Raw genomic sequence first — 230686 nt, 5'->3', positions numbered from 1 at the left:
AAGAACGCCGTGGGCGATACCTCCACCGGTCTGGCGCTGTCCGCACAGTCCAAGGAGAACGGCACCTACGACCTCGGCGTGGACTTCCTCAAATATTTCTATTCCGTGGAAGGCTCCAACGTCGTTGAGCAGTCCGGCACCATCTCCGCCAATATCAAGGATTCTGACAAGGTGACGCGCAACGAATCCATCCCCGGTTCGGAGGATTACTTCAATCTGTTGAAGAACCCGAAGCTGAAGTGGATTTCGAACGAGTCTCCTACTGAGGGCACCTTCTCATCCTTCAACTCCTTCTTCCGTCAGGCTCGCGTGGCCTATCAGGACAACCAGAAGGATCTTGACACCACCATCGCCGAGCTGAAAGCCGAGTTCGCGAAGGACGTTCCCGCACAGAACTGAATGGTTCTGACGCAATCGATTAGCTGATACTCGCCGCTGGAGAGGTTCGCAGCCTCCTGCTTAGGCCCCTCCGGCGGCGAATGTCACGCATAAGGAGAAATACAACAGTGGCTACCGTACGTCGTGGCACATCAGGTGCCTCACATAATGCGATTCATGCCCAGGCTCGTCGCAACAAACTGATGATGTTCCTGTTCACGCTGCCGATGCTGGTGCTGTTTCTGTGGATCGTGATTTTCCCGTCCCTGCAGTCCATTCAGCTCAGCTTCACCAATTACGACGGCATCTCCGCCAAATACGACTACGTCGGGTTGCGTAATTATCAGGAAATCATCGGCTCCGGCCGATTCTGGAACTCCACCAAAAACACCCTGATCCTCGGCATCGGCTCGGCGTTCATCATCAACGTCATCTCTCTGGCGGTAGCCCTGCTGCTCGACCATATCAAGCATTTCGCGGGCTTCTTCCGCACTATCGTGTATCTGCCGTCGCTGGTCAGCGCGTTCATTGTCTCCACGATCTGGAAGTACATGCTTAACTCCAACTTCGGCGCAGTTAACGAGATCTTGACCAAAATGGGGCTCGACAGCCTCGCTCATGACTGGCTTGGCGATTCAAAGCACATCATCTGGGTGCTGTTGTTCCTCATCTGCTTCACGTTGGGTGGCAACACCACGCTGATCTACCTGTCGAATCTGCAGTCGGTACCGCAGGAGCTCGTTGAAGCCGCCGAAGTGGATGGCGCCAATGGCCTGCAGGTGTTCCGCCATGTGACCTGGCCGATGCTTGCCGGATCAGTCACTGTGAACTTCACGCTGGCGTTGATCGGCGGCTGGGTGATTTTCGATCAGGTGATGGTGCTCACCGGTGGTGGCCCAGGCTTTGTGTCCGAGACTATGGCCTTCTTCATCTACCGACTCGGCTTCGGTGAATACCGTGCTGGCTTCGGTTCGGCCGCCGCCGTGATCCTGTTCATCGTGGTGATGATCACGACATTGATTACCAACAAGTACATGCGTAGCAGGGAGATTCAGCAATGAGTGCCACAACTGTTTCGTCGAAGGCCATTCGCGCCTCGAAAAAGAAGGACAAGAAAGTCAAGGAGAAATTCACTCTTGGCGAGGGCGTATGCATGCTGGTCACTGCAGTGCTGTTCTGTATCGTCGCCTTCCCGGTGTTTTACGCGTTCCTGCAATCCTTCCGCACCTACGCCGAAATCACCATAGACCCGATGGGCATGCCCACCGTATGGCATTGGGAGAACTATGTGCGCCTGTTCCAGGACACCGACTTCCTCGGGGCTACGTTCAACACCTTGTTCATCACTGTGATCTCCCTCGCCATCCTGATCATCATCCTGCCGATGGCCGCCTATGGCGTCGAACGCATCGGTGGCAAGGCCTCTGGATTCCTCTACCTGCTGTTCCTGTCGGGGCTGATGATTCCGTTCCAAGTGCGTATGATCCCGCTGGTGCGTATGTTCAACGCCATCGGAATCTACGGCGACCTGTGGGCCGTGATCCTGGTTCACTTGGGTGGTGCCGCTGGCTTCGGCATTCTGCTGTATTGCTCGTTCCTCAAAGGCGTGCCGGTGTCGCTCGAAGAGGCCGCATCCTTGGACGGTGCTGGACGTCTGCGCATCTTCTGGCAGATTGTGTTCCCGATGCTGATGCCGGTGACCTCGGCCTTCGTGATCACCAACGCGCTGAGCTTCTGGAACGACTTCTTCATCCCGCTGGTGATGCTGGACGCGTCGTCCGCTGGCACAATCAACGTGGCAATCAACCGCATGGTCGGCCTGCTCACTTCACAATGGGAGCTGATCTATGCGGGTGCCATCATCTCGCTGATTCCGTCTCTGATCATCTTCGCCGCCTTCCAACGCTACTTCATCAAGGGTATGGCAGTCGGAGCGGTCAAGGGCTGAATTGGCCATGTAGTAATCAACGTAAGCGCCGGCAGCCCCCCGCGAGGATGACGGCGCTTGTTGTATAGAAAGGATGGGCGCATGATGGTCGCGATGAACAAGCAATCCGGGAGCAATGGCGTTTTCGCCAAAACCGGTGGCAAATTACTGGGTGTGCTTTCCTATGATTCCGCAGTATCGCAGACGCTGCTGAACGTATGGGCGGTGTTCGTCATCGCTGTACTGGGGTGGCTGTTCCTGCTGCCGCAGGTGGCCTTCATCCTACTGGTGGGATGGCAGCCCACGCATGTGGCCGTCTGGTTGGGCGTGCTGTCCTTAATCCCAATCGGACCAGGCCTGACGGCCATATTCGCTGCCAGTCGTGCCGTACTGGCAGAGCGCGGATACCCCGGGCATCTGACGCGCACGTTCTTCGCATCGATTCGGCAGGCTTCGCGCGGACAGATATTGGTTTGGGCTATCGCGTCTGTGGCGGAACTATTCGTGGCTTATGACATTGCGTTGTTTGGCACCGCTCCTTCTGTGTTTGTGCCGGCTGTGGCCCTTGCCATGCTGATGGCGGTACTGCTGATGGCGTCGGCCGCAACCGAACCCACAACACCTCACGGCACTGTACTTTCGCTGCGGGAATATATGGCTGCCATGCTGGTCGTCGTGGCCCGCAAGGTGTATGTACCGCTGACTTGGCTGTTTCTGTTGATTGTTGTGGCGATGCTCTCAAGAATTCCTCTTGTCGGCAGCATGCTGTTGCTGTTTGCGCCCGGCCTATGGGGACTGCTCGCAGCGCTGGTGACGACCATGTTCCGATTCGGCGCAACCGCCGTAGGGGAGCGTTGACCCGCAATTTTCACAATCGGCGCATTGAATGATTGCGCTGGTATAGCGAAGCGTGTGAGACATTCCTTCGTTGCGTCAGTGATGGTAACCAGTTACTATTGCTTGGGGCGGCCGATGGCATAACGCATCGCACGCAATAACAATCATGGAGATGATAATGTCCCAGAATTCTCAGGCAGCAAGCTGTGCAACGATTCGCACTTATCCAGCGCCTCGTCTGGCGGTGCTGCAGAACGACTATACGGTGCGTGTGCGTCCGGTAGGGGCCGGCGATGACGCGTGGCAGAGCGTGCCGACGTATCGCGTGCGTGTCAACATGCATGACGTGACCGAAGCGTCGATGGCCTTCTTCGACTTCGCCGATGGGCCTGTCGAGGTTGAGGTCGCCAAAGTTGGCTGGTACTACACGTATGGTGCCGAAATTCGCCCGCTGAGCCTGGGATTGGTGCCCAATGTCGAGCAACGTAGGCTGACGTTCACACTCGACCGGCCGGTGAACTGCTCAGTGGAACTCAATGGAGACCGGCGGCACAATTTGCATCTGTTCGCAGGGGATTTGACCGAGGTGCGCGCATGGGATGCCATCGACGCCGACGTGGTTGTGGAAGGCAACCTTAACGGTGCTTCCATGTTCCGCCGTCAGGTGCTGCGCGATATCGAGGCGGCTCGCGCCAACAAGCCGGCTGGTGCGATGGTTACAGTGCGCGTCAAGCCCGGCTATCACTACATTGAGGACTGTGTGATGGATCTGCCCAGCCACACCACGCTCATCTTCGACGGCGGCGCGGTGATGGAAGGCGCATTTCGCGTCAATCATGCCCAGGACGTGCATCTGTTGGGACGCGGCATCACTAATCTGGCCTCATTCAACCGATTCTCCGGCGTATGCGGCCTGACCATCGGATTTTCCAAGCATGTCACGCTCGACGGCATGATGTTCATCAACCCGCCGCACTACACCGTGATGTTCGGCTCATCCCAAGACGTGACCGTGCGCAACGTCAAGTCCTTCAGCTGTGAGGGCTGGAGCGACGGCCTTGACATGATGGCCTGCAGCAATGTGCATATTTCCGGCTGCTTCCTGCGCACCTCCGACGATTGCGTCGCCATCTATTGCTCGCGTTGGGAATATCGTGGCAGCGTCGCCAACGTTGAGGTGCACGACTGCACGCTGTGGCCTGATGTTGCGCACCCCACGGTGATCGGCACGCACGGCGACCACGAGCATGGCGGCGGTGACACCATAGATCACATTTTGTTCGAGAACATTGACGTATTGGAACATGATGAGCATCAGCCGAACTACATGGGCGTGATGGCCATCAATCCAGGCGACGGCAATGCGGTAAGCGATGTGACCTATCGCAATATCCGCATCGAACGGTTCCGGCGCGGCCGCGTGATCGATTTCCGCGTGTGCTTCAATAAAGATTACAATCCCATTCCCGGCGACTCAATCCGCCATGTGCGAGTGGAAAACGTGAGCGTGAACGGTGCTGAGAATGAACTGCCTTCGCAGATCGTCGGATACTCGCCGGAGCATACAGTTGAGGATGTGACAATCAGCGGTTTTGTACGCAATGGCGAGGTGTGCCGAACAATGGATGAGGCCGGCATCGCTGTAGGCGATTACACCCGATCGGTCAGCATATGCGGAAAGGAAGCATCAGAGCAACGCTGAACTGTCAGCAATTCATGCGAAGATAACCGCACGACAAGCAAAGGTGTGCAATGACTGAAAACAAAGGACGTTCCGGACCAGCAAAAACCGGAGTGGTGGGCATTCGCGATGTCGCCCAAGCGGCCGGAGTCTCCGTGGCGACAGTATCACGCGTGGTCAATGGCGGTTATCCGGTAGGGGACAGCACCCGCAAAAAAGTCAACGCGGCAATCAGTCGTTTGGGGTATGTGCCCAATCGTGCCGCGGCAACGATTACCAGCCAACCTCAAACGGCGATTCTCGTGCAGCGTTGCGTGTCTGGCGGCACGTATGCGGATATGGCCGCAGGTGTAGAATCCGAGGCGCGCAGGCAACAGTTGCAATTCCATATCCTTACCACAGGAGGCGATTGGACCGATCCCGAAAAAACGATTTCGGAAATCCTCTCATACAGGCCGCGCTTGGTGGTAATGACGCCGGATTCCGGCATCACACCAACGGTGATTGATTCGTTCAACGATAACTTCCAGAAGTTCAAAACAGTGGGAGCCTCACTGGTCATGTTGGCATGGCCAAGGTTGAATTTCTCGCAGGATATCGATGTCGTTGATTATGAGAACGAGCAGGGAGCCTACGAGCTGACGAAATACATGATTTCGTTGGGGCATCGCCATTTCGCATTCATGGGATTGAATACCGGTGGTGCCCGCTGGCAGCGATACCAGGGTTTCCTTCGTGCGCTGTCGGACAATGGCATTGATTTCGACGAGACGATGGCCATCCAAGATGTGGGCGAACGGTTGTCGGATATGACCAACACGATGACTGTATTGCGCAGTCATCCCGAAATCACTGCGATTGTGGGATCCACGGACGAATTGGCCCTGCATGCCATGGCGGGAGTGCGCAAAATGGGGCTCAACATTCCCCAAGACATCTCCGTCGGCGGGTTCGATGATCTTGATTACGCGGATGATTTCATCGTGCCGCTGACCACGGTGCATGCCTCGTATTTCGAAATGGGCGAAATCGCGGTGAAGCTTGGCTTGGACGACACTCGCCATGATGTGACAGTGCCGACCCGGCTGGTGATTCGCGCATCGGTAATGCCTCCTACGCAACAATGAGTCACACAAGAATTCGGCCATAATGGGTGCCGGCATACCTGAGCAACGCCGGCTGGGATGGCATGACGTTCACAGCCGGGGGAGGAATATGCGTTTCCCATGTGGGTATGTTCGCAATCGGGCGAGCCGATCGACTGTGGTCTTGGTTTGAAGGCTGAGGATTTCACCGTACGCATGCATATGCGGCATGGTGGTGGCGTGCCCGCGGTAAGCGTGCATCTGGGCCCGCGCGACCAGCCTCATGTCACCCTGAGCAGCCTCAACAGTGTGCGCTTGACCTGAGTGCTTGCCAAGGTGTTGTCCAAGCGGAGCCATGGAGCTTCTCCATCATCACCATCAAGGACTGATTGCAAGGAAAATTCGCGTCATACCAGTTGCGCCCGTCATATCATTCGATGTGACGGGCGCAACTGTTTGTACATTTGTCGCTATTCGCGCGATGTTGTCTGCTCCGGCAGAGTCACCACGCACAGGCTCCAGGCAGGCACCTCAAATAGGCCATCGGAAAGGTCTAACGCATGGGTGCTCGGCATGGTGGGGGAGTTTTCGAACATTGCTCCGGCATACGGATCGTCACCGGCCAGCACGTCAATGGCTGCGTTCCGGGCGCTCTGCCCATCGATATGCAGTGCACCCAGCACATCGGAGACATCGATATCAAGCGGGGCGGACGAGCCGTTGATCACGCGCACATAGGTGTTCCGCGCAGCCGAGTCGCGTGCCACGGTGATAATGCGCCGTGGCTCGTCCGGATTCTCTTGGCCGCTTGCCAGCAGTTGCCCGTTGACGAATAGAGACAGGGAACGCCCGCGATCGGCGACACGAACTTCGATGTCCCATTCATTCCCATCATCCAATTGGGCGGTGACTGGGCCTTGATATTCACCCAGCGAGTATCCGCTGCCGTCACGAATCACGCGCAAGCGGGAGCCTCCGCGACCGAAGTTAATCTCGTTGGAGTCCTTGAAATCTCCAAAATCACCAAATTGCAGAGAGAAACCCCAAGCGACGTGTTTCCAAGACGCATGCATGCGCAGTGTGTAGCGTTCCGCTACAGTATCCAATGCTGTCGCCACATCGCTGCCGCGCAGATGCACATCGCATAGGGGAATGGTGTCGCCTGTCTCATCATTGCAGAATGTGATGTCGGTGATGTCGACGTCGGCCCTGTTGGTGCGGAAATTTAGTCGGATCCGATCGCTCAGATCTCGCCGCACGGTGGTATTTCCGGCGACATTCACCGGATATGCTTCATCGCAGGTTGTGGTCGAGAACATGTGTTGCACCCAGTAGCTGTAGGGCAGACGCACGGTTTTGTTGTCAAAATAGATAAGATCCGGCTTCCATTGGGCATGATTGATGTTGCAGAACAGAGGCGCATAGGACGACATGGCTACGGCGTCGCCGTTGCGTTCCATATTCGCCATGAACGCGGCCTCGCCCAGTGCGCCGACCAGCGGGTGCGCGTTCCAGACGTTGGCTGAATACTCGCCGAAATACACCTTCGGCCCCTTGCGATCGACATGGTCATAATGGTCGAGGTTCTGGAACCACCAGCTCGGTGACTGATAGGCGTGCTCGTCCACGATCGGCACATGAAGTTCGCGCATGAACCGCCATCCCTCATCAAAATCATGTCCTGACGGAGCCGGCCCGACGGTGCCCACGATGGTGATCTCCGGGTGGGCTGCTGTCACCGCCTGATACAGCTGGCGGAACCTACGTTCAAAGACGTCGTTAATGGCATCCTCGTTGCCCAGACCCAGCATTGTCAATCCGAAAGGTTCGGGATGACCCATCTCAGCGCGAATTCTGCCCCAATGGGAATCTGTCGGACCATTGGCGAATTCGATCAAGTCCAGCACTTCGTCGATGTAGTCCTGCATTTCGCTTTGAGGAACAGGGACAGGGCCTTGATCGCTGAATTGGCAGCTAACCGCGGCGGCAACAATGGGCAGTGGTTTCGCTCCGATGGTCTCACATAGACGGAAATACTCGTAATAGCCCAGGCGGAAGCTCTGATGGTAGCCCCAGCTGTTGAATTGGTGGGGTCTGTGCTCCACCGGGCCCACTGTGCGATTCCAGTGGTACATGTTCTCATAGCCTTTGCCATGCACGATGCAACCGCCGGGGAATCGCACGAATGCCGGTTTGAGATCGGCCAGTGCTTTGACAAGATCAGGGCGGAAATGCTGCAGTCCGCGGAACGTTTCAGTCGGTTCAAGTGACACGAAGTCGATGTGGGCGGTGCCTTCGCCTGCGAAGACAAGACGTAGCCGGCCCTGCGAGGCATCGGCGCCGGCCGTGAGCGTTGCATGCAGTTGCGTCCATTGGCGGTTCGCGATGGATAGTGAGGTAGCGGCGATGACAATGCCGCCGTCGCCGAGCAATTCAACGTTTAGCGACATTGGCATGGCACCAGGGGAAGCATTGCGCGTCCAGATCGAGAAGGCGTAGTCCTTGCCGCGGCGGAATGCCATACCGTCGAAGCCGAGATTGGTCAGTGATGCCGAGCCATGTTCGACCTCAATGACGGCGTAGTGTGGGTTCTCTTGGGCAAGCGGATCCGTGGTGGATAGGCTGAATGCTGCAACCGATCCGTCGGGAATGGACTTGTTCCAGCTGGTGTAGCTGCGCCAATTAATCGAATCCTCGCGGCGGTACTCGAATGCCCCGTTTTGCACGAGTTCGCTCATGATGCCGCCGTCGGCGGCGTAGTTGATGTCCTCGAAGAAGATTCCCCACAAATCGGTGCTGATGTTGCGTCTGTCAGCAGGATTGAGCGTGACTGATAAGGGGATTGCGGATGCTGGGACTTCATTGGTCATGGTGATCCTTTGCTTGTGAGGGTATAGCAATAAGAAAGGTAACTGTTTACTGTTGTTATAAGCCCAATAATATCAGCATTATTGTGATATTACATGTTGTGTTTTGATATATTGTAGAAATCGGTTACTGTTGGGGCAGCGGGATGCGAGGCGATGACACATCCGTGAGGATGCGCCCTCTTTTAGCATTGGTTGAAAACCGTTGCAATCATTGACGTTCTCAATGATACTTGCAGATTTTGGTAATCCGTACTTGCGGATTATGGTAATTTCTACTTATTGAGGATTTGCTTGTTTCGCCTCATCTGAGCATGGTATTCGAGAATCTGATCGTCGCCGAAACTATGAAACGACATTTCAATGAAGGGCATGATCCCCGACTCATGTTCTACCGTGATGACAGCAAGATCGAGGTGGATCTTTTTGACTACACGGATATGCATCATCCGCAGATAATTGAAATTAAATCCGGTCAGACCTATCATGACCGTTTCGCGAAGAGCCTTGGCACGGTGGGTGAACAGCTCAGTGTGCCGGCAAACGAACGGTACGTCGTGGCGCGGGTGGCCGATAGTTTTCAATCGAATGGTATCCGGGTAGTGAGCGCAGCTGATTGGTTGAAACGATAGCTGACTGCACCGTCAGAACGTGTTGCATTGATACTAATTATTGTTTTCGCCATGCTTTGACTGTTGCCGAAATTGCATAGGAGTGATGCCCGTGCTGCGTTTGAACGCGGCACACAATGCGCTTGGTGCGGAGAATCCGCAATCGGCACAGATACGTTGCAGTGATGCATCGGAATTGGCGAGCATGTATTTCGCAGCGTTGACGCGCGCATCCATGATGTAGGCGTGCGGCGTGTACCCGACGTTCTTCTTGAATGCCCGGATGAAATGATATTCACTCATGAACGCCTGAGCGGCAAGTTCCTGAACTGGCAACGGTTCGGACAGATGCGCTGTGATATAGGCAAGAACGTCTTCGAATACCGCGGATTGCGGAGCGTCATCGCGGTCGTCTGATGATGCGGTGCTTGCAGCGATTGCGCAGGCCGTAAGCACGTCGGTAATGAGTTTGGCCAACGTGGGCTCCGTAATGGGCTGAGATTGCTCGAATATGCGATACAGGCGATTCAACCGTGTAGCGGCATATGTTGCGTCGCGCAGTGTGATGACGGGAGAGTGTTGCGTGATGAGATCGAAATATCCGCGCGCGTTGACGCCATCGAAATGCAGCCACAGCACCTCGCTATCCGTAGGGAATGAATAAGCGTGCGGCGCATAGCAATCGATTAATACGAATTGACCGGATCGTGCGGTGAATGTTCCAGAACTGACGGTAATGGTGGCCGTGCCGCGAATGATGGTCATCACGAGAAAACTGTCAAATGAACGACGTGACTGACGATAGCCGGCCTGGTAATGGAAATGCCCTACGCGCAGCGGGTAGAGCAACGCGTGCCTCGCCATCATGCTGGGAGTATAGATAAAGAAGTCAGAATCCTCATCGATGATATTGCGTTCCGCAGGTTTCATGCCGCTTGCTCCTTGAATGTGACAAAGAATAGGCTGAATAGCAATTTTTATTAATGATAGCGCAAAGATACAAGGTATTGCAATGATATACGCATATAAGCTGGTGAAGGAAATCAACATAGAAGTTGTGTTGGCAAGGCAAGCAAGGAGTGCATATGCGTCAGTCGGATGTAAGTGTCAGCGACACCGTCATCACCATTCCCACCTATGAGATCGGGGCGCCGGATAAGAACCCTCAGTTCATTGAGAAGCGTGTCTACCAAGGCTCGACGGGCAAGGTGTATCCGTATCCGGTGATCGAGTCCATCAAAGACGAGAAAACCGACAAGCAATACAAGGCGGTCATTATCGAGAACGAGTATCTTGAGGTGACGGTGCTGCCCGAACTGGGCGGTCGCATCCAGTATGCGAGGGACAAGACCAACGGCTACGACTTCGTGTACCGCAATGATGTGATCAAGCCGGCGCTGGTCGGCCTGACCGGCCCGTGGATCTCCGGTGGCATCGAGTTCAACTGGCCACAGCACCACCGTCCGACCACGTACATGCCGGTGGACTACCAATTGGTTGATTTGCCTGATGGCGGCAGGGGCGTGCAGTGCCATGACGTCGACCAGATCCACGGCACCGAGGTCGTCACCACCATCGCGCTGCATCCGGGCAAGGCATACATTGAGATCACCGGCGATCTGTACAACGGCACCAGTTTCCCGCAGACCTTCCTGTGGTGGGCCAACCCGGCCGTGCCGGTCAACGAGCACACGCGCACCGTCATGCCGCCGGACGTGACCGCCGTGATGGATCACGGCAAGCGCGACGTCTCCCGTTATCCGATCGCCACGGGCACGTATTACAAGCACGACTATTCCGAGGGTGTGGATATCGGGCGCTACAAGAATGTGCCGGTGCCGACCTCCTACATGGCGGCCGGTAGCGAGTACGATTTCGTGGGCGGCTATGATTTCGGCGTGGGCGCGGGCATCCTGCATTACGCCGACCATCACATCAGCCCGGGCAAGAAGCAGTGGGTGTGGGGCTGCGGTGATTTCGGCCAGGCATGGGACAGGAACCTCACGGACGAGAATGGCCCGTATGCGGAGCTTATGACCGGCGTGTACACCGATAACCAGCCCGATTTCACCTGGCTCAAGCCGTTCGAGTCGAAGAAGTTCACGCAGTACTTCATGCCGTACAAGGGCGTGGGATTGGTCAAGAATGCCACGCTTGATGCCGCGGTGAATCTCGAGTTCGGTCCGGTGGATCCGGCGAAGGCCGCGGGGGAGCGCGAGGGCGTCGACGGCGAGGGACTAACCGCCGGACAGGGACGCGTCACCGTATACGCCACGCAGCTGTTTGAGCATGCTCGTATCACAGTGAGTGCTTCCGATAAGAACGGTGCCGGTGCGCCGGGAGTGAGTGAGACATCTGAACGCGTGCTGTTCGAAAAAAACGTACTCCTCTCACCGGTCGATGTCCAGCGCTTCGAATTCGACACAGACGGCATCGAAGCGACTCTGATCACTGTCAGCGTTCGTGACCTTGAAACCGGGCGCACGTTGGTGCACTACACACCGCAACCAGAGAAGATCGACAAACTACCCGAGCCCGCGCAGGCCGCCGCCGCACCCGCAGACATCGCCACCAACGAGGAACTGTTCCTCACCGCGCAGCATCTGGAACAGTACCGTCACGCGACGTATCTGCCCGACCCCTACTATCTGGAAGGCCTCAAACGCGATCCCGGCGACGCACGCATCAACAACGCCTATGGTCTGCTGCTTATGCGCCGCGGCGTATTCGACACAGCCAAGGAGCATTTCGAGCGGGCGATCGAACGGCTGACCTGGCGCAACCCCAACCCCTACGATTCCGCAGCATACTGCAACCTCGGTTTGGCCGAACGCTTCCTCGGCAATGACAATGAAGCATTCGATGCGTTCTACAAAGCCATATGGGACGGCGCTCAGCAGGAGACGGCCTACTATCATATGGCCGCGCTCGCCGCCAAACGTGGCGCATGGACTGAGGCGCTCGACTATGTGGAGCGTGGTTTGGTGAGGAACGCCAAGAATATGCGCGCCCGTGGTCTCAAAGCCTACCTGTTGCGCATGCTGGGGCGTTCTCAAGAGGCCGGTGCCCAGCTTGCTGAGAATCTTGCCGCTGATGTGTTCGATTTCGTCTCTGGCTACGAGCAGTTCCTGACGAACGGGGACGAGCGAGTGTTCGCGTTGATGCGTGGTTTCGCGCAGAATTACCTCAAAACAGCCCGCGAATACGCGTCGTTCGGTGCATGGGACGAGGCGCTGGGCGTGCTGTCACATGCTGATCAGCATGATCCCATGGTGAACTATTATCAGGCGTACTATCACGACATCCTGGGGCACGACGATCAGGCGCAACGATATGCGGCATTGGCCGAACAAGCCGACAGCTACTGCTGCTTCCCGAACAAACTTGAGGACATCGCCGTGCTGCGCCGAGCCATGGAACTCGGTGCTGAGGCCAAGGCTCCGTATTATCTCGGTTGTCTGTATTATGACCGTCTGCAGTTCGACGCCGCCATCGCATTGTGGGAGCGCAGCAAGGCTGCGGACCCGGCCTTCCCGACTGTGCACCGCAACCTGTCGCTGGCTTACTACAACAAGCGGCATGATGCGGGCAAGGCGCTCGCCGAAATGAAGGAGGCGTTCCTTTTGGACGAGTCCGATCCACGTGTGTTCCTCGAACTCGACCAGCTGCACCGCACTTTGGGATGGAGCTACGAGCGCAGACTGGAGGAATTCGAACAGCACCTTGACGTGGTCAAGGGCCGTGACGATCTGACCATCGAGTATCTGACCGTGCTCAACCTCACCGGCAACCACGCCAAGGCCTACGAGCTCATGGGCAAGCGCCGGTTCCACCCATGGGAGGGCGGTGAAGGCAAGATCACCGCGCAGTATCGCATCGCGCTCACCCTGCTGGCCAAGGATGCCATGGCCGCCAAGGATTGGGTGCGGGCCAAGGAGTTGCTGGTTGAGGCGCAGACGTATCCGCATAACTTGGGCGAAGGCAAGCTCGAAGGGCAGAAGGACAACGACCTGCACTACTATCTGGGCGTGGTCGAACGCCAGTTGGGTGACGAACAGGCCGCGACGGCTGAGTTCCGTCGGGCGACCATCGGCCCCGACGAGGTGAAGGGCGCGATGTACTACAACGACCAGCCCGCCGAAATGATCCTCTTCCAGGGGCTGGCGCACCGGGCACTCGGCGAGACCGGCCCGGCCAACGCGCGCTTCTACCGTCTGCTCGACTTCGGTGAACAGCACTTGGGCGATAAGGTCGGCATCGAATACTTCGCCGTGTCTCTGCCTGACTTCCTCATCTACGACAAGGACTACACCAGAATGAACCACACGCACTGCGAGTACGTGATGGCCCTCGCCAACATCGGCCTGGGCAACACAGGCAAGGCGTGCGAACTGCTGTCCGAAGCCCTCGTTGAGGATCCGAGCCATATCCAAGCCAATCTATTCCTCGACGAACTCGAACACCGCCACACGCTGCGATAGTTCTAAGAGCGTGGTTCCCGATTCGAGTAATGCATGATGCGGGCGGTGAATCATCCTTTCGGATGTTTCCACCGCCCACATTGTTATCTGGGATCGTTGTTCAGGATCGGCTACGACTGGAATGTATAGCGAATCGTCATGCGATAGTGCTCACCAGCCTTGAGCAACGGTGACGGCGTCGTGCCGCCATGGGTGTTATTAATGGCATTGGGCACAAAGCCGGGCTCCAACGCGATGCCAGCACCCGGGCCGTAGACTTGCTGGTCACGTCCGACAATATGGTCGAACCAGCCAGCGGAATACACCACCAGCGCAGGTGCATCGCAACTCAACGTCATCGTGATGCCGCTACGTTCGCCGGTCAGCGTCGCCATTGGTGCAAGGGGAAGGTCGCTGTCGTGGGTGTTGTCATGGGCATCGTTGTAGGTGTTGGCGAAATCGAAAGCGTGATTATATCCCCGACCAATAGCTATCTGACGGTTATGCGGCGATGCGTCGATTGCGTCACGAAGCCTGCGGCCTTGCCGAAAATCAAAAGGCGTACTGTCAACCGGAGCGGCATCATAGGGAAGGAATGCCTCATCGGTGGGGAAGTAACGGTCTGCGGCAATGTGCAGCATATGGTTCATCGCATCGACTGGCTGATTGGTGATGTCGGCGATTGAGGATTGTCGCGTAGCTCCGTTGAGATTCCAATACGTGTGCGAGGTGAGATTACAGAGAGTATCTTGATCGCTGATTGCGTCGAATCTGATCTCCAACGCGTCGTCAGTCAGCGTGTAGGTTACGCGGGTGTTGAGCGTGCCCGGGAATCCCTGACTCATGTCGGGGCTGATGAACCGCAGGGTGACACTGCTGCCGTCGAATGAACCGTCATCGATCGTCCACAGGGTGCGTTCGAAACCGTGTGGCCCGCTGTGCGCGTTATTGCCGTTGTCATTGTCTGCCAACTGGTATTCGCGGCCGTCGATTGCGCATCGCGCGCCACTGATGCGGCTGGTGTTGCGCCCCATCACAGCACCCATGCACACATCATCGGCAAGATACGCATCCAACGATGGCAGTCCTAACACCACGTTGGTCGGTTGTCCATCAGCATTAGGAACGGTAAGCGAGGTCAGTCGCGCTCCGTATTCGATAATGGTTGCCGACAGCGAGCCGCTTTGCAACGTCACGCCGCGTATTGCGCGGCCGTCTGGCGACGATCCGGCGACGGCGATACCAGAATGAGGTGGTGCTGCTAGGACGTTAAGAGTATTGGTGACAGAATGGCTGGTGGTTTGCTCAGCCGTTATTGATGAATCGTTCATTGGTCGTACATCCATGTATTAGCGCCGGTTTGGTTAATCACTATATTCGTTCATCATTGTAGAGATGCTGGTGATTGCTGGTAGAAGGATTCTGCTCATTCATGTCGTGTAATTGTGCGTTTGTAATCAGCAAGTCTCACATAGGGGTGAAGTGGCCTGCGTAGCTGTAGGTTGGATTGTGTTGGCACGGCTTAGGCGATACGACAGACGAATAGGGAGAACGGCAATGAGTAATCGGCAAGCAAGGCATTCGTTGTTTCCTGCTGCCGTGCTGTGGGATATGGATGGCACGCTTATCGACTCAGACGGGCTATGGCTGGCAGCGGAACGGGCTGTGTATCGCGAATCAATAGCTGAACGTAGCGGGGCAGCGGTTCCTGAACTGTCTGCTGTAGCCGAGCGTGCACTCGAAGGAGCGAGTTTGCCGGAATGTGCCCGTGTGCTGAAAGCCGAAGGAGTCACCCTGCCACAAGAAGCGATTATCGAACGTTTGGTATCAACCGTTGAGCATGAGCTTGTTGCCGGCGGCGGCATTCCGTGGGCGGCTGGTGCGGTGGCGTTGCTGATGTCATTGGTTGAGGTTGGCATTCCGTCCGTACTGGTCACCGGCACTCCAATGCGTGTGGCCAGGCATGTGCTTGAGGCGGTGCCGCCGGGTTCTTTTGCCGGGGCGATTACCGGAGACAGTTCGTTGCCTGCAAAACCGGCGCCGGATCGGTACCGTGCTGCCGCGGATATGGCAGACGCGAATATTAAGGATTGTCTTGTGTTTGAGGATTCCGGGACCGGCATTCGCGCGGGTCTTGCCGCAGGGGCGACGGTTGTGGCGGTAACCGATCTCGCACGCATTCCCGCGCCTGAAGATTCGCGATATCGCCGTATCGCAAATTTCCTTGGACTTGACGCCGCCAAGCTCGCGCAACTGCGCAAGTGCTGGTAATCTAGGTAAGGTAAGAAACCGTTTTCATAACTAATGTGATTAAGGAGGATCCATTATGGTCACTCGATTCGGCGCGTTTTTGGCGCATGACACCGACGGCAACGTCGCCCAGCTGCATAGCCTTGGCGTGCAGCGGTTCGGCGACCGTTGGTATGCCTATGGCGAGAACAAAGTCAAGGGAAACCGCTTCCAAGGTGTGATGTGCTACAGCACCACCGACTTCGATACTTGGCAGTCGCACGGCATCGTGCTGGACGTACAACCGGACGGTGCCCTGTCTGCTGACATGATCGGCGAACGTCCGAAGGTACTGCACTGCCCGAGCACCGGCAAATACGTGATGATTATCCACGCGGAATCACCGGATTACCAGTATGCGCATCTGGGGTTCGCCATCGGCGACAGCCCTGTCGGTCCCTTTGAATTCCGCTACACCCTGCAGTGGAAGGGCTACATCAGCCGTGACATCGGCGTATTCCAAGACAAGGACGGATCTGGCTATGTGATGAGCGAGGATCGTGCCCACGGCTGCCATATCTACAAGCTTGCCGACGATTATCTGTCCATCGTGGAGGATGTGGCGTGCGAGCGTGCCACCGACTACCGGTTCGGTGTGGAAGCGCCGACCATCGTGCGTAAGGGCGACACCTACTACTGGTTCGGCTCCCTGCTGACCGGATGGTTCACCAACGACAACGTCTACGCCACGGCAAGCGACCTGCACGGCCCGTGGAGCGAATGGAAACTGTTCGCGCCCAAGGGCTCGCACACCTGGGACTCCCAGACCGATATCGTGATCCCGCTGGACGAAGACGAATACAACTCCGAGCACTTCCTGTTCATCGGCGACCGCTGGAACAAGGACGATCTGGGCAACTCCTATATGGTGCAGTTGCCGATTGAAATCGCAAACGGCGAGGCGAAGCTGGAGTGGAAGCCCGAATATGAGGGCGAGACGCATCGCTCCGATTTCGGCGGTGACGCCAGCGAAGAGCCTGATCCCGGTCAGTACCTGTGATCAGTACCTGCGATTGACGCATAATAACGAAGCGGGGCACATCCCAAATTGGTGGGTGCGCCCCGCTTCGCTATGTTGTGTTGTGCGTATGCCCTCCTTGATCAGCCGTGCAATGCGAAACGCAGCACCGTGACGGAGGCTGGGGAGAGCGTGACTGTACCGTCCTGCTGCAGTGTGCCATTCGTGGTGGTCGGCTCGATTGCATTCGGATGATCGAAATCATTGCGATCCGCAAGATCGCCGGTTAGCGTGCGAGCAGTGTAATCACCGAGCTCAAGCCCAAGCGCTTCGATGGCGACGGATTGCTCGTTGGCAGCATCATTGTTCACAATGTTCACGGTCAACGTGCGGCTGTTATCGTCCAGCGTCGCGGATGCGTCGATAAGCGGAATATCCGGATAATACCAGCCCTTGCGTCGCGTTGACTTGGTCCAGGTATCTACCGCTGTGGCATCTCGGTTCGGCAGGAACATTTCGGGAATAAACGAAATCGGCTGACGATAGTAGCGGTCGGTTCCCGGCTCCACCACCAGCGCCGGCAGCGTATTAACCAGCTGGGCCATATTGCACAGCGTTGCCACATCGGCGTTACGCAGGAAGATATTGAAATACTGGCCCACCAGCAGTGCGTCCGAAAGATTGTATGGACTGAAGGTGACGTTGTCCTCCTGATACCACGGGTTGTATTCGTCGAGCGCGATGCCGATCGGCTTGAGATTGCTGTGCTTGTGCTGCACAAGCTTAATATCCTGGCGCACAATCTGATAGGCGTCCTCCAGGAAACCCATGCCCTCGGCGAGGTAATAGTGGATTTCTTCTTGCGTCATATCGGCAAGCTTGTCACGGATGCGATCCTTGTAGTCGTTGCCGATATAGTCATGCATGGAGATGTAATCGATGTAGCCGAACATTTCGTCGAGCACGGTGCGATTCCAGTTGTCGGCTGGTTCGGGGTAGCGGCCGCCAGGTGCGGAATAGTAGCCGTCGATGATGGGGAAGTGCGCGCCGTTGGCCACGAGAATGATGTTCGGGTCGGCGGCTTTCATCGCCATGGCGAATTCACGGGCCTTCTTGACGTAATCGTGGCCGTTGTCGCAGTATCCCAGCTCCCATTTGCCTTCGATCTCGTTGCCGAGCGACCAGTATTTGACGTTGAAGGGTTCAGGGTGGCCGTTGGCGGCACGCTTGTCAGCCCACTGGCTGCCGACGGGCGCGTTGCAATACTCCACCCAGTTGCGGGCCTCCTCCACGGTGCCGGTTCCCATATTGACGCAAATGTAGGGTTCCGCGCCGATTTCCCGGCACCATTCGACGAACTCGTCGGTGCCGAAATCGTTCTGTGGTTCGCCGTAATAGCTGCGCCACAGGGTTTTCGGGCGGTTCTCCTTGGGGCCGATGCCATCGTAGAAATGATAGTAGGGTGCCCAACAACCGCCGGGGAAGCGCACGTTGGTGACGCCCATGGTTTTCGCGCCTTCCATAACATCCTTGCGGAACCCGCGCTCATCCGCAACGGGGGAATCGGGGTCGTAGACGCCGCCATAGATGCAGCGATGCAGATTTTCGAGGAACGAGCCGAACACGTTGGGATCCACGGTGCCGATGGTTCGGGCCGGGTTGATTACGATGCGATTCTCGCTGTTCTGCGTTGCTGCAGATGCCGTCGATATCGTCATTGATGCCACCTTCATAGTATCTGATAGAAAACGGTTACTATTTTATGGTAACGCAACGAATCAATGGTGGCAACCATATTGCAGCACTATTGCAAATTGCTGCGGAAATATAAGGATTCTGCTGTTGTGTGATGGTGTGTCGCACAATAGAAACCGTTATCATTCATGTGGAGTCGCGAGATAATGATGACAACGACGTCGCGGCACGGACGAAAGGACAACGCGGCATGACACTCGACAAACTAACAGCGCATAGAGGATCGACGGTGCGCAGCATCAATCCCGGAATGTGGGGCATCTTCTTCGAAGACATCAACTACGGTGCCGATGGAGGGCTCAACGCCGATCTTGTGCAGAACGGTGCTTTTGAATACAACTATGCCGACCATACGCAGTGGACCAACTATTCATTTTGGAACAAAGAGTATGCTCCGGGCACCTATGCTGCGTTTTCCATTAGCACGGATGATCCGGTTGCTGAAGAGAATCCTCATCATCCGGTGGTCGAAGTGGAAGGCGGACCAGCATGGCTGACCAACGATGGTTTCGACGGGATGACCTTCACGGCAGGGGAGCAGTATACCTTCTCAATGTGGGCCAAGGTAGAGGGCGCTCATGATCTGCCAGTGAATGTGCAGCTGCTGAATCAGCGCAGCGAGATTATCGGTTCGGCGCAAGTGATCGCAACGACAGGTCGATGGAACAAGGTTACGGCGACGCTGGAAGCCTGTGCGGACGAGACCTTGGGCGCATTGCGAATCGAATTCCCGCAATCCGGCATCTACGCCGTGGATTTCATCAGCCTAGAACCCACTCGGCTGTACAAGGGCTTGGAGCATTTTCGCTCTGATCTCGTGCAGGTGCTGGACGAACTGCGTCCGAGCTTCATGCGCTTCCCCGGCGGCTGCATTGTGCACGGCAACGGCATCGACAACGTCTACCATTGGAAGAACAGCGTCGGTGCGGTGGAGCATCGCAAACATAATTTCAATATCTGGGGCTACCACCAGAGCTTCCGCATCGGCTTCTATGAATATTTCCGCCTGTGCGAGACCATCGGTGCGGACCCCTTGCCGGTATTGCCCGCCGGCGTAACATGCCAAGGTACGCAAAAGGGGCCCGTTGCCTTTCCGCAAAGCGAGATGGGGCGGTACGTTCAGGATGTGCTCGACCTCATCGAATTCGCCAACGGCGACATCTCCACGCCGTGGGGCAAGGTGCGCGCCGATATGGGGCATCCAGCACCATTTGGCATGACTATGCTGGGCATCGGCAACGAGGATCAGATCGATGAGGCATTCAAGCGTCGGTTTGAACAGATTTATCATGCAGTCACCGAGGCGCACCCAGAAATCACCGTTGTCGGCACCTCCGGTGGATGGGAATATATGGATGGTCGCGCCTACGGCAACGCATTGGGCGTACCGATTCTCGACGAACATCCCTATCGTTCGCCGGCATGGTGGTTCCGGCACACGGATTTCTACGGCGAGACCAACGTGCCGCGCGGCGGCTCGACCATCTATGTGGGCGAATACGGATCCAACGAGAATTTCGCCCTGAACGGTCTTGCCGAAGCCTGCGCCATGCAATACATGGAATACAACGGCGACGCGGTATCCATGGCCTCCTACGCGCCGTTGTTCGCACGCAACGGTCACCACAAGTGGGTGCCCGATCTGATCTTCTTCGACGGCCAGCGTGCGTACCACACCTATAGCTATTGGGTGCAGCGCATGTTCATGCATACGCCAGCCGATAGTGTGCGTGAGGTGCTGCTGGACGGCCCTCAGCATATCGAACGTTACGTTGACGATACGATTAACTTCGCCATCGATTCACCTGCGGACACAGTGAACGACTGCACCGGCATCACGGTTACGTTGCCAGATGGACAGGTGGTTAATGTGCCAGATATGTACGTCGATGGTGCCGGATATTTCGACGCGGGACTCGATCTGCATGGTGATGCCTACACCCTCGATATGCATGTGAACCATGTGCTTGGCCGCCGGCCGGTGGCGCTGCGCTTGGGTGCAGGCAAAGGCCATAACCATTATTGGATTCATATGGATCGTTGGTGGCGTGTGATGTCTTGGGATGCTGCCAGCGGCGAATATGAAACCGCCCGCATCCCGTTCGACAACCATCGCGGCCCCTACCGCCCCGGCGACGAATATGACCTGCGTGTTGAAGTGAAGGATCGCGGTCGTCATATTCGGGTGTTCGTCAACGGCGAGCTCACGCTCGATGGCAAGGACTACGGGCTCAATGGCGTCGGTAACCCTGTCGAAAACCGTCGTTTCGTCACGATGGCCTGCAATACGAAACGTGGGGAAACCTATATTCGTGTGGTGAACGCGACGGCGGATGCGATGCAGGTCGACCTGCGCGACGTGTTGTCGGAATTCGATGGTTTGGATGCTGTTCATGTTGTGACATTGGCCGCCTCGGATCCGCGTGACGGCGGATTTGACGTCGAGGCACCCACATCACCGCAAACCACAACGGTTGATCTGAGTGCAGGAAGCTACGTCGCCGACCCGTGGAGTTTCTCCATACTCACTGTCCAGTGATGCTGCGATTTGCGATGCGTTGGGTGCTGGGCGTTCAGCGTGGCACCCAACGCATCGCGGCGCTTGGCTTATGCGCAAGCTATGGGCTTATAGGCTGAACGTGCTGCCCATGGCTGCCAATCGCGCACGCAGCGCGTCGAGGAAGACGGCGGCGGGGCGCGAGAAGGTACGCGAATTCTTCCAGATCAGTGCATGTCGCACGTTTAGACGTGGTTCGAGCGGGCGGAAGCACAGATTGCTTTCTTCGGAAGTGTTCGCAATCTGGTCGAAGCACAGGGCATAACCGACGCCCTCGCTGACCATCATCGCCGCGTTATACAGCAGGTTGTAGGTGCCGATGACGTTCAATCGCTCGGTGTTGGTGCCTTGCCATCCAGAGAGTTCGTTGGTCACCTTAGGCTGCGAGGAGACGAATACCGGCAGCCCATCAAGATCGGCCGGCATAATGGACTTCTGCTCGGCCAGCGGGCTGTCTTTGCGCATCAGCAGCCCCCATGTGTCGGTGGCTGGCAGTTCGATGTAATCATATTTCGCAGTGTCTGCGGGCATGGAAACCAGCGCAAAATCCAACAAGCCATTATCGAGCTGATCGGATACGGCCACGGCGTTGCCGCTGAACAGGTTGCAGCGGATGCGCGGATGCTGCTCCCTAAGGTCATGGGTGACCTGCCCCAACAGGCGCATGGCGTGGGATTCGCCGGCGCCGATATAGACGTCTCCGGCAATCTCGTCGGACATGGTGGATATTTCGGTGCTGGTGCGGTCGGTGAGTTCGATGATCTCCTGCGCGCGATCGCGCAAGAGTTCGCCTTCCGGTGTGAGAGTGATGGTGCGGCTGCCTCGGATGAACAGCTGCTTGCCGAGTTCCTCCTCCAACTCCCGAAGCTGACGTGAAAGCGTGGGCTGGGAAATCATTAGGATATCGGAGGCACCGGTGATGCTTTCCTCTTCGACGACGGCAAGAAAATACCGCAGGACTCTAAGATTCATCGATACCTCCAAGGACCAGAATGACGAAGGGTGTCTGGTGATTCATGCTCGTCGAGTATGGGTCGTTATCAAGTATAGACATTTGCTATGAATTTGACTCGCGTTTAGCCTGTGAACCAATCGAGTATCCATTGGCCCAGAGAGGAACGCGCATGACATCGCCGTTCAGATCACTCACACGTCTTGTTATTGCAGGCGCAACCGTTGCGGCGTTGCTCGCGACAACCGGCTGCGCGGCTCCCGCCAATGGCGAGCAAAGTGGTGCGTTATCGGATTCCGTGACGGTGACCGGCGGCTCTCATAGCGAAGCTGCAACACAGGTAACACTTGGTGACACGGTAACGAGCTTGGAAGAGGGACTGGATGCGACACGGTTCTCCGGCGACGACGGATTCTCCCAATTCCTCGATAAGGGCGGTGCATCCTCCGATGCGCAAGTGGTGCAATATCTAGGGCAACACATGCTCGCCGGCGAAGCCATCGGTGCCCTGATCGGCAACCTGTTCGGATGCAGCACCATCGCCGTGCGCAATACCAGCGACGGCTGGCTGTTCGGACGCAACTTCGACTGGGAAAACGTACAGGCAATGATTGTCGAATCCCATCCCGATGATGCCTACGCTTCCATTACTACGGTGAACATGGATTTTCTTGACCAAGGCTCCGATGGCATGCTGTCCAAACTCTCCGACCATGCACGCACCATCGCCGCATTATATGCGCCGCTTGATGGCATGAATGAGCGGGGCCTTGCCGTTTCGGTGAACATGATTCAGGATTCCGCAACTATCGATCAGAACACTGACAAACCCGATCTGACCACTACCACGGCGATTCGCCTGTTGCTCAACCAAGCCGCCAATGTTGACGAGGCATTGACGCTGCTGCGCGCGTATGACATGCACTCGTCCATGGGCATGATGATCCATTTAGCCATCGCCGACGCCGAAGGCAACAGTGTTGCCGTCGAGTACGTGAACAACGACATGGTAGTAATTGATACTTCCGTGCTCACCAACTTCTATCTTGCCGATGGCGACAAACACGGCATCGGCACTGAGGAATCGCACCAACGATACGATCAGCTGACCGATACGCTGCAACGCAAGCCACGCATGAGCATCGCCGAGGTGCGTGACGCACTTGACAGTGTCAGTAAGGACGACTTTGGTGGCTTCGCCTCCACCGAATGGAGCGTCATCTACGATCTGACCGAACACACCGCACGCTACTACCACCGTGAGGATTACACACACAGCTTCACCGTCGCGCTGTGACTGATTGTTTTCAGAAAGGATTTACCATTATGCCCAGTCTCGCTCTAGCCGGCAGATTCATTGCCGCCCACGCCCGCACTCGGTATTCACGCCAGCACATGAGTCGCTTACAAGATCGTATGCTGCGGCGCTTGCTCAACCATGCGTGGGATCATTCGCCGTATTACCGCGAGCGTTTCGCCGCCGCCGGCATCAGTCGCGCCGATCTTGCCACCATTGAACTGCACCGTTTGCCCACCATCGACAAGCAGGAACTGATGCAGCATTTCGACACGTTGGTCACCGATCCCGCATTGAAATTGGATGATCTACGTGCCTTTGATGCCGATGAATCCGATCCCGCATCCACCTACCTGGGGCGCTATCATGTGGTGCATTCTTCAGGCAGCACCGGCAAACCTGGATACTTCGTATATGACGATTGTGCATGGAATCGTATGCTTGCCGCCATCACCCGCGGCGCTTTATGGAACAGAAGTTTGCCATGGGTGGTGCGTTTCCTATTCAGGCGTCCACGCGTCGCCTTTATTGCCGCCACCGATGGCCGCTACGGCGGAGTGATGGCCGTAGGCGATGGCGTCAGCGACCTAGGACTGGAACAGATATCGCTTGATATCAATATGCCGTTGGAACAGTGGATTGTGCATATCAATGTGTTCAAGCCCACGGTGATTATCGGCTATCCGTCGGCAATCAAAATACTGATGAGAATGGTTGATGAAGGCCACATCCACATCAGCCCTGAGCGGATCATCTCTTGTGGCGAACCGATGGATCCTGGCCTGCGCGCCCAGATTACCAATACATTTGGCTGTGCAGTAATTAATTTCTACGGTGCCAGCGAATCCCTGGCGCTCGGCGTGGAAAGCGACCCGACGGATGGCATGGTGTTGTTTGACGATATGAACCTCATCGAAGTGGACGATGGGCAGATGTATCTCACATCGCTCACCAATTACACCCAACCGTTAATTCGCTATCGTATTTCCGATCGTCTCCAACTGATCGATAGCGAACGTGCCGCGGCACGATTCGATGGTGTTTCCTTGGCGGATCCCAGCCTAACGAATCGACAATATCCCTTTACTCGGTCTCATGTGTTGCTCAGTCGCAACGAAGATATGTTGTGGTTCGATGACGGGCGCGGCGGTCGAGAATTCCTGCATCCACTGGCTATCGAAGGCTTCTGCGTGGAAGGACTGCTGGACTATCAGTTCGCCAAAACCGGTGACAAGGCTTTCACGATGGTCGCCGAGCGTCGCGCACAAGCCGATGAGAACAATATCCGCACTCAAGTGGACGAGCAGATGCGGCAGATTTTGCACAGCAAACGTCTCGACCACATCGCCTTCGACATCATTTTTGTGGATCACATCATGCCCGATCCACGTACCGGCAAGAAACGATTGGTCGTCACCTGCCATTGTGACGCATCGACCATGGGAAAAGCCGTCTGACCAGAGGAAACACGTACTATGAACGAATCAGCCGTCAACAACCTTGTGACGCATCAACAGCCGGCCAACGAACCAACCCAGCACACAGACAACGTAGTGCTGCAGGGGCGTGCGCTTAACAAGCAATACCGGCAAAGCACAGAACAGACCGGCATCGTGCTTCATGACATTGATATCGACGTTCATGCCGGCGATTTCACCGTCATCATGGGTGCTTCAGGCGCAGGCAAATCCACGCTGCTGTATGTGCTCAGCGGTATGGATCAGCCCACAAGCGGTGAAGTGTATTACCAAGGTGCGCGCATCGATACGTTGGGGGAGCGGCGGATGGCGCAACTGCGCGCCAAGGAATTCGGATTCGTGTTCCAACAGCCGAATCTCATCGGCAACCTCACCCTGTTGGAGAACGTATGCCTCGCCGGTTATGTCGCGGCAGACCGCGATGGCGGCGAAGTGCGCACCGAGGCTGAACGTCTGCTGGAACGCATGCATGTTGCTCACGCCGCCCATCGTCTGCCGTCTGAGGTTTCCGGCGGCGAGGCACAACGCGCCGCCATCGCCCGTGCCGTCATCAACCATCCCGGCATGCTATTCGCGGACGAGCCGACCGGCGCGCTCAACCGACGCAACAGTGACGACGTACTTGATCTGCTGAGCGAACTGAATCGCAACGGGCAAAGCATCCTTATGGTTACCCATGATGTGCGTGCGGCCATCCGCTCCAACCGCGTGCTGTATGTGCGTGATGGCGAACTGCTCGGAGAGTTCCCGCTGGGCGTATACCGGCCGGACGACGCCAAAGCGCGTGAAATCTCGCTCACCGCCTGGCTGTCGGACATGGGATGGTGAGGCAAATATGGCATCGTTTTCACCACGTGCGCTGATTGTCGCGCTGCAATCCGCACTTCGTCGACACAAAGGCTCGCTGGCAGGCTTATTGACGTTGATGATTGTCGCCTCGGCTGCGCTCGCCACCATCCTGTCATTGCAGGCCAATGCCAACGCTTACGAACGGCATGAACTGCAGCGATTGGGATACGGCGACATCACCGTATGGGCATCGAATCTGCCTAGCGGCGACCCCACGCCGGTGACTGACGCATTGGAAGCGCTGAACGAGATCGAACGGGTCGGTGTGCAGACTTTGGTGTACTCCGATTATGAGGTCAACGGCGAACACTCCGACAGCGAAGGGCAGTTGATCGTCTACGATCCCGATCATTACGATTACCGACTGCTCAACGACGCTGTCAACGGCTACGAGAGCGGGCCTCGGAACCTCAAGACTGGTCAGGTGCTGGTCTCGCCTGCCATGCGTTCGATGTTCGATGTGCGCATCGGTGACACCATCGCTTTCCAGATTGTGCGCGGCGGGGCGGCGGAGGAATTCACCGTGGCCGGATACATTGAGGATCCGTTCATGGGTTCGTCGATGATCGGTATGAAAGGATTTCTTATTTCCGCCAGCGACATGCAACGGATTTCTGAACGCATTGAGCATGCCGGCATCGACGCACTTGGCCGCACCGGCGCGATGCTGCACATCAGCGCGAACCCCGCCGCGGGTCTAGACGCCTCGGCGTTGAATACACGCATCAACGAGGTGGACGGTTTGCGGCAGGTTGTTCAATCCGTGCATACCGTGGATGCGATCGCCGGATTCACCCTCACCGCACTTAACGCCTATGTCGGCATGCTGCTCGCCTTCGTGGTGGTGTTGATCGCGGTTGCCGGAGTGGTGCTTGGTGCCTCCATCAACGCTGACATCGAGCAGGACGCGCATGTGCTCGGCATATACAAGGCATTGGGTTGCACCACCGGCATGCTGCGCATCCTGCTGATTATCCAGCACATGCTCGGTATTGTGCTTGGTGTAATCGTCGGTGCAATGGTCTCATTGTGGACTGTACGACTTGCGACGCGTACAACGGTAGACTCTACAGGATTGCTGGTGCCGTCTACCTTCCCGATTGGACGATACCTAGCGTGCGCGGGCGTCATCATCGTGACGTTCGCAGCATTCATCCTTGTTAAGACGAGACGTTTGGCGTGCATCACACCCTTGCATGCCATTCAGGGGTCGATGATGTCGGATGCGTTTGCTGGTCCGGCCTCATCCCAATCCCAATCCAAGCGACTCGGCAGTACTTCCCGGCGTCCGTCATTGCGGGCGCATGCGCTCGGTTGGTCCATGGCCGTTCGCCAACTGCACGACGGTCGCCGTTGGTATGCGGGCGCATGCATGGTGGTGGCGCTGATCGTACTGCTGTCGTCGATGGTGGTGCGTGTGGACGCCTGGCTGGGCTCCGATGGACGTGGCCTGATGGACGCGTTCAATCCGGCGGACATGGATATCGGCGTGCAATGCATCGGCGACTGCACCGTGGATCAAGCGCGGGCAATCATCGAATCGCACACGGGTGTGAGCGACGAATACGAGCTCGCGATGCCGGGCGTGGCACTGAACGGCACCGATATGACCGCCAACGTGATCACTGAGCCGGAACGTTTCCACATACTTGAAGGCACGACCAGTCAGGCTGCCGATCAGGCGGTGATCACCGAATTCGTCAGCCGTGATCTCGGCGTAGGGCTTGGTGACACCGTGACATTGAGCTCCGATCAAGGCAGTGCGCAGTATACGGTCGTCGGCATCTATCAGTGCGCCAACGACATGGGACTGAACGTGGGACTGAGTGCCGAAGGCTATGCGCGCATCGGCCGGGACAACCCGCAGATGTGGTGCCACCACTTCTTCCTCACGGATGAAGGCACCAAACAGGAGGTGTTGCGCTCGTTGCAGGACACGTTCGGAGGCAACGCTTACGTGCATGAGAACGCATGGCCTGGCCTGTATGGCATCGTCGCCGCGATGCGCATGCTGGTCGTGGCAATGATCGCGGTTGTGACGCTGGTTATGTTCGTTGCCGTGGCGCTGTCCGGCTCGAAGATCCTGATACGTGAACGCCACGATCTTGTCGTCTGCCGCCTGATCGGCTTGTCCGCACGACGGTTGCGTGCCTCCTTCTCCATCCGTTTCGCCTTGGTAGCGGCTCTCGGCGCGGCTATTGGCACAGTCGTAGCGGTTTTTGCCACCGATCCACTGACCGGCTCACTGCTGCGATTGTACGGCGTCAGCGATTTCGCCTCCCATCCCGCATGGTGGCGTGTGCCGTTGCCGGGATTGCTTGCCGTCGCCTTGGCAGCTGTGTTTGCCTATCTGGTCTCCGGATCGATTCGACGTGTTGGTTTGCCGCGGGAGTTAGCCGGAGATGAGTGAGTTTTGCACCATGGCATTGTGCGGTCTGACCATCGGCCTCCTGTTCGGAGTGCCAGTCGGCTCAGTGGGCGCACTCGTGCTGCAACGCACATTAAGCCACGGCTTCCTCACTGGTCTACTGACCGGCGTCGGCTCGTCCGTGGCGGACTGCGCGTATGCCGCCGTCGGCGCATTCGGGCTGACGTTTATCTCCGAACCGTTGCTGCATTGGCGGACGCCCATCAGCGTGGTCGGTGGCCTGCTGATGATTGCGATGGGTATCGCATCATTACGCAAACAGCATGACGACGCCGCTGTGGCACCCCATGTTACGGCATCTCACGTTGCCACACCCTATGCGAACAATCTGGGCGTATTTCTTTCGGCTCTGGCCGTCGGCATCACGAATCCCGCAGCCATACTCGGATTCCTGTTCGCCTTCTCCCTGTTCGGCATCGCCGGGCCTCTTGGGCCGTTGCGAGGCGTCGCCTTAGTGGCGGGCATCCTGGCCGGCACGATGTGCTGGTGGCTGGCGCTGGCCGGCTCTGTTGCCAAACTACGTGGGCGATGCGCGCCAGGCACAGTAAGACGGCTGGAACGCTGTTTCGCTGTTCTGGTGGCGGCAATTGGTATCGGCGTATTTATCGTCGCGGCAATCGGACTGTTCACCCATTAGACACGTCGATCTGAACCAAATACACAATCGTTTTCATCCAATATCAAATCATTTCCATTCAATATCAAAGGAGCATCATCATGAATAACACTCTGCGGATGACCATCGCTGCTGGCTGCGCACTTGCCCTGTCCCTGACACTGGCGGGCTGTGCCGGCGGCGGTTCCTCGTCGTCGAACAATACCGCTGCTGCGAGCGGTTCATCATCGTCTAGTGCGGATTCGTCTCGCTCGTCGTCTTCCGGTGAAATTCCCTCTGTGCTTGAAGTTCGTTTCGGCGACGACGGGGCTCCCTTCGCGCTGAATCTGGAATCCAACGCCACGGCCTCCGCCATTGCGGGGTATGTGGCCGAATCCGACTGGCGTCTGCCGATCTACCATTACGACGATTTCGAAGACTCCGACGTGATGCAGTACTACGATATCCCCAGCCGCTACGAGATTCCCTCCAATCCTGGGGCCGTGACCGAGGAACATGCCGGAGAGCTCTACTATTCCCATCCGAACCGCATCATTCTGTTCTATCGTGATGCGCAGGTCAGCGGCGAATACACGAAAGTCGGCGAATTCGACCCGACCGACGACTTCGTCAACGCCGTCATCAACAATCCCGTCCTCGAAGGCTGGGGCAACAAAATCGTCCAAATCGGCGTGGAATAAGCTATGCCGGAATAGGAATGAGGATATTGAGGGAGAAGACCTGGTCGGCGGTATCGATATTGAGCTGGCCTTGGTACTTCGCCACCTGCCGGGCGATGGAACGCATTCCGAAACCATGGAAGCGCCGATCCGCCTTCGAAGTCTGCGGCAGGCCGTTCTCCATGCGCGGCGCATCGCCCGCATAATAGTTCTCCTCGCTCACACGCAGCATGCGTCCGTTGGCGCGTATGTCGAAAGTAATCTGACGGTCTGCCGCGTTCGGCAATAATGCCACCGCCTCGATCGCATTATCGAGGATGTTGCCGAACAGCGCGTAGACGTCGGAGCGATCCATAAACCCGAGCTGTTCGCCATCGGCCATGGCGGTCAGCGTGATGTCATGCTGCGTGCAATACAAGCTTTTCTCCGTCAACAGCGTATCCAACGCGTCGTTGCCGGTGCGGAAAATCGAATCGTACACGCGAATCGAACGTTCCATCTCTTCCAACGCATCGGTGGGAATATCAGCGGCGGGGGAGTCGCCTGGCATGGCAGCCTGCGCCCGTTGCAATTCCTGCGCAGTTTTGCGCAGCGATGCAAGGTTCTTACGTACATCATGGAACTTCGTATTCAATAATTCGATGTTCTCGCGGCTCATCTCATACTGCTGCTCCTTGAGCCGGTTGATCTGCTGAATCACCGCCAAATCATTGGCCAGCCTGTCGTTGTTCGATACCGCGATCAACAGAGCGAAAGCCAGTATGCTGCACACTAGGTCATACAGGTAGCAGATGACTTGGCCGCCGAATTCCAACCAGCCGCCGTCGACCAGCTCTTCCACCACCAGATTGAACACGATCACCAGCGCCAGTACGCCAAGACTCATCAGCACACGAGCTTTCGCATCGCGAATCTTCTCCCCATCCACAGTGAAATCGTGAGCAACCAGCAGCCAGATCAGCCAGTAGATGACGGCGAACACCACCACGTGCAGCGGAACCAACCGCATATCGTAGATATACAACCGTAATCCCGCAACGGAACGCAACGCCGAAACGCAGGCGAAAGCAATATGCTGTGCGCAGTAGCCCACGGCGACGATGACCAGCGACTCCATCCACGACACGGAACAAATCCAGTGCAGCAACACTGCGAGCAGTGCCGCATAACAGGCGAACAGCAAGGTGCTCGCCAGAAGACGCAGCACAGACGTGGCCTGCCCACCGGTTGACGGCATCGTCCACAGAAAAGGACATGCCATACGAACAGCACCCGTCGCCACACCGACGGCCAGTGTGACAAGGGCGCCAATCGCGACATGCTCGGTGCGATGCCAGTCGAGCCGTCGAGTAAATAACAGTACACCGGCGACAAACTCCAGCAGGAAAGGTAGAAAATACGTTAGTTGCAGCATGATGTCCGCCTATGCGCGGCTGTAATAAGCGTTCAACGCCTGCATCAACGGCTTTTTGCGTGAGCGAGACACAGCAAGGCGCTCGCCGTCCACAATCACCGTATCCGCTTCGAAAGCGTCCACCCATGCGAGATTGACCAAACAATACCGGCTCGACGCCACGAAATCGTGCCCGCCCAATTGCTCGGCCGTCGCCTTAAGTGACCCCCAATCCCTCCATACGCCTTTATCGGTGTGGTAAAGCACGTTGTGCCCCGTCACCTCCACGTAGCGGATCTCATGCGAGTCGAGGAAATGCATGTGATCATCGGATTTGATGGCGATGGTGGTGCCTGTACGTGTGGCGATAATGTTCAACGCCTTGCGCATTTTCAGAGCGAATCCCGGATATTCCAGAGGTTTGACGAGATAGCCGACAGCATCCACATCGTAACCGATGGTAGCGTACTGAGCCATTTTGGTAGTGAACACGATCACCGTGCGCGTATCCAGTTCCCGCAGGCGGCGTGCGGTCTCCAAACCATCGATGCCGGGCATCTCCACATCAAGGAAGATCAGGTCGAATGGTTTGCGCTCCGCATCATCATAAAAGCGCAGCAACGCCATACCATCAGCGAAGCGGGTAAGAATGATGCGGGTATCCCCAGCGGGATGTTCATCGCAGTATCGCCGCACCATCGATTCCGTGATGGCGGCATCCTCGTCGACATCATCAGTGATTGCAATAGAAATCAAAACCATATATGGCAGTCTAGCGGGTTCAATGCGCGGGGCGCGCACGTGCATAATCGGGAAAACGCGCCATCCATAAGGCATTGCCAGTGTTTCGGATGACGGCTCATGCAACCACGATGGCAGCTCATGCAAAAGCCGGATACGGCCGGCTTCACTGTTTTAACGTAGCAATCATCACCGCAAAACCACACGAAACAGATCGCAATCCCACGGCAAGGAACGCTTCGGATCGGCTGTTTCACAGTGGGCAGGGCATAGCAGCCCAATGCGATGAATCATTTGCATCCCGTTTTGTAAGGAGAAGAACATGTTGGGTATCAACATCGCCGACGTGATCAATGTGATCGTGTCGTTGCGCTCGCAGCTGATTGCCATAGGTGTGGCGTTGGCAATCGCACTATTGGTTACGATCATTATCAACAAGCGCACCGTGAAGGAACAAAGCGTGCGCAAGCTTGTGCACAGCGAGACTTGGATCGCTGCGGCCGTGGCCGTGATTGTGGCTGTGAGCATGATGCTGTTCGGACCGTTGAGCACCACGCTGTCGCTGCTCTCCGGCGGCGGACGGCTGAGCGAGGAGACGATGGCCCGCGCCAATGATATGGCCGTCGACATCCAACGCGAAGGTATCGTGATGTTGCAGAATGACGACGATCTGCTGCCGCTCGGAACCGGTCAGGTGAATGTGTTCGGATGGGCTTCCACCGATCCGATCTACGGCGGTTCCGGTTCTGGATCGCTCAACGACCAGTACGATACTACCTCTATCCTTGAAGGACTGAACGAAGCCGGTATCGAAACGAACACCGAGCTGTCGGATTTCTACACCGACTATCGCGCTGACCGCCCTGCCATGAGCGTGTTCAGCCAAGATTGGACCCTGCCGGAGCCGCCCGCCTCCACCTACTCCGATGATCTGCTCGCCAACGCGCGTGACTTCTCTGACACTGCGGTTGTTGTGCTCGCACGCCCCGGCGGCGAAGGTGCCGATCTGCCGCACCGCATGGGCGACATCGCCCAGACCGGCCCCGGTGAGGATACTGACAGCGGCGAGGGCGACGCGAACGCCGTCGCCGGACAGATGGGCGGCGACGTGGTCTACCACAATAATTCCAATGACTATCAGGACTTTGCCGACGACCAAGGTTATCTGACCCTCTCCCAGAGCGAATCCGACATGATCAACCTCGTCACCGAGAACTTCGAGAACGTTGTGCTTGTTTACAACGGTGCCAACGACTTCGAACTTGACTTCGTGAATGACTATCCGCAAATTAAATCCGTGCTGTGGTGCCCGTCCGCCGGCCAGACCGGTTTTGCCGCCCTCGGTGAGGTGCTCTCCGGTGCCACGAACCCCTCCGGCCATTCCACCGACACCTTCGTGCGTGACTTCTCGCTCACCCCGTGGTACAACAACATCGGCAACTTCACCTACGACAACATGGACGAGTTCAACGCTACCTCGTTCACCGGCACCAGCACTCCCACGTTCGTCAACTACGTCGAAGGTATCTACGTCGGTTACCGCTACTATGAGACCGCCGCTGCAGAAGGCGCAATCGATTACGACTCGGTGGTGCAGTATCCGTTCGGCTACGGCCTGAGCTACACCACCTTCGAACAGGAGATGGGTGACGTGACCTATGACTCCGACGGCACAATCAGCTTCGATGTGACCGTGACGAACACGGGCGACGTGGCCGGCAAGGATGCGGTCGAGGTGTTCTACAATCCTCCGTACACCAACGGTGGCATTGAGAAGGCATCCGCCAACCTCGTCGATTTTGCCAAGACCGACGAACTTGAGCCGGGTGAATCGCAGACCATCAGCGTCGAATTCCAGGACGAAGACATGGCCTCCTATGATTACCGGAACGCATGCGCCTACGTGCTCGAATCTGGCGACTATGGCATTTCCATCCGCTCCGACTCCCACGCCATCATCGAAGAGCAGACCGTGACCGTGCCGGAAACCATCACCTACTCCGGCGACAACCATCGCTCCGATGACCAGAGTGAAGTCACCAACGTGTTCGACGACGCAGCCGGCGATGTGACCTACCTGTCCCGTGCCGACCACTTCGCCAACTATGACGAGGCCACAGCCGCTCCGACTTCCTACAGCATGTCCGAGGAATACAAGACCACGTTCATCAATGCCTCGAACTATGAGAACGAGAATAACGATTCCGACGAAATGCCGACCACCGGCGCGGATAACGGCATCGATCTGGTCGAACTGTACGGCAAGGATTACGACGACCCCATGTGGGACGAGTTGCTCGACGAGCTCACCTTCGACGATATGGACAATCTGATCGCCAACACCGGTTACAACAACGCCGCCATCTCCAAGATCAACAAGCCCCAGCAGTCTGACGTGGACGGCCCGGCCGCGTTGAACAACAACTTCACCGGCGTCGGCTCCATCGGCCTGCCCGCCAGCACCGTCGTGGCCAACACCTTTAACCCTGAGCTGGCCACCGAATACGGCGAAATCATCGGCGATATGGCGCATGAGATCAATGTGACCGGTTGGTATGCCCCGGCCATGAATATCCATCGTTCCGCCTATGCGGGCCGCAACTTCGAATACTTCTCCGAGGATCCGCTGCTCTCCGGTGTGATGGCCGCCAACGAGAACGCCGGTGCCGCCAGCAAAGGCGTCTATGGCTTCATCAAGCACTATGCGCTCAACGATCAGGAAACCAACCGCAACTCCATGATTTGCACTTGGGCCGACGAGCAGACGATCCGCGAGATCTACCTGAAGCCCTTCGAAATGGCGGTCAAGGACGGCGAAGCCACCGCAGTGATGAGCTCCTACAACTACATCGGCACCCGTTACGCCGGTGCCCATCCGGGCCTGCTCAACACGGTGCTGCGCGATGAATGGGGCTTCCATGGATTCGTGGAAACTGACTACTTCGGTGGCCTTGGCTACCAGGTGGCCGACCAGATTATCCGCAACGGCGGCGACGCGATGCTCGCCACCACGGATACCAGCAACCACATCACCGACCACAGCGCCACCTCGGTAATCGCGATGCGCAACGCCTCGCATAACATCCTCTACACTGCGGTGAACAGCTGGATTTACGAGAACGGCCAGCCCGAGGTCGTCACTCCGGCCTGGCAGTACATCTACTATGCCGCCGTCGGTGTGCTGGGACTGCTGCTCGTCGCCGCCGAGGTCGTGGCCATTCGCCGCTTCTTCAAGCGTCGCAAGATGACTGTGAGCGTCGCTAAGTAAGCGGATACTCTCTTCGTCATCCTGATCGGAGCGTAGCGGAGTCGAAGGATCTCATAGCCATACAACGGCTGAGATTCCTCGACTCCGCTACGCTCCGCTTGGAATGACGAGAGAGATGTAGGTTCCGCTTGGAATGACGTCGAAAGACAATCCAATTCATGCTTTGTGGATATGGGTTGGCATCGTCCATAGGTATTTGATATGTGAATCGTGCGATGCCTATGGTGAAGGCAATTCAACCGTTTCATCCCTACAAGGCAACATCATGGCACAAGCATCATCTGGAACCCACGCGACCAACCTGCGTATTCTTCTGCTCGCAGTCGGTGCGTTCGGCATCATCAACACCGAAATGGGCATCACCGGCATTCTGCCCGCAGTAGCAGGCGAATACGGCGTCACCGTGGCGACCGCCGGACTGCTGGTGAGCATGTTTGCCCTGGCCGTTGCGTTCTCCGGACCAATTGCGCCGTTATTGTGCTCCCGGTTTCGTCGCAAAACGGTGATGCTGGCCTCGCTGGTTGTATTCACCGTCTGCAGCTTCGCTTCTGCGTTTGTCTCCAGTTTTCCGCTGCTGCTGGCCCTGCGCATCATCCCCGCGATTATGCAACCGGTGTACACCTCCTTCGCGTTCTCCGAAGCTGCGTTCTCGGTTCGCGAGCAAGATGCACCCAAGGCTACCGCGAAGGTGATGATGGGCGTCTCCGCCGGCATGGTGTTGGGCGTACCTTGCGTCAACTGGATTGTTTCGATGAGCTCCGTGCATGGCGGCATGCTGTTCTGCGCGGCGGTAAACGGATTTGCGCTGCTGGCGCTGATCTTCGGCCTGCCGAGCGGTGAACAGCCGCAAGCGATGTCGTATGGTAGCCAGCTCAAACATCTGCTGGAAGGCCGAACCTGGCTGTCCATCCTCGGCGTGGTGGCGCTCAACGGCGCGGTGTTCGGCGTATTCAGCTACTTTTCGGAATATCTTGGCACGGTCACTGGCCTGCCGGATTCGACGATTAGCTTAATGCTGTTGGTCTACGGTCTGATGAACATCGTGGGCAATATGATTGCCGGACGTGAACTCGTTCGCAGTCCGCGACGTTTCGTCTGCCTGCTACCGTTTCCGCTCGCGGCGATGTTCGCGTTGCTGTTCATCTTCGGCGCTGGTGCGATTCTTGCTGCCGTGATTCTTGTTGTTCTCGGCGTGCTGGCGGGTTGCGTCGCCAACGTCAACCAGTATTGGATTTCCGTCGCCATGCTCGACGCCCCGGAATTCGCCAACGGACTGTTCCTCGCCGCTACCAACCTCGGCACGATGATCGGCACGCAGCTGGTCGGCGCGCTCATCGACTCGATCGGCTCACGTATGATCCCACTCGGCGGCATTATCATGCTGGTCGTTGCGCTGCCATTGCTGCTTGCGCGCGTCGCTCCGCAGATTCGTGCCAAGCTGCGTGTGGTGATGGCTGCAGTTGCATCTGTGATGCTGCTACTGACTTCCGGATGTGCGATGACGAATAGTTCATCAGCTGAACATGCCGCTGAGACGCAGGCGACGCAGCAAGCGGCGCCGCAGCAAGAAAGCGAAGAAGCCGATGGCGGCGAAACTGCAGAACATACTAACGGAACTACGGAAAGCGAGCATGATATGAACGCCATAACCATTACCGTCAACGGACAATCCTTCACAGCAACCTTGGCCGACACCGAAACCGCACGGGCCTTCGCCGAACGTTTGCCCATGACCCTGACCATGGATGAGATGAACGGCAACGAAAAATACCACTATCTCGACGAATCGCTGCCGTCGAACTCCTCGAATCCCGGAACCATCCACACCGGCGACCTGATGCTGTACGGCTCCGACTGCGTGGTGCTGTTCTACAAAACCTTCCAAACCTCCTACTCCTACACCCGCATCGGTTCCATCGACAACCCCGACGCATTGGCCCAAGCCGTCGGCCGCGGCAATGCATCCGTCACCTTCTCTAATTAGAATGTTCTTTTCTGTTATAGATGTTAAATGATATAATTCTTTCTGTTAGAAAGGGATATATCATGGCTTCTCGCACACCTATTCCGGTTTCTCGAGCCATGCGCGACATTGCGCAGCACATGGATCTTTCTCGTAGACAACAGCGAATCACGCTTGAATTGTTGGCCGAGCGAGCAGATCTATCGGTGCCAACGGTACGAAAATTGCTGACTCATGGGAAGGGAAGTTTGGAGACGTTTTTGCGTGTGTCGAGAATTTTGGGAACACTTGAATCCGTAGTTTCCGCGACCGATCCATTGAATACCCCTATCGGACGCTTGCGTGCCGATGATAATACCCCGAAACGTGTGAGGGGGTGATCACGTTGGAAAACCAAGTTACTCTGCAATTATTTGGACGCGATGTGCCAGTTGGGAGATTGTTCACATCTGTGCGTAGAGGAGTTGAAAGCGCGAGTTTTTTATACGAGAATTCATATCTGAACGATCCTCAAGCGTTTCCTTTGGCACCGGACATGCCTCTTACGTCCGGAACGATATACGCGTCCGATGCCCCGATGTTCCGAATATTCCAGGACTGTATGCCGGATCGTTGGGGGCGTAATCTTATGAAACGTGCGGAACGTAATGCCGCCAAAGAAGAATCTCGTACCGCGCGGACGCTGTTCGAAAGGGATATGCTGGTCGGCGTTAACGATGCGACCCGTCAAGGTGCATTGCGTATCTGGCAGGACGGTGTCGCTGTCGCCGATTCGCGGGAAGGCGTTCCCCGCGAGATCAGTATTCCTGATCTGCTATCGTCGGCGGATCGAGCTGCCAAAGATATGAATGCTGATGTTCGTGATCTGCTCGCTGCGGGGTCAAGCCTTGGCGGCGCACGACCGAAGGCCTCCGTGCAAGACGAGCAGGGGAGGTTGAACATAGCCAAATTCCCAAGGGCAGATGAAAACATCGCTGATGATGTTGGCGCATGGGAGAAGACTGTGTTGCAACTTGCCTCAGAAGTAGGAATTCAAGTGCCGGACACTCGCTTGTTAAGGGTTCGCGGACGCTCAGTGCTTTTACTGAAACGATTTGATAGAACCGATAGTGGTGAACGAATACCGTATATGAGTGGCATGACCGCGATTCAAGGAGTAGACGGCGGGCACTATTCGTTTTTAGAACTCGTGGAGTTTTTGGAAGAGGAAGGGGCTAGTCCGAACCGCGACATTCGAGAGTTGTGGAAACGTGCGTTATTCGACACGGCAGTGGGCAATACGGACAACCACATGAGGAATCACGGATTTCTGAGAGCCGAACATGGTTGGGCGTTGTCTCCGGCCTTCGATGTAAATCCGACGATTGGGGACAACCCTAAGATGCTGAATACGGCCATTGATTACGACAGTCGTGAAGCCGAACCTGAAATCGCATTATCGGTGTGTGAATATTATCGCACCAGCTTAAGTGAGGCAAAGCGTATCGCACGAGAGATGGCGGAGCGCTTATCCGATTGGCGTAGGGTAGCTTTGTCCAATGGCATATCCGCATCTTCCATTGATGCAATGGCCACTTGTTTCGAATCTGGCGTTGACCGTTTGCGATTGGCATCGCAGTAAAGAGGATAATCTATCCGCCAGCTTGTGCGGCTGCTTATCAGGCGTTTTTCGTGCATGCAGGCTGGCGGATATGATGACATTGAAGTCATCTACATTGATGAGCTCAATGTGATGTGTGCTGTGGTCAGGAATTGATGACGGCTTCGATGTTGTTGCCTTCCGGATCATGCACGAAGGCCGCATAGTAGTTCGGACCGTAATGCGGGCGCGGGCCGGGTTCGCCATTGTCGGTACCACCGTTGGCAATACCCACCGCGTGGAACGCCGCGACCGCATCGGTGTCTGGTGCGTCGAACGCCACATGCATGGGCGCGATGACCGCGTCAGCAGCCACGGTCGACACGAACACGCTGGATCCGTCCGCGTGCGCAAACTGCTGCACACCCGGGAACGCCACACCCTTCGTGTATCCCAGCGGGGCAAGAGCCGCCTCATAGAACGCCGTCTCGCGCTCGAAATCCTTCACCTTGATAGTCAGATGATTGATCATAAAACCTCCTTGAGTTATGAACGTATGAACGGCTTCCGTGCCGCCCTTGTGCCCATTATAAGGTTTGGTATTCGTGGATGCCGGGTTATTCGTGCTTATTCGGTTACGGGAGCATTTGCTGTGCTGCCGTAAGTTGCATATGAGACGGAGAACATCTTTATTTGGGGAAGATGTTGCTAAGAATAAGCTAAGAAACGCTGGGTGTTCGATGTTTTGTCGTGCGACATATCGTGCGGCTTGTGCAAGAGATGCTGTGTGCTCAGAATATGTCGTGCAGAATGCCGTCGGCTCATGGTGAAGTGTCCGTGTTTCAGGGGCTTTCGTTCTCGCTTGGACAAGGTGAAATCGTCGATCTGGTAGGGCCCTCAGGTGCAGGGAAAAGCAGTTTACTGACAGCTCTGGCCTGGCTGAACCCGCATGCCGACGGCGAGCTCTTGTTGGAAGGACATTCCGCACGGGAATACGGCCCGCAACAATGGCGTTGCCATGTGGCCTATCTGCCGCAGAAGGCGACGTTAATCGGTTCAAGTGTGGCCGAAGCGTCCGTTTGCCCTGGACGTTGTCGGTACGTCGGGAATCGTCTTCATTGGGAAAGAATCGGATCGGGTATCTATGGTCGCGATTGTCGACCGCTGCGGACAATGCGCTGCCTGATGGTGCGATTCGTGAACTGCTGGATGCCGTTGGTTGCGCGGATATCGAGCTGTCCCGTCCGGTGCATGATTTGTCCGGTGGACAGGCGGCCCGCGTCAGTTTGGTGCGTACTCTGCTTACCCGGCCGAAGGTTCTGCTGGCCGATGAGGTCGATGCTGGATTGGATGACGATAATGCGAATCTTGTGGCCGACGTGCTGGCCGAGGCGGCCGAACACGGTATGGCGGTAATGCGTATCCGTCACCGGTCACCGGACGGAAGAGCAAAGCGCATCTTGAGATTGGCGGGCGGTGTGTTGTCGGATATCACGGAAGAGGCTGTTAGGAACGGCATGAAGAATGTTGACGATATGGTGACAGGGGAGGTGCGTTGATGAGCGGAACCTCCTACTCCATTGATTTTTTGGGCCTGCTGGTGGCGATGCTGATGGTGGTCGCCGCGGCTGCCATATCGGGCATTATGCGCATGGGCATTGGGCGGACGTTGTTGTGGTCGGCATGCCGGGCGCTGCTGCAATTGTGCGCGATGGGTTTCATCATGGGGTTCGTGATCAGGGCGAACAATCCCTGGCTGGTGTTTGCCCTGATGGCTGTGATGTTGGTCGCCGGCGTGCAAATCACGCTGTCGCGCGCCAAAGGCGTGCCGAAAGGGCTTGCATGGCCAGTGCTGCTCAGCTTGGTGATCACCATGCTCATGATGCTCGGCTTGGTGACGGAGCTCATCGTTCGCCCACAACCGTGGTATGCGCCGCAACTGGTGGTGCCACTCACCGGCATGCTGCTGGGCAACACGGTGAGTGCTTTGGCGGTCGGACTGAGCCGATTCTACGAAAGCATGAAGGAACGGCGTGACGAGATCGACACCCTGCTGGCGCTTGGCGCGAGCGCATGGGAGGCCTCACGCCCGTCGATAGTCTCGTCGATTCGTCTCGGGCTGCTGCCGACCAACGCATCGCTAGCGTCGAGCGGTATTGTCACGATTCCTGGCATGATGGCCGGCCAAGTCATCGCCGGCGGCGATCCGTTCGACGCCGCAAAATACCAGTTCGTGATTCTTGCCGCCATTGCCGCATTAACCTTGCTTGCCGACAGCCTCATCATGCTGATGGTCTACAAAACCTGTTTCACCGACACTGACCAATATCGTCCGATCTCATGAAGATATTGCCGTTTCAGCATCATATCTGCGTTACGGGTAGTGGATTTGAGCTTTTGCGGAGGTCGATCTGCGTTACGGGTAGTGCCCATTGGCATATAGTCCAAGTATCTTCCGCAGAATATCAACGATTGAAGAAGACATATGCCTGATGAGGCACTACCCGTAATGCAGATCGATGTTTGCAATTCCTCAAATCCACTACCCGTAACGCAGATAGCTGAGAAAAAGGGCGCTAATCCATGTCCTGTTCCCATTCGCGCAGCGTGTGCACGCCGGTCTCGTCACCGAGACGTTCCAGCAGCGCAACCTCGTCATCGGTCAAATGCAGCTGGGCTGCCGCGGCGGCCTGCTCGACCTGGCGAACCTTAGTGACGCCGATGATGGGCAACGTGCCCTTGGCGATGGCCCATGCGGTCGCCACCTGCGCGGGGCTCGCGTCATGGCACTTGCCGATGGTGCGCAGGGCCTCGATCAGTCGCTCGATTTCAGCCAGATGTGGATTGTAGGAATCGCCGCGTCCGGAGCCCTGCGGGAATGGATGCATCGAGTCATACTTGCCGGTTAACGCGCCTTGTTCCAACACCATGTAGGCGTAGAACGTGATGCCGTTCTCCTTGCAGTAGTCGAGGATGCCGGCGCGCTCCGACGAGCGGTGTAGCAGACTGTAATGATTCTGCACGGCCGACACCTTCAAACCGGCTTCGCCGAGGATTTCGTTTGCCCGCTTGATCTGGGCGAGGTTGTGGTTCGAGACGCCGATGGAGCGAATCTGCCCGCTTTTCGCCAATGGAATGAGATCCGGCGTCCAACGTTCCACATCCATGGGATTGTGGATCCAATACACGTCGATGACATCAGCATGCAGGCGCTGCTTGCTGCCATCCAGCATCTCCTGCATGGCGTTGGGGGAGTCGGAGGCGATCTGCGGCGTGAACTTCGTGGACAGCAGCACGCGCTCACGATCCTCATCCTTCACGAAGTCACCGAGGATGCGCTCCGAGCTGCCCTCGCCATATACGGCGGCCGTATCCCACAGATTCAGGCCATGCTCCAGCGCCGCGTCGAACACCGGTCGCAGCTCGCGCTCGTCGAGATGATTGCCGAACACCTGGTCGCCGCCAGCTGCGCCTGATCCCCAAGACCAGGCACCCAATGCGATCTTCGGCATGGTTGCATTCGTGCTCATGAGTGATTCTCCTTGTTATGTGTTGTTGATTGTTTATGGTTTGGTTATTTTCAATTGATGATTACGGTTGCAAATCTGTCAAAGATGAGATCAGCGGATTGCCGCCTGACGACGTTTCATGAAACGCCGTACAGCCAGAATCTCCAACCCCGCCAGCAGCACGCCAAGCGTGGCATCTGCGCCGACTAGAACAATCTGCCAGACTGGCATGGACTGCTCCGGTTCGCCGTTCTCGTACCGCCAGCTGTTCACCGTGGTGTACAGGATGTTGTGGGCGGCGCGGCGCATGGCGATCAGTGAAGTCGCCGACTTGCTGTCGATGTGATTGGTTGTTTCAGTGGAGGCAAGCATCGCGTCGGTTCCGTTACGGATGAGCTGATCGGCATCCTGGTATCCGTACAGCGCGCCGGAGAAGTAATCCGTTTCCAGGAAACCCTTGAACCCCCATTCGTCGCGCAGCACGGTTTCGTTCAGACCGCTGTGCGCGCTTGAATAGATGCTTCCGATGTAGTTGAACGAACCCATGAGAGCCTGTGCATCGCCGGAGGCCTTGACGATCGTCTCGAACGGCTTCAGATAGATTTCACGGATCGACTGCTCGTTGGCCCAAGTGCACAGTTGGCTGTTGCGTCTCGTCTCCTGCTCGTTCAAGGCGAAATGCTTGGTGAACGAGTAGACGCCGCGGCTTTTCGCGCCGACGACCTGTTCGGCGGCAAGTTCGCCTGTCAGCAGCGGGTCCTCCGAGAAGTACTCGAAGTTACGGCCGCCGAATGCCGAGCGGTGGATGTTCACTGAAGGCGCATACCAGCCGGAGACATTGATTTCATGCGCCATATCGCCGATGGTTTCGCCATAGGCGCGGGCAAGATTCTTATTCCAGGTGCATGCCACCACGATGTTCGCAGGCAGACCGATGGAGCTGACGCCGGTGAAATTGTCCTTCAGCGCGGCCGGGCCATCCACGTCGGACAGGCGGATTTTGCCGATCGAACGGATCGCCGCATTCTGATACCCGGCGTCGGCGATCAGATCGTCCATCTCGTCGAAATTCAACTGATCGAGCAGCAGATCCCATTGTTTGTCGTCGTAGTCCACGCCCCGAAGATCCACCAGACGCAGTCCGTTGTCGGCGTTCGTCGTTGGCATCTGGTCGTCAGGATTGTCGGATTGAGACGGATCGGAGTTGCTCAAGTTGACGAACGTCGCTTTGGCATCGTCACTCATCGAGAAATCGGTCGGAGCTGCGGTGGCCTGATCGTAGTTGGCGAAACGGTTCGCACGGCTCAGATAGGTCACATCGCCGGCCGCCTCGTCGAACACGTTGGTCGCTACCGTCTGGTCGCCATCATGCGTGTTGTTTTCGGAATCGTAGACGATGGTCTGCGGCACGACGACCGTCTGCTCGTCGATGACTGAATGGGAATCGGAGCGAATCGAGACGCCATAGTCGCCGCCTTCCAACACGTAGGCTTTCGCGTCGCGGTAATCGTAGGAGGCCATGTCGTCATCATCGAATTCGATATGCACGGTCTGCGATGCTCCCGGCTTGATTTCGTCGGTTTTCTCGAACGCGACTAGATTGGCGCTCGCCTTCTCGATGTCTCCGTCGGTGTAGGGCGGGTTGACATACGCCTCGATGACGTCCTTGCCTGTGACTTCGCCGGTGTTGGTCACCGTCACGTCGAAGCCGATCGTGCCGGTCTCCTCGTCGTAGGTTACCTCTCCCATGTTCTGGTTGAAGGTGGTGTAGCTCAGACCATAGCCGAACGGATACTGCACGGTCGCGTTGTAGTCAATGGCACCTTCCTCGGCGGCCGTTTCATAGAAGCGATAGCCGACGTAGATGCCTTCGACGTAGTTCACGAACGCCGGCGTGCGCTTGCCACGGGTGGTATCGACGGTGAATTCACTGACGTTGTCATAGGGAAAGTCGCCGAAGTTCTCATAGGAGGGGGTTTGTGTCAGATCGCGTACGAAGGTATCGGCGGTTTTGCCGGACGGATTGGTTGTGCCGCGCAGCACTTCGCCGAGCGCCGCGAAACCGGCCTGACCCGGATGGGGCGCCCACAACACGGACTTGATCTGCGGGTATTGCTCCACAAAACCCAGCTCGAAGGTGTTCGCGCCGTTGTATGCCAACACCACATCATCGAAATGCGCGGTGACCAGATCGATCATGTCGCGTTCCGACTGGCTGAGCTCCAGATAATGCGAGCCCTCGGGAAAATCCTTGTACTCCGTGGAATTATCGGTGTACGTCGCGGCCTTCGGGTTGTTGGAATCATCGTCGAAGGTGTGATCGGTGGCGTTCATGTCGTCGGGCAGATCCGAGCCTTCGCCGCCCACACGGCTGATCACGACCATCGCTGTGTCGGAGAAGTCTTGTGCATCGGAGATCAGATCGTCGGAGTAGTCGGAGGCCGGCGGCTCCGGCAGCGTCCAGTCGGTGCTGGTGATCGTGTCATCACCTCTGGTCGTTGCGTAATCGGTGTAGAAGTCGGTCAATCTGTCGTTGGTCTTGAACCCGCTCATATGCAGTCCGTCCAGCAGCGACGTGGTGTCGTAGGCATCGGACAATGCTCCGGAACCGGTACCACCGTACACGGGATTCGTCGAGGCCCATCCGAACACGTTGATCGCATCCGTGTCAGCCAACGGCAGCATATTGTCGTTGTTCTGCAACAGTGTGATGCCCTCGCGTTCGATATCGACCGCAAGATCATTGGTGGTTTCGATGGTCTTTTGCGAAAGCTCGTAGCGTGTGCCCGTCGCCATGGTGATCATGGAGCTGAGCGGTCCGGTGAGCATTAGATTGACCGCGACGATCACCGCCGTGACTGCGACCACCCATACAGTCGCATGAGTGAGTTTCCGTGTGCCCTGATCGGCAACGGTTGTGCGGTTGACCGCGATGGTTGCCACAAGCGCTACCAGCAGTGCTGCGATGACGACGATGAGTTGCGGCTGTACGGATCGGATGGTCGCGATGACGTCATCCATGTTGATTTCCAGCATGATGTTCTTTACTTTCCGGTTGTTCAGGCGTGGCTATTGATGTCGGTGTGGGGCTTCGGCGGATTCGGCGAACGATGGGTTGTTGTATGTTGCCCTTTGTGTTCGTGTGGGTCGATGGTGTGAAGCGTGTGGGCTGGCACGCCGCCCACGACGGTGAACGGTGGCACATCGTGTGTGACGACCGCGCCGGCTGCGACCACCGACCAGGAGCCGATGGTGACTCCGGGCAGAATGGTCGCGTTGGAGCCGATCCACACGTGGTCTTTGATGGTGATCGGCGCGTAATGGTTGCGACGGTCGTTGTCCGGCGACAGATCGTGGTTGATTGTCGCCAGCACGACGTTGTGCCCGATCAGGGTGCCGTCGCCGATGTCGATGCCGCCCTGATCTTGGAACCGGCAGCCCGAGTTAATGAACACGTTTTTGCCGATGGTGATGTTTTTGCCGAAATCGGCTTGGAATGGCGGAAACATACGGAAGGACGGATCTATTGGCTTGCCGGTGAGCTGCTGCATGATACTGCGGATCTCATCAGGGGAGTGGTATGCCGTGTTAAGCAGCGACGCCAGACGCATGCTCTCCTGACAGACGTCCATGATTGCTGCCTCCCGTTGTGGGGTCGGTGCCGCGTCGTCATGCAGGCTGCGCAGGATGTCGTTTAAGGTGATGCCGGTCGCCTCGGAAGCATTGATTGTCTCGGAGACGTTGACGGTATCGGATGTGTCGGGGTCACCGGAATGGTTGATACTGATAGTGGTGTTGGAGGATTTTGCTGTCGTTGTCGTACTCATCAGCGGTATGCTCCTGCCGCGTATTGCGGCTGATAGGGTGCCTGATCGGCGGGAATCCCCAGCTCGTGTGCGGCGCGCAGCGGCCAATACGGGTCGCGCAGTGACAGGCGTCCGACTTCGATGGCATCGGCTTCGCCGTTTTCGAGAATTGTCTCGGCCTGCTTTGTCTCGAGGATCAGACCTACGGCCGTGGTCGGGATGCCGGCCTGTTCGCGTACCGCAGCGGCGAATGACACCTGATATCCGGGCTTTGCCGGAATGGTAACGTCGGAGACAATGCCGCCGGTGGAGACATCCATCAAATCGACGCCGTGTTCTTTCATCACACGGGCCGTGTCGACGGTCTGTTCGAGATCCCAGCCGTTTTCGGCCCAATCCGTGGCGGAGATACGCACGATCAGCGGCATGGTGTCGGGAATCGCCGCGCGTACTTCGTCGACGAGTTCCACGAGAAAGCGCTGGCGGTTCTCCAAACTGCCACCGTATTCGTCGGTGCGGCGGTTGCTCAACGGGTCGAGGAACTGCGAGATGAGATAGCCGTGGGCACCATGCAGTTGAATCGCATCGAAGCCGGCTTTGACTGCCAGTGCGGCGGATTTGCCGAAATCGCGCACGATGGTATGGATCTCGTCGACGGTCAGTTCGCGCGGCTGGGCGTAATGGCCGAAGGCGATCGGACTGGGGGCCACGGTCTGCCAGCCGCCGTCCGCAACCGGCACGCTCTGATCGAGATATCCGTCGCGGAATGATCCGGTGGAGCCCTTGCGTCCTGAATGGTCGAGCTGCACGGCGATCGCACCACCCGCCTGATGCACGCCATCCGTCACGGCGGTCCAAGCCTGCGCCTGTTCCTCGGTCCACAGACCCACGTCATGCGGGGAGATCAGGCCGTCCTTGGAAACGGCGGTCGCCTCGGTGACGATCATGCCGAACCCGCCGTACGCGCGCGACACATAATGCTGCTGATGGAACTGATTCGGCATGCCGGTGAGCTTGTCGGCGGAATAGGTGTCCATGGCCGGCATCCAGATGCGGTTGCGTATAGTCAGTCCGCGCAGTGTCATCGGTTCGAACAGTTTCGCGGTGGTGTTGCCCATAGGTGGTTTTCTCCTTGTAATGAGCGGGTGCGGTCCCGTTGATTGTCGTGTTGGTCGGTTGTCCCGTGTGGGGATGTCTGATATTCTGAAGCACAACAAATCCATAATCCAATGTTTTGAAATACTGGTGTCTATAACAAAAACTTATGGATTATGGTCGAGTGTTTTGCTTGACAAGGAGGAGCGTCATGGATTTGCGGCAGTTGCGTTACTTTCTTGCGGTTGCTGAAGAGCGGAACATCACAGCGGCCGCCGAATATCTCGCCATATCACAGCCTGCGTTGTCGCGGCAGATGCATGAACTTGAGGACAAACTTGGTGTGCAGCTATTCGAACGTGGTAGTCGTTATGTCACGTTGACGCCGGCCGGAGAATTCGTGCGGGAACGTGCCGAAGAGATTATTGCGCTGGCGGAGCGCACCGAACTGGAGGTTACGTCATGGGATCAGCCGGTGGCCGGGCCGGTGTACATCGGTGCTGCGGAAAGCGATTCGATGCGCATTATTCTGCGCGCGGCGCGTAATCTGCAACGACTGTGTCCACAGACGAAATTCCATATCTACAGCGGCGACGCCGAGGATCTGATCCCGCGACTCGACTCCGGACTATTGGATTTTGCGCTTCTGTTCGAACCGTATGATATGTCGAAATACGCCACCTGCCGGCTGCCCGTAGAAGACCGCTGGGGCGTGCTCATGCCGCGCGACTGCGAGCTGGCGCGCAAGGATGCCGTTACCGCCGACGATGTAAAACCACTTCCGTTGATCATCTCCAGGCAAACGCGCTTCGATGATTGTCTGATGCGATGGGTTGGCGCGGACGAACGCGAACTGCATGTTGTCGGTACCTACAACCTCGTTAACAACGCGGCGTTGATGGTCTCCGAAGGACTTGGCTACGCGCTGTGCCTCGATGGGATTGTGGGATTGCCGAAGGACTCCGATATCGTGTTCCGTCCGCTGAGCCCGAACCTGCCGGCGAAAATGGTCATGGCTTGGAAGCCGGGGCGACGTTTCACTAAAACTGCCGAGCATTTCCTTTCTGCTGTCAAAGACTACGTGACAAACAAGTCCGGGAATGAAGCTCAGTGAATGCGACGGGTAAGCAAACGGCGGATCAGTCGACTATGAAACAGTCGATCGATCCGCCGTTGCACGAATGTGAGATTGTTTGGTATGAAGCCAGATTTGATTAATACCAGTCGTGCTTCTCGTCGCGGTCGAGCGCATTGATGCGGTTCATCTCGTCGTCGGAGAGCTTGAAATCGTAGATTTCCGTGTTCTCACGAATGTGGTCTGGATTGCTGGAACCGGGAATCACCACCACGCCTTTCTGCAGATTCCAACGCAGAATGACCTGTGCCGGCGATACGCCATGTGCTTGGGCAATATCGTTGAGCATCTCGTCGGCGAACATCTCGCTGGTATGGCCGCGTCCGCCGAACGGATACCAGCCTTGCACCACGATGCCGAGATTCTGGATATACGGGATAACGTCGTTCTCCTGGTAATACGGATGAATCTCGTTCTGCACCAACGCCGGCGTGACATCGACCTGCGGCAGGAACTCCTTCAACTCGTCCACATACCAATTCGACAATCCTGCCGCATGCACGTTGCCGGCTTCGATTGCGTCTTCAATCGCATGATATGCCGCGACGTCATCCGTGCCCGGATGGTGCAGCAGCATCATGTCGATATAGCCGATGTTGAGATTATCCAACGCTTCGTCGATCGCCGCTGCAGCGTCGCTGAACTGGTTGGGATACAGTTTGGTGATGACGAAGATCTCTTCGCGTGGCACACTGGATTCGCGGATCGCTTGGCCGATCTCCTGTTCGTTGCCGTAGGCATGGGCCGTGTCGATAAGTCGCACGCCGGAATTCAACGCGGCTTTGACGGCATTGATGCATTCATCGCCATGCAGACTATATGTGCCTAGCCCATTAATCGGCATCGTGATGCCATTGTTGAGTTCCACAGTATGCGTATCGAAATCGAATCGACGGATGGTGTCGTTCATGGTGGTCTCGCTGTTCTGCTCGTGTGTTTCACCTGATTCGTGGGATTCGCTGCTCTGCACGGTGGTCGTTCGCCCAGATTCGCATGCTGCAAGCGTTCCGATGCCGAACGTCGTCAGACAGACGACAGCAAGCAAGGATGAGAGACCACGGTGAAGGCTGTGAAAAGAGTCGGTCATGGTGCGGATCCTTCTCGAATTCGTCGGTGTCAATACCGAGCGTTTGTTCGTCGGCGTCTCATATCCGCCGTTCGCCCCAGTATCAACCCATCAGAATCGATAATCCAATGCCATACACGCGCATCGCGCCATAACAACAAGGTATGGGAAAACCGGACAAAGTTGTCTGTTATTTTGAGAGATACAGTTTCATTCCTTCGTGCGTAGGGCGGAAGCCGAGCTTTTCGTAGAAGCGGTGTGCGTTCGTTCGTGTTTTATCGGTGGTGAGCTGCACCAGCGAACATCCTCGCGCCGAGGCGAGGTTAATTGCGTGCTTGAGCAGTATTGAACCGATGCCGAGATCCCTTTTGTCGTGTGCCACGCGGACGCTTTCGATGGTCGCCCGAAGACTGCCTTTGCGCGATAGGTATTGCGTGAACGTGATTTGCAAGGTGCCCACGACGGTTTCTCCTTCGCAGGCGACGAGAATGAGATTATCATCATCGCCCGCGATGCGGTTGAAGGCGTCGACATAGTATTGCGGGATCGGAGATGTGCTTTTCTCGCGCAGGCGTCCCAAGTCGTCATCCGCTAGTAACTCAACGATTCTCGGCAGATCGTGTGCGCTCGCCTCTCGGATGACGATATCGCTCATGCCACACCTCTCGAAACAAATCGGCTGATAAATCGGGATTAATCCTATCTCATACGGCCTGCACACGAACTAAAACTATGGGGAAACATGTTCGTCTAATCCAGACTTGTCAGTACAGGATTGTTCAGATAGTCATAAACGCGGTGTACTTCACTGGGCTTCAGCGGGTCGAGCATTTGCGGATGTCCCAAGTCAAGCGTTGCGATTGTGCGCATCTCATCGGATGTCAGCTCAAAATCCCAGACGGCGAAATTCTCCTCCATACGGTTTTTATGGACAGACTTTGGAATAACGGAAACCCCACGCTGGAGGTTCCAGCGCAAAATAGTCTGTGCGACGGTTTTATTGTGTAACCTTGCGATTTCGACAAGAACAGGATTGGTGAACATTCCGTTCATACCTTCTGCAAAAGGTGCCCATGCCTGCGGTGTGATTCCGTATTCCCTCAGGATCGCCAATTCGTCCTCTCGCTGATAGAACGGATGCAGCTCCAGTTGGTTGACTGCGGGGATTACGTTGGCGTTGTTGCACAGGTCAATTACGCGATCCGGCAGGAAGTTGCTGATGCCGATGGCACGAATACGGCCTTCGTGATACAGCTCCTCCATCGCACGCCATGCGCCGTAATAGTCGCCGAACGGCATATGAATCAGGTAGAGGTCAAGATAGTCCAGCCCAAGCTGTTCCAAGGTATCGAAAAAGCAGCCTTTGTTTTGCCATACCCCATTTGCTGAATAAAGGCTTTTGAGGTGACGAAAATGTCTTCTCGTGGAATGCCGCTCTTATGAATTGCGTTCCCTACCGCCTGCTCGTTTTTATAGCTGTATGCGGTATCAATAAGTCGGTAGCCCACGGAGAGCGCATTCGAAACCGTATGTTCGCAGACTTCCAGATCGTCTACTTGGAAAACGCCGAAGCCTTCCATCGGCATCTCCACACCGTTGTTCAAAGTTACTGTATTTACCGTATTCAAAGTCATGTCTCCTTTTCCAATATCACGCTTTAATAGATCAGATTCCCAAGCCGTTCACCCAGTCTCTGACTTCCGACTCGGAGGCGCTGGATGAGAAGCGCTGGCCTTCCTGCCAGTCGCCGGTTCCGGCGAGTTCGGCCAACTGGGTGCCGCTCGAGCCCATGCCGGAGCTGGCGGAGGTGCAGAACGGGATGACCGTCTTGCCGGAGAAATCGTTCGCCTTGACGAAGGTGTCGACCGGCCATGCGGCGATGCCCCACCAGATCGGATATCCGATGAATACGGTCGTGTAGGAGTCCCAGTTCGGTACTTTGGTGGTTTTCAACTCCACATCACGCTGATCGGGGTTGTCATGTTCGACGGAGACGCGGCTGCTGTCGTTCGTCCAGTCGAGATCGTCCTCACTGTACGGTTGTGCGGGTTCGATGACGAAGGTGCCGGCGCCGGTGGCGTTCGCGATGCTCTGCGCGACCTTTTCCGTGTGACCTTGTGCCGAGTAGTACACGACCAGCGTTGAGCCATCACCCTTGGCAGCAGATGAACTGGACGAGCTCGATTGGGAAGATGCCGAATTGTCAACAGAGTCTTGCGAGCTTCCGCTGCAGGCGGTAAGGCTCGCCGCGAGCACGATGCTCATGGCTGTGGCTGTGATTTTCTTCATGGCGGTCTCCTTGGGTGATCCGGTATATCTGGTTGTGGTGGTCGACGGGCATCGCCCTGCTCGTTCGTCATGCTGAGCGGAGCGCAGCGGAGTCGAAGCATCTCATTGGAGATCCCTCGACTCCGCTCGGGATGACGGGGTGCTTCGCTTGGGATGACAGGTGTAGCTGTCAGCATATGGTGGGTGTTACGGTCAATCAAATGTCTGAAACATGGGGTGTACGATACCCTTTGTGCATGGCTGGTGGGCGATGGTGAAGCTCGATCAGGCGCGGCCGCGGCGATCGGCGACCATCTTTACGAACTTGTCGACGGTTTCAGGCGCATCGTGGTCGAAGAACAGACTGGTGTGGCTGTCGAGCGTGGCGATGGTGGCCATCTCCTCGGCAGACAGTTCGAAATCGAAGATGTCGAAGTTCTCGGCCATGCGCTCTTTGTGGGTGGACTTGGCCAGTGCGATGACGTCGCGCTGCATCAGCCAGCGCAGCACCACCTGCGCCACGGACTTGCCGTGCGCCTCGCCGATGCGGGCGAGCACGGGGTTGTCAAACAGACCATTACGGCCCTCGCCGAACGGTGCCCACGCCTCATGCGCTACATGGCGGGCGACCATGTTCTCATGCGCGGCAACTTGCTGGTGGAACGGGTTGGTCTCGACCTGGTTGACCATCGGCGCGATGTCATTGAACGCGGCGATGTCGGCTAGGCGGCCGGGATTGAAGTTGCTCACGCCGATGGCGCGGATGCGGCCGTCGCGGTAGAACTCCTCCAGCGCGCGCCATGCACCGTAATAATCGGCGAAAGGCTGGTGCAGCAGCACCAGATCGATATAGTCGAGGTTCAGCTTCTTGAACGACTCCTCAAGCGAGACCTTGGCGTTCTCATAGCCGTAGTGCTCGATCCATACCTTGGTGGTGATGAACAGTTCCTTGCGGTCGATACCGCAGGTGGCGACGCCCTCGCCCACCTGGGCCTCGTTGAAATACGACTGCGCAGTGTCGATATGACGGTAGCCGACTTCGACGGCGTCGCGCACAGCCTGCGCGGTCTGATCCTGCGGGATCTGGAAGACGCCGAATCCCAGCTGGGGGACTTCCACGCCGTTACTCAGAGTGATGGTGTTCATGGTGAACTCCTTCATGATGGTTGTGGTTGATGTGTTACTGTTGACCATACGAGCCGGTAGTCGTTACCGGTCAAATCGGCGACACGCCGTTGCGAAGATCGTTACGGGTGTTGCTAGGAGGGATGCAGCGATGTATTCGATGAAGGAAGCCTGCAAGCTCGTCAACATGAGCTACGAAACGTTGAAGTTCTACTGCAAGGCCGGTCTGGTGCCGAACGTGCATCGTGACGAGAACAATCATCGGGTATTCGATGAGAAGAATATCGCATGGATCAGTGCCCTCAATTGCTTGCGCGCCTGTGGCATGGGCACCGCCGAGATGAAGGAATACCTCGAGTTGTGCCTCAAGGGCGAATCGTCGATTCCCGAGCGTAAACAGATTCTCGAAGCCAAACGGCAGATTCTCGAACAGCGTATGGCTGAAATCCAGCGCAGCATCGACTATATCGACGCCAAGCAGGAATTCTACGATGGCGTGCTTGAAGGGCGCATCAGGTACTACAGCAATCTCATTGAGGTAGATGACCCACAAGCCGAAATGCCTGCCGAACTTGCCGCGTTCAACGAACCGGAAATCCCCGCCGAACGCCGTCTCGTTGGTTCCGTGCGGTGAAGTGGAAGTAGAGAGTGCAATACGGACATAGGAGAGCATGATGCGGCTTCACGACACTCCCGAAACAGGCTGCCGTAGTTGCATGGTCTGCTAAAGTAACACGTTGCAAGCGGCCCCCGACACGACGGTTCGACCCGTTTGCCAGGAAGTCGCCATTATGATCGCCGCATTCCGCGGACTTTCGTTATGCGCCCCCTTGCGTTGCAACAGGAGGGGCCGGAAAACAAGCCATAACGAAAGGAATTCTCGAACCATGCCCCGTAACGGCAAAGAAGGCATCCTCTTTAGCTTCATCATGTCCGCGATCATGATCTATGTGATGGCGGCACTCAACTACGGCGTGCGCACCGGTGATGTGGGTGCGGCCGCATGGAGCTACGCCGTGTTCAATTTCCCGCTCGCCTATGTGGTGGGCATGATTTGCGATCTAGGTATCTGCACGCCGAGTTCACGCAAGCTGGCTGGTATGTTCTGCAAGGAGGAGGACCGTCCGGTCTGGAGAGGCATCGCCATCAAATTCCTCATGGTGGTGCTCATGACCGTGTTCATGACGGTTTTCGGTGCGATCATGGCCTTCGGATTCACCGGTGCTGCAGTTGTTGGATTTTTTGCAATGTTCCCCTACAACTTCACCATCGCCCTGCCGATTCAGATGCTGATCGTGGCGCCGTTGGCCGGCAAAATCGTGCACATGATCGGTGACGCGGCGAGTTGGAACGAGAGTGAGGCGCCAGTCGCCGCATCGGTTTCCGCCGCTCGCGCCTAGTGTTTTGTATTTGGCTTTCTGCCGTTGTATCTGACAAGCTGTTGGCGTTCCTGCCCCGACGATGAAACGTCTGCTTCGTCGCCGGGGCATCAAATTTCGGCAATTCCAAGTGGAATGATGTTGGCGACGATCAGCGTGATGCGTTCGATGTCGTCGGCGCAGTCGTTTGCGATCCATCGTTGCAGTACGGCGGAAAACGAGGAGAGCAGCGCATCGCGAAAATAGACGAGTTCGTTGTCACTCGTGATTCCGATGCGTTCGCCCGCAGGCCGGATGCGTTGTTTCCATAGTTCTTCGCCGCCGAGATCCAGTGGAAGACGATGGCTGTGTTTGAGCGTGATTCGGTAGAAGTAGCGGTGTTGTCGGATGTGTGACAGATAGATGCGCAGTGAATTCTCGGATAGAGGCTCGTGCATATCGGCCCGTTGGAATTGCTCCGCAAGTTCGGCGTTGAGATACTCCTGCATGGCGGCGAACATGTCGTCCAAATCGATGAAATGCTCGTAGAACGTGGATCTGTTGATGCCTGCCTTCCGGCAAACTGCGGCCACGGAGATCGATCGTGCCGCATCGGAATCGTCCATTAGCGCCAAAGCCGCGACTTCGATGCGTTGGTCGGTGGCCAGGAACCTGGCGTTGTTCTTCACGTTCACCATGCTCTCATTATTCCAACACATGTCGAGAAAATGGTGATTGAATCACTTGGTTCGCGCTCGTATCGTCGATGCAGGCAACGCGGGAATCCCGCCCAATAGCTCTCAAAACGAACGAAGGAACAGAATAATGAGCAAAGCAAATTACGTGACTTTGGTACTCGGCACCGTCTCCGCACTGGTGTTCGCGCTGGGCATGTGCATGTGTCTGCTGCCGGAATGGAACGCCTTCACGCCTGGCGTGGTCGTTGGCGTGATTGGCGTGGTGCTGTTCTTAGTCACATGGATGGTGCGTCGCCGTTTCGACGGCAAACCGGCCATCGTGTGGAATGCCAAAGCCGTCGGCGTGAGTGTGTACGCGCTGGTCTCCGCGTTGGTGCTCGGTGCGGGCATGTGCCTGACCATGGTGTTCACCCAGTGGATGATCCCCGGCATCGTCGTCGGCATCGTCGGCATCGTGATGCTGCTCGGCCTCATCCCCATGATCAAAGGTATCAAGTAGTCCTTAGGCATTACGGGAATTGCCGTATGCAAACAATGCTCCGAGGAATTACGTGCGAACTCATTTAAGTGATCATAAGCGGACGATGATCTTTCTCAATGTCGTGGTGGCTTGCGTCGCGACATCGATGCTGGCTACGTCGATGACTACCGCTTTGCCGGCACTAATTGAAGACCTGCGCATTGACGCAATTCAGGGGCAATGGGTGACCAGCGGTTATTCGCTTGCCATGGCCGTCGTCATGCCGTTGACCGCCTTCTTGGTCACGCGTTTCCCCACCAAGCCGTTGTATGTGTTCGGTCTGTTGCTTAACGCGGTTGGCGTGGCGATGTGCGCCATCTCTCCATCTTTTCTTATCCTGATGGTCAGCCGTGTGTTGCAGGCGCTTGGCAATGGCGTTCTCGGTTCGATGGCGCAGGTCATCCTGTTGACTATATATCCCAGGGAACGCCGAGGCACAGTGATGGGCTGGTACGGGCTGTCCGTGTCCGCGGCGCCACTGATCGCGCCGATTCTTGCGGGATTCATCGTGGATATGCTGGGTTGGCGTTGGATTTTCTGGGGTATGCTGCCTATCATCCTCATCGCGGTGGTATGGGCGTTCGTCTCGTTCGACAATGTGTTGGAAACGCATCAGCAACGTTTTGATGCGTTGTCGTTCCTCCTGTCCGTCATCCTCCTGTCCGGCATCACGCTTGGCATGGGTTCGCTGGGGACCGTGGCTTCATATGTCGAATTGGGATGCGGACTGATCGCAGGCATATTGTTCACCGTCCGGCAGTTGCGCGCTGAGCGTCCCTTCCTTGACCTGCGGGTGTTTGAGAACCGCAACTTCACCATAAGCGTCATCGCGGTTATGCTCTTCTACCTGGTGATGATGGGATCGTCGACCATCATTCCTTTGTATGTGCAATCAATCGTCGGTGCTTCAGCTGTGGTATCCGCGTTGGTGGTGTTGCCTGGATCGGCGGCTTCCGCCGTAGTCAGTCCGCTTGCAGGTAAATTGTACGACCGCTTTGGCATGCGGCCGTTGCTACTGGTGGCTGCTGCTCTTCTGGTAACAAGCAATACCGGCATGCTGCTTGTTGTGCGGAATACTCCATTGTGGGTGGCCGCCCTGTTCAACGTAATGCGGTGCATTGCCATCGGATGTCTGCTGATGCCGCTGCTGACTTGGGGTACCGAAGGTATGTCTTCCTCCGATACCGCACACGCGAACGCGCTGTTCAGCTCGTTGCGCACTACGGCCGGTGCCATCGGCACTGTCGTGTTCGTTGCCATGATGGAGATGGGCGCCGGAGGAGCGGTGATTCCGTCTCGCGCGGTAGCAGGCGTGCATGGCATGCACATAGCGTTCCTTGGCATGGCTGTCGGATCCGTTGCACTGTTGGCCATAGGCTTGCTGTTCGCAAGGCGCCGGACACGATGAAACCAATCAAGCGAATCAAAACAAATGTCGCCAGAACCAGAGCGCGTATTGAGCGACATTCAATTGGCTTTCGTCTATTGAATGAGGATTTGTTCCGCTCGTCACTATCGTCGGTGTGGGCATTTGGAATCAATGCACTTTACTCGATTTGGAACCTTACATTGGGGGTCGGCAGCATTTCAGCATGGTTCATCACCATGGGATGCTATTACCTGGCTATTGCCTCGATGCGTTTGCGGATCGTCCGAATAGGGCTGCAGAGAAAAGAATCCGTGGATGGCACAGTTCCGAAGCGACGGGTCGTCACCGCTCGCTCGCTGCGCTTCATAGGTGTGATCATCATCCTGTTGACCATTGTCATGATCGGCATGGTGACGCTCACGATCACGCGTGGCAGCGATGCTCCAGGCAACCAGATTATCGTCATATCGCAGGCTACATACACATTCGTCAAAGTGGGTATTGCAATCAAATGTTTTGCACAGCAGAATCGTAAAGACGATATGCTCTTCCAGGCCATCTGCAGCCTAGGGCTCGTCGATGCGGCGATTTCTTTGCTGTTTCTCCAGACCACGATGATCGACACCTTTAGTACGGCTGATACCTCGGCGGATTTTCGTGAAGTGTCCACTGCCGCAACCGGAGCAGCGATTTGCATCTGTTGCCTTTTCGTCGGCATCCGCCTAGTGATAAAAGGAATCGCAATGCTTCGCGGCATTCAACAGGCCGATAATGTAGGCGCGACTGACTGATCTGTATCCTTCGCAGTGTGGTGCCTGATGCGGCTTATGCATTGCGCTGCGTGAGCCGCATCAGGCAGTTCCCAAACGCCTCAGTGTCTTAATGACAGTTCCGAGGAGTTGCCGGAATTTTAAGCGCTGATGGTGATGGTTCCGCTCAGTTGGTTGATGTCATTGCCGCCGGCGGTCACGTGACCGAGCTCGTAGAGGGCGCTGTTGGACCGATAGGTGTCGAAGAACATGACGACATCGCCCCACGGTTCGTAGTAGGCCAGCGTGCCAACCGCCACTTGGGCCAGCGGGGTGTCGGAGACGTCCAGTGTCTCGGGGTAGAAGATCTTCTCGTTCGTGCTGAAATCCTCGACCTCGACAGTCAGCGGCAGTTGCGCGAGCAGATCCTTCGCTGCGGAACTGCCATTAAGCTCGAACTGCACGGTGGTGCCGTTGCCATCCTGAACGGTGATCACAGATTGCTGATTGGACATGGTGCTCGTTTCGTTGCTGGTATCGGTTGTACTGGCGTCTGTGCTTGCGTTTGCATCTGCAGTGTCGGCATTCGTATCGTCCTGCTCAGCGGACGATTGCGGCGTAGCTGACAGGGTTTCGTCGCTGGTTGTATTCAACGTGCCACAAGCCGACAACGTCATAGTCAGAAAGACAACGCATGCCGCCGCCAAAACCGTTTTCATGGTGCGCATGATAGGAACTTTCGGTGGTGTGCGAAGCCTCGCGGTTACTTGAGCGTGAGATAGACGTCATCCTCCACAGGCTCAAGCCATTCGGTGGAGACGTTTTCGCCGGGAAGCATGATCGCGATATGCGCGAATGCCTCGGTGGGTGCGGCGCCATGCCAGTGCTTGGTGCCGGCGGGCACGTATACCGCTTCGCCCGGCTTGAGTTCATGCGGCTCCTCGCCTTCGAACTGGTAGTAGCCGCGGCCGCCCACGGCCATGAGGATCTGTGGGGAGCCATGGTGAATATGCCAATTATTGCGGCATCCGGGCTCAAAGGTTACGTTGTGCACGCCGATTTCCGGTGCGTCAATCAGCGGGGCGAGATAGCTCTGACCGATGAAGTATTGGGCAAAGGCGGTGTTCGGCTCGCCCATCGGGAAGCTGCTGGGATTTTCCATAATGTTCTCCTTTGTTGTGATATTGAAAGATTAAATACTGTTCGTTCGGCTAATCAGCGGCCCGTCAGGCTCTCCTGCAAAGCGGGATAGCGTGCGCCAGCTACTTCGAACGCGTCGAGATGCCCCCGAATGTCAGCCAGTTCGGCTGCGGTGAACTCCACGTCCGCAGCACCGATATTGTCTTCCAAACGATTCACGTGCTTGGTGCCGGGGATCGGCACGATCCATGGCTTCTGTGCAAGCAGCCACGCCAACGCGATACGTGCCGGCGTCGTGCCTTTCGATTCGGCTAAGGAACGTACGTAATCGGCCAAGGCCACATTGTGATCAAGATTTTCGGGGGAGAAGCGCGGAATCTTGCTGCGATAATCGTCATCGGCGAATCGCGCGTTGCGGTCGAACCGTCCGGTGAGCATGGCTTTACCCAACGGACTGAACGGCACAAATCCGACCCCCAAGGCCTCCAAGGTATCCAGCAACTGTTCCTCAGGCTTGCGCCACCACATCGAGTATTCGCTTTGCACGGCAGTCAACGGGCAGACGGCGTGTGCGCGCTTGATGGTGCAGATGCCCGCCTCCGATAGCCCCCAGCCCAGCACCTTGCCTTCGCGGATCAGATCCTGCATAGTGCCGGCCACATCCTCAATCGGCACGTTCGGATCAACGCGATGCTGATACAGCAGATCGATATGGTCGGTACGCAGACGTTTGAGCGATCCCTCCACCGCCTTGCGGATGGTTTCAGGGCGACTGTCAAGCGATTGCACACGTCCGGATGAATCGAGTTCGCCCTGACCGCCGTGCAGATCAAAACCGAACTTTGTGGCGATAACAACCTGGTCACGTACCGGTTCCAACGCTTCGCCGACCAGCTCTTCATTGGTGAACGGTCCGTACACCTCGGCGGTGTCGAAGAACGTGACGCCGTCATCGACGGCCTTGCGGATCACCGTGATGGATTCGTCATGAGGCAGAAACGGCGGCCAGCTCATGGTGAACCCCATGCAGCCCAATCCGATCGCCGAGACCTCCAGCCCATTGGCTCCCAGAATACGTGTGCGCATATGTCCTCACTTGTTCGCTGTTCGTGCGCGCTGTTTGCAGCACAGCATTAATGAATCTGAACAGTATTGAACACGTTTGGAGTCATAGTCGCCAATGAACAAACGGTATACGTCGCCATGCGTTTCAGGTATTGTGCAAGAAAACGTACAGGCGTTACGCGGGTTCGTCGGCACGCAGGAACTCGATGAATGCGGCGGCCGCCGGCGACATCGACTGTCCTTTCTTCCATGCGATCACCGAGCCGGTCTCCATCTTGGGGGAGAGCGGGCGGAATCGCAAACCATCATCAACCACCGGCACGTCGAAACTGAACGAGATGCCTACGCCGTTGCGCACCATAGTCGCCGCGTTCATCGACAGGTTGAATGTTGCGGCGATGGTAATCTGCGGTGCCACGTCGCCGAACCAGTTCAGCACCTCGCGCTGCACTTCCGGGCGATACGGAAGAATCATGGTTGCGCCGACCAAATCCTGTGGGCGGATTACGGTGAGTTCTGCCAAGGGGCTGTCCGCGCGTACCAGCATGCCCCAACGATCGGTGACATGTGTGCGCACATAGTCGTAGCGGTCCACGGCTACCGGTTCGCTCATGAGTCCTAAATCGAGCAATCCCTGTTCCAAGCGTTCCTGCGTGAGATCGGCGGTGAGCGTGCGAATGTCGAAGCGGATTTGCGGATGCAGTTCGCGGAATGCGGCGATGCGACGGGCTAGGTACGTCATGCTGCGGGATTCCGCGCATCCGATGGCGATGCTGCCGTTGAGGTTACCTTGGGAATCGCGCAGTTCGCGCTCGGTTTTGTCGGCCAAGGCGATTAGCGTCTGCGCGCGGTCGACCAGCAGATGCCCTTCGGCGGTCAAATCGATGGTTTTTGCCCCGCGCACGAACAATGGCACACCGAGATCTTCCTCGAGTTTGCGCAGCTGCCGGGAGAGCGTGGGTTGGGAGACTTGCAACAGTTCAGCCGCCCATGTGATGTTGCGCTCTTCGGCCACAGCGAGGAAATAACGCAACACATGCAGATCCAGCGGTGACTTCGCGGGTTTTTGCGGCGGAAGAATCTCGGTCATATGCGTTCCTTGCTTGCGAGACGAGGGCGGGGTGGATGTGAATGCGTCCAGCATATAGCGAAAAGGACGGTCATGTGACCGTCCTTTTCGCTATTGGATTGAGATGCGGAGAATAATCTCGTGCAATCTCACTGCACGTCGATCGAAAGGATCATCGCCGGTTCGGTCGGGCGATCCATCGGATCGGTGGGCAGGGCTTCGAGCTTGTCAACCACGGCCTTGGAATCGTCATCAGCGACTTCGCCGAAGATCGTGTGGTGACCGTCGAGCCATGGGGTCGGCACGGTGGTGATGAAGAACTGCGAGCCGTTGGTGCCGTGGATCTTGCCGTCCATGCCGCGACGCAGACCAGCGTTCGCCATGGCCAGGATGTACGGATGATCGAACTTCAGAGACGGATCAATCTCGTCATCGAAGTTGTAGCCGGGTCCGCCGGTGCCGGTGCCGAGAGGGCAGCCGCCCTGGATCATGAAGTCCTTGATAATACGATGGAAGGTCAGGCCGTTGTAGAACTTCTCGTGAGAAGGCTGGCCGGTCATCGGGTCGGTCCACTCCTTCTCGCCGGTAGCAAGGCCGAGGAAGTTCTTCACGGTCTCCGGAGCCTTGTCGTCGAACAGATTGATGGTGATGTCGCCTTCGGACGTATGCATGATAACTGTACTCATGCCACCCATCTTCGCATGCCCATCAGACCGGGAGTGTAGGTTTCATTGGCGCCTGTGGTTACGTCTGCCTATATGAGTGCAGAAATTTGTGGGGGCGGAATCGATGCCGATCAAATGATATTTGCTGAAGGACGATGTCGTTCTAGTGTTGTGTCAACGCAGGAGTGCAATGGGGGAGAGCGTTTTGTTGCGATCGATGATATCGACGATGAGCTCTGGATCTTCCTTGCATCCTCGCCGAAGCCAGAGCCAGATGATTGAGGTGATTGCCGAGACGAGGATTTCCTGCGCATAGATTTCCGGAATGCCAGGATAATCGATGTGATACTCGGGGTTATGGGTTTGGCTGAGGATGAGCTGCTTGAGGGTTTCCTGCATGGTGGTGTGTAGTTTCATATTGGTGCCATGCTCGCTGATGGCCCAAAAGAAGTCATAGTTGTCTTTGATGTGCGTGATCGCTGCAAGTATTGCGGAGTTGGGAATGTAATTGCACGGATCGCTCTTGTCTGGTGTTTCAGTGTCTTGCGTCTCGTCCGATAGCGGTTCGCTATTGATGATGAGGTTTGTCAATGTGTCGATTTCTTCTTCGAGCAGCTGGGTGCGCAGATCGAACTTATCGATGTAATGCATGTAAAACGTGCCGCGATTGACGTGCGCCTCTCGTGCGATATCGGAGACTGTCATGGCTTCGAAGCCTTTGGTGTTCATCAGTTGGGTGAAGGCTGCGCGTATTTTCTCCTTTGATTTGGTCTGCCGGGTGTTTGCCATAATGCCTCCGTGCGATTCGGACTAGATGAGATAGTGCTGCCGCTGGTGGGGCGGTCAACAGTTTCGCGGATTGTGTTCATTGATTCTTTCGATTGCTTCATCGTAGAATACACCCAAATAATAATCAACACGTTGTTCAAATAAGTGTCGCATACGGGATGGAAAGGTGACGCACAATGGGCTATATCGAAATGAAGCACAGCTACAAGCGCTACATTATGGGTGACACCACCATCGAAGCCAACAAAGACGTTTCGTTCGATATCGAGAAAGGCGAATTGGCCATCATCCTTGGGGCATCGGGCGCAGGAAAATCCACGGTGCTCAACATTCTGGGCGGCATGGATACCAATTCCGAAGGGCAGGTGATCATTGATGGCAAGGACATCTCGGATTACAATGCGCGTCAACTCACCGACTATCGTCGCCACGATATCGGTTTTGTCTTCCAGTTCTACAATCTTGTAACCAATCTCACCGCCAAGGAGAATGTGGAACTCGCCTCGCAGATCGTCAAGAATGCCATGGATCCGGTTGCGGCGCTGACCAGTGTGGGATTGAAAGACCGCATCGATAATTTCCCAGCTCAGCTTTCCGGCGGCGAACAACAACGTGTGGCCATCGCCAGGGCTGTGGCGAAGAATCCCAAGATTCTGTTGTGTGATGAGCCGACCGGTGCACTCGACTACAACACTGGCAAGCAGGTGCTGCAAATTCTGCAGGATATGAGCCGCGAAAAAGGATCAACTGTGGTGATTGTGACTCATAATTCCGCCATTACACCCATCGCCGATCGCGTGATTCGTATGCATGATGGGCAGGTCGCGGCTGTTGAACTCAACAATTCCCCGATGAATATAGCAGATCTGGAGTGGTAGGCCGTGTCGAAATCCATGCTGTACAAAGACATTCTGCAGACTCTCTCCCACTCGTGGGGCCGTTTCATTTCCATCGTATGCTTGATGGCCTTGGGTTCGTTCGCACTTGTGGGATTGTGGGTTACCGGGCCGGATATGCAGATCACCGGTGCGGACTACTACCGAACGCATAATCTCGCCGACATCACGGTGCTTTCCGATTACGGTCTGAGCGAAGACGACCAACAGGTCATTAAACAGGTCAAAGGCATCAAGGATGTGGAATTCGGTTATTTCAAGGATGTGACGGTGAAGAACACCGATCGGGCTGTTCGCATCTATTCCGCACCCGAGCGAGTTTCCACCTATGAACTTCGACAAGGAAGATTGCCGCGCAACGATTCGGAAATCGCATTGGGTGAAACGCTCAACGACAAATTCGCCATTGGCAGCACGATTCGTTTCACTGAAAAGCCCGATATTGCCGGCGACACTGTGCTGTCGGTCCACGAATATCAGGTGGTGGGATTTGTGCGAGCCTCCGATACCGTTTCCGATCTGAACATGGGGCAATCCACTGCCGGTTCCGGAGTTCTCAATGATTATGCTGTTGTGGACCAATCCGCTTTCGACTCCGACGTCGCGATGATTGCGAAACTCACCTTCAGCGATACGCAAGGCCTTAATTACTGGTCCGACGACTATCGCGATGCGGTGCAAACGCACAAGAGTGCACTTACCGCACATTTGGCCGGTCAGCCGGATAAACGTGTGAACGATATTCGCGAACAGCGACGTGAACAAATCGACAAAGCTAAGCAACAGGTCGCTGAGGCGAAACAGCAGCTTGTGGACACCGAACAGCAATTGGCCGATGCCAAAGCTCAGATTGAGAATGCCAAGGATCAGCTCGCACGAGGCAAAATCGATGCCGTCAATCAAGCCGGTGACGCTGCCGGTGATGCCGTTGCTGGACTCAACAATACGTCCCAGCAAGCCAAACAGGCGGCTGCCGGCATCGAGCAGCTGGTGGATGCGCAATCACAGATTGCTTTCGCCGGCACTCAGCTGACGCAAGCGAGCATGCAGCTCAATGCTGCTGGACAACAGATTGCACAAGGCAATGCTCAACTCTCCCAAGCATGGGCGCAGCTCGTCGCGGCCAAAACGCAACTTGATCAGGCACGTGTTCAATTGGAAACAGCCGAACTCGTGCTTGACGCCATTGACGCCAAACTCAATCAATGGGAGAGCACAGGTCTGACCGGTCCGATTTATAACAAATTGCGAGAGCAATACGAGCAGGCCTATACGCTTTACAACCAAGCTGTTGATCAGTACAACTCCAAACTTGCGGATTACAACAAGGCTCTCGAACAATGGAACGTCTCGGCCGGCCAACTTGAAGCCGGTAGTAAGGAATACCAGGAGAACGCTGCGATGATTGCTGACGCAGCCAATCAACTTGCAGCAAAACAAACGGAACTTGGCCGTGCAATGTCCAAGTCAATCAATGCTGCTTCCACAAGTTTGCCTGATGCGGCTGATGCCAGTGATGCAGGCCGACTGTCCGATGGTGTCGAACAGCTGATCGAAGCCGAACGCAGCATTGAACAAGCTCAGGAGGAATATCAGAGCAAACTTGATGAATTCAACGAGGCAAAGCCCGCAGCTGAGAAAAAGATCGCCGCCGCCGAAAAAGATATCGCGCTTGCGCAAGAGAAAGTGGACGGTTTGATCGTACCTGCATATTCGGTTAACAGCCGTCGTGAAGGCCTGACTGCGGAAGGCTATCGCGTCTATATGATTATTGCGAATATCGTAGCTAAACTTGCACGAGTCTTTCCGATATTCCTCTACCTGGTGGCTTCCCTCGTTACATTCACCACCATGGGGCGCATGGTGGATGAGGAACGCGTTAACTCCGGCACGCTCAAAGCCCTTGGATACTCCAACATTGATGTCATGAAGAAGTTCGTGATCTACGGATTTACTGCTTCGACGGCCGGCACCATTATCGGCGTGGCATTGGGACATACGCTGTTGCCGTATATTGTCTATCATGCGTATTCCAGCGGCTTCACCTTGCCACTGATCGCTATGGATTTTCATCCGGGCATCACAGTCGCCGCTTTCATTCTGGCTTGGGTGAGTGCCGTGGTACCGACACTGCTGATTGTTTCACGTGAGCTGCGTGAGAAGCCGGCGGCTTTGCTGCTACCCAAGCCGCCGGCCAAAGGATCGAAGATTTTCCTTGAACGCATCATGCCGTTGTGGGATCGGCTGAACTTCACGCGTAAGGTTACAGTGCGCAACATTGTCCGCTACAAGATACGCCTGTTTATGACTGTATTCGGTGTGGCTGGTGCTGTCTGTCTGTTGATGGCCGGACTTGGCGTGCAAGGCTCCATTGACCAGATTGGTGACCGGCAGTTTGGCGACCTCATCCACTACGACTTGATTGTGGCCGAACGTTCTGATAACAACGATGAACAACGCCAGGAGATTGAGACGGCGTTGCAAGACAAGGCAGTGGAATCCTCGACGCCGGTCACTTATGAGGAAATGACTTGGACAGGAGGCAAGTCCGGCGATAAACAGAGTATGACTTTGCTGGCCTCTGATGATGCCTACAACTTCTCCGATTACATGACTCTTCGAGACCGTCAGTCTCATGATCCTCAGGTGCTTTCCGATACAGGTGCCGTGGTCTCTGAACGTCTGGCTGACATGCTGGGCGTTGACGTGGGCGACAGTTTTTCCGTTTACGACGCAAGCGGTGAACGTCGCACTATCACGGTTAGTGGCGTGAGTGAAATGTACATTGGTCATTTCATCTTCATGTCATCCGGCGGATATGAGCATGTATTTGGTAAGGATTGGGCGGCCAATGCCTATATGGTGCGTCTCAACGATCATTCCTCTGGGAATGCCGCCGAACAAGGCGCACGGCTTATGGAACTTTCCGGTGTTAAATCCGTGGTGCAAAACATTACGCAGCGCAAGATGATTAACACGATTGTCTCTTCGCTGAACCAGATCATGGAAGTGCTGGTTCTGGTGGCGGCATTGCTGGCGGTTGTGATTCTCTACAATCTGACGAACCTCAACGTATCCGAACGTATTCGTGAATTGTCCACCATCAAAGTGTTGGGCTTTCACACCAATGAAACCACGATGTACATTTACCGCGAAACCATTGTGGAATCGGCAATCGGCATCCTATGCGGATATGTCTTCGGCGCATTGCTGCACGGCTACATCATCAACGAAGTGCCGCCGGACGAAGTGATGTTCGACCCGTCCATCACCTGGCGTGCGTTCATCGTGCCTGTGATCGTGGTCGGTGTTGTGCTTGCCGTGCTTGGGTGGGTGGTTTATCGACGGTTGAAGACAGTGGATATGCTGGCTGCCCTCAAATCCGTCGAATAGTGCCAGCCCGGATGCTATCGCATTCATGTACAGCGACATGAATCGCTGCCAACCGGTGTACATGAATGCGATAACAGATAGCAATTGCGCTACGCTTCGAACGCGCGTTGTATGAGAGCATCCACTCGGTTCCAATACCGTACGGGATCGGTGCTGGCGCTCATCGTATGTTCCGCTCCGGGAATCAGCAGTTTATCGCGGTCGATGCTGGCGCATGCGCGGTAATTGAGTTCCAAATCATGTGGTTTGACGAAGGAATCCTCACTGCCATGGATGAACAGCATCGGTATTGTGGCATGACGCAGCGCGTCCACGCATGAGGCCTCCTCGAAACGGTAGCCCGCTTTGCGATGACATATAGTGCTGGCAAGTTTCACGATGCCGTATGCCACAGGTCGCGGAAGATGGGTCATGGAGACGATGCTATTGGTGAACTGGCCTACCACTGAGGCGTAACCGCAATCGCTGATCGCAGCGACCACATTGCGAGGGAGCGCGGGGTCGCCGGCCGTCATCATCACCGTGGCCGCTCCCATGGAGTTGCCATGTAACAGGATGCGTGCTTGGGGATCGGCATCAATGATAAGACTGATCCAATCAAGCAGGTCATAGTGCTCGAGGAATCCCATGCCCACATAACGGCCCTCGGATCGCTCATGTCCGCGGTGTGCGGGGAGCAGAACGGTGAAGCCCATGCGGGCGAAATGATATGCCCACTTGGCCATTTCCGCCGGCTCGCCGGTGTAACCATGGCAGCAAATGGCATAGCGGTGAGCATCGGGCTGGGCACAATCAGGATCCAACAGCCATCCATGCAAGGAAAGTCCGTCGCGCGAACGAAGCGTTACCGGCTGACGAGAATTCTTGAACCAAGCCGCCGCTTCGGCCTGCAGCTCGGCATCATGCACGAGATGTTGCGGGAGGCTGTCCCACGGTGTATTGAAGGTGGAGCGTTTGGCCTTGGTGTCCACCGCGTAGGTGCACAGCAGGTTTGCGGCGATCGCTGTGCAGCTGGCTGCTGCCGCCGTCAGAGCAGCGGCAGCGATCGAAACTTTAGCGAATGCGGAAACACGGCGTGACATGGGCTCCTCCTTGAACATCCCTGTTGATGCCCATTATAGGCCCATGATGGTGGCCTCTATCATTCGGCGGCACCGGTGTTTGATGAATTGCCGGTTCCGGTCGATGAGTTCGATTCGCCCGTGGACTGCGATGAATTCGAACCAGTCGTGCCTCCAGTTGTTCCGCTGGTGGATCCCGTCGAACCGTTATCAGTTGTGCTGTTGGAATCGCTGCCAGTTGAACTGTCAGTGGATCCGGAGCCTGTGCCTGTTCCGCTGGTGGCATTGCCATCAGTCGAAGTGGAGCTATCCGTACCGGATCCGGTGGAACCAGTGCTCGTGTCGGTGGACGATTCAGAACCATTGGTAGTGGATGAATCGGTGGAGTTTGATGTGGACGAGTCGGATTCACCGCCATTGGAATCGGTGGAATCCAACGTGCCATCGGTGGAGCCGTTGCCGTGCTCGGGAGCGGCGGGCTGGTGATCGGACTGTGTTGGTTGCGTAGTGGTTTGCGTAACCAGATCACGCACCACGGTATCGGTGCCCTTGCCTTCGGTGAGAAGCATGACGATGCCGGCTGTTACGGCTACGGCCAACAATCCGGAAACCAGTGTGACGATTACGGCAGTGCGCTTGGTGTTGCGTGAGCGATGCTTGCGCAACTCGCTTACCGAATAGATGCGATCATTCGCAGGCTGTGAACTGATGGAACGCGGACGGCGCGCATTGGCTTGACGTGTGCTGAGCAAGTTATCGGTTGCGTCGGTTTCATCGGTGTTGCCTGCATCGTCAGATTTGCCGGCATCGTCCGATTCGGACAGGGGGAGCGTTTTATCATCAGCATCATCGGCCGTGGTTGTGCCTAATTCCTTGGCATTGCCGTTCACGGCATCGGCATCGCTATTGCCATCGTCATTATTGGATCCGCCGCTCACAGCCTGAAGCTTTTCGCCGGACGCTTCGATTACATTCTTATAGATGTTCGTGGATACCACGGAAACGATATAACTGGCCGCCGCGCCGATCACCGAGCCGGCGATACCAATTTTGGAAGCCAGCAGGAATGAGGTGACGGCGGCAAGGGTGCCCGCCACGATTGAGGATAGGGAAAGACCTTCGAAAAACTTCTTCACTCGTCCTAACCTAGGCGCTAGGCCTTGAAATGGGCTGAGCCTTTAGTGAAACTCTTGAGAAACCTCACAATAGACGTTCAAGAAACTTCCACATTCGTGGACTGTGCGGCTTCAGAGGAGGCGTTAGGCCCAGACGAAATGCTCCGTGCCGGCGGCGAGTTCGAAATGCAATTTGGCGATGCCTAGGCAAATGGATGCCTGCACACCTTCCAAAGCTTCGGCTTTAACATGGTGTCCGTCCTCGAGCAGTGTGAATCGCACCGGCTGTTTGCCCAAAGCGCTGGGAGCCAGCGATACGGCTTCGATGCCCTGATGGAACCAGTCGGGAGCGTCGGCGTATGTGCCCGACTCCACCGTGCCCAGCTCTTCCATCGGCTTGCTGCGATGAGGACGGCCAGGGCGGTTGCCATAACCGAGCGTTGCGGCGGCAGGCATGCGTTCGCCATCCTGCAGCGTCCAGGAGCATCCGGTTTTCTCGGTGTCGTGCAGCACCACCCAGGATGCATCCAAGCCAAGGGACACTGCGGTCAGAACGAGGCGCTCACCCCAATAGCCGATCCGTTCATCCAAATCGTCGGAATCGGGGCCGATGAACGCCAGCATGTTGCGCACGTTCTTGAACCGACCATAATGCGTGGGGCAACCGTTCAACGCATCGTCGCTGCCATGAACCAGCTGAATATTGAGACCAGAGGCGGCGTTGACTTCGCGGATGGCTTGGGCGATTGCAGCGAGCGTATCCTCCGACAGCGGCTGGTCGCTATAGTCGCGCACAGCGTGGCGAAGTTGCATGGCCTGAAGCATATCCATGTTCGTCTCTCCTCTATATATGGTCCATGTCGGGCGAATCACCTTTATCCTAATCACGGGAGTGAACTGGCGACTGTCTGTCTGCCGAATGGCGGTGGATGCAGGTGGACGGCATCGGGCAGGTGCTGGGATGTGTACGAAACTGCAATATGGTGCAACGTGAGAACACTCACAGCGAAACCGCGCGATGCGCGCGAGCTGATTCGCTACCCTAGAAGAGGAACAACCATTGTCTTCGAAAGGAACACGACATGGCAGTCATCACTCCGGAAATCAAGGAATTCATCACCAATAACCTCGGCTGGGTCACCACCATCTCCAAGGACGGTGAGCTCGATCTTGGCCCCAAGATGAGCCTGTTCGTGCTCGATGACACGCACATCGCCTACCATGAGCGCACCGCCGGCCAGGTGTATCAGAATCTGAAGGACGGTTCCCCGCTGGTGATCGCCTTCGCCAACCTCGCCGAAAAGAAGGGCTACCGTTTCCGCGGTAACGTGACCCTTCACTCCGATGACGCCATCTATGAGGCTCAGGTCAAGGTTGCCGAAGAGAAGGGCACCAAGAAGCCGGCCGTCATCCCGGTGCTTGAAGTGACCGAAATTCAGGATCTTGCCTCCGGCGCCAACGCCGGCAAGACCATCGCCAAGGACTGATCAGAGCTTTTTGCCTGCGGTTTTGGCGGAGCTCATTGTGACGTCAATAATCAAGGGCCGCAAAAGTGATATGAGCTAACGATAATGGGTCTCGACTGAATTTGGTCGAGACCCATTTGCTGTGTGTGGACGATGCGTCAGATTGTTCTTATCCGAATACCTCGATGGCGGCGATCAACGGCAGTGTGTCGAGATTGACGTGGTCTCGGCCGTAAGCATCGAGGAATCGATCATCGTATTGGTCGGTATGGAAGTTGAAACGCAGAGTCCACAACGCCCAGAACACGTCCACGTGTCGGTCTCCGACGCCGCCGGAATCAAGATCCACGAAACCGGAGAACTGCCAGTTGTCAAGGATGATGTTCGGCAGGCAGTAATCACCGTGAAGCAGCGTGTCCGTGTGCAGCAGTTGCCTGCGTTCGTCGATGACACGACGAATCTCATCTAACGATGCGAGGCCGAACATGTTGGTGAAAAACGATGGGTCGGCACGTCCGATGCGCTGCCCCGCCTCGGCACGAGTCAGATATCGCGATGTGTGATTGGGCACCGGGCATCCGTCGGTCGGCATCGTATGCAGGAGTGTCAGTCGTTCGGCCATCAGCTCGACCAAACGTTCGGGTTGCTCCATATACTGTGTGGCCGTACAATCCTCGCCGGGCAGACGCCTGGTGAGCATCCAATCGCATTTGCGGGTTGTGTCCTGCTCATATCGCAGCACCTCGGTGGCAAGCCCCCGCGCATGGAAGAACCTCGTAAGCTCGACCTCGCGTTTGAGCGTTCCCAATCCTGCACGCTTGAGAAAGAAGCCACCCTCAGCGTCGATGAACGTCACCCGCGCCTCGGGCGACGAGCTGCTGTCAAACATGGGAGCATGCGCCAGTGAGGCATCCAGCCAACTCGGCAGATCAGAGTGCTGAAGAGACGTTCGTTTCATATGCTCGAGCATAGCCGAGCGTGGGGTATGTTCATTATCAGACTCGACTGTGCGGCGGTTCCGGCTTGGGGCGCACCTTGGCGGTGAAATGGTCGGATTCGACCTTCCAAGTGGTGACGCTGAGCACTTGGTTGTCGGTGAAAGTGGCATCGGCGATGTGCGCCTGCTGAGCCATCAGCAGACGCAAGGCCTTGCGGCGCTCGTCCATGGCAGTCAGGATGCTGGCCGTGCCGATGCCGACGATGGATTTGAACGCTTCGCCCCAGTTGCATAGGGTGCGCCCCTGCGTGACCTCGCAATCAGTCTCCGTGGCGAACGCTACGGGCAGCGCATTGCCGGCCGCTCGGATCGCATCAATTTTCCGGCCGTTCGGTGCCGAATGGAAGTATAGAGTCAGATGTCCGGTGAGCGAATCGAACTCGTATGCGAGGTTCAACGGCACGATGGCGAGGCCTTCGGCATCCTGGTATGACACGTGCACGATATCGCAACTGGAGAGAATCGCGCCGATCTGCTCCATATCGGTTACCTCGCGGTCGGCGCGCCGCATCCGACGATGCTGCCCGGCGACGGTCGTTTCGTCGTTTCGCCGTGCACGATGCCCATTGTCGTCCGTCATGGTATAAGCGTCCTTTACTAAAATGATTACGGTCTAATCAATGGTTGGCACATCGAAGGGGTCGGTGGTCTGTATGCGTTCGTTGCTGGCTTGATCGGCGTAGGGAAGCAGCACGTTGAGCACTTGTGGAGTTTCTTCAACCACTGCATGATAGAGCGTTTCGAAATCCAATCCATCGTAATTATGTGTAATCCAGTCGCGCATTCCCGCTACCTTGCGCCATTCGATGGAGCTTTCGTGCTCTCTGAATCCGTCTGACAGCCTTTTGACATGCTCGCCGCAACGCGCGAATGCCATGGCCACAGCGTTTTGTTTTTCATCATCGGCTTCGAATTCGTACAATGTCATATCTCCGAGAAAGCGCTGGGCGTCACGCAACGCACGAATGATGGCGATGATATGGATGAGGTCTGTGTCGCTGTATGTCGTGGTCATTCTCCCTCCTTTTAGATGATGCGGAACATTGGTTTGGAGGTCACGCTGTTGACGAACAGAATCCGTTGCGTTTCCGCAATCCGGTCGCCGAGCGGTGTGGTGAAATAGTCTTTGCGCACGAGATCGATGTTTCGTCCGAATGCTTGTTCGAGATCGTCGCGTAACGCCCACGAATCGATAAGCGGGTTGGCTTCGGGGGAGAAGTGATAGATGAAATCCACGTCGGAATGCGCGGTACCTTCGCCTCTCGCCATGGAGCCGAACAGGTAGAGTTCGTCGACGAAATGCTTGGCGGCGATGGGGCGTGCAATATCGGCGATCTGCTGTGGTGTGGTTTGGCGGGATAATTCGTCGAGCGCATCGCTGTATCGGTCGAGAAACTCTTGCGTCGGGTTGCCTCTGATGGCGCGGGACAGCACCGGCGCAGAGACGCCCATGGCATCGGCAACACTGCTCTGCGTGAAATCCAACGTCGTGCGTCGTGCGTTTAATGCTGCAATGCTTTCCATATCAGCTATCTTAGCTTATATGCTAATGATGTGGTTCGTCGGGGACGTGACGATCACTCTTTCCGAAAGAGGGGCACGAGAATGTGACCGAATGCGTCGCCGAGCACAGCGATGATGCCGTATACGATGATGTAGATCAAGGCGCTGGAGTTGTAGAAGATGAATATCGTTGGAACGAACAGCAGCGCGACGATTATCGGATACTGATAACGCCACCCGTGGCGCAGGCCATACGCCACGGAAGTTGCGAACAGGACAAGCGGCATGGCGATCAGCATCAGAACCACGGCGCTCCCGGTGTCCCGCATCACCAACGGAAGAGCATAGAAATCAATGATGACGACGATATAGCACCATAAGTCGAACCATGTTGCGCGCATATTATCCCCCTTGATCTTGCGACCACGTATGTTACAGCACACGACTGTCGCTCAGCACACCAACAGGATAGCATTGATGGTTGTGTATGGGAATATAACGACGGCGAATAGTGCCGCTCAAGTTGTGGATTTTGTGGCAAGGCGGCAGTTTGCGCCGATGTATATCTGGTTGGATATCGCGTTTCTGCTGGTATTCGCCGGATTGTTGCTGTGGCGGCGTAAAACCATGACTGTGCTGGTGGGGCTCGCCGCCGGCGTGCTGTATTTCGCCGTCGACTACGGCATCTTCAACCTTGCGTTGCACACGCGCAGCATCGAAGGCGGATCGATGTTCTGGGTGCTGCTATGGATGTCGATAAGCTATGGCTTCACGAATTTCGCATGGATCTGGCTGTGGATTTCCAAAGATAGTCGCCTGTTTGAATGGTCGCTGCTCATTCTCGGATGGTGGTTCTGCGCGCCCCTCATCACACAGACGCTGGTCGCACGCTTCGCGCCCGACCAGGTCGCCCATCCCATTATTATTCAACGCACCACCGGCGCCTATCACGGCTGGATGGCCCTCATCCTGCTCGTCGGCTATCTGGCGTTGATCGTCTGGAACCTCGCCCACGACGGGTTGGAGCAGCGCATACACCGCGTGAACATCCCGTGGCTGCTTGCCATCGGCGTGCTCGTGCAATTCGGCTGGGAACTGGGACTGCTCATCGGCGGCATCCGCTCCGCAGGCCTCGGCTTTGAAGAGACATTGAAACCGCTGGTCATCAACTCGCTGCTTGAAACCAATCTCGGCATGCCCTACGTGTACCTGATCTTCATCGCCGTCACCGCGCGCTACACCGAAACCCTCGCCAAACGTGCCCACCCGCTCACCATGCTCGAACGCCTAGCCGAAAACAACGTCGAGCGTGTGGGGCGATGACGCAATGACATTTGCTGTGCCCTTACTGACCATTTTCATTTTGTAAGAGTTCTCTCAGCGTTCTTTGTGACAGCCGGCTTTAGCATGGCGTCGGTTCAACAGGGGGCGTGAACATGATGCATGACATGTGGTTGGCATCGGTCGCAAATCGATTGGCTGCGGCACCGATTTGGTCTATTCCGTTGACTTCAGGATGGTTGCCCGCAACGATTATCGGCGTCGCGCTCGCAGGAGTAGGCATATTGGCCGTCGCGTCGATTTGGAATGATGCACGCAATCGAGAACACGATATTGCAGAACAGATTGCAGCACATAATGATTCGCTTCGAGACCAGCACGAGCTCATTCAGGAACAACTTGCCGAGCATGCCAAAGAACGCATAAATGCCGAAGACAACCTGCACAGGATGGTACGTATTCCTCGTACCATATGGCTTGTCGTGGGCGCGATCATCGGTCTGATAGTCGGCTACATTGGCGCATGGCTGGTGTCTGACGTATTCGTAGTATTCGGCGTGGGGCTCGGCGATAAAGTGATTTGGTCGGTGGCCTTGGGGTTTGCTGCGCTTGGAGCAACTATCGCGGCATTGGCTGCGTTGCATGGCTGGCGGCGAGTGCTGGCTGCATGCTTGACTCCGGTCGTCGTACTCGCCGCGGCTGTTGCTGTGAACTTGCAATACGGCGAATATACGACGCTTGGCAGCGTGTTCGGCATCTCGACATACCAGCAGCTGCAACGGGGAACGGCCAGTCGTTCGACAACTAGCGTGGAACGGTGGCTGTGCGGATTAACCGATGCGCAGCGTCAGGCAATTCCTGCTCATGGCAGTGTGCAGTCCGCCGCTATTCCTGCCACCAAGTCGGGATTTAAAGCCCGTGACGCCATGGTTTATCTGCCGCCTGCCGCATTGGTGGACAATCCGCCGGCACTTCCCGTGTTCATTATGATGTCGGGGCAGCCGGGCAGTCCTGAACGTGCGTTCCAAGCGAGTGGATTGGCTGACTTGTTTGATGCATACGCCGCGAGCCATGACGGACTGGCACCCATTGTTGTCTCTCCCGATCAATTGGGCGACGAGACGCACAACACTCTGTGCGCGGACACCCCGGTGTATGGCAATGCGGAAACCTATCTGACCCAGGACGTGACCGATTGGATCCTCGACACCCTTCCGGCTGATGCGGATGCGCGGCAGTGGGCCATCGGTGGATTCTCACAAGGTGGCACCTGTTCGGTGCAGCTGGGTGTGCGCCACCCAGAACGTTATGGCACGATGATGCCGTTCGCCAGTGAGCTCGGCCCGCACAATGGCAGCGAGCAGTCGATGATTGAACGCTTCTTCCAAGGCGACAGGGCTGCCTATGAATCTCAGGTACCGTTGCTGGCCATGAAACAGCGTGGCAAATCCGATCAGATGATGCTGATGTCTGCAGGGGAGAATGATACGGATTCCATCGCCAGCATGAAACGGCTTGCCGCAGGTGCCAAAGCTATTGGCATGGACGTCCACATGCTCGAAGTGCCCGGAACCAGCCATGACTGGCATGCCGTACATGCCGCGATGAACGCCGAACTTGACACGTTGTGCAAGCGATTGGGATTGTCCGACCGTGCGCGGCCGATAAGTCAATTTGAGGATGTGCGGGTTTTGCCGGTGAACGAGGATAAGGAGCGTATGCAATGAATAACAATCATGCAACCGATCGGCGTTCGTCACTGCGGCCGATCATCCAAGATATTGTGGTTTGGCTGCGTGCCAATCCGCTGGCATTGATGCTTAGTGCCGTTATTTTGGTGATGAACTGCGCCGTATGGGCTGTTGAAGGCATGGCAGGTGCGCATTTCCCTCCCGATTGGTGCAGGATCAGTTTTGACCGGCTGATGGAGGGGCACCTATATACGGTGCCGTTGTCGCTGTTGTTCGTAGCTCATCCGTTGAGGTTATTGCTCGACGTGCCGGCTGTGCTGCTTGCCGGAGGGTACGCGGAGTCACGGCTGGGCAGAATTAAAAGCGCATGGGTGGCATTGATCTGCGCGACCGGAGGCATCGCCACAGGCATGGGCGTGAGCGTTATGGTCAATGGCCATTCGCCGTTATGGCAGCATCTTGCCACGCTCGGTTTCGTCTTGGGGCCGCTGACTTTGGTATTCGGCCCTCTGATGGCAGCCAGTGCCTTCACATCCGTGTTGTGGAAGCGCCGCATCCGCATTATCGGCTATGCGCTGGCTGCGATGTTGGTGCTGTACCGCGGCGAAACCGGCGATTGGTGCGTATTCGCCGCCGCTCTGTTCGGCCACCTGCTCGGCTATCTCATGGCGTCGCGTCATGCCAAGCCTGGTCATCTGACGTTCACCATGCTGGAAGCCCGTCGTATCACGGCAGTCGTGGTTGCGGTGATGGCATTGGGGCCCCTGATTGCTGTCACTTCGCCGATCCATGCCGGTCCGCTCTCCACATTGGGATTGCTGATGGGTGATGACGCGCCTGATACGACACGTTTGGCGTCGTGTCTGTCGGGGGAGACCTCCATTGATTGCTACAACCAATACCGTCTGGCACGTGTTTGGATGCCGGGCAATGTGCTGGTATCCCTGTTGCCTGTTGCGTTTATGCTTGTTGTGGCTTATGGATTGTACCGTGGGCGGCGATTGGCTGCGTGGGCGGGCATCGTCGTCAATGCGGGCATTGTTATGCTCAGTGTGTTGTATTTTCTGGTGTTTCCTCTTGGCACGCTCTCCGATGACATGGCTGGATTGGTGATGCATGGTGCACTGCGTTCGATGACTGCCACGGTTCTGCCATCGCTTTGCTGCATCATCATGATCGCGGGGCAGATGCGACGTTTCCCACTACACACTCGCAATAAGCTTGTCGCAATTACCGGTGTGGTAGTTCTTATATGGGGAGCGTTGCTGTCCGTGGTGTATCTCGCCGCCGGTATCACTCATCCGGATTGGTTTACTGATGGCGTGACCATATGGGGATTGCTTAAGGATTTGCCTGATCGGTTCCTTCCCATTGGATTCCTTAATGCAATCAGTCCGGATTTTCTGCCTGTGGCACCTGCTGCCCGCGCACTTTATCAAGGTATCGGATCATTGCTGTGGGTGGCAATGATTGCGGGGCTTCTGTTTTGCATGCTTGACCGATCAATGATTGGTGAACGCTCGCAGCGCGAGGCGTCCCACCTAGTGGAATTGGGCGGCGAGTCAATGTCGTTCATGGCCACCTGGCAGGGCAATACGTACTGGTTTTCCGCTTCAGGCCGGTCTGCGATCGCTTATCGCGTGGCGTATGGCGTGGCCTTGACGGTGGCCGGGCCATTCGGCGACCCGGCCGAATGGCGGGATGATCTGCGCGATTTCATCAGATTCTGCGCGGAGCATTCCTGGACTCCTGTGTTCTACAGTGTGCATGTCGAACAGCGCGATCTTTTGGTATCGCACGGCTGGAAGGCCTTGGATGTGGGTACCGAGATGGTGCTCGATCCGCGTGCGTGGCAGACACGTGGCAAGAAATGGCAGGATGTGCGCACGGCCATCAACAAGGCGAAACGCGAAGGTGTTGTTGATATGCTTGCCACCTATGGCGAACTGCCGCTTGCAGTGCAGTCACAGATTGTCGATATCTCCGAGCAATGGGTGGGGGAGAAGGCGCTGCCTGAAATGAAATTCACCCTCGGTGGCGTGCAGGAACTGCATGATCCACGCGTACGGATTCTGTACGCGCAGGATGCCGACGGTTTGGTGCAAGGTGTGACGAGCTGGCTGCCGACTTGGCGCGATGGACATATCGTGGGTTGGACGCTCGACTTCATGCGGCATCGTCCGGACAGCAAGAACGGGGTGATGGAGTTCCTGATCGCGCGCATGGCCGAACGGCTGCGTGACGAAGGCGAGGCGGAGTTCATGAGTCTGTCCGCCGCACCTCTGGCGGGATTGCATACCGACGCTGTTCAAGACGACCGGGCGCAGGAGAGCGATGGCAGTAACGACTCAAACGTGAACACTGATGTAACCCCTGATACCGCGGATTCACTCTTCCTGCCGCATGTGCTCGAAGCGGTGGCGGACGTCATGGAACCCGTCTATGGTTTCCATTCGTTGCTGCGGTTCAAAGAGAAGTTCCAGCCGCAGGCTCATCCGGTGTACATCGTTTATCCGGATGCTGCGAAACTCGCGCAAATCGCGCTGGCCACAGTGCACGCCTACCTGCCCGATATGCGCCCCAAGGACGTCTTCTCCTTCGTGCGTGCGTTGCGTTGAAGTTGAAGTTGAAGTTCGGCCCTCACCAGTCTGTGATGGTGAGGGCCGAACTGTTTGATGATGAGTTTGCAGATTGATGTCAGTCTAATCAGTGTGTTTGCCGACGCTCATCAGCACGGCAGAGAAAATCAGCGCGAAGCCGATGATGGAGTTCCATCCGATGGCCTCACCCCAGAATAATGCGGAGAAGCCTACGGCGAACAGGCTTTCCGTGCACATGATGATGGAGGCGCTGGCCGCTGGCACGTGTGCCAAGCCAATGTTCTGCATAATCTGGGCCAGCGTCGTCGCGCCCAGGAACAGATACAGGAAGCTTAGAATGATGTCGGGGGAACACCACGCCATGCTGGGCCCTGGTTCCGTGAACACGGCTGTGATAAGGAACATGACGCCTGCTACGGCGAACTGCACGAACGTCACCGCGATCGGATGGAACCGTTTGGAGAAGATGCCCAATAGGGTGAGATTGAACGAGAAGATCAGCGCACATGCCAAAGTCAGCAGGTCACCGACGCTTAATGCCAATGATCCCGAACCCGGCTTTAAGGCGACGAAGCCTACGCCGGCCAGACAGATTACCGCTGCCAGCAGATTGACCAATCGCGGCCTACGCTTGGTCAGCGCCCATGTCGCGAACGGGGTGAGCACGCAATACGCTGCGGTCAGGAATGCGCTGCGACCGGGGTCGATGGTGGTCAGGCCTATGGTCTGTGTGGCCATCGTGCCCCAATATGTCACACCGACCAACAAAGCCGGCACGACGATGCGTGCGTTCAGGCATGGCAGAATGCTGCGATGGAATAATGCCATCATCACCATGCATGAGCCGAGGGTGCGCAAGCCCATCAACCACAATGGCGGAATCGCATCCATCGCCACTTTCGCCACCAGATAACTGCCGCCCCACAATGCCGCGCAACACAGCAGCATCACGCGGGCCAGATTCGGCGGGAACGTACGCGACGCCTCACTGCGTAACCGACGGAACGAAGGCAAATGCATCACACCACCATCCTGAACAACTCAACTCTCGCTCTCGGACGAACCATCTACGGTTCCAAATTTCGCCAAGCACACACTAGCGCGTCGTGCGCACCCATGGTGACAGCGTGTCGGGGGTTCATATGTCGCCTTCAGCGCACTATGCCGTGACGATACGCCCAGATGACAAGGGCGGTTCGATCCCGCGCATGCAATTTGTTCAGGAGTTTGCCGACATGGCCCTTTACAGTCGATTCTGATATACCCAGTCGTTCTTCTATAGCAGCGTTGGAGCACCCCTCGGCTACGAGCAACAGAACCTGTTGTTCCCGTTTCGAGAGATTCTTCATCAACTGGCTACCGGTGGTCGATGAGTCAGATTCGATGGGCGCGTCCGCTTCGCTGCTATGGCTTCCGTCTGGATCATGCTCAACGGTGTGCGTGATTGCAATGGGATTGTCGTCGGTTTCGCATGCCGCTGCTGGGGCTGTTTCCTGTTCATAAGGTATGGATTCGACGGTAGTGTTGGCTTTCACATAATTAAGCAAATTGTCGGCGAATACCTTGTTGCCAAGGGCGACCGATCGAATGGCTTCTATGAAACGCTCCGCGCTGCTGTCTTTGAGCAAAAAGCCGGATACGCCGGCCTGGATCATTGCGACGAGATAGGCGTCGGTGTCGTAGCTGGTCAACCCCACCACTTGAATGGAAGGGCGACGGTCGATGATGATATGCGTCGCTTCGATACCATTGACCACGGGCATACGAACATCCATCAGCAGGACATCCGGATTAGTTGCAAGGGCTTTGGCAATGGCTTCCTGACCATTGCTCGCCGTGCTGACGACCGTCATATCGGATTCGGCGTTGATGATACGAGATAGTCCCTCAACCAGCAGTGGCTGATCGTCAGCAATCATGACCGAGATGTTGGGCTGCCGGACATCAACAGACATGTTCGTCACGCTCCTGAATACCGCTAATGCTGGGAATGCGCCACCGCGCCATTACGACGAATCGTCCATGGCCACGGTGATAGGTGAGGTCGCCGTCATATTGACGACAACGTTGACGCATCGCCTCAAGACCACGGCCTGTGGATGCGAGTGCCATTGTTTTCTCAACTATGGGATTCTCTACGGTGAGGGTTAGATCCCTGTTATTGTGGCGCAGCACAGCCAATGCTGTGGGCGTGGAACCATAACGTAAAGCGTTTGTCAGACTTTCTTCGAGCACGCGGTAGACGCTCAGTCCAAGTCCGGGCGGAAGGTCGTTTGTCGGGCCATCGTTGGCAAAGGCCACGTGCAGTCCGTCGGCGCGGAACCGTGCGATTAAAGCGCTCAACTCCGCAAAACCTGGTTCCGGCATCACAGGCTGGCTATCGATGTGGTCGAGCAGGCTCCGAATATCGCCGATGGATTGCCGAGCAATGCCAGCGATAGAGCGAAAAATCTCCTGTTCCTCTTTGTCGACAGCCACGGTTCCGCCACTTTCCGCTTGTATCAGGATTGCGGTGAGCGCATGGGCGAGAATGTCGTGCATCTCTCGGGTGATGCGCTGCCGTTCCTCCATGGCAGACAATTCGGCATGACGCTTGTAGTCCCATTCCAGCAGTTCGCTACGGCGGTGCTCTTGTCTCCACTTCCGCCTGGCATGCCCCTGCCTTAGACCAATGAGCCAGCCGCCGTATTCGAGTACGAGCACTGCGACTGAGACCGCTGTCGCCATTACAGTCGGCATATCATGCCACGCCACGCGGCTCCACAAAGCCAGTATCGGGAACAGGCCCAAAACAAGTCCTATGAACCTGCATCCTTCATGGCTGCATACCGCTGTTAATGCCATCGCCAGAGGAAGCAGTATATCGCCGGGCAGCAGAAACGAGCCAGCAACAGCCATATGCGCTGCCGAAAGCATCGTTATTACCATTGCACTGAGCATGTCGCCGGCTTCCGAGCGTCCAGCCAGACACAACGTGAGTAACATTGCCGAGGACCAAGCCCAGTCATCCAATCCGGCCAAACCCCACAGGCAGGTCAGCAAGGAGCCCGTGAGACCGAGACCAAGGAACCATCTTGCCGTTTCCCGGTCGTTTGCTTGCTCACATATCCCCATACCACACAACTATAGGTGCGGTGCGTATCCTGCCCATCCTTCCCAAGACGGAGCTGACCAGGCAAGGGCGGTACCTCAGTACTGTTCCCGGTACGGATGGATCGGTGGGTGCTGCAGTGATTTATCCAAGCAGCTGATTTCGTCGAAATTCCTTCGCCCATACGATGGGTCGCGCAATCATGCGGTCGCCGATTGCAATCGAGCCGTTCGGAAACGATCTCGCATCGACGAGCGCGAATCCATAGGAAAGGGATGATGTGTCATGGTGGAACACCAACATACCGAATCGATCGACGCCCCGGCAGTCGAAGTCGTAGGCGTAAAGAAGACCTACGGCGAAGGAAGCGCCCAAACAATAGCCGTGGACGGTATCACGACACAGTTCACACGCGGACGGTTCACCGCAATCGTCGGACCATCCGGCTCAGGAAAGACCACGCTGCTTCATCTCATGGCAGGGCTGGATACGCCTGATTCCGGTCGAGTGATCGTTGATGGCCGAGATATCGCCGCATTGCCGGATGATACCCTCTCGGATCTTCGCCGCGACCGTATCGGGTTCATCTTTCAGGACTTCAACCTGTTGCCGTACCTGACGGCCGAACAGAACATCGAGCTGCCGTACACGTTGCGTCGGCAGAGACCTGACCGGGCAGCCGTGCGACGTATCGCCAGCGAGCTCGGCATCGCGGAACGGCTCGATCACAAGCCACAGGAGATGAGCGGAGGCCAACGCCAACGCGTCGCAGTTGCCCGCGCTTTGGTCGGCCGGCCAGCTGTCATATTCGCTGACGAGCCAACCGGGGCCCTCGATGTGAAGTCCTCGCGTCAGTTGCTCGCCATCTTGAGAAGTATGGCCACCGATCGCGGCCAGACCATCATCATGGTCACCCATGACCCCAACGCCGCCGCCTGCGCCGACCGTGCCTTGGTCGTACGTGACGGGAGCATCGCCGCAGACATTATGCATCCAACGCCCGCCGACGTGGTGCGTGCCTTGAATGAGGGCAGCGGAACTCTGCCTTCGGCTGCAACAGGGGAAGGGAACAAGACGCCGACGACATATGCCGACAAGCAGGGCGGAACGGCCACACTCTCCGCGTCGTCCAAAGGTTTGGGACAGGAGATGTCACGATGATGAGGCTCGCTTGGGAACAGATCAAACATGCGCCAGGCCGACTGGCTGCAGTGCTCATCGCAGTGGTTCTGTCCGCCGCGATGTTGGCCGGCACCGTCGTCTTCTCAGCCACCTCGAACGCCAGTATGGCTGCCAGCACGGCTGCGCCACTCAAACCCGCTGACTTGGTCATTGATGCCAACGGCAAGGACTCCGGCGGACTTGACTCCGACTGGGCCGACCAAATCTTAGATGACTCTGGCATCCGCGAGCAGGTTGCGGCAACCTCTCCATATTTAGCTGCCACCTTCACCGCCTACGGACAACAGGCGCGCGGCAGCGCCAGCGTCTACAGCATCTCCAGCGAGCCGACTCTGCGTTGGTTCGGTCTCAAACAAGGCCGCTGGCCGACCGGTAATGGTGAAGTCGTCATCTCTCAAGACACTGCCGACCAACTCGGCATCCGATCCGGTGACACCATTACCCTGAAAGCCACGGATGGCATGACCCGCACCGTCGCGGTCGTCGGCATCAACGATGTGACCTTCAAGCCGCTCACCGGCACCGATTACGCACTGTATGCTGATCCCGCCTTCTTCGGCGATACTGTGCCGGGCGACCTGCTGGTCAAACTCAAGGATCCGAATCAGGCAACTGCTCTCTTGCCACGATTGGCCCACTCTGCTGAGGCGCAAGGCTTCGCCGCCTTCACAGGTGCCGACATGACTCGCCAGGCCGCTGCCATGCTCGCCGGCGGCAGCACCCAGCTCACCGTCATTATGGCCGTGTTCGCGCTTATCGCCACATTGTGCGCGATGATGGTCATCTCCGGTACCTATCGCACTCTTATCGCCCAACGTGCCCGCGACATCGCGATGCTCCGACTTGTCGGTGCCCGACGTTCCGCCGTCCGCGCCATGGTGCTCGCAGAGGCCTTGTTCACCGGTATTATCGGTGCCGTCATCGGCGGCGTACTCGGCGCAGGTGGTGCCTATGCGGCGATGGTTGCCACCGGCCAAGCCTACGGCGGATTCGCCGCCAACCCGGCGCTGCTGGTCGGAGCACTTGCGCTCGCCGTTGCCTCCACCGTCATCGCCGCATGGACGAGTGTTCGCCATGCCACACGCATACCGCCTATCCGGGCGCTTGATGCTGCCGCTTCCGAGACTTCGAAAGTCTCCGATGATGGCAGACTAGAACATCGTCGTGCGATGCTTTGCGCTGCAATTGGGTTAGTGCTCGCCGTTCTTGGCGTAGCGCTGCTTTGGCTTGGCGCTGATCGCCATGCCATGCCGTTAGCTCTGGTCGGTGGTCTCGCTCTCGCTGCCGGACTTGTACTTGCTCTGCCAGTCATGATGGCCGCGCTCATGCCTGCTGCCGGTCGAATTCTTACGGTTGGTGGTCTATCCGGACGGCTCGCTGCATCGAATCTTATGGCGAACGCGCGTCGTGCCGGATCCACCATCACTGCCGTTGCCTTCGGCGTCACCCTCATCGCCGCACTTGCTTCGGCCGCCGCCACCGGACAAGCAACCATTATGTCCGACAACGAGCACCGTTATCCAATCTCCGCCGCCCTCGCCACACCCGACGGTACGACATTGTCCGACAAGGTGCTGCGGCGCACAGGCGAAGTGACTGATGCAGCCGGCACATATCCAGTGCGCACCGCAACCATTGACCACGCGCCCGATGGCGGCAAAGCCACTCCACAGGTGCTTGAGGTCATTCCCGACCAGGCAGCCTCCGTTTTCGCAGCGGACGATGACTGGCATCCCGCGCGGGATGGTGCCGATTCGGCCATGCCTGTCGCACTCGTTCACCCTCGGTATATGAAGGCCATCGGCGCCGCGGCGGGGGAGCAGATTGACCTTGAAGTCGCCGGCATGCCTTTCACAGTCGTGGCCCAGCCCTCCCAACTCACCGAATCGCCACGGCTGGCCGTCATTATCACCGATGCGCAGCTCGCCGCACTGCCCCAAGGAGAACAGCTCACCTCCCAACTTGTCACAAGCCAAGTATGGTTCAAAGCGCGCTTGGGTACAAGCCGTGCCCAGCTCGCGGCTCAGGTTAACCGGCTCGCCGTAGCTGACCCGGAAGCAACCGTCAGCGGTGGCATCGCCGAAAGCGCCGATATCCTTAACGTATTGAACCTGCTGCTCACGCTCTCCTACGCGATGCTCGCCGTCACCGTGCTCATCAGTCTCGCCGGACTGACGAACCAACTTGCCCTCGCTATCACCGAACGTTCCAGGGAGATCAGTATGCTGCGAGCGCTTGGCACCCGACGCAGCGTCATACGCGGCTCCATCGCTTGGGAAGCGCTCGTCCAGACCGTTTTCGGCACGGCAGTGGGCTTGGTGGTCGGCCTGCCGTTGGGCGTCGCGGGCGTCAAGGCGCAGATCGGCGGTATGACACGGTGGTTCGCAGTCTCACTGCCTTGGGCGCAGGTTGCTGTGCTGGCCGTGGTTTTGATCGTCGCCGGCCTGATTGCTTCGGTTATTCCCGCTCGCCACGCCACCCGCATCCAACCTGCCCAAGGTCTCACCAGCTGAAACGGTATCGACTTCCCAGAGCCCTCCCTCTGGGAAGCGCCAAATATACTTTCCGTCGATTCCGAAAGCCTCAACGCCTTACGGCAACAGCGTATTGCACAGTGCATCTGTCGACATTTGCGTACAGGGATCCCGTTACATGTGTTGTGAATGGGGAATCGTGCTGTAATGGCCTTGTCCCTGTAACGGAATGGAATCGCGGAAGGAATCATGATGTCGATAAGCGAGCAATCCAGCAACACCATCGGCATGCGTCTGATGACGTTGCTGTTTGGCGGCAGGTTACCGAAGCCGAGAGCATATGATTTGCTCACCGACGACCATCCCTATCGCTTGTACTGGGGCAATGAGCCAGCGCGTTGCAAAGCAATACTGCGCGGCGTGGTGTTTGTCGCGGTGTGCTTCGGCATCATGATCGTTGGGTCGGCCATCGTGATGGTTCCCATGATGATGTCGGCGCTCACTTTATCCGCTGATAGTGCGGCAGCGACGGCGACCGATACTGATGCATTGATTGACGATATGACCATGGATATGCGGTCGCCCGCTATGATTGCCACGTCCGCAATGCAACTGGCGGGAGCCATCATCGCCTACATCATCACCGTGCGGGTTATGGAACAGCGGAAAAGCCCCGTCGAATTGCAGTGGCGACGACTGGTTCCTGATCTGCTGTGCGGCATGGCGTTCGGATTCGTGGCGATCAGCGCTTCTGTGCTGGTGATCGCGATGTTCGGAGGCTATCGGATCGTCGGAGTCAACGGCGGATACGATCCGTGGGCGGACCTGTTCCTTATGGGTGTGGTCGCCGGCGTCTCCGAGGAGATCATGATGCGCGGCGTGCTGTTCCGTCTGGTCGAGGAGTGGGTAGGCACGTGGGGCGCGCTTGGAATCTCGGCTTTTGTGTTCGGCATCATGCATTGGGGTAACGCCGACGGAACATTGTGGGGAAGCATCGCTATCGCTATCGAGGCCGGAGTGTTGCTTGCCGCTGTGTATGTTGTTACGCGCTCACTGTGGTGGTGCATGGGCTTGCACTTCATGTGGAACGTGACTGAGGGGCCGATTTTCGGTTCGATTGTGTCTGGCAACGGCAATCAACAGTCTTGGCTGATCGCGCAATGGGGCGGGCCGGACTGGCTGACCGGCGGGCGGTTCGGGCTCGAAGCCAGTGTCATCCCTGTCATCCTGCTCGGTGCGGTGTCGGTGCTATTGATGCACTATGCACGCCGCTGTGGCATGATTGTCGCTCCACTCCGGGCTCGCAAACGCATGCTCATTGCCCAAGCCGAAGAAATCCGCCGTCGGCAAATGACCGACTGACTTTTGACCGTGGTGATATTAGGCTGAGAGGTTATGAGCGATGTGACGACTGTGACGGTGCGGGGACTGTATGAGACACTGCTGGGACTGTTGGGACCGACCCACTGGTGGCCGGCGGATTGCCGGTTTGAGATTGCCATGGGAGCAATTCTTACGCAGAACACCGCGTGGAGTAATGTGGAGCGTGCGCTCGGCCGGCTCAAAGCAGCCGATGCGTTGCATCCGCAAGCTATCGTCGAACTGCCGGCAGACGAATTGGCCGAGTTGATTCGCTCCGCCGGCTACTGCCGCACCAAAGCTGGATATCTGCAATCATTCTGCGCATGGCTGCTACAGGTGTGCGATGATCAGGATTGTCTGGATGACGATCGTCTGCGCCGATGCGTGGATGATAGAACGGATGACGAATTGCGTGCGGAGCTGTTGTCCATCCGAGGCATCGGCGGCGAGACGGCCGACGATCTTATGCTCTACGTGTTCGACAGGCCGGCGTTCATTGCTGACCGATATGCGCGCCGCATGTTCGAAACATTGGGCGTGCGTGATCTCAAATCCTCCTACGAAGGATTCCATGCACGGGTGCAGCCACATGTGGACAGCTGGTCGGTCGAGGATCTGAAGGAATTCCACGGGCTGATTGACGAGTTCGGCAAAACCTGCCGTAGCGAAACGGATTGGCAGGAATCGGTGTTAAGCCGTTATCGGCTGACATTTGAGAAGCTCGAACATGTGGAGCACGAGTTCGGCCCTGTGTGGAATGCTGACTCGCGAGTGTTGGTGTTGGGATCCATGCCAAGTCCGAAATCTCGGCAGATGAGGTTTTATTACGGGCATCCGCAGAACCGGTTCTGGCCGGTGATGGCCGCCATATTCGACGATGATTCCTGCTTGAATCCAAACGGTGCAATAAGTGCGGACGCATTGGTGGAGGCGCGACGGCAATTCGCATTGCGCCACCACGTTGCTTTGTGGGATGTGGTCGCCTCCTGCGACATTGCAGGAGCCAGCGACGCCAGTATTCGCAATGTGGTGCCCAACGACATCGCCTCCATCGTTGCGCGCTCGAATATCACCCACGTGTTCACCACAGGTGCTAAAGCGGGGCAGCTCTATCGAAAACTCTGCATGCCGGCGCTGGCCGCAGCAGGCTTCAGGGAGCTGCCGATGGACGTGCTGCCATCAACCAGCCCCGCCAACGCCGCTATGTGCCTCAACAGATTGGTCGATGCCTATCGCTGCGTGGCGGATTGCGCTGTTCTCTCGCAGTGATGCCCATGTGCGAGAGCCCGACGCATCACTGCTTCGTGTATGGCTGACGCGACTTACATGGTCTGTGTGGCTGCTGAAGAGGCAGATGATTCATCGGCCTTGACCTTGTCGATGGCGACAACAATCGCCACGACCAGTGTTTCCAACGAGTCATCGTAGATCGTCACTTCATAGGTGTCGCCCCAGCTCAGCCAACGCTTGGCGACTTCGGCCACAAGAGCACCACCACGGAGAACCTGGAAGTTCATATCCCACCAGTCGCCTTCGACCTCAAGGCCTTGGGCATCGATGCGATATTTCGGTTTGAAGAAGGTGAATTCCTTATCGATGCTGGCAACGGGGGAGCCGCCAACCAGCACATCGAAATGCGGCATTACACTGAACACCTTCTTCTCGATGGTCGCAGCTTCGAAGCCTGTGCGCGCATCGACAATACGAAACCGCTTGGGAATGCTCATAAAACTGCCCTCAACGGTGAAGCGCGGATTTCCGGCTGCGTCGCTGACCGTGAACTTTTCACCAATCGAAAAGACCTTCTGCTTGATATACAGCTGCTGCATGGCCGTTTCCCCTCCATTGTGAGTGAATGCAATCTGAATATAATCCGAGTGCAATCCAGTGTATTGCCGGATAAGAAACGGCACACGCATGCGTGAGTTTTCAGCATTACAGCAGTCTGGGCAATACGGCGGCAATATCATCCTGGATTTCGAACCCTTGCTGTACATCCGCCGCATCAATACGCGCATCATCCATATTGACACGAATCAAAGGAATATCGAACATGGCGGCGATCGCTTCAAAGGGGAACCGGATGATGCTGGGCGTATTCCAGCCCACGCCGAACTCCAGCAGCACCGTCGGCACGTCGGGGCGCTCCTGCAATTGCTGGATGAAATGATTGTATCGACGTTGCGCCGCATACCAAGCCTCATCCTGCACAAAATACTGGTCGCAACGCAAGTGCACCATCATCGGACCGCCGCACACCGGGCAATGCGGCACCAAGTCGCCCGGAATCGCACAATCCACGGTTCGCTCCAGCATCACCGGAACCAACGTGTCCAACGGGTAGATGCGTTGATGGCAGCCACGCATGCATTGCATGAACCCGTAGTCGCCTTGCGTGGCAAAAAACTGGAACGGGTCGAATCCGGCTTTTGCAAACTGTGCATCCACGTTCGTAGTGAGTACGAAGTAATCCTTGTCGTGCATGCCGTCCAACAGCTGGCGGTAGAGCGGCATGGCCGGTGGTTCGTAACGGCACAGAGCCACGTGCTTGGCCCAATACGCCCAACGTTCCGCATCGGTGGGGTAGGGGTAGAACGATGAGGAATACAAGTCGCTGATGCCGTATTTGGCGATCCACGGGCCGAAGTTCGAGGTGAACCGTTCGCCGGAATACGTCAGTCCTGCTGCCGCGGACAGGCCGGCACCTGCGCCGATAAGCACGCGCTCACTGTTCGCGATGAGCTCTCGCGCTTCGGCAAGTATGGCATCGGCATCATTATGGATTATGTCAATGTGATTGTTGTTATGGTCGGTTGCCATCGAGAAGGTCATGGTAGATGCTTTCATCCTTGTCGCCGAACACGGTAAAAATCACGTGCGTGACGCTGCCGTCGGTATGTTCGTCAAGCCATGCGCGCACGGTGCGCACGGCGATTTGTGCGGCCTCATATTGCGGGAATCCGAACACTCCGGTGCTGATGCAGCACAAGGCGATGCTTGCGCATCCCAGACGCGCCGCCTCGTCCAAACAGTGGCGGTATGAGGATGCGAGCTGCATGCGGTGCTCATCGGTGGGCGCTCCGTTCACAATCGGGCCGACGGTGTGAATGACATATCGCGCCGGCAGATTGTAACCTCGTGTGGATTTCGCCTGCCCTGTCGGCTCCGGATAACCTTGGATCCCCATCAGACGTGCGCATTCCAAGCGCAGTTCAACACCTGCGAAGGTATGGATGGCGTTGTCGATGCAGCTGTGGTTCGGGGCCCAGCAGCCGGTCATGCCGGAATTGGCGGCGTTCACGATGGCATCGGCTCTCAGCGTGGTAATGTCACCGCGCCAGATTGACAATCGCGCATCTGTTGCGGTGCGGGGGAGTGTGTGCACATCGGTGATGCCGTGCCGTTCGATGATGTTTTGTAATACGCGATCCTGCAATGTGAGGAATTCCGGTGTGGCCTCAATCGGGGCACGGGTGTTCACCAGCGCACGGAATTCATGCCATAGTTGGTCGAAGTTTTGTCCGTCCAGTTCATGATCTGTCACGCGCAAACCGCGTTCTTCGACCAGATATCCGATCAGATTGCGCAATGCTTCATTGAGCTCAATATCAGTCATCACGTGTTCCTTCCCATCGTCCCGAGTGAAGCCTCATTTCGTCATTCTGAGTGACATCTCATTTTGTCATCCCGAGCGAAGTCGAGGGATCTCACGCGAGATGCCTCGACTCCGCTCAGCATGACATGGCATAGGGAACATACGGGACAGCGAGCGGCGCGGGCGGATTAATAGCGTACGGAAACGCGTTCGCGAGTGTGGCCGCCATCGGCGATGAGATCGACCATAGCAATGGCGTAATCCGCGTAGCTGATCGTGCTGACACCGTTTGCGTCTGCGGTGAACTCTTCGCCGGCCAGCGTGTACTTACCAGCGCGTTCGCCGTCAGCCTGGAAATCGGCTGCGGGGCTCACGTAGGTCCAGTTCACGTCATCGCGCTTGCGCAGTGCGACGAGCTGATCGCCCTGTGCGTTGGCGAGCGGCTTGAACTCATCCGGGAAGGAATCGAGGTCCTTGACCTGCGTGGTGTGGGTGGCATCCAGATACAGGCTGCCGGCACCGCCGACCACGAACAGGTGAGTGTTGGTGCCGGAGAGGATGTCGGCCAGATGCATCAGCGAGGTGGTGTGCTGGTCGACCGTATCCGCAGTCCAGGCACCGAACGCATCCACGACTGCATCGAAGCCCGCGAGATCGGCGGCGGTGAGGTCGAAGAGATCCTTGACGATTGCGTTGCCGGCTGCGGTTTTGTTTTCGCCGCGCACCACGGCGGTCACGTCGAAGCCGCGGTTCACGGCCTCCTCGACAATAAGCTGTCCGGCCTTGCCGTTTGCTGCGACGACTGCGATTTTGGTCATGATGTTCTCCTTGTGATTGACGTTGTTTGGTTGACATCACATACGATAAATGAAGTACAGAGTTTTTGGGAAGTAGGCACAATAAAGTGCTATACTTACCAAAAGGGAAGTATTGTGTATTTGCAACGAAAAGTAGAGGTGTGATTATGACCCAAGAAACGGCGCTTCCGGCGTGTCCTGTAGAGACGACTTTGATGCTTATCAGCGATCGATGGAAGGTGTTGATCCTGCGTGACCTTATGGCCGGCACCAAACGGTTCGGCGAATTGCAGCGTTCGATCGGCAAGGTGTCACAGAAGGTGCTCACCGCGAACCTTCGCACCATGGAGCACGATGGGCTCGTACATCGTGAGGTGTATGCCGAAGTGCCGCCGCGCGTCGAATACTCGCTTACTGAAACCGGCAGGAGCCTGCAACCTATCGTCGATGCGATGAAGGCATGGGGTGAGCAATACCAGCGTGATCATGGTGCCCGATAAGCCAAACATGGCATAGAACTCCCGAACGTTGCAGCGGATAGTGTGGGAACTTCGTTGGTGATTCATTTGCTTGTTCAAACGTTTGAATATAGAATGGCCGCAACAGGAAGTCAATACAAACACATGACTTCTGACAATGCCGACGAAAGGAAGTTCAATGGCGATCTACCATGTTGCCCAACAGGCCGCGGTCCATGGCGAAGGTACCGAAAGCGCGCCGTTCGCGACCATCAACGAAGCTGCGGCCATCGCGCTTGCCGGCGATGACATCGTGGTGCATGAAGGCGTATACCGTGAATCCGTTGATCCCGTGCATGGTGGCGAGAGCGAAGACAAGCGCATCGTCTATCGCGTGGCGGATGGCGAGCATGCCACGATCACCGGTGCCGAACAGGTTTCCGGTTGGCGGCGCGACGACGTCAATCCGAACGTATGGATGATCGAGCTGCCCAATGCGATGTTCGGCACATTCAATCCGTTCTCTCGCACCGTGTTCGGCGATTGGGTGGTGGACTCGAGCTCGCACGCCGCCACTTTGCGTCGGCAGGCGCAGGGCGATGCTGGGCTGGCTCAGGCGGAAGTCGCTGCGCGGCTGGACGGCAGCGAGACCATCGTTCAGGATGGTGCGGAAGGTGTCGTAGACGTCGCCGCTGGCGAAGCCGCCAAGGCCGCAGGCGATATTTTGGCCGACTATCCCGAGCCTCCGGTATGCCATCTGGGCGACGTGTATCTCGACGGCAAATCCCTGTATGAGGCGTTCTCACTGGCCGAAGTGCGCGATCCTCAGCCACGCATCACCGGCCATGACCATGGTTCGTGGGTGGATGCGCTAATCCCGGACCGGGAAGGCACCACCCACGTGTGGTATGCCGAAGTGCAGGGGGATGCCAACACCGGCACCACTACCATTTGGGCCAACTTCCAGGGTGCGGATCCCAATGAGCATCTCGCCGAGGTCAGCGTGCGCGAAACCGTGTTCTACCCGACCCGCCCGCAAACCAACTACATCACCGTGCGCGGCTTCGAACTCGCGCAGGCCGCAACCCCATGGGCGCCGCCAACCGGCGACCAAGTCGGCCTGATTGGCCCGCACTGGTCGCGCGGCTGGATCATCGAGAACAACGACATTCATGATGCGAAATGCTCCGCCGTCTCCCTCGGCAAGGAAGGCTCCACCGGCAACAACGATTGCACGGTGACCCGTCGCAAATCCGGCTACCAATACCAGATGGAAGCCGTGTTCAAGGCATTACGCTTCGGCTGGCACAAGGGTGTGGTCGGAGGCCATATCGTGCGCGACAATGTCATTCACGACTGCGGACAGAACGGCGTGGTGGGGCACATGGGCTGCGCGTTCAGCGTCATCGAGCACAACCACATCTACAACATCGCCACCAAGCACGAGTTCTGGGGCCATGAGATCGGCGGCATCAAGCTGCATGCCGCGGTCGATACGGTGATTCGCGCCAACAACATCCACGACTGCACGCTGGGCACCTGGCTCGACTGGCAGACGCAGGGCACGCATATCGACCGTAACGTCTACTGGAACAATACGCGCGACCTCATGGTCGAAGTGAGCCACGGCCCATATACTGTGTCCAACAACGTGTTCGCCTCACCGCTTGCGCTTGACGTGTTCTCCGACGGCGGCGCGTACGTGAACAATCTCATTGCCGGTCAGATTCGTCTGATTCAAGTGCTCGATCGTTCCACGCCATATCACTTCCCCCACACCACCGAGGTGGCCGGGTCGATGTTCGTTTACGGCGGCGACGACCGATTCCTCAACAATTTGTTTGTGCTGCCTGCAGGTGCCGCGCCAGAAAACGACGATCAGCACGGCTGGTGCTTTGTGGGCCATGGAACGCGCATCTACAACGTGCGCGCGCTGAACTGCGGAATGCGCGGAGTCGGCGAACACGGTGAAATCCCGGCGACACTTGATGATTACGAGCTACTGGCCGACCAAACGGTGACCGGTGATGAGGAACAGTTCCGCGAAGTGCCGCAGCCGGTGTTCGCCCGCGACAACACCTACCTCGGAGGCGCGCGTGCGCTGCTGGGAGAGAACGGCGCGCTGGTGCATGACGCCGAGGCTACGGTCACCGTGGCGCCTGACGGCGACATGGTGGCACTGACGATTGGGCTGGCCGACAACACTGATGATGCTGATGCAGGGGCATTCGGCACCGGATCGGTGGTGCGCACCTGCGACCTCGGCACGCCTCGCGTGGTCGAGGAACGGTTCGAACAGCCCGATGGCGCACCGTTCGTGTTCGACACCGACATTATCGGCGGTCCGCGCGGCGAGCGTTCCTCGCGCGGACCGGTCGCCACGCTGGAGCTCGGCCAGACCACAGTGATCTGGCGTTAGCGAACCAGATGCGTGGACTCTCGTTGCGCCAGCGTGAAATTGGCAACCAGACGTTGCGGTGGTGCAACGAGAGTCGCCGCGCCTTTCGACGTTGCGGATTCGATGCGTGCGACCAACAGATCCAGCGCCTTGCGCGCATAATCGCCGTAGTCAATGGCGATGGTGCTGATGGACGGCACGGTATAGGCGGTTTCCGCAATGCCATCGAACCCGATGAGTGCCACATCGTCGGGAACGCGAATCCCGCAATCGGCGAAACCGCGTGAGGCGCCCATCGCCACAGTGTCGTTCATGCAGAACAGGCCATCTATGGCAGGATTGTCGCCTCCCACCAGTCCTGCGTCCGCGAGCCGGTGTGCGGCAAGACGTGAATCCTCATAATCCCAAGGGCAGGGGATAACCGAATCGGATGGCAGCGAGAGTCCCGCCTCGGCAAGTGCCATCGTGCAACCGGCCAATCGTTGATTGCAAAACGCAGTATTGCTCGAATCGGCATGATCCGGTCGTGGCGGATTCGCACCGAGCACGGCGATACGGTGACATCCCACACTCAGCAGATGCCGTACGGCGGCTTGAGCGCCCTCAAAACTAGGCGTCACCACGGCATCGAATAGCGGCTCGGCGGCGAAATCCTCACACCACACCATCGGTTTGGAGCCCACGAACGCTTTGATTTCGGCGGGGGAGACGCTGCTGGGGCTGAAAATCAGACCGTCGCAGAACTGGCTGGTCACCTGCTCCAACGAACGCAGCTCCCCTTCGCGCGAATTGACGGTTTGCTGGACGATGGTGTTCAGTCCTCGCTCGGTGGCCTCGCGGGTAAGAGCGGCCGCCAGCTGCATCGGCTGGCAGATGGCCAAGCCGTATACGGCCACGCCGATAACGCCGTTGCGACCGGCTTTGAGGATGCGGGCCGATAGATTCGCCGCGTAGCCAAGTTCCTCGGCCGCGCGTTGCACGCGGGCGACGGTATCAGGCTGGAAACGGGGGTCGCCGCGCAGTACATAGGATACGGTGGACGGGGATACGCCGGCCCGCTCCGCCACATCGCGCAATGTCGCCATATCGCCTTCCTGAAATGTTGGTGATGCAGTCATGTACACAGTACACGGCACGTATCCTCGCCATGGTTGGAGCATGCTAGTTGTAGCGCTATAATAATAACGTTACATAGGCAAGGTCGCGCATCGTGCGGCCTAAACAGCGCGATATAGCGCAATATAGGGAGACACTGTGGTCGATATTCGCAATACCGTTATTAAAACTGATGCGCAGGGACGATTCTTATGGGGCAATGGCGTGGTGCGCATGGTCTTTGAAGCAGCGCCCGACGCTCCGGTAAAACTGGTGGGGTTGTCCGGCCGAGGCATGACGCCGGCGAGCCTGGACGCTCCTGCGCAGCGCGATCCGCGGCCGATCGTCGAGGTCGTCGCCACCGCCAGCGGCGCAAGCGACAACCGTCTGCGTCTGATCACATCCGTGGCCGGTTCCAAGCTGCGATTTGTTGAGGCCACGGCTGCGGATCCCGCCCGTGACGGCGAACCGTACCGTTTACAGATCGTTCAACGCTCATCGGAAAGCGCCCTTGTTGTGACGTCGGTGTTCGAGGCCTATCCTGGCCTGTCCGCCGTGCGCACACATGTGCAGATGAGCTCGTCGGAACGCTGCCCCGTGGAGGCAGTGTCCTCGCTGAGCCTGACCCTGCCGATGGATGCGAACCATACCGATGTCGATCATGCACGCATTCTGTGGGGCGAGGGGGCATGGTCCGCCGAAAACGATTGGCATATTGCCCGTCTGCGCGACACCGTTGTGCGAGACCGCAACCTGCGCATCAACCCCGGCGAATCGTCATCGCGTTTCGTGCAGCGATCGGCATCGACTTGGACAACGGCCGAACGGCAGCCCGCCGGTATCATCGAAGCGTTGCACGGCAACGACAAGGATGCCGACGCGGCTTTCTCGCTGATGTGGCAGATCGAACACAACGGCGCATGGGAATGGGAGGTCGGTGAAAACGATCCCGGTCTGCACATCACCGCCTTCGGCCCGGAGGACGACGACCATCAGTGGTTCACGGCTTTGGGCGAAGGACATGATTTCACGTCGGTGCCGGCCAGCTTCGCCATCACCGCCGGTGACTGGCAGCAGGCGGTGGCCGAAATGACGTTGCAACGCCGCACCCTGCGCCGTGTCAAGGCTGCAGAGCTTGGGCGTTCGGCACAGTTCGAGACCAGTCAGGGGCTGGTCATCTACAACGACTACATGAATACATTGTTCGGCGACCCGCGCCTGGACAAGGAACTGCCACTGATCGAAGGCGCGGCCAAGGCCGGTGCTGACATATTCTGCATTGACGCCGGCTGGTACGACAGCACCGACGGCGGCTGGTGGGATATGGTCGGCGAGTGGGAACCCTCGACCAACCGTTTCGGCAAAGCCGGCCTAGCCGGTGTGGCCGAAGCCATCCACGCCCACGGCATGGGATTGGGCCTATGGCTCGAACCTGAGGTGATCGGTGTCAAATCACCAATGGCCGACCGTCTGCCGGAATCCGCGTTCTTCCAACGCCACGGTGTGCGTGTTGCACATAGCGGCCGGTATCTGCTTGATTTCCGCTCGCCACAGGCCCGCGCCCATGTGACCCGCACCGTCGACCGGCTGATTGACGAGTTCGGTACGGTGTTCTTCAAATTCGACTACAACACCATCCCCGGCGTCGGTAGCGATTTCGAGGCTGAATCCCAGGGCGGCGCGCTGCTCGACCATTGCCGTGCCTACCTGGATTGGCTTGACGATGTGCGCCGCCGGCATCCGGATGTCATGATTGAAAACTGTGGTTCGGGCGCCATGCGCGCTGACTTTGCGCAACTGCAACGCCTCGATCTGCAATCCACATCCGACCAGTGCGACCCGCTGGTGTATGCGGCCATCGCGGCCGGAGCAGGCATGACGATCCTGCCTGAACAGCAAGGCAACTGGGGCTACGCCCAGCAGGAAATGGATGATGAGACCGCTGTACTCACGCTGGCGGCCGGCGTGCTGGGGCGTCTCTATCTGTCTGGATTCATCAACCGGATGGACGATACGCGCTTGGCATTGGTGCGTGACGCCATCGCCCTGCATCGTCGCGTGCTCGCCGAGCAGGAGCATCTGGTGCCGTGGTGGCCGGCAGGACTGCCCGATTTCAACGGCGATTGGCTGGCCAGTGGCCTGCGTCCGTTCGACGGGAAGGCAGGCGAATCCGACGGATATCTTACCGTCTGGCGTCGCGGCGGCAACGACTCAATCGACGTGACCGTGCCCGAAGGCGCACGTCTGGAACAGATCTTCCCCAACCCGTCCGATGCCGCCCATGCGCCTGAAGCCAAGCCCTGGGGCGTGGACGTGGTGGATGAAACCACCGTGCGTCTCACCGCCTCCGCTGTCGATAAGCCGTCGGCCCGCATCTTCCGTTTGGTGCGGTAATGCCCTGCTTGAGATGTTGACGAGCCAACATCAATGATGAATCCCGTGGAACCAATGAAAAAGGCCACGGGATTCATCAATGCAGTGGTGCATAAGTGATGGCATAGGTGATGCCTCTGGCAGGTCGTATGATGAGTGCCGCAACGGTTGGTGGGATATAAAGAATCGAGGATTATGGCGCGGCATATCGGTATGAACCAGCCTGACGTGCCCCATTATCGGCGGCACTGGCGAGTGATTGCTGCCACTATGGTGGTGACGTTGATCATCGCCGCAAGCGCCGGAATGCTGATGTGGCGTCATTTCGGCGGCATTCCCTCGCTGGATGGCGTGACGGCTGCACCGCAAAGCGAAACGGAAGCACGATATCCCAAGCTCACCTCCAGCGTCGATTACGACGGCGATGGCATCGATGATTACACCGATATCAACCAAGGTGCTCAAGCCGATTCAGCCGCCAAGCCGACTTACGATTCCGGTTATTATGAGGGTGGTTATCCGCCGGACGATCGGGGCGCCTGCACCGATGTGGTATGGCGCGCATTCAAAAACGCCGGATACGACCTCAAGGCCATGGTTGATGCGGATGTCGCCGCCGATCCGTCATCCTATGCTGCAGTGGCACCTGCTCCCGACCCGAACATCGACTTTCGCCGCACCGGCGTGCTTAATGTGTTCTTCGGCAAATACGCGCAATCCCTAACCACGGACACCGCCGACTATGCGCAATGGCAGCAGGGTGACATTGTCGTATTCCAAACAACCAAGCACATCGGCGTCATCTCCGACAAACGAGACAGCAAAGGCACCGCATTCGTCAATCACAATATGGGCCAGCAGCAACGCGAAAACGATTATCTGGCGTTTGCGAAGCATATGAATGTCACCGGCCACTACCGGTGGGATGCGAGCCAAGTGCCGCAATCCGTGCTGCGAGCATGGCAGGAATAGATAAATAGCCGATACTCACACCACGGTTGCGGCGAGCTTGTACACGGCAATGGCAACAGCGCCAACGGCCACAATTGTTTTGAGCTGAAGTGCATTGATACGCTGCGCGTTGGCTGCGCCGACCAGCGTGCCCACACCGTGCGCAATCAATGCAGCGGGCAGCAGCACCCACGTGGAGGCGGCAATCATACCGGAGGCGAAATAGCCAATGGTGGCGGGAATGGCAATCACCACGGAATCGATTAGCGACATCGCCACAGCCCTGCGCGCAGGCACGCCGAATGCCAGCAGCAGCGGAATGACCAGAACAGGCCCGCCTGCTCCGCTTGCCGCGCATACGGTGGCGGTCGTCAAACCGATGATGAACAGAGTGATATGCCCGATGTGCTTAGCCGGTTGCGAGGCGTTATGAGCATCGTCGCGATTTCTATGCGTCAGCGACGTGACCAATTGAACCAGCACTGAAGCGCCACTGACCAACACCACCAGATACAGTATGACGGTCAGAATGCCGGCCGGCAGCATCAGTCCAATACGTGTGCCGGCTATGGCACCGATGGCACTGCCGGCCAGCAACGCCGCACAAGGTTTGAGCGGCAGGTCACCGGTTTTGCGATATGCCGGGCATCCAAGGGAACCGGATACCAGGAATGCCGCGAACGATAATGCCAATCCTTCAACTGGATGCAGACCAAGAAAACCGGCATAGAACATCGGCAACAGGAATCCCGCGAATCCCGTCAACCCGATGGACAAACCAATCACAGCATTTGCGAGGATAACCAGCAGCATCGTCGTCACAGTGCACGCCCTCCCATCTTGTCGGACTTCTTCGCCTCAGCAAGATTGTCGAGATATGCCTGATAATCATCCGCTTCAGACAGAATCGCCTGTTCATCCAAAGTGAGCACCTGACGGTCACGCATGAGCAGACGACCATCCACGATCATGTCACGTACATCGGCGGCACTGGCACATTCCACCAGCGAATTGACGATATTGCCGCTCGGATACATGCCGGGAGTGCGCAGATCCACGGTGATGAGATCAGCCACCGCTCCAGGCTCGATGACGCCCGCATGCTCCAAACCCATGAACGTGCATCCATTGACGGTCGCCATATTCACAATGACGTCGGCGGGCATCACGGCCGGATCGGCGATGGGGATGCCGCGCACCACGTTCATTATCGAACGAAACAGCCGCATCTCGGCCCACAACGACAATCCACCATGGGCCGCACCATCCGAGCCCAACCCCTCGACCACGCCGCGCGAACGCAGGCTCGGTGTTTCGGGAGCAGCCTTGCCACAATTGGAGAACGGACAATGACAGGTTTTGACCCCATGCTCCACCAGCAGATTCTTCTCGTTTTCCCCCAGCATCAGGCAATGCGCGCCTAGGAAGCGATCGGAGAGCACCCCCAGGGAATTCAAATATTCGAACGGGCGCATGCGATGATGCTGCAAACAATGATTGATCTCGCCCGCATACTCGTTCATATGCGCTTGCAACAGCGCGCCACGCTCAGCGGCATGATGCGCAGTACGCACGATAAGCTCCTCGGAACAGCTCATCAGCGCGCGCAACGCATAAGCCACACGCACACGCCCATCAGCAGCACCATCCCAACGCTCATAGAAAGCATCGGCGTTGGATACAGCCTCATCCGTAGTGGTGGCGATACTGTCCGGCAATCCCGGCTGATCCATGGTCGACAGCGACAACACCCCGCGCAATCCGGAATCGGCGTACACGGCTGCGGCCTCATCCATGAAATACGAACCGGCATCCACAAAACCCGTCGTGCCGGACTTAATCATCTCCAACGCGCATAATTTGGCAGAAAGCCGCATCAACTCCGGTGTGAGCGTGGATTCGAACGGCAGCATGATGCGCGTCCAAATCATCGGCAGCTCATCGAGCACCCGACCGCGCAACAACTGCTGGCCGGTATGCGTATGGCAGTCCACTAAACCGGGCATAACCAGCAGATTCGTGCCATCGATGCGCGTTGCAGCGTCGAGCTGCATATCGTCGGATTGCGTCGGGCGCACGAAAGCAATGCGGTTTCCACTCACGCCCACAGTGGTATGGCGGCGCACACCGGCGGCATTGGGCAGCAGCACGGTGGCGTTGGCAATAAGCATATCCAGCATGAAAACTCCTTATCGAAAAAGGCGGTTGGCGCGCATCAGATCGCACCGGTCAAGGTCAGCAGGCCTTGTGCGATCAAGCCGGTGATCACGAACGAGCCGGTCATGAACACCACGCCGACCACAATCATCTTCCACCCCTGCTTGACGAAGAACCCCAACTGGTCGGCCACTCCGATACCCGCGAAAGCACCAACCAAAGCAAGCGGGGCGGTCAGGTTGATGACGTTCACCGAGGCAACCACCATGTCTTGAATCGGGCTCCAGGGGCCGGCCGCGAGCAGTCCAAGAATCGACACATAGGCCACGATGGGCAGTTTGAGCGGAATCAGTTTGGTGCATGCCATACCGAGCATCGACAGCACGAACAGCACACAGACCCCAGGCAGACTTGACAGCGGGCTGACGTGGAATCCCACAAAGTTGGCAAGAATGATGCCAACGCCGGCAAGTGCGAACAGGAACGCCCATTCGCCGACGCGCATGCCGCCGTTGACGGGTGCCGAGGATTTGGAGGCATTGTCTGCACTCTTATCTGTGCCGTTGGCAGCGTGCATTGCATCGGACTCGTGGCGAGTATCGTTATCGGTCAGCACATCACTCGGTTCATGACGGCGTGCGGCGAACCACGGTTCAAGCTTGCGATACAGGAACGCCGTCAGCGGCAATGCCACGAACATGGCCAGATAGACGCCGTCGATACCGGCGATGGTCTGCGAGGCGCTCGCCAATGCGGTGATCTGATCGGCCTGATCGGGATAGATGGCACCAAGGGATCCGACGGCGGCCGCCATCATAATGCCTGCGCCCACACCCGATGCCAAGCCGAGGGCCAGGGGGTGCAACACATTGAATGCCGCCACGATGCTGGCCATCAGACCGAAGTAGATGGTTCCCAACATGCCGCCAACCACATAAATCGACAGGCTGCCGCGTGCCTCGGGGCTTTCCGCACCATACACATCCGTGGTGACGGCAAGATTGGTTTCACGGTTGATCGAGCTTGCCGCGCCAATCGACTCACGCTTCAAGCCCAATGCCAGCGCTACAGGCAGTGCGATCGCAATGGTGAGTATGTCACCGAAGGCATGCGAGAACAAAGCCGGTCCAGCAGACACCACAGTGTCAATCGAGGCACCGGCTGCGATGCCGAGCTTGGCGATGAACGGACTGATGGCCACGATCACCAGTTTGCTGGCCGCCTTCACCTGCGTTCCGTGGAAAATCCTGAGCGCCGATGGGCCGGAAAGAATGCCAAGAACAATAGCGTAGAAAATGGGGAACAGAATAAGCTGCCCCGGCCCGATGGGGATGGAAATCTGCCCGATAAAACTGGCGATCAAGGCGATGATCAGTGCGACGATATAGATCATCCACTCGGCTCGAATACGCGCGCCCAGTGACATGTATGCGTATCGTACTGGTTGATGTGTGTCGTTGTGCTTGTTAGCCATGACCGCTCCCGCTCTCGTTTTCTCCTGCTCTGCAATCGCCACCCTACAGATGCGTCGCATCACGCAGGGCATTGTACCCAGCATGTCCGAATTGCGTCATGGTTTTGAAGCGCACAAGACCGACACAGGGAGTAGGGTGGCAACGGCACAATGCATATGCAACCAAATACGTGAATGAAGGGAAGCATGCCATGTCGATGAAAGACACGTTGAAAAAAGCTAAGATCGCCGCGATGAAGGCCAAGGACAAGGCCAAGCTCAATCCGATCAACCTGACGCTGGCGGATATCCAGAACATGGAGATCGCCAACGGCCACGAAGCCACCGACGAAGAGGTGCTGAAGGTTATTCAGAAGGGCGTCAAAACACGTCGCGACACCGCCAAACTCTATGAGGACAAGGGATTGGCAGACAAGGCCGCTCCCGAAACCGCCGAAGCCGATTTCCTCGAGACCTTCCTGCCGGCCGCCGCAACCGATGAGGATTACGCCAAAGCCATCGCCGATGCAGTGGCCGAAGTGAATCCTGCCGGCCCCAAGGACATGGGGCGTGTGGTCAAGGCGGCGCGCGCCGCGCTCGCCGGCAAAACCATCGACGGCGGCAAGCTCGCCGGCCTAGTCAAGGCAGAACTCAACAAGTAGCCTGCTGGCCTTATTGCTGTAATGCGATGTAACGGCCGGTAAGACTGTCTGGGTTGGCGGCGATGGCTTGCGGGGTGCCCGTGGCGACGATGCGTCCGCCGGATTCGCCGCCTCCCGGGCCCATGTCGATAGTCCAATCGGCGTTGGCGATCAGATCAAGATCATGCTCGATGACGACAACGGTGGCACCGGCCGCCACCAAACGGTCGAATACGCCCAGCAGCACTTGCACATCCAACGGGTGCAAACCAATGGTCGGCTCATCGAACACGAACACCGCATCCGACTGCGCCCGGCCCATTTCGCTGGCAAGCTTGAGCCGCTGCGCCTCACCACCCGACAGTGCGGGCGTCGGCTCGCCCAATGTCAGATAGCCCAAACCAAGATCATGCAACGTACGTAGCCTGGTTTGCACCTTCTTCAACTTACCGGTGGCGAGCAGCGCCTCGTCCACACTCATCGCCATCAATTCTGGAAGACTGTGGGCTGCAGAAGCGTGCTCATCGAATGAGCAGCGAATCCGCTCAGCATCAGCGGCATACCGCGAGCCTCGGCAATCCGGGCAATCAATCGTCACGTCCGGCAAAAACTGCACATCCAGCGAAATCGAACCGGTGCCATCGCACGTTGGGCAACGCAGCCGGCCGGTGTTATAGGAAAAATCGCCAGCCTTGAATCCGGCCTGTTTCGCCGCATCCGAACGCGCGAACGCGCGACGCAAATCATCATGAACATCGGCATACGTGGCCACCGTGGAACGCACATTCGCCCCAATAGGGCTCGAATCAATAAGATTCGCACGTGCAATGCCCTGGGCTTGCACATCAGCCACATGCGTAGGCAACGCCTCGCCTAAGGCTGCCGCCCGCAACGCCGGAATCAGCGACTCCAACACCATCGTGGTCTTACCCGACCCAGACACACCGGTCACAGCCACCAAACGTCCACGCGGAATATCAACCGACAACGGCTTAACCGTATGAATCGCCTTGGTGTGCATACGAATATGCCCATGTGCAAACATGTGCTCAGGCGAAACAATCCCGCGAATACGCCGCTGGCCGGATACTTCGATAAACGGTGCGATGCGAGAGTCCGCGCTCGCCGCCACCTCGGCCACCGACCCCTGCGCAATCACATGCCCGCCATCAGCACCGGCCACCGGGCCCATTTCAATAAGATGATCACAGGCAGCCAGCACGCGCGTATCATGATCGACCACCACCACGGAATTGCCATCCGCCTTCAAATCACGCATCACACCCAACAGGCCGTCCACATTCGCCGGATGCAAACCAATCGACGGCTCATCCAACACATACAGCACACCAGTGGTGCGATTGCGCACGGCACGAGCCAACTGCACACGCTGTCGCTCACCGGTAGACAGCGTCGACCCTGCACGATCAAGCGCAAGATAGCCCAGGCCAAGCTCCAGCAATCGACGTGCCACATCAAGGAATGATTCGCCGATATTGCGCGCCATCGGCCGCATCGCCTCAGGCAAGGTATCCGGAATTCGTCGCACCCAGGCCACAGCCTCGTCCAACGTCATGGCCGAAGCCTGCGCCAGATTCAATCCGTAATCATCCGGATTGTCCGGTTTCCCATCGCCCGTCGCCAGCCGCGCGGCGACGGAGGCATCCGCCCAATCGGCACCTACGCGAGGTTCTCTTGCCGCGGCGGACAGACGCGTACCTCCACAATCCGGGCACGGCCCCTCCGTCAGGAATTTGGCCACACGCTTAAGACCCTTCTCATCCTTCGCCTTGGCCAGCGCATTCTCAACCGTATACACCGCGTTGTAATACGTGAAATCCAGTTCAGCGAAATCATCGCCCTTCTTCGGCCGATATAGAATATGCTTCTTCACCGCCGGGCCATTGAACACAATGTCGCGCTCCTCGGCCGTCAGCTCGCGAAACGGCACATTCGTGCGCACACCCATCGCACCGGCCACCTGTTTCATTAGATCCCACATCAACGAACCCCAAGGCAGCACCGCGCCATCATCGATGGACTTGGATTCATCCGGCACCAAGGCAGCCCGATTCACCGTACGCACGATACCAGTGCCCGAACAGGTGGGGCAGGCGCCGGCCGAATTGAACGCCAAATCCTCCGCGCCCGGCACACGCATCGTCTCGCCACAATTCGCGCAAACAATGGGACGCTCAGCCGCCACATCCAACGTAGGGCGGTGATAGGTGCCGCAATGACCGCAGCGATGCGACGCAAGCCGGGAGAACATCAGCCTCAGACTATTGAGCAGTTCGGTCATCGTGCCGAAAGTGGAACGCACACCCGGCACAGTAGGCCGCTGATGCAACGCCAACGACGCCGGCACATGCAACACCTCATCCACACTGGCACGGCTCGCTTGCGTAAGTCGACGCCTGGTATAGGTGGACAACGCCTCCAAATACCGTCGCGACCCCTCGGCATACAACACACCCAAAGCCAGCGAACTCTTGCCCGAACCAGACACACCCGCAACGCCGACAATCTCATGCAACGGCACATCCACATCGATGTTCTTGAGATTATGCACGCGCGCCCCACGTACCTCAATGGTCCGCGGCATAGCTTTCGTATCGTCAACTAACGGAGAGTTTGCAAGGTTCACAATCGCATCAGTCATACCCACACCGTATCTCGTGCCGTTCCCGGCACGTGGGGGGGAAGAACAGTACAGCGAAACTGATGGTTAACGGGTTAACGTTGTGGTGCGCTCGCCGGCTTGTGGCAACGAATGATGAGATGACGGTTGTTGCTATCGCTGGTGGCGAACAGGGTGGTGTCGCCGCCATCTTTGAGCTTGAGCTTCTTGCGCAGCGCTGCTACGGACAGCGGAACATTGCGTGCGGTGATATTGGCGTGGGTCAGGCCGGCGAGCGTTGCACGCAGCTCCTTTTTGCCCATTGTGCTCGCCGCGTCGATTACGAACTCTCTTCCAGGAAAATTGGCCACAGCCTCATGTGAGATGAACAGATGCGAATTGGGGGCGATTTGCGTGACGCCAAAGCGTTGCTCAAGCATGGCAAAGCAGCCCGCTTTCATCACCGAGGCGTTCGGCTCGTATAGATGCCAGCCAGCGATGTTTTCAGATGTCATATCGATTGCAGCGGCATCGCAATGTGCTGCGTTTTCGGAGGTTATGGCTTTGTTGGGAGCGACTTCTAGGCACTGGTCGTCGTTCACACACACCAGTCGCGGAGCGTCGCAGACGTCGCGACCCAATACCAGCAGCAACTCCTTGCACTCATTCGCCGCGGATACGATATGCACTTCGCTTACCGCACCCTGAAAGTCGGCCACGGTCTTGCGCCAGTCCAGCATGGGGGAGAGCTTGATCATCACATGTTCGGCCTTGGCCAGCAGAGTGTTCTTCAAACCGAGCGCATCGGGTGCGCAGTCGGCAATGGCGTAGGTGCGCGCCCCATGCGCATCGCGACGGGCCGGATCAAGAAAAATCAGCGTAGCCTGCGGCATGGATTGCAGATACTGTTTGGCATCCGCGTTGACCACATCAACATGCTCCAAACCAAGCGCCGCCATATTGTGCTCGGCCAGCGCACATAGATGTTCCTGCCTTTCCACATAGGTGGCATGATCGAATGCACGTGCCATATAGGAGCAGTCCACGCCGAATCCGCCCGTCAGATCCACCAGACTCGTCTCGCTCGCCTGCCCAATAAGCCGCCTCGCCACATTCATCTTGTAACGCGCGGTGGCTTCCGACGAGCATTGCTCCATCGACAGGTGCGGCGGATACCAAATATCATCGTGAGCCGCCCAAGTGGGCAATTTGGCGCATGCGGTCTGCCAACCGGCGATCTGATCCAATGCCAGCGGCAGATCCACGTCATCATCGTGTTTGGCATGCAATGCCAGATTACGCACGTTCTCTGCTCGATGACGTGCGACGAATGCCCGGGTTGCGTCAGAAAGGTTCACGGTGCCATTGTACGGGTTCCACCCCAAGGAAGTGACCATGGATGTGCCATGAAAGCACGCCATAAGCGTCGGCGTAATGTGCTGAAATGGAGTTGGCGATGAACGGATGATGGGGAGGCGTCATGATCGAAGAAGTCTTTATGCTCAGGCATGGGCGTACGTCATACAATCTTGCCCGCCGCCTGCAAGGGCAGATCGATGTGCCCTTGGATATTGTGGGGCAGTGGCAGGTTGACCAATCCGCCTTCGCTCTGGCCAAACGCCTGTACTGGGCCAAGGTGAGCGCGCAGGCCCTGCACCCCGAACGCATCGCACAACCTGGTGCAGGTGCCGCCGAACAAGTTGACGTGACGCAATATCAGGAGGCGCCGGCTGCGGCACGACGCATGGTGGTGATGAGCTCCGACCTGTTCCGCGCCCAGCAGACCGCGCACGCCTTCGCAGACATTCTTGGTCTTGACGTGGTGGTTGATGCCCGTCTACGTGAGCGCAGCTTTGGCCAATGGGAGGGCATGACCCGCGCGCAGATTCAAGCCATGGATCCTGAGGCCTACGATTCTTGGAAACACCACACGGGTGGGGAAACCAAGTATGGCGTGGAGAGCCGGGCCGAAGTCGGTTCGCGAGGCTCGCAGGCGCTGTATGACATCATCGCCGAATTGGAATCGGGCGACCAACGCGATGTGCCGACCACACTGATGCTGGTATCGCATGGATCTTGGATCACCAGCACCATCGCGCACCTGATGGATATGAATCGCGACGGGTTGAATGTGTTCGGAGCGCTGCGCAACGCCTTCTGGTGCAAGCTATCCGTGCGTCATAGCATCAACGGCGTGCCCGTTGAACGTCCGCTGTTTGATGTGGACGAATACAACAAGGGGCCGGCAATCGCCGACGACGCCGATTGGGAAAACGGGCCAGCCGATCTGCGCGGGCCACATATGCCCGCTTGGAAACCAGTGACATGGTGAATATCTGCTTGCCGCTATGCCAGATGAACTGTACCGAGTGAACAGAGGACGAATTCTTGAAGCATACGGCGTGGAAGTCGTGACCACGGGACTACACTTAACACGGTTTGCGGCACTGCACATATCAATGCGTGGAATAAAACCGCAAGGGATGTACGCGGACAGGCATCGCAACAAACGTACGGTGCGAAAGGCGGGTGAGAGACGACATGCTGAGAGTGTTCAGTTCAATCAATGGCCAAGTGGAACAGGTTGACAAACCGGAAAACGGCTCATGGTTGTGTTTGAGCGAACCCACCGATGTGGAGCTCGCCACCGTCGCCTCGCAAACCGGCATTGATCTGGCTGATTTGCGCGCCCCGCTGGATGACGAGGAACGTTCGCGTGTGGACGTCGAGGATGAGTACACGATGATCATCGTCGACATCCCCACCGTCGAAGAGCGTGGCGGACGCGATTGGTATGAAACCATCCCTCTGTCGATTATCGTGACCGAAAACCTCATCATCACCGTATGTATGCAGGACACCCCGGTGCTCCACCCGTTCATGGAAGGCACAATCCGCGGATTCAACACGTTCATGCGCTCACGGTTCATCCTGCAGATTCTGTACCGCAACGCCACCATGTATCTGCGTTATCTGCGCATCATCGACCGTGAAAGCGACAAGCTGGAACTGAAGCTGCGCCACTCGATGCAGAACCGCGAAATCGTGATGCTCATGGAACTGAGCAAAACCTTGGTGTATTTCACCACCTCGCTCAAATCGAACGAAATCGTGATGGAAAAGCTCACCACCATGCAGCGCATCAAGCAATACCCGGACGACGAGGATCTGCTTGACGACGTGATCACTGAAAACAGACAGGCCATCGAGATGGCCAATATCTACAGCGGCGTTCTTGCGAATATGACCGATGCGTTCGCTTCGATCGTGTCGAACAATCTGAACAATGTGATGCGCATCTTCACTATCATCTCGATTACCCTGTCGATTCCGACGCTGATTTTCTCCATGTACGGCATGAATTTCGACGGTAGCATGCTGGGCATGCCGCTTACTGATAAGCCGTGGGGTTTCGCAGTCATTATCGTTATTTCGGTGATCATCTCCGCACTGGTGACCTGGTTCCTCACCCGTTCGCGCATGTTCAAGTAGCATGACACATTGTGCGGGACATCTCGGCGAAGCGAGAGATTATTTGCTGCCAGATTCGGGAGAGGGAATAGCGACTTTAAGAATCCATGTCCCATCCTCAGCGGAGGTTGTGAATGTGCCACCAAGACGTCCGATGATATCGCGGTGTATGGCTAGTCCTCGGTTAGATTGCGTCAATGAGGGAATAGATGCAATGCTATTCATTTGGATGATATTCAAAAAAGTATGATTAACCTCGATGCTAAGCGAGTAGTCTCCGTCTTGCCGGCTGCAATGCTTGCGTATGTTGAAGAATAATTCCTGCAGTAACGAACAAACTTCGTCGCACACCTTTTTTCCATATGAGTTAGCGTATTCGATTCCTTGTATGCTTACTGTCCCGTTATACCCCATCTGGGCTAGATCCAAACGATTCCGCTGAATAATACCTGTTATGATTTCATCCCAAAGAGTTGTATTATTTATTTGCTCGTCTAGGGAGGAATAATCCTTGTGGCGCAGCATGTCGATAGCCTGATGGGCGCAGTCCAGAGCGTCCTTGGCTCTATCGGAAAGTTTGTTTAGTGTTTCCTGTTCGACACCGTCCGCGTCCATTAAGCGTGTCTCAGCAACGGTGATGATATAGGTTAGATCATTGGTTAGCTCATCATGCATTTGTCGTGCAATGATTCTATCGCGTTCCATTGTTTCGTTGCGTTCTTTGAGCGTTTGCAATCTCAGCTCAAGCTTCTGCCGCTCCGCCTCGTGACGATATCGTTTGATGCCATATCCTATGACGCTTCCGATACTCTGCGCAATTGTCATCGCCATTGCAGTTGATAATGGTAACCCATGCATTAAAGACATAAGAAAATTTGCAACAGTATACAATAAGGCCAATGGCAACATAATCCATGGGCGAATGAGACAAAAGCCTATGCCGAACGCAGCTGCAACACCAAATACCATATTGCTGGAATCAATGATAGGTATACAAGTACATGTGATCGCAATGATGATTGTTATGGTAGCTCCCGCTCTCGGGAATAGAGCGATTGATAAACATGCAAGAACGTACGCGATATTGATGGAATTATTGAGCCAATTGTCTTGTACTTGTAAACGACCCGCGTATGCATCCAAAATAATAGCGGTACACATTATTGTAAGCAACAAGAATATGTGCATTTTTGTGTTATGTTTAATTTGTTGCATATTCAATTTGAATGCCTCAAACAGCTTTGCATCCACATAGATACCAAATGCACACGATTGCGAGCATGTGTTTTAGCGATAGCACGTTTGAGATATGTGTTTATTGTTGATTCGGATAATCCCAATTTATTGGCGATTTCAACTGATGTGTCTCCTTGTGAGCATAAGGCGATGATGCTTTTTTCGCGATTGGAAAGCGAGTGAATACCATTTCTGGTGTTTTGAGCTAAAGCTTCAAATGATTTCTGGGGTGATTGAAAAACGTTGCCACAAATTGTTTTTTGTAAAATATCTTTTTGGATAATTGTATTCACAAGTTTTTTCAATTCACTTTTCCCTATTATAGTTTGAGCTCCTGCGGCACTTGCTTCATTCGCATACTCTTGAAGACTAAAAGAAGTGATGGCAATAATATAAATATGATTGTCTCGTTCCCGCACGGCGCGGATAAGTGATGATCCTTCCATGTCTTCCATGGACATGTCCACCAGCATTACATCCGGATGTTTCTCTGTGCGGATGAAATCAAGGGCTTTTCCCCCTGAATTTGCTAGCCAGGCGATACTATATGAATCTGGTAGTGCTCGCTTTAAATAGGCAGCGATGGCCTGCAACGCAAATACGTCGTTGTCTACGATGCCGACCATCGTTGCTTGATTCATTGTTGTTCCCCTTTTCTGTGTTAACATCAGATTTTACTACTTGCACAAGCCAAGTAATTTCAGCCAGTAAGGACATTCCTTAATCATTTGGGTAGATACGGATTCCTGTTCTATTGGCCACTGATTGCTTTGTCTGTTGATGAGAGTCGATGAGGGGGCTGCTAAAGTTGTGGATAAAACTACGGTTGAAATGATAGATGTTATAATTGTTGTGGTCATTTTTTCATCCTTGATGTGTGTTGATATTGCTACTTACGTTGAATTGTAGCAGAGTGTTGTATTCGTTCTGCCTGTATTTCATGAATGGTTTCTTGTGTTGCTTCATGAAGTTTTTTGCGTATTGCAGCATCTTCAGTAGCATTTGTGCCCCGCTGCCATGGTTTGTCAAGCGTTAACATAAAAATAGCTCGTACAGCCGTGAGGCATACGGTATATACGATTACGAGTGTTTCCTCTCGGGTGAAAGTCCATGCGATAATAAGTGAAATTACCGCAAATATTATTACTTCTAGTATTGTTATTAAAATAGGAATAGCAGGCTTATTGAGGTGTTGTCTGTAAGTAAAAGGTCGTTCTATTAACAATTCGATTATGTCGGCAAATGTTATTATGAGAATTATCGACAACAACAAAATGCTGAGCGATATATTGTTGATTTGAAAAACCCATAAAATTGTAGACAATGATAATAGAGAAATTGGAAGCCTGAACAGTACTGTTAATAACAGATGTCCCAATAACACCTTCGTTAAAGGAATTGGTTCCCATGCTTGTTTATTATCATTGAAAAGAGTGAGGTGATTGGTATTTTTGATTAAATGCGCCATAAATTCCTTCTCTTATCTTTGAAGAATTCGAGTTAGCTGAAACACTGCTGGATTACGCCGTCAATGCCAAGAATCATTGCGAAGATGCTCTGCGCTTCGCCGCCCATTTGAATTAGGAAATCTCCTCTTCGTATTGCTTCCCAGATTTTAGTGACTCCGCCGTATATTTTTCTTGCTTTCTTTATCCAATTGATAACTTTACCGACTGGAATTCCGTATTGCAAAACTAACATTCCTACTTCGTATGCGCATCCTGCAGGGTTGAAATAAAGTTGAACTTCGTTTGGATTTAGGCCTCCCATGGCTGTATTCAAACGTTCGAGATAGTTGGGTGTCGTTCGCGGGTCTGCCATTTGTAAATCAATAGGTATATTTTCAAGACGATGAAGTAATTTATCAAGTTGCTCATCAGTGATTGTTGGAGTTGACGACAGTTGATTAATTACTTGTAGTGAGTCATTGATATGGAAGCTTCTTTCCATTGCTGAAGCGGGCATGGAGATTCCTGAAATTAATGCTCCTGTGGTGACAAATACAATTAATCCAAGCCATACTGACTTTTTCTTGTGAACCATTTCTATTCCTTTCGGTTGTTTAGTACATTAACTAAGGTAGCTTGATTGAGTTGCATAATAAAAAATGTGTCATCATTTCTGGGACGCGTGGGTTTGTTCATTCATCTCGAACGGAGAGCGGTGATGATATGTTGGTGCGGTAAAAGGTGTAGGCGCAAACAACGATTGATTACTTTATCAATGGGGTCGAGGAACATAGAGAGGAGAGTCCTGTGCGCAGGCGAGCAATGATGCGGCGGGGGATAGCCGCGCTTGCTGCCGCTGCGCTGATGCCACTGATGGCGGGTTGCGGGCAGGTGCAGGTGACCACGGCCTTGTCCGGGGCGCCGGAAGGGCCGACCATCGCCATCGGGGTGGCGGCCGACGAGCCGTGGCTGGGATACTGGCATGACGGCGACTATGAGGGGCTTGACATCGATATCGCCAAATACGTGGCCACCAAACTCGGCTACGCGAACAAGCAGATCATTTTCAAACAAGTGCGCCCTGAAAACCGAGTCTCGCAGCTGGCAGAAGGCAATGTTGATATGGTGGTGGCTTCATGGTTAATCACCGACCAGTCGAAGCAGGCTGTGAATTTTGCCGGCCCGTATCTGAAAACCGGCATAGGTGTGCTGGTGCGCGAACGGGATGTCAAAACACTTGCAGCCGACGATAATCCGTCGCTTATCGGCAGCCTTGCCGGGCGCACGGCATGCGCGGCCAAAGGCGACGAAGCCGCTGAACTGCTCAGCCGGGAGCAGCCGGAAGTGACGATTCAGGAACGCGACAGCTATGCCCAGTGCGTCACTGCGATGCAGGTCGGTGCGGCGGATGTGATCGTGGCGGACGAAGCGATTCTTGCCGGACTGCGAGCGGCCGACAGCGGGCGGTATTCGACACTGCTGCAGCTCAACGATCGGCAGGACTACGGCTACGGCATCGCCGTGCGCCGCGATGCCCCGCAATTGGCAAGCAGTGTTGCGACTGCACTGAACGACATGGTTGAGGACGGCAGTTGGACAACAGCCGTGCACGCCTATGAATCCGCCACCGGTTTCAGCGTCGGATACGCCAGTGAGGCCGAGGCGATCGTCAATGCCGAGTGATGGCTTACGCCTCATACATTCCGCAATATAGGAAACCAGTGCAATCGGGGCGTTAAAGTGTCCAGTTGCGCGGCTAATTTGCTGACTTATGAGTGATACTGAGAAGAGCGCAACCAGCGCATCTGAAGAGCCCGGCTTCCGCTACAACGCGCAGCTGGCGCAGGATATCGAAAACAAATGGCAGAAGATTTGGGATGAGAAGGGCACGTTCTGGGCCGCGAACGTGAACGGCGATCTGAAGGACGGCAAGGGGCGTAACGCCGAGGGCCGCCCCTCCTACTTCGCTATGGACATGTTCCCCTACCCCTCCGGCAAGGGTCTGCATGTCGGCCATCCGCTTGGCTACCTCGCCTCCGACGTGGTCTCCCGCTACCACCGCATGAAGGGCGAGAATGTGCTGCATGCCATGGGCTATGACGCCTTCGGTCTGCCCGCCGAACAGTACGCCGTGCAAACCGGCCAGCACCCGCGTGTGACCACTGAGGCGAACATCGCCAACATGAGCCGTCAGCTGCACCGCATGGGCCTGAGCTTTGACAACCGCCGCACCTTCGCCACCATCGATCCCGGCTATGTGCGTTGGACGCAGTGGATCTTCTCGCGCATCTACGAAAGCTGGTATGACGAGGACGCCACCAATCCCTCCGGATCCAAGGGGTCCGCACGCCCGATTTCTGAGCTGGTCGCCAAGTTCGAAAACGGTGAGAAGGCCATCCCTGGCCACGAATCCGACGGCAAGGCATGGGCTGATCTGAGCGAAGCCGAACAGCAGGATATTCTGAACGACTTCCGCCTGGCTTACATCTCCAAGTCGCCGGTCAACTGGTGCCCTGGTCTGGGCACCGTGCTCGCCAACGAGGAGGTCACCGCCGAAGGCAAGTCCGAGCGTGGCAATTTCCCTGTCTTCCAGCGTGAGCTGCGCCAGTGGTCTATGCGCATCACTGCGTACGGCCACCGTCTGATCGCCGATCTTGACGGCATCGACTGGCCTGAGAAGGTCAAGCTCATGCAGCGCAACTGGATCGGTGAAAGCCACGGTGCCTCTGTGCACTTCACGGTCGAAACCCCGGCCGGTGACAAGGACATGGAGATTTACACCACCCGTCCCGACACCCTGTTCGGCACCACCTTCGCCGTCGTCTCCCCGGAACACCATCTGCTGGCCGACGTGCCGGCCGAATGGCCCGTCGAAACCCCCGAGGATTGGAAGGGCGGCTATGCCACCCCGGTCGAGGCCGTCAAGGCCTACCGTCTGGCAGCCGAGGCGAAAACCGCCAAGGATCGCGTGGATGAGGCTGGCGAGAAAACCGGTCTGTTCACCGGTCTGTACGCCATCAACCCGATCACCGGCGTCAAGCTGCCGCTGTTCACCGCCGACTACGTGCTGATGGATTACGGCACCGGTGCCATCATGGCCGTGCCTGGCGGCGACCAGCGCGATTATGATTTCGCCATCAAGTTCGGTCTGCCGGTTATCTACACCGTCAAGCCCCTGCCCGAATCCGGCGACGACCTGGCCAACTACGAAGGCAAGGCCCCGTTCGTCTCCCACGACGGCATCGTGATCAACTCGTCCGTCGAGGCCACCAAGGCTGCTGGCGATGCACTGAGCCTCGATGGCCTGCGCGTGGACGACGCCATCGCCAAGGTCAACGCCTGGCTTGAATCCGCCGGCGTGGGCAAGGGCACCGTGTCCTACCGTCTGCGCGACTGGCTGTTCTCCCGCCAGCGCTACTGGGGCGAGCCCTTCCCGATCGTCTACAGCGAGGACGGCACCCCGCACCTGCTGCCGGACGATCAGCTGCCCATCAACCTGCCTGACGTGCCCGACTACCAGCCGCGCACCTTCGACCCGATGGACGCCGAATCCAACCCCGAAGCGCCGCTGAGCCGCAACGAGGACTGGGTCAAGGTCGAACTCGATCTGGGCGACGGCAAGAAGACCTACTACCGCGACACCAACACCATGCCGAACTGGGCCGGCTCCTGCTGGTACTACATGCGCTACATCGACCCCACCGACACCAAGCACATGGTTGAATCCGACGAATTCAACTACTGGATGGGCCCGAACCACAACAAGTATTCGGGCGATGAAGGCGGCGTGGATCTTTACATCGGCGGCGTCGAGCATGCCGTGCTCCACCTGCTGTACTCGCGTTTCTGGCACAAGGTGCTCTTCGACCTAGGCTACGTGGATTCGGCAGAACCGTTCCACAAGCTGTTCAACCAAGGCATGATCCAGGCCTACGCCTACACCGACGACCGCGGCCAGTACGTGCCGGCCGACGAAGTGGTGGAAGGCCCTGCCGATGCCAACGGCGAACCCACGTTCACCTGGAACGGCGAACACGCCAACCGCGAGTTCGGCAAGATGGGCAAGTCGCTGAAGAACATCGTCACCCCGGACTACATGTACGAGAACTACGGTGCCGACACCTTCCGCCTCTACGAGATGAGCATGGGCCCGCTGGACGAATCCCGCCCGTGGAACACCCGCAACGTGGTCGGCGGCATGCGCTTCCTGCAGCGCCTGTGGCGCAACGTGGTGGACGAAACCACCGGCGAGCTGCATATCAGCGAGGAAACTCCGGACGAGAAGACCCTGAAGCTGCTCAACAACACCATCGCCGACGTGACCGCGGAGATGGAGGGCATGCGCCCGAACACGGCCATCGCCAAGCTGATTGTGCTGAACAACCATCTGACCGGTCTGAAGGCCGTGCCGCGCGCCGCCGTGGAACCGCTGATCCTGATGCTCGCACCGATCGCCCCGCACATCTGCGAGGAACTGTGGGAGCGACTGGGCCATGACGAGTCCCTGTCCGCCGCACCGTGGCCGGTTGCCGACGAACGCTACGTTGGCCACGACACCGTGACCGCCGTGGTGCAGATCAAGGGCAAGGTGCGCGCCAAGCTCGAAGTGCCGGTGGACATCGACCCCGCCGAGCTGGAGAAGCAGGCACTCGAGGCCGTGGCAGATCGTCTTGGCGGCAAGGAACCGCGCAAGGTGATCGTCAAGGCACCGAAGATCGTCTCCATCGTGCCGGCCGAATAAACGCTGTTTGCTCGATTGATTGATGTGCCCCTCATAGCCTTTGCGGCTGTGAGGGGCTCATGCTTATGCTTAGCGTTGGTCTACCGCCCAGCTCGATCTCGATCAAGTGAAAGCGACGCAATCTCATCCGGTGCCACCTGCCGTTCGATCACGCCATTGCGCATGAGCAGGGCCGCATCCACGATACCGCCCAGCTCATCATTATGGTGCGAGGCGATGATGATGGTATGCCCCTGCTCGCGCTGATAGTTCACCTCCTTCATGAACTGTTCCACGGAACGCCAGTCGAGGCCGTTGGTTGGCTCGTCCAACAGCACCAACCGCTGATGCTCCATGAACGCTTGCACAATGGCGAGCTTCTGCCGCATGCCCAAGGAATACGACTTGACCTTGTCGTTGCGATGATCCCAAAGATCGAACAGTCGCATCAGCCTCTCCACCTCCGCCGAATCGAACGCATGGTTGATATCCGCCAGATACCGCAGATTATCCATTGCGCTCCTGGATGGCGCAAAACCCGGCGTCTCGATGATGATGCCGATGTTTTCGGGCAGCTTGTGGTTAAACGTCACAGGCGTTCCGTTGATGGTTATGGAGCCGCTGGTTGGCTTGATGAACCCGCAGAGGGTTCTGAGCAGCATGGTTTTGCCCGAACCATTCGGTCCGAGAATGCCATATACCTTGCCGCGTTCGAATTGTGCACTTACGGCGTTGAGCACTGTTTTGCGCCGAATGGTTTTCGATACGTTGTCGATGTTCACATACATGAGAGCCCTCCTTATAGGTGTGATGTGAGTAATTCCGTATGCTGATAAGCGATGGCGATTGCGATGATCAGTGCCGCTATTGTCAAGGGGAATAGCAGCACCCAATTGGGTATGGTGAGAAGATTTACGTCCATAAGCACATGCTGTAGGGCGGGCAGAATGGCACACAAGGCCACGATTGCCAAAATCCACAGCCAGCCTTGCGTGCGGTAGCCGACCAGTGTGGCGAGTATGTCACTGAGCAGCAGAATGAACAGCATCAAGGTGGCCCAGATCGCACCCGACGCCAGAGAAACGAAAGAGAAACTGCGTGTGCGGTAGGGAAAAGCCTCGGCAGGCAGCATGGCGAATAGCATCACGGTGATGACAAGCTGTGCGCCGGCGAATATCACACAGTAGCCGCCGGTCGCAGCAAAGCATCGAGCCAATCGGCCCCAGCTTCGTCCGCGTCGTATGAATACGAATGGATTCGGCCTCATAAGATATTCGGCAGGCTGACCGAGAGAAAGCAGCGTGCCGAACAGCATGAACCCGATGAAACCGAGATTATTTTCCATACCGGTGACGCCGGCATATTCGGCAATATGTGGCGTGCCTACGAACACTACGGGATCCGGTGGCAGGATGAATCGTGACATCAACGCGCAATACAGTATGCCGAGCAGTATGCGGTAAACGGTTCGTCCATTGATGGGAAGCATGCGGTGCAACATGATGGCCTCGCTATTGCCTGAGATAGTCACGATGTGCATACGCAATCGCATTGGCGGCAATGAGTATTGCGGCCAGGATGAGAAATGGCAGCACTCGTTCCTGCAGCAGTTGCGATGAGCTGTGGACGGAACTCATAAACAGAAAAAGCCGATCCAATACTCGGGGAGCGGCTATGCTGAACATCCAATTCGCCAAAGCGAACATAATGATGAACGGAGGCGCGGTAAACCCCCATGAGGCACCGGCATTGATGGGCGGAAACGCTGCCAGGCCAATCACTGTCAATTCCATGAACAGATATCCGATGGTCAATGGCAATGGCGCAAGCGAAGCTGAAACGAAAGCAGGTGGAGTTTGTGATGCGGACAGCCATGCGATGATGGCCGCAAGCGAAGGCACTAATGAGGCCAGCAGCGCTGCGATCAGCACCCATATCAGGTTGAGCCTCAACTCTGTGCGGGGATCGGCTCGCACGCGTTCGAAACCGGTGAATTGGGTCGAACCAAAGCAGAGCAGCAGTAGAAACAGAGGCACGAGGTTATAGCCGAATATATTGGTGTTCAGCATGACCTGCTGCCAGCGGCCTGTAAGATCGGGGCGCGCATACGACATCACATAACTCATGATTGCCAGTGCGGCACAGCCAAGCATGGCTAATTTCGCCAGTGGAACAGCCCTGACAAGCGGCATGAGGACATTACCATGCTTCATGGCGCACCTCCAGCAGATAACACGCGGCTATCATGATTATCAGCGCAGGTAATGTGACGGCTGCCCCCAGTGCGCAGCATGCTTCGTTCGCCACGCGGATCTCCAGAAAATCAATAAAGCTCAAACCACCTAGAGATGTTCCGCTGGTGGCCATCCATACGATGTACGACAGCACCAGAGGAACGATGATTTCCACGTACCGATGCCGTGTCCAGAATGATAGGCATATGGCCAAGCATGCCAGCAACCCTGAGAGCGCGAATACATAAAGCAGTATGGCTACCAGCAGCACAACCTGGTTGCGTTCATAGAAGCCATACACCCACGAGTCGAATGTAATCAGCGGATATGCTGCCCCATCATTGGTGAAATGACCATCCACAAATTCCATATGAGGTTCTCTGACAACTGCGACCAGCAGGCTGAGCGCTAATGGCAGGAATCCTCCCAAGCCTCCGAGAAGGAAGCCGGAAACCAAAGATGATCGTATGATCAATGGCCTTGGAATACGTGCCCTCAGCAGAGGCAAACGATTGGTATGGCGTTCGTTTGCGTAGATGCTGCCGCCTGTCAGGGCCGCCAGAAACGGAAGAAGAAACAGATACAAGTGGGTTCCTGAACCGAAATAATTAAAGAGCAGCATGTAGTTGAGAAAGGTCGGTCCGATATTGGGCAGTTGCCAAACATCGGGGAATGAAGTGACCTGCTGCACAACCAGCAATGTTATGGAAACGATAAGCACTGCAATCCAGCGTATGCTGAGGCAGCCATCGCGAAATTGTTCTTTCCATAATCGTGTAATCATGTCCCCTCCTTGGTGAGCATCATTGCTACTTTCGATTCCACTGTAAGAAGAGCTCACCAAAAAGACCATCCTAGGCATACACGAAACGTGTATATGCCAGCTTCCCTCCGAGTCCTCATTGTTCTACGCTGGAAACTCACGGTTCCATAGCTGTGCGGGTTGGTGAGTGCGAATGGTGGGTATGGGAAACAGCGAAGGCGATGCTATGCCGCAGGGTAGGAAAACAATGATTGCCGTAGCTGTGCTTGCTGCAGCGTTGACTTTGTGGACCATTTTTTGGCTAGAGGCATTGAGCGTATTGTCCTGCATCGTCTGCGCTGTGTATATCGTCTTGCTGCTTGTTGTTCCTTGGTGGCCTAAGATTGCCAGCGTAGTGTTGCTCATGTCCGATCCGGTGCTGTATTTTTTGTTCACGGATGTTACAGAGATTTCTTATTTCGGTAATCTGGTGGCTATTGCAATTCTTGCATATGAAATCACCAACCGTTCGGTTGCCCTCATGCTCGTAGTATGCAGTTGCGTGCAACTCTTGGAGAATCTGCTGCCCAACACCTACGGATTGAATATCCAAACATATCCGTCGTTTGTAATAATGGATATATTAGCCGCTCTTATTGGTTGTTCACTTCGATGGCATAAACAATATTTCGAAATGCGTCGCCGAATGGAACATAATGAGGCACAGCTTGAACGCATACGTACTAATGAACGAATTGCGCGAAATATTCATGATTCGGTGACGGGAGACTTGTCATTTATCGTGCGTAAGGCACATCAATATCCGGAGAGTGATGATTGGGATCAAGTGGGGGAAGCGGCACTGAAGGCATTGTCTTCGGTGCATCAAATCATTGATAAATTGGATGAAAAAGCTGATGCGCTATCTGCTGATTCGGATTTCGAGACTTTTGTTGGGAACCTTACCGATGCGTTACATTCCCATGACCGCCGGTTGCAACAGATTGGTTTTCAGGGTGTTAGCAATGTTCATGTTTCACGGCACCCCGCTGCGTTGGATGGTGCGAAGCGGACTGTTATCGGCGATTGCCTCACCGAAGTATTCGCCAACATCATGAGGCATTCAACTCCGGAAGGAAGCTACCAAGTATCAGTTGAATTAGGGCGAGAAGGCGCTGTGATAATGGCGGTGAACGATTGCCCTGCTGCTGATGCGGCAACATCCTTTCCAGGCGGAACCGGTTTGGAGCGTTGGCGTCACATGGTATGCGATGAGTATCACGGTGCAATGGATGCGGGCGTGGTTGATGGGCAATGGCAGCTGCGTGTATTCATTCCGGGAAATGCGACTGATATTAAAAAGAATGGGCGGTCAAGATGAGTGAGCGTGAAAATCGAGCCGATGACCCAGCTTATGCCCGCAATGAGCAGCTCTACCGATATCCAGTCAGCTATCGCATCGCTCTGCTGGACAATGACAGACGAGCCTTGCTTTCCCTGCAGGAACTGGTCGAACAACATCTGGCACCATCACAGGTGATATGGACTGCTGAGCGAGGCGAGGACGCCATCGAACGATGCTGCGACGCTCGGCAGATACCGGATCTTCTGGTTGTGGATATGTCATTGGAAGGCCTGCAGGGCAGCAGCGTATGCCGCCGAATTCGCGCACGATCCGCACGGCCAGCCATATTGGGAATCACCAGTTTTTCTTTGAACTGGTATCGGCAAAAAGCCACAGCTTGCGGCATGCAAGGGCTGATAGGAAAAAGCGAGGATCGCGAGATTGTGCTGGCGATGCAGCAAGTAGCTGCGGGAAAAACATTTCCCGGATTCGACATGCCTCAGATGGCCCATCTGCGATTGAAAAACGATCATTCCCTCAACCTGCTGCTCACCATGCGCGAAGAGGAAATCATTACATTGTCTGCGGAACGGGGCATGAGCAATCAGGAAATCAGCGATTTGCTGGGGATCACGGAAGCCACGGTCCGAAAACATATGCAGCATATTGTCACCAAACTCAACGCGAATAACGTGCGTCACGCCGCAGCCATCTGGCTGAACCAAGCCGAATAGAGTCGACTGTGGCGCAGACTGTTCGCCCGGCCAATGTGGATAACTGCGTAAGCTCTCTCCACATACCCTGTTCTGGCTGGACAAACGCCCATGAATCCCTCAACGTGGAATTCATGGGCGTTTCGCGTATCGAACGGCAGACGCAGTTGCGGCAACGGTTGCGTGTGCTCGGCGGAGAGGAGCTAGTGTCGCCGCCGGACTCACAGCGGGGCAACAGCCGACGGCAAGAGCCGCCGGCACCTCCGCCGATTCGCCATGCCCGAATGCGGACGACTGGTGCTGCCACGCATTCCCGTTCATCGGAGATGCCGGCTATTTCTCCGATGCCGCCGGCAGTGAGCTTCTCTAGCATGATCGGTGTGCGCCCGGCTGATGGACAGGGGCAGGAGGCACGCCGCAAACGTGATCAGCCGCTTCTGGCCTTCACCTCTGTGCATGCATTGGCGCTGATCGTGCTTTTAGTGGCAGGCCTTGCCATGAGCTTGACACTGCTCGTGCAGCAAGCGGCCAATTTGACGCAATTTACCCAGTCTGCGATCTCGCAAGGCTCACAACCAAACCATGATGATGGAGCAAACGATTCTGATGATTCCGGCGACTCTGGCGATGCCAACCTTGACACCAAAACTGAAACTGAAACGGAAAACAATGCCGTAAACAGTGAGAAGATGGCCGAGCAGCCTGATGGTACATCCAATGGGGGAGCCGAAACAGCTGCGGGTTTTATTGACCTTAACTCCGCCACCAGTGCGGAACTGCAAACCATCACCGGCATCGGGCCTGTTATCGCGCAGCGCATCATCGACCATCGCACAGCCATCGGCCGCTTTGAATCGATCGAACAACTATTGGATGTCAAAGGCATCGGGGCGAAAACCTTGGAGAACATGCGCGGGCAGGTGATGGTTCAATGAGCGGTGGGTGCGCTGATTGGGCGCTTCGAGAGCAGGGCAGCAGGGATTGGCGTATGCTGCCGGTCGCGCTGACGGCGTGGGCTGCGAGCCTTGCAACTCACTACGGCTTCGCATGGATGGTGAGCGATATGACGGGCGATGGATCCGTAACACCGGTGCTGCGCGCATGGCCGATACCATCTGCCCATCCAATACTGCTGATCGGTATGACCATAACGGTGTTGCTATTGGCTGTATTGGTTGTCGCCGCTGTGCTCAAACGTCGCTGGGCCGTCATGCTGGCGGCGTGTGTGGCGATGGCATTGGTTGCCAGTATCGCTTCCATCACGGCAAATGCACTGCTATGGATTGATCCGGCAACAGTGCAGGCAAGGCAGGGAAAGGCTGTGAGTACCGTCACCCTCATGCTCAGTGCGCCGGCTGTTGCCGCCGATCAACGCGACTACGATTGTCAGGCGGATGCGCGTCTGACGGGATTGCAACATGACGGCGAAACACTTCGCTCTGCCGCCTTGGCTCGCATATACGCTTCCGGAGAGGAATGCACGCAACTGGTGAATGGCGGCGGCTACCGTATGACCGGCGTATTGCAACAGGCGGAATACGGCAAGCTGCCGCTATGGCTGTTGGTTGAGGAAGGCAATGAGTCGGCCCGTATTCGTGCGGCACCCGTGCCTTTGGCAGTTGTGCACCATATGCAGCAGACATTCTTTGCCGTCACCGAACAACTTCCTGATCAAGGCAGAGTGCTGGTTCCGGGCCTGACATTGGGAGTGCTGGGGCAGGATTATGTGGGTGGCGCGGCAGACATGAATCCGGTGAACGATACGTATGCGCAACGGCTGGAGGATTGTTTCCGTCGTTCCGGCATCATGCACCTGATGGCTGTGTCCGGTGGGCATTTCGCACTGCTAAGTGAACTGGTGCGACGTGCTTGTGCATGGCTGCTCATCGATCGGCGCATTACCGCCGTAGCTATGGCGATGGCGCTTGTGGGGCTTGCCACAGCCATGTTCCCCAGTGATTCGGTAATGCGTGCGCTCATCATGGGATTGATGAGCGCGGCATGCCTGATGCTCGGCCGACGTGCACAGGCGTTAAGTGCCTTGTGCTGGACGGTTATTGGCGTGTTGATCATACAGCCGCGCATGGCATGCAGCTTCGGTTTCGCACTCTCCGCAGCGGCGGTGTTGGGCATTGTGCTATTCGCTCGACCACTGAGCGAGCTGCTGGGTAAAGTGATGCCCCATCCGTTGGCCGAAGGCATGGCCATGACCATGGCTGCGCAGATGTTCACCCTGCCCATTCAGATACTGATGGAGCCGCAACTGCCGTTACTGTCCATTCCGGCGAATCTTATTGTCGCGCCATTCGTCGGATTCTCCACCATTACAGGGCTTATGGCATTGTGCTGCGCTTGGTGCCTGCCTGCACTGGCCGGTATCTTGGCCGGCACAGCAGCATTAGGCACATTGGTGATGGAGCGAGTCGCACTATGGTTGGGTAACGGTTCCATGGCAATGCTGCCATGGGCTGAGGGAGTATGGGGTGCGCTGTTGATGTTGGCAGCGGAGCTCGCCGTTGCATGGGCGCTGAGAGGCGCTATGCGCCGCGTACGCCGATTCAATCTGGTGGATGAAGATCTGCCGGGTGAACGTTTCGGTAGTTCCTGGCGTGTGCGTCTGAATCTGTGGTGGCAGGGCACGATACGATTGGTCAACCCTTGTCCAGCGATGCGGGGAGATTGAACAGCATGGCGAAATCAGCAGCGAACGCTCCGGTGAAAGTGGTGGCCGGAGGCGACTCATACTTGAACGACATGCGTGTCAAGGAATTATGCGCGCAAGCGCTGAAGCGCCGGCCCGATGCCGAACTTTTGGAACTTGATGCCACCAGTGCCGACCAGTACGCCTTCGATGAGGCCGTGAGCCCTTCACTATTGTCTGATACGGCCGTAGTCAAAGTGTTAAACCTGCATAATGCCGACGAGAAGCTTGTCGAAGCGATGATTGCGTACACCAAGCAGGCTTGTGCCGACCCAGCCGACTCCAGCATCGTTATCTGTCAGCATGAGGGAGGCGTCAAGGGCAAAAAGATCATCGACCAGTTGGTGCGCGCCGGTGCCGCCAAAGTGGAGGTCGCCGATCTGAAAAAACCAGATGCGCAGCTGAACTTCGTGCTTGGCGAATTCGAGAAGCGATCGCGGCGCATCGACCCCATGGCTGCCCAGCAGCTGGTATCTGTATTAGGAGGCAAAACCGGCGAGCTTGCAGCCATGTGCGAACAGCTGTGTTTTGATTTCGATGATGATCCGATTGGCTTGGATCGCGTCAACCAATATATGACAGCCAACCCGCAGGTCACCGGTTTCGCCGTGGCTGACAAAGCCATGGAGGGGCGCACCGCCGAAGCTATCGTCATGATGCGTTCGGCCGTGGAACAGGGCACCGATCCCATCGCATTGATTGGTGCGCTGGCCATGAAGCTGCGCACTGTTGCCAAGGCTTCGGCGGTCAAATCCGGCACCATCTCGCAGGCCGAGGCGAAAACCAATCCATGGGTGCTGAAGAATGCAATGCGCCAGCTCGGCGGGTGGACTTCCCAAGGATTGGGCCGATCAATTCAAACCTTGGCGTGGGCCGACGAACAAAGCAAAACCAACGGCGGTGACCCGATGTATGCGCTGGAACGCTCCATCGAACTCATTGCTCACAAAGGACGGATGTCATGATCACAATCCAAGTACCCACAGACGATGATATGCGCGCATTGGGCGAACGCATCGCCCACATTGTGCGCGGCGGTGACGTACTGTTGCTCTCCGGGCCTCTGGGCGCAGGCAAAACCACACTCGCGCAAGGTTTTGGCAACGGTTTAGGCATCGTGGAGCCCATCGTTTCGCCTACCTTCACCATCGCCCGTGAGCTGAATGGGCGGTTCACGAATGGTGCTGCTGCTCATTTGGTGCACGTGGACGCCTATCGTTTGGGCGGCACGGCCTACGCTCCTGGGCAAGACAGCATCGGACGTCTGCTTGACGAATTGGAATCCTTGGGCCTTGACGAAGAATTGGAAGATCCCAGCGAGAACACCGTGGTGTTGATGGAATGGGGCGAGCAAATGGCCGCAGCCTTGGCCCCGGAACGTCTTGAAATCCACATCGACAGGCCACTGGACATGGCACAGGCGGCCGATAACACGCCGACCAGCGAGGGTACTAGAATCGTGACGTTGATTCCGGTCGGCAGCGACTGGCAATCGCGCATCGAATCGTTGAATGGCAGCGGCAAGGAGCAATCATGACGGATCAGGGAGAGCGGACCAATACCAACACGTTGGTCATCGATACCTCCTATGGTTCCACTGTTGGCGTGGTGGGGCACGAGCCCATTGTGGAAACCGATTCGCGCACCCATGTGGAGCGTCTGCAAGTCAATATCACACGCGCATGCGCCGCAGCCGGCTTGGCATCGAACGACCTTGATCGCATCGTAGTCGGCGTCGGTCCGGCGCCCTTCACCGGATTGCGCGCCGGCATCGTTGCCGCCAAGGCATTAGCCTTCGCCACCGGTGCCGAACTGCTCGGACAGAACATCCTCGAACCGCAGGTGTTGTGGAATCTCAACCGGCATGGACATGGCGACGCTGCGGCTGCGCAGGGGAATGCTTCGCAGCATGTGCTGACCTTGGCCATCAATGATGCCCGGCGCAAGCAACTGTATTTCGAACTGCTTGACGACAGCGCATATGGTGACGAAACGGAACCCAACCGTGGCCATCGCCCGCTGATCGCCATGGACATCGACTACCCCGAACAGATTGTTGAACGGGTTAATGCTGCCAACAGCCAGGGGCTTACCGTTGATGTTATCGGCCATGGTGCAGGAAAATATGAATCTGTGCTGCGTGGCATCGCGCATGTGGGTGACATTGTTGACGCTTCCGTGCTTGATCAGGGTGCGATGGGCTTGACTGTGTTCGCACAAGAGGCGGAACGTAGATATCTTGCGAATCCGAACGCACCCGTGGAGCCATTGTATTTGCGCCGTCCGGATGCCGAAGTCCCCAACCCTCTTAAGCATGTGCTCGGTCATGCCGGTGCGAACCGCGCCTGAACACAGTGGGGAAGCCGGGGTAGGGAAGACCAGATGATCGTTGATTTGGAAACGATTGACCGCGAGAAAGCGGTGCAAGCCATCGTCGCGATGGAATCCGAACTATTCGGACGCGGCGCATGGAGCGAGAACATGGTGCGTGAGGAATTGGACGCGCCCGCCCGCACGTATGTATTTGATCGCGACGGTAACGGCATTATCCGAGGATATGCAGGGTATTGGTATGACGGGGAAGACGCCGAATTGATGACTATCGGTGTCGGGGCAGCTTGGCAACGTCAGGGCATCGCCGCCGCATTGCTGAACCGTTTGGTTGAATCCGCCCGCGAGCAGGGAGCGCAACGTATGTTGCTCGAAGTTCGGGTGGATAACGAGCCGGCACTGCACCTGTACCGCAAGTTCGGCTTCGTTCGTCTCGGTCTTCGCAAACGCTACTATCAACCCGAAGGCATCGACGCCTATACGATGGCTTTGGACCTTGAACCCCACGTGGTTGGATTCCAACGAACCAACCAGTTGACTGACGATCATACGGTTGTCTCAGCGATGCACGCTGGCTCGGAATACGACACTTCCAACGACATGAACGCTCAATCCGACGAACAAGGAGACGCGCAATGAGCGAACCGATTGTGCTCGGCATCGAATCCACCTGCGACGAAACAGCAGCCGCCATCGTGCGTGGCCGCGAACTCGTCTCGAACGTCGTGGCCTCATCCATGGAGGAGCACGCACGCTATGGCGGCGTCATCCCCGAAATCGCCTCGCGCGCGCATGCCGAAGCCTTTGTACCCTGCGTGTCCAAGGCGTTGACCGACGCGAATATGACCTTGGCCGATGTGGATGCGATCGCCGTCTCCGCCGGCCCTGGCCTGGCTGGATGCCTTGCCGTGGGCGTTTCTGGCGCGAAGGCGTTGGCATGGGCGAGCGGCAAACCGTTGTACGGCATCAACCATGTGATCGGGCATATTGCCGTCACTCAACTGCAGTTCGGCGCTTTCCCGCCCGATACATTGGCACTGATCGTCTCCGGCGGGCACACTTCGCTGCTGCACGTGGCCGACATGCCGCGTCATATCGACGTGGTCGGCACCACTCTGGACGATGCGGCAGGGGAGTGCTTTGACAAAGTGGCCAGACTGCTCGGCTTCCCCTATCCGGGAGGCCCCCACATCGACCGCCATGCGCAAGCGGGCGACCCGCATGCTATTCGTGTGCCGCAGGGGCTGACACAAGGCAAGGCTGGTGCCGAGCATCCGTACGATTTCAGTTTCTCCGGCGTCAAAACCGCCGTGGCGCGATGGATCGAAACCGAACAGGCTCTGGGTCATGAGATTCCCGTGGATGACGTGTGCGCCTCACTGGCCGACTCCGTAGCCGATGTGTTGGCGAAGAAGGCCATGCGTGGCTGCAAGCAGTACGGCTCCAAAACACTGATTGTGGGCGGCGGCTTTTCCGCCAACTCGCAGCTGCGTGCCAAACTGCTCGAATACGGCGAGAAGCATGGTGTCGAAGTGCGAATCCCGCAAATCAAGCTATGCACTGACAATGGCGCGATGGTCGCCATGCTCGGCGTGAACCTTGTTGAAGCCGGCATCGCCCCCAGCGTACCGGACTTTTCGATCGATTCGTCCATGCCGCTGACCACCGTGTCGTTGTAACGATGGTGGGTTGACCTGAACCGTCTATCGGATGATAACAAGTTCGTTCGTGTGACTAGGGCAGGTCGGTGCGGCACGGTGTGACATAGCGCGACATGCCGAGAGACGGCGATTTGCATTTCCGTGCGATTGTTGTAAACTCTATGACTTGTGCGCGAGAGAAATCAACCGCATAACAATATATTCCTGCGTAGCTCAGTTGGCAGAGCATCCGACTGTTAATCGGACGGTCGCTGGTTCAAGCCCAGCCGCAGGAGCTTGTTAGAAGCCTCGGATTCGTCCGAGGCTTTTGTGTTTTATCGCAAAATGGGATGTGCGCCACGTGAATGCCCGTCCTCTTTCTGGGTGCAGTATTCTGGTGAAGAGACTAGGACGGCATGGAACAAGCCGGCCGTAAGGCAAGCACAGCAAGAAGGATGCGTAGTTGGGCGACATCAGACGCGAAATGGAACGGTTGAGACCGATTTACGAAACAGGTGTACTTCGCCTGCTGCTGCGCAACAACTCCATGATCTACGTGGCATTGCTTAAATCCTGCTTCGATCCATTGACCGGCGAACTGCCCCGAGAGATCTTAGAAGACCGGCTGGTTCGAGGGCTCACACATCTGGTGGATGTGGGGGAGTACACTCTGAAAGATGGGCAGGATGTGGCGCAGGCGGCGCATCGCATCCTGATCGACCTATCGCGCGAAGGCGATGGCGACTACGCTTGGTTGGCCAACTATCTGGACGCGGCCTCACACCGCTACTTGTATCGTCTCACCGCTCGGGCACATCGAGCCATCGAAGCGCTCGGCAAACTTGAAGACTCCACGCAGGTACTTTCAGGCGCGCAAGCCAACAGCATCATCATGGAAATCGAACACGCGCGCATGCAGCTGACCGACGATCCCAAGGAGCGCATCGCCCTGCTGCGACGTGAAATCGAAGCACGCGAACGGGAAATCGACGAACTTGAACACAGCGACACCATCGAACGACTTACCGCTAAACAGGTGGAGGACATCATCAACGTGGTGCACAACACTCTGCGTGGTGTGCCCATCGATCTGCGTGAACTGGTGCTCTCCGAACGTGATAGTGGTGACGCGCTGCGCCGACGCATGCAATCAGGAATGATGAGCGTAGATGAGATTCTGACCGCCTACCATGATGAATTCCGCAAATCTTTCCGTGAATCCGACAGCGGTCGCCGTTTCGAGGATGCGTTCCAGGTGATCGTCACTGAAGAAGGACGCCGACAAATCGACGACGCCGTGCGCGATATCGCGAGAAATCCGTATCTGGATGGTGAACCGGGCATAGTGTTGGGGCAGGTTCGAGCCGAACTGGAACGCATCTACGAAGGCATCGAGGACGTGCGCCGACAGATGCGTGCCTCGGACGAGGCCATCAGCCGACTGGTACGCCAGCAAACCGATACACGCTACCGCACGATGCTCACCAAGCTGAATCGTCTGTTTGCCGAAACCAGCGCGCTGGCCAAAAGCAATCCCAACGACCAGTCCAAATTGTATGAAACCGGAACCGGCGTTGCTTCGATTGCGGCACTGCCCAGCCGTCCGGCGCGCCCGATGAGCCAGGCCAAAGCGCCGGGATTGCCGAATGTGCAAGACTCCACTCAGCTGGATGCGTCTCGTTGGACATCCATGCTTGAAGTTGGCGGACCGCGTCTGCGTCGTATGCTGGCACTGATCGACAAACTGCCAAGTCATGACGATGACAATCGCATCAACCTGGCCGAAGCGTTCAACCAGCTAGATGAGCGAGAACGGCGGGAAAGCGAACTTATCGGGTTCCTCGGATCCCTCCCCGCTGCAGAAGACGGCGAATACGTGCTATGGCGATGCATTTCGTTGGACGGCACCGAACGCACTTGGCGCACCCGACCGGTGATCGTGGAGCGCGCAACCCTCGAACGCATAGTGAAGGAAGGCTGAACCATGGACGGCGAACCGATGATTGATAATGCCGCAGCGAATGCGCTCGACAACACAGACAATACAGTGCCGGTCGAAACCGTGCCGAATGCTGGCGACAGCGCCAACCCATACGCACTGTTTCATGGAGACACCGGCGATATGCCGGCGGAAGCGCGCATGGCCGCCATCGCATTGAAACGCGAACGCTACATCGACGGCGAACTCTATGACATCGTATTGACCCATCAACAAGCTGTGGAACGTTCGTTGAACAACGACCTGCTGTATCTGGTGATCAACCAGCAATATCATGTGATGATCGCGGCACCGGTCAACGGACTGGAAGCTGACATCCGATCTCTGAAAACCAGAGCCAGTCTCACCCGTGAGGAGGCGGCGGTGCTTGCCTTCCTGCGTATCCGGGTGCTGGAATACGAAAACACCAAAACGGATGCTGATAGTTGGATTATCAGCCATGACGAAATCCGCGCCGCACTGACCACGGGTGCTGGCTATCTGGCATCCAGCAACGATGAGGAAGGCACTGCGAAGAAAATTCGCGCCACCGTGTCGCGCATGGCAACCTACGGTTATCTGGAAACAACCGACGAGGACGACATGTATCGCATCACCCCGCTGGTGCCTGTAGTGCTGGATCGTGCGTTGGCGGACGAATGGCTTGACCTGTGCGCGCAACAGCAAGCGCAGCAAACACCGCAGCAAACGGAACAGCCAGAACAGACGGAACAAGTGACACACGAGGAACAAACAGCATACAGCGAGGAGGAACTCTGATGAACGGCGACGACATGCACATCATCGCGGATCGTTGGATGCTGGAAAGTCGCCGCATCGTCAACTGGGGATCGTACAGCGGCTACCACGAATTCAAACCATCCATGGACGACAAACTGCCGGTGACACTACTCGCCGGTGCCAGCGAATCGGGCAAATCCACACTAGTGGACGCGCAAATCTCCCTGCTGTATCCCACGGGTACGCCATACAACAAAGCCTCCAACGCAGGCCGCTCCGAACGCAGCGACTACACCTATCTGCGTGGCATGCTCGGCACGCGCGACAGCGCGCACGGGGAAACACCGATTTATCTGCGCGGACGTGACGCCAACGATGCGCCACAACCCGTGTGGGGTGCCATCGTAGACACCTATTTCAACCGCACCACTGGCCAACTGCTGTCATGCGGCAAATTCCTGTATCTGGCAGCAGGTGATGGGCGCAGCGACGTGCGTCGCCAGTATGTGACATGGAGTCAGCGTATTGACCCGCGCATTATGGATCGGTTCCGAGACACCCCGTTCACCGCCACCATGCTCAAAACCGCATACCCGGGGTGCGAAACCCATCTCAACGCCGAAGCCTTCCATGCATCCATTTGGCATGATATGGGCCTGAGCGCGGAAGCCTGCCGTCTGTTGCACAAGATTCAGTCAGCGGACGCACCCTCAAAACTGGACGATATCTTCAAACAGGGCGTGCTCGGCGTGCCTCAGGCGTTGGAACTGGCACGCGACGTGGTCGACGATTACGACCGGTACGACGCCAACTTCCGCAGCCTAGAAGAAAAAGCCCGTCGCGTCTCCCGTCTGCAAGACATTCAACAGGAATACGGCGAATATGCGAAAACATTGGGACTGCGGCGCGAACTCGGTGTGGCTGACCCGCAGGAAGAACCAGGCGCCGACACCATCAGTCGCTGGGCGTACTCCCGCATGTCCAGCGAAGTGCGCGCAGGACTGCCTGCAACAATCAAGCAACGCGATGCGCAGGATGCCTCGGTTCACGCCGCACAAGACGCCATTGATACCTTGCAAACCCAGCTGCAGAACGTCGAAGAACGCATTCGCGGCGTCGACGGTGGCAATCTGGAACGACTGGAAGCCGAGCTCGACCGCGCTCGCAAGGATTGCCAGTCTGTTGAAATGCAGCGTCGGGACATGGAAAGTCGCCTTGGCCGCATTGACAGGCAGATGCCGAAGAACGAGCAGGCCTGGCAGGACATGCGCGAGAGCATGCTTGCGGATGGCGAACACTATGACGCCCGTATGGGGGAGCTGGAGGTGCAGCGCAACGACGCCGTAGCTGAACGCACCTCGCTGAACCGCGACTATGAGCAGCTTAAACGCGATTACGTGCGCCAGAGCCAGCGCAAGACGCGCATCACGCAATCCATGGACGAAGCCCGTGCCATGCTTGCCGCAGCCACAGGATTAAGTGTCGAGGAACTGCCCTATGTGGCCGAACTCATGGATGTACGCGACGATAGCGAAGACTGGCGTGTGGCCATGAACATGACCTACGCGCCAATAGCGCAAACCATTCTGGTGGACAAACGCCATGAGCAGGGATTCGCCGCTAAAGTCAGCACCATCGATCCCAAGACCATGAGCCGGCGCACATGGCGATTCGTGGACACGCAGGCGCAGTATGACGAGGAGTGCCGTGAAGGCTGGATGTCATCCAAACTGCGATACCGTGAGGACTCTCCGTTCCTAGGTTGGCTGAAGGAACAGGTGGCTGCGGAAAGGCTCGATGCGCGCTGCGTGGAACAAATCGACGACAGCGACCGGGCAACCCGGCAGATTCAGCATGACGGACAGCTCAAATCCGGGGCGCACGGTTTTCACGGCACCAAGGATCGTCAATACATCATCGGTTTCGTCAACGAGCGTTTTTTGGATGAACTGCGCGAACGTATCACCGACGCCGGGAAGCGTATCGACGCCATCGGGCAGCAATACGAGCAAGCCAAGCAGCGCATCGAACGTCTGCGCGACGAACGTGATCTTGCACACAGCATCGAACGGCTTGACTGGAGCGCAGTCGATGTCGATGCCGCACGCGCCAAAGTCGAGGGACTACGCAGTCATATCGAATCCATTCGCAGCAATCCCGAACTTGCCGAACTGGAAGCCATGCGGGGCCATCTGCGTGAGCAATTGGATCAGACCCGCGAACACATGTATGTCGCGCGTCGGGACCGCGACAATGCGGTAGCCCTCGCCGAAGCCCAACAGGCATGGCTGGACGAGCGCGGCGAAGACGATTTCGATGACGCCGGCATTCCCGGTGATATTTCGAATATGCTCTCCGACGCCTATGAATCATGCTTCAACGGTGTGACGCGCGGCGAAGACCGTCCCCGGCTCATCGTCTCCAAAACCGCAGGCGACACGACGTTCGCGCAGCGCATCATCCACGTCATCGCCACTGCGATGCGTGCTCGAATCGAGCAGGCCAACGACCAGCTGGTTTCGGAACGTGCCCTGGTAGAAAAGCGTATGGCCGAATACCTGGACACCTATTCACCCGACGACCACACCGTGGCCGCCAGCGTGGAAGAAATCAAGTTCTACGCTGAAGAGCTCGCCAGCCTCAACATGCTGACGGCGCGTCAGGCCACCGACGAGGAATATGCCAACAGTCTTGACAAGCTGCTGATGAGTTTCATGCAGATCAACCGTGCGGTCGAAACCGATACGCGCGACATCAACGACCAGCTGGATCGCATCAACGCCATGCTCAAAGGCCAGCAGTTCGGTCCACGGCACGGCAGCCTGTCCATCGGTGTGGACGTGCGCAGGCCCGAAACGCAGTTCACGATGGCGATGAAACGCATTATCGATAATCTGAGTGAGTGGAAGCGTCAAAGTCGCAGCGATCCAAAGACGACACGTGACACCTTCGCCACATGCCGTGCGATTATCGAACGACTGCGGCAGGAACTTGCCCAAGTGCGCGACATGAACGGCATCAAAAGCTATGGTGCCCGCAATCTCGATCCGCGCTGCCGCTCGTCGTTCTATGCCATTGTGCATCATGTGGACGGGCCCGACGAGCGCATCACCTCCACCGGTGGTAAGTCGGGTGGTGCGTTGCAGGAGCTCACCTCATTCGTCTATGGCGCCGCATTGATCTATCTGCTGGGCGGCGACGTCACCGGGTCGCCCACCTACACCACACTGTTCCTTGACGAGGCACTGATCAAGGCCGATGGCCGCTACACCCAGCGTGCATTGTCCGTATTGCCGCGACTGGGCTTCCAAGTGATTGTTTCGGCCCCCGAAAGCAAAACAGCGGAAATCCTCGAAGTATGCACCAAAGCCTATGTGGCCTACCGAGACGTTGATTCGGGCTGTTCGTATCTGCAGGAAATCACCTCCGACGAGATCCTGCAGCAGGAATCCCAACTGGAAGCCGATCTTGCCGCAGAAGCTGAGCAGCAGGAAACCGAAGCAGTGGATTGATGAGGCTAACTGAGGGGTCGTGCTGACGCGTGAGTTGCAACTTACGCGTCAGCACGCTGACAGCGCTGGCTAGGTAAACGAGGATGCAAACGAGACTTGCAGTAAGGAAGGCTTGGCTATGTCCGCAAATGGCAGAAAACGCACCATACGCAATGTCCAGGATCTGCAATGCGCCGTCAAGCGGCGCTTGGAGCAGCAGCGCTTCATGCTGCACCCCTCTTGGCCGTATGAGATTGGTGTTGAACTGCCGCACAGAGACGAGCTCATGAACCATTATGGTGCCGAGCTTGAACGTGACGAGGCGTTGCGTGAGTACGTGAATTCCAAAGGCTGCACGATTACCGAGGTAACAAGACAGGCAGGAGTAACCAAGAATGTGTTCGTGCGCTCGGTTTCTGTGCCCTCCGAAGCGTGCGCATTACGTATGATGAGCCGCGCTGACGCCGCGCAATACCATCGCTCACGCGATCGACTGCATTTGCTGCGCCAGGAATTCGCCGTCGCCGATGAAGCCGTGGAGCGAGTGGCCAAACTAACGGATGACTTTGCCGATATCGATTTTGAGCTCATGCTTGAAGCTGCACATTATTGTGATGAGCATGATGTGCATAACATGACAGCCCGTCAGGTGCCAATACCCGGATTCCACAGCAAGTGGTTGGGAAGCGAGAATTCGGCTCGGCGTCGCGCCATTGCGATGCTCATCGAAACGGATGCACTGCGGTTCAAAGAACGTCCGGGAGAAATCCGATTGCGCATGCTGGGTGACCAGTATCAAGGATTGCCGGATTGCGTCGCCGTGCAGCCGTGGGTGGAACGCGTGCCGAAAGGTCTGCATACCGCGATTATCGTGGAGAACAAAGATACCTACCAGCATATGCCGGTTCTGGAAGGTGGCGTCTGCATATGGGGCTGCGGGTGGGCGGCCTTGCGTATTCCGACGTTGCTGCCCTGGGTGAAAGACCTGTCCCGCGTGTTCTACTGGGGTGATATGGACGCCAGTGGCTTGGAGATCCTCAATGATTTGCGCGGCAAAGGCTTGCCCTGCGAATCGGTGCTCATGGATATGGATGCCTATCGGCGGTACGAGCGTTTCGGAACCAACGTTGCCCCGAGCCGGAAACAAGGCAGTATCGAAGACGGCAGGGAAGTTCCGATACGAACGCGGCCTGCGAAAACTATGGATTATTTGAATGATTCGGAAAATGAGCTTTATCGACGGCTGTGCACCGGTCAGGATGTTGAATATTTGCGGTTAGAACAGGAACGTATTCCGCTTGATGATGCTTGGCATGAGATTGAGCTGCGGTTGGGAGAAGTCGGGTGAACGGCGTGAGGCGGATGGCGGATAAAGTGATCGGGCGAAACTAGCGCGACACGCCGATTTGCGCGGCTGAGTATTCAAGGGTATATTCATCACCTGTTGCCGCTCGTTATGAGAGGTGATGAACATTCCTGCGTAGCTCAGTTGGCAGAGCATCCGACTGTTAATCGGACGGTCGCTGGTTCAAGCCCAGCCGCAGGAGCTTGATTGAGAGCCTCCACTTCGGTGGAGGTTTTCTTGTATCGCCACAACTTCAACAGGCGCTTTCCGCGTGTCTTGTTTCTCTATCAGCTAAACCGGGCGTTGTTGGCGTTCATGTTCGCTAAGAGGTCTGGTTCACTCAAACCATTGTCGGAGTATGTGCACCATACTGATCTGAGATATGACGGCTGAGTGGTGCAACGAGCATCAGTGACGTGAGCGGAAAGGGAATGACCTAATGGCTGGGAAAACGCGATTAAGCGATGGCGCAGGTTCATCCGGGTTCGGCTTGTTGTCATTCTTCTGGCAGGATATGAAGCCGCGTGGCGGTGGCAAACGCAAGTCGAAAACGGAGAGTCAATTCCAGCTATTCACAGAGCGTCGCGTATGGCTGTATCTTGCTGCCGTTGCGACGATTTCGATTGTTAACTTGTTCGCGCAGGCCGCGTGGGTGGTTGCCAGCCATAATATCGGCTGGGATCCGTGGTGGCTGGGCATGCTTGGTATCGATTCCAGCCGTTTCGACGTGCTTGGCCTGCTCGCCTCGCTGATCGGCCTGTCTGCGGCATGGGGGCTCGGTATCGCACTGCTGGGTTGCTTCATATCGCACGTCAAATGGGTGTTTCTCGCCGGCATGGTCATGATGATTGCAGGTGCGTCCCGGATGCTCGGTACGGGATTGGGACGGTTGATCCTGCTTGCACAAATCGATAAAGGCATGATTCCCGTGGATTCGTTCGTGGACTACTATCGTTCCGGTCCGGCTGAACTTACTTCAGGCACGTCAGTGCCTGCTATAGCCATTATGGCCGGAGCTGCTGTGATATTCGCGGGTCTTATGCTGCTCAAAGCGTTGGCATGGCCGAGCGATGCGGTGCCGCGTGTATCGCTCGGCGCAAGTGCCGCCATCACGCTCGGCCTGTTCGGCGTCGTATTTATAGAATCCGGGTTTGCGCCCGTAAGGATGCTGACGCTGCTCATTGCCGTGCTGGTCGGGCTCGTCGTTCTGCCCGGAGAAGTAGCACAGGTGCGGTATTGCGCTATCAAACAGGTGTCGGCGCAATGGTGCTGGCATCCCGCACTGATCATCTGGCTGGAAACCCTGCTGGCTATGGCGCTGCCACTGGTGGCTGCACTAGACATCTAACAGGAACAATGCAAGTCGTCCTTTTGAAGGGATATGGACGCTAATATGGAAGTCGGATGATCACTGGTTGAGAGGGAAGGAGATACCCATGGTGGAACGTTTGATTATGTGCGGTTCGCGACCGGTATTTTCCTTCGAATACGACCGTTCATCTGGCTGTGCCAGAGGAACGGGTACCGTCTTGGATACAGCGCGTCTTCCCCGTGAGATGATTACGCATGGCAAACCCGCCGTGTACGCGCGTAGAATCGATGAATGGTGGCGTCACCGTGCCATCCCGTCCACGCGTGACGGTATCGCCCGTGCTTTAGACACGTTGGGTGTCCATTCGACGCGTGAGCTATTGGATCGTTCATTCGGACTGAGTCTTTCCGATCAATACTGGGTTAAAGATGCGACTGACAGCACCCGCTGGGAAGAGGTTAATTTCTTTGACAACCCGTTTGATGAAGAGCTTGGACGTATGCTCCTGACGTCCCATTCCTCCTCACACGAGTTTAGTTTCAATGCGCCCGACGCTTCGACCGGCGGTGACTTGCCGAAGCGCTGGATGATTCTTGATGATGGTACCCGAGCCTTAGTCAAGGGCGGGCGCACCGGTCAGGAGCCAGTTAATGAGGTTATCGCATCGCGGTTGTGTGACTGCCTCAATATCCCTGCGGTGCGGTATTCGCTTGCGGAATACGACAACCGGCCGGTGAGCGTGTGCGCTGAGATGCTTCGACGCGATGAAGAGCTGGTCTCCGCATGGCAGCTTATGGAATCCATTAAGCGCGATAATCGGCTGAGTATGCGTGACCAATGGGTCAAGGATGCTGTTAGTTTCGGTTGTAATTATGAATTGGCTGATGCGGCGACGGATGACTGGTTGTTGATCGATTGGCTGATGCGCAACATCGACCGGCACTTCAACAACTTCGGCCTGATCCGTAACGTGGACACGCTTGCGGTGCGTCCCGCGCCATTGTTTGACACTGGTGCGTCGCTGTGGTGCGGCGAACTGAAGATTGATGGCCGTGACTATAAGGCCAAACCATTCTACTCGACCTACAAGGCTATGACTGCGAGAAGACAACTCGGGCTTGTACGCGGCTGGGATCGCTACGACCTCGGTGCATTGCGTGATTGGCCGGATGATGCTGCCCATCGTCTGTCTTTATCTGGAATGATTGCTCCTGCGCGCATCGACCTCATTAGGGACATGCTGAGCGTAAGAATCAAGGTTGCACAGGAAGTCAAGGATCATAGTGTGCTCTGAGATGAGTCAATCGTGTCCATGAGCAGTTGAATGACTGAGTGACGACCGATGGAGGAAGAGGCATTGGCAGGCGGTGACGTTGCCAATGTGGATAACTCAGCAAGCTCTCTCCACATACCCCGATCCAGCTGGACAAGGCGATCATGCATCGTCCATCGTGGAGATACCGGCAATGATGCCGGCTGACATGGACGGGAGTTGCTATGAATTATTGGACCAATCGGCATCGCGAAGCAGCGCGCAAGGCGGCGCGGCAGCGCCAGGAACGTGAGCAGAAGGAGCGCAGGCAGCGCCTGCGAGCTTTGATGGTTGCCAGTGCGTTACTGTTCGGTCTGCTGGGCGCACTGGTTTGCGGACTGGCAATAACGCAGGAATCGACCGCAACAACACAGCGGCTTGTTCACGTCAGCGGCCAGAGCGCAATCAGCTTTGCCGACTTTGCTGATATGACGGCGTTGGCCGAACGAAGCTCTTCATGCGAGGCGCGATATGACTGGCCTGTTGAAGATCCGCATGTGGAGCAAAGCTTCGACCGGCCGCTCAACCAGTGGTCTCCCGGGCATCGCGGGGTGGATTTGACGACGGAGCCCGGAACCGTACTGTTCTCGCCGCAGGACGGCGTGGTGAGTTTTGCAGGTGAGGTGGCAGGCAAAAATGTACTCAGCATTCGCCATCGAGACGGCGTCACTTCGACATTCGAACCCGCCACCACCGACTTGCAGGCAGGTGACGCTGTGAGTCGTGGCCAACCGATAGGCACAGTCGGAGGAGCGTCGGATCATTGCGAGGAGCAATGCGTGCACTGGGGGCTCAAGCGTGGCGCACATGACTATCTTGACCCGCAGAGTTATGCCGGTAGCCGAACAATTGTGCTCAAGCCCATATAACGCTGGTGAGGCTATATGAGCATGCCACCGGCTTAGCGGAGAAATCGGGCAGATTGCAGATTACAGCCCGGCGTCCGCCAACGTGATATATCCGGGATCAATCAGTGTCTCTTTGAGATTGCTGGCAGATACGGCCACCAGGTCCTCGCTGATAGTCGGCACATTGTCTACGCCGCCAACCTGCGTGTTTTCCACGGAGTCCATGCCTGTGAGCTTATCGCCTTTGTTCAGACGCTCACATGCCTCAGCAAGATCTTTGGCAATGGTTTTTCGATCTTCGATGCCGGTCATCCACTGTTTGCCGTTGACCACATCAGGCATATTCGAGATATACGCGCCATAGCCGGTGACCAGCGGCCACTGTGTTTTTTTGGCTTTCTCGACAGTACTGTCTTCTTCATCGTTTGATGCGTCGCCATTGCTGTCGGTAGATTCGTTATCGTCCGCCTTATCGTTCTGCGGGGATTTGATTGGATCCGGCACCGCTTCACGACTCAGATCCTTTTTACCGGTGATATTGTCGACGATGCCGGAGATGGTGATCTGCGGATTGATGTCCGCGGCCGAACCGGTGTAACCAAGATCGGTCAGTTCTTCGACTACTTCAGAGGCGATATAGTCGTTCATGGCGATGATGCCGTCGACGTGCACGATGGAGTCAGTCTTGCCGTCAGATGAGTCAGAAGACTCAGTGTTTTCCAGTCGTTCAGCTAGTACTGCGGCAGTGGAGCCCTTTTCCGAGGCATCGTAGGCGACATTCTGCCAATCGTCGGCATCCGAGGAAGCGTCCAATGTGCCTGAAGGGCTGACAGCCACACCAGACTTGAAATACGGGCCCAATACCTGCCAAATACCTTGGAAGGCTTCTTGTGCGAATATTGCGGTGTCTGGCGTTGCGGTATCAGTGTTATCGTCACTATCGGCAGCGCTGTCATCGGAGGAATCGGAATCATACGGCAACAGCACTTCAATGGATTTTGGATTGTCCTTACTCGCCTTGTCCAGCTCCAATTTGGCGACGATTTTCTCGGCCTGCAATGTTCCGATGGCACGTGCGTCGGAGAACTGGACGAAGGCATCCGGCTGATAGCTTTCAATGGAATTGCCCAACAACACCACATTCATGCCGGATTCCTGCGCCAGTTTTAATGATGAAACCAGGCGTTCTACAGCTTCGGTTTGTTTCTCAGCATCCTCGTCTTTGGAATCCTTGGAATCCTGTGTGGACTTATCCGTTGAGTCGTCGGTAGCTTCATCGGTGGTATCAGTGTTGTTGGCTTCATCAGTAGCAAGCGTTTGACTGGCGTAGTCGCCGTATTGGCGGGTGGACGCATCGGTTTCAACCACGGGCGCAACAAGTAGCGTCATGGCCTCGGGGGAGAACCTGACGCCATTATCATCAGACGAGCCTTTATCAGACAGTTGGTCAACGACATAATCCTGAATGGCGCGACTTTGCTTATCCAGTGAGGTCGAAGTGGTATGGCTGATATCGGATTTGGAGAATCCGGCATTGACCAGCGCATCAGTGAGATCGGGAACCAGCTTGGCCCATTTGTTCAGCGGCGTCTGCTGGTTGAGCGTGATGCCATCAGAAGGAGTGAATAAGGCCACCGCACCCGTGGAATCGGAGGTCACGGTGGTTTGCCCATTTGGATGCACAGTGGTGTGCTCGGTGGCGCAGGCCGTCAGGGACAGCACCATGGCGCATGATGCGGCGATGGCGATGAATACGTTGGCTGATCGACGAGCAAACACCATAAGGGCGCGCAACCTCCCAGTAATCGAGCGGATGAAACGAACTGCCCTCGATTCTAGTCGGCCGGTGACGAAAAATCCCGGATACCAGGCTCTTTTTGCCAGATATCCGGGATTAATCAGGGTTATGCCTCTGTTATTGACTTATTTATTGACTTATTCGGCCAGAGCCTTGCCCAGATTCTCATCCAGAGCATTCATGAAGCCTTCGGTGTCGAGCCACGGCTGATCCGGGCCGATAAGCATGGCCAGATCCTTGGTCATCTGACCACCTTCGACGGTGTTGACGATAACCTTTTCCAGCGTCTCAGCGAAGTGCTTGACCTCAGGGGTGTTGTCAAGGTCGGCGCGATGCTTCAGGCCGCCGGTCCAGGCGAAAATCGAAGCGATTGGGTTGGTGGAGGTCTTTTCGCCCTTCTGCCAACGACGATAGTGGCGAGTCACGGTGCCATGCGCGGCCTCGGCCTCGACGGTCTGGCCGTCCGGGGTCATAAGCACGGAAGTCATCAGACCCAGAGAGCCAAAGCCCTGCGCCACGGAATCGGACTGCACATCGCCGTCGTAGTTCTTGCAAGCCCAAATGTAGCCGCCATGCCACTTGAGGGAGGAAGCCACCATATCGTCGATCAGACGGTGCTCGTAGGTCAGACCTGCCTCTTCATAGCGAGCCTTGTATTCGGTTTCGAACACTTCGGCGAAAATGTCCTTGAACTGGCCGTCATAAGCCTTGAGAATCGTGTTCTTGGTGCTCAGATACACCGGGTAATGACGCATCAGGCCATAGTTGAAGCAGGCGCGAGCGAAACCGCGAATCGAATCATTGACGTTGTACTGCACCTGGGCCACGCCGCCGTCCTCGCCGTAGTTGTAGACCACATGCTGGATCGGTTCGGAGCCATCGTCGGGAGTGAAGGTCACCGTGAGCTGGCCTGCACCCGGCACCTTGAAATCGGTGGCCTTGTACTGGTCGCCGAAAGCGTGACGGGCCACAACAATCGGCTTGGTCCAGCCAGGCACCAAACGCGGCACGTTGCTCATCACAATCGGCTCACGGAAGATGGTGCCGCCCAGAATGTTACGGATCGTACCATTAGGCGACTTCCACATCTTCTTCAGTCCGAACTCCTTGACACGAGCCTCGTCCGGAGTGATGGTGGCGCACTTGACACCAACGTGATGCTTCTGGATTGCGTGGGCGGAATCGATGGTCACCTGATCGTCGGTGGCGTCGCGGTTTTCGATGCCGAGGTCGTAATAATCGAGGTTGATGTCAAGATACGGCAGAATCAGACGATCCTTGATATCCTTCCAGATCACGCGGGTCATTTCGTCGCCGTCGAGTTCGACGACCGTGCCTTCGACCTTGATTTTGGCCATGCTTCCTCCTGGTAGATGGTGTGAAGATGGTTCAAGTCTTAGCGCATGTTTGTAACGACAAGATCGCTTGTCCTTGAATATGGACAGAATGTGGACACTTCGCATTCCCGAATGTCAGTTGGACGGCGATTGAAGGAACGCATGATTGAACGCCAACGCGGGCATAAGCACAGGGCGTCAAGTGGGCTGGTTAGTGGGCTCTGCCGTCCGCCGCGCGCAATAGTGTAGAGACCATGTCTCAGGAAATTGAAATCGGTTTGGGCAAGAAGGGCCGTCTGGGCTACTCACTTGACGATGTGGCCATCGTTCCTTCCCGCCGCACCCGCGATACCAGCGATGTCTCCACAGCTTGGCAGATCGATGCCTATGAATTCGATGTGCCGGTGATTTCGGCACCTATGGATTCGGTGACGAGCCCTGCCACCGCGATTGCCATGGGCAAGATGGGAGCGCTCGGCGTACTGGACTTGGAAGGTCTGTGGACCCGTTACGAAGATCCAACGCCCTTGTTCGACGAGATCACCAATTTGCCGGCGGATCGCGCCACCGAGCGCATCCAGCAAATTTATGCAGAGCCTGTTAAGCCGGAGCTCATCACCCAGCGTCTGCACGAGATCCGCGATGCCGGTGTGACCGTTGCCGGTGCTCTGTCGCCGCAGCGCACGCAGCAGTTCTATTCCACCGTCGTCGATGCCGGTGTGGATCTGTTCGTCATCCGCGGCACTGTGGTGTCCGCCGAGCATGTTTCCGAAGGCCATGAGCCGTTGAACCTCAAAAAGTTCATCTACGACCTCGATGTGCCGGTAATCGTTGGAGGTGCGGCCAACTACACCGCGGCCCTGCACCTGATGCGCACGGGTGCCGCCGGTGTGTTGGTTGGCTTCGGCGGAGGCGCGGTTTCCGCCACCCGCCAGACCATCGGTGTGCATGCTCCGATGGCTACCGCCATCGCCGATGTGGCCGAAGCTCGCCGCGACTACATGGATGAATCCGGCGGCCGCTATGTGCAGGTCATCGCGGATGGCGGCATGGGGGACTCCGGCAGCTTCGTCAAGGCCTTGGCGCTTGGTGCCGATGCTGTGATGCTTGGTGCGCCTTTGGCTCGCGCCACCGAAGCACCTGGCAAGGGCACTCACTGGGGTGCTGAGGCTCGCCATCAGACGTTGCCGCGCGGATACCGCACCGAAGTGGGCACTGTGGGCTCACTCGAAAGCATTCTGTTCGGCCCCAGCCATCAGGCGGATGGCACGACCAACTTCATCGGTGCTTTGAAGCGTGCCATGGCCTCCACCGGCTATGTGGATGTGAAGAACTTCCAGCGTTGCGGCATGGTGGTCACCCCCTATCCCAACCACTGATTCCCCGACTGCCGCTTCTCGGAGTGGTTATATTTACGGGAATATGTTCGCGGGCGCGTCAGGTCATTTGACTTGACGCGCCTTTTGTGCTGTTGTGGTACTTAACGGCCTTCCGAAGGGGGTAAGGCCAAATGGGGGACAGGGGGTCCACAATGGAGTATTCCGGTTATTTCTTTGGCATGCGCAGATCGCATCCACTGCCCAGCTATGACGGATTCATCATTATCGAATTAAGCGAACGACCGGTTCGCTACCACATTCAGCCGTTGTTTGTCGGCGCGGCGACTCCGCAGGAATGCCATACGATGGCCATGGCCGCATGTCGCATCGCATGTTTGGCGGCGGATGCGATTCGCGGACGATACAATGTGGAACGATTCGCCCGATCCATGACCCGCCCCTGCATGGAGCGGCTGCAGGTTATGCAGGAGTTGCTTGATACCCACATGCTCAGCCATCCGGATATGAAAGCCAGATTCTGCTATCTGCCTACGGTTCCCACGTTCATTGAGGGCATGCTTATCAGTAACGACACCATCGAGATGACCGTGCTGATGACGATCGGCTCGGAGCCGCTGCGCGTCAATCTGAAATTCCGCTATGTGGGCTCCCGCTGGATGTGCAGTTTTGCCGATCTCGGCTGACACCTATTGCCCGCGCCGTCCGGTTGGCGGCCGGCGCGTGGCTATAGTAGAAGACATGCGCGAACACGTTGAAGAACCCAAGTACGTCACCTCGGACGAAGACACCGTTTTTTCGCTGCTGGCCAAGCGCGTCGAACGCACCCCTGACGACACCATCGCCGAATGGCAGGATGACGACACCCATGAGTGGCATGGCGTCACCGCCACCGCCATGATGTCGCGGGTGCGCGAGGTCGCCAAAGGCCTGCTCGGTTTGGGCATTGGTGCCGGAACCATGGTTGTTGTCTATTCGCCCACCTGCTACGAGTGGGGAGTGGTGGATTTTGCCTGCGCAGCCATTGGCGCGGTGCTGGTGCCGGTGTATGAAACCGACTCCGCCAAGCAGACCGCCGGTATCGTTGAGGAAGTGGATCCCGCCATCGCTTTCGCTGGCGATTTCCACCATGCCCAGACCTTGGAACAGATTCGTGCCGGGCATCCGGGCTTGAAGTACGTGTTCAACTTCAAAGCTGACGGTTTGGATGCCGTAGCTGATTTTGGCCGTACAATCAGCGATGAAGACTTGGATACCGCCATCGCTCGAGTCAAAGCCGACGATCTGCTTACCGTGGTCTACACTTCGGGATCCACCGGCAAGCCCAAGGGTGCGATGCTGTCGAACCGCAACTACACACATATCGTGATCAACGGCTACGAGATTCTTAACGATATGCTCTACCAGCCGAACCGGCTGCTGCTGTTTCTGCCGCTGGCGCATTGCTTTGCCCGTTACATTCAGTATGTGTGCATTGGCGGATGTGGCACGGTCGGCTATATTCCGGGCGCGAAGCGACTGCTTGCCGATATCCGCAGCTTCAAACCCACTTACCTGCTCGGCGTACCGCGCGTATTCGAAAAGGTCTACAACGCCGCCTCGCAGAAGGCCGGTGCCGGATTGCAAGGTGTGATTTTCGCCAACTCGGTTAAGCATTTCGTGCGCTGGAGCAAGGATGGGCAGAATGGTCGCGGCCATTCCTTTGTCGAACGCATGCGTCACTCCTTCTACATGGCCACAGTGGGTAAATCCATTCGCTCCGCGCTGGGGCCAAACCTCAAGTGGCTTGCCTGTGGTGGTGCCCCGCTGAATGTGGATCTCGCCCACTTCTTCAACGGTATGGACGGCATCACCTTCATTCAGGGCTATGGCATGACCGAAACCGCCGCACCCATGCTCGTCAACTGGCAGGATGACAATGTGGTGGGTTCGGTTGGCAAACCTGGCCCCGGCATGGGCGTGCGCCTCGGCGAGGACGACGAACTCGAACTGTTCGGGCCGAACGTGTTCCTTGGCTACTACAAACAGCCTGAGCTGACCGCCCAGGCGATGACGGCCGATGGTTGGGTGAAAACCGGTGATCTGGGTCGTATCGAAGATCGTGGATTCACTTACATCACCGGACGCAAGAAAGACATTATTATCACCGCCGGCGGCAAGAACATCAGCCCGGCCCCCATGGAGGATGTGATCAACACCTGCCCGATCGTCTCCCATGCGGTGGTGGTCGGCGACGGCAAGCCGTTCGTCTCCGCGCTGATCGAACTTGACCCCGATATGCTGCATTCGTGGCTGTCCGGTCAGGGGCTCTCCGACATGACCTTGGAGCAGGCGCGTGACAATGATGCGGTGCGCGCATTCGTCCAGCAGTATGTCGACCAGGCCAATGCCAATGTCTCTCGCGCGGAATCCGTGCGTAAGTTCGCCATCCTCGATGAGGAATTCAACCAGGATGCCGGCACGCTCACGCCCAGCATGAAAATCGTGCGTCCCAAGATTCTGCAACGCTACGCAGAGGTGATTGAGGATCTGTATGCTCCCAAGCCGTCGAACAGGCCGGTTGGCGCTACGGTGAAGATCATCAACAGCACTCAGGAAACTGTTAAGAAGGCGTCCGAACAGGCCAAGGAAGCTTCCGAACAGATGAGGCAGGCCTCCGAACAGATGAAAACCAGCGTGTCGGACTCGCTTGCTAGCGTGCAGGAGAGAATTAAGAAGTCCAAGGCCGAAGGCGACGAAGAAGCCGAGGGCGATGCCCCTCGCCAGCCGGACGACGCTGACAAGCCGAACGCGAACACCGAGAAGAACGAGGAGTAATTCGTGGCCATCCGTGAAATCAGAGTTGTACCTGATCCCGTGCTGCGCACCCCATGCGACGAAATCAAGCAGATCACGCCCGCCGTGCGCCGATTGGTGGATGATCTACTGGAAACGGTGAACGATCCGGGTCGCGCAGGCCTGTCCGCCAACCAGATTGGTGTGAACCTCAGGGCTTTCTCCTATAACATTGACGGCAAAATCGGCTATGTGCTCAATCCGGTACTGGAAGAGAAGTCCGGAGAGCAGTACGGCGATGAAGGATGCCTGTCCGTGCCCGGACTGTGGTATAAAACACGTCGCGCCGATTACGCGCGCGTGCGGGGCATTGACCTTGACGGCAATGAGGTTGTGCTGGAAGGCACCGGCATTATGGGCCGTATGCTGCAGCACGAATGCGATCATCTCGACGGTCACGTCTATCTCGATCGCCTTGAGAAGGAAGAGCGTCGCGCCGCACTCAAATACATGCGCGAACACACCAAATAAGACTTCAGCTCGTCATGCCGAGCGAAGTCGAGGCATCTCAATCTGAGTTTGCCTGTCAGGCCCCGCCAAACGGCGAGGCCTTGTGTTATTCTAAGAATTTGTGTGTGCCACCCCGGCAAAGGGCGCAGTCGCTGGCGTTCGGAGCCACCATTATTGTCAACCGGCGCACCACCAATTCGCGTCATGCTCGCGACGACCTGTGTCGGTCGGTTTCTATTCCGCACAAGCGGGGGAGAAGCTGCACGCAGGTACGCATGACCAGGCAAGAACCGACAATGAAAGGTAGTAATACCATGGCTCAGATCGCTATGAGCGACATGCTGAAGGCTGGCCTGCACTTTGGCCACCAGACCCGTCGCTGGAACCCGAAGATGAAGCAGTTCATCCTCACCCAGCGCAACGGCATCCACATCATCAACCTGTTCAAGTCGCTCGACATGATCGACAAGGCGTACGACTTCATCAAGACCACCGTGGCCCACAACGGCACCGTGCTCTTTGTCGGCACCAAGAAGCAGGCTCAGGAAGCCATCGCCAACCAGGCCACCCGCGTGAACATGCCCTACGTTTCCGAGCGTTGGCTCGGCGGCATGCTGACCAACTTCCAGACCGTCTCCAAGCGCGTCAACCGCCTCAAGGAACTTGAGGAGATGGACTTCTCCGACGTGCGTGGCTCCGGCCTGACCAAGAAGGAACTGCTGCTGCTCGAGCGCGAGAAGGACAAGCTCAACAAGCAGCTGGGCGGTATCCGCAACATGAACCGCACCCCTTCTGCGATGTTCGTCGTCGACATCAACAAGGAAGCCCTGGCCGTTGAGGAAGCTCACAAGCTGGGCATCCCGGTTGTGGCTGTGGTCGACACCAACGCTGATCCGGAAGCTGTGGAGTATCCGATTCCGGCCAACGATGACGCCATCCGCGGCATCGAACTGCTCACCAGCCTGATGGCCGACGCTGTCGCCGAGGGTCTGCTTGAGCGCGCCGGCCAGGCTGCCAAGGCTGAGGGCGAAGCCAACGCCCAGCCGATGGCCGCTTGGGAGAAGGAGCTCCTGGAGAACCAGGAAACCTCCGAAGCCGCTGCTGCCGAAGCTCCGGCCGCAGCCGAGGGCGAAACCGCTCAGGCCGAGTGATGTACCACTAAAATGGGAGGTGCGAGATTGGTCGCACCTCCTGTTTTAGAGGATGAATTAATATTTAGGGAGAGATATCAATGGCAGCAATTACCGCCGCACTGATCAAGCAGGTTCGTGAAGACACCGGCGCCGGCATGATGGACGTCAAGAAGGCCCTCACCGAAGCCGAAGGCGACGTGGCCCGCGCTAAGGAAATCATCCGCGCCAAGGGCATCGCCGCCGCCGGCAAGCGCGAAGGCCGTAAGGCCCAGGAAGGCACCATCGCCTCCAAGGTCGTCGAAGCCAATGGCACCCAGACCGGTTACGCCGTTGAGCTGAACTCCGAGACCGACTTCGTGGCCAAGACCCCGAAGTTCGTGGAATTCAGCGATGAGGTGCTCGACTATGCCGTGGCCGCCGACGCGAACAACGCCGACGAGCTGCTGGCCGCCAAGGCTGGTGACGCCACTGTGAAGGAAGCCATCGAAGAGGCTGCCGCCCTGTTCGGCGAGCACGTTAAGGTCGGCCAGTTCGCCAAGATTTCCGGCGAACGCGTTGAGATCTACGCTCACAAGAAGTCTGCCGAGATGCCGCCGAGCATCGTCGCCATGATCGCCACCGACGAAGCCGGTGCTGCCGTGGCGCACGAAGCCGCTCTGCAGATTTCCGCCATGGGCGCCAAGTGGCTCTCTCGTGAGGATGTGCCGGCCGATGTGGTCGAGTCCGAGCGTCGCGTGGCCACCGAGAAGTCCCTGGCTGAAGGCAAGCCCGAGAAGATCGTTCCGAAGATCGTCGAAGGTCGTCTCAACGCTTTCTACAAGGAAGTCGTGCTGCTTGAACAGCCCTACGTCAAGGATCCGTCCAAGACCGTCGGCGACCTGTTCAAGGAAGTGGGCGGCAAGGCCGTGGCCTTTGCTCGCGTCGAAGTCGGCAAGGGCGAAGAGGACTGAGCCTAACGGTTGAGTCTCGCCTGATTACGGCTCATTAATTTCTGGGGCGTTCCGCACAATGCGGAGCGCCCCTTTGTCGTATCGAACGCACTCCAGACAGGCCCCCCCGACCATCTTCGCAACCGCAATCCGACACGTTTTGTCGCAGCCGTCCAAAACAAGCGCGAAAATGGGTATTGACTTTTTGGGATATTCGTTATATGGACAGCGAAACATCACCGACATACGCCGGCGTTACCCTAAGAAGGCTTTTTGACAAAGAACCGTGGGGCTGCATGCCCCGCCCAAAAACATTGAAGGTGGTTTCGGTGACTTTCCACGCCCCGCTTGATCTGACGATCCATAAATCCCAGGGTATGTATGATCCTGGGGCCGAGCACGACGCCTGTGGCGTCGGCATGGTCACCACCCTGAACAAGCGCCCCGAACGTAAGATTGTCGAAGACGCCATCGAGGTGCTCGTCAACCTCAACCATCGTGGTGCGGTTGGTGCTGAAGAGAACACCGGTGATGGTGCAGGCATCCTGATGAGCATGCCCGATGAGTTCATGCGTGCCACGCTGGGGGAGCTGGGTGTAGAACTGCCCGAACCCGGCCATTACGCTGCGGGTATTGCCTTCCTCGATCGTGACATCGCCGCTTCAGGCCAGCAGGAACAGGCCATCGCGACCATTGCCGAAGAAGAAGGTCTTGAAGTCCTCGCTTGGCGTGTCGTTCCCACCAACCCGGACGGCCTGGGTCTGCAGGCTCTGGCGACTATGCCGAGCTTCAAGACGCTGGTGCTGGCTGATCCGGAGCGCAAGCTCGCCGGCATCGAACTCGACCGTAAGACTTTCCGCGTGCGCAAGCGCGTGGAGCACGAGGTGGGTGTTTATTTCGCCTCCCTTTCCGCTCGTACGATTACTTATAAGGGCATGCTCACCACCATGCAGCTCAAGCCCTTCTTCCCGGATTTGAGCGATGAGCGCATGAAGGCGGTTGTGGCCATCGTGCACTCCCGCTTCTCCACCAACACTTTCCCGAGCTGGCCGCTGGCCCAGCCGTTCCGTCAGCTGGCCCACAACGGCGAAATCAACACCATCCAGGGCAATCGCAACTGGCTGTCCGCCCGTGAAGGCCGCCTGAGCTCCGAATTGCTCGGTGAGTTCAAGCCGCTGCTGCCGATTGCCACGCCGGGCTACTCCGACTCCGGCACCTTCGACGAATGCCTCGAACTGCTGCACCTCTCCGGCCGTTCCATGCCGCACGCCATCTCCATGATGCTGCCGCCCGCGTGGGAGAAGAACCCCGACCTCGATCCGGATGTGCGGGCCTTCTACGAGTACAACAACACGCTGATCGAACCGTGGGATGGCCCGGCGCACATCATCTTCACCGATGGCACCCAAGTTGGCGCACTGCTCGACCGCAACGGCTTCCGTCCTGGCCGCTGGCAGCTCACCGATGACGGCTATCTGGTGCTCGCCTCCGAGGCTGGCGTACTGCCTGAGGTTGCGCCTGAGCATGTCAAGGCCAACGGACGACTGGAACCGGGCAAGATGTTCCTTGTCGACACCGCCGAAGGCCGTATGATTCCCGATGAGGAGATCAAGAAGTCCCTTGCAGCCCAGCACCCCTACCGCCAGTGGGTCGAAGGCAACTCCGTGGAACTTTCCGATCTGCCCGCACGTGAGCACGTGAGCCATTCCGGCCAGTCCGTGCAGCGCCGCCAGCGTGCTTTTGGCTACACCGAGGAGGATCTGAAGCTGATCCTCGCACCGATGGCCAACACCGGCAAGGAGCCGCTCGGCTCCATGGGTAACGACACCCCGCTGCCCGCGCTGAGCAAGAACAGCCGTATGCTGTTCGACTACTTCACCCAGAAATTCGCACAGGTCACCAACCCGCCGCTCGACTGGGAGCGTGAGGAAGTCGTCACCTGCCTTGAATCGGCCATCGGCCCCGAGCCGAACCTGCTCGCCGACTCCGAACTGCATGCCAAGAAGATTCTTATTCCGCTGCCGGTGATCAACTCCGATGAGATGGCACAGTTGAAGCGACTTGACCGTGCGAAGATTCTCGGCGGCTACTACAAGCCATACGTGGTCAAAGGCCTGTACCAAGTGGCCGGTGGCGGCAAGGCGTTGAAGTCCCGTCTGGACGAGATCTTCGCTGAAATTGATGAAGCTATCGAGGATGGTTCCAACTTCATTGTGCTGTCCGATCGTGAGTCAGACCATACGTGGGGTCCGATTCCGTCGCTGCTGCTTACCTCCGCAGTGCAGCATCACCTGCTGCGCAAGCACACCCGTACGCAGATCTCTCTGGCCGTTGAAGCCGGCGATGTGCGCGAGATCCACCACGTCGCACTGCTGATCGCCTATGGTGCGGCCTGCGTGAACCCGTATCTCGCCTTCGAATCCGTTGAAGATCTTGCTCGTACCGGTTACGTGAAGGTCGATGAGCAAACCGCCGTGAAGAACGTCACCAAGGCGCTTTCCACCGGTGTGCTCAAGATCATGGCCAAGATGGGTGTGTCCACCATCATGTCGTACCGTGGTGCGCAGCTGTTCGAAGCTGTGGGCCTGAAGCAGGATTTGATCGACGAATACTTCACCGGCACCACGTCGCGCGTCGGCGGTGCCGGCCTCGACGAGATCGCCGAGGAGGTGGCTATCCGCCACCGCGTGGCCTATCCGAACCAGTGGACCGCCACTCCTCACCGGAACTTGAGGACCGGCGGCCAGTACAAGTGGCGTCGTACCGGCGAGGACCATCTGAACGATCCTGAGGCCATCTTCCTGCTGCAGCAGTCCACCCAGCGTGGCGACTACGGCATGTTCAAGAAGTACTCGGCTCATATCAACGACACGTCGAACCGTCTGATGACGTTGCGTGGCCTCATGAAGTTCAACAACAAGCGCAAGCCCATCGACATCTCCGAAGTCGAACCGGCCAGCGAAATCGTCAAGCGCTTCTCCACCGGTGCCATGTCCTATGGCTCCATCTCGTTGGAAGCCCATGAAACGCTTGCCATCGCCATGAACCGTATCGGCGCACGCTCGAACTCCGGTGAGGGCGGCGAATCCCCGGAACGTTTGCGCGATGACGAACGCGTGAGCAAGATCAAGCAGATCGCATCCGCACGTTTCGGCGTCACCTCCGATTATCTGGTGCACGCCACCGACTTGCAGATCAAGCTTGCCCAGGGCGCCAAGCCGGGTGAAGGCGGCCATCTGCCCGGTGCCAAGGTCCCGCCGTGGATTGCCAAGGTGCGTCACGCGACGCCCGGCGTGGAACTCATCTCCCCGCCGCCTCACCACGACATCTACTCCATCGAGGATCTGAAGCAGCTGATCAACGATGCGAAGATGGCCAATCCGAAGGCCCGTGTGCACGTCAAGCTCGTCTCCGAATTTGGTGTGGGCACCATCGCCGCTGGTGTGGCCAAGTGCCATGCCGATGTGGTGCTGATTTCCGGCTACGACGGCGGCACCGGTGCGGCTCCGCTCAATGCGATCAAGCACGCCGGAACCCCGTGGGAGATCGGCCTGAGCGAAACCCAGCAGACGCTGATTCTGAACGGCCTGCGCTCCCGCATCGTCGTGCAGTGCGACGGCGAGCTGAAAACCGGCCGCGACGTGGTCATCGCCGCGTTGCTCGGTGCCGAGGAATTCGGTTTCGCGACCGCTGCGCTGATCGTCGAAGGCTGCGTCATGATGCGTGCCTGCCAGAAGAACACCTGCCCGCAGGGTATCGCCACCCAGGATCCGGAGCTTCGCGCACGGTTCCGCGGCAAGCCCGAACATGTGATCAACTTCTTCATGTTCATCGCCGAAGAGGTGCGCGAGATTCTCGCCCAGCTTGGTTTCCGCACGCTCGAGGAGGCTGTGGGCCATGTCGAGTGCCTGGATCAGGACGAGGCTATCAAGCGCTGGAAGGCTGACGGTATCGATCTGACCAACGTGCTCATGCAGCCTGGCCCGGTTCCCGGCACCATTCTGCACAACACTGAGCCGCAGAACCATGAGCTTGAAAAGGCTCTGGACAACAAGCTCATCAAGCTTGCGCAGCCGGCGTTGGACAACAAGGAGCCCGTGCGCATCGAAATGCCGATCCGCAACGTGAACCGTACGCTCGGCACCATGGTGGGCTATGAAATCACCCGCCGCTACGGTGAAGAGGGTCTGCCCGATGACACCATCGACATGACCTTCCATGGCGCTGGTGGCCAGTCCATCGGTGCGTTCATCCCCAAGGGTGAGACCATGCGCATCTACGGCGAGGTTAACGATTACGCGGGCAAGGGCCTGTCCGGCGGCCGCATGATCGTGCGCCCGGAGGAGGGCGTGACCTTCGATCACCACGAGAACGTCATCGCAGGCAATGTCACCGGTTTCGGTGCCACCTCCGGCGAGATGTTCGTTGCCGGTCGTGCAGGCGAACGTTTCGCCGTGCGTAACGGCGGCGCTACCTTTGTGGTCGAAGGCGTGGGCGACCACGGCTGCGAATACATGACCGGCGGCACCGTTGTGGTGCTCGGCCCCACCGGACGCAACTTCGGTGCTGGCTTCTCCGGCGGTAACGCCTACGTGCTTGACCTCGACATGGCGCACGTCAACCCCTCCGCCGCGAAGAACGGATCGTTGATCTTCTCCCCGCTGACCGACGAAGAATCGGAACGCGTCAAGGCGTTGGTCAAGCGTCACGCCGAAGAGACCGGCTCCGAATTCGCCTCCGACCTGCTGGCCACATGGGAACGCAGCGCCAAGCGCTTCACCCACATCGTGCCCAAGCAGTTCGTCGCCATGACCCAGGCGATGGAGGATGCCAAGAAGAACAACATCGATTTCAACGAACCCGGCGTCTGGGAACAGACGTACGAACGAGTCATGGAAGGAGCGCGCTGAGATGGGCGACCCGAGAGGATTTCTGAAAGTCCGCACCCGCCGCGAACTGGCCGAACGCCCCGTCGAGGAGCGCATCAAGGACTGGCTTGACGTGCATGCCGAATCCGGCCTGCAACCGTGGACCCAAGAGCAGGCAGCCCGCTGCATGGACTGCGGCACCCCGTTCTGCATGACCGGCTGCCCGCTGGGCAACCTCATCCCCGAATGGAACGATCTGGTGCGTCAGGGCAAGTGGGAGGACGCCTATAACAGGCTGTCCATGACCAACAACTTCCCCGAAGTCACCGGCCGCATCTGCCCGGCCCTGTGCGAGCAGGCCTGCGTGCTTGGCATTCACCAGCCGCCTACGATGATCAAGAACGACGAGTGCACGATTATCGATCAGGCATGGGATCTCGACTATGTCAAGCCCCTGCCGCCGCAGCGTTTGACCGACCAGACCGTAGCGGTCGTCGGTTCCGGCCCTGCCGGTCTCGCCTGCGCCCAGCAGCTCACTCGCGCTGGACATACGGTTGTTGTTTACGAGCGTCATGACGCCATCGGCGGCCTGATGCGCTACGGCATCCCGAACTTCAAACTCGACAAGCGCTTGCTGGACCGTCGTGTGAAGCAGATGGAGGCCGAAGGCACACGCTTCCGGACCAATGTGGAAATCGGCAAGGACATCAGCTGGGACGATTTGCGTTCTCGTTATGATGCCGTGGTGGTGGCCATCGGTTCCACCGTGCCGCGCGATATGAAGCTGCCTGGCCGTGAGCTTAAGGGCATCCACTTCGCCATGGACTTCCTGCCGGATGCGACCCGTCGCATCTACGGCGCACCGCTGGAACATGACATCACCGCCAAAGACAAGCACGTGGTGGTCATCGGCGGTGGTGACACGGGCTCCGATTGCCTTGGCACCTCGATTCGTCAGGGCGCGAAGGACGTGACCGTGCTGCAGATCATGCCTCAAGAGCCGAAGTCTCGTCCAGACAACGCCCCGTGGCCGACCTTCGCTCGTCTGTACCAGAAGACCTCCTCGATGGAGGAGGGCGGCACCTATGTATACAGCACCGATTCGGTGAATTTCGTGGGTGTGCCCGATGACGAGAAGAGCAAGGTGAAGGTCGAGAATTCGACCGCAACCGAGGGCTTTATCGCCGATGAGACCGGACATGTGACTGGTCTGAAAATCGTGGATGTTGCACCGGGAGAGAATGGTCCGTTCACCCGTCAGCCTGGCACCGAACGTGTTATCCCCGCCGATCTCGTGCTGATTTCCGTGGGCTTCCTGCACCCGGATACCACTACGCTGGTCGACCAGCTGCCTGTCGAACTCGACGGTCGTGGCAACGTAGCGCGCAATGACCGGTTCGCATCCTCTCAGGATGGTGTGTTCGTTGCCGGTGACGCCGGTCGAGGCCAGAGCTTGGTGGTGTGGGCCATCGCGGAGGGACGTTCTTGCGCCGCCGCCGTGGATGAGTACCTGTCAGGCAAAGCCACGGAGCTGCCTGCTCCGATCGTCGCATCTCAGCGTCCGATGATGCTGCCGCGCTAAACACGCCGTTTCGTGAGCGACAGTCAAAAATCCTAGGAATCCTGCGGTAATATCTACCGCAGGATTCCTGTTTGTGTATAAGGAGTAGATAATGCCCAATCGTGCCGAACGTCGTGCCGACGCCAAACGAGCCAAGAAGGGGATTCCCGCGCAATACGATCAGACCCGTGGCCGTGGCCGCGCCGGTATGATCGACGAATATCAGCTGCAGGCCAAGTCCATCCGCTTGCAGGAAGGCCGGGACACGCCTGACGGCCCGTGGAAGCCGACCGCGCATTTCGATGATGAACTGCCCGAGCAGACGCTCACCACCAACCCGAACTATACGAACCCCAAGATGTTCAAGGCACCGCATTCGGTGCGTCAATGGTTCCGTGTCGGCTCCTGGACGCTGATTGCGCTGTCCATCATCGCCTTTTTCGTGGTGATGTGGCTGCCCAGCCATCCAATGTGGCTGATCACCACCGTTTCCGCTGTGTTCATTGTCGGCGTGCTCAGCCTGTTCTTCACCGCCGGCAACTCCAAAAACAATCCCAACCTCGACCAAAACGGCACTGCTGTATGATGCGGCCGGACGCAATTCCTTCAGGAATTGCATAAGCCAGCCGCGCGAGCCGATCGTAGAGGCAGCCCGGTGGGCTGCCGTGCCGGCGGAGCCAACCGTATAGTAAAACCAATCTCACAACCCGCCTGTTTGCGAAACACGAACAGGCGGGTTGTGCGTTTTGCGGCATTCATGGCCTAAAGTAGGTGGTGTTGTATAGGCAACCAATGAGAGGTGACCAATGAAGGTTGATATCCTGACCCGTGAATACCCGCCGAAGGTGTACGGCGGTGCCGGCGTGCATGCCGAGGAACTGTCCAAGGTTCTGGCTGAACGCATCGATGTGACGGTACGCGCCTTTGACGGCCCGCGCACCGACGCGGACAAGCCCGCAATCCCCAATGCCGCCGAAGCCAAGGGTTCCCTGAACCTGGTGGGATACGATACGCCAGCCGAACTTGCGAACGCCAACGGTGCTTTGAAAACCTTCGGCGTGGATTTGCAAATCGCCAATGACGTGGACGCCGATCTGGTGCACGTGCACACCTGGTACGCTTGCTTGGCCGGCTATCTCGCCAAAATGCTGCACGGCACCCCGCTGGTCGTCACCGCGCATTCGCTCGAGCCCTTCCGCCCTTGGAAGCGCGAGCAGCTTGGCGGCGGTTACAATCTGAGCTCTTGGGCGGAAAAGGACGCCTATGAGCATGCCGATCGTGTGATTGCCGTCTCCGCAGGCATGCGCGAGGACATTCTCGCCGCCTACCCGAATGTCGACCCCGACAAGGTGGTTGTGGTGCACAACGGCATCACCATGGACGACTTCGCCACCCCGGCCGATGATGATCCGGGCTGGAAGGTATTCGAACGCTACAATATCGACCGCTCCAAGCCCACGCTGCTGTTCGTCGGCCGCATCACCCGTCAGAAGGGTCTGCCGTACCTGTTGCAGGCGCTGCATTTCGTTGATCCCGGCATCCAGATCGTGCTGTGCGCTGGTGCTCCTGACACCCCTGAAATCATGGAAGAAGTCAAGACGGCCTTCGCCAAACTTGACGAAGAGCGCGGCAATATCATCTGGATCGAGGAAATGCTGCCCAAGCCCGAGCTCAACGCTCTGGAACATGGCTGCGACGCCTTCATCTGCCCGAGCATCTACGAGCCGCTCGGTATCGTCAACCTTGAGGCCATGGCCTGCAGCCTGCCGGTTGTCGCCTCCGCCACCGGCGGCATCCCTGAGGTCGTGGTCGACGGCGAAACCGGCTACCTCGTGCCCATCGATCAGCTGCACGACGGCACCGGCACCCCCACCAATCCGGACAAATTCGTGCACGACATGGCCGATGCAATCAATAAGATCATGGCCGACCCTGAACTCGCCAAGAAGATGGGCCAGGCAGGCTATGAGCGCGCCCGCGACCACTTCAGCTGGGAGTCCATCGCCGATCAGACCGTAGCCGTATACGAATCCGTGCTCGCTGAACAGAAGTAACCAGTAACCATAGGAATATCATCATGACCCAAACCGTGCTGCAGCTTGACCATGTCGAATTTCGTCGCAACCGTCGCGTCATCATCACCGACGTGAACCTGACGATACGCGCAGGGGAGCGCTGGGTGCTGTTCGGACCGAACGGCATCGGCAAATCCACTGCCGTGGGCATGCTGGCAACCCGCACCTTCCCCTCCGAAGGTAAGGTGTTCATCCTGGGGCACCAGCTTGGCAAATATGACGTGTTCAAGCTGCGCACGCGCATCGGTCTCGCCTCGGCCGACTTGGGTCGTCAATTCCCCGAATTCGAGGATCCGCTTGATGCCGTGGTCACCGGTCTGTCTGCTGTGACGGGCCGGTGGCGCGACACCTATACCGATGAGGAATACGAGCGTGCGCGCGGCCTGCTGCGCGATTTTCGCGTCGGCTACCTTGAAGGCAAACAGATGTGGCGACTGTCCGAGGGCGAACGCACCCGAGTGCTTATCGCCCGCGCGCTGATGGGCGACCCCGAACTGCTGATTATGGACGAGCCCACAACAGGTCTCGACCTGGGCGGACGTGAACAGGTAATGCGCACATTAAGCCGTATCGGCGAGGAGAACTCCGAACGCGCCGTGGTATTGGTCACGCACAGGCTTGAGGAGATTCCGGCCGGATTCGACCATATCGCCATTATGGGCCGCAAGCCGGTTTCCGCTGAGGACGCCACCAGCGAAGGCTTGGATGCCATGGGCAATCCTTCCGCCGGCACCATCATCTATACCGGTCCGCTTGAAGAAGGCCTGACCGACGAACGACTTTCCGAATTGTTCGGCATGCCCATCGCCGTGGAGCACGCCCACGGACGCTGGTCCGCGTTCGCAGTCTGACGTCGATAAACCGTTGCGTTATTCCGCCATGCCGACTGTGTTCGGCATAGGCGAGATACGGCTGTGCACTATGCCGATAATCAAACCGATGACGGCAGGCAGCAGCCAGCCAAGCTGGAACTGATGCAGTGGCAAATAGGCCAGAGCTGTATCAAGCCAAGGCAGTGAGCCGCCGAATACGTCGGCCAAACTGGCAATGCAATCCAAGAGCGCCGTCAGACCCACGCACAGTACCGTCCAGAAGTACACGCGCGGGAAATGCACCGAGAACACGCGATGCACCAAGGCAAGAGCCACCAGCGTGATGGCAATCGGGTACAAAGCAGCGAGTACCGGCACTGACACTTTGATGATTGCGGACAGACCGGCGTTTGACACCACGAAACTGAACACGGCGAATACTGCGCTCCATATGCGGTAGGTCATGCGCAGGCCCGCCATTCGCGGAAAGTGACGTTGGAAATACGTGCCACAGGTCGAAATCAGACCGGTGCACACGTTGAAACAGGCGATGATGAACACCAGACCGACGAATGCGGTGCCCACCGGTCCGAACATGGTTTGCGTCAAGTTCGTGAGCACGGTCGCGCCGGTATCGTGCGCAGGATCGACGGTTGTGATTGAGCCGGAAACCACGCCCACATACGATAGCGCCGCATAGATCACCACCAACAGCACGCCCGTGCCTAGGCCGGCATAGCCGGTTTCACGACGGTTCTGTGCCGGCGAATCGACGCCAAGCTGACTGATGTTCACGGAAATCACAATGCCGAAATACAATGCGGCCAGCAGATCCATGGTCTGGTAACCGTCCAGAAAACCGCGCGCCATCTGGTTGTCGCCATAATCGCCCATCGGTGCAGTCGGGCTCGAGCCGCCGATAGCGACGCAGGAGATGAACAACACCACAATCAGGGCGATGAGCAGCGGTCCCATCACCTTGCCTAACGCATTCGATAGTTTCTCAGGATGCTGCGCCACCACATACGACAGTGCGAAGAACAGCAGCGAATAGGCCAGTTGCCAGACCCACGTGGGAATGCCGGTACCGGATGAGAACGGCACCACGGCCATTTCAAACGAGGTGGTGGCCGTACGTGGAATCGCGAAGCAGGGGCCAATGGTCAGAATAATCGCCAAGCCCAATACCAGGGAGAAGCGTTGTGACACGCGATTTGCCAACTGCTCGAAACCGCCGGCACTGGAAACCGCGAGCACGCCCAATACCGGCAGACCAACCGCGGAAACGATGAATCCGAGCGCCGCGGCCGGCGTGGCGATTCCGGCCTGCGCGCCCACGAATGCGGGGAAGATGAGATTGCCCGCACCAAAGAACATCGAGAAGAACGTCACCGTCATCAACACGCGATTGCGGGGTGTCAACGTCACTGCGGAGCCATGATGCGACGAAGAGCCATCGACAGCATCGCCTGCGTCGTTGTTGCGGATTGTTTTGCTGCGGGTACGAAAAACACTGCTCACAATCCCATATTGTGCAGGGCATATCCGGCTTGGTCAACACAGGGCGGAGTTTTATACTGCAGCAAATTTGGCGCAGCGCGCATTCTTCGCTACGCTCTCAAACGGATAATGACTTGGAGTCAAGGAGAGTGCTATGAGGCGTGGCGTGCTGAGCGCGGGGGAGAAGGTCCAGTTTACCGACCGCAAAGGCAAAAAGATCACTGAGCAACTGGTGGCAGGCGGTGTGACGCAAACGGGCCACGGCATCATCCTGCACGATGATGTGATCGGCAAGCCCGAAGGCAGCGTGGTAGTCACTGTGCATGCCAAGCGTGAGGACCAGATCAACCAGACCTACCCAGATAAGGATCGCAACAAGCCTTGGAAGGGCACACGTGCTATCGGTGGATGGGAATGGTGCGTGATGCGCCCGCGACTGGCCGACTATGTACTGTCGATGCCACGCGGCGCACAGATCATGTATCCCAAGGATATTGCCCAGGTCATCCAGCTCGGCGACATTCGCTCCGGCATGCGCGTGCTGGAATCGGGTGCGGGTTCCGGAGCGATGAGCCTGAACCTGTTGGACGCCGTGGGCGAGGGCGGGCATCTGACCACCATCGAGCTGCGCCCCGACTTTGCACGAGTCGCCGAAGCCAACGCCACCTTGTATTACGGACACAAACCGCAATGGTGGGATCTGAAAACCGGCGATTTCGATTCGGTGGCCGCTACATTGCCTGAGCACTATTTCGACCGCATCATGCTGGATATGCTCGACCCGTGGAACCGCCTCGAACAGGCGTATCGCGTAATCGTCCCCGGCGGTGTGCTGGTGTGCTATGTGACCACCACCACCCAGATGAGCCGGCTTGCCGAAGCGTTGCGCGCCGCCGGCTGCTGGAGCGAACCGGATATTCAGGAGACGCTCGAACGCTCCTGGAAGGCGCAGGGGTTGGCCGTGCGCCCCGATCACCAGATGATCGGGCACACCGGCTTCCTGGTGGTTGCACGAGCCATGGCCGAAGGCTTCCAAGCGCTTAGGAAGCGCGACCGCGCCACCAAAGACACCGTTACCGACGTTGATTCGCTGAGCGCGGAGGAGCGCGAGGCACAGCTTGAGGAACTGGAATTACGCGATATTTCCGATCACAAGCTACGCAAGGTGCTACGCGACCTGGATCGTCAGGTCGGTGCACTGGAACAGGGTCTGGGAGACGACGGCAAAACCGCTTGCTGAAATAACGTAGGTGCTTCGAACACCCATATGGCTGCTGTTTGACGGCTATACTGGGTGTGTTGATACGGAATGCCGCCGGGTTGCTCGGCGGAAGGGAGCCATAGCCATGGGCATCAAACTGGGCAAGGTCGCCAAGGCGGCCAAAAAATACGAACATATCCTTGTGATCATGCGCCATGCGAAGGCCGAACCGTTCGGTGGCGACAAGCCTGACCGTGAACGCGAACTCACCGACAAAGGCCTGAAGCAGGCAAAAATCGTGGGCAAAGGGCTGGAATCACTTAATTTGGTGCCGGAGCGTATCTCCTGCTCCACTGCGGTGCGCACACGTCAGACCTTGGATCGTATGCTCAAAATCTTCGGCGACGACCCCATCGTCGATTACCGCGTCAGCCTGTATGACGGCGGCGTCCAATCGGTATTCGACGAATTGTCTCACACCAAAAGCAAGGATCGCGTGTTCATGATTGTGGGGCACGAGCCCACTGTGTCGATCAGCGCCCAGTGGCTTGCCTCCGCTGATTCCGATGCAGAGCGCCTCGATCTGCTGAATTTGGGACTTTCTCCCGCATCGATTGTGATCCTCGGTTCCAACAAGCCGTTCGCCGAATGGCAGGTACACAGCGGCGACGTACTGGCCGTCATCAACGTCAAAGATTTCGACTGACTTTTGGCAGGCGATGCCCATGACTGGCCAGCAAGCGGATGCCGCATACCATAATCGACAGGTCTCGGCGTCTATCGGCATCGTCGACAATGACCCATGGGCGCTTAACGCTCTTGCCTCGTTCCTGACCCATGCCATGCCAGATATCAGGATACGGTGGGCGGCTCGTTGCCCTCAGCAGGCTTTGCAACTGTTCACCGCAAACAGTGTGGACGCGGTGATTGTGGACATGTCACTAGGAGATATCGATGGTGTGGCATTGACGAAGGAAATCCGACTCAGGGACAGTCATACGCCGATTATGGGGATAACGGCTTTCCCGCTTGAGGATTACGCAAAACCGCTCGCCCAAGCCGGAGCACAGGCACTGGTTGGCAAGGACGATCCGGGTGTGATGGCAGGTGTATTACGGCAGATGCTGAATAACGGTGTGGGGCAGACGGTTTGCGGAATACCGTTTGAATCAGCTCAACAGGCTTTTCGCCGCCTATCCCGTCGTCAACAGTCCACAGATACGCTAACGGCAAAGGAAAAACAACTAATCGAGTTGTGTGCGCAAGGCAAAACATCAGAGTGCATTGCGCGGGAATTGAATCTCTCTGCCGCAACGGTGAACAATCGGTTTGCGCGAATTTGCAGCAAAATGGGTGTCTCGAATCGCATGCAGATGGTGGCATCATATCTCACCGATGGGCGGGCCAAGCATTGAACTTGTCTGTGTCGCGGAACATTGGAAAGCAGCAAGCGGCAACGCCCAACGCGGAAGACTGGCATACGTCAGGGGCGATGAAGCTGTTGCCCGTCCTCATGCTCGGCATTGACATAGTGCGGGTGGTGTGCAATCAATCTGATGTGCTGATGAGGGGCTTGCCGGTTGCTATGTTCCTTGGCATCGGCTGCACATTACTGATGATTCATCGCACAGCTTTAGGCGGCTTGTTCAGTGTACTGGCATATTGGATATGCGCGTGGGGATACGGCATCGATGGGCAATACCTCGCTGGTGAAATGCTGTTGGGTTGGTTTGTGCTGTTTTGCCGTATGCCGTTATGGCTGGCCCTGTTGCTGTGGTCAATGAATGTTGCCATGGAATGCCTGTTCTCCATGGTGATGGGTTCCACGGTTATGTTGATGCTGCCGAATATCGCTTGTGTAACCATGGCCGCAAGCGCTGGCGTGATATGGCTTCTGGTGAGGGAACGAGCCGCGCGTGCGGCGCTTGAGCGGGAACTGTTGCAGACGAAAGAACGTGCGCTGCAGTTGCGCTGCAATATGATCATCGCTTCTCACATCCATGATGCCGTATCCAATGATTTGTCCTACATCATCACCATTGCAGACATGATGCAGATGAACAACGGTGAAGAGGCAGCCGGTGCATCCCTTGCCTCAATCAGTGAGCGGGCACATGCGGCGTTTGCGCAGACGCATACGATTATTCGAGCCCTGAATGGCAATAATGCTCCCCAATGCTCCGAGTCCCAGACGAATCTGACGCACAACGTAGGCATGGTGCTGAGGAATGTGGATAGGGAACTGCATGTACTGGGATTTACTGGCGCGATACATGTTTCGCTGCCTCAGACAATGACATTGAGCAGTCCTGTTGCTGAAGCGGAAACACTGTCGCTGTTGGCAGAATTAGGAGCGAATATCCGCAAGCATTGCAATCCGCTCAACGACGAATATTCGTTTCACATCGCCGCCGACGATACGATGCTGCGCATCGTGCAAGTGAACACGGTGTCGGCTCAGCAGCCTGACACCGATGCGTCGGATGCCAATGCAGCAGAACTGACCGGAGGACAGGGTTTGCATATGCATGAGCTGCTGATTACAGAGTTGGGCGGCGAGATGCAGTACCATGAGCAACAAGGCGTCTGGGTGGTTGCCATAACGATTCCTCGATAACGTGAATCAGCAAAACAATGGATTATTTTGTATCATTCGCGATTGTGCGGCTTGTCACCGACGTGCATCATGGTCAATACAACAGCCAAACGCAGGGAGGCGATGATGCAGCAAAAGTGTCGGCTTTCGTTCGGAATATGCTGCGGGGTGGCCGTGGCGGCACTTGCCATCAACATTGTGCTGTGGCTTGTTAAGCCGAGTGGCGATTACCTTTTGACGGGCATATGGAATATCGCCGAAGTGTTTCCATTCCTGACCGTGATTATCGTGCCGACGCTTCCTGCACTGACCATGCTGCGATTTGCCGAACATTATGCGGCGTGGTTCCGTGTTGGTATCGCCTGCTCCCTTATGATCGTGTTAGTGGGGTCGATGATTGGGCTGCTAAGGCGTCCTGATTGGCTGATGCTCCCCGATTTATACAGCAGACACGGTACCGTGCATCCACCCGTAAATTGTCTACTGGCATGGGGTGCTTTATGCGCTCTGATGGTGTCGCTGATATGCTTGCCCTGCATTGTGTTTGCCGATGGCGGCAAACGCTATAAATTCTCCTGATAACGACACCCAGCGAACACTTATGGGCGGCCTAGCCGCATCGTTTGATAGGCTTTTGGCGTCAAGACTGCTTATTCATGGAGGATTCATGTCCACATTCACGTCCGTGTCCGGGTTTCCCCGCATCGGTCAGAACCGCGAACTGAAGAAGATCATCGAGGGATATTGGAAGGGTGCCAACGACCTTGACGCCGTCAAGGCCACCGCCAAGGAGCTGCGCGCCAAGCACTGGAAGCTGCAGCAGGCCGCCGGCATCGATCTAATCCCGAGCAACGACTTCAGCTACTACGATCAGATGCTGGATACGGCGATCCTTCTGAATGTGATTCCCAAGCGCTACGAGCGTCTCGCTTTCGAGGCCCCGGAGGACACGCTGTTCGCGATGGCCCGCGGCTATCAGGGCGAGGCCGGCGACGTGACCGCCCTGCCGATGAAGAAGTGGTTCACCACCAACTACCACTATCTGGTGCCCGAGGTCGAACCCGGCGAGGAGATCAAGCTCAACTCCACCAAGCCGTTCGATGAGTACGCCGAAGCCAAGGCGCTTGGCATCGACACCAAGCCGGTGTTCATCGGCCCCTACACCTTCCTCAAGCTCGCCCGCACGCCCGAAGCCACTGAACTGGAGTTTGACAAGGGACTGGTCAACGCCGTCGCCGCCGTTTACGCCGAAGTGCTGGGCAAGTTCAACGAGCTCGGTGCCGCCTGGGTGCAGCTGGACGAACCCTACCTCGTGCTCGACAAGGAGCCGGGCGACGTGGAGCTCTTCAAGACGCTCTACACCAAGATCCTGCCCGCCAAGAAGAACGTCAAGGTGCTGCTCAACACCTACTTCGGCCACATCGCCGACGTATACGAAACCGTGAACCTGCTCGGCTTCGACGGCATCGGCCTCGACCTCAACGAAGGCCGCGAAGAGAATCTGGCCGCCGTGGAGCAGTACGGCGTTGCCGAACGCACCGTGCTGTTCGCCGGTGTGGTCAACGGCCGCAACATCTGGCGCAACAACTACGCCACCTCGCTGGGCCTTGTGGATGCGCTGAAGACCAAGACCGCCAACGTGGCTGTTTCCACCGCCTCCTCGCTGCTGCACGTGCCGTTCAGCACCGAAGGCGAAACCGGCATTCCCGCCGACGACCTCAAGCACTTCGCCTTCGCCGTCGAAAAGCTCGGCGAGCTCAAGGACATCGCCACCCTGGTCGATGCCAGCGAAGATGAGAAGAAGAACTCCGCCGCACTGGCCGCCAACCAGGCCCTGTTCGATGGCACCCGCGTGACCGCCGATCCGGCCGTGGCCGCACGCGTTGCCGGCCTGACCGACGCCGATTACGTGCGCCAGCCCGCCCGCGCCGAACGTCAGGCCGCCCAGCGTGAGGCTCTCGGCCTACCGCTGCTGCCCACCACCACAATCGGCTCCTTCCCCCAAACTCGCGAAATCCGCGCCGAGCGCGCGAAGCTGCGCAAGGGCGAAATCACCAAGGAAGCCTACGACGAGTTCATCAAGTCCCAGATCGACGCCTGCATCAAGCATCAGGAAGAGATCGGCCTTGACGTGCTGGTGCACGGCGAATTCGAGCGCAACGATATGGTTGAATACTTCGGCCAGAACCTCAACGGCTTCCTGTTCACCAAGAACGCCTGGGTGCAGTCCTACGGCACCCGCTGCGTCAAGCCTCCGATCGTGTGGGGCGATGTGTCACGCGCCAACCCGATTACCGTGGATTGGTCCGCATACGCGCAGTCGAAGACTGACCATGTGATGAAGGGCATGCTTACCGGCCCGGTCACCATCCTCAACTGGTCCTGGCCGCGCGAGGACGTCTCCCACGAGGAGCAGACCAAGCAGCTGGCTCTCGCCATCCGTGACGAAGTGCTCGATCTCGAAGCCGCCGGCATCAAGGTCATTCAGATTGATGAGGCCGCTCTGCGCGAAAAGCTGCCGCTGAGGAAGTCCGATTGGCACGTCAAGTACCTTGACTGGGCCATTCCGGCATTCCGTCTCGTGCACTCCGCAGTCAAGCCCACCACGCAGATCCATACGCACATGTGCTATTCGGAGTTCAACGACATCATCCGCGACATCGACGCGATGGATGCTGATGTGATCTCCTTCGAAGCCTCCCGTGGTGATCTGGTGGTGCTCGACGCCATTCACGAAGCCAACTTCGAAACCGAAGCCGGCCCGGGCGTCTACGACATCCACTCGCCGCGTATTCCGAGCGAGAAGGAAATCGAGGAGCGCATCTATGAAATCCTCGACAAGATGGACGTCAACAAGGTGTGGATCAACCCCGATTGTGGTCTGAAGACCCGCGGTGAGGCCGAAACCTGGCCGAGCCTGGAGCATATGGTCGCCGCCGCCAAGGCCGTGCGCGCCAAGCTCGCATAGCCCACACAACCTTCCGGCCCTCCGGTCATGCCAAGGCACCCAGCTGCGCCTCGGCATGACCGGTTGTCATTGTGATATTCCTACCGCCAGTCCCGCAACCCAAAACAAGATTATGACTGCTCCACTGTTCTCCCTTGAAGTGTTCCCGCCGAAGCGTAACGCGCCCGTCGGCACGATCTACGACACACTCGACGGTCTCGAAGGCCTTAAACCGGCATTCATTTCCGTGACCTACGGCACCGGCAAACTCAAGGACCGCACCGCCACCGCACGCATCGCCAACACGATTCGCGCCGAATACCATATCCCGGCCGTGGCGCATTTGACCGCGCAGTATCTGGACAAGGAAGCCGTTGACGAAGCGCTTGACATGTTCGCCGCCGCCAAGGTCGAAGGTGTGCTTGCATTGCGCGGTGACAAGGTCGAAGGTCAGGAGCCGGCTGGTGTGTTCGATCACGCCAGCGATCTGGTGAGCTATATCCGCGCTACACGCCCCGAATTCAAAGTGTATGGTGCTTGCTATCCGGAAGGTCACCCGCAGGCACCGAGCTTCCAAGCGGATATCGACAACCTTAAACGCAAGGTTGATGCCGGTGCCACCCATCTGATTTCCCAGCTGTTCTACGACAATGAGGATTTCTACCGCTTTCTCGACGCGGCGCGAGCCGCAGGCATCGACGTGCCGATTGAGGCAGGCATTATGCCGGTGACCAACGAGAAATCCGTGCGCCGCATGGCCGCCATGTGCTCCAGCCGCGTTCCCGAATCGCTTGAACGTATCCTCAACAAGTGGGGATACGACTCCTACGCGCTCACCGATGCGGGCATCAACTACGCCTCCGCGCAGATCAGCGAACTGTTGGCACACGGCGTAAACGGCATCCACCTGTATTCGATGAACAAGCCCGCCGTCACCCGCCGCATCTGGCGCAACGTCGAAGTGCTGTTCCGCAGCTGAATCCAGCTGATGGATGAAAGCGGCGTCGGCTCCGGTTCCTATGGTTGCCGACGCCGCTTTTGCGTTGCCGTCACAAGCGCTTGATGCCATATTATGCAACACATGCGGGCTGAGAGACTTGCAGCACGTACAATACCCACTATGGAATCGATGACGGCGTTCAAACCAAGCTCCATGGACCTCATTCGAGCCGGATTGCAGGATCTGGATCTTTCCCGCACCCTGTTCGACCAGCTGAAGGCGGACGGCATCCCCGATGATCGGTGCAGGCAGCTGTTGAATGTGCTGCGCCATGCCTGCGATCCGGATGTCGCTTTGCGCAACTTCGTGGACATCATCAACGCCGCACAATCCAGTCAGCGTGACCTCAATGCGCTTATTCCCAATGAAGAAGCCTTGACCAGACTGGTCACCGTGCTCGGCGTATCCGATGCATTGGGCAAGTTCATGCGTTTCAAGCCCGAACTGGTGGAGGCCGCCGCACTGGATCTGTGCAACAGCCACCTGTTCAACCACAACCAGCGTCGTGCCCATCTTCTTGAAGCCGTCGGTGCCGATCCGAATGATCTTGTCGCTCCGGTTGCCGGCAAGGATCTGTCGGAAACGGCGACGGCCCTGCGCCAGTCCTACCGCAAGCAATTGGCGGCCATCATCGCCCAGGATGCGGTGGCCGAAGACCCGGCCATCATCCAGCCGACCATCAGCCGGGAACTGTCGGATCTGGCGGATGCCGCCCTGGAAGGGGCATTGGCCATCGCCCGCAGCCAGGTCGAAGGCAGCGAACACGTGCGCTTCACGGTGATCGGCATGGGCAAACTCGGCGCACAGGAACTGAACTACGTCTCCGACGTGGATCTGATCTACGTAGTCGAACCGGCCGATCATGACATTGACCATCAAACACTGATTCGTGTGGGCACCAAAATGGGCACCATGCTGCAACGCGTCTGCCAGTCGGCCATTATGGGCGTGGCCGAACAGCCGTTATGGCAAATCGATGGGGGACTGCGCCCTGAAGGCAAAGACGGCCAATTGGTGCGCGTGCTCGACTCACACAAAACCTATTACGAAAACTGGGCGGAGAACTGGGAGTTCCAGGCATTGCTCAAAGCTCGCCCGGTAGCTGGCGACCCCGAACTCGGCCAAGCCTATATGGATATGACCCGCCCGTTCGTGTGGAGCGCCTCAAAACGCAAGAACTTCGTCTATGACTGCCAGAATATGCGCAAACGCGTCGAGGATCTGATTCCTGCACCGCTGAAAGACCGTGAAATTAAGCTGGGGCGCGGCGGCCTGCGCGATGTCGAATTCACCGTGCAGATGCTGCAACTCGTGCACGGACGCACCGATGAGAACCTGCGTTGCGCCAATACGCTCGATTCCCTCCAACGTCTTTCCGATGGCGGCTACGTTTCCCGCAAACAAGCCGTCAAACTTGCTCAGGACTATCGTTTTGAACGTGTGCTTGAACACCGTCAGCAGATCTGGTCGCTTAAGCGCACCCACCTGTTCCCCGATCTGGGTCGCGGTTCCGTCGGCGGGTTGGAGAAGAAGCGCGACATCGATCGCGACAGCCTGAACCAGAACGCTGAACTGCGTCGGCTCGCCCGCGCCTTCTGGATGCATCCTGAGGAACTCGTCAACAAGTATGACGAAACCCGTCGTGAAGTGCGCCACCTGCACCTCGACATCTACTATCGTCCGATGCTGCCGGTTAACGCCCAGCTTGAAGATGACCAGATTGGCCTGAGCGCAGCAGCCGCGCAGGAACGATTCGCCTCCATCGGTTTCGGCGACCCGGATGCCGCCATGCGTCACGTGCAGGCGCTGACCAGCGGCGTGAGCCGTGCGGCCAAAATCAACCGCATCATCCTGCCCGCCGTGCTACAATGGCTCGGCGACGGCCAGAACCCCGATATGGGCTTGCTCAACTGGCGCAAACTGGAAGAGAACTTCGGCACCAAGTCCGGCTACCTCGGCTTCCTGCGCGACTCCAGTTCCGCCGCCCAACGCTTGTGCCATATTCTGTCGAATTCACGGTTCCTCGGTGATGCGCTCAACAAGTCGGTCGAATCAATTAACTGGCTTGGCGACGACGCCAACCTCGGTATCCGCTCGCGTGAAGCGCTCGACGTGCAGACGCATTCCGCGCTGGAACGTTTCGGCGGCAACATCAACGAGTTCGCAACCTCCATGCGTGCCATGCGCCGTCATGAAATCGAACGCATCGGCTTGGGTTGGATGAGCGGCGTGCTCGCTGATGACGCCTGCCTCAACGGCATGACCGACGTGTACGACGCGATCATTGACGCCTCGCTGACCTGGGCCGTCAACCACCGCAAGGCCGAATTTGGCGTGGATGAAGCACCGGCGAGCATCGCCGTCATCGCCATGGGGCGCTATGGCGGGCGTGAAGTGAACTTCAGCTCCGACGCCGACGCGATTCTGATCTACCGGCCGGCGGACGGCGCGGACGACGCGCAGGCCAACACCTTCGCCAAAAAGGTCGTGGAGGATCTGCGTGCCATTTTGCAGGGGCCGACCACACTGGAGCCGAAAATCGAACTCGATTTGGACCTTCGCCCCGAAGGCAAGAACGGGCCGATCGTGCGCTCCTACGCCTCCTGCGAGGAATACTACGAATCCTGGGCCTCTACGTGGGAGCATCAGGCGTTGCTGCGCGCCCGCTACGCCGCCGGCGATCCGGTGCTTGGCCGTGACTTCCTGATCAACATCGCCGACCCGCTGCGCTACCCGGTTGCGGCACTTACTGAAGCGCAGCTGGCCGATATCCGCAAGCTCAAGGCGCGTATGGAAGCCGAACGTCTGCCGCGCGGCGTGCGTCGCGACCGCCACCTCAAACTCGGCAAGGGCGGTCTGTCGGATGTGGAATGGACCGTGCAACTGCTGCAATTGCAACATGCCGGCGACATCAGGGACCTGCGCGTGGGTGGCACCTTGCAGGCACTGGATGCGCTGGAGGCCAAGAAACTTATCAGCCCGCTTGACGCGATTCAACTGCGCAAGGCATGGACCATGTGCACAGCCGCGCGCAATGGCTCCTACCTGTGGAGCGGACGCGCGAACCAGGCCGACATTCTGCCCGACGACATGTATTCGCTGGGAGGCATCGCCGTCTACCTCGGTTATGGCGCGCACCGCGGCCAGCATTTCGAGAACGATCTGCTTGCCGTCATGCGCAAATGCCGCGACGTGTGCGAACGACTGTTCTATGGTCTGGCCGAAGAGGAGGAGCAGCATAGCCCGCGCATGCACGTTATCGCGCCGCGACTGGTGGAGAACAAGCGTCGTGGTGCCGCCACTCACGGCGAACGATAGAAGATGGATCCGGCCGGTCGCGTGATTCGACGCGTTTTTTGATGCGTGTCGATGCAACCCGACGCGACTGGCCAGCACATGAACACACGGTGAATGCGAGTGTCTGTTTCGTAGCCTATATTTGATTAGGTCACAACAAGGGTGGCCACCTGAACCTACGGATGCGAAAGGTGAGCCTTGTCCGAAGTAACAGCAACCTCTATGGTCGGCAAAAGCGTAGTAACGCTTGACGACCTCACCACTGATCAGATTCTCGACCTGCTGCACAAGGCCGAGTACATTGATTCCCATCGCAAGCAGGTCGCGCATACCTGCGAAGGCCGCGTGCTTGCCACGTTGTTCTATGAGCCTTCCACCCGCACGCGTCTGAGCTTCGAAACCGCCATGTTGCGACTTGGCGGCAAGGTCATCGGCTTCGCGGGCGCTCAGCTCGCTTCCGTGACCAAGGGCGAATCCATTGCCGATACGCTGAAAACCGTGTCCAACTACGTGGATGTGGTCGCCATCCGTCACCCCAAGGAAGGTGCTGCGCTCGTCGCCTCACGTGCCGCTTCGGTGCCGGTGATCAACGCAGGCGATGGCGGACATATGCACCCCACGCAGACCCTGGCCGATCTGGCCACTCTGCAATCACGCTTCGGCCGCATCACCAACTTGACCGTCGGTTTGTGCGGCGATCTGACCTTCGGCCGCACCGTCCACTCGCTGATCGAAACCCTCTGCCGTTTCGGCAACGTGCGTTTCGTGCTCATCAGCCCTGACGAGCTGAAAACCCCGCAGTATGTGATTGATCGCATCAACGCCACACCGTCCTGCTCCTACGTGGAAGTGCGCGACCTGGCCTCCGTGATCGGCGACCTCGACGTGCTGTACATGACCCGTGTGCAGAAGGAACGCTTCTTCAACGAGGACGACTACCTGCGTCTGCGCGACACCTACATCCTCGACGAGGCCAAGATGGCGCTTGCCAAGCCCGACATGGCCGTGCTCCACCCGCTACCGCGTGTTAACGAAATCGCCGTCGAAGTCGACGACGACCCGCGCGCCGCCTATTTCGAACAGGTCAAGAACGGCATGCTCATGCGCATGGCTCTTGAAAGCTCGGTGGTCGGCGATGAACTGCCCGGATACGAACCACTCGAAGGCAAGGAGGTTAAGGCCTGATGGAAGTCACCAGCGTCCAAAATGGCATCATCATCGACCATGTGCCGGCCGGTACCGCACTCAAGGTGCTTGAATACCTCAATATTGACCCGGCAACGACCAAACTGGCGTTGATTATGAACGCCGATTCGAAGCGTTACGGCTCTAAGGACATCATCAAAATCGAAGACGATAAAGACATCGACCTCGATGTGCTCGGCTTTGTGGCACGCCAGGCCACCGTGGACGTGGTTCGCGGCGGGCAGATTGTCGAAAAGAAGCAGCCGAACCTGCCCGAACATATCGTCGGCGTGATTCGCTGCGTCAACCCGCGCTGCGTAACCACCACCGAACCCGGCATCAAGCAGATGTTCCACCTCATGCACACCGACCGTCACGAATATCGCTGTGACTACTGCGACGAAGAGGCACGGTTCTAATATGATCACCCTGCGCAACATCAAGGTGTGGAACACCGGCGAGATCATCGACCTGCGACTGGCCAGCACCGCCAGTGCCTTCTTCCACGAGGGTGCCGCGCCCGCTGAGGATGCCGATATCGATGCCAGCGGCCTGACCTTGGCCCCCGGCTTCGCCGATCCGCATGTCCACTATCGTGATCCTGGCCAGACCTACAAGGAATCCATGGTCTCCGGGTGCCGCGCCGCAGCCTCCGGTGGCTACACGAACGTGCTGGTCATGCCGAATACCCTGCCGGCTATGGACGGCGAAACTATCGTCGATCCTGAAGCGCTCGGTGCCAAAGAAGTGCTTGACGCCGGCTATGACAACGTCATCGACTATCTGCAGCATTACGAAGCAGCGCACGATGTGCAGCTGCCCGTGCGCTACGACCTGTGTGTCTGTGCCTCCAAGGGGCGTGCCGGCCACGAGGCTACCGAACTGGATCATTGGCGTCGCTATCTGCCTGATGCAGAGGAATCGAAGGACGACTATCAACGCGCCCACCCGGTTACGGCGATTTCCGACGACGGTTTGGCCGTCACCCCCGAGATCCTCGATCAGGTATTCGCCAACGTCAAGGACTCCGGCCTGTACCTCATCGAGCACTGCGAGCATCATGACACCGGTGCCGTCAACGAAGGCCCTGTTTCTCGCGAACTCGGCGTGCCCGGCATTCCCGAAGACACCGAACTGAACATCGTGGCCCGCGATATCGCCAAAGCTCGCGAACTCGGCGTCCACGTGCATTTCCAGCATGTGAGCACGGCTATCAGCTTCGATGCGATTCGCAAGGCCAAAGCCGAAGGCCTGCCAATCACCTGCGAAACCGCGCCACATTATCTGGCGCTTTGCGATGAGGCGCTGCTCAAGTATGGCACGCTCGCCAAAATGAACCCGCCTTTAAGAAGCGAGGCCGACCGTCAAGCCACGGTTCGGGCCATCGCTGACGGCACCGTGGATATGATCGCCACCGACCATGCGCCGCACACGCTGGAGGAGAAGGCACTGGGCTTCCTCGAATCGCCCAATGGCATCATCGGTTTGGAATGCGCCTACGGCGTATGCCACAAGGTGCTGGTCGACGGCGGCCATATTAGCGACGAGCGACTGATCGAACTCATGAGCGTCAAACCGAACGAGCTGATGGGGCATGAATCCTGCGACATCGCCACTCTGGTGGAGAACTTCGCCGAACCGGCGCCCACCGGCCCGGGCACGCGTAAGGGAGTGAACCGTCTACTCGACCTGAATCGTGTGGAATCGCCCGAGGATGTGGATCTGGTGGTGCTCGGCACCGACCAGGCATGGACGGTTAATCCGGAACAGTTCCATTCCAAGGCTCGCAACACCCCGTTCGGCGGATGGAACGTCACCGGCCGCCCCTTGGCCACGATCATCGGCTCGCAGCTGATGTTCAGCAGGCTCTAACCCAAACCAGTCAATCAGCCCTCTGAAGATGAGGAAACTATGGACCGATTAATCGAAGCAATCGAACAAACCCAGAATCCAAGCGTTGTCGGACTCGACCCCACCGAGGCGTTAGTGCCGCCGCAGGTGGTCGCCTCCTTCGCCGACGAGGTACGCGATTCAGTGGAAAGTGACGAGGAAGCACCCGCTGCCCAGCTCGCCGTGGCCTACTTCGAATTCAACCGCGCGATCATCGATGCAGTGGCCGACATCGTGCCTGCGGTCAAACCGCAGATCGCCATGTACGAGGCACTTGGGCCGGCTGGTATTGATGTGTACACCATGACCTGCGAGTATGCGGCCGAACAGGGGCTGTACGTGCTAGGCGATGTCAAGCGCGGGGACATCGGTTCCACCGCTGCCGCCTATGCACACCACTTGAGCGGCATGAACGGTTGGAATCCATGGCATGAGGATGCGGTAACCGTCAACCCATATCTGGGCTGCGATGGCATCACCCCATTCGTTGAAGCGGCAAACGCCGCCGACAAGGATATCTTCGTGCTGGTGCGCACCTCCAATCCCTCGTCCAGCGAACTGCAGATGCTCGATCTGGCTGACGGCACGAAGGTATACGAACATGTCGCCGATCTGGTGGAAACCTGGGGAAGCGGCAGCATCGGAACCCACGGCTACTCGCGTGTGGGCGCAGTGGTTGGTGCCACCCATCCTGAGGAAGGCCGGGCATTGCGCGCGCGCATGCCACACACCTTCTTCCTCGTGCCCGGATACGGCGCACAAGGCGGCACCGCCGCCGACGTAGCGGGCATGTTCGATGACAACGGCTCCGGCGCAATCGTCAACTCCTCGCGCGGCATTATCGGCGCATGGAAGAAATCCCCTCAGTACAGCCCCGACATGAGCGCCGACGATGCCTTGGCCCTGGTGGCCGATTGCGCGCGCCAGGCCGCGTCGGATATGCGCGATAACCTGCGCATAGCCGTCTACCGATGAGAGAACACAACCAAATGACAGACACATTTACCCCCACCCATGACGTGGTGACTGAAGCGCAAGCCGCGGGATACTTCCCGCCGCGTCACAGTGTTGAAGTCACTGCCATCAGCGAACTGACCGACGGCGTAGTGCGCCTGACCTTCCGTGACCCCTTCATCGCGGCTCACGCCAAGCCCGCGCAATTCGTCAACCTGTTTACCCGTGACGATCTGATGCTTATGCCCCGTCCCTTCGGCGTCAGCGAGGTCGAAGGTGACGAAGTCTCCGTGATCTTCGCCGTCATCGGCCACGGCACCGAGGATCTTGCCCGTCTGGAAGTCGGCGACCATGTGGATGTGCTCGGCCCCTTGGGCCGCGGCTTCAACCTCAAGCAGGATGCCAACTATATCCTGGTTGGCGGTGGCCTTGGCGTGCCCCCGCTGATCTATGCGGCACAAATTCTCACCGCGGTTGACAACTCCTTCGCCACCGCCGTGTTTGGCTACCGTAACGAGCATTTCGCGGAGGATTATGTCTCCCGCTATGCCGACTGGTCATGGAGCATCGACGAATCCGAAGGCAACGTCATCGACCTGCTTAACAGGCTTGAGCAAGAGGACGATCTGCAGGCCTTTGACCGCAAGCCGGTCATATTGTCGTGCGGTCCGCTGCCCATGATGAAGGCGGTTGCCGAATGGGCGGCAAAACGTTCCATCCCGTGCCAGTTGAGCATGGAACAGCGCATGGGATGTGGTTACGGCACCTGCGTGCTGTGCACCGTTGACACCGTGGACGGCCGTCTTAAGGTCTGCTCGGACGGTCCGGTATTCACACGCGAGCAACTCGGATGGGGGGAGTAGCAATGGCCACTACCGCAGGTCGTCCGCAGGACAACCACATCAACATCTACGAGGATCACGAGTGGACGCACCCCACCCAAGTGGCGGGCAAGATCTGGAAGAACCCAGTGGGTACCGCTTCCGGAACTTTCCAATACGCCGCTGTGCGCTGGTTCTATGATGTCAGTCAACTGGGTGCCGTAAGCACCAAGGGCTGTTCGCCGGTGCCGTGGGAAGGCAATGAAGGCCCGCGCACTGCCGAAGGCCCGGCCTCCAACCTCAATGCCGTCGGTCTGCAGAACCCTGGCGTCGATCACTATCTCGAACATGACCTGCCCGCGCTGAAAGAAGCCGGTGCCTTCGTCATTGCGAATGTGGCCGGCCACAGTGATGACGATTATGCCGAAGTGGTAGCCAAGCTCGCCGATTCGGACGCCGATATGCTGGAAATCAACGTGAGCTGCCCGAACGTCAGCCATGGTGGCATGTCCGTAGGCACCGATCCGGTGGCTTTGGCCAAACTGATGGATCGGTTGCGGCCGATGACCGACAAGCCGATGATCGTCAAGCTCACGCCGAATGTCACCGATATCACCGTGCCGGCACGTGCGGCCGTCGACCATGGCGCGGACGCGTTGTCGATGATCAACACACTGCTGGGCATGCGCCTGAACATCCGCACCGGTGAACCGATTATCGCTCATACCACAGGCGGCGTCTCCGGACCTGCTGTGCTGCCGATCGGCTTGGCAGCGGTTTACCGCACGCGCACCGTGCTGCCTGATATTCCGATTATCGGCATTGGCGGCATCGATTCGGGCGAGAAGGCACTGGAATACCTGTACGCCGGTGCCAATGCCGTTGAAGTGGGTGCCGCCGCGCTGTTCGACCCTGTGGCACCGCTGCGCATCGCCCGCGAACTGGACGTTTTGCTCGACGAACGCCCCGAATTGGCTGATAGACTGGCCGCAGGACGCACCTGGCGTTAACGGCTCAAGTTTGTTCCAACCTTGCCTGGCTTGTGTTGGCTTGGCTGGAACGGCAATGATACGAAAGGACATCAATGGCAGAATCACTCGCCCATCGTTTTACCGAATTCCTGCTTGAATCCGAAGCGCTGAAATTCGGCGATTTCACGCTGAAGTCCGGTCGTCAAAGCCCGTACTTCATCAATGCCGGCGCGTTCAATGACGGCCGCAAGATCGCCCGACTCGGTGCCTTCTACGCTGAAAAGATCAGCCAGGCCATCGTGCACGACACGATTCCGCACGATATCGACACTGTGTTCGGCCCGGCCTACAAAGGCATTCCGCTGGCCGTGTCAACCGCCATCGCGTTGACGGGCGGTCACAACATGACCGTCGGCTACACCTTCGACCGCAAGGAGAAGAAAGATCACGGCGACGGCGGCTGGATGGTCGGCACCCCATTAACCGATGGCATGAAGGTGCTGCTGGTTGATGACGTGATGACCGCCGGCACCGCGGTGCGCGAGGTCATCCCCAAGCTCAAGGCCGAAGCCAATGTTGAAGTCGTCGGACTGGTGCTCTCCGTGGATCGCATGGAAAAAACGAAGGATTCCGACCTTTCTGCGGTGAAGGCCGTGGAACAGGAGTTCGGCTTCCCGGTGCTGGCTATTGCCAACGTGCGCGAGATCTTCGACGCCGCCGCCAAGATGAAGAAGGCTGACGGCACCCCGCTGCTCAGCCGCGAACTGCTTGATCGCGCCGACGCCTATCTGGCCGAATACGGTGCGTAATCGTTAATCCTCAAGCCAAAACAAACAATTGCGCGCCTTCACGGCAAACCCTTCATACGAGGAATCTGCCGTGGAGGCGCGCAGTCATATGTACGCTCTGCGATTGCCGCGACTAGGCTGCCGCGATTAGGCCAGTCGGTCGAGATTAATCGCGAGGTCAGTCGATGAGGTTGTATCCATGGTCGGCAACCACTGAACGCAGTTTCTCCAAATAATTTTCCGCCGCCTTGGACAGCTTGGCCCGCTCGTTGGTAATCCAGCCCACCAGCATCGTCTCGTCGGTGTCAAGCGGCACGGTGACGATTTTCTCGTTGTTGAGGTCGCCGTTGTCGATGCCGGTGCACACGGTGTAGCCGTTAAGACCGATAATGAAGTTCAAAATCGTGGCACGATCGGTCACATTGATCTGCTTGGGAGAGTAGTCGGGCCAGACCGCCTCTTCGTAGAAGTAGAACGATCCCTCCTCACCCTGCTCGTATTGGATGAACGGGTAGGGCTTCAGATCCTCCATCGTCACGACCTTCTTCATCGCCAACGGGTTCGTGCGTGAGATGAAGACATGCAGGGGAGCGCGGAACAGCGGATGGAACTCCAAATGCTTGCCGCGCAGCAGCTTGCCAATCACATCCTTGTTGAAATCGGACAGATAGATGATGCCGATTTCGGACTGCATATTGGCGACCTGATTGATAATGTCACGCGTGCGGGTCTCACGAATCGTGAACTCATATTCGTCGGACTTGATGGAATTGATCATCTCCACGAACGCCTCGACGGCGAACATGTAATGCTGCGTGGAAACCTGGCACAACTGCTTGCGCGGCTTGGCATGTTTGTAACGCTCCTCCAACAAGGCGGCCTGATCAAGCACCTGACGGGCGTAGGTGAGGAATTCCGCGCCATCCACGGTCAGGGCGATGCCCTGCGATGAGCGAGTGAAGATTTCGATGCCCAGCTCATTCTCCAATTCCTTGACGGAAGAGCTCAGAGCCGGCTGAGAGACGTAGAGCTCGTGGGATGCTTCGTTCATCGAACCACATTCCACGATTTTGACGATATATTTGAGCTGGAGCAGTGTCATAAGCATTGATTATAACCAGTGCTCTATCCGGTGCAATGGTTTATAGCTGTAGTCTTTCATATACTGGCACCGGGCACCACGCAGGTGCGAAGAGCGTCCAGAGCCGAGTGATAGGGTAAGCCAAGTTCATGGGACAAGGGAATTCTGGGACAAGGGAGGAATAGCTCAAGGTGGACACCGTCAAAATACTGATGCGCCATATTGGCGAATTCAAAAAAGACGCCATCATCACGCCGTTGGTGATGATCGGCGAAGTGGTGTGCGAAATGATCGTGCCATTGCTGATGGCCACCCTGATCGATGACGGCGTCGAACAGGGGGATATGGGCGTGATCGTACGCACCTCGCTGATTATGCTTGTGGTGGTGCTGTGCGGCCTTGCCGTCGGCTGCTTGGGATCCGTATTCGGTTCGAAGGCCGCGGCCGGCTTCGCCCGCAATCTGCGACAGGATCAGTACGATAACATTCAGACGTTTTCGTTCTCGAACATCGACCGTTTCTCCACGCCGAGTCTGGTGACCCGTTTGACCACAGATGTGATGAACATCCAGAACGCCTTCATGATGATCCTGCGTATGGTGCCGCGCGCCTTCAGCTCACTGATTGTGGCGATGTGCATGGCATTCGTGGTATCCGGACGCATGGCCATGATCTATCTGGGAGCCGTGATCTTCCTCGGAATCGTGCTGGCGGTGCTGATGAACATCGCCGCGAAATACTTCCGCAAGGCCTTCCCCGAATACGATGTGCTCAACGAAAACACCGAGGAGAACATCACCGCCATCCGCGCGGTGAAGGCCTTCGACCGCGAGAATATGCAGATCGGCCTGTTCAAGGAAATCTCCAGGCGCATCTATGAGATCTTCCTCAAAGCCGAACTTACGCTTGCCGCCGTCAATCCGGTGATCCAGTTCACCGTATGGGCATCGCTGCTGCTGATCAGCTGGGTGGGCGCACATCTGATTGTCAGCGATCAGCTCACCGCCGGTGATCTCACCTCACTGCTTATGTACTGCATGAATATTCTGATGAGCCTGGTGATGCTGTCGATGACCATCGTCATGATCACCATGTCTTCCGCATCAGCCCGACGCATCGCCGAGGTGCTCACCGAGCAATGTGATATGGCGCAGCCCGAGAATCCGGTGCGGGAAGTGACCGACGGCGCAATCGACTTCAATGACGTGGACTTCTCCTACCCGCAGGTCAAGGTATCCGAGCATGATCCCACCGCGGCCAAACGTGCATTGCAGGCCAGTGCGGCACGAGGCCGGCGCGAACGTGTGCTCGATGACATCGACGTGCATATTCCTGCCGGATCGGTGGTTGGTGTGATCGGTGGCACCGGATCGGCCAAAACCACACTGGTCAACCTGATTCCGCGACTGTATGACGTGACCGGCGGCTCGGTGATGGTCGGCGGTGTGGATGTGCGCGACTACGACATTGACGTACTGCGTGACAAGGTGTCGGTTGTATTGCAGAACAATGTGCTGTTCTCCGGCACCATCGCCTCCAACCTGCGCTGGGGTAACCCGGACGCCACTCTCGACGATATGAAGCGAGTCTGCCGCATCGCCTGCGCGGATGAATTCATCGAATCCCTGCCCGACGGCTATGATGCGGTTGTTGAACAGGGCGGACAGAACTTCTCCGGCGGCCAGAAGCAGCGTCTGTGCATCGCACGCGCACTGCTTAAGAACCCCAAGGTACTGATCCTCGACGATTCCACTTCGGCCGTGGATACTGGCACCGATGCTCGCATCCGTCGTGCGTTGCGCGACCAGATGCCTGATGCGACCAAGATCATCATCGCGCAGCGCGTCTCTTCGGTGCAGGACGCCGACATGATCATCGTGATGGACAACGGCCGCGTGCACGGCATCGGCACCCACGCCGAATTGGTCGGTGCCGACGAAATCTACTCGAATATCGTGCAATTGCAAACCTCCGGCGGTGGTGATTTTGACGAGAACGCGATGCCCCCTGCCAGCGCCGGGGCTTCTGACGCAACCGCAGCCGATAACCATGGAAAGGAGACGCACTGATGCCAGGACCACGCGGTAACGCGGGCCGCAATGCGGCCGCAGCCAAGGACTACATGAAAATGGGCCATCCGGGCGCGACTTTCGGACGGCTGATGAAAGATCTTTTCGCCCAATACGGTGTGCAATACGCGCTGATCATGGTGTGCATCATCGTGACGGTGCTTGCCAATGTGCGCGGCAACCTGTTCATCCAACGCCTGATCGACGACTACATCATGCCGCTGGTCAATGCCAAAGACAAGGATTTCGGGCCGTTGCTAGCCGCCATGGCTGCGCTGGCCGCGCTTTATGGCCTCGGCGTGCTGGCCGCTGCGGTGCAATCCGTGCTCATGGCCTTCGTGACGCAGGGCTTCATGATGCGGTTGCGCAATCGTATGTTCACGCATATGGAAAGCCTGCCGCTCGGCTACTTCGACACGAACACGCGCGGCGACGTGATGAGCCTGTATACCAACGATATCGACACGTTGCGCCAGATGGTCTCGCAGTCAATCCCACAGATCATCACCTCGGTATTGCAAATCGTCATGGTGCTGGTGTCGATGATCTACCTGTCCGTGCCCCTGACCGTCGTGATGCTGGTGATTGCCGCGATCATGGTGGTACTGACCAAGGTGCTTACCGGCAAATCCGGCGCGCACTTCTCCAAGCAACAGTATTCGGTGGGCGAACTCAACGGCTATGTCGAAGAGATGATGAGCGGACAGAAGGTCGTTAAGGTATTCACGCACGAGGAAGCCGCCAAACGCGACTTCCGGGCGGTGAACGGCACCTTGTTCAATGCCTCCACCAAGGCCAATACCTTTGCGGGTTTCTTGGGGCCGATCAACAACCAGCTTGGCTACATCGGCTATGTGGTGTGCGCCCTGCTCGGCGGCGCGCTGGCCATGACCGGCGCGACCGGCCTGACCCTAGGCGCGCTGGTGAGCTTCCTGACATTCGTCAAGTCCTTCACCATGCCGATCTCCCAGGTCTCTCAGCAGCTGAATTCCATCGTCATGGCCCTGGCGGGTGCGGAGCGCGTGCATAAACTGCTCGATCGCACGCCCGAATCGGACGAAGGCAAGGTGCGTCTCGTCAACGTGACCCGTGATCCCGTCTCCGGTGCACTGACGGAAACCGATTCGCGCACGCAGGACTGGGGTTGGAAGGTACCCGCCGGCACCACGGTCAACGCGAAGGCTGCGGGATTGCTAGTGGCCCGCGAACGCGGCGAACAGCTGGATGGCGTTTCGTTCCATGAGGATGGATCCGCCACGATAACCAGCGAACGCATCATCGCCATGCGCGGCGACATTCGCCTGGATGATGTGGACTTCTCCTATGTGCCCGGCAAGCAGATTCTGCACGATATGTCGATGTTCGCCAAGCCTGGACAGAAAATCGCGCTGGTCGGCTCCACCGGTGCCGGCAAAACCACCATCACCAATCTGATCACGCGATTCTATGACATTGATTCGGGTGTTATCACCTACGACGGCATCAACATTCGCGACATGCGCAAGGGTGATTTGCGTCGATCGCTGGGCATGGTGCTGCAGGATACGCACCTGTTCTCCGGTTCGATTATGGACAACATTCGCTTCGGACGATTGGATGCCACCGATGAGCAGGTGCGGGAGGCCGCACGATTGGCGAACGCCGATTCCTTCATCGAAAAGCTGCCGGATGGCTATGATACGCAGCTGTCCGGTGATGGTGGTGCCCTGAGCCAAGGCCAAAGGCAGCTGCTGGCGATCGCCCGCGCGGCCGTGGCCGACCCGCCTGCGCTGATTCTCGACGAGGCCACCTCGTCGATTGATACGCGTACCGAAGCGTTGGTGCAGCGTGGCATGGACGAGCTGATGCGCAATCGCACCACATTCGTGATCGCGCACAGGTTGTCCACGATTCGCAACGCGGACTGCATTATGGTGATCGAGGCCGGGCGCATCATTGAGCGCGGCACGCATGACGAACTCATCGCTCAGCAGGGACGGTATTACACGCTGTATACCGGTCTGAGCAAGTAACGTCGGCGTCTTGATATGCTTGGGGCCGCTTGTCTGATTGCAAACAAGCGGCCCCAAGCATAAGTTTTGTTACAGGTTCATGACAGTTTGACTCCCAATGCGGCGAGATCCGCACGCACCTGATCGGCGGAGATGAAACGGATGCCGTGAATGCCCACAGCTTGGCATCCGGCGATATTCTTTGCGGTGTCATCGATGAACACGCAGCGATCCGCTTCGAGACCGAAGCGTGACAGGGCAAGCTCATAAATGTCGGCGTTGGGCTTGTGCATCTTTTCCACGCCGGACACCACGGTATCCTGCAATTCGTTCAGTAGAGGGAACTTCTCATACGCCAAATGAATGGTCTCATGCGACCAGTTCGTCAATCCCCATACGCCATAGCCGTTAGCTTTCAAGTCATGCACCAAATCCGTCATGCCGGGCATGACGCGCGGCAGTGCATCCGCGTAATGGGCGATGTAGTAGGCGAAAATTCCAGCTAATATGTCGCCCTGTTCACGCTGCACATCGGGCATAATATCAGCTAGATCCTCGCCAGCATCCATGCGATCCTCGTAACGGTAGAAGCCACACGGATCGTCGTCCGCACAGATGCGGTTCACGATGTCGTCGGGGAATTTGCCTTCCAAGCAGGCACGTGTCTGCCAGTCCAGCAATACGCCGCAGAAATCAAAAATCACATCACTGATTGCCATGGTTATTTCTCGCCCCTTTGTGCTTGCGGTTGCTTAAGTGTTGGATAATCCGAGCGTAGCGCATCTAGGCGATGATATCGGCCAAAGCGTCACCAATAGCACGAGCCACATCACTGGCGATAATCGGATGTCCGATTGCCGTGAACCGTTGGGGTTGCGCTTGACCGAACAAATCCGGTTCCTGCCAGCCATGCTGCTCCGATTCCGAGGCAATGGCCGCGGCCATACCATGCACATACGCGCCCGAAGCAGCGATACGGGCAATATCTTCAGCCTTCCATCCGTTGTCTCCTACAGCATTGCCCGCCAAAAGACCGCCGATAAGACCGGCAAGCACATCGCCTGCTCCAGCGGTAGCCAGCCATGCAGGGGCCGAACCGCAAACTAGAACTGGCTGTGTGCCGGCAGAAGTGTCGACGTTTGCGTTTGTGTGGGCGACGGCACGAGTGGGGGAACTGACGTCAATGGGGGAGCCGGCGTCGTTGGTTTCGCTTTGACCATACTTGCAAGCGGGCGATACCACCATGGTGACCGCTCCTTTAAGCAGCACTGTGGCACCGGTGGAGTCGGCAGCGAACCGGGCATAATGCAACGGTTCATCCATAACGTTTTGTGCGGCAATTGGCTCCGAACGTCGTGCCCCGGCATGTGAGGCACGGCTGCTGCGCTGTGCTTGACCATCATCGGCCAGACGATTGGCCAATTCGGCCAACTCGCCCGCATGCGGCGTGATCACCACGTGGGCAGGCACATGCTTCGGCAGCATATCCAATGCGCCCGCATCCACCACAATCGGCGGCATGGCCAACGCCTGCGTGTTATCGGCATCAGCCGACAGAGCATAATGTTCCAACAGCGCTGCTGCGGTGGCGCGTTGAATATCATCCGGTTCCGCGTTATGCGCATCGGGCGCACCACAGCCAATTGTCCAGGATTGCACATGACCCTTGCCAATAACCGCCTCGGGAATGGCTGCGAGCACCATATTCTGAGCGCGCTCAGGCCCCAGATACCGAATCATGCCGGTATTCGCACGCGCCGCAGCCTCGCAGGAGAGCACAGCCGCACCCGGATAACGGGTCGAACCGGTGACCAACCCCACCACACCCCTCGAATACTTGGAATCGGTGACACGAGGCAACCGAATCGCCTGCTCGGCCAACGCATCATCCACAGCTACGGCAACCGGCACTTGGTCGGAAAGATCGAAGGAGAAATCCACCAACACCAATCGTCCGCAAGCGAACGTGGCGGGCGGCAGCATGGCGCATGGCTTCATCGCACCGAACATCACGGTCACGTCGGCGGGAATGACCGGACCGGGCAGCGTACCATCATTGACCCCGATACCCGAAGGCGTATCGATGGCCAGCACCAACGGCAGATGACCGTCATTCTCACGATTCGGCAACGCAGGACGATCCGGCAACGGCACATGACCGTTCTCGTCGGGCTTGACTCCCAACAATGCCGCCATGGTGCCGGGCAATCCACGCAACGGGCCTCGCAAACCGATACCCGTCATCGCATCGATAATCAAATCGGCTTGTTCGGCGATGTCAATGGCCGTGCGCACGCGCTCCGCAGCCTCGCCGGCGGAAAAACCGGCGACGATACCGGGAATGTCGGCAGCCGGATCAAGCACCAGCGTCCTGCCCCCAGCACGTACGAATGCGGCGAACCCGGCCTCGTGCACACTGGTGCCGACCGCTATGGCAGTCACCTGAGCGCCCTCATCCGCCAGCGCCGCGGCGGCATACAGGCCGTCCCCGCCATTGTCTCCGCCGCCAACCAGCAGCACGATGGCGGCGTCTTCGATATCAATGTTCTCATCATCCAACATTTGCGCCGCAACATGGGCGGCGGCACCGGCGGCCATACGCATCAGCGGTACGCCCCGATCAAGCAGCGGACGCTCCATGGCACGCACTGTAGAGGAATCATAGGCGGCGTGCAGCAGTGTGCGCCGGCGATTGAGATCTTGCATGGCTTCCATCAGAATCATCCTTTCCATCCGATTTGCGCCATAATCTATATGCCACTGTACTCGTGTGAACAATGCGCGTCTGCGACCGCATGCGCTTGTTCGCTGCGCGCCGATTCCTTTTGCTGACTCTTTGTATATTGTGACGGCGATATCCGCAATCATGCGGAACATGACCCATGCCTTTCCTGCATGGGCAGGGATACGGCGATAACATTTGACTTCAAGCGCCTGAGGTTTATAGCGTTGGGAACCAATCCATTCAGTGCGAAGGAAAGGAACGAATGGTATGAAGGCTGTAATCTACAAAGACATCAAGCAGATGGCTTGCGAAGAGCGACCGGCACCGACGATTGTTGAAACGGATGATGCGATTATCCGCGTGGTGCGCGCCTGCGTGTGTGGCTCGGATCTGTGGTTCTTCCGCGACGGCCGCGACACCGATACACAGACCGGTCATGAGGCAATCGGCGTGGTCGAATCGGTGGGTGCCGACGTGACCATCGCCAAGCCGGGCGATTTCGTTATCGTGCCGTTCCCGTACTCCTGCGGCGTATGCCCGGTGTGCAAGGCGGGTTTTGAATCAAGCTGTCCTCACGGTGGTTATTTCGGTTCCGCCGACGGTATGGGCTGCCAGGCCGAGACGCTGCGTGTGCCTCACGCCAACGGCACGCTGGTCGTGGTGCCGGGCGATGCGAAGAGCTTCTCCGATGAACTGTTGGCCGACCTGCTGGCCTTGTCTGACGTGATGCCGACCGGCTATCATGCGGCCGCCTCCGCCGAGGTCAAGCTTGGTGACACTGCCGTGGTGTTCGGTGACGGCGCGGTGGGTCTGTGCGGTGTGCTGAGCGCCAAGATTCGCGGTGCCAAGCGCATCATCGCCATGAGCCGCCACGCCGACCGTCAAGCCTTGGCCCGCGAATTCGGCGCGACTGACATCGTACCTGAGCGCGGCGACGAAGCAGTGGCCAAAGTGATGGAGATGACCGACGGCTACGGCGCGGATGCAGTGCTTGAATGCGTCGGTTCCGCCCAGTCGAACGACACCGCCATGAAGGTGGCTCGTGCCGGCGCAATCGTCGGCCGCGTGGGCCTGCCGCACGGCGTTGAAGCGGACATCCCCGGCCTGTTCTACCGCAACGTGGGATTGCGCGGCGGTCCGGCCCCCGTACGTCACTACGACACCCAGGTCGATCACCTGCTTGATCTGGTGCTCAAGGGCGAAATCCACCCCGGACGCGTGTTCACCGCCGAATTCACCCTCGACCAGATTCAAGAGGCCTACGCCGCCATGGACGAGCGCCGCACCATCAAGTCCCTCCTGCGCGTGAGCGAGGTCTGATGATGTTCGGTAAGAAGAATGGGAATTTCTTTTCTGACGGTAGCCAGACGCTGGAGCAGAGCGATCCCGAATTCATCGACCTGTTCTCGAAGTTCGCGTATGGCGAAGTAATCGAGGCTCAAGGTGCAAACCATCCCGATTTGACTGATGCTCGTCGGTCAATGGCTATTCTGGCCGCACTGATGGGATGCCAGGGAGTGGACGCGTTCTCGATGATGGTGCCGGTCGCCTTGGATTCCGGCGTGACTCCAGTGCAAATTAAGGAGATCGTCTATCAAGGCACGGCGTATCTGGGCTTCGGCCGCACCCTGCCATTCCTGAAAGCCGCGAACGAGGCGTTGCACGAGCGTGGTATTGCGACCCCGTTGGCACCGCAAGGCACGGTTACAACCGAAACCCGCGAATCGGCGGGCGAAGAGACGCAGATTCGTCTCTTCGGTGAGCACATGCGCGGTTTCGCGCACACCGAACCCGCCGAAACCATGCATATCCGCCAGTGGCTGGTCGACAACTGCTTTGGCGACTATTACACGCGTGGTGGCCTCGACGACCGCGAGCGTGAGATGATCACTGCCTGCTTCATTGCCGCGCAGGGCGGTTGCGAACCGCAGCTCATGGGACATATCCGGGGCAATCTGCATGTGGGCAACTCCAAGGAGTTCATCATTGCCTTCATCTCGCAGATCATGCCCTACATCGGCTATCCCCGCACCCTCAACGCCCTATCCTGCGTCGACAAAGTCACCAAGGAATAACGTAGATACCCGTGGTACGGAGTCGAAGAATCTTTCACTAGGCGTGATTCTCGACTCCGTACCGCAAACGGTATGATGGTTCTCATGAGTGACATTCTGACCATTGAAGACGTGCGTAAGGCTGCAGAACCCGTTGCGCGCGCGCATGGTGTCGGAGAAATGTACGTTTACGGTTCAATCTCGCGCGGCGATAACAATGCCGATTCCGATGTGGATCTCATCTACAGACTGTCTCCCGGGGAAAAAGCCACGGCAGGAACGATTCTTTCCCTGAAAGACAATTTGGAACGTAGACTCGGCAAAGAAGTGTCGCTTCTTTCGTTACGTTCAATGCTGTTCAATGCCGAACATTCTCCTTCGGGCCGCCGTTTCTACGATGCCATCAAAGATGATATGAAGCGGGTGATCTGATGACTGCCGTTTCACGGGATGAACTGTTGTTGCTTGAATTGCTTGAGCACCTTGAATACGCATATGAAGATGTCTCGCAGTTTGAAACCGCCGAACAATTGGCCGCCAGCCGTCGAGACCGCAATTCAGCCGCCAAGGAAATCGAACAGGCGCAGGAATGCGCCAAGAAGTTGACCGATGAAACCACGAATAACCTGAGCCAGGTTCCTTGGAAGGAACTTCGCGGCTTACGCAATGTTATTGTCCACGAGTATGGCGAGGTGGAATGGGATGTGCTCTACGACACCGTGATGACAGACTTCCCTCATGTCATCCAAATAATCCGGGATTATTGCCTCGTTCATCAGCTCACTTGAGATTCCCGTCTTGGTTCATGGACACAACATGCAGTGGCGCACGTGAGTTCAGTGGCTGTTACGGGGATTTTCAGGGGAAAATCAGGGAATGCTAGGACTCGTGGGCAAAGGTCGAAGCCGACCGTCAGGATGGATGGTATGAAAGAATCGACACCTACCATTCATACCATGCGCCGCAGCGACCTGCCCAGCATCGAACAGCTTACTTGTGACATGTGGTATGCGAATTATGAGCCCCGGGTCGGAGCTGCGCTGTCGCGCATCGATGTAGAGCACTGCTTGGCACGCACCACCTTCGCAAAGGTGGCCGAACTGGACGGCGAGATCGTGGGCTTCATTCTTGCCAGCATCACCGCGCACACTTCAAAGACCAGCACATTGCGCCATAGCGCGAAGGCGGCCGGTGCAGCCATGACATTGCTGACTGACGAGGCTGGACGTCGCGCTCTTGACGAGTTCATGCGCATCGCCCGCGTGGATGATCAGCTGCTGCGCGAGGCCGGACCGTTCAAGGCCGAAGTGGTGCTGTTCGTGCTGGCACCGGCTGCACGTGGGCATGGTCTTGGCAAACGCCTGTTCGGCACCGTGATGGAGCATTTCACAGCAAACGCCATCGACGAATACTTCCTATACACGGACACCACCTGCGATTACACGTTCTATGAGCATCGCGGACTGGAACAAAAGGGAGCACTGCCACTGGAAATGAAACCAGGCGACTGCTACGGCAGCGAACCACCGACGTTCTTCATCTACACCGGCAAGATCGCGCACGAAATCACGATTCGCTGATTCACTATTCCTCGTCATTCCGAGCGAAGTCGAGGAATCCCAGATAATGCCCCGCCACATCACACGAATAAACGTGAAAAAACGGTTGGCGGGGCTCTTGTTACACTATTTCTTTGGACTTCCGTCGCCGCACGCCTGTGCGGGATGCAATAGTGGAAACGAACAACCGCGAATAAGAAAGAGATAGGTGGCGTAGGCATGGCCATTGAGGCGCAGGGCTTGGAAATTCAGATTGGCGCTCGCACGCTGCTCAACCCCACCGACTTTCACGTATCCAAAGGTGACAAAATCGGTCTGGTTGGCCGCAACGGTGCCGGCAAAACAACACTGACCCGTGTAATCACCGGTGATATGCTGCCCGCCGCCGGTAAAGTGCGCGTCTCCGGCAAACTGGGATACCTGCCGCAGGATACGCACGCCGCCGACCCCGAACAGACCGCACTCGATCGCATGATGAGCGCCCGCGATATCGCCACCATCATCTCGCGTATGCGCAAATGCGAGAAGGAAATGACCGATCCGGATCCGGACGTGATGACTCGCGCGATGAACCGCTACGACAAGATCATGCAGGAATTCGACAAGGCCGGCGGTTACGCGGCCCAATCCGAGGCTACGGCCATGGCCGCGTCGCTTGGATTGCCGCAGGAAGTTATGTCGCAGCCGCTCGGCACGCTTTCCGGCGGTCAGCGCCGTCGTATCGAATTGGCGCGCATCCTGTTCTCCGACGCAGACACCTTGATTCTCGATGAGCCGACCAACCATTTGGATGCCGACTCCATCGAATGGCTGCGCGGCTACCTGAAGAAATATGAGGGCGGCTTCCTCGTGATCTCCCACTCCACCGAACTGTTGGATGAAGTGGTAAACAAGGTGTGGCATCTGGACGCACAGCGCGGCCAGATCGATATGTATTCGCTCGGTTGGAAGGCGTACCTGCATCAGCGCGTGGTGGATGAGGAACGTCGTCGCCGTGAGCGCGAAGTGGCTGAGAAGAAGGCCGAACGCCTGATGCAGCAGGGCATCCGCCTGCATGCCAAGGCCACCAAGGCCGTAGCCGCGCAGAACATGATGCGTCGCGCCGAACGCCTGCTCAGCGAAACCTCGGAGGCGCAGAAGGCGGAGAAGGTGGCGGATATCCGTTTTCCCGAGCCCGCGCCCTGCGGACGCACGCCCATCATGGCCAAGGACATCTCCAAGGCCTACGGTTCCAACATCGTGTTCGCCGGCGTGAATCTGGCCATTGACAAGGGATCGCGTGTGGTGATTCTCGGCTACAACGGTGCCGGCAAAACCACAACGCTTCGCCTCTTGGCGCATATCGAAGAGCCGGACACCGGTTCGGTGGACTATGGTCATGGCTGCAAAATCGGCTATTTCGCCCAGGAACACGACACCTTGGATCTGAACGCCACCGTGCTGGAGAACCTGCAGCACGTCGCTCCCGAACTCGACAATACGCAGGCGCGTTCGATTCTCGGCTCGTTCCTGTTCTCCGGCGATGACGCGATGAAACCGGCGCGCGTGCTTTCCGGCGGTGAGAAAACCCGCTTGGCGTTGGCCACTTTGGTGACTTCGCGTGCCAACGTGTTGTTGCTTGATGAGCCGACCAACAACCTTGACCCTGCCTCGCGCGAGGAGATCCTGAAGGCCATAGCCAAGTATGAGGGTGCAATCGTGCTCGTCACCCACGATGAGGGTGCCGTGCAGGCGTTGAACCCCGAACGTGTGCTGCTGATGCCCGATGGCGACGAGGATCTGTGGAACGACTCCTACTTGGAGCTCGTCGCCGAGGAATAAGCGGCACGGCACCTGTCGTAACAAGCAGTCGTCGTAACAGTAGTGTCCCCAGAATAGGGACGGATGCTTGCACTGTCTCCTTTGATCGCCAACAATGATTGCGTCGGTATATCCAATCAAAGGAGACTGCGATGCAATCATCAGCGCCCGCTGTGCGGGTAGACGATGTCTCTTTTCGATATTCGCGTTTTCGCAGGGGAGAGCAGTGCGCACTTTCCCATGTTTCATTTGGGCTTCGGCCAGGAATCACGGCGCTGTTGGGGCCCAATGGCGCCGGTAAGACCACATTGATTCGTCTGCTGACCACGCTGGCGTCTCCCTCGAGCGGATGCCTGTATTTCGACGGCAAGACAATTGATTCGTCTGCCCGGCTTGAACAGGTCAGGCGCACTATTGGATATATGCCTCAGTCATTCGACATGATGGAGGGAGAGACTGTTCGCACCAATATCGAATACGCCGCATGGGCCAGGGGCATTGCGAGCAAACAATGTTCCCGTTGCGCCGATAACGCAATCAATCGGTTTGGGCTGCATGACTATGCAATGAGAAAAGTGCAACAGTTATCCGGCGGGGTGCGTCAACGTGTAGGTCTTGCCTGCACCACGGTGCACAATCCACGTTTGCTGGTATTGGATGAGCCCACGGCCGGAATCGACCCACTGCAGCGCAAAATGTTCAAACACATACTCAGCGATTATGGGCGGCATGCGACTGTGCTGCTCAGCACACACATGATTGAGGAAATGGAAGGCGTCGCTTCCAACGTGTTGGTGCTCAATAACGGTCGACTAATCTTTGATGGCTCCATCGAGGATTTTGAACAATGCTCTTCTGCAAAACCAGGGGATTCTACAAATCTGGATTCTGCAAGCCTTGAGGATTGTTATGAGTCGGTGCTGCGTTGCGTGTCTGATAATCGCCCGTTGAGGGGAAATATGAGACATGGGTGATTCAATCAGGAAACTGTCCTTCGCTGGACGGCCGAAACAGCATATGTCATTCTGGCATCCTCTTAGATTGCAACAAGTCACCATCATGATGCTGTTGACGGCTGTTAGCGCCTATGTGCTTTCGGATGTCAACGTCGCATGGCCGCCGATTACTTGGAATGGACTGGAAGTGCATGTTCGCGATGCACAGATTGGCGCTGCAATGTCCGGGGCGTTTTTCGGCGCGCTGCAGGCAAGGCAATGTGGCGAACATTCGGTTATCGCTCCTCCAGTGTCGTGTCGTTCGTCAGTCGAGACTGTGGGGCGTGCGCTTGGTCTGCTGGCGGCGGCGAATGTCGTTGCTTATGCAGTTGGTATGTTGCCATCCATCATGGTTACTGGTTCTGACGCTATTGGCGGGGTGCCCGACATGCTGCCATTGTTCGCGGTCGTCTGCAATATTGCTTGTTGGCCGGCGGTGGGATTCTTCATTGGTCTCATATCGCAGCATCCGTTATCGCCGGTGCTGGCAATATGCGTTGCAAATGCGCTTATCGGGATACCCATTGTGTTGAGCAATAGCATTGCGGGCTTTTCGATGCTGTCGATAGCGCCGGTGTGGCAGCTTGGTTTCCCTTTCGTTGGTGAACGTTCTCATCCCGGAACTGCTTGGGCCAGAATGGTGCTATTTGCAATGCTGGGGTTCTCATTATGTATGGCATGCATATCCGTGCATCGGGGAACAGTAATGCCGCGTAATCGTGGCGATGTGCGTTGGTTTGTTTGGTTTGTGCCACCCACAGTGTTGGGCATCATCATGGTCATGATGCAGCCGCAGCTGGTGGCAATGGATTGGATGATGCGTGCGACCTGTGAATCGGCGGGCCGGGTAACTGTCTGTGTGGCGGCTCCCTACCGTCGTGCGCTCAAGCCGGCATTAGTTGTTGGGCGCAAGGCATATGCCTTATTCCCTCAGGATGAGGATATAACATTGGTGGGGCTTGGTCTGGAAGGCCGTGACCTCAGTACTGTGCTTGGAGTAAGCAGCGAGGCGATTAACAGCAGAATGATAACGCTGAGTGATGTTGTCGTAGATAATGAAGCTGCGTATAAGCAGTCAATCATCGAGGATCTTGCAATTGAGTTTTCTGGAATGAATGAATGCGCGAATGGGGAAGAGGGCTTGAATAATGCTGTGAAATTGCGTGTCACAATGTCCCGGATATTATCAAATCGTAAGGAGGCTGGTGATTTCACCGAATGGTATGAAAACCATAGGAATGAGATTCAGCGGTGTTCTTTGACGGCAGAGAGTGGCATATGAACATACTTCATTGGTTGCAAGGGCGTCATCGGAAAGCTTTGATGATTTCCTCATGTTGTGGTGCGCTAGCTGCTCTGCCTTTTATGGACATTTCCCTAAATTTGGGAAGCGGACAACACGCCAATGAAACGATTATCGTTTCACTGCGAATGTTTGCTCTTATTATCATCGCGCATATACAAGCGTGGTCGCTTATCCCACGCATGAGTAGCGTAGATGCTTTGGGCGAAAAGAAGTTAGTTGGATACAGCATATTATCGGCTGTGGGATTGCTGCTCTATGCATACTTGACCCCATGGCTGAGCTGGTTGTTGAAACCTAGCGTGGATACGGCATACAGCTGTGTTTTTGCATCATTATTTGTTGCGACTGGCGCTCTGTTGGCATTGGCATTGTCGTCTTGTATGGGAATTAACGGTCCGTTATGCAGTGGAGCGCTTGTTGTTGTTCTGTTGAGTACTTCTGGGTTGCAAATCAGATCGATTGGGTTTTCCGTTCTTCCCTCCAACCTCAATGATCACATCAGTGTAAGGCTCATTGTTATGCTGATGGCCTCCATCATTGTTGTTTATTGTTGGGGGAGAACACGGTCAGGTGCTCGCTGCCTGGCGAGACTACACTAGTCGTGATGGTGTTGAACTGGTGCTGAAGTTCGTTGGGGAACAGGAGAGGAGGAGCGCCATGGCGGGTGATATTTCCATCGGTGTTGTGGACAATGATCGTCTGTCGTTGCGTGCCTTATCTATGGTGCTGGGAGCGACCAATGGCATTTGCGTGCTGTGGGGCAGTACGTTGGGAATGGTTGCGGTGAGACGATGCATGGTGCCGTCTACCTGTCCGCAAGTTTTGGTTGTGGATATGGCCATGGAAGACATGTCAGGGCTTGAATTATGCACGAAGATTCGGCACCATGCTTCCAATGTCGCGTTGGTGTGCGTCACGTCGTATTCCTTGGCCTTGTATGAGGAGGATGCCAGCAATCATGGCGCTCAAGCGCTGGTGTCGAAAACTGATTTCGACGGTATCCGAACGGCTATCAGCAATGGTGCCATCGGTGTTGCCACGCAACGACCGGGCAGCATGGTGGTGTTCGATGATGTTGCGGAGGCGAATCGGCAGGTTGCGCGTGGCAATGGTGCAGCGCCGTTGCTGCGGGCAAAGGGAGATTTATCTCCACGTGAACTAAGAACCATGCGTTTGTACGCAGAAGGTGCCAATGCCGGGGAAATCGCATCACTGCTTAACGTTCGAGTCTCTACCGTGCATACCTTCGAAAAACGAGCGATGAGCAAGCTGGGGGCAAAAACAAGGTCGCAGGCCATCGCGATGTGCATAAGGAAAAGCCTGTGGTAAGGAATGAGCGCAACTCTTTCGCATATTTCATTGTTTCGTTGTTTATAGCGGCATGCATTGCCATTGATTGCGTTGTTGAACTCAATAGATTAGTTGTCTATCCTGCGCACGCACCTTTTGTCGGGGCATTGTGTGTGATGTCTGTGCTGTCCATAGGAATGGTTCCTATGTTTGGCGCGTGGACATGTCTCGTGTTGGGGAGCTGCATTAATCTTGCTCCCATATGCGTTGATGCGTGCAATACGATACTGTATTTTGTGGGATTGCGGCCTATTTCAGTTCCATTCATACCCGCAATGATGCTGTTGGCATCTGTTTTTGGGTTATTTGTTATAGGAACGATGGGTGGAATGCCATCGCTTATTGCCGGAATACTACTGTTGTTCAATTGCATTGGGATGATTTGGCAGGGTATTGGTGCTTGGCAGATCGTATCGGAACTGCTCTGTGCTGTAGTTGCTCTTTGCATTGGCTTACTGGTTTGCTTGCAGGAAAAGCGTGTTGCTGTAGAGTCGAGCCTATCCACAGTCGAAGATGAAATCCAAGATCTCAGTGTTCGCATGTCGGTGGCTGCGCAGTTGCATGAATCGGTAACCAACAAATTATCGATACTCATCGCCGACATGGAATTGATGCTTATGGATGAGAACGAAAGCCCAACAAAGGCATCAATCCGTAGCATGCAATCCATGGCTCAGGATGTTTTGAACGAAGCGCATCATGCCATTGAATCTTTGGAATACACGAAGAATGACTCCTTACGGAATATTGACGATCAACTCGCGATACAGAATGCGCCGGATGATTGGTTTGAGCAACTTCGCGACTATGCCTCCAAACAGGATGAACGATTGCATCATATGGGATGCTATGGCTGCACTTCATTCCATGTGTTCGGTTATGGTCCTGATCAAACAATCGCGAATGTATGCTCCGATATTTTGGAGGAACTCTATGTGAATATTATGAAATATGCCGATCCTGCATGCGGTTATGATATGCATATCGCCACCCAAAACAATAATCTTGTTATCGAATCAACGAACGTATGCGCTAACACTCATTCCCCATCGCAGCATAACGGTGATGGCAGTGGGCTTAACCGTTTTAAACATGCCCTTAATTCCATTGGCGGATCACTGCGCTATGACAAGGAGCCAATAGAGTTCAGCCCGTCAGCCAACAAGCATGGCGAAGAGACTCCCAGTGAGTCCACGAATGCAATGGAATGGGTGATACGAGTGGAAATTCCGTTGCATCACGCCGAGACGCGGGCTCAGCCGGCGTGATGCAAGGCGAGGACTATGGCGGCACGATCGGCCGACGTGCCCTCGCAGGCGCACATTGTGGCATACCAACGCTGGTTGAGCAGGCGTTCCGCCCCTTGTTCATCGCGTTGAATCAGCGTGGCAAGATCACTGGCGTACTGGAAATGGAAATGGCTAAGCAATCCGCCGTTGGCAGAGAATTCGGCACGTTTCGGCAGGGGAGCGATGGCAAGCAACCAATGGAACGGGTCATTATGCGACAAGCCATCTACGGCTTCGAATACGAACGTGGGAGCACCCTCAAGTCCCTTCGCCATAACGTGATCGCAATGATAATCATGTTCGGCAAGTGTTGAGCCGTCTTCGCCCTTCCACACGATTCGTATGCGGACGTCATCGGTTCCATCATCATCTGCCTGGCCGGTATGCGGGCTGTCGGCGATAACCATGGAACCGATGCGTGCGGTGTTTTCGGGACTGGTGGTGGTGCAGGCCATGGCCCAGAATGCGCGTATGCCGCGAGCTGCCATGGGCGCCATTCGTGGATTTGACAGAACCGCCTGCTCGGCTTTGCCCCATGCATCATCAATCAGACGATCCTTTGACTCGATATAGTGCTCGAAACTCTCCCATTCGCCGCACCATTCCTCGGTGTTGAAAACATTGTTTGTATTTGCCATTACAGACTCCTTTCCAGATTGATGATGCGATCGCACCAGCCGGCGGCCAGCTCTTCATCATGGGTGACCACGGCGATGGCCTTGCCTTGATCCGCCAGTTGGCGCAACAATCTGCCGACCTGTTCCATATGGAAGCGGTCAAGCCCGCTGGTCGGCTCGTCCAACACAATGAATTCCTTGCCGCTCATCAGCGCCGAAGCGATGGCCACACGCTGCTTCTGCCCGCCCGACAAGCTCATCGGATGCCGTTCGGCGAACGGTGCCAGATCCAGTGAAGCCAACACCTTGTTCGCTTGATCGACGATCTGCGGGTTCGTATCATCCAAACCGATCAGCAGTTCGTCGCGCACCCCATCGGAGAACAGCTGATAGTTCACGTCCTGCATCACCATGAATCCCGCACGGGTCAGATCATGCGGCTTAGCAGGCTTGCCATGCAACTCGACTGCACCAGCCAGAGGCTCGATCAAACCGGTAAGTGTACGCACCAGGGTGCTTTTGCCGCACCCGTTGCCGCCCATAACCCCCACAATCTGACCGGCATGGAATGCCATATCGGGCACTGGCCGAGCGAACGCCTCCCGCCCACGGTATCCAATGCGCAATCCGCGCGTACGCACCACGGCGTCAGAGGATTCCACCGGCTGATCCAACAAGCGGATTTTCGCACGGTATGGTTCCAGATCCAATGCGCGCAACCCCATTGCGGCAATACAGCCGGCACCCAAGCTCAGGAACTCCTCGGCGGCATAATCCTGCACAATCCGGCCGCCGTCAAACACCACATACCGGTCGGCCACACCATTCAGCCACGCCAACCGGTGCTCGGCGATCACAACGGTCATGCCCTGCGCTTTCAATTCCTCAATCATCTGACGCATATCGGCAATGGCTGCGGCGTCAAGATTGCTGGTCGGCTCATCCAACACCACCAGTTTGGGCGAAAGCACCACTGCGGCAGCCATGGCGATACGCTGCTTTTGCCCGCCGGAAAGACGGAAGATGCTGCGATCCATAAGATGAGCAATGCCGAAACGCTCACAGACCTCACCAATACGCCGGTTGATTTCCTCTGGCGTATATCCCATGTTTTCCGCAGGAAACGCAAGCTCGTCGGTGGTGTTTGCATTGAAATACTGGGTTTTGGGATTCTGGAACACGCTGCCGACCAGCGGAGTCAGTTGGTCGATGCTGATGCCCGCGGTATCCAGTCCGCAGGTATATTGCCGGCCAGAGAATGCACCGTGGAAAAACGAGGGAACCAGTGCGTTGATAATGCGTGTATACGTGGTTTTTCCACAGCCGCTTGCCCCACACAACACCACGCATTCGCCAGGCTCCACGGCAAGGCTGGTATCGTGCACGGCAGGTTCGACCGCACCATCGTAGGTGAACTCGACATGCTGCGAGCGAATCGTTGGATCGTCGTTGTTCATCAGATCACCCCCGCGATATCCAACGCCAATGGAACTGTGCATACCACAATCGTCAGCCAGTCAATCGGCGTCATGTGAATGCGGGTACGCGAAGTATGCGCGCCTGCCCGGCCCAATCCTTTGGTCAGCGCGGCCACCGACAAATCCTGCGCCACATTGGTGGCGTTCATCAGCAACGGAATCAGAATATATTCCAGCGACTGCGCTGGATGCCGCAGCATACCCCAGCCACCGGAGGCGATACCGCGCAAAGCCATGGCCGCACGAATCTGCCGATAATCCTGCGCAACCGTGGGAAAGAAACGAATCACCACCACGCAGGGAATCACCACAGCCTCCGGCATGTGAATGCGCCGCATGGCGCAAATGAATGCGCTGGGCGACGTGGTGGAGAATGCGTACGCGCCGGTGATGAAACAGGGAAGCATCATATTTGCGCCCACCGCGAGAGCCGAAACCACATGCAGCCACGGCATTCCCAGAAATTCTGGGTCAAGGAAACCAAGCGCGGTGAGCACAGCATAGACAACGGCGAATTTCAACGCCATACGCCATCGGCCGGCCGCAACCAAGGGCAGCAGAAACAGCACAACCATAACGGCCTGCGTGGATACGGCGACATGGAAGAACAGCATGAGATTAGCCAATATCAGCAGTACCAGTTTGGTGCGCGGATCAAGGTTCCGGATTCGCCCGCATACGCTATTCAAAGCATCCTCCGGACGTTTGGCCGAAAGCTGTGAAGACAAGAAGATGCATGATGTCAGGCATCAGGCGATGCCGGCCTTGATGAAGTGCTTGCGCATCATCCTTTGGCCGAACCAGCCGCCGATAACCGCGCACACCAGAATCGCGCCCATCGACAGGAAGAAGGTGCCGGTGTTGATATTGGCGAACACGCCATCAATATACGCCGCATCCTTGCCGCGCGCCTCAAGGCTTGCCACGTAGGCGTCCTTCATGAACCACAGGGGCAGAATAGGGCCGGTCAGTCCGTAGGAGAACACCACGTAGCTGACCAGCAGCAGCGCCTTGTTCTTGTAATGGCCGATGCGTGCGATCAGGTCGGCGATGACAGGGAATACGATGCTGGCCACGAAAGACAACATGAAGTGGCCGGAAACGAACAGAAACAGGCCAATGACCACGCCCATCACGGTGATGCCACCGAATTTGCCGGTACGTGCAACCATGAGCATCCACACGCAGCCGGAAATCAGCGCGGCAATCGCCGGCAGGAAGATCGAGCCAAAACCGCCAGTGAACAGGGTGCTGGCCAGCGTGGCCACACATACCATTACGAAATACAAGGCGGTGAACACGCCGATGGTGATGAGATCGGCGGTTGCCAGTTTCGCACGGCCGGTGCTCGGTGTGGTGGCCTCAACGGTCGGTTGCTGCGGCATGGCATTGGGGGTCTGCTTGGTCATGAATACTCCGTTAATACAATGAATCGTCGTTTTCAATGTATCGGCGGAAGCGTCGAAAAACAATACCCTTGGCGAAGAAAAACAGTTTTTACTTCAGCAGACGCTTGACGCTGTGATGGAACAACAAGCCTGCCACAAGGGCGGAAGTCGCGTCGGAAATCGGTTCGGCGAGAAATACGCCCGTGGTGCCCAATCCCAGCGTGGGCAGCAGAAATGCCAAGGGAACAAGCAAAATGATTTTGCGGAAAATCGCCAAAAACAGCGAAGGCTTGGCTTGGCCCATGCCAACGAACGCGCATTGCACGATGTTCTGCACGCCGAACACGCCCATGCCGCATACGAACCATGGCAGCGTGTGCTCCACAATGCCGATAATCGTGGGATCGGAGGAGAACAATCCAGCCAGATACTGGGCGAAAAGTGCGAACAGCGTGGTCATCGTGCAGTTGATGGCCACCTGCACGATCATCGTACCGCGATAAGCAGTGCGCACGCGATCATACAGTTTCGCGCCATAGTTGTAGCCGATCACCGGCTGCAAGCCCTGCGAAATACCTTGCGAGAAAATAAAGATCAATTGCATAAGACTAAGCATGATGGTCATGGTCGCCACATAATCATCGCCGCCATACCGTTCCAGTGATGCGTTGAACACCACTTGGATTACTGATTCGGTAATTTGCATGATGAACGGGGAGAAGCCGAGCAGCAGCATGGGGGCCAGCTGCCGGGTGAACCGCAGATAGCGGCCGCGCAAACGTATCGAACCGCGATCGGAGGTCAGGAATGCGAGCACCCAGATGGCTGAGAAGCTCTGCGCCAGCACATTGGCCAACGCGGCACCTTTGACACCCATGCCGAAAACGAAAATGAACAACGGGTCCAGGGCGAGCGAACTCAATGCGCCGATGAGCACCGAGCCCATCGCCACCAGAGCACGGCCCTGCGCGGTGATGAAGGTGTTAAGGCCGAGGGCAAACATCACACAGATTGAGCCGGTCAGATAGATGCCGAGAAAATCCTCGGCATAAGGCAGCGTCGCCTCGGAAGCGCCGAAAGCGTTGAGAATCGGCGTTTTGGTCACTTGCAGCAACGTGGGGATGACGATGCCAAGTGCCAACAGCATCGCCACTGATGTGCCAAGCAACTGCTCGGCATTCTTCCGGTTGCCTCGCCCCAGTTCGATGGATGCTAGGGGAGCGCCACCCATACCCACCAGCATGGCGAAGGCAGAAATTGCCAAGGTGATTGGGAAACAAATGCCTACGCCGGTCATCGCCTGATCGCCGATTTCGGGAATATGCGCTAAAAACAGTCGGTCAACGATCGTATACATTGCGTTACATGCCTGCGCCACCACCGCCGGCAGGGCCAATGATGCGACCAACGGGGCGATTGGCTTGGAACCCAGCACATCGTTGCCTCGTCGGCTGGTCTGCGCACCGTCGCCCGTCTGTGATTGCGACGTTTGACGTGAATTCGTTGTCTTCTGCGATAGCGACATCTGCTTCCCACTCTCCGACATACTGTGCTGTGCTGACGCGCTGCTGCAATACTGCCATACTGCGCGCCATAACCTCGTTCATCCTATTGCAGCCACTAACAAAACAACGCCGATAACGTAACAAAGATGGGTAGTTCCCAGCAGTGATTCTTGATTAGACAGTCTTTATAATGATTCTTAAACGATGGAGCTTGAGAGAACGATGCTTGGGCAAGCAGCAATACCAATGGTTGTGTTGCAGTAAAGAAAGGTGCGGTTTTCTGTGAACGAGATTCAGATCATCGAAGATGAGCAGGGCTTTCTGATTCTCGGAGACAATGCCGAGATCGACCATTTGCTAGAAAACAAGAACCTCGATTCACGGGCAATCAAAAAGCAAACTCTCCAATCAGCAGGCAAAGGGGCAGGCTTACTTGCCGATGCCATGAGCCAAAGCGGCCGATGGGTGAAAATGACCGAAGAATCGGCAAAGCTCGTCAAACAATATGGTTCAACCGGTACTGGCGTTATCCGTCGAAGCAACGGCAAAATAGTTCAATACATCAAATTTGAGGATCTCAGCAAAGTCAAATCATTGGCCAATCCCGACATGCTAACCGGTATCGCCGGAATGATGACGCAGATGGCCTTGGAACAGGCCATTGAAGAGATTACGGACTATCTGAAATCCATCGACAAGAAAATTGATGATTTACTGCAGGATCAGAAAGACCAGTCAATCGCCAATCTCGTAGGCGTGGCTCATATGGTTAACGAAACCATGATGATCCGCGATCAGGTAGGCACGGTCAGTGAAACCGCATGGTCAAAAATTGCCGGTTGCCCACAGGATGTGGCACGTGCGCAAAGCTACGCACTCTTGAAAATCGAAGGATTAGCCAAGAAACTACGCGAAACCCATGATGCAGCCGAAGCCGAAAAAGTGGCGAAGCAGCTGTATGCCGATGCAACTGAATGGATGTCCATACTCGGGAATGCAGTGCAATTGCAAGACAAGCTGTATGTGCTGGAGCTAGATCGCGTAATGGCCGAAGAACCACAGAACGTATCGCAGCATAGAGAAGGCATAATCGCTGCGCGCAAGCGCCGCCTGAAAGACATCGAAACCAAACTGCTCCAGCTGAACACGAGTATTGAGCAATCCGCGAATGCCATTCGCAAACAAAAGGTTTTCCATCCTCTGTCAGTGACCAACGCGCTCAAAATGTTGGATACGTCAACCGAACAAATCGCACGTTTCGCATTATCAATCGGAGTTGAATCAGAACGCGTAACCATTGCAATGGCCCCGCGATGGGCTGATGCCGCCGGGCAATTGATATCTGACGGCGCTCGCCAGTTGGAGTCTGGTGCCAAGCAGTTTGGCGAGAATGCGTTGAACCTAGGTGTTGCCACCGGCCAAACGATTAGCGCTGGAACGCAACAATTAGGCAGTGAAGCTTTGCGACTTGGAGGAGAAGCCGGCCAAGCACTTGGCAAAGGTGCCGCAGCAGTGAGCGAGGGCGCAGGTGCCGCCATAAAAAATATCGGCGGTGGTGTAGAAGATCTTTCCAAGAAGCTGGGTGGCCTATTCAAGCGCTGAAATATGGTTTGCAACACCTACGGAGGTCGGTTTACGCCGTTAATTTGCCGTTTGTAGGTGTCTTACTGTGTGTCATGAAAACCTGTACATCGGAAACGTGAAGTGTTGTAATTCCAACGGACTCGGTTCTTCATATAATGACTTAAGAGATGATTTGCTTACCGAGGGATAGGAGAGATGATGGCGTCAGGAAAGAAAGGTGGCTTGATGAAAGGTGCCGCGACTGCGATTGCAGGGGCTGTTGTGCCTGCTGTTGTCGATGCCGCTGTTCGTCCTGAGACATGGTCTAAAGCAGCAGCTTTTGTTGAGCAACAACATATTGCAGATAAGTTGTCTCATGCTGCTAGCAAATTACCGTTACCGAAGCGGGCAACACCTGCCCAAGTAATTGAGTCGCAACTTGAATCTGTGGAACGACTCATTTCCACACATTCCGCAGAGCTCTCCAATGATGCCCCAATAGAAGATTGGCAACGGGAAGTCAGTAAGATTCGCGCGGCACTTGAGCTGTTCGGTAAGGATTCCGGCAAAGATAGGAAAAGCAAGTTAAAGCGTCTGCAAGAGCGAACGCAGAAACTGTATAACAGTGCATTCGATGCTGCCCTGGAATAAATAGGAGCAACATAGCATTAAGACCCTGCTCGTCATTGATGAGCAGGGTTAGTCTTTGTGATGGCTGTTTTAAGTTCTTGAAATCAAGAATTATCGGTTGTCGCCTGCGGCGAACTGCGTAAATTTCAGTTGATGACTGAATTTACCTGCGGTGTGCGTGCATACAGTGTGAGTCGTCACATAAGGCATATGCGCGCATGCCGAATAGGCGTGGCGCGGGGAGAAAAACAATGAAGGATTCAAGTAATAATAAGGTGTTGATTGCGCCTTGGATTGTCCATTGATCGGTGCGGCTCTGATGTTGGCATCGGCGTTCCTGCCGTATGCCGTCGCAAAGGACGGTTCCGGCGTGGAAGCAGTATCCCAGGCGATTGGCACTGATATGAGCAAACCGTCCATGGTCACCTTCACACGTGTCTATATGGATAACGCCGGCCAATACGTTGCCAGTTCACAAGCTTATGTCACGTTGGTTGTTACTATGGCAATCGTGCTGTTCGCTGTGCTGACACTGCTGTTCGCGGCGCTGCGAAAGCCAATTGCCGCCATGATCTTCGATATCTTGGCAGGTTTGGCATTCCTCGCTCAAAACTTCGATTTCTCTGCTCGGGGAGTAGTGCCTTCTGGCAACTACTCTTGGGGCATCAGCTATTATCTGATGTTCGCTGCTATCGTCGTCGCGCTTATCGGTTCCATTTGGCTGTTCGTTGCCAAGCGTCGTATTCCAGCTTGATGAGTGGAGTATTTGGTGCTGCATAACCATTGATCGTTATACAGCACCATAATTATTTCTTGGTGACTTTGAAGGTGTAATCATCGGGGATTGCGGGTTGCAGGATGCCTTTAATGAGCGCCTCAGATTGTTGGTCGGCCATTTCCAGAACGCCTGAAGTTGTAATTTCTTCTTTGGCGTCTTCTTTTGCCATGGCTATTGCCTTGTTATTATCCTGTTTTTGGTTGAAATTCGCGATGGCAAAACCTTCATCGAAGTATTTAATGGTGGTGGTGTCCACATTGACGTCTTGTATTTCGGCTTTGGGGATGGTGAGTGACACGGTTTTCGCGGCATCGTTCACCTTGACCTCAACTTTTTCGACATCAATACCGGCGCGAGCGGTGGCCTCATACACCATGATGAAATTGGACTTGTTGAGAACGGCAACGCCGGAATCTGTGTATTCGGTCATGCCGGTGTAGCTGAACTTGGCTGATGTCAGTTCACTTGATTGGGTGATTAAGGCCTTCACATAATGGGTATCCACTTTTTGCTGATGAATTGTCTCGGTGAATTTGCCCGTAAGGAAAGCCCCGATAATGAAAGCCACAGCAACCAGTATCATGGCTGCATGACGGAGGAACGGGTGTTTCATTAGGAATGCGATCATGCTGACTCCTTTGCTTTTGCAATCAATGGGAAAACTTTGTGGTTGCTGTGTGGGTGTGTTTGTTGGGCTGCGCGATGGGAAGTTTGTCTCGTGGGGCGCATCGCGTACTATGGTGCGGTGATAGGTGAAAGGAGGCGATATGGCGCAAACCGACGTGGAACGGCAGTGGATAGCCAAGTTTCAGGAGAACTTGGCTATCATCCGTAAGGTGGCCGGTTGGACCACCCAACAGCTCGCGGACGAGCTGGGGGTAGCGCGTCAGACCGTCTCCAATCTGGAGACCGGCAAAACCCCGATGACCAAGCTGCAATACCTCGCCCTGCGCACTGTGTTCAACGCCGAAATCGCCCGCCGAGAGAATCGTGACCTGGCCACGGTGATTACCACATTGGTGGACGATCCCCTCGAACACATGTTCGGGGAACGGGAATTGTGGGAAGAAACCGTGCAGCATGGTGGGCAAAGTACGGAAGACACGATGCGACAAAGCCAATGGCGTTCGCGTTTCACGGCCATGCGCATGCTGACGCTGATCACCGGAGCGCTTGCCAGCGGCGCCGCCGCAGGATTCATTACATTTCTGTTGTTCCCCGACGGCAAACGCTGACGTTAGCGTGTCGCTTGTCACAATCCCAGTATTTCCTTTTTCTTGGCGTCGAATTCCTCTTGACTGAGAATGCCCGCGTCAAGCAGCTCCTTGAGCTTCTGGACCGCATCCAACTGTTCGGTCAGCGACATAGCGGATTGTGCCGCTGGTTGCTGGGACGTTTGGGATGACTGAGCCGATTGATTAGGTTGAACCGGCTCAATCGGCATCGTCCCTCCGGTCATGGGATTGATGGTTTGTGCCAGATTCGCTCCGAACAGCATGCCGCCAACATCGCCGAGTCCGTGGTTCTCCACACCTTGGGCGATGCGCTGCTGTGCCGCCACATTGGAAGCTTGCTGGGAGACGCCCTCATAAGCACGCAAATCCATCCTGTTGCGCGAGAATCGACGTACCAGTTCACGCGATTCGGGGGAGAACTCGATGTTCTCGATGGCGACTTTGACGATATTGAATCCAAATCGGCTAGGCCAGGTGCCTGCATTGGCCGAATCCGTTGCGATGCGCTGCGCGACGTTGTTTGCTTGGGCGGGAAGTTCGGAGATACGGTATTCCTTGGATAGTGAGTTGACAGCGACGATGAACGATTGAAGGAATTCGCCGGTGATCTGCGAGCGCACCTTGGCATCGTCGAACGAGTATGACATGACGTTCGGTGGTACGAAGTTACGCACGAAGCGTACTGGGTCGGTCACCTTGACGGTGAATGAGCCGTAGGAGTAGATTTCCAAGTCGGTGCCGTAGAACAAATCGTTATACATCAGGGGGCCGTGCGTACCGAACTTGATGTCCCTGATCTCGCGCAGGTTCACGAAGGCGATTTGCTTGTAGTCATCGGTGATACCGCCATAGCCGATGCGGTCACCGATCTGCTTGAAGATGGCTGATCCGATGCCGTCGCCGTTGAACACGGAATCCTGTCCGTTGCGGTATTCGTATCCACCCGGTGTGGAGATGACGTTCTCGATGCCTGACTGGCTGAAGATGAATGCCGCCGTGTTCTCCGGAACGAAGATCTTGGAACCGTTGGAGATCACGCCTTCGGATCCGTGATAGTTCGATCCTCGCCCATTGTCGGTGCCTTTTAGCACGCCGGGGGACACCACCACATGTTCGTCGAATGGTCCGGCGGTGATGATGTCCTTCCACTGATCGGCAAACGTGCCGCCGATGGCTCCGCCCAGTGCCACGAGAATACCCATAGATTCTACTCCTTCGTCAATTTCGGTTTGTCGTTCTGCTGCCTGTCACAGCACTTGTTCGGTGTCGCAATACCGGCATTGCACCCGCTGCCCCTTGACACCGGATAACGGCGCCCTGCAGCCTGTGCATTTCGCGGATACCATGTCGGCGACAGCACTTACCTGTGGTGAATCTGGAGTATCGGTTCCGCCCCAAGCTTCCTTGAATGTGTCTATGGTGCCTTTGATTGTTTCTGCGAGAAATCCAACTCCGGGAATGGCGGCTTTCTCCGGAGTGCTCTCATGGAGAGGCTTGCCCGTAACTGCCATGCTGATGGCGTTCGTCCAGCGAATCGCCTCTTTGCGAGGTTTGAAACTGCCGGTGTTGTAGAGATAAAAGGTTACTTCGCCGGAACGCATCGAAATAGCAAATGCTTGGCAGTCGCCATGTTTGGTGAGGCGAATCTGGGCCTTTCCATCGATCACTTTGATGTCACGAAGTGGATAACGGTCAATATAAACTTCGTTGGCTCCGAACATGCGAATCTTTTCCCTCACATACAAGAGATTCTTGTTCGTGAGCACCAAGTGGGTGCTGTGTAGCGTACGGTCGTCGCTGCGGCGGAATTCACTGTTTTCACTTTCGAGAGTTACGCCCTCGTCGTATTGCAGCTGATAATCAGTCATGTTTGCTTTTACCTTGCATAATGATTGGAATGATGGGCGCTGAGACAGTTAATGCCGCTAGTCTTGATGCCGACAGGCTGCTCATGGCTATCGCCGGCATCAAGATGTTTGCTATTGGGCCACGGTGGCGAGTTTAGCGTTAACTCTGTTCTGTACTTCGATGAAATACTGCTGCTCATCTGGCGTCAATGTGCTTTCATCAATGGAGTTGAGCTTGTCCATGGCATCGTTGTATTTGACCAGTATTTTGCCGTAGTCAATCAGCATGCTGGCTGGTTTGCCTTCTTTCTCGTACTTGGTCATGAAATCAACATATTCGTTCATCAGTGACTCGTAACTGTCCATTGCAGCCTTGAAATCGCTGTCTTGGGTTGTACTTTGGGGCTGATCTTCCGAAGGCTGCTGTTCCTCTGTCTTGTTCTGCTCGGTGTTCTGTGGGGTAGTCGATTCCGAGGATTGCGTATTGTTCGCAGAGTCTTCGTCCGTCGTATCTTCTTCTGGCGCGTTGATACTCACATCCATGATTTGCTTGCCTGCTTCATCGAAGGTGATGCTCACATGGTAACCAGCTTCGTTGTTGGCATAATATGTGGTGTCCGTCTTGGAATAATCGACAGTGAATCCCTTGTCGCGTACTGCGGAGACATAATCGTTGTACTGCTCTTTGGACGTATCGCATACCGAAATGTAGAACGAGTCCTCATGCTCGTATGAGAATTCGCCCTTGGTCGATTCTGGTGCAGGTATCATAGCGCCGAGTGCGGAATCCGGCCATGTGTAGTCCTCACAAGCTACGGGTTCTGGCTCATAGCTGTCCGATGAGTCGCTGGTGTCCGCATGTTTTACTGCACTGATGCCAACGCTGATTGAGCCTATTATCAGTCCGATAACGGTCAGCAACACGGCGCTGGATGCAAATAGACGACCTCCGACTGTGCCTGACGGGCGGGTTGCATAGAAACCAGCGCCGCACAGAATAAGGCAGAGGGCCGTCGTGGATAGAACCAAGCCAAGTGAGTCAAAACCAGTAAAACCGGAAATGACGAAAAGCGCGCTGAACACAAGAGCGGCTATGGCCAACTTGGACTTCGGTTTGCCTTGTTCGTTCTTTGGCACGAGTACCGCGAAAATGGTTGCCACCAAATCGGATTTGGAAGCGGAAGGTGAATCGGGTTGTTTCTCTGCCGGGGAAGCTACGCCGAGCTGTGCGTCGAGAGCGGCGAAGAATTCGCTGATGCGGGTGCCGTCTAGGCTGTTAGGCGATTCGAGGTGGACTGACGAACTCGTTGGGCTTTGTGCCAGCACTGATGCGGTGAATTGGCCTCCGTCGAAGGAATGGAAGGTGAACACGCCGGTTTTGGGATTCTCACTGTCCAGTGTGAATGTCGCTCCGGTGGTCAGTTGGGTGCGAATGACATGATAGAGCTGCTGAGGAGCGACTTGGTAATCGCGGTTCGACGCTGAACCGGCACCGAATGGATTGCCGGAGGCAGGGGTCGGTTGCGCCGGTGTGATGGGAGTGGTTGCGTCCGTGCCACCGTTGTTGTCCGGTGGTGTCGGCTGCGGCAGATTGTCAAACGGCGAGGTCATGATGAGTCCTTTCTCTGAGCAGCAGCATGGTGAGTACGGAAGCGGCAAGACCGGCAATCGCAACGGTAATTCCGACGGCTACGGCGGTTTGCCAGCGATTACTCATGGGAATCCCTTCTCCTTGCACGCACGCCATGTGCTTATCAAACATTTAGTGTATGACGATGTGAAAATGTACGCAAATTAGCAAAATGTTAATAATATGAAGTGTTGGGCCGGTGCGGAAGCAGTCGGCCCGACATGATGTTGCTGGTAAAGGCGTATGTTTTGTGCGCAAACTTCCTTTGCTCTATCTCCACCAACCCAGCTCACGGTCACTGTGACACGGAAGCAAGCTTCTCGGAGCAGCGAGCCATAACCTCCGTGTAATAGGCGAGATCGTCGGCGCTTAGCGAGTTCTGGTCGATACTGGAAAGCTGCTGGCTGTAGTCGTTCAGACGCTGCATCATATTGGTGTAATCCACAAGCATCGAAACCGTATCGCCGGACTTGTTGTACTTCTGCATGAACGTTACGTACTCATCCACGAACGCCTCGTAGCTGTCCATCGTGGCCCTGAAATCACTGTTCTGGCTGGCCTGTGCATCCGTCGAAGCTTGCGCGGATTCCTGCTGCTCGGCCTGCTGTTGCGCGGTATCCGAAGATTCCGTAGTCTGCTCGGACTGCGAGGGCTGGGTGGTGGAATCTTGCGTGGACTGAGATTTGTCGCTTCCACACGCAGCCAGCGACAGTGACAGCGTGGAAGCGAGAAGCAGGGCTAGAGCTGTCTTGGTTGTCTTTGCCATCTTGATCATGATGTCCTTCTTTCTTGTGTTCTTCGTGTGCCCTGTGAGGTGTTATGCAGGGAGTTATGGATAATTGTGGTGTGAGTGTATTTGCGAATATTCAGTTGGCAACTGAATCGTGCCCAACGTCGTATCTGGTAGCCTTGGCGGCCATGCCTGAAGATGAGAAGGAACACCTGACTGAGGAACTGCTGGACCGCCTATTGGCCAGCTCTCGCGTCGAAGCCTATCTTGATGAGGAACACGTCACGGATCGCAAGCTCACCGACTACCTGTACGAGATCATGGACGAACGTGGTCTCAAACGCGCCGACGTGGTGCGCGACTCCGGCTTGAACCCCACCGTGGTCTATGACATCTTCTCCGGCAAAAGCCGTCCCGGACGAGACCGGGCCATTATGCTGGCGTTTGGTCTGAACTGTTCGCTGCGCCAAACGCAACGACTGCTAAGGCTTGCCGGCGTCTCCGAACTATGGTGCAAGCAGCGACGCGACGCAATCCTCATCTGGTGCGTGAACCAAGGTTTTGATCGTGTGGCCGCGGACGACGAACTGCAACGTTTGGGTGAAAAGCCGTTGCTGTCATAACATGGCATGCAGCTGCTGCCAACCAACGAATAGGGGAGAGACGTGGACGACAAACAAGTCATGCATGCCATGAGCATCGATGACGCCTACCACGTCGAACAAGTGCTTGCGCGCGGCTCATCAGGAGTAACCGAGCTGGTATCCATCGCCGGAACGGGCCCTTTCGTGCGTAAGAAAATCCCCACGGCTCTGGCTCGACGCAACGTTTGGTCAGCGCTCGCCGAATGTCAATCACCGCGGCTGCCGCATGTCGAGGCAACCTATGAACTGCCCGACTGTTTCGTGGTTATCTACGATTTTGTGCCTGGCAAAACGCTCGAACAGCTAGTAGAGGAACGTGGTCGAATCGATGCGACGAATGCCATCCGTATCATCGATCAAGTATGCGAAGCGACGCAAGCCCTGCACGAGCATGGCATCGTGCATCGCGACATTTCACCCCGGAACATCATCATCGCTCCAGATGGTGCGCACCTGATTGATTTGGGCATCGCACGCATGCGCACGGAAAAAGCGTCGCGTGACACCACCACGCTGGGCACGTGGGGATTCGCATCCCCGGAACAATACGGTTTCGCACAAACGGATGCACGTTCCGACGTATATTCCATCGGGCGGTTGCTGGGGTATCTACTGACCGGTGCCTATCCAGGTGAAAGTGCATACGACAAGTTGGTCGCCGACGAATCGCTCGTGCCGGCGCGGCTTCGAGCCACTATCGAGCGGGCGTGCGCCTTTGAACCCAGCGCGAGGCAGCAGAGCGCCGAACATCTGCGGTTGGAAATGCACGGACAACCGATTCCAAACGCTGCAAAAAGGTCGAGAAGCCGTATTGCATTCCCGCTGTTCCAACATAATGATAGGCGCGGGCAGCGCTGGACTTTCCTCAGAGGATTCATAACTGTCGTGGCGGTGATGCTCAGTGTCTCCATAATTCTCACTGTCGCCGGCGTGGCATTTTCGATGTTCGCAGCAGAACATTTCGACGATAAAGCCGCCGGTTCTAACACGTCGACATCACAATCCAACTCCACAACTACACCCAAAAGCGACAACGACAAAGACAGTAGCAACAGCGACGGCGGATCCTCTGACAATAATGATCAAGCGCAATCCGACCATACAGACAATCCCGTGAAACTCGTGGAATCAGGATGGTCGGTCGATGATTCGGGCTACGTGCACTACGCAATCGGCCTGAACAACACCAGCGACACCATGGATGTTGTATACCCCACGGTGACAGTGGTCGGGCGCGCCAAAGACGGCACCATCCTGTTCACTCAAGACGACGCGTACCCGACTCTCGCTGCGGGTAAAACCGCACATTACGGAGGGCAGGCTGGGCAAGGCACAGCTCCGGATTCCGTGGAATTCATCGTGCAGACGCCGGTCGACTATAACCTTGTCAAGACGCAACCCTCACCTGATTTCACGACGACACGACTGGCCGTGATACCCGATGACTTCGGCAATGTGACGTTCACCGGCGAAATCAGCGTTGACAACAATGGATACAGTCCGTCGAACGGGCAAGGCGTTTGGGTGTACGTTACGCTCAGGGGCAAAGACGGTCAGCCGATTTATGCGCAATCCGGATCTGCATCATGGCCGGCGGACGATGGAACGTCACCGTTCTCCGTCACCGTGTGGGGTTTACCAGACTATGCCTCGTACGATATCAGCGTGTACCCCGATGCCTGACCGCACTACCGTGCACGCAGGCTCAGCGACACGCTCGAACAGCTGTTCGAATTCCCGTCAGATGCGGTATTCTTAACCTCAGACTTTCAACGCAACCTCGGCACAAAACGTGCGGGTTTGAGCGAACCAGAGCTAGCATAAGCGGATACGGAGGATGGCGTGGCGACCAGAAACGCGGCGAAAACAGCAGGCGGACGTGGCAAAAACGGCGAGGTCATCGTCGAAAAAGTAATGACCAGCGACTCGTTCCTCAGCCGAGAAATCAGAAAAGCCCCGCTGAAGGAAACCCCCAGCGGCGGACTCGTCGCCGACATCTCACACATTCCCGGCGACCTCAAGATCACCATCCAAGGCGCTCGCGAACACAATCTGAAGAATGTGGATCTAGCGATTCCACGCAACCGTATGGTTGTGTTCACCGGCTTATCTGGTTCAGGCAAATCCTCGCTGGCTTTTGACACCCTGTTCGCCGAAGGTCAGCGTCGGTACGTCGAATCGTTGTCCGCCTATGCCCGCCAGTTCCTGGGCCAGATGGATAAGCCGGACGTGGACTTCATCGAAGGCCTTTCTCCGGCGGTTTCCATCGACCAGAAAACCACAAACCGCAACCCTCGCTCCACCGTGGGCACCATCACCGAAATCTACGACTACCTGCGACTGCTTTTCGCCCGCACTGGTGTGCCTCATTGCCCCGAATGCGGCGAGCCCGTGGCCAGCCAAACGCCGCAGCAGATTGTGGACACACTGCTCGCCTACCCTGAGCGCACGCGTTTCCAGATTCTCGCGCCTGTGGTCAAGGGACGCAAGGGTGAATTCGTGGATATGCTCGAACTGCTGCGCTCCGACGGCTATGCGCGCGCGCTGATTGACGGCGAGATGAGGCAGCTGTCCGACGACATCACCCTCACCAAGCAGAAGAAGCACACCATCGAAGTGGTGGTGGATCGCCTTGTGGTCAAGGACGGTATCCGTCAACGTCTGACCGATTCGGTGGAAACCGCGCTCAAACTTGCCAACGGTACCATCGTTATCGACTTCGTGGACGAGGAGGAAGGCAGCCCCGCCCGCCGCCAACCTTTCTCCGAACATCGCAGTTGCCCCAATGGCCACACGCTCGAACTCGACGAAATCGAACCGCGTACGTTCTCCTTCAATGCTCCCTACGGCGCATGCCCGGCCTGCACCGGCCTCGGCTTCAAACTGGAAATCGATCCTGAGCTCATCATCGCCGACCCCGACAAGTCGTTGGCCGAAGGCGTGATCGAACCATGGTCGAACACGAAGATGACCTCCCAGTATTACGGCCATGTGCTCGAAGGCCTCGCCAAAGACATGGGATTCTCCATGAACACCCCATGGAAGGACCTGCCTGCGGACGTGCGTCACGACGTGCTCTATGGTCACGACTTCCAAGTCAACGTCTCCTACCGCAATCGGTGGGGGCGTTTGCGTGAATACTCTACCGGTTTCGAAGGCGTGATTCGCACACTGATGCGCCGCCATGACGAAACCGACTCGCAGGCCATGCGCGAATACTACGAATCCTATATGCGCGAGGTGCCCTGCCAGGTGTGCCAGGGCCGCCGCCTCAAGCCCGAAGTGCTTGCGGTCACCGTGGACGGCAAATCCATCTTTGACGTATGCGATATGCCCGTGGTCCGGGAATTGGCATGGGTCAACGGCCTGCACTTGGAAGGCTCGGCCCAAATGATCGCCGGCGAGGTGCTCAAGGAGATCAAGGCACGTCTCGGCTTCCTGAACGACGTGGGCCTCGACTACCTCACCCTGTCTCGCGCGGCCGCCACACTTTCCGGCGGCGAAGCTCAGCGTATCCGTCTGGCCACACAGATCGGCTCCGGGTTGGTGGGCGTGATGTATGTGCTCGACGAGCCCTCCATCGGTTTGCACCAGCGCGACAATGAGCGCCTTATCGAAACCCTGCATCACCTGCGCGACCTCGGCAATACGCTAATTGTGGTGGAACATGATGAAGACACGATCCGCCAGGCCGATTGGCTGGTCGACATCGGTCCGGGTGCCGGCGAACACGGCGGCGAAGTCATCTACTCCGGCCCCGCCAACCATCTGATCGAAGCCAAACGCTCGATCACCGGCGACTACATCGCGCACCGGCGCGAAATCGCCGTACCCGCGCACCGCCGCAAAATCCATCGAACCAAAACACTGAAAGTCGTGGGCGCACGCGAAAACAATCTCAAGAACATCGACGTGACCTTCCCGCTCGGCGTGATGACCGTGGTCACCGGTGTCTCCGGATCCGGCAAATCCTCGCTGGTCAACACGATTCTCTACCCAGTGCTGGCCGACAAACTCAACGGTGCGCGCATCGTGCCCGGCAAACACAAGCGCGTCGAAGGCGTGGAGGACGTCAAGAAAGTCATCCACGTGGATCAGAACCCGATCGGGCGCACCCCGCGATCCAACCCCGCCACCTACACCGGCGTGTGGGACAAGATCCGCGCCCTGTTCGCCAAAACCCCTGAAGCCCAAGTGCGCGGCTACGGGCCGGGACGTTTCAGCTTCAATGTCAAAGGCGGCCGTTGCGAAGCCTGCCATGGTGACGGCACGCTGAAAATCGAAATGAACTTCCTGCCCGACGTGTATGTGGACTGCGAAGTTTGCCACGGCAAACGCTACAACCGCGAAACCCTCGAAGTTACCTACAACGGCAAATCCGTGGCCGACGTGCTCGATATGCCCATCGAGGAGGCGGCCGAATTCTTCAAGGCATACACCGGCATCTCGCGATACCTGCAAACCTTGGTGGATGTCGGCCTCGGCTATATCCGTCTCGGCCAGCCCGCGCCCACCCTCTCCGGCGGTGAATCGCAGCGCGTCAAGCTCGCCACTGAATTGCAGCGCCGCTCCGACGGCAAAACCGTGTATATCCTCGACGAGCCGACCACAGGCCTGCACTTCGAAGACGTGAACAAACTGCTTGCCGTACTGCAATCATTGGTCGACAAGGGCAATACCGTCATCGTGATCGAGCACAACCTTGATGTGATCAAGGAAGCCGATTGGATTATTGATCTTGGCCCCGAAGGCGGCGACGGCGGCGGCACCATCGTTACGCAGGGCACCCCTGAACAGGTTGCCGAATGCCCGGAAAGCTGGACCGGCAAATTCCTCAAACCCATGCTTCAGTAAGTCAGTAAGGATGAAGAGTGGCATCAGGAATGTTGGAACGGCATAGCCCCGAGGAATGGCGAAAAACCGCGTCATCGTTGATGATAGATGGTACGAGTACGCACGAAGGTGGCGACAACGCCGTAAATAAGAATGGCGCTCCGCTGTTGGGCGATACGCGTGACTTATTTCGTCCCAAAACATCGGACATTCCCGCCAAGCCGGGCGTCTACAAGTGGAGGGATGGCGAAGGACGCGTCATCTACGTCGGCAAGGCGAAGAACCTGCGCAACCGATTGACGAACTACTTCCAGCCGCTGTATCTGCTGCATCCGCGCACACAAACCATGGTGCTCACCGCGCGCAGCCTCGAATGGACCGTGGTCGGTACTGAACTTGAGTCGTTGACGCTGGAATACACGTGGATCAAGGAATTTGATCCACGGTTCAATGTGCAATTCCGCGACGACAAAACCTACCCCTATCTGGCGATCAGCACAGGGGAGCGCATCCCGCGCGTCTGGGTTACCCGGTCACGCAAACGCCGAGACACCAGGTACTTCGGCCCCTACGCCAAAGTATGGGAACTGCGGCACAGCTTGGACTCGTTGCTGCGCAGCTTCCCGGTGCGTACCTGCACACAAAGCGTGTTCCACAAGGCCGAACTCACCGGACGCCCCTGTCTGTTCGCCTCCATCGGCAAGTGCTCCGCACCCTGCGTAGGCCGTATCGAAGCCGCCGAGCACCGACGCATGTGCGAACAACTGGTGGGTGTGATGACCGGTCGCCTCGGCAAGTCCTATATTGCGCAACTCACCCGTGATATGAAGGAGGCCAGCGCCGAACTCGAATTTGAGAAAGCCGCACGGCTGCGCGATCAGATTCAGATGCTCGAAACCGTGGTGCAGCAGAACGCCGTTATCTTCGACGATCAGGTGGACGCCGACGTATTCGGCTTCGCCTCCGACGAGCTTGAAGCCTCGGTGCATGCATTCTATGTGCGTGCAGGCAGCATACGCGGCGAACGCAACTGGAGCGTCGAACGCGTCGAAGACATCGCGGACGCCGATCTGATGGCCGATCTTATCGTGCGTGTGTACACTGACGCGTCGCAAACCACCAGTGCGGCCGCCATCATCGCCACGAATCGCGAAGCGATCGGATCCACGCAATCGATGACGGCATCGGACGCCCAAGCCCGCGCCCAAGCCACCCGTGAACGCAACAATCGTCAGGAGATCACCGGTCGCACCGATCTGCTCGCGCCCATTGCGCCGGTGCCACGCGAGGTGATCGTGCCGGTCGAACCCAGCCGCCGCGATGAGCTGGAAGATTGGCTGACTGGTCTGCGTGGGGGAGCGGTGACGATTCGCACCGCCACTCGTGGTGACAAGAAACAGTTGATGGACCGCGCCAACGAGAATGCCTCGCAGGCGTTGCAACGCTCCAAAATGAGTCGTATCTCCGACATGGGCGCACGTACGCAGGCCATGAACGACGTCGCCAAAGCCTTGGGACTCAGCCAGGCGCCGCTACGCATCGAATGCTACGACATCTCCAATACCGTAGGCGGCGCGTTCCAGGTCGCCTCAATGGTGGTGTTTGAAGATGCGATCGCCAAGAAATCCGAATACCGACGTTTCGCCATCCGCGGCAAGGACGGCAACGGTGCGGTGGATGATTTAAGCGCCCTGTATGAAACATTGACCCGTAGGTTCAGGCACGGCAACATCGCCGGCGATTCAGGTGAAAGTATGGAGGCCGAGCGCCGCTTGCAAGCCAGCGATACGCAGTCTGATGGCACGCAGGCTGACAGGACGCAGAGCGATAGTGCGCAAGGCGGAGATATCGTGCAGCAGAACACGGATCGCCACCGGTTCGCCTACAAGCCGAACTTGGTGGTGGTTGATGGTGGCCAACCCCAAGTGCTGGCCGCGGCAAAAGCTCTGCGAGATTCGGGCGTGAACGATGTGGCGGTATGCGGTCTGGCCAAACGGCTCGAAGAGGTGTGGGTGCCGGACGATGATTACCCCATCATTCTCAAACGCCAGTCAGAAGGCATGTATCTGCTGCAACGGGTGCGTGATGAATCACATCGATTCGCCATCACCTACCATCGCCAGCAGCGGCGCAAAGGCGCTCTGAGAAGTGCGCTGGACGAAATCCCCGGTATCGGCGAGCGCTATCAGAAGCGATTGCTTGCCCACTTCGGTTCGGTCAAAGCCATGCGCGACGCCAGCGTGGAGGATTTCGAACAGGTCAAAGGCGTTGGTCATGCCAAAGCACAGGCATTGTATGACGCGCTGCACGCTCAGCAATGAGGGAAGAACAGACAAGAAGCGCGATGCCGGCATCCAACGACACTTAATATGGCCCGATATGGGATGTGACAGAAAACATCGGACACATAACCGTTTGTTAAGACGGTAGACTGTAGCATGGAGACAACACTTCGAAGGAGGGGACATGGCGACAGTCAACCATCGTTGCGCCGTGCTCGGCAAGCCGATCGCGCATTCGCTGTCACCGGTGCTGCACAACGCCGCCTATCAATCGCTGGGACTTGCCGACTGGCACTACGATCGCCATGAAGTAGGCGAAGAGTCGCTCGACGCCTTCCTCAAAACCCTTGACCCCACATGGGCTGGTCTGAGCCTGACCATGCCATTGAAAAAAACCATCCAGACCTACGGTGAGCCCACCAACCTGTGGGCCCGTGAGCTCAAGGTGGCCAACACCGCGGTATTCGATTGGCGCAATGCTGTCGATGACCCCGCGTGGCCCCACGGCAAGCCCTCCATCAAGCTGTACAACACCGATGTGGTGGGCATCCAACTCGCCTTCGACCACGCCAATCGGGAACTCGCCGAACATCATCTCGCCCGGCGGGCCGGCAATGCGCTCATCATCGGCAACGGCAACACCGCCACCTCAGCGGCGGCCGCAATGTCGCTGATGGGAGAAATCGGCCATATCACCGTAGCCGCGCGCCACCTTGGCAAGAACACCTCCATCAAGCCAGTGGCCAGCAAATTCATCCGCACCGCGAACCCCTACAACGAGATCGATCTTGCCGACAGACAGGCGATGCTCCAAACGGCCGCGGACGCCACCTATGTGGTCAACACCATTCCCGGGCATGCGGCGGATGCCGTCGCCGATTTGTTCAGCAGCATTCCTGTGGACGCTTTCCGTGGGCTCCTGCTCGATGTGGTGTACGACCCGCGCCCCACCAAACTCATGGAAACTTGGCGTGCGCACGGCGGTCACGCCATCGGCGGCGAAGAAATGCTGCTGTACCAAGCTTTGGTGCAGGTGCTGCTGATGACCGGCATTTGGGACAATGATCCGCCATCCGACGCGGACGAACGATTGCAAGATCTGACCGTTGAAGACGATCACCTGGAGATTGACATGCGCAACGCGTTGGAGGAGGCATTATGACGGAACAACAGAGCGATCGGGATCGATCCGACCAGCCGAATCCCGCCGATGGTTTCGAGGTAATGCTCATCACTGGCATGTCTGGTGCTGGCCGATCCCATGCCGCCGATTGCATGGAGGATATGGGCTGGTATGTGGTCGATAACCTGCCGCCCAAACTACTCATTCCTTTGGTGGATATGATGACCACCTCCGGCACTGACTCTGGTGTACACAAGCTCGCCGCCGTCATCGATGTGCGTTCCCGTTCATATTTTGACGATCTGGCCGCCGTCTTGGGACACCTCGACGACTTGGGCGTTACCACCCGCATCCTGTTCCTTGACTGCAGCAACGATGTGCTTATCAAGCGCTATGAATCAGTACGTCGCCCGCATCCGTTGCAACACGGCAACCGTCTGATCGACGGCATTCTTGAAGAGCGGGTGCTACTAAGCCACCTCAAGGAGCGTGCCGACTGGGTGATCGACACCAGCTCGCTGTCCATCCACCAGCTGTCCACCAAGCTATACGACGCTATGCTCGGCTCAGGCCCCGCCACCGTATCCGTGCATATATTCAGTTTCGGATTCAAATATGGCATGCCCATCGACGCCGACTTCGTGGCCGATGTGCGATTCCTGCCCAATCCCTTCTGGGTGCCCAGCCTGCGCGAACTGACCGGATTGGACAAGCCGGTATCCGACTATGTGCTCTCCAGCAAGGGCGCAATCGAATTCCTCGACGCTTACACCAAGGCCATCGAAACCGCCATCGCCGGATATGCGCTCGAAGACAAGCACTATGTGACCATCGCCGTCGGCTGCACCGGCGGACAGCACCGTTCCGTCGCCATGAGCGAGGAGCTGGCCCGCAGACTGCGTCTGCACGGTCTGAACGTCACCGTTTCAGCCAGAGAACTTCGCAGGAGACATTCGTCCTGACTGCCCACACTTCGAGAAAAAGAGGGCCGGAATACGTATCAAACCGGTTCTGTTGTCCACGAGATTAGGTATCACAGAAAGCCGATGGGGCACGAAGCGCCTGAGGCATTGAGAAGAACGGGAACTGTAGGAGGTTAGATCTTGGCTCTTCTGGATGATGTGAAAAGCGAGCTTGCTGCTTTTGAGGGCGATTCACCCGCCGCGATCAAAGCACAAGCCGCAGCCATGATCCGATTCGGCGGTGGTCTGCGACCGGTACAAAACGCCTATGTTATTCAGGCCGTATTCACTTCGCCGGAGGCTGCACAGTGGCTCAGGGACACCCTGCGCAACACGTTCGGCCACGAAGCTGAGGTCAACCATCTCACCCGCCAAACACCGAACGGCAACGTGGAGACCTATGTAGTGCTCGTCACGCGCAATGTAGTGCAGCTGGCATTGCAGACCGGTCTGGTCGACCGTCGCAAGCAGACGGTACGCGGTCTGCCGGCGGAAGTCGTCAACGGTTCCATCGCCCAGATCAAAGCCGCTTGGCGAGGCGCGTTCATGGCCCGAGGATTTCTGTCCGATCCGGGCAAAGCCAGCTTCCTGGAGATTGCCTGCCCCACTGAGGAGGCCGCCATGGCCCTGTGCGGCGTGGCCCGTCGTCTGGGCATCCAAGCCAAGCACCGCACATTGCGCAGTTCCGAACGTGTCACTTTGAAGGATCCCGACGCTATCGAGCGCATGCTTAAGCTGATGGGCGCTCCGCGTTCGGCCCGCGACTGGACCGGCAAGCGTTCCGATGGCGAGGCACGCGGCAAAGCCAACAGGCTCGCCAACTTCGATGACGCGAACATGCGCCGTTCCGCCAAGGCGGCCGCCGAAGCCAGCGAGAAGGTGCAGCACGCCTTCGAAGTGCTCGGCGATGCCATTCCGGATAATCTGCGTCAAGCCGGCCAGCTGCGCATCGACCATGTGGACAAGAGCCTTGAGGAGCTTGGCAAGCTTGCTGAGCCGCAAATCACCAAGGACGCCATCGCCGGACGTATTCGTCGTCTGCTGCAGCTTGCGGAGAAAACCGAGAAGCAGCGCGCCGCCGAAGGCAAGTAGATCGTATGCGGGCGGCACCTGCCCGACAAATGCACTGCAAAAACAAAACACCGCATTCAGTCAGTAGACGAATGCGGTGTTTTGTTCTTCAATGCCTGTAATATGCGAAGTGGCAAACAGCCCACTTTGACGCGACATTTCGTCAAGGAAAGGATATTCATGAAGACACTCAAGGATCTTGGAGATCTCAAGGGTAAGCGCGTTCTGGTTCGCGCCGATTTCAATGTTCCGCTGGACGGCACCACGATCACCGATGACGGTCGTATCAAGGCCGCCCTGCCGACCATCAAGGCTCTCAAGGAGGAGGGTGCCAAGGTTATCCTTATGGCCCACCTCGGCCGTCCGAAGGGCAAGGTTGTCCCCGAACTGAGCCTGGCGCCGGTTGCCGCACGTCTGTCCGAGCTGCTTGGCGTCGACGTGCCGCTGGCCGCCGACACCTACGGTGAGGACGCCCAGGCCAAGGTCGCCGCGATGAACGACGGCGACGTGGTGCTGCTTGAGAACGTGCGTTTCAACCCGGAGGAAACCTCCAAGGATGCCGCCGAGCGTGCTGCCTACGCCAAGAAGATCGCCGCCCTCGGCGACGCCTTCGTCTCCGACGGCTTCGGCGTGGTTCACCGCGCTCAGGGCTCCAACTACGATGTGGCCGCCGATCTGCCCGCTGCAGCCGGCAAGCTCGTCGAGAAGGAAGTCACCGCTCTGTCCCGCGCGACCGTGAACCCGGAGCGTCCGCTCACCGTGGTGCTCGGTGGCTCCAAGGTCTCCGACAAGCTCGGTGTGATCGAGAACCTGCTCGACAAGGCCAACCGTCTCGTTATCGGTGGCGGTATGGTCTTCACCTTCCTCAAGGCCAAGGGCTACGAGGTCGGCACCTCCCTGCTCGAAGAGGATCAGCTCGAGAAGGTCAAGGGCTACATCGCCACCGCTGAAGCCAACGGCGTCGAACTGGTGCTGCCCACCGACATCGTCGTCAACGCCGGCTTCCCGGCTGGTGACACCCCGGTTACCCCCGAGGTCGTGGCCGCTGACGCTATTCCGGCCGACAAGATGGGCCTCGATATCGGCCCGGATTCCCAGAAGCTCTTCCACGACAAGATCGTGGACTCCAAGACTGTGGTGTGGAACGGCCCGATGGGCGTGTTCGAAGTCCCCGAATTCGCTGCCGGCACCCGCGCCGTGGCTCAGGGTCTCGTGGACGCCACCAAGGCTGGTGCCTTCACTATCGTCGGCGGCGGTGATTCCGCTTCCGCCGTGCGCAACCTTGGCTTCCCGGAGGATGGCTTCTCCCACATCTCCACCGGTGGCGGCGCCTCCCTCGAGTTCCTTGAAGGCAAGGAACTGCCGGGTCTGAAGGTGCTCGACTAATATAATCACAACTCCCCTTGGGGCCTTCTGCCGGTTGATATAATGCCGGCGGATTTCCCAAGGGGAGTTCGTATAGCATGTGCTCTGAGAGGGGAGAATAGTGCCATCGCAGCGTAGACCCTTGGTCGCCGGCAATTGGAAAATGAACTTCGACCATTTGGAAGCCACCTATTTCGTACAGAAACTGGTCTGGCTGCTGCGCGACGCTCACTTCGACTTCAAACGCTGCGAAGTCGCACTGTTCCCCTCATTCACATCCCTGCGCAGCGTGCAGGTGCTCGTCGAAGCGGACAAACTGAAAATCACCTACGGTGCGCAATCCGTATCCGTAACCACTCAAGGTGCCTTCACCGGTGACGTATCCGCTGACATGATTGCCCATCTGGGCTGTTCCTACGTGATTGTCGGTCATTCCGAACGCCGCAAGTATCATCCGGAGGATGACGCCAACATTGTCGATCAGGTGCGCGCCGTGTTGGCCGCCGGCATGCAACCGATTCTTTGCGTAGGCGAAAGCTTTGAAGAACGACGCCAAGGCATCGAGCTCGATTTCGCCGTCGGTCAGGTGCGTGACGTGACACGCGATCTCAACGACGAACAGGCAGCCAAACTCATCGTGGCCTATGAGCCTGTCTGGGCTATCGGCACCGGCATGGTGGCCACCCCACAGTCGGCGCAGGACGCCGCCAAAGCCATACGTGACGATCTCGGCGCCACCTTCGGCCAGGGGGTTGCCGACGCCGTGCGCATTCTGTATGGCGGATCCGTAACATCCAAGAACGCCGCCGAAATGATTGCCGAACCCGATGTGGACGGGTTCCTGATCGGTGGAGCCGCCCTCGATGCGGAAGAATTATGCACCATCGCACGTTTGGCGCTGAAAACAAGCGCACGCAAATAGCGCGATAAGAACACATGCTGAACCGTAACCCCACGCTTTTCCGGGAGTTGCGCTATGCTTGTCAACAGTTCGTACAAACCGGAGGTTTTCTGTGACCGCTCTTAAGATCACGCTCGAAGTAGTTATCGTCGTGCTCAGCTGCCTGCTGACGCTGCTCATCCTCATGCACAAGGGCAAGGGTGGCGGCCTTTCCGATATGTTCGGTGGTGGCCTTACCCAGAATGCAGGCACCTCCGGCGTCGCCGAGAAGAACCTGAATCGTTGGACCGTTATCATCGCCCTGCTGTGGGTTGCGGTCGCCATCGGCCTTGATCTGATGACCAAGTTCAACCTCGGCTGATTACTGAGATTGTTACATAATGCCCATGACTGGTATGGTCATGGGCATTATTGTATTTCAAGGCAGTAGATTGCAGACGCTGCATCGCAATGATAGGGGAGAGGATTCTATGACCGCCGCATCTGAGACGTTGTTCCAGCCCAAACTGCTGGTTGCCGATCTTGACGGCACCTTGCTATATGACGCCGACGTGTTCGAGGATCGAGGCATCACCAAACGCAGCATCGACGCCATCAGCCGGGCACATGACGCTGGCTACCGTTTCGCGATAGCCACCGCGCGGCCCGTAAGCACGGGGCTTAGATTCGTCGAACAACTGCCCACCGATGCTGTGGTCTACCTGAACGGTGCGCTGATTGACTTCGACCCGACCCGTTCGGACTACGACCTGCTGACCAGCGGCAGCATTCCCGCCGATAACCATATAGCAAAAATCGGTTTCTCATCCAGCAGAGCCTGTGAAGTGTGCTTATCACTGCTTGACCAGATGCCTGGCCTCCGACTCGGCATTGTGATGAACGACGTGCGATACACCAATTTCGATATTTCGGTGTTCTGGAAAACGCAAACCTTCCAATACACGGATTTTCACGATGTGCCGGACGGTGTGGCCGACAAGATCACCATCTTCCCCCTGCCGGAGCAATGGGAGGCGCTGCGTGTGCTGATTCCGCAGGATTTCACGGTATCCATTTCCGAAGGAGTGATGTGGATGCTGATGAATCCACTGGCCAATAAGGAACATGCCGTGAAGCTGCTGTGCGAACGGATGGGCGTATCGCTGGCTGACACTGTTGCGTTCGGTGATGACCTGATCGACATCAATATGATGAAACAGGCAGGCAGGGGAGTGGCCGTAGCCAACGCCAATCCTGCGGTGCTGTCCATCGCCGATGAAATCTGCCCATCTAATAATGAGGATGGCGTTGCACAATGGATTGAACATTTGTTGCACTGATGTAAGGTCGCTACCGTTCTCCGGAAGTTCAAAAGTTAAATATATAAATTAAAAATTGTACTTTGAATTATTGAACCCTTAAACTTCTGAACTTTGGTTATTTTGAACACTGAACTGTGCTATGCTTTGAACCAGCATTTGAATAGATTGAACTTTGTTCGGAGATGATATGGGCAACACACAGTTTGCAGTCAGACTGCGCGACGCAATGTCACGCAGGGGGTTCAAACAGATAGATATTGTGCGGGCCGCCGAGGCGCAGGGGTTAAGCCTCGGCAAAAGCCATATCAGCCAATATGTCAGCGGCAAAACCATCCCCCGGCAGGAGACGATGAGATTCCTTGCCAGCACACTTGGCGTTAGTGAAGACTGGCTCAAAGGCGGGGGGAAATCAGTTCAAGATACTGATTCCGACACTGTTACCGATACCAGTGCTGAGACCGACACTAACGCTAATGCCAACGATGTCATCAACACACTTAATCAACCCAACAGCGAATGTACCCAAACCCAACAGTCAGGAGAGAATGTCATGCGTACCTTCGGCAAATCCCACAAACTTGATCATGTACTGTACGACGTGCGAGGCCCGGTGGCCGATGAAGCCGCTCGTATGGAAGCCTCGGGTACGCATATCCTGAAATTGAACATCGGTAACCCGGCTCCGTTCGGTTTCCGCACACCTGATGAAGTGGTGTACGATATGGCCCAGCAGCTCACCGATACCGAGGGCTACTCGCCTTCCAAGGGACTGTTCTCGGCACGCAAGGCCATCATGCAGTACGCGCAGCTGAAGAACATCCCCAACGTATCCATCGACGATATCTATACCGGCAATGGCGTAAGCGAGTTGATTAACCTGTCTATGTCTGCTCTGTTGGACAACGGCGATGAAGTGCTGGTGCCCAGCCCCGACTACCCATTGTGGACCGCCTGCGTGAACCTCGCTGGCGGCAAGGCGGTGCACTACACCTGTGATGAGGAATCCGAATGGTATCCCGACATCGACGACATGCGCTCCAAAATCACCGACCACACCAAGGCCATCGTGATTATTAACCCGAACAATCCCACCGGCGCACTGTATCCGAAGGAACTGCTGGAACAGATTGTGCAACTGGCGCGTGAACACCAGCTCATCATCTTCTCCGACGAAATCTACGACCGTCTGGTTATGGATGGCCTTGAACACATCTCCATCGCCTCGCTGGCACCGGATCTGTTCTGTGTGACGTTCTCCGGTCTGTCGAAGTCGCATATGATTGCCGGTTGGCGCGTGGGTTGGATGATTTTATCTGGTAACAAGCGCATTGCCAAGGACTATATCGAAGGATTGAACATGTTGGCCAATATGCGCATGTGCTCGAATGTGCCTGCACAATCCATCGTGCAGACGGCGTTGGGTGGACACCAGAGCGTTAAGGACTATATCGTGCCCGGTGGCCGTGTGCATGATCAGCGTGATCTGGTCTATGACATGCTGAACGCGATTCCCGGTGTCACCGCAGTCAAACCGAAGGCCGCTTTCTACATCTTCCCCAAGATTGACGTGAAGAAGTTCAATATTCATTCCGATGAACAGTTCGCGCTCGATCTGCTGCATGACAAGCACATTCTGATCTCGCATGGCGCTGCCTTCAACTGGCCGCACCCCGACCACTTCCGTGTGGTATATCTGCCGCGTATGGGTATGTTGCGCGAAACCATCGGCGAGATTCAGGACTTCTTCAGCTATTATCGTCAGGCCTGAGAAGTCCGTATTGAACCAAGTGCGATAGCGATAATTTCATAACATTGAACCCCCACAGCCTATGGTTGCGGGGGTTCAATGTTATTTTAACCTAAATCAGTCAAATGGTCTCAGCCGTTGACACGGTCGATGCCGGACTGCACGTCGGTGAGGACGGAATCCCAGGACTTGATGAAGGCGGCGACACCGTCAGCCTCAAGCTTGTCGGTAACGGCCTTGAAGTCGATGCCCAGCTCGGCGAGCTTGGCCATCACAGCATGGGACTCCTCGTAGGTGCCCTTGATGGTCGGAGCGCCGTTGCCGTGATCGGCCAGAGCGTTCAGGGTCTTCTCCGGCATGGTGTTGACCACGAACGGAGCGACCAGCTCGTCCACGTAGACGCAATCGGAGTAAGCCGGGTTCTTGGTGCCGGTGGAGGCCCACAGCGGACGCTGCTTCTTGGCACCCTTGGCTTCGAGAGCGGCCCACACGTCGGACTCGGCGAACTTCTTCTCGAACAGTTCGTAAGCGATGCGGGCGTTGGCAATGGCGGCCTTGCCTTCGAGAGCCTTGGCCTCATCGGTGCCGATCTCCTCAAGCTGCTTGTCCACAGCGGTGTCCACACGGGAGACGAAGAAGGAGGCGACGGAACCGATGTGCTTGAGGTCGTGGCCGTTGGCGTCAGCCTGCTTGATGCCCTCGATGAAGGCGTCGATGACCTGCTCATAGCGCTCGAGCGAGAAGATCAGAGTGACGTTCACGGAGATGCCCTTGGCCAGGGTAGCGGTGATAGCCGGCAGGCCTTCGAGGGTGGCCGGGATCTTGATCATCGCGTTCGGACGGTTGACCTTCTCCCACAGCTCCACAGCCTGCTTCTCGGTGGCTTCGGTCTCGTGGGCCAGACGGGGGTCGACCTCGATGGAGACGCGGCCGTCGACGAAGTCGGTCTTCTCGGCGATCTCACGGAAGATATCGGTGGCGTTGCGCACGTCGGTGGTGGTCAGCTCGCGGATGGCGGTCTCGACGTCAACCTTGCCGAGCTCCTTGAGCTGGGCGTCGTACGGGCCGACCTGGGAGAGAGCCTTCTGGAAGATGGAGGGGTTGGTGGTCACACCGACAACGTTCTTGTTGGCGATGAGATCCTGCAGGGAGCCGGACTCGATACGGGTGCGGGACAGATCGTCCAGCCAGATCGAGACGCCGGAGTCGGAAGTGCGCTGAGTTGCTTCAGTCATATTGTTTTTCTCCTTATTATTCCAATTGGAACAAATCTTGTTAATCGTCATTCTGAGCGAGCAGGGGAGTCGAAGAATCTCTCACTCGCGTTGGAGATTCTTCGACTCGGCTTTCGCTTCGCTCAGAATGACGTATTGCCTACTGGCTTATGTCAGGCGGCCTGAACTTCGGCGATGGAGGCCTTGGCAGCTTCCACCACATGCTCGGCGGTGATGCCGAGGTCGATCATGTTCTGAGCGCCATCGCCCTGCAGGCCGAACTGCTCGATGGAGACGGGCTTGCCGTAGGAGCCGAGGTACTTGTACCACGGCATGGCAACGCCGGCCTCGACGGAGACGCGGGCCTTGACGGCGGCCGGAAGCACGGCTTCCTTGTACTCGGCGTCCTGCTCCTCGAACCATTCCATAGACGGCATGGACACGACGCGAGCCTTAACGCCTTCATCGGCCAGGGTCTTGGCGGCGGCGACGGCCCACTGAACCTCGGAGCCGGTGGCCATGAGGATCACGTCCGGGGTGCCTTCGGTGTCGACGAGCACGTAAGCACCCTTCTTGACGCCGTCCTTGGCCTTTGCGGCGGTTTCGGCGAGCACCGGCACGCCCTGGCGGGTCAGCACCATGGCTGCAGGCAGCGTGTTCTTCTTCTCGAAGAAGTAGCGGTAGGCTTCGGCAGTTTCGAAGGCATCGGCCGGGCGCACGACCTCAAGCTGAGGCATGGCGCGGAAGGCGGCCAGGTGCTCGACCGGCTGGTGGGTCGGGCCATCCTCGCCCACGGCAACGGAGTCATGGGACCAGATGTACAGGTTCGGAATCTCCATGAGGGCGGCCAGACGAACGGCGGAGCGCTCGTAGTCGGAGAACATGAAGAAGGTGCCGCCGAACGGACGGGTGTGGGAGCCCAGCAGGATGCCGTTGGTGATGCAGCCCATGGTGAACTCGCGCACGCCGAAGTGCAGCTGACGGCCGAACTCGTTGCACACCGGCCACTGCTTGGTGGCGCACTCCGCGGGAGCGAAGGTGGCGGCACCCTTGAGGTCGGTCTTGTTGGAGCCACCGAGGTCGGCGGAGCCGCCCCAGAGTTCCGGCATGACAGCGGCGATGGCGTTGAGCACGGAGCCGGAGGCGCCACGGGTGGCGACGCCCTTGCCGACTTCGAAGGTGGCTTCAAGGTCATCGATGGCCTTGTCGAAGTCTTCCGGCAGTTCGCCGGCCTTCAGACGGTCGTACAGGGCGGCCTTGTCCGGGTTGGCCTTGCGCCAAGCATCGAACTTCTCATCCCAGGCGGCGTGCGCGGCCAGACCGCGTTCGGCGACCTTGCGGGCGTGGGCGAGAGCCTCTTCGTCAACGTGGAAGTTCTCTTCCGGATCGTAGCCGAGCACCTTCTTGAGGCCGGCGACGGCCTCGGCACCCAGCTTGGAGCCGTGGGAGGACGGATCGTTGGTCTTGCCCGGGGTCGGCCAAGCGATGAGGGTGTCGACCTTGATGAGCTTCGGCTGGTCCGGAGCGGCGGCCTCGGCCTTGGCGATCACGTCGGCCAGGCCTTCGACGTCCTCCTTGTAGGAACCGTCGGGCTGGATGAAGCTGAACTCGTCGGTGTACCAGCCGTAGGCCTGGAAGCGCTTGAGCACGTCCTCAGCCAGCACCAGGTTGGTGTCGCCTTCGATCTGGATGCGGTTGGCATCGAAGATCACGGTGATGTTGCCGAGCTTCTGGTTGGCAGCCAGGGAGGCGGCTTCGCCGGAGATGCCCTCTTCGATGTCGCCTTCGCCGCAGATGGCCCAGATCTTGTGATAGAAGGGAGATTCTTCCTTCGGGGTCTCGGGATCGAGCAGGCCGCGCTGGAAGCGTTCGCCGTAGGCAAAGCCAATGGCGGAGGCGAAGCCCTGGCCCAGCGGGCCGGTGGTCATTTCGATGCCCGGGGTCAGGCCGTATTCAGGGTGGCCCGGGGTACGAGTGTCAGCGCCGCCGCGGAAGTGCTTGAGGTCGTCCAGGGTCAGGCCGTAGCCGGAGAAGTAGAGCTGGACGTACTGGGTGAGGGAGGCGTGGCCGCCGGAAAGGATGAAGCGGTCGCGGCCTTCCCAGTTGGGATCGTTCGGATCGTGCTTGATGAAGTGCTGGTACAGCGTGTAGGCGATGGGCGCCAGCGAGACGGGGGAGCCGGGGTGACCGGAGCCTGCCTTCTCAACCGCGTCTGCCGAAAGGACCTTGGCCATCTTGATGGCGCGCTCGTCGAGCTCGGTCTCCTTGAATTCGGTCATGGATTACTTTCCTTCCAATTGGTCGGGCCGCGTATCCGGCTTGTGCCGGGCGCAGGACGCCCTCACATTGCATTACTTATGCTAGCGTCGCAAGCCGACGTTGCGGTGCATTTTTGGCGTGTTTTGGTAACTTGTGTTCTGTTAGCGTTCACAGTTCACAACCGTTCGCCGCAAACGAACGTATTAGCACTCGATACCATGGAGTGCTAATACAATGAATAACGCAGGAAGCGCGCACCCGTCGGCTTGGACGACGCTTTTCGACCCCGAAAAGGTTCCGCGAATCCTGAAGCGGCAATAAGCCGCGCATGAATGCATCTGTTATTCGTGCGCTAACAAGATTGACGAAGGAGGCGCGCATGGCGCAATCGAGACGCATGCTGGTCTTGCGCGCCGTGGTGGAGGATTACATCCGCTCCCAGGAGCCCGTGGGGTCGACCTCACTGACCCGCGAGCACAACCTCGGGGTAAGCTCCGCCACCATACGCAACGATATGGCCGCGCTGGAAGACGAAGGCTATCTGATTCAGCCGCACACTTCGGCCGGCCGTGTGCCCACCGAAAAGGGATACCGGTATTTCGTGGATCGTCTGGCCACGGTTATGCCCCTGAGCGAGGCGCAGCGCCGCGGCATCAATAGTTTTCTTTCCGGCTCCGCCAGCCTGCAAGACGCGCTGCAGCGCGCCGCGAGGCTATTGTCGCAGATTACCGGGCAGGTCGCGATCGTAGCATCCCCATCGCTGTCCAAAGCCACACTGCGCCACGTTGAACTCGTGCCCATCTCCATGGGCACCCTGCTGGCCGTGGTCATCACCGACACCGGTCGCGTGGCCCAGCACGGATTGAGCATGAACCCCATGCCCCCACAAGACGACATCAATCGGCTAAGCGCCACCATCAACGCGCAATGCGCCGGCGCATCCCTTTCGCTATCGGCGGAACGAGTGCGTGCCATCGCATCAACGTCCGAATACCGGTGCGTGGCAGCTGCGGCCAATGCACTTGCGGATGCCTTCGAGACCATGGCCTTGGATGAGAAAACCAGCGAATTGTATATGTCCGGCGTCTCCAGTCTCGCTCACCAGCGTTCGCTGGATGACCTGGCCTCCCTGTTCGATGCATTGGAGGAACAGGTTGTGCTGATGAAACTCATGAGCAACCTGAGCGAAGAAGCCAATGCCACCGGTGTGGGTGTAGCCATCGGCTCCGAAACCCACACACCGGGCCTGCTGCACGCATCCGTGGTGACCAGTGGATACGGGCGGCGCGGCAGCACCGATATGGAACATGACAGCGCAGCGCGCAACGTTGATGGATCCGGCTTTGACGAGCATGCGAAAGCAAGCGTTGCCGTTGATGGTTCCTCTGCTGCCGTAGCCTCCAACGTTTCCGATGCTGCCGGTGATCATGCAACGAGCGTGGGGCAGAATGACGACGAACAGGCCGGCGAAACCGTGGCCTTCGTCGGATCCATCGGGCCAACGCATATGGACTATGCCACGACCATCGCGGCAGTCAGAGCCGTGGCACGGTATCTGACGGCATTCCTCTCCCAAAACGGCGCGGCGGACCCCCCGACGCGCTGACCGCCGGTCATGGCACAATAATCCGCGAACAAATCAAATACAAAGGACAAATCCAAGTGGCAGACTATTACGAAACGCTGGGCGTCGCCCGCGGCGCAAGCGACGACGAAATCAAGAAGGCGTACCGCAAGCTCAGCCGTAAATACCACCCCGACATCGCAGGCCCCGAATTCGAGGACAAGTTCAAGGAAGTCAACAACGCCTACGATGTGCTGTCCAACCCCGACAAGCGCCGCATATACGACTCCGGCGTCGATCCGAACGATCCGAACGCCGGATCGGGATTCTCGGGCGCGGGATTCGGCGACATGGGCGACGTGTTCTCCACATTCTTCGGCTCCGCGTTCGGCGGCGGTTCCCAGGGGCCGGTTCCCCGCACCCAGCCGGGCCGCGACGCACTGGCAAGCGCGACCATCGATCTGAAAACCGCGGTGTTCGGCGGCACCGCGCATGTCAAGATCAACACATTCTCCCTCTGCCAGGAATGCAAGGGATCGGGTGCCCAGGGCGGCAGCCAGCCGACCACTTGCCCCGACTGCCACGGCCAGGGCTTCATGCAGAAGGTCGTGCGCACCATGCTCGGCCAGATGATGACCTCCGCGCCCTGCGAACGCTGCGAAGGCCACGGCACCATCATCACCAATCCATGCCCGAGCTGCATGGGCCACGGTCGTGTGCGCACCGTGCGCAACGTGGGCGTCACCGTGCCCGCCGGCATCAACGACAATGCACGCCTGCGCCTGGCCAACCAGGGCGAGGTGGGCGAAGGCGGCGGCGCAGCCGGAGACCTGTATATTGACATCCGCATCAAAGCCGACAAGCAGTTCACTCGCGACGGCGACGACCTGCACTGCTGGATTCAGGTGCCGATGAGCTGGGCGGTACTCGGCCATGATCTGACGATCGATACCTTCGACGGCGAACAGACCGTGTCCATTCCCGCCGGCTGCCAGCCCGAAGACACCGTGACCTTGAAGGGCTTGGGCGTCACCAACATCCGCAACAACGAGGAGCGCGGCAATCTGGTGGCACACGTCAATGTGCTGATTCCCACCAAGCTGAACGATGAGGAGCGCGGCCTGATCGAACGGTTCGCCGCATCCCACGATGGTGACGCCATGCATGTGGCCCAAGCCTCGCGCCCGCAGACTTCAGGCGGAC

Annotated in this window: 192 protein-coding genes, 2 tRNA genes and 4 pseudogenes (2 of these 198 only partly in view); 125 read left to right on the top strand and 73 right to left on the bottom strand. The window is 57.0% G+C overall.

Annotation, left to right across the window (positions count from 1 at the left end):
• The 7 genes from G1C95_RS08145 to G1C95_RS08115 all read left to right on the top strand — a co-directional run.
• Positions 1-399, top strand: the end of a protein-coding gene (locus G1C95_RS08145; protein WP_169172445.1) for an ABC transporter substrate-binding protein. 948 nt of this gene lie to the left of the window's left edge; the window shows 399 of its 1347 coding nt (coding positions 949-1347); its start codon lies beyond the left edge, outside the window; the stop codon is at positions 397-399.
• Between the two features lie 107 nt (positions 400-506).
• The gene (locus G1C95_RS08140; protein WP_205832770.1) at positions 507-1439 is read left to right on the top strand and encodes a carbohydrate ABC transporter permease; all 933 of its coding nucleotides are present in this window, start codon (positions 507-509) and stop codon (positions 1437-1439) included.
• Complete coding sequence (locus G1C95_RS08135; RefSeq protein WP_169172443.1) at positions 1436-2326, top strand: carbohydrate ABC transporter permease; 891 nt, start codon at positions 1436-1438, stop codon at positions 2324-2326. Before G1C95_RS08140 ends, G1C95_RS08135 begins: the two co-directional genes overlap by 4 nt.
• 81 nt (positions 2327-2407) lie before the next feature.
• The gene (locus G1C95_RS08130) at positions 2408-3163 is read left to right on the top strand and encodes a hypothetical protein (protein WP_169172442.1); all 756 of its coding nucleotides are present in this window, start codon (positions 2408-2410) and stop codon (positions 3161-3163) included.
• A 157-nt stretch (positions 3164-3320) separates the two neighbouring features.
• Positions 3321-4844, top strand: a complete 1524-nt coding sequence (locus G1C95_RS08125; RefSeq protein WP_169172441.1) for a glycosyl hydrolase family 28 protein — start codon at positions 3321-3323, stop codon at positions 4842-4844.
• Positions 4845-4894: 50 nt separating this feature from the next.
• Positions 4895-5950, top strand: a complete 1056-nt coding sequence (locus G1C95_RS08120; RefSeq protein ID WP_169172440.1) for a LacI family DNA-binding transcriptional regulator — start codon at positions 4895-4897, stop codon at positions 5948-5950.
• Between the two features lie 99 nt (positions 5951-6049).
• Positions 6050-6232, top strand: coding sequence for a hypothetical protein (locus G1C95_RS08115; RefSeq protein ID WP_169172439.1), 183 nt, complete (start codon positions 6050-6052; stop codon positions 6230-6232).
• Between the two features lie 146 nt (positions 6233-6378).
• Here the strand turns inward: G1C95_RS08115 and G1C95_RS08110 are convergent, their stop codons facing one another.
• A complete protein-coding gene (locus G1C95_RS08110; protein ID WP_169172438.1) occupies positions 6379-8778 on the bottom strand; it encodes an alpha-L-arabinofuranosidase C-terminal domain-containing protein in 2400 nt (799 codons plus the stop codon).
• A gap of 311 nt (positions 8779-9089) precedes the next feature.
• On the opposite strand from G1C95_RS08110, the gene G1C95_RS08105 reads away from it, so the two are divergent.
• Positions 9090-9407 (top strand): ATP-binding protein, encoded by a 318-nt coding sequence (locus G1C95_RS08105; RefSeq protein ID WP_169172437.1) that lies wholly within the window; start codon positions 9090-9092, stop codon positions 9405-9407.
• 33 nt (positions 9408-9440) lie between these two features.
• On the opposite strand, the gene G1C95_RS08100 is transcribed toward G1C95_RS08105, so the two are convergent.
• On the bottom strand, positions 9441-10316 hold the full coding sequence (locus G1C95_RS08100; RefSeq protein ID WP_169172436.1) for an AraC family transcriptional regulator: 876 nt from the start codon (positions 10314-10316) through the stop codon (positions 9441-9443).
• 155 nt (positions 10317-10471) lie between these two features.
• On the opposite strand from G1C95_RS08100, the gene G1C95_RS08095 reads away from it, so the two are divergent.
• Positions 10472-13867 carry a DUF5107 domain-containing protein gene (locus G1C95_RS08095; RefSeq protein ID WP_169172435.1) on the top strand — a complete coding sequence of 1132 codons (3396 nt, stop codon included), beginning with the start codon at positions 10472-10474 and terminating at the stop codon, positions 13865-13867.
• A 110-nt stretch (positions 13868-13977) separates the two neighbouring features.
• On the opposite strand, the gene G1C95_RS08090 is transcribed toward G1C95_RS08095, so the two are convergent.
• The gene (locus G1C95_RS08090) at positions 13978-15177 is read right to left on the bottom strand and encodes an aldose epimerase family protein (RefSeq protein ID WP_169172434.1); all 1200 of its coding nucleotides are present in this window, start codon (positions 15175-15177) and stop codon (positions 13978-13980) included.
• 226 nt (positions 15178-15403) lie between these two features.
• Here G1C95_RS08090 and G1C95_RS08085 point away from each other — a divergent pair, with 226 nt between their 5' ends.
• Positions 15404-16117, top strand: coding sequence for an HAD family hydrolase (locus G1C95_RS08085; RefSeq protein ID WP_169172433.1), 714 nt, complete (start codon positions 15404-15406; stop codon positions 16115-16117).
• A gap of 55 nt (positions 16118-16172) precedes the next feature.
• Positions 16173-17135 (top strand): family 43 glycosylhydrolase, encoded by a 963-nt coding sequence (locus tag G1C95_RS08080; RefSeq protein ID WP_169172432.1) that lies wholly within the window; start codon positions 16173-16175, stop codon positions 17133-17135.
• Between the two features lie 101 nt (positions 17136-17236).
• Here G1C95_RS08080 and G1C95_RS08075 read toward each other — a convergent pair whose 3' ends face one another.
• A complete protein-coding gene (locus G1C95_RS08075) occupies positions 17237-18811 on the bottom strand; it encodes an alpha-N-arabinofuranosidase (protein ID WP_169172431.1) in 1575 nt (524 codons plus the stop codon).
• A 227-nt stretch (positions 18812-19038) separates the two neighbouring features.
• Here G1C95_RS08075 and G1C95_RS08070 point away from each other — a divergent pair, with 227 nt between their 5' ends.
• Positions 19039-21387, top strand: coding sequence for an alpha-L-arabinofuranosidase C-terminal domain-containing protein (locus G1C95_RS08070; protein WP_169172430.1), 2349 nt, complete (start codon positions 19039-19041; stop codon positions 21385-21387).
• A gap of 87 nt (positions 21388-21474) precedes the next feature.
• On the opposite strand, the gene G1C95_RS08065 is transcribed toward G1C95_RS08070, so the two are convergent.
• A complete protein-coding gene (locus tag G1C95_RS08065; protein WP_169172429.1) occupies positions 21475-22377 on the bottom strand; it encodes a LysR family transcriptional regulator in 903 nt (300 codons plus the stop codon).
• Positions 22378-22529: 152 nt separating this feature from the next.
• On the opposite strand from G1C95_RS08065, the gene G1C95_RS08060 reads away from it, so the two are divergent.
• The 6 genes from G1C95_RS08060 (at position 22530) to G1C95_RS08035 (ending at position 29705) form a co-directional block, all read left to right on the top strand.
• A complete protein-coding gene (locus G1C95_RS08060; RefSeq protein WP_169172428.1) occupies positions 22530-23654 on the top strand; it encodes a carcinine hydrolase/isopenicillin-N N-acyltransferase family protein in 1125 nt (374 codons plus the stop codon).
• A 29-nt stretch (positions 23655-23683) separates the two neighbouring features.
• On the top strand, positions 23684-25111 hold the full coding sequence (locus G1C95_RS08055) for a phenylacetate--CoA ligase family protein (protein ID WP_169172427.1): 1428 nt from the start codon (positions 23684-23686) through the stop codon (positions 25109-25111).
• Between the two features lie 18 nt (positions 25112-25129).
• On the top strand, positions 25130-25960 hold the full coding sequence (locus G1C95_RS08050) for an ABC transporter ATP-binding protein (RefSeq protein WP_169172426.1): 831 nt from the start codon (positions 25130-25132) through the stop codon (positions 25958-25960).
• Between the two features lie 7 nt (positions 25961-25967).
• A complete protein-coding gene (locus tag G1C95_RS08045; RefSeq protein ID WP_169172425.1) occupies positions 25968-28391 on the top strand; it encodes an FtsX-like permease family protein in 2424 nt (807 codons plus the stop codon).
• On the top strand, positions 28384-29046 hold the full coding sequence (locus G1C95_RS08040; protein ID WP_169172424.1) for a LysE family translocator: 663 nt from the start codon (positions 28384-28386) through the stop codon (positions 29044-29046). The genes G1C95_RS08045 and G1C95_RS08040 overlap by 8 nt, the downstream gene beginning before the upstream one ends.
• Positions 29047-29126: 80 nt before the next feature.
• Positions 29127-29705: a cyclophilin-like fold protein gene (locus G1C95_RS08035; protein WP_205832769.1), complete on the top strand. Its 579-nt coding sequence runs from the start codon at positions 29127-29129 to the stop codon at positions 29703-29705.
• Between the two features lies 1 nt (position 29706).
• Here G1C95_RS08035 and G1C95_RS08030 read toward each other — a convergent pair whose 3' ends face one another.
• On the bottom strand, positions 29707-31098 hold the full coding sequence (locus G1C95_RS08030; protein ID WP_169172423.1) for an ATP-binding protein: 1392 nt from the start codon (positions 31096-31098) through the stop codon (positions 29707-29709).
• Between the two features lie 9 nt (positions 31099-31107).
• Complete coding sequence (locus tag G1C95_RS08025) at positions 31108-31839, bottom strand: LytR/AlgR family response regulator transcription factor (RefSeq protein WP_169172422.1); 732 nt, start codon at positions 31837-31839, stop codon at positions 31108-31110.
• A 301-nt stretch (positions 31840-32140) separates the two neighbouring features.
• On the opposite strand from G1C95_RS08025, the gene G1C95_RS08020 reads away from it, so the two are divergent.
• The 4 genes from G1C95_RS08020 (at position 32141) to G1C95_RS08000 (ending at position 38670) form a co-directional block, all read left to right on the top strand.
• Positions 32141-35086: a glycoside hydrolase family 3 N-terminal domain-containing protein gene (locus G1C95_RS08020; protein ID WP_169172421.1), complete on the top strand. Its 2946-nt coding sequence runs from the start codon at positions 32141-32143 to the stop codon at positions 35084-35086.
• A 265-nt stretch (positions 35087-35351) separates the two neighbouring features.
• Positions 35352-37070 carry a cyclophilin-like fold protein gene (locus G1C95_RS08015; protein WP_205832768.1) on the top strand — a complete coding sequence of 573 codons (1719 nt, stop codon included), beginning with the start codon at positions 35352-35354 and terminating at the stop codon, positions 37068-37070.
• A 62-nt stretch (positions 37071-37132) separates the two neighbouring features.
• Complete coding sequence (locus G1C95_RS08005) at positions 37133-37429, top strand: hypothetical protein (protein ID WP_169172420.1); 297 nt, start codon at positions 37133-37135, stop codon at positions 37427-37429.
• On the top strand, positions 37426-38670 hold the full coding sequence (locus tag G1C95_RS08000) for a type II toxin-antitoxin system HipA family toxin (RefSeq protein ID WP_205832767.1): 1245 nt from the start codon (positions 37426-37428) through the stop codon (positions 38668-38670). Before G1C95_RS08005 ends, G1C95_RS08000 begins: the two co-directional genes overlap by 4 nt.
• A 124-nt stretch (positions 38671-38794) precedes the next feature.
• On the opposite strand, the gene G1C95_RS07995 is transcribed toward G1C95_RS08000, so the two are convergent.
• A complete protein-coding gene (locus tag G1C95_RS07995; protein ID WP_169172418.1) occupies positions 38795-39160 on the bottom strand; it encodes a VOC family protein in 366 nt (121 codons plus the stop codon).
• Between the two features lie 248 nt (positions 39161-39408).
• On the opposite strand from G1C95_RS07995, the pseudogene G1C95_RS07990 reads away from it, so the two are divergent.
• Positions 39409-40187: pseudogene (locus G1C95_RS07990) on the top strand (ABC transporter ATP-binding protein).
• A complete protein-coding gene (locus tag G1C95_RS07985; RefSeq protein WP_169172417.1) occupies positions 40187-40972 on the top strand; it encodes an ABC transporter permease in 786 nt (261 codons plus the stop codon). The pseudogene G1C95_RS07990 and the gene G1C95_RS07985 overlap by 1 nt, the downstream one beginning before the upstream one ends.
• Positions 40973-41204: 232 nt before the next feature.
• Here G1C95_RS07985 and G1C95_RS07980 read toward each other — a convergent pair whose 3' ends face one another.
• The 4 genes from G1C95_RS07980 to G1C95_RS07965 form a co-directional block, all read right to left on the bottom strand.
• Positions 41205-42158, bottom strand: a complete 954-nt coding sequence (locus tag G1C95_RS07980; RefSeq protein WP_205832766.1) for an aldo/keto reductase — start codon at positions 42156-42158, stop codon at positions 41205-41207.
• Between the two features lie 90 nt (positions 42159-42248).
• Positions 42249-45173 (bottom strand): glycoside hydrolase family 3 C-terminal domain-containing protein, encoded by a 2925-nt coding sequence (locus tag G1C95_RS07975; RefSeq protein WP_169172416.1) that lies wholly within the window; start codon positions 45171-45173, stop codon positions 42249-42251.
• A 23-nt stretch (positions 45174-45196) separates the two neighbouring features.
• Complete coding sequence (locus G1C95_RS07970; protein ID WP_205832765.1) at positions 45197-45964, bottom strand: DapH/DapD/GlmU-related protein; 768 nt, start codon at positions 45962-45964, stop codon at positions 45197-45199.
• Entirely contained in the window at positions 45964-47061 is a 1098-nt protein-coding gene (locus G1C95_RS07965) for an NADH:flavin oxidoreductase/NADH oxidase (RefSeq protein WP_169172415.1), read from the bottom strand. Before G1C95_RS07965 ends, G1C95_RS07970 begins: the two co-directional genes overlap by 1 nt.
• Before the next feature lie 188 nt (positions 47062-47249).
• On the opposite strand from G1C95_RS07965, the gene G1C95_RS07960 reads away from it, so the two are divergent.
• Entirely contained in the window at positions 47250-48152 is a 903-nt protein-coding gene (locus G1C95_RS07960; protein WP_169172414.1) for a LysR family transcriptional regulator, read from the top strand.
• Between the two features lie 100 nt (positions 48153-48252).
• Here G1C95_RS07960 and G1C95_RS07955 read toward each other — a convergent pair whose 3' ends face one another.
• The 6 genes from G1C95_RS07955 to G1C95_RS07935 all read right to left on the bottom strand — a co-directional run bounded on the left by G1C95_RS07955 (position 48253) and on the right by G1C95_RS07935 (position 52653).
• Positions 48253-49260 carry an aldo/keto reductase gene (locus G1C95_RS07955; RefSeq protein WP_205832764.1) on the bottom strand — a complete coding sequence of 336 codons (1008 nt, stop codon included), beginning with the start codon at positions 49258-49260 and terminating at the stop codon, positions 48253-48255.
• A gap of 169 nt (positions 49261-49429) precedes the next feature.
• Positions 49430-49894, bottom strand: coding sequence for a GNAT family N-acetyltransferase (locus G1C95_RS07950; RefSeq protein ID WP_169172413.1), 465 nt, complete (start codon positions 49892-49894; stop codon positions 49430-49432).
• A 95-nt stretch (positions 49895-49989) separates the two neighbouring features.
• Positions 49990-50583 (bottom strand): aldo/keto reductase, encoded by a 594-nt coding sequence (locus tag G1C95_RS07945; protein WP_205832763.1) that lies wholly within the window; start codon positions 50581-50583, stop codon positions 49990-49992.
• Positions 50544-50873, bottom strand: coding sequence for an aldo/keto reductase (locus G1C95_RS12650; protein ID WP_205832762.1), 330 nt, complete (start codon positions 50871-50873; stop codon positions 50544-50546). The genes G1C95_RS07945 and G1C95_RS12650 overlap by 40 nt, the downstream gene beginning before the upstream one ends.
• Before the next feature lie 31 nt (positions 50874-50904).
• Positions 50905-51528: a flavodoxin gene (locus G1C95_RS07940; protein WP_169172412.1), complete on the bottom strand. Its 624-nt coding sequence runs from the start codon at positions 51526-51528 to the stop codon at positions 50905-50907.
• Between the two features lie 264 nt (positions 51529-51792).
• The gene (locus G1C95_RS07935; protein WP_169172411.1) at positions 51793-52653 is read right to left on the bottom strand and encodes an aldo/keto reductase; all 861 of its coding nucleotides are present in this window, start codon (positions 52651-52653) and stop codon (positions 51793-51795) included.
• 130 nt (positions 52654-52783) lie between these two features.
• Between G1C95_RS07935 and G1C95_RS07930 the strand changes: the two genes are divergently transcribed.
• Together G1C95_RS07930 and G1C95_RS07925 are read left to right on the top strand one after the other, a co-directional pair.
• A complete protein-coding gene (locus tag G1C95_RS07930; RefSeq protein ID WP_169172410.1) occupies positions 52784-53266 on the top strand; it encodes a MerR family transcriptional regulator in 483 nt (160 codons plus the stop codon).
• Positions 53267-53519: 253 nt separating this feature from the next.
• Positions 53520-54032 carry a DUF2798 domain-containing protein gene (locus G1C95_RS07925; protein WP_205832761.1) on the top strand — a complete coding sequence of 171 codons (513 nt, stop codon included), beginning with the start codon at positions 53520-53522 and terminating at the stop codon, positions 54030-54032.
• Positions 54033-54121: 89 nt separating this feature from the next.
• On the opposite strand, the gene G1C95_RS07920 is transcribed toward G1C95_RS07925, so the two are convergent.
• Positions 54122-54688 carry a TetR/AcrR family transcriptional regulator gene (locus tag G1C95_RS07920; protein ID WP_169172409.1) on the bottom strand — a complete coding sequence of 189 codons (567 nt, stop codon included), beginning with the start codon at positions 54686-54688 and terminating at the stop codon, positions 54122-54124.
• Between the two features lie 127 nt (positions 54689-54815).
• Between G1C95_RS07920 and G1C95_RS07915 the strand changes: the two genes are divergently transcribed.
• The 3 genes from G1C95_RS07915 (at position 54816) to G1C95_RS07905 (ending at position 57368) form a co-directional block, all read left to right on the top strand.
• Positions 54816-55187 (top strand): hypothetical protein, encoded by a 372-nt coding sequence (locus G1C95_RS07915; protein WP_169172408.1) that lies wholly within the window; start codon positions 54816-54818, stop codon positions 55185-55187.
• Positions 55188-55272: 85 nt separating this feature from the next.
• Positions 55273-56616, top strand: coding sequence for a DHA2 family efflux MFS transporter permease subunit (locus G1C95_RS07910; RefSeq protein ID WP_169172407.1), 1344 nt, complete (start codon positions 55273-55275; stop codon positions 56614-56616).
• Positions 56613-57368 carry a hypothetical protein gene (locus G1C95_RS07905; protein WP_169172406.1) on the top strand — a complete coding sequence of 252 codons (756 nt, stop codon included), beginning with the start codon at positions 56613-56615 and terminating at the stop codon, positions 57366-57368. Before G1C95_RS07910 ends, G1C95_RS07905 begins: the two co-directional genes overlap by 4 nt.
• Positions 57369-57487: 119 nt before the next feature.
• Here G1C95_RS07905 and G1C95_RS12415 read toward each other — a convergent pair whose 3' ends face one another.
• The 6 genes from G1C95_RS12415 to G1C95_RS07875 form a co-directional block, all read right to left on the bottom strand.
• Positions 57488-58054, bottom strand: a complete 567-nt coding sequence (locus G1C95_RS12415) for a cyclophilin-like fold protein (RefSeq protein WP_205832760.1) — start codon at positions 58052-58054, stop codon at positions 57488-57490.
• A gap of 35 nt (positions 58055-58089) precedes the next feature.
• Positions 58090-58488 (bottom strand): cupin domain-containing protein, encoded by a 399-nt coding sequence (locus tag G1C95_RS07895; RefSeq protein WP_169172405.1) that lies wholly within the window; start codon positions 58486-58488, stop codon positions 58090-58092.
• Positions 58489-58541: 53 nt separating this feature from the next.
• The gene (locus G1C95_RS07890) at positions 58542-59552 is read right to left on the bottom strand and encodes an aldo/keto reductase (protein WP_169172404.1); all 1011 of its coding nucleotides are present in this window, start codon (positions 59550-59552) and stop codon (positions 58542-58544) included.
• 154 nt (positions 59553-59706) lie between these two features.
• On the bottom strand, positions 59707-60621 hold the full coding sequence (locus tag G1C95_RS07885; protein ID WP_240947490.1) for a LysR family transcriptional regulator: 915 nt from the start codon (positions 60619-60621) through the stop codon (positions 59707-59709).
• 128 nt (positions 60622-60749) lie between these two features.
• Entirely contained in the window at positions 60750-61286 is a 537-nt protein-coding gene (locus G1C95_RS07880) for a peptidylprolyl isomerase (RefSeq protein ID WP_169172403.1), read from the bottom strand.
• Positions 61287-61439: 153 nt separating this feature from the next.
• Positions 61440-62054 carry a TetR/AcrR family transcriptional regulator gene (locus G1C95_RS07875; RefSeq protein ID WP_169172402.1) on the bottom strand — a complete coding sequence of 205 codons (615 nt, stop codon included), beginning with the start codon at positions 62052-62054 and terminating at the stop codon, positions 61440-61442.
• Between the two features lie 176 nt (positions 62055-62230).
• On the opposite strand from G1C95_RS07875, the gene G1C95_RS07870 reads away from it, so the two are divergent.
• Both G1C95_RS07870 and G1C95_RS07865 read left to right on the top strand, forming a co-directional pair.
• On the top strand, positions 62231-62932 hold the full coding sequence (locus G1C95_RS07870; protein WP_169172401.1) for an ABC transporter ATP-binding protein: 702 nt from the start codon (positions 62231-62233) through the stop codon (positions 62930-62932).
• Between the two features lie 3 nt (positions 62933-62935).
• Positions 62936-66343, top strand: a complete 3408-nt coding sequence (locus tag G1C95_RS07865; protein WP_169172400.1) for an FtsX-like permease family protein — start codon at positions 62936-62938, stop codon at positions 66341-66343.
• Positions 66344-66432: 89 nt separating this feature from the next.
• Here G1C95_RS07865 and G1C95_RS07860 read toward each other — a convergent pair whose 3' ends face one another.
• From G1C95_RS07860 to G1C95_RS07850, 3 genes are all read right to left on the bottom strand, one after another.
• A complete protein-coding gene (locus tag G1C95_RS07860; protein ID WP_169172399.1) occupies positions 66433-67425 on the bottom strand; it encodes an alpha/beta hydrolase in 993 nt (330 codons plus the stop codon).
• A 59-nt stretch (positions 67426-67484) separates the two neighbouring features.
• Positions 67485-68540, bottom strand: a complete 1056-nt coding sequence (locus G1C95_RS07855; RefSeq protein ID WP_169172398.1) for a hypothetical protein — start codon at positions 68538-68540, stop codon at positions 67485-67487.
• Positions 68541-68663: 123 nt separating this feature from the next.
• Entirely contained in the window at positions 68664-69350 is a 687-nt protein-coding gene (locus G1C95_RS07850) for a nitroreductase family protein (protein ID WP_169172397.1), read from the bottom strand.
• A 251-nt stretch (positions 69351-69601) separates the two neighbouring features.
• Between G1C95_RS07850 and G1C95_RS07845 the strand changes: the two genes are divergently transcribed.
• Positions 69602-70006, top strand: coding sequence for a pyridoxamine 5'-phosphate oxidase family protein (locus G1C95_RS07845; RefSeq protein ID WP_169172396.1), 405 nt, complete (start codon positions 69602-69604; stop codon positions 70004-70006).
• Positions 70007-70154: 148 nt separating this feature from the next.
• Here the strand turns inward: G1C95_RS07845 and G1C95_RS07840 are convergent, their stop codons facing one another.
• The 5 genes from G1C95_RS07840 to G1C95_RS07820 are packed head-to-tail and all read right to left on the bottom strand — an operon-like array spanning position 70155 to position 72886.
• The gene (locus G1C95_RS07840; protein ID WP_169172395.1) at positions 70155-70943 is read right to left on the bottom strand and encodes an aminoglycoside 3'-phosphotransferase; all 789 of its coding nucleotides are present in this window, start codon (positions 70941-70943) and stop codon (positions 70155-70157) included.
• Between the two features lie 37 nt (positions 70944-70980).
• Complete coding sequence (locus tag G1C95_RS07835; protein ID WP_169172394.1) at positions 70981-71562, bottom strand: pyridoxamine 5'-phosphate oxidase family protein; 582 nt, start codon at positions 71560-71562, stop codon at positions 70981-70983.
• Positions 71563-71595: 33 nt separating this feature from the next.
• Entirely contained in the window at positions 71596-71997 is a 402-nt protein-coding gene (locus G1C95_RS07830) for a HepT-like ribonuclease domain-containing protein (RefSeq protein ID WP_169172393.1), read from the bottom strand.
• 11 nt (positions 71998-72008) lie between these two features.
• Positions 72009-72506, bottom strand: coding sequence for a nucleotidyltransferase domain-containing protein (locus tag G1C95_RS07825; RefSeq protein ID WP_169172392.1), 498 nt, complete (start codon positions 72504-72506; stop codon positions 72009-72011).
• 53 nt (positions 72507-72559) lie between these two features.
• Entirely contained in the window at positions 72560-72886 is a 327-nt protein-coding gene (locus G1C95_RS07820; protein WP_169172391.1) for a hypothetical protein, read from the bottom strand.
• 157 nt (positions 72887-73043) lie between these two features.
• Between G1C95_RS07820 and G1C95_RS07815 the strand changes: the two genes are divergently transcribed.
• From G1C95_RS07815 to G1C95_RS07805, 3 genes are all read left to right on the top strand, one after another.
• The gene (locus tag G1C95_RS07815; protein WP_169172390.1) at positions 73044-73808 is read left to right on the top strand and encodes a hypothetical protein; all 765 of its coding nucleotides are present in this window, start codon (positions 73044-73046) and stop codon (positions 73806-73808) included.
• Positions 73809-73921: 113 nt separating this feature from the next.
• Positions 73922-75493, top strand: coding sequence for an alpha/beta hydrolase (locus G1C95_RS07810; protein ID WP_169172389.1), 1572 nt, complete (start codon positions 73922-73924; stop codon positions 75491-75493).
• A complete protein-coding gene (locus G1C95_RS07805; RefSeq protein WP_169172388.1) occupies positions 75490-78075 on the top strand; it encodes a bifunctional lysylphosphatidylglycerol flippase/synthetase MprF in 2586 nt (861 codons plus the stop codon). Before G1C95_RS07810 ends, G1C95_RS07805 begins: the two co-directional genes overlap by 4 nt.
• 84 nt (positions 78076-78159) lie before the next feature.
• Here the strand turns inward: G1C95_RS07805 and G1C95_RS07800 are convergent, their stop codons facing one another.
• The 3 genes from G1C95_RS07800 to G1C95_RS07790 form a co-directional block, all read right to left on the bottom strand.
• Positions 78160-79077: a DMT family transporter gene (locus G1C95_RS07800; RefSeq protein ID WP_240947489.1), complete on the bottom strand. Its 918-nt coding sequence runs from the start codon at positions 79075-79077 to the stop codon at positions 78160-78162.
• A 131-nt stretch (positions 79078-79208) separates the two neighbouring features.
• Entirely contained in the window at positions 79209-80012 is an 804-nt protein-coding gene (locus tag G1C95_RS07795) for a response regulator transcription factor (protein WP_169172387.1), read from the bottom strand.
• Positions 80002-80997, bottom strand: coding sequence for a sensor histidine kinase (locus G1C95_RS07790; protein WP_169172386.1), 996 nt, complete (start codon positions 80995-80997; stop codon positions 80002-80004). Before G1C95_RS07790 ends, G1C95_RS07795 begins: the two co-directional genes overlap by 11 nt.
• A 436-nt stretch (positions 80998-81433) precedes the next feature.
• Here G1C95_RS07790 and G1C95_RS07785 point away from each other — a divergent pair, with 436 nt between their 5' ends.
• The 5 genes and pseudogenes from G1C95_RS07785 to G1C95_RS07765 all read left to right on the top strand — a co-directional run bounded on the left by G1C95_RS07785 (position 81434) and on the right by G1C95_RS07765 (position 87435).
• On the top strand, positions 81434-82309 hold the full coding sequence (locus G1C95_RS07785; protein WP_169172385.1) for an ABC transporter ATP-binding protein: 876 nt from the start codon (positions 81434-81436) through the stop codon (positions 82307-82309).
• Entirely contained in the window at positions 82306-84843 is a 2538-nt protein-coding gene (locus tag G1C95_RS07780) for an FtsX-like permease family protein (RefSeq protein ID WP_169172384.1), read from the top strand. The genes G1C95_RS07785 and G1C95_RS07780 overlap by 4 nt, the downstream gene beginning before the upstream one ends.
• A 210-nt stretch (positions 84844-85053) precedes the next feature.
• Positions 85054-86166, top strand: a complete 1113-nt coding sequence (locus tag G1C95_RS07775; protein WP_169172383.1) for a CPBP family intramembrane glutamic endopeptidase — start codon at positions 85054-85056, stop codon at positions 86164-86166.
• 33 nt (positions 86167-86199) lie between these two features.
• Positions 86200-86715, top strand: a pseudogene (locus G1C95_RS12570) (endonuclease III domain-containing protein); the annotation flags it as partial.
• A 156-nt stretch (positions 86716-86871) separates the two neighbouring features.
• Complete coding sequence (locus G1C95_RS07765) at positions 86872-87435, top strand: DNA-deoxyinosine glycosylase (RefSeq protein WP_169172507.1); 564 nt, start codon at positions 86872-86874, stop codon at positions 87433-87435.
• Positions 87436-87488: 53 nt separating this feature from the next.
• Here G1C95_RS07765 and G1C95_RS07760 read toward each other — a convergent pair whose 3' ends face one another.
• From G1C95_RS07760 to G1C95_RS07745, 4 genes are all read right to left on the bottom strand, one after another.
• Complete coding sequence (locus tag G1C95_RS07760) at positions 87489-87995, bottom strand: LURP-one-related/scramblase family protein (RefSeq protein WP_169172382.1); 507 nt, start codon at positions 87993-87995, stop codon at positions 87489-87491.
• 106 nt (positions 87996-88101) lie between these two features.
• Positions 88102-88998 (bottom strand): SIR2 family NAD-dependent protein deacylase, encoded by an 897-nt coding sequence (locus G1C95_RS07755; protein ID WP_169172381.1) that lies wholly within the window; start codon positions 88996-88998, stop codon positions 88102-88104.
• Positions 88970-89782 (bottom strand): protein-ADP-ribose hydrolase, encoded by an 813-nt coding sequence (locus G1C95_RS07750; RefSeq protein WP_169172380.1) that lies wholly within the window; start codon positions 89780-89782, stop codon positions 88970-88972. The genes G1C95_RS07755 and G1C95_RS07750 overlap by 29 nt, the downstream gene beginning before the upstream one ends.
• A gap of 167 nt (positions 89783-89949) precedes the next feature.
• Positions 89950-90579 carry an NAD(P)-dependent oxidoreductase gene (locus tag G1C95_RS07745; protein ID WP_169172379.1) on the bottom strand — a complete coding sequence of 210 codons (630 nt, stop codon included), beginning with the start codon at positions 90577-90579 and terminating at the stop codon, positions 89950-89952.
• Between the two features lie 146 nt (positions 90580-90725).
• Here G1C95_RS07745 and G1C95_RS07740 point away from each other — a divergent pair, with 146 nt between their 5' ends.
• Both G1C95_RS07740 and G1C95_RS07735 read left to right on the top strand, forming a co-directional pair.
• Entirely contained in the window at positions 90726-91058 is a 333-nt protein-coding gene (locus tag G1C95_RS07740) for a winged helix-turn-helix transcriptional regulator (protein ID WP_169172378.1), read from the top strand.
• A 157-nt stretch (positions 91059-91215) separates the two neighbouring features.
• On the top strand, positions 91216-93435 hold the full coding sequence (locus tag G1C95_RS07735; RefSeq protein WP_205832759.1) for a right-handed parallel beta-helix repeat-containing protein: 2220 nt from the start codon (positions 91216-91218) through the stop codon (positions 93433-93435).
• Here G1C95_RS07735 and G1C95_RS07730 read toward each other — a convergent pair.
• A complete protein-coding gene (locus G1C95_RS07730; RefSeq protein ID WP_169172377.1) occupies positions 93432-94499 on the bottom strand; it encodes a LacI family DNA-binding transcriptional regulator in 1068 nt (355 codons plus the stop codon). The two genes, G1C95_RS07735 and G1C95_RS07730, sit on opposite strands and share 4 nt — an antisense overlap.
• A 169-nt stretch (positions 94500-94668) precedes the next feature.
• On the opposite strand from G1C95_RS07730, the gene G1C95_RS07725 reads away from it, so the two are divergent.
• Both G1C95_RS07725 and G1C95_RS07720 read left to right on the top strand, forming a co-directional pair.
• Complete coding sequence (locus G1C95_RS07725) at positions 94669-96903, top strand: beta-L-arabinopyranosidase (protein WP_470287743.1); 2235 nt, start codon at positions 94669-94671, stop codon at positions 96901-96903.
• 174 nt (positions 96904-97077) lie between these two features.
• Positions 97078-97854 (top strand): DUF1287 domain-containing protein, encoded by a 777-nt coding sequence (locus tag G1C95_RS07720; protein WP_240947488.1) that lies wholly within the window; start codon positions 97078-97080, stop codon positions 97852-97854.
• 15 nt (positions 97855-97869) lie between these two features.
• Here G1C95_RS07720 and G1C95_RS07715 read toward each other — a convergent pair whose 3' ends face one another.
• Genes G1C95_RS07715 through G1C95_RS07705 form a run of 3 tightly spaced genes read right to left on the bottom strand, consistent with a single transcriptional unit; the run spans position 97870 to position 101464 of the window.
• Complete coding sequence (locus G1C95_RS07715) at positions 97870-98646, bottom strand: sulfite exporter TauE/SafE family protein (RefSeq protein ID WP_240947499.1); 777 nt, start codon at positions 98644-98646, stop codon at positions 97870-97872.
• Positions 98647-98651: 5 nt separating this feature from the next.
• The gene (locus G1C95_RS07710; protein ID WP_169172375.1) at positions 98652-100013 is read right to left on the bottom strand and encodes an amidohydrolase family protein; all 1362 of its coding nucleotides are present in this window, start codon (positions 100011-100013) and stop codon (positions 98652-98654) included.
• Between the two features lie 35 nt (positions 100014-100048).
• Entirely contained in the window at positions 100049-101464 is a 1416-nt protein-coding gene (locus tag G1C95_RS07705; RefSeq protein WP_169172374.1) for a DUF3100 domain-containing protein, read from the bottom strand.
• A gap of 191 nt (positions 101465-101655) precedes the next feature.
• Between G1C95_RS07705 and G1C95_RS07700 the strand changes: the two genes are divergently transcribed.
• Positions 101656-102105, top strand: coding sequence for a GatB/YqeY domain-containing protein (locus G1C95_RS07700; RefSeq protein ID WP_169172373.1), 450 nt, complete (start codon positions 101656-101658; stop codon positions 102103-102105).
• A gap of 10 nt (positions 102106-102115) precedes the next feature.
• Here G1C95_RS07700 and G1C95_RS07695 read toward each other — a convergent pair whose 3' ends face one another.
• Both G1C95_RS07695 and G1C95_RS07690 read right to left on the bottom strand, forming a co-directional pair.
• Entirely contained in the window at positions 102116-104746 is a 2631-nt protein-coding gene (locus tag G1C95_RS07695; protein WP_169172372.1) for an excinuclease ABC subunit UvrA, read from the bottom strand.
• Between the two features lie 74 nt (positions 104747-104820).
• On the bottom strand, positions 104821-106062 hold the full coding sequence (locus G1C95_RS07690; RefSeq protein ID WP_335341422.1) for a THUMP-like domain-containing protein: 1242 nt from the start codon (positions 106060-106062) through the stop codon (positions 104821-104823).
• Between the two features lie 122 nt (positions 106063-106184).
• Between G1C95_RS07690 and G1C95_RS07685 the strand changes: the two genes are divergently transcribed.
• Both G1C95_RS07685 and G1C95_RS07680 read left to right on the top strand, forming a co-directional pair.
• Entirely contained in the window at positions 106185-107036 is an 852-nt protein-coding gene (locus G1C95_RS07685; protein ID WP_169172370.1) for a histidine phosphatase family protein, read from the top strand.
• A gap of 209 nt (positions 107037-107245) precedes the next feature.
• Complete coding sequence (locus G1C95_RS07680; protein WP_169172369.1) at positions 107246-108196, top strand: magnesium transporter CorA family protein; 951 nt, start codon at positions 107246-107248, stop codon at positions 108194-108196.
• 39 nt (positions 108197-108235) lie between these two features.
• On the opposite strand, the gene G1C95_RS12700 is transcribed toward G1C95_RS07680, so the two are convergent.
• The 4 genes from G1C95_RS12700 to G1C95_RS07660 form a co-directional block, all read right to left on the bottom strand.
• Positions 108236-109426: a sensor histidine kinase gene (locus G1C95_RS12700; RefSeq protein WP_169172368.1), complete on the bottom strand. Its 1191-nt coding sequence runs from the start codon at positions 109424-109426 to the stop codon at positions 108236-108238.
• Complete coding sequence (locus G1C95_RS07670) at positions 109393-110052, bottom strand: response regulator transcription factor (protein ID WP_169172367.1); 660 nt, start codon at positions 110050-110052, stop codon at positions 109393-109395. Before G1C95_RS07670 ends, G1C95_RS12700 begins: the two co-directional genes overlap by 34 nt.
• Positions 110053-110300: 248 nt before the next feature.
• On the bottom strand, positions 110301-110879 hold the full coding sequence (locus tag G1C95_RS07665) for a hypothetical protein (RefSeq protein WP_169172366.1): 579 nt from the start codon (positions 110877-110879) through the stop codon (positions 110301-110303).
• A 32-nt stretch (positions 110880-110911) separates the two neighbouring features.
• Positions 110912-111454: a hypothetical protein gene (locus G1C95_RS07660; protein WP_169172365.1), complete on the bottom strand. Its 543-nt coding sequence runs from the start codon at positions 111452-111454 to the stop codon at positions 110912-110914.
• Between the two features lie 212 nt (positions 111455-111666).
• Between G1C95_RS07660 and G1C95_RS07655 the strand changes: the two genes are divergently transcribed.
• Together G1C95_RS07655 and leuS are read left to right on the top strand one after the other, a co-directional pair.
• Entirely contained in the window at positions 111667-112542 is an 876-nt protein-coding gene (locus tag G1C95_RS07655) for a transporter substrate-binding domain-containing protein (protein ID WP_335341418.1), read from the top strand.
• Positions 112543-112630: 88 nt separating this feature from the next.
• Positions 112631-115600 (top strand): leucine--tRNA ligase, encoded by a 2970-nt coding sequence (gene leuS, locus G1C95_RS07650; RefSeq protein ID WP_169172364.1) that lies wholly within the window; start codon positions 112631-112633, stop codon positions 115598-115600.
• An 80-nt stretch (positions 115601-115680) separates the two neighbouring features.
• Here leuS and G1C95_RS07645 read toward each other — a convergent pair whose 3' ends face one another.
• From G1C95_RS07645 to G1C95_RS07630, 4 genes are read right to left on the bottom strand one after another with little or no spacing between them, the layout of a single operon-like run.
• Positions 115681-116367: an ABC transporter ATP-binding protein gene (locus tag G1C95_RS07645; protein WP_169172363.1), complete on the bottom strand. Its 687-nt coding sequence runs from the start codon at positions 116365-116367 to the stop codon at positions 115681-115683.
• A gap of 11 nt (positions 116368-116378) precedes the next feature.
• Entirely contained in the window at positions 116379-117119 is a 741-nt protein-coding gene (locus G1C95_RS07640) for a hypothetical protein (RefSeq protein ID WP_169172362.1), read from the bottom strand.
• Positions 117091-117792: a hypothetical protein gene (locus tag G1C95_RS07635; RefSeq protein WP_169172361.1), complete on the bottom strand. Its 702-nt coding sequence runs from the start codon at positions 117790-117792 to the stop codon at positions 117091-117093. Before G1C95_RS07635 ends, G1C95_RS07640 begins: the two co-directional genes overlap by 29 nt.
• Entirely contained in the window at positions 117779-118597 is an 819-nt protein-coding gene (locus G1C95_RS07630) for an ABC transporter permease (protein WP_169172360.1), read from the bottom strand. Before G1C95_RS07630 ends, G1C95_RS07635 begins: the two co-directional genes overlap by 14 nt.
• 181 nt (positions 118598-118778) lie before the next feature.
• Here G1C95_RS07630 and G1C95_RS07625 point away from each other — a divergent pair, with 181 nt between their 5' ends.
• The 18 genes from G1C95_RS07625 to G1C95_RS07540 all read left to right on the top strand — a co-directional run bounded on the left by G1C95_RS07625 (position 118779) and on the right by G1C95_RS07540 (position 138333).
• The gene (locus G1C95_RS07625; RefSeq protein WP_169172359.1) at positions 118779-119936 is read left to right on the top strand and encodes a sensor histidine kinase; all 1158 of its coding nucleotides are present in this window, start codon (positions 118779-118781) and stop codon (positions 119934-119936) included.
• Entirely contained in the window at positions 119933-120634 is a 702-nt protein-coding gene (locus G1C95_RS07620; protein ID WP_169172358.1) for a response regulator, read from the top strand. The genes G1C95_RS07625 and G1C95_RS07620 overlap by 4 nt, the downstream gene beginning before the upstream one ends.
• Positions 120635-120984: 350 nt before the next feature.
• Complete coding sequence (locus tag G1C95_RS07615) at positions 120985-121548, top strand: ComEA family DNA-binding protein (protein WP_169172357.1); 564 nt, start codon at positions 120985-120987, stop codon at positions 121546-121548.
• On the top strand, positions 121545-123296 hold the full coding sequence (locus G1C95_RS07610; RefSeq protein WP_240947487.1) for a ComEC/Rec2 family competence protein: 1752 nt from the start codon (positions 121545-121547) through the stop codon (positions 123294-123296). The genes G1C95_RS07615 and G1C95_RS07610 overlap by 4 nt, the downstream gene beginning before the upstream one ends.
• Positions 123297-123301: 5 nt before the next feature.
• Positions 123302-124279: a DNA polymerase III subunit delta gene (gene holA / locus G1C95_RS07605; protein WP_169172356.1), complete on the top strand. Its 978-nt coding sequence runs from the start codon at positions 123302-123304 to the stop codon at positions 124277-124279.
• Positions 124276-124851, top strand: coding sequence for a tRNA (adenosine(37)-N6)-threonylcarbamoyltransferase complex ATPase subunit type 1 TsaE (tsaE, locus tag G1C95_RS07600; protein ID WP_169172355.1), 576 nt, complete (start codon positions 124276-124278; stop codon positions 124849-124851). The genes holA and tsaE overlap by 4 nt, the downstream gene beginning before the upstream one ends.
• Positions 124848-125663 (top strand): tRNA (adenosine(37)-N6)-threonylcarbamoyltransferase complex dimerization subunit type 1 TsaB, encoded by an 816-nt coding sequence (gene tsaB / locus G1C95_RS07595; RefSeq protein ID WP_169172354.1) that lies wholly within the window; start codon positions 124848-124850, stop codon positions 125661-125663. The genes tsaE and tsaB overlap by 4 nt, the downstream gene beginning before the upstream one ends.
• Before the next feature lie 33 nt (positions 125664-125696).
• Positions 125697-126284: a ribosomal protein S18-alanine N-acetyltransferase gene (rimI, locus tag G1C95_RS07590; RefSeq protein ID WP_169172353.1), complete on the top strand. Its 588-nt coding sequence runs from the start codon at positions 125697-125699 to the stop codon at positions 126282-126284.
• On the top strand, positions 126281-127324 hold the full coding sequence (gene tsaD / locus G1C95_RS07585) for a tRNA (adenosine(37)-N6)-threonylcarbamoyltransferase complex transferase subunit TsaD (RefSeq protein WP_169172352.1): 1044 nt from the start codon (positions 126281-126283) through the stop codon (positions 127322-127324). Before rimI ends, tsaD begins: the two co-directional genes overlap by 4 nt.
• A 184-nt stretch (positions 127325-127508) precedes the next feature.
• Positions 127509-127581 (top strand) — tRNA-Asn (locus tag G1C95_RS07580).
• Between the two features lie 167 nt (positions 127582-127748).
• Positions 127749-129266: a DUF3375 family protein gene (locus G1C95_RS07575; RefSeq protein ID WP_240947486.1), complete on the top strand. Its 1518-nt coding sequence runs from the start codon at positions 127749-127751 to the stop codon at positions 129264-129266.
• A gap of 3 nt (positions 129267-129269) precedes the next feature.
• Complete coding sequence (locus G1C95_RS07570) at positions 129270-130043, top strand: DUF4194 domain-containing protein (protein WP_240947485.1); 774 nt, start codon at positions 129270-129272, stop codon at positions 130041-130043.
• A complete protein-coding gene (locus G1C95_RS07565) occupies positions 130043-133516 on the top strand; it encodes an ATP-binding protein (protein ID WP_169172351.1) in 3474 nt (1157 codons plus the stop codon). Before G1C95_RS07570 ends, G1C95_RS07565 begins: the two co-directional genes overlap by 1 nt.
• A 118-nt stretch (positions 133517-133634) precedes the next feature.
• Positions 133635-134843, top strand: a complete 1209-nt coding sequence (locus G1C95_RS07560) for a DUF3322 and DUF2220 domain-containing protein (protein ID WP_240947495.1) — start codon at positions 133635-133637, stop codon at positions 134841-134843.
• A gap of 126 nt (positions 134844-134969) precedes the next feature.
• A tRNA-Asn gene (locus G1C95_RS07555) sits at positions 134970-135042 on the top strand.
• Between the two features lie 237 nt (positions 135043-135279).
• The gene (locus G1C95_RS07550; protein ID WP_169172349.1) at positions 135280-136188 is read left to right on the top strand and encodes a hypothetical protein; all 909 of its coding nucleotides are present in this window, start codon (positions 135280-135282) and stop codon (positions 136186-136188) included.
• 88 nt (positions 136189-136276) lie between these two features.
• Positions 136277-137446, top strand: a complete 1170-nt coding sequence (locus tag G1C95_RS07545; RefSeq protein WP_205832758.1) for a HipA domain-containing protein — start codon at positions 136277-136279, stop codon at positions 137444-137446.
• 203 nt (positions 137447-137649) lie between these two features.
• The gene (locus tag G1C95_RS07540) at positions 137650-138333 is read left to right on the top strand and encodes a M23 family metallopeptidase (protein ID WP_205832757.1); all 684 of its coding nucleotides are present in this window, start codon (positions 137650-137652) and stop codon (positions 138331-138333) included.
• Between the two features lie 60 nt (positions 138334-138393).
• On the opposite strand, the gene G1C95_RS07535 is transcribed toward G1C95_RS07540, so the two are convergent.
• Complete coding sequence (locus tag G1C95_RS07535; protein ID WP_169172348.1) at positions 138394-140094, bottom strand: substrate-binding domain-containing protein; 1701 nt, start codon at positions 140092-140094, stop codon at positions 138394-138396.
• A 153-nt stretch (positions 140095-140247) separates the two neighbouring features.
• Positions 140248-141468, bottom strand: a complete 1221-nt coding sequence (locus G1C95_RS07530) for an NADP-dependent isocitrate dehydrogenase (RefSeq protein ID WP_169172347.1) — start codon at positions 141466-141468, stop codon at positions 140248-140250.
• 233 nt (positions 141469-141701) lie between these two features.
• Here G1C95_RS07530 and G1C95_RS07525 point away from each other — a divergent pair, with 233 nt between their 5' ends.
• From G1C95_RS07525 to G1C95_RS07475, 11 genes are all read left to right on the top strand, one after another.
• Positions 141702-142826, top strand: coding sequence for a GuaB3 family IMP dehydrogenase-related protein (locus G1C95_RS07525; protein WP_169172346.1), 1125 nt, complete (start codon positions 141702-141704; stop codon positions 142824-142826).
• Between the two features lie 152 nt (positions 142827-142978).
• Positions 142979-143470, top strand: coding sequence for a hypothetical protein (locus G1C95_RS07520; protein WP_205832756.1), 492 nt, complete (start codon positions 142979-142981; stop codon positions 143468-143470).
• Positions 143471-143525: 55 nt separating this feature from the next.
• Positions 143526-145601 carry an AMP-dependent synthetase/ligase gene (locus tag G1C95_RS07515; RefSeq protein WP_169172345.1) on the top strand — a complete coding sequence of 692 codons (2076 nt, stop codon included), beginning with the start codon at positions 143526-143528 and terminating at the stop codon, positions 145599-145601.
• 3 nt (positions 145602-145604) lie between these two features.
• Complete coding sequence (gene def, locus G1C95_RS07510; protein ID WP_169172344.1) at positions 145605-146090, top strand: peptide deformylase; 486 nt, start codon at positions 145605-145607, stop codon at positions 146088-146090.
• Between the two features lie 293 nt (positions 146091-146383).
• Positions 146384-147220 (top strand): 30S ribosomal protein S2, encoded by an 837-nt coding sequence (gene rpsB / locus G1C95_RS07505; RefSeq protein ID WP_169172343.1) that lies wholly within the window; start codon positions 146384-146386, stop codon positions 147218-147220.
• A gap of 80 nt (positions 147221-147300) precedes the next feature.
• Entirely contained in the window at positions 147301-148152 is an 852-nt protein-coding gene (gene tsf / locus G1C95_RS07500) for a translation elongation factor Ts (RefSeq protein WP_169172342.1), read from the top strand.
• A 308-nt stretch (positions 148153-148460) separates the two neighbouring features.
• A complete protein-coding gene (gltB, locus tag G1C95_RS07495) occupies positions 148461-153041 on the top strand; it encodes a glutamate synthase large subunit (RefSeq protein ID WP_169172341.1) in 4581 nt (1526 codons plus the stop codon).
• 1 nt (position 153042) lies between these two features.
• Complete coding sequence (locus G1C95_RS07490) at positions 153043-154581, top strand: glutamate synthase subunit beta (RefSeq protein WP_169172340.1); 1539 nt, start codon at positions 153043-153045, stop codon at positions 154579-154581.
• A 91-nt stretch (positions 154582-154672) separates the two neighbouring features.
• Positions 154673-155146, top strand: a complete 474-nt coding sequence (locus G1C95_RS07485) for a tripartite tricarboxylate transporter TctB family protein (protein WP_169172339.1) — start codon at positions 154673-154675, stop codon at positions 155144-155146.
• Positions 155147-155366: 220 nt separating this feature from the next.
• Positions 155367-156614 (top strand): glycogen synthase, encoded by a 1248-nt coding sequence (gene glgA, locus G1C95_RS07480; protein WP_169172338.1) that lies wholly within the window; start codon positions 155367-155369, stop codon positions 156612-156614.
• A gap of 23 nt (positions 156615-156637) precedes the next feature.
• Entirely contained in the window at positions 156638-157486 is an 849-nt protein-coding gene (locus tag G1C95_RS07475) for an ABC transporter ATP-binding protein (RefSeq protein WP_169172337.1), read from the top strand.
• An 18-nt stretch (positions 157487-157504) separates the two neighbouring features.
• Here G1C95_RS07475 and brnQ read toward each other — a convergent pair whose 3' ends face one another.
• Positions 157505-158845, bottom strand: a complete 1341-nt coding sequence (brnQ, locus tag G1C95_RS07470; RefSeq protein ID WP_169172497.1) for a branched-chain amino acid transport system II carrier protein — start codon at positions 158843-158845, stop codon at positions 157505-157507.
• Between the two features lie 256 nt (positions 158846-159101).
• On the opposite strand from brnQ, the gene G1C95_RS07465 reads away from it, so the two are divergent.
• The 15 genes from G1C95_RS07465 to pyrE all read left to right on the top strand — a co-directional run bounded on the left by G1C95_RS07465 (position 159102) and on the right by pyrE (position 176618).
• Positions 159102-160187, top strand: a complete 1086-nt coding sequence (locus G1C95_RS07465; protein WP_169172336.1) for a tRNA (adenine-N1)-methyltransferase — start codon at positions 159102-159104, stop codon at positions 160185-160187.
• Positions 160188-160293: 106 nt separating this feature from the next.
• Positions 160294-160854: a SixA phosphatase family protein gene (locus G1C95_RS07460; RefSeq protein ID WP_169172335.1), complete on the top strand. Its 561-nt coding sequence runs from the start codon at positions 160294-160296 to the stop codon at positions 160852-160854.
• 19 nt (positions 160855-160873) lie between these two features.
• On the top strand, positions 160874-161563 hold the full coding sequence (locus G1C95_RS07455) for a response regulator transcription factor (RefSeq protein ID WP_169172334.1): 690 nt from the start codon (positions 160874-160876) through the stop codon (positions 161561-161563).
• Between the two features lie 77 nt (positions 161564-161640).
• Positions 161641-162765: a hypothetical protein gene (locus tag G1C95_RS07450; RefSeq protein WP_169172333.1), complete on the top strand. Its 1125-nt coding sequence runs from the start codon at positions 161641-161643 to the stop codon at positions 162763-162765.
• Between the two features lie 102 nt (positions 162766-162867).
• Complete coding sequence (locus G1C95_RS07445) at positions 162868-163323, top strand: hypothetical protein (RefSeq protein ID WP_205832754.1); 456 nt, start codon at positions 162868-162870, stop codon at positions 163321-163323.
• 88 nt (positions 163324-163411) lie between these two features.
• Positions 163412-165712, top strand: a complete 2301-nt coding sequence (gene metE, locus G1C95_RS07440; protein ID WP_169172331.1) for a 5-methyltetrahydropteroyltriglutamate--homocysteine S-methyltransferase — start codon at positions 163412-163414, stop codon at positions 165710-165712.
• 112 nt (positions 165713-165824) lie between these two features.
• Entirely contained in the window at positions 165825-166670 is an 846-nt protein-coding gene (metF, locus tag G1C95_RS07435; protein ID WP_169172330.1) for a methylenetetrahydrofolate reductase [NAD(P)H], read from the top strand.
• Between the two features lie 141 nt (positions 166671-166811).
• On the top strand, positions 166812-170009 hold the full coding sequence (locus tag G1C95_RS07430) for a bifunctional [glutamine synthetase] adenylyltransferase/[glutamine synthetase]-adenylyl-L-tyrosine phosphorylase (RefSeq protein WP_169172329.1): 3198 nt from the start codon (positions 166812-166814) through the stop codon (positions 170007-170009).
• A gap of 201 nt (positions 170010-170210) precedes the next feature.
• Positions 170211-171173: an aspartate carbamoyltransferase gene (gene pyrB / locus G1C95_RS07425; RefSeq protein ID WP_169172496.1), complete on the top strand. Its 963-nt coding sequence runs from the start codon at positions 170211-170213 to the stop codon at positions 171171-171173.
• Positions 171173-171592, top strand: coding sequence for an aspartate carbamoyltransferase regulatory subunit (locus tag G1C95_RS07420; protein ID WP_169172328.1), 420 nt, complete (start codon positions 171173-171175; stop codon positions 171590-171592). The genes pyrB and G1C95_RS07420 overlap by 1 nt, the downstream gene beginning before the upstream one ends.
• Before the next feature lies 1 nt (position 171593).
• Entirely contained in the window at positions 171594-173045 is a 1452-nt protein-coding gene (locus G1C95_RS07415; protein WP_169172327.1) for a dihydroorotase, read from the top strand.
• 39 nt (positions 173046-173084) lie between these two features.
• On the top strand, positions 173085-174038 hold the full coding sequence (pyrF, locus tag G1C95_RS07410; protein ID WP_169172326.1) for an orotidine-5'-phosphate decarboxylase: 954 nt from the start codon (positions 173085-173087) through the stop codon (positions 174036-174038).
• On the top strand, positions 174035-174880 hold the full coding sequence (locus tag G1C95_RS07405) for a dihydroorotate dehydrogenase electron transfer subunit (protein ID WP_417852265.1): 846 nt from the start codon (positions 174035-174037) through the stop codon (positions 174878-174880). The genes pyrF and G1C95_RS07405 overlap by 4 nt, the downstream gene beginning before the upstream one ends.
• Before the next feature lie 2 nt (positions 174881-174882).
• Entirely contained in the window at positions 174883-175848 is a 966-nt protein-coding gene (locus G1C95_RS07400) for a dihydroorotate dehydrogenase (protein ID WP_240947484.1), read from the top strand.
• A 74-nt stretch (positions 175849-175922) separates the two neighbouring features.
• Positions 175923-176618 (top strand): orotate phosphoribosyltransferase, encoded by a 696-nt coding sequence (gene pyrE / locus G1C95_RS07395; protein WP_169172323.1) that lies wholly within the window; start codon positions 175923-175925, stop codon positions 176616-176618.
• A gap of 157 nt (positions 176619-176775) precedes the next feature.
• On the opposite strand, the gene G1C95_RS07390 is transcribed toward pyrE, so the two are convergent.
• Positions 176776-177699 carry a LysR family transcriptional regulator gene (locus tag G1C95_RS07390; protein WP_169172322.1) on the bottom strand — a complete coding sequence of 308 codons (924 nt, stop codon included), beginning with the start codon at positions 177697-177699 and terminating at the stop codon, positions 176776-176778.
• 170 nt (positions 177700-177869) lie between these two features.
• Here G1C95_RS07390 and G1C95_RS07385 point away from each other — a divergent pair, with 170 nt between their 5' ends.
• Positions 177870-179747: an ABC transporter ATP-binding protein gene (locus tag G1C95_RS07385; protein WP_335341417.1), complete on the top strand. Its 1878-nt coding sequence runs from the start codon at positions 177870-177872 to the stop codon at positions 179745-179747.
• Positions 179747-181759, top strand: coding sequence for an ABC transporter ATP-binding protein (locus tag G1C95_RS07380; protein WP_240947483.1), 2013 nt, complete (start codon positions 179747-179749; stop codon positions 181757-181759). The genes G1C95_RS07385 and G1C95_RS07380 overlap by 1 nt, the downstream gene beginning before the upstream one ends.
• A 77-nt stretch (positions 181760-181836) precedes the next feature.
• Here the strand turns inward: G1C95_RS07380 and G1C95_RS07375 are convergent, their stop codons facing one another.
• Entirely contained in the window at positions 181837-182457 is a 621-nt protein-coding gene (locus tag G1C95_RS07375) for an HAD family hydrolase (protein ID WP_169172321.1), read from the bottom strand.
• 64 nt (positions 182458-182521) lie between these two features.
• On the bottom strand, positions 182522-184453 hold the full coding sequence (locus G1C95_RS07370; RefSeq protein ID WP_169172320.1) for a bifunctional ADP-dependent NAD(P)H-hydrate dehydratase/NAD(P)H-hydrate epimerase: 1932 nt from the start codon (positions 184451-184453) through the stop codon (positions 182522-182524).
• Between the two features lie 277 nt (positions 184454-184730).
• Between G1C95_RS07370 and G1C95_RS07365 the strand changes: the two genes are divergently transcribed.
• The 10 genes from G1C95_RS07365 (at position 184731) to G1C95_RS07320 (ending at position 194795) form a co-directional block, all read left to right on the top strand.
• On the top strand, positions 184731-185783 hold the full coding sequence (locus G1C95_RS07365; RefSeq protein WP_169172319.1) for a zinc-dependent alcohol dehydrogenase family protein: 1053 nt from the start codon (positions 184731-184733) through the stop codon (positions 185781-185783).
• Positions 185784-185785: 2 nt separating this feature from the next.
• Complete coding sequence (locus G1C95_RS07360) at positions 185786-186538, top strand: carboxymuconolactone decarboxylase family protein (RefSeq protein ID WP_169172493.1); 753 nt, start codon at positions 185786-185788, stop codon at positions 186536-186538.
• Positions 186539-186622: 84 nt separating this feature from the next.
• Positions 186623-186949, top strand: a complete 327-nt coding sequence (locus tag G1C95_RS07355) for a nucleotidyltransferase family protein (protein ID WP_169172318.1) — start codon at positions 186623-186625, stop codon at positions 186947-186949.
• Positions 186949-187305: a HepT-like ribonuclease domain-containing protein gene (locus G1C95_RS07350; RefSeq protein ID WP_169172317.1), complete on the top strand. Its 357-nt coding sequence runs from the start codon at positions 186949-186951 to the stop codon at positions 187303-187305. The genes G1C95_RS07355 and G1C95_RS07350 overlap by 1 nt, the downstream gene beginning before the upstream one ends.
• Positions 187306-187443: 138 nt before the next feature.
• Complete coding sequence (locus G1C95_RS07345) at positions 187444-188097, top strand: GNAT family N-acetyltransferase (RefSeq protein WP_169172316.1); 654 nt, start codon at positions 187444-187446, stop codon at positions 188095-188097.
• A gap of 198 nt (positions 188098-188295) precedes the next feature.
• On the top strand, positions 188296-189897 hold the full coding sequence (locus G1C95_RS07340; RefSeq protein WP_169172315.1) for an ABC-F family ATP-binding cassette domain-containing protein: 1602 nt from the start codon (positions 188296-188298) through the stop codon (positions 189895-189897).
• 131 nt (positions 189898-190028) lie between these two features.
• Positions 190029-190850, top strand: a complete 822-nt coding sequence (locus G1C95_RS07335) for an ABC transporter ATP-binding protein (RefSeq protein WP_169172314.1) — start codon at positions 190029-190031, stop codon at positions 190848-190850.
• Positions 190843-192153, top strand: coding sequence for a hypothetical protein (locus tag G1C95_RS07330; RefSeq protein ID WP_169172313.1), 1311 nt, complete (start codon positions 190843-190845; stop codon positions 192151-192153). Before G1C95_RS07335 ends, G1C95_RS07330 begins: the two co-directional genes overlap by 8 nt.
• Before the next feature lie 561 nt (positions 192154-192714).
• On the top strand, positions 192715-193506 hold the full coding sequence (locus G1C95_RS07325) for a response regulator transcription factor (protein WP_169172312.1): 792 nt from the start codon (positions 192715-192717) through the stop codon (positions 193504-193506).
• Positions 193500-194795, top strand: a complete 1296-nt coding sequence (locus G1C95_RS07320) for a hypothetical protein (RefSeq protein ID WP_169172311.1) — start codon at positions 193500-193502, stop codon at positions 194793-194795. Before G1C95_RS07325 ends, G1C95_RS07320 begins: the two co-directional genes overlap by 7 nt.
• Here the strand turns inward: G1C95_RS07320 and G1C95_RS07315 are convergent.
• The 5 genes from G1C95_RS07315 to G1C95_RS07295 all read right to left on the bottom strand — a co-directional run bounded on the left by G1C95_RS07315 (position 194783) and on the right by G1C95_RS07295 (position 199824).
• Positions 194783-195454 (bottom strand): hypothetical protein, encoded by a 672-nt coding sequence (locus G1C95_RS07315; RefSeq protein ID WP_169172310.1) that lies wholly within the window; start codon positions 195452-195454, stop codon positions 194783-194785. The two genes, G1C95_RS07320 and G1C95_RS07315, sit on opposite strands and share 13 nt — an antisense overlap.
• Entirely contained in the window at positions 195454-196890 is a 1437-nt protein-coding gene (locus G1C95_RS07310) for an ABC transporter ATP-binding protein (protein ID WP_240947482.1), read from the bottom strand. The genes G1C95_RS07315 and G1C95_RS07310 overlap by 1 nt, the downstream gene beginning before the upstream one ends.
• The gene (locus G1C95_RS07305) at positions 196890-197579 is read right to left on the bottom strand and encodes an energy-coupling factor transporter transmembrane component T family protein (RefSeq protein WP_169172492.1); all 690 of its coding nucleotides are present in this window, start codon (positions 197577-197579) and stop codon (positions 196890-196892) included. The genes G1C95_RS07310 and G1C95_RS07305 overlap by 1 nt, the downstream gene beginning before the upstream one ends.
• Before the next feature lie 81 nt (positions 197580-197660).
• On the bottom strand, positions 197661-198296 hold the full coding sequence (locus G1C95_RS07300) for an MptD family putative ECF transporter S component (protein ID WP_169172491.1): 636 nt from the start codon (positions 198294-198296) through the stop codon (positions 197661-197663).
• 112 nt (positions 198297-198408) lie between these two features.
• Positions 198409-199824, bottom strand: a complete 1416-nt coding sequence (locus G1C95_RS07295) for an MATE family efflux transporter (RefSeq protein WP_169172308.1) — start codon at positions 199822-199824, stop codon at positions 198409-198411.
• 262 nt (positions 199825-200086) lie between these two features.
• On the opposite strand from G1C95_RS07295, the gene G1C95_RS07290 reads away from it, so the two are divergent.
• From G1C95_RS07290 to G1C95_RS07280, 3 genes are all read left to right on the top strand, one after another.
• The gene (locus G1C95_RS07290) at positions 200087-201406 is read left to right on the top strand and encodes a BRO1 domain-containing protein (protein ID WP_169172307.1); all 1320 of its coding nucleotides are present in this window, start codon (positions 200087-200089) and stop codon (positions 201404-201406) included.
• Positions 201407-201583: 177 nt separating this feature from the next.
• Positions 201584-202018, top strand: coding sequence for a hypothetical protein (locus tag G1C95_RS07285; RefSeq protein ID WP_169172306.1), 435 nt, complete (start codon positions 201584-201586; stop codon positions 202016-202018).
• A 268-nt stretch (positions 202019-202286) separates the two neighbouring features.
• Entirely contained in the window at positions 202287-202751 is a 465-nt protein-coding gene (locus G1C95_RS07280; RefSeq protein ID WP_169172305.1) for a hypothetical protein, read from the top strand.
• 52 nt (positions 202752-202803) lie between these two features.
• Here G1C95_RS07280 and G1C95_RS07275 read toward each other — a convergent pair whose 3' ends face one another.
• Positions 202804-203403 (bottom strand): DUF4230 domain-containing protein, encoded by a 600-nt coding sequence (locus tag G1C95_RS07275; RefSeq protein WP_169172304.1) that lies wholly within the window; start codon positions 203401-203403, stop codon positions 202804-202806.
• Positions 203404-203542: 139 nt separating this feature from the next.
• On the opposite strand from G1C95_RS07275, the gene G1C95_RS07270 reads away from it, so the two are divergent.
• Positions 203543-204010, top strand: coding sequence for a helix-turn-helix transcriptional regulator (locus G1C95_RS07270; RefSeq protein ID WP_169172303.1), 468 nt, complete (start codon positions 203543-203545; stop codon positions 204008-204010).
• A 17-nt stretch (positions 204011-204027) separates the two neighbouring features.
• Here G1C95_RS07270 and G1C95_RS07265 read toward each other — a convergent pair whose 3' ends face one another.
• The 5 genes from G1C95_RS07265 to G1C95_RS07250 form a co-directional block, all read right to left on the bottom strand.
• Positions 204028-205212, bottom strand: coding sequence for an SPFH domain-containing protein (locus G1C95_RS07265; RefSeq protein WP_169172302.1), 1185 nt, complete (start codon positions 205210-205212; stop codon positions 204028-204030).
• A gap of 45 nt (positions 205213-205257) precedes the next feature.
• Positions 205258-205878, bottom strand: a complete 621-nt coding sequence (locus tag G1C95_RS07260) for a hypothetical protein (protein WP_169172301.1) — start codon at positions 205876-205878, stop codon at positions 205258-205260.
• 111 nt (positions 205879-205989) lie between these two features.
• The gene (locus tag G1C95_RS07255) at positions 205990-207468 is read right to left on the bottom strand and encodes a DUF6591 domain-containing protein (protein ID WP_169172300.1); all 1479 of its coding nucleotides are present in this window, start codon (positions 207466-207468) and stop codon (positions 205990-205992) included.
• Positions 207452-207574, bottom strand: coding sequence for a hypothetical protein (locus G1C95_RS12645; RefSeq protein WP_277348195.1), 123 nt, complete (start codon positions 207572-207574; stop codon positions 207452-207454). Before G1C95_RS12645 ends, G1C95_RS07255 begins: the two co-directional genes overlap by 17 nt.
• A gap of 208 nt (positions 207575-207782) precedes the next feature.
• Positions 207783-208262: a DUF6591 domain-containing protein gene (locus G1C95_RS07250; protein WP_169172299.1), complete on the bottom strand. Its 480-nt coding sequence runs from the start codon at positions 208260-208262 to the stop codon at positions 207783-207785.
• Positions 208263-208405: 143 nt separating this feature from the next.
• Between G1C95_RS07250 and G1C95_RS07245 the strand changes: the two genes are divergently transcribed.
• From G1C95_RS07245 to G1C95_RS07190, 12 genes are all read left to right on the top strand, one after another.
• Complete coding sequence (locus tag G1C95_RS07245) at positions 208406-208840, top strand: helix-turn-helix domain-containing protein (protein WP_169172298.1); 435 nt, start codon at positions 208406-208408, stop codon at positions 208838-208840.
• A gap of 42 nt (positions 208841-208882) precedes the next feature.
• Positions 208883-210544, top strand: coding sequence for a serine/threonine protein kinase (locus tag G1C95_RS07240; protein ID WP_169172297.1), 1662 nt, complete (start codon positions 208883-208885; stop codon positions 210542-210544).
• Between the two features lie 231 nt (positions 210545-210775).
• Positions 210776-213715, top strand: a complete 2940-nt coding sequence (gene uvrA / locus G1C95_RS07235) for an excinuclease ABC subunit UvrA (protein ID WP_169172489.1) — start codon at positions 210776-210778, stop codon at positions 213713-213715.
• A gap of 29 nt (positions 213716-213744) precedes the next feature.
• The gene (gene uvrC / locus G1C95_RS07230) at positions 213745-216015 is read left to right on the top strand and encodes an excinuclease ABC subunit UvrC (protein ID WP_169172490.1); all 2271 of its coding nucleotides are present in this window, start codon (positions 213745-213747) and stop codon (positions 216013-216015) included.
• Between the two features lie 145 nt (positions 216016-216160).
• Positions 216161-217138: a shikimate dehydrogenase family protein gene (locus G1C95_RS07225; RefSeq protein WP_169172296.1), complete on the top strand. Its 978-nt coding sequence runs from the start codon at positions 216161-216163 to the stop codon at positions 217136-217138.
• Positions 217135-218061, top strand: a complete 927-nt coding sequence (gene rapZ, locus G1C95_RS07220; protein ID WP_169172295.1) for an RNase adapter RapZ — start codon at positions 217135-217137, stop codon at positions 218059-218061. Before G1C95_RS07225 ends, rapZ begins: the two co-directional genes overlap by 4 nt.
• 141 nt (positions 218062-218202) lie before the next feature.
• Positions 218203-219153 carry a DNA-binding protein WhiA gene (gene whiA / locus G1C95_RS07215; RefSeq protein WP_169172294.1) on the top strand — a complete coding sequence of 317 codons (951 nt, stop codon included), beginning with the start codon at positions 218203-218205 and terminating at the stop codon, positions 219151-219153.
• Between the two features lie 159 nt (positions 219154-219312).
• Entirely contained in the window at positions 219313-220518 is a 1206-nt protein-coding gene (locus G1C95_RS07210) for a phosphoglycerate kinase (protein ID WP_169172293.1), read from the top strand.
• A gap of 100 nt (positions 220519-220618) precedes the next feature.
• A complete protein-coding gene (gene tpiA / locus G1C95_RS07205) occupies positions 220619-221419 on the top strand; it encodes a triose-phosphate isomerase (RefSeq protein ID WP_169172292.1) in 801 nt (266 codons plus the stop codon).
• Between the two features lie 91 nt (positions 221420-221510).
• Positions 221511-221759 carry a preprotein translocase subunit SecG gene (gene secG, locus G1C95_RS07200; RefSeq protein ID WP_169172291.1) on the top strand — a complete coding sequence of 83 codons (249 nt, stop codon included), beginning with the start codon at positions 221511-221513 and terminating at the stop codon, positions 221757-221759.
• A 109-nt stretch (positions 221760-221868) separates the two neighbouring features.
• Positions 221869-222717, top strand: a complete 849-nt coding sequence (locus tag G1C95_RS07195) for an HAD family hydrolase (RefSeq protein ID WP_169172290.1) — start codon at positions 221869-221871, stop codon at positions 222715-222717.
• Between the two features lie 169 nt (positions 222718-222886).
• Positions 222887-224467: an aminotransferase class I/II-fold pyridoxal phosphate-dependent enzyme gene (locus G1C95_RS07190; RefSeq protein ID WP_169172289.1), complete on the top strand. Its 1581-nt coding sequence runs from the start codon at positions 222887-222889 to the stop codon at positions 224465-224467.
• Between the two features lie 110 nt (positions 224468-224577).
• On the opposite strand, the gene tal is transcribed toward G1C95_RS07190, so the two are convergent.
• Positions 224578-225681 (bottom strand): transaldolase, encoded by a 1104-nt coding sequence (gene tal, locus G1C95_RS07185; RefSeq protein WP_169172288.1) that lies wholly within the window; start codon positions 225679-225681, stop codon positions 224578-224580.
• 152 nt (positions 225682-225833) lie between these two features.
• A complete protein-coding gene (gene tkt / locus G1C95_RS07180) occupies positions 225834-227939 on the bottom strand; it encodes a transketolase (RefSeq protein ID WP_169172287.1) in 2106 nt (701 codons plus the stop codon).
• 308 nt (positions 227940-228247) lie between these two features.
• On the opposite strand from tkt, the pseudogene hrcA reads away from it, so the two are divergent.
• The 3 genes and pseudogenes from hrcA to dnaJ all read left to right on the top strand — a co-directional run.
• Positions 228248-229387, top strand: a pseudogene (gene hrcA, locus G1C95_RS07175) (heat-inducible transcriptional repressor HrcA); the annotation flags it as partial.
• Positions 229388-229525 (top strand): annotated as a pseudogene (locus G1C95_RS12790) (heat-inducible transcriptional repressor HrcA); the annotation flags it as partial. It abuts the pseudogene before it with no gap.
• A gap of 56 nt (positions 229526-229581) precedes the next feature.
• On the top strand, positions 229582-230686 hold the 5' portion of the coding sequence (dnaJ, locus tag G1C95_RS07170) for a molecular chaperone DnaJ (protein ID WP_169172285.1). It continues 41 nt past the right edge of the window; 1105 of the gene's 1146 nt are visible here — the first part of the coding sequence; its start codon is at positions 229582-229584; its stop codon lies beyond the right edge, outside the window.

The sequence above is a fragment of the Bifidobacterium oedipodis genome (assembly GCF_012932425.1).
GTDB classification, from domain to species: Bacteria; Actinomycetota; Actinomycetes; order Actinomycetales; family Bifidobacteriaceae; genus Bifidobacterium; species Bifidobacterium oedipodis.
Note: the sequence above shows the minus strand (reverse complement) of the source record. Positions and strands in the feature narration are given on the sequence as shown.

Coding starts and splice junctions, on each gene's coding strand:
- G1C95_RS08135 (WP_169172443.1), top strand. CDS start 1,436: ATGAGTGCCACAACTGTTTCGTCGAAGGCCATTCGCGCCTCGAAAAAG.
- G1C95_RS08130 (WP_169172442.1), top strand. CDS start 2,408: ATGATGGTCGCGATGAACAAGCAATCCGGGAGCAATGGCGTTTTCGCC.
- G1C95_RS08125 (WP_169172441.1), top strand. CDS start 3,321: ATGTCCCAGAATTCTCAGGCAGCAAGCTGTGCAACGATTCGCACTTAT.
- G1C95_RS08120 (WP_169172440.1), top strand. CDS start 4,895: ATGACTGAAAACAAAGGACGTTCCGGACCAGCAAAAACCGGAGTGGTG.
- G1C95_RS08115 (WP_169172439.1), top strand. CDS start 6,050: ATGTGGGTATGTTCGCAATCGGGCGAGCCGATCGACTGTGGTCTTGGT.
- G1C95_RS08110 (WP_169172438.1), bottom strand. CDS start 8,778: ATGACCAATGAAGTCCCAGCATCCGCAATCCCCTTATCAGTCACGCTC.
- G1C95_RS08105 (WP_169172437.1), top strand. CDS start 9,090: ATGGTATTCGAGAATCTGATCGTCGCCGAAACTATGAAACGACATTTC.
- G1C95_RS08100 (WP_169172436.1), bottom strand. CDS start 10,316: ATGAAACCTGCGGAACGCAATATCATCGATGAGGATTCTGACTTCTTT.
- G1C95_RS08095 (WP_169172435.1), top strand. CDS start 10,472: ATGCGTCAGTCGGATGTAAGTGTCAGCGACACCGTCATCACCATTCCC.
- G1C95_RS08090 (WP_169172434.1), bottom strand. CDS start 15,177: ATGAACGATTCATCAATAACGGCTGAGCAAACCACCAGCCATTCTGTC.
- G1C95_RS08085 (WP_169172433.1), top strand. CDS start 15,404: ATGAGTAATCGGCAAGCAAGGCATTCGTTGTTTCCTGCTGCCGTGCTG.
- G1C95_RS08080 (WP_169172432.1), top strand. CDS start 16,173: ATGGTCACTCGATTCGGCGCGTTTTTGGCGCATGACACCGACGGCAAC.
- G1C95_RS08075 (WP_169172431.1), bottom strand. CDS start 18,811: ATGACGATATCGACGGCATCTGCAGCAACGCAGAACAGCGAGAATCGC.
- G1C95_RS08070 (WP_169172430.1), top strand. CDS start 19,039: ATGACACTCGACAAACTAACAGCGCATAGAGGATCGACGGTGCGCAGC.
- G1C95_RS08065 (WP_169172429.1), bottom strand. CDS start 22,377: ATGAATCTTAGAGTCCTGCGGTATTTTCTTGCCGTCGTCGAAGAGGAA.
- G1C95_RS08060 (WP_169172428.1), top strand. CDS start 22,530: ATGACATCGCCGTTCAGATCACTCACACGTCTTGTTATTGCAGGCGCA.
- G1C95_RS08055 (WP_169172427.1), top strand. CDS start 23,684: ATGCCCAGTCTCGCTCTAGCCGGCAGATTCATTGCCGCCCACGCCCGC.
- G1C95_RS08050 (WP_169172426.1), top strand. CDS start 25,130: ATGAACGAATCAGCCGTCAACAACCTTGTGACGCATCAACAGCCGGCC.
- G1C95_RS08045 (WP_169172425.1), top strand. CDS start 25,968: ATGGCATCGTTTTCACCACGTGCGCTGATTGTCGCGCTGCAATCCGCA.
- G1C95_RS08040 (WP_169172424.1), top strand. CDS start 28,384: ATGAGTGAGTTTTGCACCATGGCATTGTGCGGTCTGACCATCGGCCTC.
- G1C95_RS08035 (WP_205832769.1), top strand. CDS start 29,127: ATGAATAACACTCTGCGGATGACCATCGCTGCTGGCTGCGCACTTGCC.
- G1C95_RS08030 (WP_169172423.1), bottom strand. CDS start 31,098: ATGCTGCAACTAACGTATTTTCTACCTTTCCTGCTGGAGTTTGTCGCC.
- G1C95_RS08025 (WP_169172422.1), bottom strand. CDS start 31,839: ATGGTTTTGATTTCTATTGCAATCACTGATGATGTCGACGAGGATGCC.
- G1C95_RS08020 (WP_169172421.1), top strand. CDS start 32,141: ATGTTGGGTATCAACATCGCCGACGTGATCAATGTGATCGTGTCGTTG.
- G1C95_RS08015 (WP_205832768.1), top strand. CDS start 35,352: ATGGCACAAGCATCATCTGGAACCCACGCGACCAACCTGCGTATTCTT.
- G1C95_RS08005 (WP_169172420.1), top strand. CDS start 37,133: ATGGCTTCTCGCACACCTATTCCGGTTTCTCGAGCCATGCGCGACATT.
- G1C95_RS07995 (WP_169172418.1), bottom strand. CDS start 39,160: ATGATCAATCATCTGACTATCAAGGTGAAGGATTTCGAGCGCGAGACG.
- G1C95_RS07985 (WP_169172417.1), top strand. CDS start 40,187: ATGAGCGGAACCTCCTACTCCATTGATTTTTTGGGCCTGCTGGTGGCG.
- G1C95_RS07980 (WP_205832766.1), bottom strand. CDS start 42,158: ATGAGCACGAATGCAACCATGCCGAAGATCGCATTGGGTGCCTGGTCT.
- G1C95_RS07975 (WP_169172416.1), bottom strand. CDS start 45,173: ATGCTGGAAATCAACATGGATGACGTCATCGCGACCATCCGATCCGTA.
- G1C95_RS07970 (WP_205832765.1), bottom strand. CDS start 45,964: ATGAGTACGACAACGACAGCAAAATCCTCCAACACCACTATCAGTATC.
- G1C95_RS07965 (WP_169172415.1), bottom strand. CDS start 47,061: ATGGGCAACACCACCGCGAAACTGTTCGAACCGATGACACTGCGCGGA.
- G1C95_RS07960 (WP_169172414.1), top strand. CDS start 47,250: ATGGATTTGCGGCAGTTGCGTTACTTTCTTGCGGTTGCTGAAGAGCGG.
- G1C95_RS07955 (WP_205832764.1), bottom strand. CDS start 49,260: ATGACCGACTCTTTTCACAGCCTTCACCGTGGTCTCTCATCCTTGCTT.
- G1C95_RS07950 (WP_169172413.1), bottom strand. CDS start 49,894: ATGAGCGATATCGTCATCCGAGAGGCGAGCGCACACGATCTGCCGAGA.
- G1C95_RS12650 (WP_205832762.1), bottom strand. CDS start 50,873: ATGACTTTGAATACGGTAAATACAGTAACTTTGAACAACGGTGTGGAG.
- G1C95_RS07940 (WP_169172412.1), bottom strand. CDS start 51,528: ATGAAGAAAATCACAGCCACAGCCATGAGCATCGTGCTCGCGGCGAGC.
- G1C95_RS07935 (WP_169172411.1), bottom strand. CDS start 52,653: ATGAACACCATCACTCTGAGTAACGGCGTGGAAGTCCCCCAGCTGGGA.
- G1C95_RS07930 (WP_169172410.1), top strand. CDS start 52,784: ATGTATTCGATGAAGGAAGCCTGCAAGCTCGTCAACATGAGCTACGAA.
- G1C95_RS07925 (WP_205832761.1), top strand. CDS start 53,520: ATGCCCCGTAACGGCAAAGAAGGCATCCTCTTTAGCTTCATCATGTCC.
- G1C95_RS07920 (WP_169172409.1), bottom strand. CDS start 54,688: ATGGTGAACGTGAAGAACAACGCCAGGTTCCTGGCCACCGACCAACGC.
- G1C95_RS07915 (WP_169172408.1), top strand. CDS start 54,816: ATGAGCAAAGCAAATTACGTGACTTTGGTACTCGGCACCGTCTCCGCA.
- G1C95_RS07910 (WP_169172407.1), top strand. CDS start 55,273: ATGATCTTTCTCAATGTCGTGGTGGCTTGCGTCGCGACATCGATGCTG.
- G1C95_RS07905 (WP_169172406.1), top strand. CDS start 56,613: ATGAAACCAATCAAGCGAATCAAAACAAATGTCGCCAGAACCAGAGCG.
- G1C95_RS12415 (WP_205832760.1), bottom strand. CDS start 58,054: ATGCGCACCATGAAAACGGTTTTGGCGGCGGCATGCGTTGTCTTTCTG.
- G1C95_RS07895 (WP_169172405.1), bottom strand. CDS start 58,488: ATGGAAAATCCCAGCAGCTTCCCGATGGGCGAGCCGAACACCGCCTTT.
- G1C95_RS07890 (WP_169172404.1), bottom strand. CDS start 59,552: ATGCGCACACGTATTCTGGGAGCCAATGGGCTGGAGGTCTCGGCGATC.
- G1C95_RS07885 (WP_240947490.1), bottom strand. CDS start 60,621: ATGACCGAGATTCTTCCGCCGCAAAAACCCGCGAAGTCACCGCTGGAT.
- G1C95_RS07880 (WP_169172403.1), bottom strand. CDS start 61,286: ATGAGTACAGTTATCATGCATACGTCCGAAGGCGACATCACCATCAAT.
- G1C95_RS07875 (WP_169172402.1), bottom strand. CDS start 62,054: ATGGCAAACACCCGGCAGACCAAATCAAAGGAGAAAATACGCGCAGCC.
- G1C95_RS07870 (WP_169172401.1), top strand. CDS start 62,231: ATGGGCTATATCGAAATGAAGCACAGCTACAAGCGCTACATTATGGGT.
- G1C95_RS07860 (WP_169172399.1), bottom strand. CDS start 67,425: ATGTCACGCCGTGTTTCCGCATTCGCTAAAGTTTCGATCGCTGCCGCT.
- G1C95_RS07850 (WP_169172397.1), bottom strand. CDS start 69,350: ATGGATATGCTTCAGGCCATGCAACTTCGCCACGCTGTGCGCGACTAT.
- G1C95_RS07845 (WP_169172396.1), top strand. CDS start 69,602: ATGGCAGTCATCACTCCGGAAATCAAGGAATTCATCACCAATAACCTC.
- G1C95_RS07840 (WP_169172395.1), bottom strand. CDS start 70,943: ATGAAACGAACGTCTCTTCAGCACTCTGATCTGCCGAGTTGGCTGGAT.
- G1C95_RS07835 (WP_169172394.1), bottom strand. CDS start 71,562: ATGACGGACGACAATGGGCATCGTGCACGGCGAAACGACGAAACGACC.
- G1C95_RS07830 (WP_169172393.1), bottom strand. CDS start 71,997: ATGACCACGACATACAGCGACACAGACCTCATCCATATCATCGCCATC.
- G1C95_RS07825 (WP_169172392.1), bottom strand. CDS start 72,506: ATGGAAAGCATTGCAGCATTAAACGCACGACGCACGACGTTGGATTTC.
- G1C95_RS07820 (WP_169172391.1), bottom strand. CDS start 72,886: ATGCGCGCAACATGGTTCGACTTATGGTGCTATATCGTCGTCATCATT.
- G1C95_RS07815 (WP_169172390.1), top strand. CDS start 73,044: ATGTATATCTGGTTGGATATCGCGTTTCTGCTGGTATTCGCCGGATTG.
- G1C95_RS07810 (WP_169172389.1), top strand. CDS start 73,922: ATGATGCATGACATGTGGTTGGCATCGGTCGCAAATCGATTGGCTGCG.
- G1C95_RS07805 (WP_169172388.1), top strand. CDS start 75,490: ATGAATAACAATCATGCAACCGATCGGCGTTCGTCACTGCGGCCGATC.
- G1C95_RS07800 (WP_240947489.1), bottom strand. CDS start 79,077: ATGCATTTGCCTTCGTTCCGTCGGTTACGCAGTGAGGCGTCGCGTACG.
- G1C95_RS07795 (WP_169172387.1), bottom strand. CDS start 80,012: ATGTCTGTTGATGTCCGGCAGCCCAACATCTCGGTCATGATTGCTGAC.
- G1C95_RS07790 (WP_169172386.1), bottom strand. CDS start 80,997: ATGCTCAGTGCAATGGTAATAACGATGCTTTCGGCAGCGCATATGGCT.
- G1C95_RS07785 (WP_169172385.1), top strand. CDS start 81,434: ATGGTGGAACACCAACATACCGAATCGATCGACGCCCCGGCAGTCGAA.
- G1C95_RS07780 (WP_169172384.1), top strand. CDS start 82,306: ATGATGAGGCTCGCTTGGGAACAGATCAAACATGCGCCAGGCCGACTG.
- G1C95_RS07775 (WP_169172383.1), top strand. CDS start 85,054: ATGATGTCGATAAGCGAGCAATCCAGCAACACCATCGGCATGCGTCTG.
- G1C95_RS07760 (WP_169172382.1), bottom strand. CDS start 87,995: ATGCAGCAGCTGTATATCAAGCAGAAGGTCTTTTCGATTGGTGAAAAG.
- G1C95_RS07755 (WP_169172381.1), bottom strand. CDS start 88,998: ATGACCTTCTCGATGGCAACCGACCATAACAACAATCACATTGACATA.
- G1C95_RS07750 (WP_169172380.1), bottom strand. CDS start 89,782: ATGACTGATATTGAGCTCAATGAAGCATTGCGCAATCTGATCGGATAT.
- G1C95_RS07745 (WP_169172379.1), bottom strand. CDS start 90,579: ATGACCAAAATCGCAGTCGTCGCAGCAAACGGCAAGGCCGGACAGCTT.
- G1C95_RS07740 (WP_169172378.1), top strand. CDS start 90,726: ATGACCCAAGAAACGGCGCTTCCGGCGTGTCCTGTAGAGACGACTTTG.
- G1C95_RS07735 (WP_205832759.1), top strand. CDS start 91,216: ATGGCGATCTACCATGTTGCCCAACAGGCCGCGGTCCATGGCGAAGGT.
- G1C95_RS07730 (WP_169172377.1), bottom strand. CDS start 94,499: ATGGCGACATTGCGCGATGTGGCGGAGCGGGCCGGCGTATCCCCGTCC.
- G1C95_RS07720 (WP_240947488.1), top strand. CDS start 97,078: ATGGCGCGGCATATCGGTATGAACCAGCCTGACGTGCCCCATTATCGG.
- G1C95_RS07715 (WP_240947499.1), bottom strand. CDS start 98,646: ATGCTGCTGGTTATCCTCGCAAATGCTGTGATTGGTTTGTCCATCGGG.
- G1C95_RS07710 (WP_169172375.1), bottom strand. CDS start 100,013: ATGCTGGATATGCTTATTGCCAACGCCACCGTGCTGCTGCCCAATGCC.
- G1C95_RS07705 (WP_169172374.1), bottom strand. CDS start 101,464: ATGGCTAACAAGCACAACGACACACATCAACCAGTACGATACGCATAC.
- G1C95_RS07700 (WP_169172373.1), top strand. CDS start 101,656: ATGTCGATGAAAGACACGTTGAAAAAAGCTAAGATCGCCGCGATGAAG.
- G1C95_RS07695 (WP_169172372.1), bottom strand. CDS start 104,746: ATGACTGATGCGATTGTGAACCTTGCAAACTCTCCGTTAGTTGACGAT.
- G1C95_RS07685 (WP_169172370.1), top strand. CDS start 106,185: ATGATCGAAGAAGTCTTTATGCTCAGGCATGGGCGTACGTCATACAAT.
- G1C95_RS07680 (WP_169172369.1), top strand. CDS start 107,246: ATGCTGAGAGTGTTCAGTTCAATCAATGGCCAAGTGGAACAGGTTGAC.
- G1C95_RS07670 (WP_169172367.1), bottom strand. CDS start 110,052: ATGAATCAAGCAACGATGGTCGGCATCGTAGACAACGACGTATTTGCG.
- G1C95_RS07665 (WP_169172366.1), bottom strand. CDS start 110,879: ATGGCGCATTTAATCAAAAATACCAATCACCTCACTCTTTTCAATGAT.
- G1C95_RS07660 (WP_169172365.1), bottom strand. CDS start 111,454: ATGGTTCACAAGAAAAAGTCAGTATGGCTTGGATTAATTGTATTTGTC.
- leuS (WP_169172364.1), top strand. CDS start 112,631: ATGAGTGATACTGAGAAGAGCGCAACCAGCGCATCTGAAGAGCCCGGC.
- G1C95_RS07645 (WP_169172363.1), bottom strand. CDS start 116,367: ATGTATGTGAACATCGACAACGTATCGAAAACCATTCGGCGCAAAACA.
- G1C95_RS07640 (WP_169172362.1), bottom strand. CDS start 117,119: ATGCACATCGTGACTATCTCAGGCAATAGCGAGGCCATCATGTTGCAC.
- G1C95_RS07635 (WP_169172361.1), bottom strand. CDS start 117,792: ATGAAGCATGGTAATGTCCTCATGCCGCTTGTCAGGGCTGTTCCACTG.
- G1C95_RS07630 (WP_169172360.1), bottom strand. CDS start 118,597: ATGATTACACGATTATGGAAAGAACAATTTCGCGATGGCTGCCTCAGC.
- G1C95_RS07625 (WP_169172359.1), top strand. CDS start 118,779: ATGGGAAACAGCGAAGGCGATGCTATGCCGCAGGGTAGGAAAACAATG.
- G1C95_RS07620 (WP_169172358.1), top strand. CDS start 119,933: ATGAGTGAGCGTGAAAATCGAGCCGATGACCCAGCTTATGCCCGCAAT.
- G1C95_RS07615 (WP_169172357.1), top strand. CDS start 120,985: ATGATCGGTGTGCGCCCGGCTGATGGACAGGGGCAGGAGGCACGCCGC.
- G1C95_RS07610 (WP_240947487.1), top strand. CDS start 121,545: ATGAGCGGTGGGTGCGCTGATTGGGCGCTTCGAGAGCAGGGCAGCAGG.
- holA (WP_169172356.1), top strand. CDS start 123,302: ATGGCGAAATCAGCAGCGAACGCTCCGGTGAAAGTGGTGGCCGGAGGC.
- tsaE (WP_169172355.1), top strand. CDS start 124,276: ATGATCACAATCCAAGTACCCACAGACGATGATATGCGCGCATTGGGC.
- tsaB (WP_169172354.1), top strand. CDS start 124,848: ATGACGGATCAGGGAGAGCGGACCAATACCAACACGTTGGTCATCGAT.
- rimI (WP_169172353.1), top strand. CDS start 125,697: ATGATCGTTGATTTGGAAACGATTGACCGCGAGAAAGCGGTGCAAGCC.
- tsaD (WP_169172352.1), top strand. CDS start 126,281: ATGAGCGAACCGATTGTGCTCGGCATCGAATCCACCTGCGACGAAACA.
- G1C95_RS07570 (WP_240947485.1), top strand. CDS start 129,270: ATGGACGGCGAACCGATGATTGATAATGCCGCAGCGAATGCGCTCGAC.
- G1C95_RS07565 (WP_169172351.1), top strand. CDS start 130,043: ATGAACGGCGACGACATGCACATCATCGCGGATCGTTGGATGCTGGAA.
- G1C95_RS07560 (WP_240947495.1), top strand. CDS start 133,635: ATGTCCGCAAATGGCAGAAAACGCACCATACGCAATGTCCAGGATCTG.
- G1C95_RS07550 (WP_169172349.1), top strand. CDS start 135,280: ATGGCTGGGAAAACGCGATTAAGCGATGGCGCAGGTTCATCCGGGTTC.
- G1C95_RS07545 (WP_205832758.1), top strand. CDS start 136,277: ATGGTGGAACGTTTGATTATGTGCGGTTCGCGACCGGTATTTTCCTTC.
- G1C95_RS07540 (WP_205832757.1), top strand. CDS start 137,650: ATGAATTATTGGACCAATCGGCATCGCGAAGCAGCGCGCAAGGCGGCG.
- G1C95_RS07535 (WP_169172348.1), bottom strand. CDS start 140,094: ATGGTGTTTGCTCGTCGATCAGCCAACGTATTCATCGCCATCGCCGCA.
- G1C95_RS07530 (WP_169172347.1), bottom strand. CDS start 141,468: ATGGCCAAAATCAAGGTCGAAGGCACGGTCGTCGAACTCGACGGCGAC.
- G1C95_RS07525 (WP_169172346.1), top strand. CDS start 141,702: ATGTCTCAGGAAATTGAAATCGGTTTGGGCAAGAAGGGCCGTCTGGGC.
- G1C95_RS07520 (WP_205832756.1), top strand. CDS start 142,979: ATGGAGTATTCCGGTTATTTCTTTGGCATGCGCAGATCGCATCCACTG.
- G1C95_RS07515 (WP_169172345.1), top strand. CDS start 143,526: ATGCGCGAACACGTTGAAGAACCCAAGTACGTCACCTCGGACGAAGAC.
- rpsB (WP_169172343.1), top strand. CDS start 146,384: ATGGCTCAGATCGCTATGAGCGACATGCTGAAGGCTGGCCTGCACTTT.
- tsf (WP_169172342.1), top strand. CDS start 147,301: ATGGCAGCAATTACCGCCGCACTGATCAAGCAGGTTCGTGAAGACACC.
- G1C95_RS07490 (WP_169172340.1), top strand. CDS start 153,043: ATGGGCGACCCGAGAGGATTTCTGAAAGTCCGCACCCGCCGCGAACTG.
- G1C95_RS07485 (WP_169172339.1), top strand. CDS start 154,673: ATGCCCAATCGTGCCGAACGTCGTGCCGACGCCAAACGAGCCAAGAAG.
- glgA (WP_169172338.1), top strand. CDS start 155,367: ATGAAGGTTGATATCCTGACCCGTGAATACCCGCCGAAGGTGTACGGC.
- G1C95_RS07475 (WP_169172337.1), top strand. CDS start 156,638: ATGACCCAAACCGTGCTGCAGCTTGACCATGTCGAATTTCGTCGCAAC.
- brnQ (WP_169172497.1), bottom strand. CDS start 158,845: ATGACGGTGACGTTCTTCTCGATGTTCTTTGGTGCGGGCAATCTCATC.
- G1C95_RS07465 (WP_169172336.1), top strand. CDS start 159,102: ATGAGGCGTGGCGTGCTGAGCGCGGGGGAGAAGGTCCAGTTTACCGAC.
- G1C95_RS07460 (WP_169172335.1), top strand. CDS start 160,294: ATGGGCATCAAACTGGGCAAGGTCGCCAAGGCGGCCAAAAAATACGAA.
- G1C95_RS07455 (WP_169172334.1), top strand. CDS start 160,874: ATGACTGGCCAGCAAGCGGATGCCGCATACCATAATCGACAGGTCTCG.
- G1C95_RS07450 (WP_169172333.1), top strand. CDS start 161,641: ATGAAGCTGTTGCCCGTCCTCATGCTCGGCATTGACATAGTGCGGGTG.
- G1C95_RS07445 (WP_205832754.1), top strand. CDS start 162,868: ATGATGCAGCAAAAGTGTCGGCTTTCGTTCGGAATATGCTGCGGGGTG.
- metE (WP_169172331.1), top strand. CDS start 163,412: ATGTCCACATTCACGTCCGTGTCCGGGTTTCCCCGCATCGGTCAGAAC.
- metF (WP_169172330.1), top strand. CDS start 165,825: ATGACTGCTCCACTGTTCTCCCTTGAAGTGTTCCCGCCGAAGCGTAAC.
- G1C95_RS07430 (WP_169172329.1), top strand. CDS start 166,812: ATGGAATCGATGACGGCGTTCAAACCAAGCTCCATGGACCTCATTCGA.
- pyrB (WP_169172496.1), top strand. CDS start 170,211: ATGGTCGGCAAAAGCGTAGTAACGCTTGACGACCTCACCACTGATCAG.
- G1C95_RS07420 (WP_169172328.1), top strand. CDS start 171,173: ATGGAAGTCACCAGCGTCCAAAATGGCATCATCATCGACCATGTGCCG.
- G1C95_RS07415 (WP_169172327.1), top strand. CDS start 171,594: ATGATCACCCTGCGCAACATCAAGGTGTGGAACACCGGCGAGATCATC.
- pyrF (WP_169172326.1), top strand. CDS start 173,085: ATGGACCGATTAATCGAAGCAATCGAACAAACCCAGAATCCAAGCGTT.
- G1C95_RS07405 (WP_417852265.1), top strand. CDS start 174,035: ATGAGAGAACACAACCAAATGACAGACACATTTACCCCCACCCATGAC.
- G1C95_RS07400 (WP_240947484.1), top strand. CDS start 174,883: ATGGCCACTACCGCAGGTCGTCCGCAGGACAACCACATCAACATCTAC.
- pyrE (WP_169172323.1), top strand. CDS start 175,923: ATGGCAGAATCACTCGCCCATCGTTTTACCGAATTCCTGCTTGAATCC.
- G1C95_RS07390 (WP_169172322.1), bottom strand. CDS start 177,699: ATGACACTGCTCCAGCTCAAATATATCGTCAAAATCGTGGAATGTGGT.
- G1C95_RS07380 (WP_240947483.1), top strand. CDS start 179,747: ATGCCAGGACCACGCGGTAACGCGGGCCGCAATGCGGCCGCAGCCAAG.
- G1C95_RS07375 (WP_169172321.1), bottom strand. CDS start 182,457: ATGGCAATCAGTGATGTGATTTTTGATTTCTGCGGCGTATTGCTGGAC.
- G1C95_RS07370 (WP_169172320.1), bottom strand. CDS start 184,453: ATGGAAGCCATGCAAGATCTCAATCGCCGGCGCACACTGCTGCACGCC.
- G1C95_RS07365 (WP_169172319.1), top strand. CDS start 184,731: ATGAAGGCTGTAATCTACAAAGACATCAAGCAGATGGCTTGCGAAGAG.
- G1C95_RS07360 (WP_169172493.1), top strand. CDS start 185,786: ATGTTCGGTAAGAAGAATGGGAATTTCTTTTCTGACGGTAGCCAGACG.
- G1C95_RS07355 (WP_169172318.1), top strand. CDS start 186,623: ATGAGTGACATTCTGACCATTGAAGACGTGCGTAAGGCTGCAGAACCC.
- G1C95_RS07350 (WP_169172317.1), top strand. CDS start 186,949: ATGACTGCCGTTTCACGGGATGAACTGTTGTTGCTTGAATTGCTTGAG.
- G1C95_RS07345 (WP_169172316.1), top strand. CDS start 187,444: ATGAAAGAATCGACACCTACCATTCATACCATGCGCCGCAGCGACCTG.
- G1C95_RS07340 (WP_169172315.1), top strand. CDS start 188,296: ATGGCCATTGAGGCGCAGGGCTTGGAAATTCAGATTGGCGCTCGCACG.
- G1C95_RS07335 (WP_169172314.1), top strand. CDS start 190,029: ATGCAATCATCAGCGCCCGCTGTGCGGGTAGACGATGTCTCTTTTCGA.
- G1C95_RS07330 (WP_169172313.1), top strand. CDS start 190,843: ATGGGTGATTCAATCAGGAAACTGTCCTTCGCTGGACGGCCGAAACAG.
- G1C95_RS07315 (WP_169172310.1), bottom strand. CDS start 195,454: ATGGCAAATACAAACAATGTTTTCAACACCGAGGAATGGTGCGGCGAA.
- G1C95_RS07310 (WP_240947482.1), bottom strand. CDS start 196,890: ATGAACAACGACGATCCAACGATTCGCTCGCAGCATGTCGAGTTCACC.
- G1C95_RS07300 (WP_169172491.1), bottom strand. CDS start 198,296: ATGCCGCAGCAACCGACCGTTGAGGCCACCACACCGAGCACCGGCCGT.
- G1C95_RS07295 (WP_169172308.1), bottom strand. CDS start 199,824: ATGTCGCTATCGCAGAAGACAACGAATTCACGTCAAACGTCGCAATCA.
- G1C95_RS07285 (WP_169172306.1), top strand. CDS start 201,584: ATGATGGCGTCAGGAAAGAAAGGTGGCTTGATGAAAGGTGCCGCGACT.
- G1C95_RS07275 (WP_169172304.1), bottom strand. CDS start 203,403: ATGATCGCATTCCTAATGAAACACCCGTTCCTCCGTCATGCAGCCATG.
- G1C95_RS07270 (WP_169172303.1), top strand. CDS start 203,543: ATGGCGCAAACCGACGTGGAACGGCAGTGGATAGCCAAGTTTCAGGAG.
- G1C95_RS07265 (WP_169172302.1), bottom strand. CDS start 205,212: ATGGGTATTCTCGTGGCACTGGGCGGAGCCATCGGCGGCACGTTTGCC.
- G1C95_RS07260 (WP_169172301.1), bottom strand. CDS start 205,878: ATGACTGATTATCAGCTGCAATACGACGAGGGCGTAACTCTCGAAAGT.
- G1C95_RS07255 (WP_169172300.1), bottom strand. CDS start 207,468: ATGACCTCGCCGTTTGACAATCTGCCGCAGCCGACACCACCGGACAAC.
- G1C95_RS12645 (WP_277348195.1), bottom strand. CDS start 207,574: ATGAGTAATCGCTGGCAAACCGCCGTAGCCGTCGGAATTACCGTTGCG.
- G1C95_RS07250 (WP_169172299.1), bottom strand. CDS start 208,262: ATGATCAAGATGGCAAAGACAACCAAGACAGCTCTAGCCCTGCTTCTC.
- G1C95_RS07245 (WP_169172298.1), top strand. CDS start 208,406: ATGCCTGAAGATGAGAAGGAACACCTGACTGAGGAACTGCTGGACCGC.
- uvrA (WP_169172489.1), top strand. CDS start 210,776: ATGACCAGCGACTCGTTCCTCAGCCGAGAAATCAGAAAAGCCCCGCTG.
- uvrC (WP_169172490.1), top strand. CDS start 213,745: ATGTTGGAACGGCATAGCCCCGAGGAATGGCGAAAAACCGCGTCATCG.
- G1C95_RS07225 (WP_169172296.1), top strand. CDS start 216,161: ATGGCGACAGTCAACCATCGTTGCGCCGTGCTCGGCAAGCCGATCGCG.
- rapZ (WP_169172295.1), top strand. CDS start 217,135: ATGACGGAACAACAGAGCGATCGGGATCGATCCGACCAGCCGAATCCC.
- G1C95_RS07210 (WP_169172293.1), top strand. CDS start 219,313: ATGAAGACACTCAAGGATCTTGGAGATCTCAAGGGTAAGCGCGTTCTG.
- G1C95_RS07195 (WP_169172290.1), top strand. CDS start 221,869: ATGACCGCCGCATCTGAGACGTTGTTCCAGCCCAAACTGCTGGTTGCC.
- G1C95_RS07190 (WP_169172289.1), top strand. CDS start 222,887: ATGGGCAACACACAGTTTGCAGTCAGACTGCGCGACGCAATGTCACGC.
- tal (WP_169172288.1), bottom strand. CDS start 225,681: ATGACTGAAGCAACTCAGCGCACTTCCGACTCCGGCGTCTCGATCTGG.
- tkt (WP_169172287.1), bottom strand. CDS start 227,939: ATGACCGAATTCAAGGAGACCGAGCTCGACGAGCGCGCCATCAAGATG.